Here is a 230,686-nt window from a genome sequence, read left to right on the forward strand (position 1 = left end):
TAACGCTGGCAGCCATCGTGGCCCTCCCGCAGGAGCTGCAGGGCACGCCAACTGCAGCCGTCCTTTTCCTGGGCCTGGCGGCCACCTTCGGCGTACTTTCCCTGGTCCCGGTCCGCACGGCCGCCCCTGCCGGCGATCACACCGACCGGATGAAGTGGCCCCTGGTCCCGGCCGGGATCCTTGCAGTCATGGGAGTGATCTTCATCCTCCAGGCCACGGCGCTGCTCATCCCGGTGGACTTTGCGTTCCCGGCTGTGATGATCCTGGCCGGCATCGTCTTGATGGTTTACGCCTATCTTGCCCACCGCGACGGACGGCAGAAGGCGCATAACGCCGGGCCCCGCGCCGGCTAGCGCACCTGTCCGGGAGGGCGCAGCAGCGTGGTCCACAGGTGCCAGAGCATTCCGGCGAGGGTAGCGAGGAACGCCGCAACCGCCAGCCACAGCTCGGCGCGGCCGATCGCTGCCACCAGCGGCAGCCAGTCGGCGCGGCCAAGGTAGATCCCGGCCACTGCGTACATGCCGAGGGGAAAGATGACGCTCCACAGGCCCGGCTCGTAGGACAGCGGAACCTTGTGGACCACATGCCGCCACCACCCGGCGGCGAGAAGTGCCGGGAAGAGCCACGAGGCGAAGGACCAGAACACCACCGAGGCGCCGGCCACCAGGCCGCGCGTCGCATCCACCATGGGTGCGCCGGCCATCTCCACGATCCGGGCCCCCGCCAGGACGCTGATGGCCATGGCGCCCATGGCCACGAAGTACTGCGGGCGGAGGTCCTGTGGCCGGATGGGGTAGGTCATGAGCCGAAGCGAGACGAAGATCCCCACCGCGGCATAGAGGATGAGCCCCACCGACCAGGCAACGACGGCTGTGAGCGCCAGGGCGGGCCGCCAGTCCTGCCCGGCGAGGGGCTCGATGGAGGCGGCGGCAACGGCCACGGACTGGCTGGCCACGCACCAGATGAACCACGAGCCGTTGGCGTCCTTGACCACGGGCCGCTCGGACCGGCCCAGCACTGCGGTCCACGGCACGACGTAGCCGAGCACCACCCAGGCAAGGACCGCGACCGCCAGGAGGACCGCCGTCGTGCTTTGCCACCCAGCCATGCCGAGCCGCGTCCCGAGCACGTTTGTTCCGGCGATGAAGGTGAAGAAGCCGAACGCCCGCGCGGGATCCATGAAGTCACCGCGCATGTTGGCGGTGAACCTGCTAAGGCGGATCAGGCTGAGCGCAAGGATCAGCACGTAGGAGAGCGCGCACACCACCAGCAGCGCCAGCGACAGCGCATGGAATCCTTCGAGCTCAAGCCCCACGGAGATGATGCCGCTGGCCATGGTGAGGGCAAAGTAGCCAGGCGTGAGGGTCCGTACCGCCTGGCTGGCGCGGTCGCTGAAGGAGTGCCGGGCGTCAGTGGCGGTGTCCATGCCCCAAGCTTAGGACGGCGGATTCACCCTAGAGCGAGCCGCCGCCCGCCTCCGCTGCGGCCTTGATACCGGCAAGCAGTTCGGCCTGGCTCCGCTCCGACATCTTCATCACCAGGGCATCAACCGCAGCCTCCGCCATGTTCCGGGGGACAGTGTCGGACCGCATGCTGAGCCGTGTTCCGCCGTCTTCGGGCGTCACTTCCACTGTGAAGACCGGCCCCAGGGCAGCCTTGGACGTGAAGTGTGCGTTGGGGACGAACCCGGTGTACTCGTGGGTGGTTTTGAGCGGGACGCCCATGACCTTCCACGCCGCCTGGAATGTGGTTCCCACGCCCTCGGGAGTGGTTCTGAGGTCGGAGATCTGCACGTCCGGACCCAGCCAGACCCCCGGATCCTTCACCAGATCGAACACCTGCTGCACCGGGGCTGCGATGTGGATGCTGTCCGACCACGTCAGGGTCTGGCTGAACTTGGCTTCGCCTGGTTCCGGAGCAGTCTTCTTGCCGGTCTCCATCAGGCTCTTGACGTTTGCAACCATGCCCTGGATGTCGTCCTCGGTCCACCTGACAAACAGCGCCTGGACGGGAACCCGGACCAGGGGTGCATCGATCGCCAGGACGGACTCAACGGTCAGCTCTGTGCCGCCGTTGACCGGTTCCACGGAGAACGTGATGACAGGCCCCACGGATGCCTTGGAAACGATGCGTTTATTGGGAACCACTTCCCGGTACTCATGCGTCACGTGCATGGGGATGCCCCACGTCCTGGCGGACCAACGCGCGGACGTGCCGACGCCGTCCGGTTTGACGTCCAGATGAGTCACATCACTGTCTCCCGGGAATGCCTTCATCCAGTTCGTGGGGTCACTCAGGAAGGAGAACACCGTGTCCACAGGGGCGTTGATCGTGGTGCTCTGAAGGATGTTCCTGGTCATTTTCCGTCTCCTATCGGGGCAGGAGCGCAAAGGGAACTCCTGCCGGTTCCAGTGCACTCCCCATGGTGGTGCCGAAACAGAGGAAAAGGTCCCAGTCGGTGGTCAGGAACCAGCCTCCGCCCGTGCCCAGTGCGCGCGCAGCAGCGCAGCAACCCGTTCCGGCTCGGCCCGGTGCGGCGGGTCGAAATGGTGGCGGGCGGGAAACACTTCCAGCCGGAAATCGGGGAAGACGCGGGACAAGCGCTCAGCGTTGTCTCCCTGGTCGTCCGGGTTGCTCATGCCGCCCAGCACAAACAGCACGGGTCCCGTGAAGGCGGCCAGGCGTGCGCGGTCCAGGCGGTAGGTGTTGAAAGCCTGCAGGAAGGCGCTGATGCCTGCCGGCCGCTTGGCCATCCACGGCGGCGGGCCCGGCGGCGGAGGCGGCAGGACGGCGTCGGGCTTCACCTGCAGCCTCATGAAGGCGCCCATGAACTCCTCCTGCGGCAGGCCGTGCAGTTCCCCGTAGCGCCGCCAGAGTTCGGTGTGTGCAGGGCTCCAGTCCCAGTTTCCTGCCCAGGCCGGCTCCAGCAGGGCCAGGCTGCGCAGCCGCCCGGGATGTGAAGCGGTGAGGGCCAAAGCCGCGGCGCCGCCGCCTGAGTAACCCAGCAGGTGGAAGGTATCCCAGCCGCGGGAGTCGGCCTCGCGGAGCACGCCCTCTGCTTCCGTGTCCAGGCTCCAGTCCGGCGGCGGGGCGTCACCGCTGTAGAGCTCCAGGTCCTTGGCGACGGCGTCCACGACCGGCCCCAGCACCTCCAGCAGCCTGCCGTAGGCGGGGCCGGCGGGGAGGACACCGCCGGGCAGCAGGATCACGCGGAACGGTTCCATGGCAAGACCTTTCGCCGGCGCCGGTCAGCCCCGCGCTGCCAGGTGTTCCGTCACGTACTCGGCATCCGGGCCCACCCCGACGAGGGTGGCGGAGATGTGCCGCGTCAGCCACGGAAGCCCGACGGCGTACAGGCCCGGCTGCTGCGTTACGCCTTTGGTGTGGCGGGGGTAGTCCCACTCATCAAGGAGGGGCAGGTCCAGCATGCTGAAGTCCAGCCGGTAGCCGGTGCACCAGATGACGGAGGTGATCCCTTCGGCCGCGAGGTTAAGGCGGGCGCCGGATTCCGCGGGCAGCCAGCTGTCCGGCTCCGGCGCCTCGGCCTCGGGGGCGTCGATCCCCGCTGCCCTGATGTACGCATCGGAGAGCATCTTCAGACGCTGCCCGAACCCGGCCTCCACCAGGGCCAGGCGCTGGGGAAGGTCGTCAGTGAAGACCAGGACGCCGCGGTGGATTCCCTCAAACCGGCCGTGCATCCGGACGCCGCGCCTGCCCAGTTCGCGGAGGTGCACACTGTGGCCGCCGCCATTGCCGGACAGCAGCGGATTGCACAGGAACCGTCCGGCAGGGGAGGGGAGCCCAAACACCTGCAGCGCATTAATCCCGTACTCCGGGCCGTGGATGTTCACCGCCATGATCCAGTGGAAGATGTCCTGGCCGCGGTACCGCCGGGGCGCTTCCGGGCAGGAGGAAACGGACAGGTGCACGGTCCGCCCGGCATCGAGCAGGTCCTCAGCGATCTGCCCGCCGGACTGCCCCGTCCCTACCACCAGCACCGCGCCCTCCGGCAGCTGCGCGGGGTTGCGGTAGTCATGGCTGTGCAGCTGAAGGGCGTCCGGGGAAAGGCCGACGGCGGCGGCCGGGATCCGTGGGCGCTGGAACGCGCCGCTGGCCAGCACCACGTTCCGGGCGGCCCAAGTGCCGCGGTCCGTCTCCACGGTGAACCCAGTATCTCTGGGAACAATCCGTGTGACGTCCGTATCCAATTCCACCGGGGCGTGGATGTCCTGGGCGTAGCGGCGGAAGAAGTCGATGGTGTCGTCCCGGGGAATGAACCCCTCCGGTTCCGGCCCGTCGTAGGGTTTCCCCGGCAACGCGACCGAGAAGTTGGGGGTGTTCAGGTAGAAGGAGTCCCACCGGTCCTGCCAGGCGCCGCCCAAAGCAGGCCGCCGCTCCAGGATCCGGTGCTCCACGCCGCGCTGCGCCAGCCAGTAGCTCGTGGCCAGGCCGGCCTGTCCGGCCCCCACCACCACCGTGTTGGTCTCTTCACGGGAAACCGCAGGGGCGGACACGGCTACTTCGCCGCCCGTGATGTCCTGGCAGCCCGTGGCTTGGGTTCCTTCGGCTCCTTGGCCGGCAGGGAGGCGACGTACCCCAACGCCTTTTCGGCCCAGGCCCGCGCCCGGGCGTCGTCGCCGTCGCCCTCTTCATTCCACATCGCCGGCAGGCCGGTGTACCCGCCCATGGGCCGCTCCGCCGGCCCGAACAGCACGGTCCGCTCGGATGACTCCAGCAGCTCCCTGTCCTCCCGGGAGAGCTTCACGCCAATGGTTGGCCCGAACAGCCCGGCGAACATGTTGCCGTTGACGAACGCGCCCAGGTTGCCGAATATCGGCTTGACCACCACCCCGGGATGATCGGGAACCACACGGCGGAACCGCTCTTTTTCTTCCTCGGTTGCCTTGGGCATCTCCATGGCTTCGCCTCCCGGTGGCAGGGTATTTCCGCAGGATCTGGATGCAGGATATGCCTATCCGCACGCCCGGTCGAGAGCCGTTTTTCCCGCAGGTTTTCCACCCATCCAATGATCAGCATGCTTACGAACCACCTACGGCTGCGACAAGAGGATGCAGCTGCAAGCACAGTCGATGGAGGACAAGTTATGACGGAAATCACCGCGCATCACGGGCTGTTCAAGGACACCAACCTGCACGTCGATGACACCGGCGGTGCCGGCAGGCCGGTGGTGTTGATCCACGGATGGCCGCTGTCCGGCGAATCGTTCCAGGCGCAGGTACCAGCCCTCCAGGCCGCCGGTTACAGGGTCATAACCTACGACCGGCGCGGGTTCGGGCGCAGCGATAAGCCGATGACGGGGTACACCTACGACACCCTGACCGGGGATCTGCACGACCTGCTCGAGCAGCTGGACCTGGACGACGTGACTCTGGTTGGGTTCTCCATGGGCGGTGGGGAAGTGGCCCGCTACTTCAGCCTCTACGGACCCGACCGCTTGCGGAGCGTGGTTTTTGCGTCCGCCGTCCCGCCCTACCTGATGCACACCGGTGACAACCCGGACGGGCCGCTGACAAAGGAACAGGCCACAAAGATGAGCGCCGATCTGACCAAGGACGAGGACGGGTTCTACGACGGGTTCACCCGCGACTTCTTCTCGGTGGACGGAGAACTCAAAGTCAGCGAACAGCAGCGCCAGGACGCCCTGGCGCTCTGCCGGCAGGCCGACAAGAAAGCAGCCCTTGCCTGCATGGCCGCCTTCGGGAACACGGACTTCCGTGCGGACCTGAAGAAAGTCACCGTACCCACGCTGGTCCTGCACGGTGACGGGGATGCCACGGTGCCTTTGGAAGGGTCCGGCGAGCGAACCCATGCAGCCATCGCCGGCAGCAAACTGCATGTGATCCAAGGCGCGCCGCATGGCTGCAACGTCAGCCACCCGGACGAATGGAACCAGGCGCTGCTCACCTTCCTCGCCAAGTAGGGCCGCCCCGGTAAAGGCGCGGGCGCGGGCTCCGGCCGGGGGCCGCGCCCACGCGGCAATTAGTCCCTTCCTGAGCAGGTCAAACTTCCCGGCGGAGTGCTATATATAGCTCAAGGCAACTATTTCTTGGCTGCCTCGCCAGGTCGCATGGATTCCGGGATTGTCCGGGGGGCTGGAGGCAAGGGTGCTGAACACGCCGGCCTCCGCTCCGGCTGCAAAGTTTCCCGCCCGCGCTGGCGGCAGGTTTACGCTCCTGGCCCCCGCCGCGCTCGCCGTCCTCAGCCTGGCGTTGCTTACCGGCTGCAGCGGCGGCACCAGCGAGTCGGTGGCCACGGCCGTGAAGGACAGTTCCTCCGCCGTCGCCACCGCACGGATCGCCCTCCGGCAGGACATGGACGGCAAGCTCACCCGGTCCGCAGCCTCCACCAGTTTGGACGACGAGCTCAAGGAGATCGAGACCAGCAGGAGCACCGTCCTGAAGCTGTCGCCGGCCACACAGGAGGACCGCGATACTCAAAAGCAGGCACTGGACGTGCTGGACCAGTGCGCCGCGGGCTTTGCCACCGCGCGGGCCGCTTTGGCAGCGAACGACGGCGTCACCCCCTCCCTGCCGGACGGTGACAAGGCGCTGGCTGACGCGCAGGACGCCCTGAAGCAGCTCGAAGGCAAGGTGGGGGCCAAATGAAGGCTGACCCGTGAAGCGGCTCCTCGGCGTCGCGCTTGGAATCCTCACCGCTATTGGCGGGTTCGTGGACATTGGGGACCTGGTGACCAACGCCGTCGTCGGCTCCCGCTTCGGCCTGTCGCTGGTGTGGGTGGTGGCGGTCGGCGTGGTGGGGATCTGCCTGTTCGCCAACATGTCCGGCCGGGTGGCCGCAGCATCCGGCCGGGCCACTTTCGAGGTGATCCGCGAACGGCTTGGCGCGCGGGCCGGGCTGGCCAACCTCGCGGCGTCGTTCCTGATCAACCTGATGACCGTGACCGCCGAGATCGGCGGCATTGCCCTGGCCCTGCAGTTGGCCAGCAGCGTATACTACCTGTTGTGGATTCCCGTAGCCGCGGTGGCTGTGTGGCTGGTGATCTGGCGGGTCAGGTTCACCATCATGGAGAACGTCACCGGCCTGCTGGGGCTGACCCTGATCATTTTTGCGGTGGCGCTGTTCCTGCTCAAACCGGATTGGGGTTCGCTGGCCGGCCAGGTGGTGCAGCCCGCCGTACCGCAGCAGGAAACCGTGTGGACGTACAGCTACTACGCCATCGCCCTGTTCGGCGCGGCCATGACCCCCTACGAGGTGTTTTTCTTCTCCTCCGGCGCTGTGGAGGAGGGGTGGACCGTGAAGGACCTGCTGCAGGAGAAGATCAACGTCCTGGTCGGTTTCCCGCTGGGCGGCCTGCTGTCCGTCTCCATCGCGGCATGCGCCACCGTCGTCCTCCTGCCGGCCGGAGTCTCGGTGACGTCGCTGTCCCAGGTGATCCTGCCCGTGGCCGAAGGTGCCGGGAAGATCGGCCTGGCGCTGGTCCTGGTGGGGATCGTGGCGGCAACGTTCGGAGCAGCCCTGGAAACCACCCTCTCCAGCGGCTACACCCTGGCCCAGTTCTTCGGCTGGTCCTGGGGCAAGTTCCGCCGGCCCGCGGAGGCGGCGCGTTTCCATCTGTCCATGATCGTCTGCCTGCTGGCCGGCATCGCGGTGCTGGCCACCGGCGTCGACCCCGTCCTGGTGACCGAATACTCGGTGGTGTTCTCCGCGATCGCGCTGCCCCTGACCTACCTGCCCATCCTCATCGTGGCCAACGACCCCCAATACATGCGCGAGCACGTTAACGGACGGGTGGTCAATGTGCTGGGCATGATCTATCTGGTGGTCATCCTGGTGGCCTCCATCGCCGCCATTCCCCTCATGATCGTCACAGGAGCCGGCTCATGACGTCCTCGCCTGACCCGCTGCCCCCCGCCCCGCAGGTGGCCGGCCGCATCCTGGACGCCCAGCTGCACCTGCTGGACCGGCAGGTCCTGGACCACGACGGCGTCCCGGTCACCACCGTGGACGACCTGGAGGCGGGTGGGCCTGCTTTGGACGCGGAGATTGAGCCGGGGACCGCGGCGCCGGTGATCACTGCACTGCTGACGGGGTCGGTGCTGGGGACCCGCATCTTTGGCGGCAGGCCGCCGTCGTCCCGGCTCATCCGCATCCCGTGGAAGGACGTGGCGGAGGTGGGCGTGGTGGTGCGGCTCGGCGTCAAGGGTGAGCCGCTGGATGCCAGCTGGGTGGAGCGCTGGGTCCGGGACAAAATCATTGCGCGGATACCTGGAGGCCACCATGATCCTCGGTGACCTGCTGGGCACCCCGGTCCACGACGCCGACGGCGAATGGCTGGGCCGCGTGGCCGACGCGCGGTTCGTGCTTGACGGCACCCCGCACCAGCTGATGGCCCAGCCGCGCCTGCTGGGGCTGGTCATCAGCCCGCACAGCGCGGCCTCGTTCCTTGGGTACGAGCGGAACGGCCTCACCCGGCCCTGGCTGCTGGCCCGGATGCTCCGGTGGCGGCACCGCGGCTCATTTCTTGTGCTGTGGGAGGACATCGCGGTGGTGGGCGCGGGCTCGGTCCGGCTCCGTCCCGGGTTCACGCGCTACAGCACTGCGCTGCAGGGCAGCGGGCAGGCGTAATCCGGGGTTGAACAGGCACGCGATTAGGTTTGGGCCGAATCTCCTGTAGTGTGGAACCTGTTGTTGTGTTTATGCAGTTGGTAGTTCAGGCAGTACGCGCGGTCGAAAGTCCGTGTTCTTCTGAAGTAGCGGTTTTTGAACACCCCACGCCGGAGGGCCCGAAAGTCGGGACGTTCCCTCCACCTTCACGAAGGACAAAAATAATGGCTACTGGTACCGTCAAATGGTTTAACGCTGAAAAGGGCTTCGGCTTCATCTCCCCGGACGACTCCTCACAGGACGTTTTCGCGCACTACTCCGCGATCAACTCCAACGGCTTCCGCTCCCTCGAAGAGAACCAGAAGGTTTCCTTCGACACCGAGCAGGGCCCCAAGGGTCCCCAGGCCACCAACATCCAGGCTCTCTAATTTCCTAGAGTTCCGGGACCGTTAGGTTTCCAAGCAGGGCCTGCCGTTTTGAACGGCAGGCCCTGCTTTTTGTTTAACCCGAGCGTGCCAGTTCATTGCTTGTCCCGGTGCAACCGCACGCGTCTCGACAAACGCCACGTGCAGGAGCACTCTTGGAAGTGCGTACGTATGCAGCGTGCCAAACCCACGCGGGCGGCGGCGTATGGAGAAATAATCCAACCTGCGCGGCACCAGATGGGGTGGTGCATGTCCGGCACGAAAGTCGGCCGGCACCGGCTGCCCGCGCTCCCCGGCATTGGCAGCCGGCACCTTCACTCCGAAAAACACCGGCCCGTTCGGCCAGCTACGCACTGCGTTGAATCGGCCGCAGCTGCTCATCGCCTCTGGCAGATGGCAGTTCGAGAAAGCGTTGCTATGAAGCACTATCGGGGAATCAAATCGAGATCCAACATATTGGCATTCATTGTCGCATTCGCTGTTGCACTACTCGCCTCATTGGCTGCCTCCGGCCCAGCGTCGGCCGACGGAGGGGGCCACCGGACCTGGCAGGTGCAGGTGGGCTCTGAATCCCGCGACCAGGAGATCCAGGGGATGGCGTTCCTTCCCTCGGAGATCTTTATCAATCAGCGGGACACGATCACGTGGCACGCAAACTCCGCCGAAATTCACACTGTGACGTTCCTGGCGGCGGGCCAGGCGCTGCAACCATTCAATCCGTTTAGCAACGACGAGTTGCTGAAGCGTGGAGGGGACAGCTACGACGGGCATTCGTACTACAACTCCGGCCTCCTGGCCAACGTGGACGTCCCTGGCTTCCCCGATGCGAGGAGCTACAGCCTGTCGTTCCCGCGGGAGGGCGACTTCACGTACTACTGCCTGGTCCACGGCATGATGATGAAGGGCACAGTCCACGTGCGTGATCGGGGCACGGACTACCCCTACAGCCAGGCTGATTACGACAAGGCATCGAGGGCCCAGGAGCGGTCCATCCTCCGGGACGGGCACCAATTGGACGCATCCCTGGCGCAGCAAGCCAGCAACCATCGTGTGCTGGCCGGCGGTGACGACGGCGTGGCGATGGTCATGCGCTTCGTCCGGCCAACCGTCACGGTGCACGTTGGCGATACCGTGGTGTTCGCCAATACGGGCATGGGTGCTCCCCATACCGTCACGTTTGGCACCGAACCGGCGAACATTTTCGCCCCGTCCGGCGATCGCTCGCATTTCACCGGGGGAAATCTCAACTCGGGAATCATGTGGCCCGGGGATGAGTTCACCGTGACGTTCCAGGCGAAGGGAACGTTCGAGTACATCTGCGCACTCCATGACTACATGGGCATGGTGGGCAAGGTGAGGGTCGTCGACTGACGCCTGATCCACACGCGGTCCGGTTGGGGCGATTGGCCCCGGCCGGACCGTGTGCGTTTTACCCGGGTCAGTGCAGCCCCATGGCCTCGCGCACTTCATCCAGGATGTGGTGCATGGCCTGTTCCGCCACGCCAGTGTCCCCGGCGGCCACGGCAGCGGCCACATCCTCGTGTGCCTGCAGCGCCTCACTGCGCGGCTTGAACGGCATGAGCCCTTGCCTGGTGCGGCTGGTCAGGACCTCCGCAATCATCCCTTCCAGCGCCCGGAACATTTCATTTCCGCAGCTTCGCAGCAGCAGTTGGTGGAACGCGATGTCGGCGGCCAGGAAGGCTTGGAGGTCACCGGCCTCGCCCAGCCTGCGGAGGTCGCCCGCCAGGGACACCAGCTGCGCGCGCTCGGCGGCACTGGCACGGCGTGCTGCGCCAGCAGCGGCGATGGGTTCGACGGCGATACGCAGCTCAGTCAGGCTGCTGTACTGCAGCTCCCTCCGGTCCGAGGCCAACCGCCACCGCACCAGCTTGGGGTCGAAGACATTCCATAACGATGGCTCCTGCACCACGATGCCCACCCGCCGCCGCGAATAGACCAGGTTCATCGATTCCAGGACCTTCATGGTGTCCCGGGCAACGGTGCGGGAAATCCCGTACTCCTGCTGCAGGCCTTCAAGGGTGAGCCGGCTTCCCGGCGCAAGGCGCCCGGAGGCGATAGCAACGCCAACGGCCTCAACAACCCGGCCCTGTGCGGCAGGGGAGGGCCCGCCGTCCTGCATCCCATCCTGGACTGTCGCCGTCGACATTCTTCCCCGCTCTCGTCACGCGCCGCTGCGCCCTCCAAGGATAGCCGCAAATGCGGCAAAGGTATGACTTGTGACACCAATAGGTAGCATCTTTGTAGAAAAAAGGTGATACCTTATCGCTTGGCCTGTTCTGCAAAGGGCCGACAGCGAGCTTCTTCGAAAGCCAAAGACGTCTTCTCCGGAGGTATGACATGCAGTATCCAGCCACGCACCTGGTGGTCATGGGCGTTGCCGGTTCGGGCAAATCCACCCTGGCGGCGGCCCTTTCCCAACAGCTGGCCTGGGCCTGCGCGGAGGCGGACGAATTCCACCCTGCCGCCAACATCGCCAAAATGAGCCAGGGCATTCCCCTCCAGGATGAAGACCGCTGGCCGTGGCTGCAGCAAATCCGCGACTGGATGACCGCCCAGGCCGCCGCCGGCAAGAGCACCGTCCTTACCTGCTCCGCTCTCAAGCGGGGTTACCGCGAACTTCTGTCCGGCGCCCAGGGCCGTGCCATCTTCCTCCACCTCGACGGCGGCGCAGACCTGATCAGCCAGCGCATGCAGGGCCGGGAAGGGCATTTCATGCCGCCCACCCTGCTCCCCAGCCAGCTGGCCACCCTCGAGCCGCTCACCCGGGAAGAGCTCGACGCCGGCAGCCTCCGCCTGGACATCTCGCGCTCACCCGAAGAACTGGTTGCCGCCGTCGTACAGGCGCTCAGCCTCCCCAGCGGCCAGTCGCCCAGCGCGTCCTGACCCCCTCAATCCCCAACCCTGTTTCAAAGGAGAACCATGACCATCGAAGGATGGACCCAGACGATGGGCGCAGGTCCGCTGCTGCTCATTGCCGCGGCGGCAATTCTTGTGCTGCTGTTCCTGATCATCCGGCTGCGGATGCACGCCCTGATCGCCCTGATCTTCATCAGCCTTGCCACGGCCTTCGCCACGGGCATCCCCGCCAACAAGGTGGTTCCGGTCCTGGTGGATGGCTTCGGCACCACGCTGGGCACGGTGGCGCTGCTGGTGGGCCTGGGCGCGATGCTCGGCCGGATCGTGGAAACCAGCGGCGGCGCCAAGGTCCTGGCCGACTACCTGATCGGCGTCTTCGGTGAAAAACGCGCCCCGTTCGCACTGGGCCTGGCCTCACTGATCTTTGGCTTTCCCATCTTCTTCGACGCCGGCCTGGTGGTCATGCTGCCCGTGGTCTTCGCCGTCGCCCACCGCCTGGGCGGGGGAGTGCTCCGCTACGGCCTGCCCGCCGCCGGCGCCTTCTCGGTCATGCACATCTTCCTGCCGCCGCACCCGGGCCCGGTTTCCGCTGCCGCCTTCTTCGATGCGAACATCGGCCTGGTGCTGATCGCCGGCCTCATCACCGCCATTCCCACCTGGTACGTCACCGCCTACCTCTACGGCCTGTGGACCGGCAAGAAGCTGGTCCTTCCCGTTCCCGAAATCCTTGGCCACGCCAGCGCCGATGCCGAGGCACACCCGCCCAGGTTCCGCACCATCATCGGCCTGCTGCTCCTGCCGCTCGTGCTGATCTTCCTCAACACCGGTTTGAACACCCTTGCCGCGTCCGGCGTCCTGGACGAATCCGTGAAGAAGGAACAGTGGTTCCAGATCCTGCGGACCATTGGTGAGACCCCGGTGGCGCTGCTGATCGCCGTGCTCGCGGCACTGTTCGTGCTGGGTACCCGCCGCGGCCGCGACGCCGGAGCCCTGGAGAAGCTGCTCGAGTCCTCCCTTGGACCGGTCTGCTCCGTCATCCTGATCACCGGCGCCGGCGGCATGTTCGGCGGCGTCCTGCGCACCTCCGGCATCGGCAAGGCGCTGGCGGACGTGCTGGGCAACGTGGGCATCCCGCTGATCCTTGCAGGGTTCCTGGTCTCCGCCATCCTGCGCATTGCCCAGGGCTCAGCCACCGTCGCACTGACCACAACAGCGGGCCTCATCGCTCCGGCGGTTGCCTCCGGCGGACTTAACGGCATGCAGACCGCCGCCATGGTCATCGCCGTGGCCGCCGGATCCGTGGTGGTGTCCCACGTCAACGACTCCGGCTTCTGGCTGGTGGGCCGCTTCTTCGGCATGGACGTCAAGACCACCCTGAAGACCTGGACCGTGATGGAAACGCTGATCGGCGTGATGGGCTTCGCTGTCGCCGCCGTCATCTTCCTGGTGGCCGGCGCTGTGGGCTGACCCTTCGCAAGCCTGGCACGGCGGGGCGGCTGGTGGGAACACCGGCCGCCCCGCCGTCGTTATGCCCAATGGTGTGCCATGCCGGTGCGCCGCCAGCCGACCAAAGGACACCCCTTGACGACTCCCCGCACCATCGTGATCACCGGCGCCAGCGACGGCATCGGAGCGGCAGCAGCAAGGACGCTGGCCAAAGCGGGGGAGCAGGTGGTCGTCGTCGGCCGTTCCGCAGAGAAGACCCGCGCCCTGGCCGGGGACATCGGCGCCGACCACTACCTGGCCGACTTCGCCGACCTTTCTCAGGTCCGGGACCTCGCGGAGAAACTGAAGGCCAACTACCCGCGCATCGATGTCCTGGCCAACAACGCCGGCGGGATCATGGGCAAGCGGACGCTCACCGTGGACGGAAACGAATCGACGTTCCAGGTCAACCACCTGGCGCCGTTCCTGCTCACCACCCTGCTGATGGACACCCTCACCGCCAGCAACGCCAAGGTGGTCAACACCTCCAGCGCCGCCAACAACTTCGGCAAGCTGGACCTGTTCGACCTCACCGCCGAGTACGGGTACAGCACCAACCGCGCCTACGGCACCGGCAAGCTCGCCAACATCCTCTTCACATCCGAGCTGCACCGCCGCTTCCACGACCAGGGCATCACGACGGCGGCCTTCCACCCGGGCGTGGTCCGCACCAACTTCGCGGCGGAGTCCGGGAGCCCGTGGCGGCACGCGTACACCACCTTGCTGAACCGCTTCATGCTCAGCCCGGACCAGGGCGCCGACACCATGCTGTGGCTGATCAACGGCACTCCGGGCACGGACTGGATCTCCGGTGCCTACTACGCGAAGCGTGCCCTGGCCAAGGCCAACCGGCAGGCCTACGACGCCGAACTGGCGCGCGGCCTGTGGGAGAAGAGCGAAGAGCTGGTCAAGGCGTTCGCCTAGGCCTACCTTTCGCAGGCGACGCCGTCGTGGTCCGCGTCGAGTCCGTAGATGTCCCTGCCGATGACCTGGATGGGGCCGCGGACGTACGCGGGGCCATTGCCGCTTCCGCCGGCGCAGTCGACGTCGGAGGCAATCGGGACGCACCCTGAATAGTTCGGGTCACAGCCCGGGTTGGTCCCGGGAACGGCAGGTGCCACGGGAGCCGGAGGCGCGGCGGCCTTCGCAGCCGCGTCTGCGGCCGCTTTGTCCGCTGCGGCTTTGTCAGCGGCTGCCTTGTCTGCTGCCGCCTTCGCTTCAGCGGCCTTCCGGGCAGCCGCATCTGCTGCTGCTTTGTCTGCGGCTGCCTTGTCCGCCATGGCCTTGTCCGCCGCTGCTTTGTCAGCGGCTGCCTTGTCTGCCATGGCCTTGTCTGCCGCCGCCTTCGCTGCGGCTGCGGCTGCTGCTGCGGCCAGCTTGTCGGAAGTAGGTGTTGCCGTGGGAGTGGCGGTAGCCGATTCGCTGGCGGGGCCAACGGCGGCGGACAGCGACGCCTGGGTGCCACCGCAGCCTGTCAGCAGGAGCACGACGGCGGCAGCGGCCACTGCGCCCAGCGCTTTAGCCGGGTGTTTCCCCCTGGAGTACCGGCCGGTGAGCGCGTCTTCCTTGTGGTGTGCGCGGGGCACGGAGAAGTTGTGAATGGCAGGCATGGGTCCCCCAATTGCGAGTGCTTGATGCGAATTGCACGGCCAGCGTAGCTTCGTACATCCGGGGGAGACCCGATTAAGCGCAAATCTTGAGTGATTAACGGCAGGAGCGCTGCCCGGTGCGTGCCGGACAGCGCTCCCGCCGTTCTTGCTCTGCAGTGGGTTTAAATCACTGGCCTGCGGGGTGCCCGTTGTGGCTGATGGAAGCGACGGCTCCGGTCTGTTCGTTAAGGAGGACCTTGTCCTTGCGTTCGTGGTGGAAGTTGAACATTGCCTCCACGGATCCGGCGGTCGCATCGGCTGAGGAATCGCCGATCTGGCCGGTGTGCCAGTTGTCTTCGATGAACCGCAGGATGGAGGCCTGGTCGGTTTCGGTGTGGTCCACGAAGTTCTTCTTGGCGTAGGGGGAGATGACCACCAGCGGCTGGCGGGGTCCGGGGCCGCAGCGGTCGGCGTAGCCCCCTGCCACCGGGACGCCGTTTGTTGCAGCGTTCAGGCACCATGCGGCGTCGTCTGATCCGGTGGAGGCGTTCTTCGGCTGGGCGGCGGCGTGGTCGTACCATCCGTCCGAGTCGTCATAGGCCAGCACCACGGCGGTGTTGTCCCAGTTTTTGGACTGCTGGATCTGGTTGACGGTTTTGGTGATGAAGTTCTGCTCGTCGACCGGATCCGAGTACGCCGCGTGGCCGTCCTGGAACATGCCCGGCTTCAGGAAGGAGACGGCCGGCATGTTGTCGCTGTCCACCACCTTGCTGAAGTCGGTCAGGTCGTACTGGTGGTTGGCCTGGCCGTCGTGGCCGATTTCGGCGTCCGAGGCAGGAGCGAGGTGGTGCGGGTTGGCCGTGGACTTGTAGTACTGGAACGGCTGGTGGTGGGGGGAGTAGTCCACCACTGAGGCGCCGGCGGCGTTGGTGTGGCTGGCCAGGCATGACGCCGGGGTGGTTCCGCTCGCGGGGGTGGTGGGGGTGAACCCGCCCTGGAACCAGCCCCAGGAGGTGCCCTGGGCGCTGAGCAGGTCGCCGATGTTCTTGCCGGTCATGCCGGCCAGGTTGTTGGCCTTGGCGTGGCTGTTGTTGGAGCAGTCGTCATAAACCGGGTCCGGGTCATTGATCACGGTTCCGACGCCGTTGGCGTCGGGCTGGCGAACGGTGCTGCTGCCCGCGGCCGGCGTGGCGACGGGCTGCCCCGCGGCGTCGTATTCCCTGACGCCGTGGGTTTGGCCCGAGATCAGGTTCAGTGCGCCCGGGGTGGAGGGGCCGAAGACGGTGCTGTAGTGGTTGTCGCTCATGGCGTAGTTCTGGGCGTAGTTCCAGATGCCGGTGACGGTGTTGCCGTCGTAGTAGTCCATGGTCAGGCCGGGGCGTCCGTACTGGTTGGTGCCGCAGGCGTCCCGGCTGGTGTATTCGACGAACCTGTCCATCAGGCCGCCGTTGTACGCCTTCTGCTCGGCACCGTAGTTATGGTCCTGGTCGCAGGTGACGGCCTGCATCGGGGAGAGCCGTGCAGGCTGGACCGAGTTGGGGTTGTTGGGTGCCAGCAGGCCTGCATGGGCCAGGGTGTTGATGTCCTTCGGCGTGTCTTCGGCTGCTGTGAAGGAGGCCGCCGGGGTAGCTGAGCCCTGCAGCGTCTCGCCCGCAGCGTTTGCTGCCTTGGGGTAGGTGGCGAAGTAATGGTCGAACGACACGTTTTCCTGGAAGAGGACCACCACGTGCTTGATGGGCGTCGCCGTATCGCCATGCGTGCCCGCGGCGGTGGCTGGGACGGCGGTGAAGCCCACCAGGCCGGCTGTCACGGCCGAAGCAGCGAGGACGGCGGCGCCGGTGGCAGCGGTAACACTTTTCCTGGTGAATCTGGGTGCCGGATAAGGCATGGGGTATCCAATCGTTCCTGCTGCGTGGATGCGCTGCCGCCGGCGGCGGAAGCGCGGGGGAGTGCTACTTGGCGGGGGTGACGTCGGCTTCGTAGGTGAGGATCTCGGTGCCGTTGCCTTCGTCGCCGTTGTCGGGGGCCACCGTCATGGTGAGGTGGCCGCCGTCGGCCGTCATCTTGAAAGGGTTGCGGGTAGCCACGTGCCCGGCGGTGGACCACTGCTGGAACGGGACGTCACGGGTCACGGCATGGGATTTGAGGTCGATCATTGCCATGCCGCCGAGTTCATAGGTGGCCGCGGTCCCGCCGGCCTGTGCAGTCTGCGGGAGGTTGGTGACTCCGGCGCAGAGCATCCTGGCGTTGGGAACGTCCTGGCAGTCCTGGTAGTCAATGAAGTAGTTCGGGTTCTCCCAGGTGGACAGCTCCTTGCCCTGCAGGTCCCATTCCGCGAACCGTCGGGAACCCCAGGTGTTCCCTACGAGGTGTCCGGTCTGCTTGTCCAGGACGATGCCGCCGAAGTGGTCCTTGACCTCGAACTGCTTGTGGACGGCGAGGGTGTCCGCATCCACTTTGTAGATGATGGCGCTGCTGTCCGGCCGGTACTGCGCCACCGGCACCCAGACGTTGGTGCCGTCGAAATCGATGCCGCCCGGGTGGTACATGTCGCCCTCGCCCAGGACGATGTCTTTTTGCAGGTTCCCTGCTTTGTCCATGACGAACAGGTGGCCGATGCCCTTGCCCGGTGTGCGGTCGTACCCGTCCTGCGGGGTTGGGTACTTGACGGTGGGTTCAAGGATCTGGACGGCTGAGAGGAAGATGTGGTCCTGGCTGTAGGCGATTCCCTCGGTGTGGTAGGTGGGGAAGTTCAGCTTCAGTTTGGACGTTTGCTGCCAGGCCGTGTTCCGGGTGACGGAGTTGAATGCATTGGCCAGGTCGGTGTTCGTTTCGTGGTGCGTTCCAGGCTCGGGGCTGATGCCCTGCCCGGGGACGTTGGCCTGCGCTGCCGCAGTACCGGCCACCGCGCAGGCGGCAACAATCAGGGACGCGGCCAAGGACAGGGCGCGCCGAGTGGGTTTGGAGCTCATGGTGGGGGCCTCTTAAGGTTGGGGTCTCAACAGGAGCTCTCAAGTTACTAATGGGTAATGAACCGGGAATGGCGGTCCGGTGAACTGGCGCTGTCGCAGGACTGACCGGTTGGCGCGGTGGGCCGCCTGCCTTAACCGAGGTTGGCCGCCAGCGCCTCGCCGATGATGCGGGCACCCTCCGTATATGCGCCCGGATTCGGTCCTGAGTAGTTCAGGCGGATGAAGGCGCCGGCGGGCTCGGCCGGAAACCACTCCGTGCCGGCGGCGATGATCACGCCGGCGTCCCCGCAGTCACGCACCAGCCGCGGGAGGTCAGTGGTGTCCGGCAGCCGCAGCCACAGGTTCAGGCCGCCCTTGGGCAGGTTGTCGATGTGTGCCTGCGGAACGTACTCCCGGATGCTGGTGGCCAGCAGGTCCCGGCGCGACTGGAGCTGGTGGCGGAGGCTGCGCAGGTGGGTCTGCCAGCCGGGTTGCGTCACCACATCCAGCGCCGCTGCCTGCAGGAGCCCGCTGACATACATTGACTCGGCGGCCCGGTGGCCCAGGATGCGCTCCCGCGCCGGTCCGCGCACGATCACGGCGGCAATGCGGATGGCCGTGGAGACGCTCTTGGTCAAGGACCTGATGTAGACCACATGGCCGGAGTCATCCCGCGTCGCCAACGGCACGGGGTCCGAGGTGATGCCGAAATCGTGGGCCCAGTCGTCCTCCACCAGGAACGCGCCGTGCCGGCGGGCAACGTCCAGGATTTCGTTGCCGCGGTCCGGCGTCCACTGCGCCCCCGTGGGGTTGGAGTAGTTGGGCTGGACGTAGAACGCGCGGGCCCCGGTCTCGGTGAACGCCCGGTCCACGTCCGCGGGATCCGGCCCATCCGGACCGGTGGGAACAGGAACCACCCGCACCCCGGTCTGGGCCGCGGCCAGGATGGCACCCCAATACGACGGCGACTCCATGAGCAGCGGCTGTCCCGCGCCCACCAGGGCCCGGAAGATGGAGCTGAGCCCGCTCTGGCTTCCCGGCAGCACGATCACATCATTCGGCGTTGGCGGCGTTATCCCCGCCGGTGTTGCCGACCCCAGCTCCTGGGCGAACCATTGCTGCAGTTCGGGCATGCCGGCGGCAGGTGGCCGGGACAATGCCGCATCACCGCGGGCGGCGCGGGCCAGGGCTGCCCGCACCAGCCGCTCCGGCAACAGCTCCCGGTCGGGGTAGCCGGAGTGGAACCAAATGGCATCGCTGGGGACACTGCGCATAGTGCTCGACGACGGGGGCAGCGGCGAGGACGGCGACCGCAGCGCCGCGGTCTGCCAGCCATAGTCGGACGGGCGCGCCGTCCGCACAGCACGCACGAAGGTTCCGACGCCGGGGCGGCTTTCGATCAGCCCCTGCGCGGTCAGTGCCTGCAGCGCCTTCTGCACCGTCACCGGGCTGGCCTGGTGTTCAGCCACCAGTTGCCGGGAGGACGGCAGCCGCGCGCCCGGGGCGGCCCCCGAGATCCACTGCCGGAGTGCCGCAACGATCCGGGAACTGCTATCGTTGTTCATGAAAGAACATAGTAGCGCTACTGTCCTGAATCGCCCAGTGATACTGCCGCGGAAGGCCACTGGAACTTGGTGGGGCCTTCTGGGTGTGGCGGCCTTCTCGTTCACTGTTCCTTTTACCAAAGTGGCGGTCGCGGGCCTGTCTCCGCTGCTCATCGGTTCCGGCCGTGCCGTTGTGGCCGCGGTCCTTGCCGCCGCAGCGCTTGCAGCCACCCGGCAACGGCTTCCGCAACCCCGCACCTGGCTGCGCCTTGCCCTCGTGGCCGGCGGCGTCGTCGTCGGATTTCCGCTGCTCACGTCCTGTGCCCTCACCGCCGTGCCGGCGGGGCATGGCGCGGTGGTCATTGCCCTCCTGCCGGCAGCCACGGCGACGGTGGCAGTCCTGCGTACCGGCGAGCGTCCGCCTGCTCTCTTCTGGGCCGTGACGGCGCTCGGCTCGCTGGCGGCGGTCGCCTTCGCCTTCCTGCAGTCCGGCGGTGTGGGGCAGCTGCACTGGGCGGACCTCCTGTTGCTCGGTGCCGTGGCCTGCGCCGCCGTGGGGTACGCGGAGGGCGGCCTGCTGGCGCGCCAACTCGGCTCATGGCAGACCATCGCCTGGGCGCTGGTCCTCGCCGCGCCGGCCATGCTGGTCCTGGCCGTGCTCTCCGTCCTGGACCAGCCGCCGTCGGCCACGCCCGTCCAGTGGGCGGCCTTCGGCTACCTTGCCGTGGTCAGCATGTTCCTGGGCTTCTTCGCCTGGTACCGCGGGCTGGCCATCGGCCCCATGGCGCAGGTAAGCCAGATCCAGCTGCTCCAGCCCGTACTCAGTATCGGCTGGGCCGCACTCCTGCTGGGCGAGGCACTCACCTGGACCACCGGCGTCGGCGCCCTTGCCGTCATCCTTTGCGCCGCCGCAGCCATCCGCGTCCGGCTCAACCGGCCAGCCACCCAGCACTGAAAGGTTCTTCCTCCGTGTACATTCCCGCCCACTTTGCTGCCCAACCCGACGCCATCCGGAACCTCCTCGCGAGCCCCGGCGCCGCCAACCTGGTCACCATGACGGACCAGGGCCTGATGGCAACACTGCTGCCCTTCGCCTTCAACCCGGCGGCGGGGGAGCGCGGCGCACTGCAGGCCCACATGGCGCGCAACAACCCGCAGTGGTCCACTGTGCCCTTCGGCGAGGCACTGGCCATCATCCAGGGCCCGGACGACTACATCTCGCCGTCGTGGTACGCGTCCAAGGCCGAGCACGGCCGCGTGGTTCCCACCTGGAACTACAGCACCGCGCACGTCTACGGGGAGCTGGTGGTCCATGACGACGCCGGCTGGCTGGCACGGCACGTCCGGCACCTGACGGCCCTGCACGAGGGCGGACGCCAGGATCCGTGGGCCGTGGACGACGCCCCGGAGACGTTCATCGCCGGGCAGCTGCGCGCCATTGTTGGGGTGGAACTGGTGATCACCCGGATCGAGGCGAAGGAAAAACTGAGCCAGAACCGCTCCGCCGCCGACGCCGCAGGAGTGGCGGCGGGGCTCCGGGCCGACGGGCGGGAAGCCAGCGCGGCCGCCGTGGAACGTGCGTGCCTCTGAACGACGCTGTATCAGCCGGCGCGCTCCAGGAGCACCATCACCTCGTAGTGCGTGGTCTGCGGAAACATGTCCAGGACCCGTGCCCGCCGCGCCGTGAAGGAGGGCAGGGCGGCCAGGTCACGGGCCAGGGACTGGGCGTTGCAGCTGGAGTACACCACGTGCCGCACATCAGAGGACTCCAGCCAGCCGCACAGGTCCTTCCCGATGCCGCGCCGGGGTGGGTTCACGATGACAAGGTCCGGCGACTGCTCCGCCGCGAGGGCAAAAGCGGTGGCATCCCCGGCCTGGAACTCCATGCCCTCCAGGCCTGCCTCGTCACTGCTGAGGCGGGCGGAGGCGATCGCCTCGCTGCTGGTTTCAATGCCTGTGACGGTGCGGGAGGGGGCGGCGCTGTGCAGGGCGAAGCCGCCTACGCCGCAGTACAGGTCCCACACCGAGGCCGGGGCCAGTTCGTTGACCCACTCGCGCCCCTGCCGGTAGAGCGCCGCGGCCATGTCCGTGTTGGTCTGGAAAAAGCTCTGCGGGCGGAGGTGCAGGTTGATGTCATTGACCTGCATGTTCAGGGTGGACTGCTCCGTCAGCAGGATCTCCTGGTCGCCTTCCAGCACCGCCTTGTGTTCCGGGTGAAGGTTGACGGAGACCACCTTGACCTGCGGCAGGGCGGTCTGCAGGTCCGGAAGGTGCTTCCGGATGCGCGGCACTACCTGTTCCGATCGCAGGACCAGGCGGAGCATGACCTCCCCGTCGGGGGACTCGGTGATGATGACGTGCTTGAGCTCGCCGGTCCGGCGTGGAACGTCATAGGGTGTCAGGCGGACCCGGCGGATGAAGGTGGCCAGGACCGGGAAGACGGCCCGCAGGCCGGGGGAGCAGACGCCGCACTTGCGCAGGTCCACGCCGTGGCCGTCGGCGTCGAGGATTCCAATGGTGGGGTTCTGCGCCGTCCCGCCGATCACCATCTTGGCCTTGTTGCGGAATCCGGACTCCTGGCTTGCCACCGGTGGAAGCCATTCCAGTTCCGCGTGCCCCGCGAGGAGGGCCTGGCAATGCAGCTGCTTGCCGGCCAGTTGTTCGCCGTAGGGCCTGCCCATGTGGGTGCAGGAGCGGCAGACGCCGGCATCAAAGTAGGAACAGTGCATGACTGGACAAGTTTACCCGGTCGCTTTCCCTGCCGCCCTCGGAAGGGTACGACGCCGGCACTTGCTTGAGTCCTAGCGGTCGTACCTTCAGGGCCAGGACCTTCAGCCCAGGACGGCAGGGAGCACGGCAGCGGGGGACGGAGCGATAAAGGCGGCACCGGCTTCCTCACCTGCGGCGCCGTAACCCCAGGCTGCGAAGGCAACGGGTATGTCGTGACTGGCGGCCCCCGCTACGTCGTAACTCCGGTCACCCACCATGAGCGGGCGGGACACGTCCACGCCCGCGGCGGCCAATTCGGGCAGCAGTGCGGCTATGACGTCTGCCTTTGTCCATCTCGCTTCCTGGTCCGATGCGCCGCAGATGCTGACGAAGTAGTGGTCCATGCCAAAGCGGCGGGCCATTCGGAGGGCCTGGTCTTCGGCTTTGGACGTTGCCACCGCCATGGGAACGCCCGCGAAATGCAGCCGTTCCAGAAGTTCGGCAATACCCGCGTACGGAACCGATTGGGATGCGCCGTGTTCCGCATGTGCCCGCCGGTAGTGCTTCAGGGCCAGTCGGGCAAGGGCTTCGTCAGGTCCCAAATACTCCCTGAAGGATTCGATCATGGGAGGGCCCACCAACCGGAGCAACTGGGGGCCGGGAGGAACGGGCACCCCCACGGCGGCGAGCGCCCGGGCGGCACTGGCCGTGACGCCTGCGGCCGAGTCCAGGAGTGTCCCGTCCATATCGAACAGCACGCAGCTGAAGGCCGGTGTGCGGCTTAGGGAAAGCCGGCGTCGAAGTATCATCTGTTTGTGCTTTCGTTCTGGAGCCGGGCCGGCTCGTGTCTGCTGGTGGGATTTGATGCGGTGAAGGGTGGACATGGAGCGGGCAAGTCTTGATCGGATCGATCAGAGCATCCTGGCGGAGCTGACGCGCAACGCCCGTGTCAGCCATGCGGAGCTGGCTGCCAAGGTGCTCTTGTCCCGGAACGCGGTGCGCCAACGCATTGACCGGATGGAGCGGCAGGGATATATCCAGGGCTACACGGTGGTGGCCGGTGCGCCCGGACAGGGACTTGTGTCCGCGTTCCTGATGGTCTACCGGAAGGACAGGGTGCGCGGCGCGGATGTCATCGCTTTGCTGCAATCGATCCCCGAGGTTGTTCTTTGCGATGTGGTCAGCGGTGACTTCGACTTGTTGGTGCGGGTGGAGGCGCGGTCCCTTGAGCGTATCCAGGAGATTTGGGAGCAGATAGCAGCCACTCCCGGCGTGGCAGATACCGTCACGGCAATGACACTGTCCAACTATGTCCGGCGGGCAACCGCTGTGCTGCCAACCTAGAACCGGGCCCCGCCCCCAGACGGGGCTCCAGCGCCCGTGACCGCGGCGGCGATCAGGACCATGGTGTGGGCGCCCCAATAGGCGCCGGCCGGCACAGCGACTGGCCCCAGCGTATCTATCTCGATGCGGTCTTTCATGGGTTCTTCCTGCTGGGAGGGAATGTGCCTGGGAAGGGAAGGGCAAGGACCCTTCCCTTCCCCTAGCGCTTTATGCAGACAACTTTCGGCTGGGTCATCTCCTCGTAGGCGAACCGGACGCCTTCGCGGCCCATGCTGCCGTACTTGGATCCACCGAACGGCATGCCGTCGAAGCGGTAGTCCGAGGAGTCGTTGACCATGACCCCGCCGGCGTCGATTCGGCTGGCCGCCTGCATTGCCGTGTCCAGGGAGCGGGTGAAGATGCCGGCATGCAGGCTGAAGTCGACGGCGTTTGCCACCTCGACTGCCTCGTCGAAGGTCGCGAAGGGGTGCAGCATGACCACCGGCCCGAACACCTCCTCCTTCCACAGCCGGCTGTCTGTGGGCACGTTTTCCAGGACCGTGGGCTGGAAGAGATTGCCGTCCCTGATGTTGCCGGCCAGGACGGTGGCGCCCGCGGCGGCTGCCGCATCGATTTTCGCCTTGAGGTACTCCACGGATGCCGTGCTGATCATGGGGCCAACATCGGTGCTTTCCGCTGCCGGGTTGCCTGTTTCCAGGCGCGAGGTTTCCTGAAGGAAGAGCCGGCGGAACCGGGCGTACAAGGGCTCGGCCACCAGGATGCGCTGCACACCCACGCAGTTTTGGCCGGCGGCCCAGAACGCTCCCGAGACGCACGCTTCCACGGCGGCCGGAAGGTCGGCATCGTCCATGACGATCACCGGCGCGTTGCCGCCCAGGTCCATGGCCAGCTTCTTCAGGCCGGCGGTCCGCGCGATGGCTTCACCGGTGGAGAACCCGCCGGTGAAGGACACCATCCGGACCTCCCGGCTTTTGACGATCGCCTCGGCCACCTCCCGGTCCCCGTGGACCACGTTGAGCACGCCGCTGGGCAGGCCCACTTCGGTGAGGACGTCTGCCAGCATTTGGGCTGACAGCGGGGTCGAGGCGGACGGCTTGAGGATGACGGCATTGCCCCCGGCAATGGCGGGGCCGACCTTGTGGGCCACCAAATTCAGCGGGTCGTTGTAGGGCGTGATGGCCGCGATGATGCCCAGGGGTTCGCGGGTGTACCAGCCAATACGGTCCTCCGAGCCCTCATAGGAGTCAAAAGGCACCGTCTCCCCGGCATTGCTGCGCGCCTCGGCCGCGGACAACCGCAGGGTGTTGACCGCCCGGAGGACTTCCTTGCGCGCCTGCCGGATGGTCTTCCCACTCTCGGCCGTGATGGTCCGGGCGAAGTCCTCGCGGCGCGCCTCAATTACCGTGGCTGCGTCATCGAGAAGCATCCCGCGCTTGTGGCGGGACAGCGCCCGCGCCTGTACGGCCCCGTCCCGGGCCGTTGAGATGACCGCATCCACGGCCTCCGGCGAGGTCAGGGCGACTGCGCCAACAATCATGCCGTCGTAGGGGTTCAGCACATCGCGGAAGGCGGGCAGGATCCCGCTCACCAGTGCCAGCGTCGATTCACGCATCGACGGTTTCCCGCATCCGCGCGCCGTGCATGGCAATGATGTCCGACAGCAGGGCGTATGCCGTCTCGATCCGTCCCGCCCCGGGACCTGAAACAGTAACCGGGCCCAGGAGGTCCGTGTTGAAGGACACGGCATTGTTGGCGCCGGAAACTCCCGCCAGCCCATGGTCGAGCGGGAGCGCCGCGGGGGCAACCCCGGCGCTGACTGTGCCGTCCGGGTTACGCTGCGCGAAGCCCACCAGTTTCCATCGCCGGCCCTCGCTCTTGGCCCTGCTGAGGTCCTTTGGGGTTACTGTCGACATCCCCTGGCGCTCTACGTCGGCAAGGCTGAGGTCCGCGCCCAGCAGTTCATTGGCCAGGATCAGGACCTTGAGCTGGACGTCGTAGCCCTCGACGTCAGCGCTTGGATCGGCTTCGGCGTAACCCATTTGTTGGGCCTCTCGGACCGCCTCGTCAAAGCTGAGGCCTTCTTCCATCCTGCCAAGGACATAGTTGCTGGTGCCGTTCAGGATGCCCTCGAAGCCGTTCAGGGCGAGGCCGGGGAACAGTGTCTTTGCAAGCCGGATGACCGGGGTGCCGCTCATCACGGCGCCCTCGAATTCGAAGTGCAGCCCATTCCGCTGTGCCAGGCCGGCCAGTTCGGCACCGTGCAGGGCGACAGGGCCCTTGTTGGTGGTGCAGACGCTCTTGCCTGCTTCGAGGGCCCAGCGGACATGGGAAGATGCCGGCTCACCGTCTGAGGGGTTGGTGAACGTCGCCTCGCAGATGATGTCGGCGGGGCACGTCTTGATGACGTGCTCGTTGTCGGGCACTGCCGAGCCCCCGTAGGCTGCGAAGGTCTCGGTTCCGGGGTCCAGCCGCAGGGCCATGTCCAGGTCGATTCCTTCGACGCGTGCCAGTGAACCGAGCCGGAGGTCCGTGACGGCCACCACCCGCAAGCCGAAGCCCAGCTCGTGGCGAAGTCCATCGCCGCGGGTGGCGATAAGTTCTGCGAGTGTCCTGTTGACGCCGCCGAAACCGATCAGCGCGATGTTGTAGGTGGTCATGGTGCTCCTTGGCTGTAGTGATTGGGTGTTCCAATCGTGGGCCCATGTGGTGTCCGTCCCTGTATGTCCAAACGCACTATCAGCCGGGCATATCGACCATTGGCCTGCCGTATCGACATATGGGGTCTGCGTAGTAAACGTGCAATATTCGCATCTCAATATGACTTTGGTGACTAAAAGGCTTCTCCTGTGTTACTTTCATCACTGTCGACGCGCTCACATCTCCTCTCGGACACTCAGGCGAACTGTGGCCTTCCGTCCCACCCCTTTCCCCCTTGGAGGCATCTTTTGGAAACTTCGACCCCCCTCACCCTCAAGCCGGAACCGGGAGCACCTCCTGCGGCGGAATCGGGACTCCGCCGCTCCATGGGTCCCCGCCATCTGGTCATGATCGCCATGGGCGGCGTGATCGGGTCCGGACTCTTTCTCAGTTCGGGCTACACCATCTCCCAGGCCGGTCCCCTCGGGGCCGTGCTTGCCTACCTGGTGGGCGCCTTTGTCGTGTATCTGGTGATGGCTTGCCTCGGCGAGCTCGCCATCGCCTACCCCGTCTCCGGCGCGTTCCATATCTACGCTGCCCGGTCCATCGGTCCTGCCACCGGTTTCGCAACAGCCTGGCTGTACTGGCTGTGCTGGGCGGTGGCCATCGGGTCCGAATTCACTGCCTCGGGCCTGCTGATGCAGCGATGGTTCCCCGCCGTCGACGTGTGGGTCTGGTGCCTTGTCTTCGCGGGCACGCTGTTCAGCCTGAATGCCGTGTCGTCAAAGTTCTTCGGCGAGTCGGAGTTCTGGTTCGCCATCGTCAAGGTCGGGGCGATCATCGCGCTCATCGTCCTGGGCGGTGCGGCACTCCTGGGCTTTCACCCGCTCAGTGAAACAGGCAGCCATCCCTTCCTCTTTGAAAACTTCAGCACTGACGGCGGACTGTTTCCCAACGGATTCACGGGTGTTCTCGTCACGGCGCTCGCGGTCTTCTATGCGTTTTCCGGCTCCGAACTGATCGGTGTGGCCGCCGGGGAGACCAAGGACCCAGCCACCAGCATCCCCAAGGCGATGCGGAGCACCGTGATCCGCCTGCTGGTGTTTTTCGTCGGTGCAATCGCCGTCATTGCCGCAACCATCCCCTACCAGGAAGTGGGGCTGGATGAGAGCCCGTTCGTCACGGTCTTCTCAGCCACCGGCGTTCCGTTCGCCGCGGACCTGATGAACTTCGTCATCATCACGGCGCTGCTCTCAGCGGGAAACAGCGGATTGTTCTCCTGCGCCAGGATGCTGTACTCCCTCGCCGACGAGGGCCATGCACCGCAGGCACTGAAGAAACTGACGCGTCGCGGCATCCCCATGACCGCACTGTCCGTGAGCATGCTCGGGGGGCTGGCATCCCTCATCAGCAGCGTGGTCGCTCCGGAGACCGTCTACCTGGCACTGGTGTCAGTGGCCGGCTTCGCGGTGGTGGGTGTGTGGATGTCCATCACTGCATCGCACTTCTTCCACCGGCGCGCGTTTGTCAGGAACGGCGGTGACGTCGCTGCGCTTGCGTACCGGGCCCCGCTCTTCCCGCTGGTTCCCATCCTGGCGTTCGCCCTCTGCCTGATCTCCCTCGTCGGCATCGCCCTGGACCCCGCCCAAGTCGCAGCGTTGTACTTCGGCGTACCTTTCGTCGCAGCCTGCTACGGCTACTTCTTCATCCGGTACGGACGCAGGGCCCGTACCGCCACGACGTAGGGCTGGAGCCTTAGCGTGGCCTGGTGCGGCGGCTCATGCCGTCCGTGCCAGGCCACACTTGCGCCCGGCCACGCGGGGGCGTCCGTCCCACCAGGGATCCGCCCGCGTGAAGACGCGTGTGAAGATAGGCTGGTTGCCGGTCGGAAGGAGCAGCAAGGATGGATAACTCCCCGGAGGTGTCATCGCTGGCGCAGGGACTGCGCATTGTGCGGGTGGTGGTGGACCGGGAAAAGACCGGCAAACAACTCCTGGGTGTATCGCAGCTGGCGGCGGAGCTGGACATGGACCAGAGCCGGGTGTCTCGGCTGACGCAGGAGCTCTGCGATCTTGGCCTTTTGGAGCGCCGCGAACGTGGTCCGTTTCGGGTGGGGCGGGGCTTCTTCGGCCTTGCCGGCTCGCTCAACAATGGCTGGATACGCAACGCCGGAGCCGAACTGGAGGCGCTGGTGGCTGCCACCGGCCTTCGTTCGCGGGTCAGCGTCCGCGACGGTTTTCGCGTCATCCTCCTTCTGGCATCCAGCAACGATTCACGCACCGGGAGCTTCGTGCAGCCTGGCATGGTGACGCCCGTCTGGTGCACCGGAGCGGGACGGGCCTTGCTTTGGGACCATAAGCAGCGTGCTTTTGAGGCCTTGCTGTCCGATGTGAATTTTATCGGCGTCGGTGGCCCCGGGGCTGCGCACTCCACGGAGGAAACCTGGGAGCTGATGGCCAGGGACAAAAACCAAGGGTTCGTTGCTGCCGTGGAGGAGTTCGAACACGGCGTTGTGGAAGTGGCTGTTCCCGTACGGGACGCGCAGGGCAGCATCCTGGCCTCGCTGAGTGTCCTGGGCAGCCTGGCCGAGGTCGGGCCTGACGCAGGGGAGTTGGCGGGCCGCATTCGCCAAGCTGCCGCCAGGATAGGATCCGCCCATCCCGATCCTGAAACCTGACGCATGAACGACGGCGGACGCCTACGGCCGGATGCTGGCTGAGGGGCACCCGAGCATGGCCTCAAGCCACTGCCCCTGGGCAACCAGCTTTCCCGCGTGCTGCAGTCGCCGCGGCTCGAGCCGGCTCTTGGGGCCCACCACCTGGAGGGCGGCCACCACTTCACCCCTAAAGTCCCGGACGGGAACGGCCAACGAGTAAAGCCCCGGCTCCGCTTCCTCGTCGACAATGGAGTATCCGCGCACCCGCGCGGCTTCGAGCCGTTCCAGGAAATCGTCGACGTCGGCCGGCGTATTGGGGCCGTGCCGGACGAAATCCACCTTCGCAAAGACCTGCCGGATCTCAGTGGCTGAGGACTCCCAGAGAAGAGCCTGTCCGGCGTCGCTGCAGTAGGCGGGGTAAGGCCGGCCCAGCCACGACCCCACGATCTTGGTGCTCGCGGGGATGCTTTCACCCACGGTCACGGTGCTCTCCCCGTTGAGGACGCCCAGGAAACATCCTTCGTCGGTTTGGCTCGAGAGGCGGTCCAAAGCGGCCATTCCGTCAGTATGCAGCCGGCGCTGGGTCAGCAGGTGGGCATCAGTGAGGATGCTCCAGTCGACGGCAAAGGTGCGTTGGGGCGTTCTGCGCAGGAAGCCTTCCTGCTCCGCGGTCCGCAGGCTGCGTGAGACCTGGCTGCGGTCCCGGCCAAGGTCGGCAGCGATCTCGGCCACCGTTCCGCCGGGGAGGCCGCGGGTGTGGCGCTCCCCGGCAGCCAGGACGGCCGCAACTCCCCGCCCCATGCTCGTAGTCTTCGACATGGTCCGAGTCTAAGTGACGGTCTCCTGCGGTCAGGAGATGGCGAACACGCGGGCGGGAAATCCGCTTCCTCCGCGCGGCTTGGCCCAGCTGGCGACGATTACGGCGCCCGACTCGGGCAGGCCGGTGAGATCCGCCAGCAGTTCGATCTGCCAGCGGTCCTGGGCGAGGACGTAGGTTTCGAGTGCGAAGTCCCCGCCGGAGGTTGCCAGGCCCGGGTCCGTGTCCGTCTGCTCGTGCCCGATGGCAGACACTGACCGCTCCTCGAGGAGGAAGGTGAGGACCTCACGGGACCAGCCGGGGGTGTGGCTGACGCCCTCCGCGTCCCTGTTGGCCATGGCCTCGCTGTCCGGCCAGCGCCGGCTCCATCCGGTCCTGAGCGCTACGAATGAAGCGGCGGGAATCGTGCCGTTCCGTTCTTCCCATTCCCGCACATCCTCCAAAGTGGGGGTCGCGTCCGGATCGCCGTCAACGCGGTGGGTGATGTCCAGGACCACCAGCGGCAGGAGCATCTCCTGCACTTGAATTTGGTCCAGGGTGCGGCCGCCGCGGATGAAGTGTGACGGCGGGTCCACGTGCGTTCCCCACTGGCCAACGATCGAATACCGGTGGGCCGTGAATCCGTCACCTTTTTCGAGATCGAAGATCGCTTCCCTGGTTTCGTCGGGGAACGCGGGGAAGTGCGGCTGGCCCGGGTGGAAGGCGTGGGTGAGATCGGTGAAAGTCCTGCCGGCCAGGGCGGACTGAAGCGCGGGCCAGAGGCTGGTGGCGGTCCGGGTCATCATGCCGCCGCGCCGGAGCGGTCGTTGGTGCTGATGCTGCCGGAGACGCTCATGGGTCCTGACACTTCAATGACGGGCACCTCCCAAGGGTGGATATCCATCAACTTCTGCATGAACTGCCCAACAGCGCTGTCGTTTAGGGCGGCATCGAAGTAGGTGGTGAAAACGAAGGTAGGTGAAACGGTCCGTTCACCAACATTGCCGAGCGTGGGTACGGCGCCGTCGCCGCAGGTGAACCCCTCCAGTCCAAGGGCCGACTCGAAGACGTGCTTGTAGTTTCCAAAGTCGCCCAGGTCGTGGAACTCCTCGACGGCCTGCAGGAGCGCTGCCAGGCCCTGGTCCTGGTGGAGGGCCGTGATCTGACCTGAGGCTATGCGGGTGAAAGTTTCCGTGCTGATGGGCCAGTGCACCCGAAGCTTACGGACTGTATTGAGCTGCACACGCACGTGCGGTCCTCCTATGGTGGCTCGTTGTTGCCTGCCATCGTGGCACATAGTGATGTGCATTACAAGCATGCATAATTGCATATAATGATGATTGACCACCACGTCACATAGTTTGGAGCCTGCATGTCCCGCACCGCACACCTGTCCAGCCTCCTGTCGCAGGACGCAACGGTGGTCTCCGACGGCGCCCTGGCCACCGAACTTGAGCGCCGCGGCTGCGACCTGAATGACCCCCTGTGGTCCGCAAAGGTCCTGTTGGAACAGCCGGGCCTGATCAGGGAGGTGCACCGCGACTATTTCGCGGCGGGGGCCAACATCGCGACCACTGCGAGCTATCAGGCGACGCCGCAGGGATTTGCGGCACGAGGCTTAAGTGAACAGGAAGCCTTGGAGCTGGTTGCCCTCTCCGTCCGCCTGGCGGACGAAGCGCGGGGGCAACATCTGGCGGAGCATCCTGATGCCGGAGCGCTGCTCGTTGCCGGTTCCGTCGGGCCATTCGGCGCCTACCTTGCCGACGGTTCGGAGTACCGGGGGGACTACGTCCTCACCGCAAAGGAGTTCCGGGACTTCCACGCGCCCCGGATCGCCGCGCTGGTGGATGCCGGCGTCGACGTCCTGGCGATGGAAACGTTGCCCTCCTTCGCCGAGGCGGAGGCGCTGGCGGCACTTGGCCGGGAACACGGCGTCGGCAGCTGGTTTTCCTTCTCCCTGCGCGACGGCGGCCACATCAGTGACGGAACTCCGCTCGCCGAGGTGGCACGGTATCTTGACGGGCAGCCGCACGTCGCCGCGGTGGGCGTGAACTGCGTCCCGCTCAACCTGGTTGGTCCCGCGCTCGCAGCCCTGCGCCTGCACACGGACAAGCCCTTGGTGGCCTACCCCAATTCCGGTGAAGCCTACGATCCCGGGACTAAGACATGGAGCCGGGACCATGCATCTGCCGGCGGCCCGGGCCCGGCAAACCTTGCCCGGGGTGCCGCCGAATGGGGGACGCTCGGCGCGCGCATCGTGGGCGGCTGCTGCCGGACCACCCCTCGGGATATTGCGGCGCTGGCCGGCGTGGCCGGCAAGGCCTAGCCCGCGCTACCGGTAAGCCCGTTCCGGGAACACGGCCGTCTCCCCAAGTGTTAAGACCTATGGAGAGACGAACGATGAACAGCAGAACTTACACAGCACTCGTAGTACCGGCGAGCACGTCCGAGCCCATCCGCATCGCGCAGGTTGAAGCGGACCCGCAGGCCCTGGAAGCCTTGGTGGGCGGCCCGCTGGAGTCGGTAATCCGCGGCGACTGGCATGTCTATCTCAACGCGGAAAGCGTCACCATGCTCCTGCCGGTCAACTTCCGGGCGGGGCAGTTGATGCACGAATGCGGGCTGGACCTTGGCGGAATCCGGGGCACCGCAGTCTTCCTGGGCCGCGGTGACCACGGGGCGGAGGCGGATATCCCTGACCACCTGCCCCGGCTCGTGGAGGAGCTTTTCGGGGTGCCGCTGGCCGCGTAAAGCAAACGCGGCCAGCGGTGACCCGCGTGCTGGGTTACGCGACTGCAGCGCACACGTCCGTCACTGTGCCTGAGCCGGTGAACTTGCCGCCCCTCTCCGAACCATCAGCGTTGAGCGTCCAACTCACCGTTCCTCTCGTGAAGTAGAGCCCGGCGGGATGTCCGTTTGCCTCAGGAACGGTAATGAGGTTCGCGCCAGTCGCTGTGACGAACTGGCCACCGTCGGACAAGTTCTGAATCTTGGTGAGGCCGGTGATGACATAGCTGACCGAGCCCCCCGGACCGGTGACGGTGGCCTTCAGGTTGGGTCCGGTAATGAACTGGCGTCCCCCCGGCAGGTCAATTACCCCCAACTTGCCCTGGGCCGACAAAGTTGCCTCGAAGCCGGGGCACGACACGGGAAATGACACATCGATCGGACCGGGTACGGCTGCAGCTGTTGCCGGCTGCGCCGCCGCAATGACGGATCCCAGTACCAGGCCAGAGAGGGCCAGGCCGTGCGTCATGCTCTTGGTGTTCATCGGTTCTTCCTTTCACTACATCCGGTTTGGGCATACCAACAGTCCCGCCCGCGCCTTAAACAATCCTTAATTGCGGATGCGCTCTGGTGGACTTCGGACTGGAGGAGCATGATGGGGTTGATGTGACCCACAAGTGGCGCATCCCGGGCAGGCGCTGGGGTCGCTGGCAGGCATGAAACGCCGGCGCCGGACTTGTCAGGTCCGGCACGGCGGTCCGCTCGGAGGATGGCCGTGTGATGGTGGCATTGCAGATCAGGGTCCTGGGACCTCTGGAGATTGTTGCCGGCGGAATGCCGGTTGCCGTGCGGGCCGGAAAGCTGCGGATTGTGCTGGCCTGCCTCGCCCTGCGGCCCAACACCCTGGTATCCACTGATTTCCTGGCGGACGCTGTGTGGGGTGAGCGTCCGCCGTCGCAACCTGGACCGCAGCTGCAGGTGTACCTGGCCAACCTCCGCAGCATGCTTGAACCGGGCCGCGTGCGGGGCGTCCCGTCGCGGTATCTGCCCAGCAGGCCCGGTGGTTACAGTCTTGTTGTTGGCGACGAGGAACTTGATCTCCTGCAGTTCCGGAGGCACGTGGATACCGGACGGCAGGCGGTCCAGGCCGGAGAACTGGCCGACGGCGCCCGGCACCTCAGGAATGCCATCCAGCTGTTTCGCGGGCCTGCTTTTCCGGACCTTGCCGACCTGGAAATGCTGCGCCCTGAGGTGGACGCGCTTGAGGAATCGAGGTTGAACGCGTACCAGGATCTCCTGGATGCGGAAATCCTGCTCGGCAGGGAACCGGACGTCGTCGACGAACTGAAGCTCCTCACCTCACAGCACCCCTATCGGGAGCGGCTGTGGGCTTTGCTGGTGCTTGCCCTGTACCGGTGCAGCCGGCAGGCCGAGGCGCTTGCCGCCTGCCGCTCCGCCAGAAATCTCTTTGTCCGCGATCTCGGCATCGAACTCTCCGGCCATTTGCGGACGCTTGAAAGTATGGTCCTGCGGCAGGACGCCTCCCTGGATCCAGCTGCCGCGGACTTAAGGCGCCGTGCGCGGGAGCGGCTGAACAATCTTCCCGCCTCTGTAACACCGCTGATCGGCCGCGAGACGGAGCTAGGTGAAGTCTGTTCCCTTTACCGTTCGGACGGCTGCAGGCTGGTCACTGTGACCGGACCGGGCGGGACAGGAAAGACGCGCCTGGCGCTCGCAGCCGCGTCGAAACTGGGCCAAAATATGGCGGACGGCGTGGGCTGGGTCAGTCTGGCCACCCTCACCCATCCGGCCCAGGTCCCGTCGGCAGTGGCCTTATCCCTCGGACTGGGAGACCTTGCGGGCGAAGACCCGCTGAAGACCGCCTCCCGCTTCCTCAGGAGCCGCCGCATGCTGCTGGTGCTGGACAACTTCGAGCATTTGGAGGGGGCCTGGCCTGTGGTGATGGACATGCTCACAGCGGCACCTGACCTGCGCATCCTTGCCACCAGCCGCAGGCGCCTGGGCCTGCGGCCCGAGTATGAGTACGAACTGGCGCCACTTCCCCTGCCTCCGCTGGATCCCGTCCTGCCGCCCAACCTTCTCAGGGAAATTCCGTCCGTGAAGCTGCTTTTGGCGCGCGGACGGGCGGTCCGCTACCGCTTCGACGTCGGTGCCGGCAACGCAGCCGTTTTGACCCGGTTGTGCCACCAACTGGACGGGCTCCCATTGGCCATAGAACTTGCTGCCGCCCAACTCGGACGCCGCAGTGAAGACGCATTGCTGAAGGATCTGGAAATAAGCCGGGCGGCCCTGCCCGGAGCGTTCCGGGACGTTCCGGAAAGGCAAAGGACGCTGACGGCCACGATCGACTGGAGTTACCGGCTGTTGGCGGAGGACCAGCGGCAGCTGTTCGACCAGATGGGCGTTTTTGCTGCCAACCCGTCGGTGCCGGCCATCGTCAGTATCAGTGGGACCGGCACGCCAGGCACGGCCGACGTGACTGACCGCTTGGCAGGGCTTGTTCAGCACAGCCTCCTGCGCCGTTATTCGGATCCCGGCGGTCAGGAACGCGTAGCCATGCTGCACTCGATCCGTGAATTTGCCCGCCGGCGCCTTGACCGTGACCCCAACGCCGCTGCCCTGCGGGCCCGCCATGCCGACTATTACCTGGGCGTGGCAAAGGAGCATGCCCCGGTGTTGTGGGGGAGCGCCCAGTTGCAGGCCCTCCATCACATGCAAGCCGACGCAGCCGACTTCCGGGCCGCGCTCCTCTGGGCGGCCGGACCGGACGGTTCGTCCGATGTAGCACTGGGCCTGGTAGGGCACCTTTGGCATTTCTGGGAGTTGACCGGGGATGTCGCCGAGCAGCACGAGGTGTCAGTGGACCTGGTGAATAGTGCGCCGGATGCAGCACCGGGACTGCTCGCGCCGGCCCTCAGTGGTGCCGCCACCCTGAGTTGGACCCTGGGGAAGAACCGCCTCGCCGCGGAATTCCACGGACGGGCACGGGACATGTTCCGGAGGGCGGGCAACCGCCAGGGCGCGGCCTGGTCCGCCATGTGCCTGGCGGTCCAGGCCGCGCAAAGCAACGAGGCGGAGAAAGCCGAACACCTCGCATGGGAGGCGTTCACTGCTCCTGATGCGACGGACCGAACCAAAGTTGGGGCCTTAGTTATTCTTTCGCGACTTGCGTTCTATCGCGGCGATTACGCACGGTCGCTCGAGTTGTGCCGCCGCGGCGCCGTCCTCGCCCGGCCCATCGGCGACGGCGCGCTGCAATGTGTTGTCCTGACCAACCTGGCCGAGAGCTTGGAACACGACGGCGACTTTGACTCTGCCGAGCGGTTGCTGACCGAGGCGGTAGCCGCAGCCCTGAAACTTGGAGCCATGGGCGTCCTGGCCGGCATCCTGGAGTCCTTGGCCGGGGTCTACCTCTCCAAGAGCCGCGCAGCGTCCGCCATCCGGCTTTTAGCCGTGGCTGACGCCCACCGAGCGGACCGTGGGGTCACCTTGGATGAACCTGAACGCCGACGGGTGGATGAACTGATTGGAAAGGCATACGCCAATACCGGGCAGGTCCGTTTTTCCTCTGAATGGGCGGCTGGCCAAGCCGATACCCTGGCCCATGTGGCCACCGAGGTGCTCCAACAAGGCCACGCACACTTGCCCCAGCCGGACGGTGCCACGGTGTCGGAGGGTTCATCGGGTGTCCCGAGGGCGAATGCGGCGCCCTGGGAGTGACCCGGTCAGCGGCCGGGAAGTCACCGGCCAGTGACCCGGTCAGCGGCCGGGAAGTCACCGGCCCGCCGCTACTCAGCGCGCACCCCATAGGTGCTCAGCACGTTGCCCTTGCTGGTGGTCGACTGGTCCTGCAGGACCAGCCGGGTCAGCGGGTCGCCGTCCTCGAACAGCCGCCGGCCGCTGCCGGCGATCACCGGGTGCGTCATCAGTTGCAGCGAGTCCAGCAGCCCGGCGAACAGCAGCTGCCGCACCACGGAGATGCTGCCGCACACGGCGATCTCACCGCCGTCGCGCTCCTTCAAGCCGGCCACGAATTCCTGAAGCGGCGCGTCCATTAATTGCGAGTTCTGCCATTCGAGCGGCCCTGTCAGCGTGCGTGAGGCAACGAACTTCTCCACGGGGTTGATGAAGGCGGCAAAGTCCTGGTCTGCTGAGGCATTCGGCCAGTAACCGGCCCACTCCTGGTAGCTGACGCGGCCAAGGACCACCGTGTCCACGGTGTTCATCATCCGTGTCAGGCCCTGGCCGAGCTCCTCGTCGAAGCTGTCGAACTGGAACTTGAAAGGTTCGGACACCACGCCGTCCACGGAGTGGAACAGGCCGGCAGTGACTTTGCGCATGGGACCCTCCAAATAATGAGCGGACAGGCATTACGGTATGCGGCCGGCTCCGTCCGGGGGAAGGGTTTCGGACGGCGGTTTCAGCGCCGGAATCCGTACGACGGCGGGCAGTCGCGTTAGCTTCATCACTCGCCGTGTCGTCTTGCGCAGTTTCCTGCCCGCCGGGGCCCATACTTGTCATTGAACGGCTTTCGCCGTCCCCCCGGCCAGGCAGGAGGAAGTGCATGGAAAACCTGAAAAAAGTCGTGACCAACCAGTATTTCCCTGCCGGCGCGGTGTTGACGGCTGTCCTGCTGTTCTGGGTCGTCGCCATGCTGGGCGGCCTGTCGCTGCTCAACAACAACCAGCCGCCGCTGACCACCCTCACCTGGATGCTGTTCGTCTACGCGGCAGCTGTGCTGACCCCCCTCGCGGGGCTGCTCGCCGCCGTCGACCTGGTCCGCCGCTGGCGCCGCAACCGCGCTGCCGCCCCTGCCGCTAAGCCCGCGGGCGCCGTCGACCCTTCTGCCGGCGCCGGGGAAGCTTCCCAGCCCGCCCAGCCCAAGGTCTCCCAGTCTGCGCCCGCAAAGCCGCAGCGGCCCGGCCGCCAGGAAGCAGCCTAGGCGAAAGCAGCCCATGCACGGGGCCCCTGCCTACCTGCCCTTCAAGGCGTTGAGGGCCTCTTCCGCATGGTGCAACGCCTGGCCAAGCCTCTCACCTGGCTCCGGCAGTGAGAACAGGTAGCCCTGCAGCGAATCGCACTCCAGCGCCGTCAGGTAGTCCGCCTGCGCCGCCGTCTCGATCCCTTCCGCCGTCACGGTCAGCCCCAGGCTGTGGGCCATGTTGATCATGGAACTCAGGATGGGCAGCCGCTCGTTGCCGGTCCGCACCATGGACACGAAGGTCTTGTCGATCTTGACCGTGTCCACGGGCAGGTCCTGCAGACGGCCCAGCGAGGAATAGCCGGTGCCAAAATCATCCAGCGCCACCCGGGCGCCTGCACCGCGCAGCGTGCTGAGCTGCTGAATCAGGCTGCAGTCGGCGTCGAAGAAAACGCTCTCGGTAACTTCCAGGACCAGCTGGTAGGGCGCCACGCCACTGGCTTCCGCCAGCCGCAGGACACTCTCGGCGAAGTCCGGTTCCTGCAGCTGCACACCGGAGACATTCACCGCCAGGGACCGCGACGGGTCCCCGCTGAGCCACCGCGCCAGCTGCACCATTCCGGTGGCCATTACTTCGGCCCCGATCTCGCCGATCAGCCCGGTGCGCTCGGCGAGCGGAATAAAGATCGACGGCGGCACCCGCTCGCCGCCCCGGTCCCACCTGGCCAGCGCCTCCAGCTGGACCACCTGGCCCATGCGGTGCGAGACGATCGGCTGGAAGTCCACGGTGATTTCGCCGCGGGGAACGGCCAGCTGCAGCCCGCTCTCCATATGCGTCCGCTGGACCAGGGCCTGCATCATGTCCGGGTGGAAGCGCAGGAAGCGGTTCTTGCCCGCAGCCTTGGCCGCATACATCGCAATGTCCGCGTGCCGCAGCAATTCGGAAGGGCCCACGCTGTCCTGGCCCAGGGAGGCGAGCCCCAGGCTCAGGCTGGGACGGAGGACGGTACCGCGGATGGTGACAGGGACATGCAGGCAGCGCACAATGCACGCGGCGATCTCATCGGCGTCGGCGCAGGCAGTCAGGAGCACCACGAACTCGTCGCCGCCCAGCCGGGCCACGACGTCTGCCGTCGGGACACAGCCACGGAGCCTGCGGGCCACTTCAATGAGCATGTCGTCGCCTGCCTGGTGGCCAAGGATGTCGTTGACTTCCTTGAAATCGTCCAGGTCAAGGAGCAGCACGTCCACCGTCTTCAGCCGCGGTTCCTGCAGCGATTCGGCCAGGGCATCGTTAAACACGGCCCGGTTGGCGAGCCCGGTCAGCGGGTCCTGGAACGCCATGGCCCGCAGCTTCTCCGCCTGGACTGCGAGGTCCATCATGGCCCGGTGCGCCTGCTCCTGTGCTTTACGGCGGGGCGTCACATCGCGGAAGCTCCACACCCGGCCCACGATCTTCTCGCCCACCCGTTGGGGGCGGGAATACCGCTCGAAAGTGCGGCCGTCCCGGAAATCGACAACGTCGTGGCTTTCGGCGGCCGGGTCCTCCTGAAGTTCTCCCAGCCGGGCCGTGAAGGCCACGGGGTCTGCCACCTGCTCCACGATGACCTGCATTATCGGTTCCTCGCTGTCGCCTTCCATGAGCTCGGGCGGGATACGCCACATGGAGAGGAACTGGTCGTTGAATCCGGCCACGCTGCCGTCATTGCCGATAACCAGGATGCCGTCAGCAGTTGATTCAAGGGTGGCCGTCAGCAGTGACATGGCTTCGCGGAGGTTGGCGTCGGCTGCCTTGCGGTGTGCGGTTCCGCGGGCGGAGAGCAGCAGCCGCGCGCCAGCCGTGCCGGCAGGGGCAGTTTCAGGAGCGTCAACCGATCCTTGGCGGGGGAGGAGTGCGGCAGCCACCTCGACGGGAAACTCCGTTCCGTCCCCCCTGAGAGCGGTGATTTCCCGCGGCGGCGGGTGCTCTTCCGGCTGGGTGAGCAGCTGGTGCAACAGGTGGGCCACCTCGTCGCGGCAGCCCTCTCCGATCAGCATGCGGTGGTCCAGGCCGGCGAACGCGTCCTGCTGCACACCGAACAGCCTTGCCGCTGCGGCATTGGCTGCCAGGACGGTGCCGTCGCCGCCCAGGGCCAGGAGCGCGTCCGGGCTCGCATCCATGACTACGCCAAAAGTTTGTAATGCCACATTGTTGCCATGGCCCAGAAAATTGGTCATCACACCACCCCTTCGCAATCATAAATGCCGTAGAGGGTAATTGGGCGCGTACCGGGAACTGCAAATTGGTTTTGCCCCAGCCAGGCGCCGGAGACGTAAAAGGCGCCGTCCTCCATTTGGAGTCCGGCGCCTTTTAACAGTGACTTATGTGGAGGCAGCTACACCCTGCGGCCGCTGCGGTTGGTGACGAGGCCGTAGATCAGCAGCACGATGATGGCGCCGAGGATGGCCAGCAGCCAGGTCCGGAGGTCGAAGAAGTCGGCCAGTCCGCCGCCAAAAATCAGCGATCCGATCCAGCCGCCCAGGATGGCCCCGACGACGCCGAGGACCATGGTGATCACCCAGCCGCCGCCCTGACGGCCCGGCAGGATGGCCTTTGCAATGGCTCCAGCAATCAGGCCCAAAATGAGAAATCCGATAATGCCCATGTTGCCACTCCTTGTCAGTAAGTTGTGCCGGGCCCCCATTTCCGGTTCCCTCATTCAATCAGCAGGCTTACTACACTGCAAGGCTTTGAATATCACAGGATGACTATCAGTTTGGCCCGAATAAGTGGGAAGTTTCTCCGGCGGAAAAGCGGCTGCGGATAGGATTGAGTGTCCAGGCATCCTACGAAGGAGCTCCGGCATGTCCAGCCAGACCCAGCGCCCGCGAGCCATCTTCCTCGACATCGACGGCACCTACGCCGACCACGGGCTTGCACCGCAGGCGCATGTCAACGCCGTCCGGACCGCCCGAAAGCTGGGCCACCTGGTCTTCGTCTGCACGGGTCGTCCCCTGTCCATGGTCCCCGGCCACATCCTTGAAACGGGGTTCGATGGCACCATTACGGGTGCCGGCGCCAGGGTAGAGGTCAACGGCGAGGTCCTCAAGGACGCGCGTTTTGAGCCGGAGTTGGCGGCACGCATTGTGGAAACGCTCGACGCCCACGGTGCCGCCTACATCCTGGAAGCACCTGAGGCGCTGTTTGGCCGGACCGGCGTGGACCGGCGCCTGCGCGAGGTCCTTGGGCCCATCTTTGCCGGACGCCCCCAGCACGACGGCGTCCTCAGCACGGACGTCGATCCGCTCGAGGACATTCTGGGGCCCATGCAGTACAGCGAGGATCTTCGCGCAACGTCCTACGCCAAAATCTCCTGCTTCGATTCACCGGTGCCGCTGACCCGTCTCATGGACACTTTCGGGCCGGATGTGGGCCTGATCCCGAGCTCCCTGTCTGCGCTGGGCGATCGTGCGGGGGAGATCTACATGGCCGGCACCCACAAGGCCGTGGGCATCCAGATTGTGGAGGCCCGGCTCGGCCTGGACCGGGTGGACATCGTGGCCATCGGCGACAGCGCCAACGACATCGAAATGCTCGAGTACGCGGGCGTAGGCATCGCCGTGGAAGGGGGACATCCCGCCGTTCTTGCGGTAGCGGACAGGATTACTGCCGCGCCGGCCGGGGGCGGCGTTGCGCTGGCTTTCGCGGAGTTGGGGCTCCTGGGCTAGGCCTCAGCGTGCGGCGGCTGCCGCCGTCACAGCGCCGCCGGAGGTTCCGAGCCCGCGCACCACCCAGCCCTGTTCCTGCCACGCCGCTGCATCCAGCACATTCCGCGCATCCAGGACCACCCGCCGTCGTACCTGCTGGCCGGCCGCGGCAGGGCACAACTGCCGGTACTCGTCCCACTCGGTGAGGAGCAGCACCAGCTCAGCATCCTGGAGCGCCCGCGCCGCGGAGGCCTCGAAGCGCAGGCGCGGGTAGCGCTGCCACGCAAGGTTCACGGCTTTGGGGTCCGTGACGGTGACGTGGGCGCCGGCGGCGGCCAGCCGGTCCGCCACATCCAGTGCGGGGGAGTCGCGGATATCGTCGGTGTCAGGTTTGAAGGAGGCTCCCAGCACGGTGATGGCACGCCCGGCCAGCGTCCCGCCGCACAGCTCCCCAGCGAGGCCCACAGTGCGTTCACGCTGGCCCAGGTTCACCGAATCGACCAGGCGCATCCAGTCCTCCACCGCGGGCACGCCCAGGGTGGCGGCCTGGGCGCGGAAGCTGCGGATGTCCTTGGGCAGGCAGCCGCCGCCGAAACCAAGCCCCGCGTGAAGGTACCGGCTGCCGATCCGCGGGTCCAGCCCCATCGCCTCACTGAGCTCGGTGACATCAGCGCCCGCGGCATCGCACAGTTCCGCAACCGCATTGATGAAGCTGACCTTGGTGGCCAGGTATGCATTCGCGGCCGACTTGATGAGCTCTGCCGTGGCGAAGTTGCAGACCAGTCGGGGGATTCCGGCCGACAGGAGCGGTCCATACACGGCGTCCAGTGCTGCCACCACCCCCAGGGGTGCACCGGTGGCCGGGTTGAAGGCGGCGGCCCGGCCGCCGTCCACGCCGTAGACCAGCCGGTCCGGGACGAGCGAATCCTTGACGGCGGTGCCCTGCCGCAGGAACTCCGGGTTCCAGCCGAGCAGCACGTCCGGCCGGGGCGCCAGGATGCCACGGAGCATATCCACCGTGCCAACGGGCACGGTGGATTTACCCACGACGACGGCGCCCGCGGCCAGGTGCGGCAGCAGGGCGGCCGCTGCGGAGACCAGGAAGGTGAGGTCGGCGGCGTCGGACGTCTTGTCCTGCGGCGTCCCCACGCACAGGAAGTGCACCTGCGCGCTTCGGGCCTCGGCGGGATCGGTGGAGAAGTGCAGCCGTCCCGTAGCGCGGCCGTGCTGCAGCAGTTCATCCAGTCCGGGTTCATGGAACGGGGCCACGCCCTGCGCCAGTTGCGCTACCTTGGCGGGGTCAACGTCGATGCCCACCACGGTGTGGCCCATGGACGCCAGCGTTGCCGCGTGGACGGCGCCCAGGTAGCCGCAGCCGATCACGGATATTTTCATGATGATGCTCCTGCCTTTGTGGCCTTTTGCGGGGGAACAGGAACGGCCGAGACGTCCCTGTAGTGCTGTATCAGTTCCGTGCAGAGGGCCGGCCAGGTTCTGTCCTGTACCGACGCGTGTGCTGCCGCCGCGAACGCCCGGCGTTTGGCGTCGTCACCCATCAGGTCCTGCACCCGGGCACGCATGGCGGACAGGTCGCCCGGTTCGTAAAGCCACCCGGTGCGCGAATTCTCCACCAGGTCCAATGGCCCGCCCCGCCCCGTAGCCACCACCGGAACACCCGATGCCATGGCCTCCTGGATGGTCTGGCAGAAGGTTTCCAACTCGCCGGGATGGACGAACAGGTCGAATGATGCCACCGCCCGGGCCAGTTCGTCACCGCCCAGGAAGCCGGTGAACACCGCCCGGGGGAGTGCGGCCTCAAGGGCCGCGCGCTGCGGCCCGTCGCCTACTATCACCAGCCGGGCGTGGGGAATTCCGGCGAGTGCGGCAAGGTCCTCCACCTGTTTTTCGACGGCCAGCCTGCCCACGTAGCCGATGATCCGCTCCCCGTTGGGGGCAACCGAGGCCCGCCAGCCGTCGTCGCGCTTTTCCGGCGAAAACCGGGCAGTGTCCACGCCTCGGCGCCACATCCGCACCCGCGGAATGCCCCGGCCGCGCAACTGGTTCAGCGCGAACGTGGAGGGCACCAGGGTGCGCGAGGCCAGCAGATGGATGTTCTCCACCCTGCTCCAGGCCCAGTTCTCCAGAAAGGGAACGCCGTACCGGGCGGCGTAGCTGGGTACTTCGGTCTGGTAGACGGCCACGGTGGGGATACCGAGCTGGTGCGCCGCCTGGGCGGCACGCCAGCCCAGCACGAACGGCGAGGCAAGATGCACCACATCGGGCGCGTACTCGGCAAGGATTCGCTTGACCCGGTACACACCCCCCAGTGCCACCCGCACGTTCGTGTAGCCGGCCAGCGGGACCGAGGGAAGCAGGTGGACCTCCGCCCCCTTGACCTGGCCGGGCGCCAGCCCGTCCTGGGCCGACGGGGCGATGACCAGTATGTCGTCGCCCCGCTCCTGGAGATGGTCCAGGACCCGCAGGATTGAATGGGTGACACCGTTCATCAACGGCAGAAACGATTCGGCAACGATTGCGATCCTCACCCCTCAACCGTGGGCGCCTTCCCTGAAATGGCGGGGGAAAAAGCGTTACCCGGAGGAGAAGGCCGGGTGAACAGCCACCCATGCTGCCAAAAAAATTACTAAGTAAGCTTTGCATTTGATGCTAAGCATGCTTACGGTAGTGGGGCAGTCAGCGCAGCCTCAAGCAGCCGGGGCGGAAGCCGGATGACGGGAGCAATCCCCGGTCCGGACCATCCATTGCTGGCAGACCCAGTGCAACGACCATCCAAGGAGACGTCATGCTCAACAGGGAAAACCTTGAAAACCTGCTCACCAAGGGCGGCAACGTCGTCGGTTCCGACGGCACCAAGATTGGTTCGATCGGTCAGCTGTACGCAGACGACGACACGGGCGAGCCCACATGGGTCACTGTGAAAACGGGCCTCTTCGGTACCTCCGAGTCCTTCGTGCCGGTTGAGGGCGCACATAACCAGGGCGAAGACCTGGTTGTCCCCTTCACCAAGGAGCACGTCAAGGACGCGCCCCGCGTGGACGCCGACGGCCACCTCACCCCTGAGGAAGAGGACCGGCTGTACACCTACTACGAGCGCGGTGCCCGGACCTACACCGAGGCCCGCACCGGCACTGCCGGGGACGTGGACCTGCAGGGCGATGCCGACCTGAACGCAGGCACCCCCACCGCCGGCCTCGGCGCAGGCCACGATACCTCGGACCGGGACACCCACACCCGCGACGCCGTGGGCCACGACACCTCCGGTCCCACCACGGACGACGCCATGACGCGGTCCGAGGAACAGCTCCACGTGGGCAAGGAACGTGAGGCCACCGGCCGGGCACGGCTGCGCAAGTACGTCACCACCGAGAATGTCACCAAGACCATCCCGGTGGAGCGCGAAGAAGTCCGGATCGAGCGTGAGCCCATCACGGACGCCAACCGCGGCGAAGCCCTGGACGGACCTGCCATCAGCGAGGAAGAGCACGAGGTGGTCCTCCACGAGGAGCGCCCGGTGGTGGAGAAGGAAGCTGTCCCGGTGGAGCGGGTCCGGCTGGACAAGGAAGTTGTCCGCGACGACGTCACGGTGAACGAGGAAGTCCGCAAGGAGAACATCGAAACAGAGGGCGGCACCCGCCGCTGACAGGGACGGGGGCTTCGGCCTCCAGTCCTGGGGCAGGCTGGTTGAATCAGCGGCCCTGACTCGGTGAACGGCGCCGGGAGCCCGGTTGGAGGCTCCCGGCGCCGCACTGTTTTAAGATGCTGGTGCAGCCGTGCCGATAGCGGTGACTGCACCAGCCAGTAGGACGAATATCTTCAGAACTTACGGTTCATCTCTCATTCGCGGCTCCTGTTTTCCCGGTTGACGGAATCCGGGTAGACGGCTGGCGCTGTTCACGCCCGGCAGCCAGCGGAAATCGCAAAACACCCTCGGCGGGGCGGGGGGTGTTGGTTTCTACCAATTTTACGGCGGTGCAGGGCAAAAAGCGCCGGTGGCCAGAGCATTTGGTTGGTGATCGGTGCCGCCGGGGAGCCTGTCGTTCGCGGGCGCGGCGCACCCGGCGTGACACCATGGAACACGATGAAACTGCGCGCTGATCAGACCGGAGACCGTGGCCTTCCCATGCCGTTGTGGCTGCAGGGTGGCCTTGAAGCGGCGCAGGCGGCCATCATTTCAGCGCTGGTGGTCGTGGCGCCCATCGTGGCTGTATGGGCCACGGCGGGTTTCCAGAACGGGCAGTTCGAGGTTCTGGCACGCCTGGCGGGGCAGTCGTGGCTCCTGGTCCACGGGGTGCCGCTGGAACTTGCCGGCGGCGGGCCCGCGCCTGCCAGCCATGGCGGGTCCGGCATCCTGAGCCTGATTCCCCTGGGCCTGACCCTGATCCCGTTCCTCCTGGCGTGGCGCGCCGGCCGCCGGCTTGCCCGCGCCTCCTACACGGACCAGCTGTGGCAGGCATTGCTGGGTTCGTGGGCAGTCTATTCAGCGTTCGGCGCGGCCACCGGGTTCGTCTGCCGCAGCAGCGACGTCGTCATCAACCTTTGGTACGCCATGCTGGTTCCCCTTATCCCGTTCGGTCTCGGCATGGTGGTCGGGGCGCGACGGGAAGCAGAATCCTGGAGCCGGCTCATCGGCGTCGACGCTGTGGACTGGATCTCGCGCACCAGCCAGCATTCCCGCTGGGCCGGATCGTACTTCGCGTCCGCGGCGAAGGCAGGGTTCGTGGCCGGGGTGTCAGCCCTCACCCTGGCCGCGGCGCTGCTGGCAGTCGACCTGTTCATCCACTGGAACCTGGTGGTGTCCGTTTATGAAGCCCTCGACGCCGGCCCGGTGGGAGGCGCCGCCCTCACCATCGCGCAGCTTGGCTTCCTGCCCAACCTTGTGGTCTTTGCCCTCGCGTGGACGTCCGGTGCCGGCTTTGCCATGGGGGCTGGCTCCCAGGCAGGGGCGCTGGGGACCGCCGTCGGGCCGCTTCCGTCCATACCCGTCCTGGCGGCCATCCCGTCCGGGTCACTGGACTACGCCTTCGTTGCCCTGATCGTTCCGGTGCTGGCAGGGGTCATGGCGGGCTGGTGGTTCCTCCGGGAGGGGGAGAACCACTTCGACGAGTGGCTCGCCATCAAGGTCCACGCCCGCTGGTTCACGGCATCCGTCTCCACCCTGGTGCTCGGCATGCTGGCCGGGATGGCCGCGGGGCTGCTGACCATGTGCCTGGCCTGGATCGCCCGGGGGTCAGCCGGTCTCGGCCGCCTGACCGCCATCGGACCCGACCCGTTGTGGACGGGCCTGTGGGTGGCGGCAGAAGTGGGCATCGGCGTCGTCATTGGTTACGCGGCCGGCCCCTGGCTGGAACGGGAGAAAACCGCGCCGGCGGAACGCGACGCGGAGCTGGTCCACTAGGACCAAGCCCGCTAGCGGACTTTGGTGGGCAGGAGATCCTGGAACTGTGCCATGCACGCGTGGGTGGCCCGGTCCGTCAGCGCCCGGCCCAGGCAGGCCTGGTACTCGCGCACCTGGTCGAACAGGACCATGGTGGTGACAATCAGCAGCACCATGACGGCTGCAACCACCAGCCCGGAAATGGTGCCCAGGAGAACCAGCTTGGATTCCTTCAGTCGGATGGCCCGGACCAGCAGGACAATCCCCAGGACCAGGCTTACGGCGGTAAGCAAAGTAGTCAGCCACAGGTAGCCGACGTCCAGCTGGTACACAAAGAACGCCCCGAGCACCGAAACGACGAACATCCGGAACAGGGTGTGGGTCCTGGCGAGGGAGGCTTTTGCCGCCTCGCTGAGCGGGGGTTTGACCTGCTGCTGCCCGCTCCGGCCCGGTTCGCTGTTCATGTTTTCCAGCGTACGCGAGCCTGCACCTAAGCTGGACCAATGCGTATCGTCGTCCTTGTTTCCGGAACCGGGTCCAACCTCCAGGCAGTTATCGACGCCGTCCAGGCGGGGGAGCTCGGCGTGGAGATCGCAGCGGTGGGAGCGGACCGCGAAGGAACCTACGGCGTCGAACGCTCCGCTGCTGCCGGCATCCCCACGTTCGTGGTCGACTTCAAGGCCTACCCGGACCGCGCCGACTGGAATTCCGCGCTGACCAAGGCCGTGGCTGCCTACGAGCCGGACGTGGTGGTTTCCTCCGGGTTCATGCGGATCGTCAGCCCGGACTTCATCGACGCGTTCAACGGCCGGTACCTCAACACGCACCCCGCGCTGCTTCCGGCATTCCCCGGCGCCCACGGGGTGCGGGACGCGATGGCCTACGGCGTAAAGGTCACCGGCTGCACGGTGCACTGGGCTGACGCCGGCGTGGACACAGGCCCCATCATCGCGCAGGACGCGGTGGCTATCGAGGACTCCGACACCGAGGAAACCCTGCACGAACGCATCAAGGTGGTGGAGCGCCGGCTCCTGGTCTCCACCCTGGCCGCCCTCGCCGCGGACCCCGCCTTCACCGCCTCCTAAGACCACCTTCGACGCGCACTTTCTTATTCGATGTGCACATGCCATTTCGCGGCTCAAATACTGTGGGCGCAGGGGAACTTGCGTGTCGGAAATGGACCAGCGCGTCGCGAAAGCGGCTACTGCAGGCGGCGCTGGCGGGTTTCGGGCGAGAAGAATGCCATCCACAGCACGGCCAGCAGCACCAGCCCGCCGGCCAGGGCGAAGGACGTTGCCAGGCCGAGCTCCGGCCAGAAGTAGTTCGCGAAGACCAACGGCCCAAAACCCGCGCCAAGGCGCGAGAACGTGGACGCCCAGCCGAACCCTGTTCCCCGCAGTTCGGTGGGATAGAGCTCGGAGACATAGGCATAGAGCACCGGAATGGCCACCTGCACCACGAAACCGAACACCAGCAGCCAGAACACCGCTGCCGTGGGGATGTCCACCACGAACGCCACGATCACCAGGGTCAGGGCTGACAGCGGACCGGTGATGGCGAGGATCCATTTGCGCCCCACCCGCTCCACCAGGAGCGCCGCCACCACGACGCCAAGGAAGCCGACGGCGGCCATGGACGCGGTGGTGATGAACGCCTTGTACTCGGCGAACCCGGCGCCAATGAGGATTCTCGGCATCCACGTCAGGGACAGGTAATACACCAGCAGGATGCTGAAGAACAGGGACCAGGCGGCAACGGTGATCTTCCAGTTGAACTGCCACACCGAGCGCAACTGGGTCCAGGCGCTGCCGGCGGAAAGCCGGGGGACATCCCTGGCGTCGGGAAGGCTGTAGGCGCGGGGTTCCGCTCCAGTGGCTTCCACCAGGCCGTCGATGATTTTGGCGGCTTCCTCCCTCCTGCCTTTCCGGATCAGGAACAGGGGGGACTCAGGCACGCTGCGCCGGATCCAGAAGACCAGCAGGGCGGGCAGCACCATCACCAGCATGGTCAGGCGCCAGTCTCCGTAGAGGGCCACCAGCCCGGCCGATACGAACCCGGCCAGGGCCGCACCCACAGGCCACCAGCCGTCCATGGCAGTAAGCACCTTGCCGCGCTGCTTCCGCGGGGTGAACTCACCCACCAGTGCGTAATCCACCGGAATGCATCCGCCCAGGCCAAATCCGGCCATGAACCGGAAGACGCAGAACCAGATGAAATCGGGGGCGAACGCGCCCAGGACGGTGAACACGGAGAACAGCAGCAAGGTGGCGGTGAAGGCCTTCTTGCGCCCCACGGTGTCCGCGATGGTTCCCCAGATAAAGGCGCCCAGGGCCATGCCGATCAGGTTGGCCGTGCCCACCCACGCCGCCTCCCCGGCGGAGAGCGACCAGTGCTTGGACAGCAGTGGAATCAGGATGCCGTTCAGGGTCACATCCCAGGCATCGAACATGAAGCCGAGACCCCCGATCAGGAAGATCCTGCCCTGGACTTTCCATCGCCAGGGCAGTTCCTGGACCACCTGTTCGCCGCTGGGCACAGTGGTGTAAGTGTTCATCGCCGCCTCCTGCTGAAAACTCTAGCCGGGCCTCCGCGCGTTCACACTCCGGCGGACACACGGGGCAACCGCGCCCTTCGCGATAAACTGGCCCTATCCCCACCAACCGCGGCCCTGTTCCGCGAGATAAGACGGAGACATTTGTGAGCTTCACGCAGCATGAGCGCGTATCCATTGACCGTGTACCCATCCGCCGGGCCCTGATCTCGGTTTACGACAAAACCGGTCTGGAGGAGCTCGCCCAGGGCCTGCACGCAGCCGGCGTAAAGCTCGTCTCCACCGGCTCCACGGCCAAGAAGATCGCCGCCGCGGGCATTCCCGTGCAGGAGGTTGAGGAAGTCACCGGTTCCCCCGAAATGCTGGACGGCCGCGTCAAGACGCTGCACCCGCGCGTCCACGGCGGCATCCTGGCGGACCGCCGCGTCCCGGCCCATATGGAGACCCTCGCCAGCATGGACATCGAAGCCTTCGACCTGGTGGTGGTGAACCTCTACCCGTTCGTGGAAACGGTCAAGTCCGGTGCCGCGCAGGATGACGTCGTGGAGCAGATCGACATTGGAGGTCCCGCCATGGTTCGGTCGGCCGCGAAGAACCATGCCGCCGTCGCCATTGTGGTGGACCCGTCCTTCTACGGCCAGGTGGTGGAGGCAGCCGCCGCCGGCGGCTTCGACCTGAAGACCCGGCGCCGCCTCGCGGCCAAGGCCTTCGCCCACACCGCCGCCTACGACAACGCGGTGGCCACCTGGACCGCCAGCCAGTTCCTGGATGAGGACGGTGACGGTGTCATTGACTGGCCTTCCTACGCCGGCCTGTCCCTGGAACGTTCTGAAGTCCTGCGCTACGGCGAGAACCCGCACCAGCAGGCCGCCCTCTACGTAGACAAGGCTGCGCCGGTGGGCATCGCCCAGGCCGACCAGCTGCACGGCAAGGCCATGAGCTACAACAACTTCGTGGACGCCGACGCCGCCCTGCGCGCCGCCTACGACTTCAGCGAACCGGCCGTCGCCATCATCAAGCACGCCAACCCGTGCGGTGTGGCCGTCGGTTCCGCTGACGCCGCGGACCCCATCGCCGACGCCCACGCCAAGGCCCACGCCTGCGATCCCGTCTCCGCGTTCGGTGGCGTCATCGCCGCGAACCGCACCGTCACCGCCGGCATGGCCAACACCGTCAAGGACATCTTCACCGAGGTGGTCATCGCGCCCGGTTTCGAGCCTGAGGCCGTGGAGATCCTCTCCAAGAAGAAGAACATCCGCCTGCTTGCCCTGCCCGAGGGCTACGGCCGCTACCCAACGGAGTTCCGCCAGGTCTCCGGCGGCATGCTGGTCCAGGTCAGCGACAAGGTGGACGCCGACGGCGACAACCCCGCCAACTGGACCCTCGCCGCCGGTGAAGCCGCCGATGAGAAGACCCTCGCCGACCTCGCCTTCGCCTGGACCGCCTGCCGGGCTGCGAAGTCCAATGCCATCCTCCTCGCCGACAATGGCGCTGCGGTAGGCATCGGCATGGGCCAGGTAAACCGGCTCGACTCCTGCCGCCTGGCCGTGGAGCGGGCCAACACGCTGGGCGTCACGGTGGAGTCCGACGTCGAAGGTGCCGGCGGTGCCTCCAACGCCAGCGGTGCCGGCGCACCCCAGCGGGCCCGCGGCGCTGTGGCTGCCTCCGACGCGTTCTTCCCGTTCGCCGACGGCCTGCAGATCCTGATCGACGCCGGCGTCCGCGCCGTCGTGCAGCCGGGCGGTTCAGTCCGTGATGAGGAAGTGATTGCCGCAGCCAACGCGGCGGGCATCACGATGTACTTCACCGGCGCCCGCCACTTCTTCCACTAGGCCCACCGCCGCCCTAACCTCGCTGGCGCTCGGCCAGGGAACCCGGGCGGCGTGGGCCCACCCACCGGCCACCCATCGATTGCTCCGTAGGTGTCGTTTTCGGGTCCGTAAACGACCATTTCGGAGCAATCGATGGTGAGCCAACGAACGACGGCGCCCGTCCCGCGAAGGGGACGGGCGCCGTCGTCGTTGTGCTGGCTTAGTCCTGGTCGTCTTGACTGTGGTCGTCCTGGCCGGGGCCGGGCTCCGGAAGCTGAATCTCCCGGGGTATGGCCCCCGCCATCCGCTCTTCCGTCCAGTACTCGAGGACTTCCTCGGGTGACTGGGTCAGGTCGACGTGGCTGACTGGATCCTCGTCCGGCTCAGGTGCCTTAGGACTTTGCTGCACGCTTGAAGGTGTCCTGGATGACGGTGCCCCAGTACGGCCCGTACATCACGGGTGAGCCGTTGTAGCCGTAGCTGTTGATGGAGTTCTGCAGGCCGTCGGAGCCGATGCCGATGAACCACGGACCGCCCGAGGAACCGCCGGTCATGTCGCACGGGATGCCCTGGGTACCGAACTGGGGATTGTTGGGATCATCCGACGCGGTGCCGGTGCAGCTCTTGAGGGTCTGGCCGTCGAAGGGCGCCGCGGCGGGGTAGCCGTAGGACGTGTAGGTCAGGCCCCGTGCCTGGTTGAAGGCAGTGCCCGAGCCGCCGACGACGTCGGTGAGCAGATCACCATTGCCGTCCGGATTGACGACGGCGAAGCCGGTGTCATAGGTCATGTCGCCGTTTGAGGCCCACTGGGTGGGGGCGTACAGGGCCTTGGCGGTCCACTTGCCGTAGGGGGCCGCCCCGTTTTCGTAGGCCGGGACGAAGATGAAGTTGGTGGCGTACGCGCCCGGGCCTTCGTTCACGCAGTGACCGGCCGTGGCCACGGTGCTGCGGTTGGTTGACGCGACGGCGTTGCCTGAGCACACATAGTTGGCCCCGCCCAGGGTGAAGAAGACTTTGCCGATGTGGGAGACGGGGTTCTCGCTCTGGGCGATGGTGGGCTTGCCCTTGGTTCCCTTGTTGGTGGCAGGCTTGCCTTTCTCCACGAGGGCGGCGCTGGAGCGGTTGCCGCGTTCCAGGGCCTTGCCGGCCAGGGTGTCCCCGGGAACGGCACTCTGCATCCGTTCGGGAGTCCAGTAATCTGCTGCGCCGCCGGCATCGAGCGTGACGCTGGCCACCGACGGGTTTGCGTTTCCGTTGGCCGGTGCCGGCGCGGCTGAGGCCCCGCCGGCCGAGGTGAGTGCAAGCACGGCGGCCGCTGAGAAAGTCAGGAGGCCGGAAGCCAGAGACCTGGTGCGTGTCATAGTTGTCCTGTCTGAACGGGGTCGGGCCCTGGATCGGGAGTGACTTAGCGAATTTATCCCCACCAGACACGTTTGTACACAGTAGTGAGATATCAAATACCGGCTTAGGACCATTCGGTATACCCGTACGCCCCACAATTGCGACGGCGGCCGGGGCACCCGGGCGCGTGCCGCCGTCGACCGTTCTCTATCGCTGTAATCCTGCCCACCGCCGGGGTAACGCTGGGACTCCGGTACGGTTCAACGCCGGGTCCTCGGGTAAGTTGTACATGGTGAAATAGACCGAATTTTTCACAACCAAGCCGACCCACAGGGAGACGCCCGCGCATGTCCAAGATTATCTACACCCACACCGACGAAGCGCCGATGCTGGCTACCTATTCGTTCCTGCCCATCATCGAGGCGTTCGCTTCGACTGCAGGTGTGGAGGTGGAGACCCGCGACATTTCGCTCGCCGGCCGCATCATTGCCGTGTTCGGTGACTACCTCACCCCGGAGCAGCAGATCGGTGACGCCCTTGCCGAACTTGGTGAGCTGGCGAAGACGCCGGAAGCCAACATCATCAAGCTGCCCAACATCAGCGCCTCCATCCCGCAGCTGAAGGCGGCCATTGCCGAGCTGCAGGGCCAGGGCTACGCGCTGCCGGACTACCCGGACAATCCCTCCTCCGACGAGGAAACCGCCATCCGCTCGCGCTACGATAAGATCAAGGGCTCCGCCGTGAACCCGGTCCTGCGTGAAGGCAACTCGGACCGCCGCGCACCGCTGTCCGTCAAGAACTACGCGCGCCAGAACCCGCACTCCATGGGTGCCTGGACCGCTGACTCCAAGACCAACGTGGCCACCATGGGCCAGGATGACTTCCGTTCCAATGAGAAGTCCGTGGTCATCGAAAACGACGGCACCATTGCCATCCAGCTGGTCCGTGAAGACGGCTCCGTGAAGGTCCTGAAGAAGGCCTTCCCGGTCCTGGCCGGCGAGGTCATCGACGGCACCGTGATGCGCGCCGCCGCCCTGGACGAGTTCCTGGCGGCCCAGGTGGCCCGCGCCAGGGAAGAAGGCGTGCTGTTCTCCGCGCACCTGAAGGCCACCATGATGAAGGTCTCGGACCCCATCATCTTCGGCCACGTGGTGAAGGCCTACTTCTCGGAACTGTTCCAGACCTACGGCAAGCAGCTCTCCGCAGCCGGCATCAGCCCCAACAACGGCCTTGCCGCCATCCTCAGCAGCCTTGAGGACCTGCCCGTGGACGTCCGCGAGGGCGTCCAGAACCTGATCAAGAAGGGCCTGGAAGACGGTCCGGCCCTGGCCATGGTGGATTCGGACAAGGGCATCACCACCCTGAACGTCCCCAGCGACGTCATCGTGGACGCCTCCATGCCGGCCATGATCCGCAGCTCCGGACACATGTGGGGCCCGGACGGCAAGGAAGCTGACACCCTGGCCGTGCTGCCGGACAGCTCCTACGCCGGCATCTACCAGGTGGTCATCGATGACTGCCGTGCCAACGGCGCCTACGACCCCACCACTATGGGCACCGTGCCGAACGTCGGCCTCATGGCGCAGGCAGCGGAGGAATACGGCAGCCACGACAAGACGTTCGAAATCCAGGAAGCCGGCAAGGTGCAGATCGTCGATGGCAACGGCAACGTCCTGATCGAGCACGAGGTCTCCGAGGGCGACATCTGGCGCGCCTGCCAGACCAAGGACGCGCCCATCCGCGACTGGGTCAAGCTGGCGGTCACCCGTGCCCGCGCCTCCCAGACCCCTGCCGTGTTCTGGCTGGACGAGGAGCGCGCCCACGACGCCAACCTCATCGCCAAGGTCAACGAATACCTGAAGGACCACGACACCGAGGGCCTGGACATCCAGATCATGGCCCCGGTCAAGGCCACCGCCTTCACCCTGGAGCGCATCCGCAAGGGTGAGGACACCATTTCCGTCACGGGCAACGTGCTCCGCGACTACCTGACGGACCTGTTCCCCATCCTGGAGCTGGGCACCAGCGCCAAGATGCTTTCGGTGGTTCCGCTGATGAACGGCGGCGGGCTCTTCGAGACCGGCGCCGGCGGCTCGGCCCCCAAGCACGTCCAGCAGCTCCTCAAGGAAAACCACCTCCGCTGGGACAGCCTGGGTGAGTTCCTGGCCTTGGCCGTGAGCTTTGAGCACCTGGCCACCACCACGGGCAACGCCCGCGCCCAGGTCCTGGCCGACACCCTGGACCGCGCCACCGGCACGTTCCTGCTGGAGAACAAGTCCCCGAGCCGCCGCGCCGGTGAGCTGGACAACCGTGGCAGCCACTACTTCCTGGCACGGTACTGGGCAGAGGAACTGGCCAAGCAGACGGACGACGCCGACCTGGCCGCCGCGTTCAGCTCGGTCGCCAACGAGCTTTCCTCCAAGGAGGAAACGATCGTGGGCGAGCTGGCCGAGGTCCAGGGCTCACCCGTGGACATCGGAGGCTACTACCGCCCGGAGGACGCCAAGGCTTCCGCCGTCATGCGTCCTTCCGCCACCCTGAACAAGGTCATCGCCAGCCTGGCCTAACACCGGCTGCCATGGCATAGAAGAGCGGTGCTCCGGTTTTCCCCGGAGCACCGCTTCTTTTGTTTTGTGGCGCATTGAGCGCGGGCTCAGTTCTTGCCCTTGCCCTTGTCGCTGTTGTTGTTCTTACCCGCGTCCCCTGCGTTGCCGGACGCGTTGCCCTGGGGCGGTGCCTGCGCGGGAGCGGCCTGCGACGCAGGTGCCGGTGCAGGTGGCGACTCCTGTGCTGGCTGGCCGGCGGCAACGCGGGCATCCTCGGCAGCCTTCGAGGCCGCCACCTGTGCGGCCGCGGCTTCGTTGAGGTCCGCCCGGACAGCGGAGACGACGGTCATGATGCTGCGGCGGCGTTCCTCCGAGACCTGGCCCTTTGCCTGCGCCGCGGAAAGGTCCGCGTCGAGACCGTCCAGCGCTTTCAGCGCCGAGACGGGATCATTCTGGGATGAAGCCTGGGTCGCTTCCAGGACCCGGGCCTGGAGTTGGGTTGCGGCCTCGCGCTGCAGTCCGTTTCCCGGGGCGGCGCAGGCGTTGAGGAGGGCTGCCGCCAGCAGTGCCGCCGAGCAGGCCAGCAGCAGCCGGCCCGTGGCGGGGCGCCGCAGGGTCACGGGGCCACGCTCTTTTGAAGTTCCTGCAGATGGTCGCCAAGGACGCCGGTCACCGTGGGGTAGGGGACGACGTCGGCAGGCCGGGCGGAGATGCTCATCACCACCGCTGCGGCGGCAGCGGCAAGTACCAGGAGACCGAGCACCACGGCCAGCCAGATCCGCCGGCTCCGCGAGAGGCGGGGCTTGCCGGTGGTCTTCGCCGGGGCTGGGCCGGCTGCCCTGCCGGATACAGCGTCGGCGGCCGGTGATACAGGACTCTCAGCCTCCGTGGCCGCTGCGGCCTCCCGCACTTCATCCACGGACTCTTCCGCGGTGATGGAGGGGGGATGGAAGGGCATGGCGGGCAGTACCCGGGTGGCCTCCAGGGCCAGTTCACCCGGCGTCGAGGCGGGGGAGACCAAGGCCTGGCGCAGCGCCGTTTCAATGTCAGCGGCGGCCGGACGTTCCAGCGGCTCGATGGCGGTCATGGAACGGATGAGGTCCGCCCACTCGGAGGGGACGTCGTCGGGGATTTCCGGGGCACGGTGGAGCCGGGCAACGGCGGATTCCACCGCACTGCCGGGGTATTCGATGGTGCCTTTGATGCACTCCAGCAGCACGAGCCCCAGGGAATAGACGTCCGTGGCAGAAGACAGGGGTTTGCCAAGGGCCTGCTCCGGGCTGAGGTAGGCTGCGGTGCCAACCATGGTGCCTGTTGACGTGAGGCGGGTGGAATCCACAATCCTGGCGATCCCGAAATCCGTGAGCTTGGGGCGCAGCGGCTCACCCGGCCGGATCTGGACCAGGAGTATGTTGCCGGGTTTGATGTCGCGGTGGATGATGCCCAGGCCGTGCACGTACGCCAGGGCGTCGGCGATGCCTGCGCCGATGACGGACAGCTCTTCAAGTGGAACGCGGCTGTGCCGGATCCGGCCGCGCAGGTCCTGGCCCTCCACCAGTTCCATGGTCAGGAAGGGTCGGGGTTCGTCCGGAATCCGGTCGTCGATGCCGGCGTCGAAGAGCGTCACCAGGCCCGGATGGTTGAGTGTGGCGAGGAGCTTGATTTCGGCTTCCTGCCGCTTGAGTTCGTCCGCGTCCGGGGCCTGCGGGGCGAAGAGTTTTAACGCCACATCGCGGCCCAGGTTTTCGTCCCGCGCACAGTACACCGACGACATTCCGCCGCGGCCTACAACGTCACCCAAACGGTAGCGACCGCCGACCACTTCATTCTTGATGGAGCTAGGCGATTCCGCCACCATGACCGTTCCTCCCGGTGCGCTGCGGCACTGTCGTACCTCAAATTATACGGGCGGCAGGCCGGAACCAGCGATTGACCTAGGCTTTCCCGTCCTGGCACGCCGACGGCCCGGCGGCGATTTCGAACATCTTCGCCGCCGGACCATTGGCTACAAGGACATGTGTGCTGATGACATGTTTTGTACTGTTGCCAAGTGTCTGGGGTGCCGTCCTCCTTCCGTCAGCCCGCTGCGTGCTGCCGCTTCAGGTGCACATGTGCGGGCGGTTACGGTTCTGCCGTGAGGCCTCTACGACACCTTGCGCTTGCGGAGCACCAGGAGCCCGGCGGCCAGGAGCAGCAGGGCCAGGGGAACCAGTGATCCGTCCCAGCCGGTGTTGGCAAGTCCGGTGTGGCCAGCGCCCGTGTTGGCAAGGGCAGCGTTGCCGCGGGCCGGGGTACCGCGGGGCGTCGTCACAGTGGTGATGGCTCCGCTGACTGCAGTGGAGCCGGCCGGTGCTGCGGTGACGTCGCCGATGCCTGGAGTGCCGGTGCCGCCGTTGCCCGCGGAATTACCACCCGTGGTGCCGCCATCGTTGCCCGTGGTGTTGTCAGAACCCGGGGTGCCGGGATCGAGGGTACCGGTGTCACCGGTGGTGCCGTCGCCCGGGGTGGTGGTACCCGGGTCGGAGGTGCCCGTGGTGTCACCGCCGAGCCCGATACCGAGGTCAATGCCAAGGTCGACAACAGCATCCAGGCCGCCGCTGCCCGCAGTACCGGTGCCCAGATCAGCACCAAGGTCTACGGCTGCGTCCACGGTGCTGCCGAGTCCGGTGGTGTCACCGTTGGTGATGCCGCCGAGGCCGAGATCTACGGCTGCGTCGACGGCGAGGTCTGCTGTGGTGCTGTCCGTGGTGACGGGATCGGTGATGCCGCCGAGGCCGAGATCTACGGCTGCGTCGACGGCGAGGTCTGCCGTGGTGCCGTCCGTGGTGGCGGGATCGGTGATGCCGCCGAGGCCGAGGCCGAGGTTGACGTCCAATGCGGCCGCCACATCGGTGGTGCCGCTGGTTGCGGGATCCGTGGTGGTCACGGTGCCGAGTCCGAGGTCCACGTTGGCGTCCGCCGCGATGTTTGCCGTGGTGCCGTCGGTGGTGGCGGGATCGGTGATGCCGCCGAGGCCGAGGTTGACGTCCACTGCGGCCGCCAGGTCGGTGGTGCCGGTGGTTGCGGGGTCGGCGGTGCTGACGGTGCCGAGCCCGAGGTCCACGTTGGCGTCCGCCGCGATGTTCGCCGTGGTGCCGTCCGTGGTTGCGGGATCCGTGGTGGTGACGGTGCCGAGCCCGAGGTCCACGTTGACGTCCACTGCGGCCGCCAGGTCGGTGGTGCCGGTGGTTGCGGGATCCGTGGTGGTGACGGTGCCGAGCCCGAGGTCCACGTTGGCGTCCGCCGCGATGTTCGCCGTGGTGCCGTCCGTGGTTGCGGGATCCGTGGTGGTCACGGTGCCGAGCCCGAGGTCCACGTTGGCGTCCGCCGCGATGTTCGCTGTGGTGCTGTCCGTGGTGGCGGGATCGGTGATGCCGCCGAGGCCGAGGTTGACGTCCACTGCGGCCGCCAGGTCGGTGGTGCCGGTGGTTGCGGGATCCGCGGTGCTGACGGTGCCGAGTCCGAGATCCACGTTGGCGTCCGCCGCGATGTTCGCCGTGGTGCCAGTGGTTGCGGGGTCCGTGGTGGTGACGGTGCCGAGTCCGAGATCCACGTTGGCGTCCGCCGCGATGTTTGCCGTGGTGCTGTCCGTGGTGGCGGGGGCGGTGATGCCGCCGAGGCCGAGGTTGACGTCCACTGCGGCCGCCAGGTTGGTGGTGCCGGTGGTGGCGGGATCCGTGGTGGTCGCCGTGCCGAGCCCGAGGTTGACGTCCACTACGGCGGCGACACCCGTTGTTCCGGCCGGCGTTGGGTCACCCAGCAGGCCCAACGACGTCGAGCCAGCGGGTGCCGCCGCCGAGATGAGGGCGGAAGCGGAAAGGTCCGTCCCGCTGGGGGTGTCCGCCGCGTTGGCGGCAGCGCAGCCGAAAGCCAAAAGGCCGCCGGCAAAGAGGGTGCTAAGCAGCCCCCTGCGAAGGGTGCAGTTCATGATGGTTGCTCCTGAATTAGTTGAGGGTGTTCGGGCGCTGGTCAGCTGCCCGTAGAGCCACGTGCTGCCCGGGAAGGGGCAGGGGGCCTCAACTAGTCGGGAGAAGAACCGGGGTCGAATGACACCGGCGCGGGGGCGTGCTCAGGGGTCTCGCCGGCGGGAACAGCGCCGGCGGGTTCAAATCCGAAGTCGAAGGGGTTGAGCCATGCGGCGGCACCGGAAGGGCCACCCGAGGATCCACCACTGCCCGTGCCGGACGCCGGGGCTGCAGGAGCCTGAGCGGGCAGGGGTGAGGGGTCAGCGGGAAGGGGTTGCTCCGAGACCGAATCGACTATCACGGACACCGCGGACTGCGGGGCAGCCGTTTTGGCGAGGACGCCCGGGCCCGCTGCTTCCAGGCCTGCGTTGCCACCGTCCATTGCTGCCAGGGACGACGTGCCCACAGCCAAGTCAGCATCCGGGGCCGTCTCAACGGCCTCCGGCGTCTCCCCCACAGCCACTGGCTGACCCTCCTCGGGAGCAGGGGCCAGCACGGCAGGAACCTCCGCTTCCACGGCTTCCAAGGGTGGGACGGGCAGCGGAGCAGTGCCGGTCAAAAGGTCAGAAACCGGTTGGAGCACCGGCTCGAGCGCCGGAACGGCCTCCGTTGCAGGGGCTACCACAAGCTGTGCCACACCGGCCGCCACGTTGTCGGCAAGCTCAACAACGGGGGCGGAGACCGTGGAAACAGCGCCCGCCGGAACCACGTGGTCCACCACAGGAACGGCGGCAATGAGGTTGTCTGCCAGCCCGGAAACCGGCGCTACTACGGGCTGCAGCCGCGGGACTGCAGCGGCTCCCGGTGAGCCAGCAGGAACCGGTGACGCCGCACCCGCGAGATCAGGGGTTAAGGATGACACCGAACTGGTGACGCTGCCCAGCAGGGATGAGGAGTCCGGTGTGGTGTCGGCGGATGCAGCCGTCGACGAGAGAGTCAACCAGGTGACCGCGGCGGCGCCGGCGAGGATTGCCGGGCGCAGGGCACGCCATGGCGTACTCATACGAGCCATGCGTACCACCCCCCAGTGAGTGACCGGTGCAATCGATGCCGTCTAAATGGTAAGACTGCTTATTGCCTGAAGTCCAGAGTTCTCTACAGAGAATTTACAAAAGGTGGCAACGCGCGCGGAAGGTGCCAACGGCGAAGGCGAGCGTCACGCTCTTGACGATGCAGCGAAAGCTGCGCCACCGTCGTCGTGCGTCCGGAGCCGAAGGTTCCGCTAGTGGCTGTCGTTGGGGTAGGTCACTCCGAGCTGGGCACGCACACCGTCGAAAAGGCGCATGGTGTTCAGGGTGTCCTCAAGCGGCATGACCGGGCTTTCGGTGAGTCCCTGCTGGACGCACCGCATCACCTCGCGCAGCTCGTAGGCGTAGCCCTTGCCCACGACGTCGAAGGTTTCGGTCCGGCGATCCTCCCACCCCTTGGCGATGACGAGTTCGCGGGGGTTGTTGATGGATCCCACGCTTTGCAGGAAGCCCTGGCTTCCCGCCACGGTGGCAGTGCGGGGTCCGTGGGCCAGGAGGGAAGAGGTGAGCTGGACCTGGGAGGCGTGGCCGTAGCCGAGGCTCATGGCGTTCTGTGCATCCACGCCGTCGTCGTTGACGAACCCCGTGGCGCTGACGGTTTGCGGGAAGCCAAGCGTGCCGAGCGCCCACAGGAGCGGGTAGACGGACAAATCCAGCAGTGCGCCGCCGCCGTCTTTCCGCGCCCACAGCCTGGCCGTGGGGGAGTACGGTGCCGGGAAGCCCAGGTCCGCGGTGACCCAGTGGATGTCGCCCAGTTCACCGGACGCCGCGATCTCGAAAGCGCGCTGCATGGACGGAAGGAAGCGGCTCCAGACCGCCTCCATCAGGAAAAGCTTCCGGCTGCGCGCAACCTCGATGAGCTCCGCAGCTTCGCGGGCGTTGATGGTGAAGGCCTTCTCGCAGAGCACATGCTTGCCGGCGTTGAGGGCGGCGAGAACCATTTCATGGTGCTGGGCGTGCGGCGTGGCGACGTAGACAACGTCCACGGCGTCATCGGCGAGCAGCCGCTGGTAGCCGGGCACACCGCCGTCGTCCCCGTAGGCCTTCTCAAAGTCATAGGCCACGGCGAATGCGTCCGCGGCGTCCTGCGTCCGGGAACTGACCGCGTACAGCTCGGCATCCTCCAGCAGCGCGAGATCCTGCGAAACGGCGCGGGCGATGCTGCCCGTGGCGATGATTCCCCAGCGAAGGGGAGCCCCGGTGGCGGACCGGGGATCCTGGTCAGCTTGCGTGGAAAGCCATGGCGTGGCAATGGGAGCACTCATAGCTGCCATCCTGTCACAGCGGCGCCGGAGGGGCGGGAAACTTGCAGCGAGGTGGGAAAGAAGCGAAAAAGGGGCCAAGGGTGTGGGGACGCGGCCCCCACCCTGGGCCCCTTTTGCACGTCAGGCGGAGGCCGCGACAGCCCGGCCGCGGACCGGCTCCTCCGTCAGCTTGCCGTGCTGCAGGCGGAACCGGCGGTCCGTCTTGTTGGCCAGGGCACGGTCGTGGGTGACCACCAGGATGGTGGTGTTGTGGTCGCGGCTGAGCGAGCTGAGGAGCTCGATGATGTGGTCCCCGGTCTGCTCGTCCAGGTTGCCCGTGGGCTCATCGGCCAGGATGAGCTTGGGCTCGTTGGCCAGGGCGCGGGCGATGGCCACGCGCTGCTGCTCGCCGCCGGAGAGCCTGTTGATTCGGCGTTCGTGCTTGGACGGCTCCAGCTGGACCTGCTCCAGCAGTTCCTTGGCGCGCTGCAGCCTTGCCGCCATTCGCATCCCGGCGAATTCCATGGGCAGCATCACGTTGTCCACCGCGGACAGGTTGGGAATCAGGTTGAATTGCTGGAACACGAAGCCGATGTCCCGGCGGCGGTATTCGGTCAGCTTTGCATCGGGCATGCTGGCCAGGCTGACGCCGTTGACGACGACGTCTCCGCTGGTGGGCTTGTCCAGCGCACCCAGGAGGGACAACAGAGTACTCTTGCCGCTCCCGCTCTTGCCCACGATCGAGGCCAGGGTGCCCTGTTCCAGGGTGAAGCTGACGTCGTTGACCGGCTTGATGGTGCGGTCACCGGAGTTGAAGGTCCGGACCAGGTTCTTGACTTCAATCATGGCTATTCTCCTCGCAGGACTTCGATGGGACGGATGCGCGCCGTCAGCAGCGCCGGCACCAGGGCGCCGATGATGGCGACGCCGAACACTGCAGCAATGCCGCCGGCTATGACTCCCGGCGATGCGCTCGCCGTCACGGAGTTCAACAGTTGGGAGGCACCGCCGAAGGGTCCACCCTGGCCTCCCGGGAAGCCGCGGCCCCTCGCTGCAGTGGTTGTGGTGGTGGCGTTGCTGCTGATCAGGGCGGACGCGATGCCGCCGCTGGCGAAGGAGGCGATGGCTGCGCCTGCTGCGCTGCCCAGGGCCGCCAGGACCAGGGCTTCGAGGACGAACTGGAGGCCGATGGTGCGGTTGGGTGCGCCGATGGCCTTCAGCACACCGATTTCGCGGCGGCGCTCCCGGACCAGCATCACCATGATGAGCAGGATGATCAGGCCGGCGGTGCCAAGAGCGGCGATGAAGGCGATGAAGGAGATGTTTTTGACGCTGTCCAAAGAGCTGACCGCGGTCTGCAGGTTCTGGCCCTGGGTGACGTCGGCCTTGTCGGTGCCGAGGGCTGCCTGCAAGGCCGTCTTGGCGGAAGCGACGTTGTCCATGGAGTTGACGGTGACGATCATGCTGGAAAGCTCACCCGGTGTTCCGGCAAGGGCCTGGGCGGTGGGGAGGGTGACGTACACGGCGTTGTTGCCGAAGGCCGTGCCGGCGTCGAACAAGCCTGTCACCGTGTAGGTCTGGTCGTTGATGGTGAAGGTGGATCCGACGGTGAGGTTGTTCTTCTCCGCCAGCGTGGTGCCCAGCAACGCGCCGCTGGATGCTGCCGAGTAGTCACCAAGCCCGGAGCCCCGCGTGATGTTCAATGCTTTGCCCGTGGTGTCCACTTCGGCGCCGATGCCGGTGGCGGTGACCGGCAGGGACCGGACGGGCTGCTGGGTGGTCCCGGTGGATCCCGTGTTACCTGTGGTTCCGTTGGCCTGCTGGTTGCGGTTGCCCAGCGTGCCGGCATCCACCGCGGCGGTGAGGCTGGTGGTCAGGGTAGCTGCGGCCTGGCCGCCGGGGCCGGCCTGCCCGGTTTGACCCCCGGGCCCGGTCTGCCCGGTCTGTCCCGTTTGGGACGCCTGTGCTGCAGCAGCAGCCGCGTTCCGCAGCCGCAGGGTGGAGGTTCCGACGACGGCACTGACGTTGGGGACGCCGGCGGCGGTGGTTGCCTGGTCGGCGGTGAGCGGCTCACCGCCGCCTTCAAAGCCTTGCCCGCCGGCGGGGTTGACGGTCAGGACGGTGCCGACGGAGGCGTTGAGCTCCTGGACTTTGGCGCCGACCGCCTGGTTGGCCACCAGCATGGCCAGGGCCAGGCCAATGGCGACGGCCAGCACCGCGACAACAGCTGCGGTGCGGACCTTGTTTCTGAAGGCATTGCCTACGCTTCGGGCAAGGACGCTCACGTTACTCCTATGACTCAGGTGCCGGCGCCGAAGGCCGGCTTTGCATCAACCCTCGCCGGGCATCCTGTGCAGGAATCCGGCCGGACCTGTGTTTGGCCTGTGAAGTCCTATTGACAGTTTTGTCAAAAAAGGACTAGAAATTAAGTGCGAGTCGAGAAACCGTTTTCTCAGAAGCTGCGTATTCAATCTGATGCAACACACACCAAGGCATGTGGTCTGTTTGGCATGCCGGAAATTAGGCCAATGACGTCCCAAGCGAAGCCTCAAATTTTTCCAAGTGCACCACGGCGCCTTCGCCGTGCGGGGGCGGTTTCCTTCTCCGTAGCCCTTGTTCTCGTCGCGGGTCTTGCAGTAGCCAGTCCCGCCCCCGCCAGCCCGGCGCCAACAAGTGGCGGTGTAATTCGCGCTGACGATGCGGCAACCACAGGATGGGCAGCCGTCGGACGCGGTACCAACGGCGGGGCAGGCGCTCCGGCCGGGAACACGTACCAAGTCAGTACTCTCGCTGACCTCAAGGCCGCACTGGCCAACCACGGCGAGCCGTCGGCACCGAAGGTCATTTATGTCGATGGGACGATCAACGGGAACCAGACCCCCGACGGACGGATCCTCGGTGAGCAGGATTATGCACCCGGGTACGACATCAACAAATACATGTCCTGCTTCGGCCTCGAGGGCAAGTCGTGGAGTGACCAGGCCTTCGACTACTGCAAGCGGCAACGCCAGCTACGGCAGACCGGCAGCAATAACATGAAGCGGCAGATCGAGGTGAGCCTTCCGAGCAACACTAGTCTCATCGGACTCGGTGCAGATTCCGGTTTCGTTGGGGCCAACATCGTAATCCTCAGCGCAACAAACGTGGTGGTGCGCAACCTCAGCGTTGAGGCTCCAGTGGACTTCTTCACCACGTGGTCTCCGGAGGACGGAGATGGTGCATGGAACGCACGCTTCGATGCAATGTCCTCAGTGACGTCGGACCATGTTTGGATTGACCACGTCCGGCTTTCCGACGGCCGCTACCCGGACAGCGAAGCGCCTGTGGGATTCCGCGGCAAGCCAGCAAACCGACACGATGGCCTGCTGGACCTGAAAGATGGGACGGACTACGTGACCATCTCGAACAGCAGTCTTAGCAATCACGACAAGACCATGCTGCTTGGTTCCGGTGATGAACACGTGGATAAGGACGGCGGCAAGCTGCGTGTCAGCTACATCGGCAACTACTTTAAAAACCTCCAGCAGCGCGCGCCCCGGGTCCGGTTTGGCCAGGTGCACGTCGTCAATAACTACTTTGTGGGACGCACCGACGATCCCGATTATCCACTGGTGAGTGAAGCCAACGGCGGCCACAGCTACTTCATCGGCGCGGGCTACGAGTCCCGGATTTTCTCCGAACGCAATGCATTCGAGTACACCGGTCCTGGAGCCGACCCATCCATCATGGTCAGCAGCTACAACGGCAACCGCTTCAGTGACACGGGATCCTGGTACAACGGCCAGGCCGCGGACCTCAACGCCATCGCCGCAGCATCCTTCGCGGAGAATCGGGCCAAGGCGCTGGCAGAGGCGGAGCTGAACGGAACTGAAGCTCCAGACTGGACGGGTTGGGAGTTCACCACCGATGTCGGCTGGAGCCCTTCCGACATGTACGGCTATAAGGCGTTCACCACGCCCCAGGCGGTGAAGAACCACGCCCTGCAGTTCACCGGTCCGGGGGTACTTGTGGTCAAACAGTAGTTCAGGGCTCCAACGACAGCCAACATGCAGGAAAGCCCGGTCCTCATTGAACTGCTCCCCGAAAGTTGGACTGGAAAAATCAGTCCATACTTTCGGGGACCAGTTCACATGAAAGGACCGGGCTTTCCGCTTGCCGGTTTACCCGGCTGTTCTATAGGTGTTACTTGGTGATCGGGCCGAGTACGGGATCGTCCGTGTAGGCCGTCTTGACGTTGGCGGCGGTCACGATGACCGGTGGAAGCAGGAAGGCAGGGACAACCTTCGTGCCGTTGTTGTAGGACTTGTCGTCGTTGACCTCAGGCTTCTTGCCTGCCTGGAGGTCCTTGACCATGGTGATGGCGTGCTCAACGAGCTTGCGCGTGTCCTTATTGATGGTGGAGTACTGCTCGCCCGCCAGGATCGACTTCACGGACTCAACTTCGGAGTCCTGTCCGGTGACGACGGGAATCGGCTTGCCAGCCGCCTTGACGGAAGTGATGACCGCCCGGGCAAGGGTGTCGTTCGGTGAGAGGACACCATCAAGCGAGGCCGTCCCGTACGATCCGGTCAGGAGCGTGTCCATCCGGCGCTGGGCGTTTTCAGCCTTCCAGTCCTGCGTAACAGCTTTCTCGAATGTCGTCTGGCCCGAGAGGACCTTCAGCGTGCCGTCATCCATCTTGGGCTTGAGGACAGACATGGCGCCGTCAAAGAAGACCTTTGCGTTGGCGTCATCCGGCGACCCCGCCAGAAGCTCAATGTTGTAGGGGCCAGTCGGCTTCTTCGCCTTCATGCCGTCCAGCAGGGCCTGGCCCTGCAGCACCCCGACTTTGAAGTTGTCGTAGGCCACGTAGTAGTCCACGTTCTCCGTGTTCAGCAGAAGGCGGTCGTAGGCGATGATGGTGGCGCCGGCATCCTTGGCCTGCTGGAGCTGTGTTCCCAGCTGGGAGCCGTCGAGAGCGCCCACAATGATCACCTTTGCCCCCTTGGCGATCATGGCGCTGATTTGGTTCTGCTGCTCAGCTACACCGTTGTTGGCGAACTGCACCGTGGCCTTGAAACCGGCGCTGCTAAGCCCGTCATTGAACAGCTTTTCCGCCAAGACCCAGTTCTCGCTGGTCTTCTTGGGAAGTGCGACGCCGATCGCGGAGTCCTGGGCGAAGCCGCCGGTTCCCCCGCTTGCGCCGCCGCTTGGGGTGCTTGGTTCGGAACGTCCGCAACCTGTCAGCGCCAGTGCTGCGATCGCAGCTATCGCTGCTGCCTTTCCTGCTTTGCCAAACATTCGCATTTCTGTGTCCACTTTCTTTTGGGGTGTTGGGGGCGGGAAGCTGAACTGCTCAGGCTTCCTTGGAAATGGTTTCTCTGGTGGAGGTGACTTCGTCCGGCTGGAGCGGGGTGCCTGTGCCGCTGGACTGCCGGCTGAAATTCCTCATCATCAACCCGATAATGGATGCCCGGCCCTGGGACTTGTTGTAGACGTCGACGGCCACAGCCACCAACAGCACCAGACCCTTGATCATGGACTGCCAGTCCGCACCGACGCTGAGTAGCTGAAGGCCGTTGTTCAGGACGGCCATGACCAAGCCTCCGACGATGGATCCGATTACGGTACCCACGCCACCGGTGACTGCCGCGCCGCCGATGAAGACAGCGGCGATGGCGTCAAGTTCCCAGCCTGTGCCGTCCGAAGGGCCGGCAGAGGTGGAGCGGGCCACGAAGATCATCCCGGCCAATCCGGCGATGATGGACATGTTCATCATCACCAGGAAGTTGATTTTTTTGGACTTCACGCCGGAGAGCTCGGCTGCGTGCCGGTTGCCACCGACCGCGTACACGTGGCGTCCCACCACTGTCTTCGAGGAGATGAAGCCGTAAACCAGGACCAGGACGGCGAGGATGAGGCCCGGAACGGGGAAAGATGTGCCCGGGCGGCCGGTGGCGAACAGGTAGGTCGCGTAGAGGATGGCACCGCAGATCAGGACGAGCTTAAGGACCATGACCCACGTTTCGGGGACATCTGCCCCGAGCGCCTGGGCTGTTCGCCTACGTCGGATCTCACCAAAAACCACAAACGCTACTGCGGCAAGCCCAAGGAGCAAAGTGAGGTTGTTGAAACCGGTGTCCGGTCCCAACTCTGGAAGGTAGCCAGCGCCGATGTACTGAAACTCCCGGGGGACGGGGATCGAGTTGGACTGGCCTACGAACTGCTGGGCGCCACGGAAGATCAGCATGCCGGCCAGGGTGACAATGAAGGCCGGGATGCCTACATAGGCTGTCCACCAACCTTGCCAGGCGCCGATCGCCGCACCGAGGGCGAGCCCCAGGAGGATGGCCAGATACCAGGGGATGTTCCAATCCCGCATGGTGATGGCCACCACCATGCCTACGAATGCTGCTACGGACCCCACAGACAGATCGATGTGGCCAGCGATGATCACCAGGACCATACCGATGGCCAGGATCAGGATGTAGGAGTTGCCATTGAAAAGGTTGATGACGTTGCCCGGAGTGAGGGTGATGCCGCCGGTGAGCCACTGGAAAAGAATGATGAGGGCCACCAAGGCGAAGATCATCCCGAACTGGCGGGTGTCGCCACCGAAGAGTTTCTTGAGCGCGTTCATTGTTTCGGTCCTTGTAACTGGAAGGATCTGGAGTGTCCCAGACGGTCAGGCGGCTTTTCGGGTGGCGGAGGTCATCAGCTTCATCAGGCTTTCCTGGCTGGCCTCTTCCTTGTTCAGGACGCCGGTAATGGCGCCTTCAAATATGGTGTAAATGCGGTCGGACAGGCCCAGGAGTTCCGGGAGTTCCGAGGAAATGACGATCACTCCCTTGCCCTGGTTGGCCAGCTGCTGGATGATGCCGTAGATCTCATACTTGGCGCCGACGTCGATACCGCGTGTGGGTTCGTCCAGGATCAGTAGGTCGGGGTCGGTGAACATCCATTTGGCCAGTACAACCTTCTGCTGATTCCCGCCGGAGAGCTTGGCCACACCTTCCTGCACCGAAGGCGCTTTGGTCCGAAGGGACTTGCGGTACTGCTCGGCCACCGTGAACTCCTGGTTGGTGTCCACGACACTGTGTTTGCTTATCTTCTCGAGGTTGGCTGAGACCGTGGTGGTCTTGATGTCATCGAGGAGGTTGAGGCCCAGCGACTTGCGGTCCTCAGTGACGTAGCCCAGCCCGGCCTCGATGGCCTGGTGAACGCTCTTGAGCGTGACTTCCTTGCCGTGCATGTAGATCTGGCCTGAGACGAAATGGCCGTAGGACCGGCCAAAAACGGAACGGGCCAGCTCGGTCCGGCCCGCGCCCATGAGGCCGGCAAACCCCACGATCTCGCCGCGCCGGACAAAGAAGCTGGAGTTCTTACAGACCAGCCGGTCCTGGATCTGGGGGTGGGCGACGGTCCAGTCTTTGACCTCGAAAAAGACCTCGCCGATCTTGGGGGTGTGGTCCGGGAACCGGGACTCGAGGGTGCGCCCCACCATGCCCTTGATGATGCGGTCCTCGTCCACGCCGTCGGCCTTCACGTCAAGGGTCTCGATGGACTTGCCATCGCGGATGATCGTAATGGAGTCCGCGATCTGCTCAATCTCGTTGAGCTTGTGCGAGATGATGATGGACGTAATGCCCTTGGCCTTCAGCCCGAGCATCAAATCCAGAAGGTGCTGGGAATCGGACTCGTTCAGCGCCGCGGTGGGCTCGTCCAAAATCAGGATCTTCACGGACTTGTTAAGCGCCTTGGCGATCTCCACGAGCTGCTGCTTGCCCACACCGATTTCCTTGATGGGGGTATCGGGATCGTCGCGGAGACCGACCCTCGCCAGCAGGTCCAGGGACCGCAGGCGGGCTTCAGCCCAGTCGATGACGCCGCGCTTGGTGGGCTCGTTGCCCAGGAAGATGTTCTCCATGATGGACAGCTCGGGAATCAGCGCGAGTTCCTGGTGGATGATCACGATTCCGGCGTGTTCGCTGGCGCGGATGTCCCTGAAATGCTGCACCTGCCCCTGGTAGACGATGTCGCCGTCGTAGCTTCCGTAGGGGTACACGCCGGACAGGACCTTCATGAGGGTGGACTTGCCGGCGCCGTTTTCGCCGCAGATGGCGTGGATTTCGCCGGCCTTAACCCGAAGACTGACTTCCGACAGGGCTTTCACCCCTGGAAATTCCTTGGTGATGGACCGCATCTCCAGGATGACCGGATCCGTTTGCGTTGTCTGGGACGTCATGAGCCCTTACGCCTCCAATGCATGACTTCTTTGTCCGTCCTGCAAAGCGCAGGACCGTCTGATGAAAAAGTAAACTGGATCACAGCTGTTGTCGTCAAGTCTTTAACGCAATTGCCGGATAACGAAATGGTTTAGGACTTGCGGATTCCGGCGTGCTGGAAGACCAGGGCGGCTGCTCCGAGGGCTTCTGCGCGGTCTCCTAAAGAGGACATGGTGAGGGTGGTGGTCTCCCCGATGACCGGCACTGCATGGCGGATCAGACCCCTCCGGATGGGGTCCAGCAGGATGTCCCCGAGGCCTGCCAGTGGCCCGCCCACCACGATCACCTCGGGGTTGATCAGGTTGGCCACGTTGCCCAGCGCACGGCCCACTGCCAGGCCCGCGTCGTCCACTACGCGCAGGGTGGCGGAGTCCCGGTTCAGGGCTTTGCGGACAATGTCCGCGGGCGTTAGGGGCCGGTCCTCGCCGCGGCTGAGGAGCTCAATCATGGTGGTGGTGGAGGCTATGGTTTCAAGACATCCGCGGTTGCCGCAGCGGCACACCAAGCCCTGCTCGTGGATGGTGGCGTGGCCTATTTCACCGGTGATTCCAACGTTGCCGTAGTAGGGCGAACCGTTCAGGATCAGACCGGCGCCGATGCCGGAACCGATCTTCAAGAACAGCAGGTTGCTGACCCCCGAGTGCTGCCCCCAAGTCACCTCGGACCAGGCCCCCAGGTTGGCGTCATTGTCAACAAACACGGGGATTCTCAAGGTTTCCTCAAGATGCTGAAGGATATTGATCCCCACCCATTCGGGAAGGATTGCGCCCTGTGCCACCGTCCCTGTCCGGCGGTCTATGGGGCCGGGAATGCCGACGCCGGCGCCCACTACCGAGGATCGTTCCACCCCGCTTTCCCGCAGCAGTTTCTCCAGCAGTTCCACTGCCGCCTGGATGCCGTCATCCGCCTGGTGGCCCAAGGGGAGCATTACCGATTCTTCGGCGATGACGTGGTAGCTGAGCGAGGCCAGGACCACCCGCAGGTGCCGCCGGCCGAAGTCGATCCCGACGGCCACGGCGCCGTTACTGTTCAACCGCACGTTCAGTGCCCGCCGCCCGGAACTGGTGATGGGTTCGGTGGATGCCAGGCCGGAATCGAGCATGATCTTGACGATGTTCGAGACGGTGGCGGTGGACAGCCCCGTCTGCCGGGCCAGTTCCGCCTGGGTGGACGGGCCGCCCATCAGTGTCTCGATAATCCGCTGCTGGTTCAGCTGCCGCAGCGCGGACTGTGACCCGGGATTTTTGGGTTTGCTCCTCGTTGAGCGCGTGGTTGCGGACATGCTAAGAACATTGCCCTACCGCTGCTCTTGTAGTCAAGAAGTTAACGCAACGACTCGCCGTACGCATGCGCGAGTGGCTCCGGCCGGCCCGCCAGCAGGTGCCGTGCATTCCGTCCCGAAGGGCGCGGCGGTGGGTCCAAACGACCCGGTGCCGCCGGCTCCGGCTGGCTAGGCTGGAAAGCGGAAACGTTCCGGCCATCCGGGTGGGTCGGGCCTAAAGAAGGTGGTAACGATGCTGCTGTCCGTCCTCCAGGCGAATGCCGTGGTCCTGGACATCGAGGCCAATCTACGGACCATTGACCATGCCGCCGGCCGGGCCGCGCAGTCCGGCGCTGACCTGCTGCTCACACCGGAACTGTTTCCCGTGGGCTACGCACCGCTGCGGCTGCGGAGCCAACTCGATCCGGCGGACCTTCCCGCCATCCGTGAACGGCTGGCCGCCATCGCTCGCCGGAACAGGATCGGTCTGGTCTACAGCCTGCCCGCCGTCGCCGGCGCGGAAAGCGGCGCAGCCCCGTGGAGCGGCGCCGGCACGGCGCCCACCGATGGTCCCGGATGGCACATCTCGGCCACCCTGGTGGATGCCGACGGCAAGGAAATCCTCAGTTACGCCAAGGTCCACCTCTTCGGCGGCGAGGAACGCGAGGCTTTTATTGCAGCCGCGGAGCCTCCCGCCGTCGTGGATTTCCACGGCATCCGCGCCTCACTGCTGATCTGCTACGACATCGAGTTCCCCGAGGCCGCCAGGGCGGCCGCTGTCCGGGGCGCCGAGCTGCTCCTGGTGCCCACTGCACTGTCCGCCGGCTTCGCAGCAGTGCCGCAGGTGCTCGTTCGTGCCCGGGCGCTGGAAAGCCAGCTCAACGTGGCCTACGCCAACCACTGTGGGGGCGAGGGTGACTACACGTTTGGCGGCGGAAGCGTGGTGGCGGGACCTGACGGCGCGCTCCTCGCCGAGGCCGGGGACGCTCCGGCGCTGCTGTTTGCCGAAGTGGGAAGGGAAGCTGTCCGCGCAGCACGGGATGAGGTGCCATACCTGCGGGAGCGCCGGCCCGGGCTGTACCGGGAGTGGGAGGCCGGCCTGCCACCGGAAACAGGCCAACCCAGGGACGGCCACGCCTAGCCGCTGCCCCTCAGCGCGCCGTGCCCCTTTAGTCCGCCCTGCCCGCCAGGGCGTTTGCGTACTGCAGCGCAATCCACAGCTCCGCCCGCACCTGGGCCTGGTTCAGGTCCATCTGCAGCAGCTCGCCGAGGACGCCGATCTGCCGCCGCACGCTGTTCCGGTGCAGCCCCAGCAGTTTGGCGGAGGCGTCCCAGCTGCCGTTTTCGCTGAGCCAGCCCCGGAGGACGGCCAGCAACGGGTGGCGGCGGTCCGGCTCAAGCGCCAGGACCGGCTGCAGGAGGCGTTCGGCCAGCAAAGTCCCTGCCTCGGGGCCCAGCAGCCCGGTGACCGACCAGGACACCTCGTCGGCCCGGATGCTGTGTCCACTTCTCTGGACCTGGCTGCGCAGGGAGGTGGCCCGCTGGTAGGCGGCAGGGAGGCCGGCGAGCTCGGTTGGTTCGCCAATCACCAGGCGCCAGCCGAGCTTCTCCACGTCTGCCAGCAAGGCATCGTCCACCCTGAGCCGGGTCACGGCGGCGAACCCGTAGTCAGTGATCTCCACCAGCTTCGTGTCAAGCATCCGGCGCCACTGCAGCAGCTCCCTGACCGGGCCGTCACCCGCCGGCCATTGGGGTGCCTCCACGTTGATGCCCTGCACAACCCGCACAGGCGCGGACCGTGTGGAGGAAAGGCTCTGCGCCAGCAGGTCCTTGAGCCCATTGAGATGCTTGGTGCCGCCCGTGGTGAGGCTTTCCGGGTGCAGCAGGACGGCGGTGGCCAGCTGGCTGGGGGCCAGTGACCCGCTGGTGCGCTGCCGCACCAGCAGTTCGAGCAGCCCGACGGCCGACTGGACCACGTTGTTCTGCGCGGGGGTCAGCGGAACGTCGGAGCCGAGAACCAGTGCGCCCAGGTTGGCGTCCTTGGTGCTGCGCAGCGGATGGCCCACCACCAGCGCCGAGCCCGGCTGGTCAAAGCCGTCCATCTCCACCCGGGGGCCGCGGCCGGACAGCAGCCGTTCCAGCATGGGTTCCAGCAGGGAAAGTTCGACGGCGGTGCTGCCGCCGGCACTGGCGCCGCGGGCCCGGACCCGGCCATCCGCCCCCACCATCACGGCCCACACGGGCACGCGCTGGACCAGGGCTGCCAGCAGTTCATGCTCCGGCCTGGGGGAGAGGACGGCGCGCATGAGCTGCCGGTTGCTCTCTGCCAGCTGCCGGAAGACCCTGGCATTGTCGGTCTCCAGGAGCTGCGAGAACTGCAGTCCGATCGCCGCGAACGGCAGCGACTCCGGTACCTCGAACAAGGTGAGGTTGTGCCGCCGGCACGCGTCCAGCACCACCGCCGGGACGGCATCGAAGTAGGGCCTGATCCCGAATCCGAGGGCCGCCACCTTTGCGTCCACCAGCCGCCTGACATACGCGTCCACGCTGGCGGGTGAGCCGCCATCGCCGAGGAAGGGAAGGCCGGCGGTGAGCAGGAATTCACCCTCCGGAAGGTAGGGCGTGGGGTCCTCCAGCTCACTGGGTTCAACCCAGCGCAGCAGCCGGCCGCCGCTGCCGCCGTCGTGAAGCATGGTGAGCAACGGCGGCAGCTGGTCCAGGAACTGCTGGAGCGTGACGAAGCTCAGCCGGCCGGACTCCGCGGGCTCAACGGTCACGGGAGCGCCCGGCGTGGACCGGCTTCTGCTGGTCGGGGCACCCGGCGGCCGCCCTGGCTGGATTTCCGGGCCTGCAGCCATTGTGCATAAAGTCTCATGGTGGATCACTATAAGTCATTTTGCACCGGGTTGAGAGTTGGCTCACATGCCAACCTTGGTGAGGGGAAACCGACAACTACTCTGAAGGGACGTCAACGGTGACTGTGCCTGTGACCACCGAAAAACCCATTGCGCCAGGCGTCGGACGGCCCGGCCTCCGGGCGCAGCTGCTGCGCCGTAAACCCATCGGCCAGCTGGCCAGTGAGGCCGGAAGCGGCGGGGGAGGCGCCGGGCTGGTGCGCAGCTTCGGCGTCCTCCACCTGACCATGATCAGCGTGGGGGCCACCCTGGGGACGGGCATCCTGGTGATCCTCGGCGAATCGGTTCCGCTGGCCGGGCCTGCCATCTGGATCTCGTTCGTCATCGCCGGCCTGGCCGCCCTGCTCTCCGCAGTGTCCTACGCCGAAATGGCGGGCCTGGTCCCGGTGGCGGGTTCAAGCTACTCCTACTCCTACGCCACTCTGGGCGAGGGCATGGCATGGATCTGCGGCTGGTGCCTTGTCCTGGAATATGCGGTCTCCGTGGCCGCCGTGGCCGTGGGGGCCGGCCAGTACGTCAACGAAACACTGGCTGCGTTTGGGCAGGTGCTGCCCGAGGCAATGGCCCAGCCTCCCGGTGACGGGGGACTGGTGAACATCCCTGCGGTGGCCATCGTGGCCCTGGCCATGATCCTGCTGGTCCGCGGAGCGCGTGAGAGCGCCCGGATCAACACCGCAATCGTCATCGTCAAGGTAGGCATCCTGCTCTTTTTCTGTGCCGTTGCCTTTACCGCCTTCAATGCAGGAAACTTCGAACCGCTCATGCCTATGGGGGCCGCGGGCGTATCCGCCGCCGCCTCCAGGGTGTTCTTCTCCTACATCGGATTCGACGCCGCCTCCACGGCCGGCGAGGAAGCCAGGAATCCCAAACGCGACCTTCCCCGCGCCATCCTGCTCTCCATGGTGATCGTCACCGGCATCTACGTCCTCGTAGCCGTGGCTGCCATCGGCGCCCGCCCCTGGGGCTGGTTCGACGGCACGGAGGCGGCCCTGGTCCAAATTCTGGAGGAAACCACGCACCAGCCGTGGATCGCGCTGGTCTTCTCCGTCGGCGCTGTCCTTGCCATTGCCAGCATCGTGCTCACCGTCCTCTACGGCCAGACCCGCATCCTGATGTCGATGTCCCGGGACGGACTCGTGCCCAAGGTCTTCGGGCGCGTTTCCCGGCGCACCGCCACCCCTGCCGCCGGAACCCTCATTGTGGGCACCGTCGTCGCCCTTACCGCTGGCCTGGTCCCGCTCGGCGCCCTGGCAGATGCCACCAGCATCGGAACCCTGTTCGCGTTCGCGCTGGTCAACGTGGCCGTCATCTACCTGCGCCGCAACCGCCCGGACCTGAAGCGAAGCTTCCGGGTGCCCCTGTACCCCATCACCCCCGTGCTGGGCACGCTCATGTGCGCCTACCTGATGGCCAACCTTGGTACCGATACCTGGGTTGTATTCGGCGCCTGGATGCTCGTGGGCATCGCCATCTACTTCGGCTATGGACGCCGGAACTCCAAGGTAGCGGCCCTCAGCGAGCTCGACTACCGTGAACTGACCGCCAAGGCCCCCGGCCAGGAACCTGTGAAAGCAGAACAATCATGACCATCGCCACCGAACTGCCTGCCTCCGACCCCTCCAGCACCTCCACGCCGCCGGCGGATGCGGCCGGGCGGCGCGCCGGCGGGCAGCCAGCGCCCATCACCATGCTGAACCCCGATTTCCCGTTCAGCTACGACCACTACCTTGCCCACCCGGACGGCCTGGGCTCGGTCCCGCCGGAGCTGTACGGCACGGAAGTTGCCGTGATCGGGGCCGGGCTTTCCGGGCTGGTGACCGCCTATGAACTGATGAAGCTCGGGCTCCGGCCCGTGGTTTACGAGGCGGACCAGATCGGCGGGCGGCTCCGCACGGCCGCCTTCCCGGCAGCACCCGGCGTGGTGGCGGACCTTGGGGGGATGCGGTTCCCGGTTTCCGGCAAGGCCTTCTACCACTACGTGGACCTGCTGGGCCTGGAGAGCCAGGACTTCCCCAACCCCCTCGCCGAGGCCACCTCCAGCACGGTGATCGAGCTGGCCGGTAAAAAGCACTACGCGGAAAAGCCGGGCGACCTGCCGCCGTTCTTCCGGGAGGTGGCCGACGCCTGGAAAGCCGCGGTCAATGACGGCGCCAAGTTCGTGGAAATGCAGGATGCCATCAAGGCACGGGACATGGCCCGGATCAAAGGCCTGTGGAACGAACTGCTCCCGCTCATGGACGAACAGACCTTCTATGGCTTCATCGCCGCCAGCGACTCCTTTAAGAAGGCTGGGTTTGCCCACCGGGAGGCGTTCGGCCAGGTGGGGTTCGGCACCGGCGGCTGGGACACGGACTTCCCCAACTCCATCCTCGAAATCCTCCGCGTGGTCTACACCGACGCGGACGACCAGCACCGGCTCATCCGCGGGGGAGCCCAACGGCTGCCCGAGGCACTGTGGCAGCACGCGCCGTCGGACATGGTGCACTGGCCAGCCGGTACGTCCCTGGCCTCGCTGCACTCCGGTTCACCCCGCGGCGCCGTGGGAAGGATCAGCCGGGACCCGGACGGCAACCTGCGGATCCGTGAACGCTGGGGCCGGGAGGCCAGTTACCCCGCGGTGGTGACCACCTGCCAGTCGTGGCTGCTGTCCACCCGCATCCACACGGAGGAGGCTCTGTTCCCTGCCGAGCTGTGGACAGCGATGGAGCGCTCGCACTACATGCAGTCCTCCAAGACCTTCGTGATGGTGGACCGGCCGTTCTGGAAGGACATCGACCCCACCACCGGCAACGAGGTCCTGTCCATGACCCTCACGGACCGCCTGAACAGGGCCACCTACCTGCTGGACAACGGCCCGGACCAGCCCGCCGTCATCCTGCTCTCCTACACCTGGAATGACGACGCCCTGAAATGGCTGGCCCTGGACGCGGACGAACGCGTGGAGCTGATGCTGCACTCGCTCGAGCAGATCTATCCAGGGGTGGACATCGCCGGGCATATCGTGGGCCAGCCCATCACCGTGTCCTGGGAGGCGGACCCCAACTTCATGGGCGCCTTCAAGGCCAACCTGCCCGGCCACTACCGCTACCAGCAGCGGCTGTTTACGCACTTCAAGCAGGACAAACTGCCGGAATCCCAGCGCGGCATCTTCCTGGCCGGCGACGACGTCTCCTTCACCGCCGGCTGGGCAGAAGGCGCCGTTACCACCGGGCTGAACGCGGTGTGGGGCGTGGTGAACCACCTGGGCGGCGGATCCGCGCCGGGCAACCCGGGCCCGGGGGACCTGCTCGACGAGTTCGGCCCAATCAGCCTGGACTAACTGGGGGAATGCATGTCGCGGTGCTTCGCCGCGAGTTCCACGTAGCGCGCCGCGTTGGCGCGGACGCCGTCGAACTCCTCTTCGGTGAGCTCCCGGCGCACCTTGGCGGGCACGCCCGCCACCAGTGACCGGGGCGGAACCACGGTTCCTTCGAGTACGACGGCGCCGGCAGCAACGAGCGAGCCGGCGCCGATCACCGCACCGTTCAGGACCGTGGCGCCCATGCCGATCAGGCAGTCGTCCTCCACGGTGCAGCCATGCACGACGGCGGCGTGCCCCACGCTCACCCGCTGGCCCACCGTGCAGGGGAAGCCGGGGTCGGCGTGCAGCACCACGTTGTCCTGCAGGTTGCTGCCGGCCCCCACGGTGATGGCCGCGGTGTCGGCCCGGACCGAGACGCCGTAGAAGGCGCTGGAGTCCGGGCCCAGGGTTGCCTGGCCGATGATCGAGGCCGACGGGGCCACGAATGTTGAGTCATGGACGGCCGGGGATTTGCCGGCGAAAGGGTAAAGAGGAGCCATGGGTTCACCCTAAGCCACCCCTGTACCCAACTGCTGCTAGTTAGTTGAAGACCACCGTGCGGTTGCCGTCCAGCAGCACCCGGTGTTCGGCGTGCCACTGGACGGCCTGGACCAGTGTGCGGCCCTCCACGTCGCGGCCCATCTGCACGAACTGCTCGGGGGTGCGGGCGTGGTCCACGCGGATGACTTCCTGCTCGATGATCGGACCCTCGTCCAGGGCGGCGGTGACGTAGTGTGCCGTGGCCCCGATGAGCTTCACGCCGCGGGCATGCGCCTGGTGGTACGGCTTGGCGCCCTTGAAGGACGGCAGGAACGAATGGTGGATGTTGATGGCCTTGCCGGTGAGCTCGGTGCACAGTTCGTCCGAGAGGATCTGCATGTAGCGGGCCAGCACAGTCAGCTCGATGTCGTGCTCGGCGATGAGCGCGCGCAGCTTGTCCTCAGCCTGGACCTTGGTGTCCCTGGTCACGGGGATGTAGTGGAACGGGATGCCGTAGAACTCGGCGAGCCCGGCCAGGTCCTGGTGGTTGGAGACGATGGCGGGGATGTCGATGGGAAGCGTGCCGGAGCGCTGCTGGAAGAGCAGGTCGTTAAGGCAGTGGGCCGAGGTGCTGGCCATCACCAGGGTGCGGACCTTGTCGCCGACGGTGTTGAGGTTCCACTGCATGGAGAACGCTTCCGCCACGGGCTCCAGCGCGGCGCGCAGCTCGGACTTGGGGGCCGCCGTGGTCACCTCCACGCGCATGAAGAAGTTGCCGGTTGAAGGGCTGCCGTACTGCTGCGAGTCCATGATGTTGCACCCTGCCACCAGCAAAGCTCCAGCCACGGCGTGGACGATTCCGGGACGGTCCGGGCAGGACAGGGTTACAACGTACGCTTGGTTCAGCTGCTCTTGATTCACGCGTAATAGCCTACCCGCGCTGCGGGTGCCGGTTTTGGTAGGCTGGGAGGGTCGCAACTGGCGTTGGGTGGCTAACCACCAGGGAGCGGCAATCACGAAGACCACGGATCGTACGCCTGGGCCGAGGGTCATGTTTTGCCGGAATTGGGGCTGCCCCCGCGTCAGCACAGCAGCGCCATGCCGAGCTTTCACGCCCTGTCATCAACGCGGTGCGAAAGCGCGCCAGCCGGTAGCCTGACCTAAGCAGTGCCCGTATCCCTAGCCAGGAGTTCTTCGTGACTACTACAGCCACCTCAACCACAGCCGTCAGCAACCAGCCGCTGGCTGAGCTTGACCCCGAAATCGCCGCAGTCCTTGAGCAGGAGCTTGGCCGCCAGCGCGGCACCCTGGAAATGATTGCTTCCGAGAACTTCGCGCCCCGCGCCGTGATGGAAGCCCAGGGCTCCGTCCTCACCAACAAGTACGCCGAGGGCTACCCGGGCCGCCGCTACTACGGCGGCTGCGAATACGTAGATGTTGCGGAACAGCTGGCAATCGACCGGGTCAAGGCACTGTTCGGCGCCGAGTTTGCCAACGTCCAGCCGCACTCCGGCGCGCAGGCCAACGCGGCCGCCCTCGCCGCCATGATCACCCCCGGCGACAAGATCCTGGGCCTGTCCCTGGCCCACGGCGGCCACCTGACCCACGGCATGAAGCTGAACTTCTCCGGCAAGCTGTACAACGTCGCTGCCTACCAGGTGGAGGAAGACAACTTCCGGATCGACATGGACAAGCTCCGCGAGCAGGCCATCGCCGAAAAGCCCCAGGTGATCATCGCCGGCTGGTCCGCCTACCCGCGCCACCTGGACTTCGCCGCCTTCCGCTCCATCGCCGATGAAGTGGGCGCGCTGCTCTGGACCGACATGGCACACTTCGCCGGCCTGGTGGCAGCAGGACTGCACCCCAGCCCGGTGCCGCACTCCGACGTCGTCACCTCCACCGTGCACAAGACCCTTGCCGGTCCCCGCTCGGGTGTGATCCTTGCCAAGGAACAGTGGGCCAAGAAGCTCAACTCCAGCGTCTTCCCGGGCCAGCAGGGCGGCCCGCTCATGCACGTCATCGCCGCCAAGGCCGTTGCCTTCAAGATCGCCGGCACCCAGGAATTCAAGGAGCGCCAGGAGCGCGTCCTGGAAGGCGCCAAAATCATCGCCGACCGCCTGAACCAGGCCGACGTCGCCGAAGCCGGCGTCTCCGTCCTCACGGGCGGCACCGACGTGCACCTGGTGCTCGTCGACCTGCGCAACTCGCAGCTGGACGGCCAGCAGGCCGAGGACCTCCTGCACTCCGTGGGCATCACCGTCAACCGCAACGCCGTGCCTTTCGACCCCCGCCCGCCGATGGTCACCTCAGGCCTGCGCATCGGCACCCCGGCGCTGGCCACCCGTGGCTTCGGTGCTGCCGAGTTCACCGAGGTCGCCGAGATCATCGCCACCGCCCTCAAGGCAGGCAACAGCACCGACGTCGAGGCTCTGCAGGCACGCGTGGACAAGCTGGCAGCCGACTTCCCGCTCTACCCCCAGCACGAGCAGTGGTAACCCATGACTGAAACCACCACCGCACAGATCCTTGACGGCAAGGCCACCGCCGCCGCCATCAAGGCCGAGCTGACCGAACGCGTGGCCGCACTCAAGGCCAAGGGCGTCACTCCCGGCATCGCCACCGTACTGGTGGGCGCCGACCCTGCCTCGCAGCTGTACGTCTCCATGAAGCACAAGCAGTCCGTGCAGATCGGGATGAACTCCATCCAGCGCGAGCTCCCGGCTGACGCCACCCAGGAGCAGGTGGAAGCCCTCATTGACGAACTCAATGCGGACCCGGCCTGCCACGGCTACATCGTGCAGTTGCCACTGCCAAAGCACCTGGACACGGACGCCATCCTGGAGCGCATCGACCCCGCCAAGGATGCCGACGGCCTGCACCCGACCAACCTTGGCCGGCTGGTCCTGAACGTCAACAACAAGATCACCACGCCGCTGCCGTGCACGCCCCGTGGCGTTATCGAGCTCCTGGAGCGCAACGGGTACAGCCTCGCGGGCAAGCACGTTGTGGTAGTGGGACGCGGCGTCACAATCGGCCGCTCGATCGGACTGCTGCTGACCCGGCGGGACGTCAACGCCACCGTGACCCTGACGCACACCGGCACCAAAAACCTCTCGGAGCTGCTGCGGCAGGCGGACGTCATCGTGGGTGCGGCGGGCGTGAAGCACATCGTCAAGGCCGCGGACGTGAAGCCGGGCGCTGCCTTGCTGGACGTCGGCGTCACCCGCGAGACCGATCCGGAGACGGGCAAGAGCCGCGTTTACGGCGACATCGATCCCGCCGCTGCCGAGGTTGCCGGCTGGATTTCGCCGAACCCCGGCGGTGTGGGCCCCATGACAGTGGCGCTGCTGATGACCAACGTGGTCGAGGCCGCGGAACGGGCAGCAGCCAGCGCACACTAGCCCCGCAGCAAGCGCACGACGGCGGCGCGGCACCTTTCGCACGGAAGGCACCGTGCCGCCGTCGGCCGTTTAATGAGGGGACTGCAAGTGCATGCCCCGTGTTCGCCGGCGGTGGAAGGCGGCGGAAGCACAGTCTGCCGTTTGAGACAATAACTGCATGCGAACTTTGGGCAGCTCCTCGTCATCCTCCAAACCCGCCAGGGCCGGTTTTTCGATGTTCCGGATCAGCGGGCCGGGCCTGATGGTCCTGGTGACGGCGTTCATTGTGGCGGTCATCTTTGCCGCCAACCAGAACGACGTCGTGGGCTGGGTTGTTGCCATCATCGCCGCCTTCTGGCTTGCGCTGGCTGCGTTCGTGGTCTTCAGCATCCAGCGGGCCGCCAAGAAGGCCGGTGCCAAGCTGTCCGAGGCCCAGAGCGCCTTCCACACCGCGACCGGCCGCGCGCCGGCGCAGGCATCCGCCGACCACGGCGGGACCCGGGTGGTTTACGAACGTACCGAAGCGGACGAGGTGCGCGACCTGAAACTGGACCACTCCTTCAAAATCGTCCAGGTGCAGGTCCGTGTGGTGGAGGAGGAACGGGCCAAGGGCACCGCTGCCAACCAGGACACCATCAACCGCGCCCTCGAGACCATCGGGATCACAGCCACCAACGCCCGCGACATGATCAAGTCCTCCGGCGGCAGCGGAGAACCGGTGACCGGAACCATCATCGACTAGAGTGGAGCGGGTGAGCTCGGCATTGAACAAGGACCACCTTCGCATCGCATCCGTCAACGTAAACGGCCTCCGGGCTGCCTACAAAAACGGCATGGCGGCGTGGCTGGAGCCGCGTGAAGTGGACATCCTCTGCCTGCAGGAAGTCCGCGCCCCTGACGCGATTGTCCGGCAACTGCTGGGGGAGGGCTGGCACATCCTGCACGCCGAGGCGGAAGCCAAGGGCCGCGCCGGCGTCGCCATTGCCTCCCGCCACGAGCCCCTGGAAACCAGGAACGGCATCGGGGATGACTACTTCGCCACTGCCGGCCGGTGGGTTGAAGCCGATTTCCGCGTGCCCGACGCCGCCGGAAACCCCGTCCAGCTCACCGTGGCCAGCGCCTACGTGCACTCCGGTGAAGTGGGGACTCCCAAGCAGGACGACAAGTTCCGCTTCCTGGATGTCATGAGCACCCGGCTACCGGAACTGACCAAGCACAGCGACCACGCCCTGGTGGTGGGGGACCTCAACGTTGCCCACACCCCCCGCGACATCAGGAACTCCAAAGGCAACGTCAAGAAAGCGGGCCACCTGCCGGAAGAACGGGCCTACTTCGACCGGTTCTTCGGTGAGGAGATCGGCTGGCACGACGTCCACCGCAACCTCTCCGGCGACGTCGACGGACCGTACACCTGGTGGTCCTGGCGCGGCAAGGCGTTTGACAACGACACCGGTTGGCGCATCGACTACCACCTGGCCACCCCCGAACTCGCTGCGTCCGCCATCTCGGCGGTCGTGGACCGGGCAGCCACGTGGGACACCCGCTTCTCCGATCACGCCCCGCTCGTAGTGGACTACCAGCTCTAAGCCCCGAAGGTTTCCTCCCCATGACAAGCCAGACTTCCCCGGCCACCAAAAAGCGCATCCTCTCCGGTGCCAAGCCCACCGCCGACTCCCTGCACCTGGGCAACTACATCGGCGCCGTCCGCAACTGGGTGGACATGCAGGCCGAGTACGACGCCGTGTTCTTCATCCCGGACCTGCACGCCATCACCGTGGACTTCGATCCCGCGGAACTGGCCAAGCGCACCCGGATCGTGGCGGCCCAGTACATTGCCGCCGGCATCGACCCGGACAAGAGCATCTTCTTTGTCCAGTCCCATGTCCCGGAGCACGCGCAGCTCGCCTGGGCGCTGAACTGCATCACCGGCTTCGGTGAGGCCTCCCGGATGACGCAGTTCAAGGACAAGACCCAGAAGTCCGGCGCAGACGCCGCCACGCTGGGCCTTTTCGCCTACCCCACGCTGATGGCCGCGGATATCCTCCTATACCAAAGCGATCTGGTGCCTGTGGGCGAGGACCAGCGGCAGCACCTGGAACTGACCCGGAACCTCGCGCAGCGTTTCAACACCCGGTTTGGCCACACGTTCACGGTTCCCGAGGCCACGATCGTCAAGGAAAGCGCCAAGATCTACGACCTCCAGAATCCCAGCGCCAAGATGTCCAAGACCGGGGAGTCCCCCAACGGTGCCATCCAGCTGCTGGAGGATCCCAAGATCGCCGCCAAGCGCATCAAATCGGCGGTGACCGATGCCGGCACGGACATCCGCTTCGACGCCGAGGAGAAGCCTGGGGTCTCCAACCTGCTGACCATCTACTCTTCCCTTACCGGCAAGTCGGTGGCGGAGCTCGAAACCGAGTACCAGGGCAAGATGTACGGCCACCTCAAAGTGGATCTCGCCGAGGTAGTGGTGGACTTCATCACCCCGCTCCGCAACCGGACCAACGAACTGATGGCCGATCCCGCCGAACTTGACCGGCTGCTGGCCCTCGGTGCGGAACGGGCCCGGGAGATCGCCTCGGTCACGCTTGGCCAGGTGTACCAGCGCATGGGCTTTCTGCCGTCCCTGAGCCTCGCAGGAGTCCGCTAGCGCCATGTCTTCGAGAAACGTCACCGCCAGGGGAGGTGCCTGCTCCGCAGGCCAGGTGGAGCAGACCCTGGCCGACCGCTTCGAAGACCAGTCGGGCCACAATGCGGCGGCGGATCATGACGCGGTCCGCAGCGAAGAAATCAGCGTGGGCGTCATCCTGGGGTTTCCAACCGAGATAGCCGACGAACTGCAGCGCTGGCGCGCGTCCTTTGGCGACCCGCTGGCCGGCGTGGTTCCGGCCCACATCACGCTGGTCACCACCACCCCCACACGGGACTGGGAAGCAACCCGCCGGCATGTCCGTGACGTGGCCCGGTGCCAGAGCCCCTTCAAGGTCACCATCGCCGGGACCGGAACCTTCCGGCCCGTTTCGCCGGTGGTCTTCATCAACGTGGAGGACGGGTTCGATGACTGCGTGGACCTGCACCGCAAGCTCCAGCAGGGTCCCCTCCACCGCGAACTGCCCTTTGCCTATCATCCCCACGTCACCATCGCCCACGATGTCGCCCCGGAAAGCCTGGATGAGGCCGAAACGGTGCTGAAAAACTACAGGGCCACCTTCCCCGTGGTTAGCATGGGACTCTATGAGCATGATGCCGACGGCATCTGGCAGCTACGGGAAGAGCTGGACTTTGGGACCGAAACTGACATCCACGCCGGCACCAGCTTCACGGACGCTGCCGCGGACACCACAACCGACGCAGGGTAGCCAGCAGCCGCTGCCCACTGAGCACGCCCAACTGAAGCTGGCGGTCATCCAGAAGAGGATGGAATGGGGCAAAGCCAGGAGATCCGGGGGCGGGTTGCTGCCGGCTCTGATGGCTACGATCCAATGGCTGCAGGCCAAGCTCAACACCCTGCGTCCAATGCGGGCGTTCCAGCACTACAACCTCCAGCACGGTCCCCTGCTGAGCGCCGGCATTGGGTTCCGGATGTTCTTCTCCATCACCGGCCTCCTGACCACCGGCTTCTCGGTTGCCGGGCTTGTCCTCAGGAGCCAGCCGGCCCTGCTTGACACCATTATTGCCACGGTTGCGCAAAGTGCCCCGGGGCTCCTCAAGGTAGGTAACGGGGAAGGACTGGTGGACCCGAAAGACCTCCTGAACCCGGACGGCCTCGGCTGGACCGCGGTGATTGCCGCCGTGGTCACCGTCATCACCTCGTTGGGCTGGATCAACGGCATCAGGGACGGCCTCCGCGGCGTCCTGCAGCTGCCTCCGTTGGTGGTCAATCCCATCCTGATGAATCTGCGCGACGCCGGAACCCTCCTGCTGCTGGGCGTGGCCCTGGTGCTCAGCGCGGGTGCCTCGCTGGTGTTTGGCACATTGGCCGGATGGGTGGCGGACTTCCTGCACCTCAGCGAGACCCTGGCTGGCCCCCTGACCACGTCGGTCAAAATCGTGGTGCCGCTGGTCCTGAACTGGGTCACGGCGCTGATCATGTACCGCCTGGCTGCCGGGCTGAAACTCTCCCGCCGGGCGCTGCTCGAAGGCACCGTCCTGGCCGCAGTGGGCACCACCGTCCTGCAGATCTTCAGCACCGAACTGCTGGGCGGTGCAAGCCGCAACCCCATCCTGGCGCCGTTTGCCATCATCATCGGCCTGCTCATCTGGTTCAACCTGGTCAGCCAGGTCTATCTTGTTTCGGCGGGATGGTCGGCCGTTCGCGAGGCTGACCTGGAGTCCGGCGGAGCTCCCCGGAAGACCATCCTCGGCGCCCGGCGGGCAACGCCCCAGACCTGACCTGCAATCCTGGGTGATGCCGGCCTGGAGCCGGCCCTGCCCGGCTGCTATGGCGCCCGCACCAGCCCCTCCCACGCCACCGTCCAGCCGGCCGGAAAGCCGGGGGCGTGCCTGTCCGGGCCGTTGTCCCAACCGGCTGCCATCAGGGCGACGGCGGCAAGCAGGCCGCCGTTCCCGGGCAAGTACAGCGGTAGTGAGTCGGTCTGGCGGTTGTGTCCGTTGGGCAGCACCGTATTCTTTCCCGCCTCCAGCAGGAGCGCGTCCACTGCAGCTTCAGGATGGCCCAGGCGGGCGGCCGTCATGGCCATCACCGGATAGTCCCAGCCCCACGTGCTGTCCCAGTCCCAGTCCGCCAGGACATCGTCAAGGGTGGCCCGCATGATGCCTTCGTCGATCAGGTCCGTCAGGGGAAGGACGCCGAGCGCGCACAGCATGGAGGGGTGGTCCGTCCTGATGGTGAAAGGTTCCACGTCCATGGCTGCGTATACCCCGTTGATCACGCGCGGGGGCACCAGGCCGGTGGCCACCGCAAGCCAGGATTGAACGGGTTCCAGGCCCAGCCGCTCCCGCCAAGCGGCAGCCGTGCGGAGGCCCCACTGCCAGTACGCAAGCTCAAACGTGGGGTTCGTGACGGTGCCGCGCTGCGAACCGTAGCTTTCCTGCGCGGGAATGAGGGGCGGCCCCAGCTCAAAACCGCGTGATGTGGGGTGGGCGAAGCTGGCCATGAAGTCCGCCGACTCGAAGACGATCTCCGCGAACTCTTCCAGGACCTCCCGGCCGGGGCTGGCCCGGTACACCAGTTCCGCCAAATGGATGGGATGCGGTTGCTGCCAAATCAGGAATGTACCGATCGGGCTGGGGCTCTCCCTGCCGTCCGGACCCACCTGCTTTGGCCAGCGGACGCCGTCGAACCCCTGCGCCCGGGCCGTCTGCCGTGAGCTCTCCAGCACGGTGGCGTACCAGCGCAGGGACGGCAGGAGGAGCTCCACCCGGTTCCAGTGCGCAAAGTGGGCAGCGTGCCACCAGTGCATCTCGAGGTGGAAGCGGCCACGCCAGGAATTGCAGACCAGCCCGGTTTCCTGGGGCGGCAGGGATCCGGAGCAGTTAACGGCCGTGAGGTACTGGGACAGCACGATCCGCCGTTCCAATTCCACCGCCCGGGGGTCCGCCGTGGCGGCCAGCTCAACGGCACCTCCGGACGCCCAGAACCCGGGCCAATGCGCCGCTGACCCGGCCGCGACGCTGCTGCCGGGCAACGGCGGTTCCCCCGGGCCATGCACGACGGCGGCGGGCGGCGCGGTGCGTGCGTCCCCCTTGCCTGCCACCCGGGGAAGGCCGCCGCCCCGCGGAATACAGTCGCCGTCGCCCGCTGATACAAACGCGATGGACAGGTCCAGGATGTCCGGTTCTGCATCCTTGCCGGGACGTATCCGCAGGTGGTGCGTGCCGGCCTGTTCCACGCTCAGGCCCTTCCCGGTGACCACCACCTGGTACCGGGAGTTGTCCAGTTCGCGGTCCACGATCCAGCTGGTGGCGCCAGCGTGAAGCCCTGCGGGGCCGGGTTTGCCGAGGACGGTTTTGTGGGCCGCGGCCCTGTCCCATCTTGCCGCGTTGTGCCACGCCTCTGACCCGTACGGGAAGTCGACGCTGATTATCAGCCCGTCCCTGAGCGCAGCTGACTCGACCCGCACGCCCAGTTCGTCGCGGTCCGGATGACAGGAAGTGGTAACAGCGGCCGGGTGACCGGCAATAGTGAAGGTGCTGGTGACAATGCCGGTCCACAGGTCGAGTGTTTGCCGGGTGTCCGAGAGTTCCCCGCTGCTGATGGTCCGGCTGGTTCCGTCCTGCACCAGTGCGAAGCCGATCCGGCCCAGGTCCAGGCGGTGTGGGTTGGCCCGCAGCCATGTCTCAGCCGCGGAGGTCCCGGTTTCGCGGTCGTTCACGATGTCTCCCACCATGTCCACGTACGGGACCGGTCCGCGGGGCGAACCGTAGAGGACGGTGGAGGCCGCCAGGCTGTAGCCTTCGCCGCCAGGCATGGAGTGCCAGCCCCAGGTGGACTGGGTACCGAGCAGGGTTCCCGGCGGCAGGGATTCGCGCGCACCCACCGGGTAATCCGCGGGCAGCGTTTGGAGGCCGGTGATGTCCATGGTGAAGGCGAACTCGCCGTTGCCCACGGAAAGGGGACTGCGCGGATCCAGCCGCCGGTGGCCGATATTGTGGCGCCGCACCAAGGCTTTCCTGTCGATGCGGGCTGGAGCTTGTGCCGGAACTCCGGCGGACTCCGGGGAATCCCTCCCGTGCCTTCCCGCCCCTGCAGTGGTGTGGCTGTGCAAAGTGCAAGGCCTCCGTACGGTTGTTGTGTGGCTGCTGCCCCGGGTTCTCCGGGGCACGCCGTCGCCCCCTCCCCTGGGGACAACTGGCCAGGAGAGGATGAGAAATCGGTTTCCCGCGATCCATCCTTGGTGGTTTGCGGGGCAGTGTCAAGGAGTTGCAAGGCGCAATGCCCACCGAAATTTTTCGACGAAGACTGAATCGCACAGGGAGAGCCGACGCCTATTGACGGTCCACGAATCGTGTTGATACGTTTCACGAAAACGTTTTCTAGCCCCTTTCCGATCAAGGAAGAAGCCTGCCCAATGACGCGCCACGGTATGCCCCGAATTCGTAAATCCATCGCCATCCTGTCAGCAGCAGCCGTGCTGGCCGTGAGTGCCGGCTGCTCAAGCCCCTCCGCGGACAAGGCGGGGGACGGGCCAGTGGAAATCCGCTTTTCCTGGTGGGGAAACGCTGGCCGCGCTGACCTGACCAACAAGGCGATCGCGGAATTCGAGGCAGCCAACCCCAACATCAAGGTCAAACCGGAATACGGCGACATTGGAGGCTACTTCGACAAGCTCGCCACGCAGATGGCGGCCAACGACGCCCCTGACGTCATCACCATGGGCGGCGCCTACCCAGCGGAGTACGCAAACCGCGGGGCGTTGCTGGACTTGTCAAAGGTGGAGGGCTCCCTTGACCTGTCCAAACTGGACCAGGGGGCGCGGGAAAACGGCCAGGTCAAGGGCAAGCAGTACGGCGTCTCCACAGGGGCCAATGCGCTGGCGATCGTCGTGAATCCCGCCGTCTTCTCAGCGGCGGGCGTTCCCCTTCCGGATGACAGCACGTGGAGCTGGGATGACTTTGCCAGGATCGCGGCCGATGTCACGGCCAAGAGCCCCCGTGGGACCTACGGGACGGCAACCGTCCTCACCCACGATTCGCTGGATGCCTTCGCCCGCCAGCGGGGGGAATCGCTCTACACCCAGGACGGGCAATTGGGACTGGGAAAGGAAACGGTTCAGGACTACTTCGACTACTCGCTCAAGCTCAGTGAGTCCGGTGCCGCTCCCAGTGCGTCCGAGACGGTGGAAAAACTCAACGTCAGCACTGAGCAGACCCTCATGGGCATGGGCAAAGCGGGGATGATGCTCACCTGGAGCAACTCGCTGACCGCCCTCAGCAAGGCCTCCGGGGCAGACCTCAAGCTCTTCAAGCTGCCCGGCGAAAAGCCCACCCCGGGAATCTGGCTCCAGTCCTCGCAGTTCTACACCATTTCAGCACGGAGCAAGCACACCGACGCTGCGGCGAAGCTGGTGAACTTCCTGGTCAACAACCAGGCCGCCGCCAAGATCATCCAGAGCGACAGGGGCATCCCCGGCAACGCCGACATGCGTGCCGCAATCCAGGACCTGCTGACGCCGCAGGGCAAGGTGGAAGCGGAGTACATCAACCAGATCGGCAAGATGGACTTCGCCCCCACGTACATCGGCCCTACCGGTTCCACCGCCGTTTCGGAGATTACCGCCCGCATCAACACGGACGTCCTGTTCAAGCGGCTCACGCCGGAGAAGGCTGCCGAACAGTGGATCAGCGAGAGCAAGGCTGCGATCGGCAAATAGGCTTACTGCCACCCGGTCCGGGAGGGTGGGAGCGGCCGGGTCAGGCGGGGGCTGCATCCAGATACTGGTCGGCCCAGGCAGCGATAATCCGCGCTGCACGGGCGGCCTGGCCCTTGCCGGTCAGGAGGTGGTCGCTTCCCTCAAGCGAGACGAAGTTCCGTGGGTGCCGGGCCGTCTGGAAGATGGTGCTTGCATTCTCAATCCCCACCGTGTTGTCGGTGGGGGAGTGCAGCACCATCAGCGGCTTGTGCAACTGCCTGATGCAGTCAGTCAGGTCTGCGTTCTCCAGGTCCTCCACGAAGTGCCGGCGGATCTCAACCCTTTTGCCGCCCAGGTCCACCTCAGCGCTGCCCTCGCTCAGGATCCGGTCCAGTGCGGCATCGAACACGTGGGCCACGTGCTTGGGGGAGAAGGGCGCTCCCACGGTGGCAACGGCGTCCAGGTCCGGAATCTCCCGGGCGGCCGCGAGGACCGCCGCTCCGCCGAACGAATGGCCCACCAGCAGCGAGATCTCCTTGCCTTCGCTGCGCATGAACTCTGCCGCCTTCACGGTGTCGGCCACCTTGTGGCTGAAGGATCCGGCAGACCATTCCCCGGCGGAGCCGCCCAGCCCCAGGTTGTCGAAGCGCAGCATGCCGATGCCACTGTCCGCCAGCGCCTTGCACATCCTGGCTGCGGAGGGGCTGTCCTTGCCGAGCGTGAAGCCGTGCGAGAAGACTCCCCAGCCCTTGATGGGTCCCTCGGGAACATCAATGATGCCGGAGAGCATTTCACCGGTGGAACCAACAAAGGACACTTTTTCGGTGCGGGACAAGGGGGAGCCTTTCTGCGGGCGGAGAGCATCCGGATGTTTTGCTGAAACGGCCGACGGCGCCCTTCACCACGTGTGGTGAGTGACGCCGTCGGCCGTTATGTTCTGGAGTTGTTGCCTAGATCTTGCGGGCCAGGATGGCCTGCTTGACCTCCGCGATGGCCTGCGTGACCTGGATGCCGCGGGGGCAGGCCTCGGTGCAGTTGAAGGTGGTGCGGCAGCGCCACACGCCTTCCTTGTCGTTGAGGATCTCCAGGCGCATGTCGCCGGCATCATCACGGGAGTCGAAGATGAAGCGGTGTGCGTTCACGATTGCGGCGGGGCCGAAGTACTGCCCGTCCGTCCAGAACACGGGGCAGGAGGACGTGCACGCGGCGCACAGGATGCACTTGGTGGTGTCGTCAAAGCGCTCACGGTCCTCTGCGGACTGCAGGCGTTCCCGGGTGGGCTCATGGCCCTTGTTGATCAGGAAGGGCATGACCTCGCGGTACGACTGGAAGAAGGGTTCCATGTCCACGATCAGGTCCTTTTCCACCGGCAGGCCCTTGATGGGCTCCACCGTGATGGGCTTGGACGTGTCCAGGTCCTTCAACAGGGTCTTGCAGGCAAGGCGGTTGCGGCCGTTGATGCGCATGGCATCCGAGCCGCACACGCCGTGGGCGCAGGAGCGGCGGAACGACAGGGTGCCGTCCATCTCCCATTTCACCTTGTGCAGGGCGTCCAGGACACGGTCCGTGCCGTACATGGTCAGGTGGAAGTCATCCCAGGTAGCCTCCCCGGAAACTTCCGGGTTGTACCGGCGGGCCCGCAGGTGGACGTCGAACGTGGGGATTTCCCCGCCCCCGCCAACGCCGGCAGGAAGTTCAACCTTTGAGGCTGGCTCAGCGATTTCAGCGGTCATCTTAGTACTTCCTCACCATCGGCTCGTAGCGGGTAAAGACAACCGGCTTGGTGGCGAGGCGGATCCCGGCGATTGATTCCGCCGATCCGTCAGCCGGCGCATGGTCATCCTTGTACGCCATGGAGTGCTTCATGAATTTCTCGTCGTCACGCTCGGGGAAGTCCTCGCGGAAGTGTCCGCCGCGGGATTCCTCGCGGTGCAGGGCGGCCACGGTCATCACCTTGGCCAGTTCCAGCAGGAAGCCGAGCTCAACGGCCTCGAGCAGGTCCAGGTTGAAGCGCTTGCCCTTGTCCTGGACGTTGATGCGCTTGTACCGCTCCTCGAAGGAGGCGATGTCGCGCAGCACCTGGTTCAGGGTGTCTGCAGTACGGAACACCTGCATGTTGGCGTCCATGGTGTCCTGCAGTTCCTTGCGGATCTGGGCCACCTTCTCCTCGCCGGTGCCGTTGCGGGCAATGTCCAGCAGTTCGGTGGTGTAGCCCAGCGGGTTCTCCGGCAGTTCCACGTACTGTGCGGTCTTTGCGTACTCCGCGGCGGCGATGCCGGCGCGCTTGCCGAACACGTTGATGTCCAGCAGTGAGTTGGTGCCCAGGCGGTTGGAGCCGTGGACGGATACGCAGGCGACTTCACCCGCGGCGTAGAGGCCGGGGATCACGGTGTCATTGTCCTGCAGCACCTCGGTCTGGATGTTCGTGGGGATGCCACCCATGGCGTAGTGCGCGGTGGGGAACACCGGCACCGGCTCGGTGTACGGTTCCACGCCCAGGTACGTGCGGGCGAACTCGGTGATGTCCGGGAGTTTGGCGTCGATGTGCGCCGGCTCAAGGTGGGTCAGGTCCAGGAGGACGTAGTCCTTGTTCGGGCCGCAGCCACGGCCCTCGCGGACCTCGTTGGCCATGGAGCGGGCCACGATGTCACGCGGCGCCAGGTCCTTGATGGTGGGGGCGTAGCGCTCCATGAAGCGTTCGCCCTCGGAGTTGCGGAGGATTGCACCTTCACCGCGGGCGGCCTCGGACAGCAGGATGCCCAGGCCGGCAAGACCGGTGGGGTGGAACTGGAAGAACTCCATGTCCTCCAGGGGGATGCCACGGCGGAAGGCGATGCCCATGCCGTCACCGGTCAGGGTGTGGGCGTTCGAAGTGGTCTTGAAGACCTTGCCGGCGCCACCGGAGGCGAACACCACGGACTTGGCCTGGAACACGTGCAGCTCACCGGAGGCGAGGTCATAGGAGACGACGCCGGCCACGCGCTTCTGCTTGTAGGGAGTGCCGTCTTCGCGGACAGCGTCCTCTTCAACCGTCAGCAGGTCCAGGACGTAGTACTCGTTGTAGAACTCAACGTTGTGCTTGACGCAGTTTTGGTACAGGGTCTGCAGGATCATGTGGCCGGTACGGTCCGCGGCGTAGCATGCGCGGCGGACCGGAGCCTTGCCGTGGTCGCGGGTGTGGCCGCCGAACCGGCGCTGGTCGATGCGGCCCTCGGGCGTGCGGTTGAAGGGCAGGCCCATCTTTTCCAGGTCCAGCACGGCGTCGATGGCTTCCTTGGCCATGACCTCGGCGGCGTCCTGGTCAACCAGGTAGTCGCCGCCCTTGACGGTGTCGAACGTGTGCCATTCCCAGTTGTCTTCCTCGACATTGGCAAGGGCTGCACACATGCCACCCTGTGCCGCACCCGTGTGCGAGCGGGTGGGGTAGAGCTTGGTCAGTACTGCTGTGCGCGCGCGCTGACCGGACTCGATCGCGGCGCGCATGCCAGCGCCACCGGCACCGACGATGACGACGTCGTACTTATGGACCTGCATACCAGACGCTCTTTCTCTCAAAATTCGCTATAAAACAACGGGGCGGCTTTGCCTGCTCCGCAAAACAGGGCCCGCGGATAAGCCCGCGGGCCCGGGGATGTGCCAGTGCTAGGCAGGGCAGAAACCGCCCGGAAGGGCAACGCCGTTCACTACGGGGCACGGGTTGAAGGTGAAGATGACCAGCGTGCCCAGCAGGATGATGACGACGGCGGCCGCGTAGAGGACCGTCTTCAGCCAGCGGCGGGTGGAGGTCTTCTCGGCGTAGTCGTTGATGATGGTCCGCACGCCGTTGCTGCCGTGCAGCATCGCCAGCCAGAGCATGGCCAGGTCCCAGAACTGCCAGAACGGATCTGCCCACTTGCCGGCCACGAAGCCGAAGTCAATGGCGTGGATGCCTTCGCCGACCATGAGGTTCACGAACAGGTGGCCGAAGATGAGGACCACCAGCACCACGCCGGAGAGGCGCATGAACAGCCAGGCGATCATCTCGAAGTTGCCCCGCGAGCCGCTGCTGCGGCGGTACTGGGGAGCGATCCGCCCGCTGCGGGGGCTCTCGATCGTTGCAGTCATGGCTTAGTGACCTCCGAGGGCGAGGGACAGGTGGCGGATGGAGAAGGCGACCATGGTCACGACCCACAGTGCCAGGACTGCCCACAGCATTTGCCGCTGGTACTTGGCGCCCTTCTTCCAGAAGTCGACCGCAATGATCCGCAGGCCGTTGAAGGCGTGGAAAACGATGGCGGCAACAAGGCCGGTCTCACCCAGCGCCATCAGGGGATTCTTGTAGGCGCCGATCACAGCGGTGTAGGCCTCCGGTGACACACGCACCAAGGAGGTGTCCAGGACGTGGACCAACAAGAAGAAAAAGATCACTACACCGGTAATCCGGTGTCCTACCCAGGACCACATGCCTTCACGGCCGCGGTACAAGGTGCCAGCTGGTTTTGTCGGCACTGATAAACCTCCCTGCAACACAGCGGCGCTGGCATGAGATCCATGCGGGGGGAACGCCTGCTGCGAGAGCACTCGTAGCTCAGGCCTAAATCTAGGCTTCGCTAACAGCTTATTCAATTTAGGAGTTTCTTGGTGCCCAGTACTGGAGCGGATTTTCAGGCTAAATGAGACGAACGCCACATCATTGCGGACTTTTGGGCGGGACGGCGCCGTGAAACGCAGGTCTGATGCGCCGCCAAAGGAGCGGTTGCGGCCGTTCCGCTAAAGTAGCCGTGATGAGTACAGACAAAGTGACAAGCCCGGCTTCACCCCTTGACCGCTTCATTGCGGTGATTCCGGCAGGCGGCGTGGGGACCCGCCTCTGGCCCCTGTCACGTGCAGCAGCTCCCAAGTTCCTTCACGATCTCACGGGATCGGGCAGCACCTTGCTGCGCGCCACCTACGACCGCCTGCACCCGCTTGCGGACAGCCGGATGCTGGTAGTCACCGGCAAGGCGCACCGCGAGGCGGTGTGCCGGCAGTTGCCCGAGCTTCAGGATTCGGACCTTGTCCTTGAGTCAGAGCCAAAGGACTCCGGTGCGGCAATCGGTCTTGCGGCGGCGATCCTGCATGAGCGCGATCCTGACACCATCATGGGTTCCTTCGCCGCGGACCAGGTCATCAGCCCGGACGATCTGTTCCAGCAGGCCGTCCGCGAAGCCATCTACACTGCCGCCGCCGGCAAGATCGTGACCATCGGCATCAAGCCCACCCACCCCTCCACCGGTTTCGGCTACATCCGCTCCGGCAAGGCGCTGCACATCGAAGGGGCTCCCAGTGCCCACGACGTTGTGGAGTTCGTCGAAAAGCCGGACGAGGTTGTGGCCCAGCAGTACGTGGACAGCGGCGACTACGTGTGGAACGCCGGCATGTTCGTGGCGCCCGTGTCACTGATGCTCAAGCACCTTGAGGCCAACCAGCCTGAACTGTTCCAGGGCCTGCAGGAAATCGCACGCGCGTGGGACACCCCCCAGCGTGACGAGGTCACGGCCCGCATCTGGCCCACCCTGCCCAAGATTGCCATCGACTACGCAGTGGCCGAGCCCGCCGCCGAAGCCGGGGACGTCGCCGTCGTGCCCGGAACCTTCCGCTGGGACGACGTTGGCGACTTCGCTTCTGTGGGCCGCCTCAACAGCGCCAAGGAAGTGGATGATGTCACTGTCCTCGGCGAAGGTGCCCGCGTGTTCACCGAGAACTCAAGCGGTGTTGTGGTCACCGACACCAAGCGCGTGATCGCCCTGATCGGCATCCAGGACGTTGTCATCGTGGACACGCCGGACGCCTTGCTGGTGACCACCATGGCCAATTCCCAGCGCGTCAAGGCTGCCGTCGACGCACTCAAGGCCAGCGGCGACACGGACGTCCTCTGAGCGCCGAACCTGCCGGCACGGTCCGTGCCGGCAGGGCCGGGATGTAACGAGGCGTTAGCGAATGGGCGCTAAAGCCGCCACCCTCGCTAGAGTGAAGCAGTGCGCAATTACACTACTGAAGCCGAGCCCACCGCCCGGGTGGCTCCGTGGCTCGAGCCGCTCCTGCCGGAACTGATCGAATTCCGCCGGGACCTGCATGCGCACCCGGAACTGTCCTTAAGGAGTTCCGCACCACCGACAAGCTCGCCGAGCGGCTCGAAGCCGCCGGCCTGCGCCCCCGCCGCCTGGAGGGCACCGGGCTGACGGTGGACGTTGGCGAAGGCCCAATTGCCACGGCCCTGCGCGGCGACATCGATGCCTTGCCCATCATCGAGGAAACGGGCCTGCCGTTCGCGTCGAAGAACCACGGCGTGACCCACGCCTGTGGCCATGATGTGCACACCACCACCATGCTGGGCATTGCCCTGGTCCTGCACCGGATGCACCAGGAAGCACCCCTCGGCGCCACCGTCCGGATCATCTTCCAGCCCGCCGAGGAGACCATGCCCGGCGGCGCGCATGCCTGCATCGAACAGGGTGTCCTGGACGGCGTGCCCAGGATCCTCGCCCTGCACTGCGACCCGCGGATCGAAGTGGGCAAGGTGGGCACCAGGATCGGTGCCATCACCTCGGCGTCGGACACCATCCGGATCGAACTGTCCGGGCGTGGCGGCCACACCTCCCGCCCGCACCTCACCGAGGACCTCGTGTTCGCGCTGGCGCAGATTGCCGTCAACGTGCCGGCCGTGCTGTCCCGCAGGGTGGACGTCCGCAGCGGCGTTTCCGTGGTGTGGGGCCAGATCACCGCAGGCTCGGCGCCCAACGCGATCCCCGGCAGCGGCTACATGGCAGGAACCATGCGCTGCCTGGACCGGGACGCCTGGCATGCCGCCGGTGAACTGCTCGACGAGGTAGTGCACCAGGTGGCCGCGCCCTACGGGGTGGACGTCCACCTTGAGCACACCAGGGGAGTGCCGCCGGTGGTGAACTCCGAACACGAGACAGCGATCATTGAGGCCGCTGCCCGCGCTGAGATCGGTGAAAGCGCCGTGGTGCTCACGCCCCAGTCCATGGGCGGTGAGGACTTCGCCTGGTTCCTCGCCGAACTTCCCGGCGCGATGATGCGCCTTGGCACCAAAACGCCCGGCGGCGAAGACTTCGATCTCCACCGCGGCGATTACATCCTGGACGAGCGGTCCCTGGGCCTGGGCATCCGCGTGCTCACCGCAGCAGCCCTGCGCACCATTCGGGACCTGGAGCAGACCCCGGTTTCCTGACAACCGGTGGCTGGTAGCCCGGCCTCCCCGGCGGGAATACCAGGCACCCCTGTTTCAGGACAACAAGGAGAGTACGACGACGGCGGCGAACCGGGGCAGTTACAGCTGCCATAAGTTGTGCACAACTTAGTTGTGCGTTACTGTTTATCCATGACCGAAGCACCCCGCCTGGACCGGCAAGTCTGTTTTGCGCTGTACTCGGCCTCCCGTGCCGCTACCGCCGTCTACCGGCCTGTCCTGGACGAACTGGGACTCACCTACCCGCAGTACCTGGTGATGCTGGTCCTGTGGGAAAGCGAACCCCGGGGCGTAAAGGAACTCGGCGGTGAGCTTGGCCTCGACTCGGGCACCCTGTCGCCGCTCCTGAAGCGCCTGGAAGCACTGGGGCTCGTGGAACGGCGGCGGTCCGGTGAGGACGAACGCCGCGTCGCCATCCACCTGACGCCCGCCGGTCGAAACCTCAGTGGCCCGGCAAGCGCCATTCCCCAGCGGCTCGCCGATGCTGCCGGGCTCTCCCTGGACGAACTCGAACAGCTCCGGACCACCCTGGGCAAGCTGACTGCTGCCCTGCACGAATCCTTGTGAACCCGAAAACCGCACCATCCCACCTACAGGACGGAAAACTTTCGTGAAGACTCTCTACACCGCCGAGGCGCTGGCCTCGGGCGAAGGGCGCGACGGCGCTGCACGCAGCAACGACGGCAGGCTGGCCGTGGACCTCGCCAGTCCCGTCGAACTTGGCGGCAGCGGCCAGGGCACCAACCCCGAACAGCTCTTCGCCGCCGGCTATGCCGCCTGCTTCCACTCCGCGCTGCGCCTGGTAGGCCGCAAGGCGGGCGCGGACCTGACGGACTCGGCAGTCGCGGCAAAAATCCACCTGGGGCAGCTGGACGGCTGTGCCGGCTTCGGCCTGGCCGCCGAGCTGGAGATCGCCCTCCCCGCCCTGGATCTGGCTACCGCGGAGGACCTGGTGGCCAAGGCGCACCAGGTCTGCCCCTATTCAAACGCCACCCGCGGCAACATCAATGTCGACATCAAGATTCTGGAGTACGCAGCATGAGCACAGTCCCCGTAACCACCCGCGAAATCCGGCTGGCCTCGCGTCCCGTGGGGCGCCCTTCCAGCGACAACTTCGAATTGGCCGAGTCGCCGCTGCCCCCGCTCGAAGAGGGCCAGATCCTGGTGAAGAACCTCTTCATGTCGGTTGACCCATACATGCGGGGCAGGATGAACGACGTCAAGTCCTACTCCGCACCCTTCGCCGTGGGTAAGGCGCTCGACGGCGGCGCAGTGGGTGAGGTGGTCGCGTCCCGTTCGTCGGCACACAAGGAGGGCGACGTCGTCGTGCATTCCCTGGGCTGGCGGGAGTACGCCGTGGTTGACGGCGCTGCCACCACCCCGGCCCGCACGGACCTGGCGCCGGCGTCCGCTTTCCTCGGTGCCCTGGGCATGACCGGACTGACGGCGTACTCCGGCCTGTTGAAGGTTGCCGAGTTCAAGCCCGGGGACGCCGTATTCGTTTCCGGCGCCGCCGGTGCCGTGGGCTCCCTGGTGGGCCAGATCGCCAAGGCCATGGGCGCCTCCCGCGTCATTGGTTCGGCTGGCTCGCCCGCCAAGGTGGCCCGGCTGCTGGAGCTCGGCTTCGATGCCGCCTTCGACTACCACGACGGTCCCGTCGTGGAGCAACTGGAGAAAGCGGCCGGCCCGGCCGGCATTGACGTCTACTTCGACAACGTGGGCGGCGAGCACCTGGAGGCCGCCCTGGCGGTCCTCAACGTGGGCGGCCGGGTGGCGATGTGCGGCGCGATCGCACAATACAACTCCACCGAGCCCACACCTGCACCCCACAACCTGATGCAAGCGATCGGCAAGCAGTTGACACTTCGCGGCTTCCTGGTAGGTGGCCAGCGGCAGCACGCGGCGGAGTTCGCGGAAAAGATGGCGGGCTGGTTGGCGGACGGGACCGTGCGCTACGACGAGACGGTCGTGGACGGGCTGGAGAACGCCCCGCAGGCCTTCATGGACCTCCTGGACGGGGCCAACACCGGCAAGATGCTGGTCCGGCTGTAGCCGCAGCAAGCACGCGCAAGCAGTAGGGGCACCGCAATCCGCGGTGCCCCTACTGCTTGGTAACAACTTGTAAACAATCTCCCGGATGGGCTCCGGACGTGCTATGGGGACGTGGCGCAGGCCACTAAAGTGAGTGCCATCAGTGCGCTCCGGCGCAGTGCTGCGTGCCTTCAGTGAAAACAGAATTTCAGCGCCGAAACGGACACTCATTGAATTCAAGCCCGTAGCGCCACTCGCATCATCCCCTGGAGGAAAATTGAAGAAATCACTGCGTGCCAGCTTCAAGCGCGGTTCAATGGCCGGTGTGGCCACCCTCGGTGCGTCCGCGCTTGTGCTCACCGGATGCGGTGCAGCCCCCGAAGCCGGAAGCACCGCATCCGCAGGTGCCAGCGACTACACAGGCTGCATCGTTTCAGACTCCGGCGGATTCGACGACCAGTCCTTTAACCAGTCCTCCTACGAGGGCCTCAAGAAGACCGAGAAGGACCTTGGCATCAAGGTCAACCAGATCGAGTCAAAGACCAACAACGACTTCGAACCCAACCTGCGGGCCATGGTCACTGCGGGCTGCAACCTGACCATCACCGTCGGCTTCCTGCTGGGCGACGCCACCAAGGCCCAGGCCACCGCCAACCCGGACAAGCACTTCGCCATCATCGACTTCGGCTATGACCAGCCCATCAGCAACGTCAAGCCCATCATCTACGACACCGCCCAGGCCGCGTTCCTGGCCGGCTACCTGGCCGCCGGCACTACCAAGACCGGAACCGTGGCCACCTTCGGCGGCATCAAGATCCCCACCGTCACCATTTTCATGGACGGCTATGCGGACGGCGTGAAGTACTACAACCAGCAGAAGGGCAAGAACGTCAAGCTGCTCGGCTGGAACAAGGACGCCCAGGACGGCAGCTTCACCGGCGACTTCGAAAAGCAGGATGTCGGAAAGCAGCTGACCAAGAACTTCCTGGACCAGGGCGCCGATATCGTCATGCCGGTGGCCGGTCCCGTGGGCAAGGGCGCCGGAGCCGCGCTCAACGAAGCCAAGGCTGCCGGCAAGGATGTCAAGCTCATCTGGGTTGACTCCGACGGCTACCTCACTGCCCCGGACTACAAGGGCATCATGCTCTCCTCCGTCATGAAGCAGATGGGCGAGGCCGTGGAGACCGTGGTCTCCGAGGACAAGGACGGCAAGTTCAACAGCACCCCGTACGTGGGCACCCTTGCAAACGATGGCGTGCAGCTGGCCCCCTTCCACGACCTCGATTCCCAGGTCCCCGCGGAAGTGAAGTCCGACCTCGAGAAGATCAAGAAGGACATTGTCGACGGCAAGCTGAAGGTCGAGTCCGCAGCAAGCCCCAAGGCCTGATCCACCACAGAAAGCGCCACCGCCGGTCTGTCACCCACTGGCCGGCGGTGGCGCTTTTTGCTGGCCGAACGTTTACCGCGCGCGGCCGGCCCCTCCCGGTACTGCAGCCACTAGGCTGGTGCTGCAGCCATATATCCCGTCCGGTCGATCACCGGACGCTTCGAGATTGGTCAGAGTTTTGAAACTTGAGCTTCGAGGGATCACCAAACGCTTTGGCACGCTGCTGGCCAACGACCACATCGACGTGGTGGTTGAGCCTGGACAGATCCACTGCCTCCTTGGTGAGAACGGGGCGGGCAAGTCCACCCTGATGAACGTGCTCTACGGGCTGTACGAGCCCTCCGAGGGCGACATCCTCATTGATGACAAGCCCGTCAGCTTCCGGGGGCCGGGCGATGCCATGGCGGCAGGAATCGGCATGGTGCACCAGCACTTCATGCTGGTGCCGGTCTTCACCGTGGCGGAGAACGTAGCCCTGGGCGCCGAACCCACCAAAGCCGCCGGTTTCCTCAACCTGGACCAAACCCGGCAGCGCATCAGGGAGATCTCGGACCAGTACGGCTTCGACGTGGACCCGGACGCCCTCGTGGAGGATCTGCCGGTGGGTGTGCAACAACGGGTGGAGATCATCAAGGCCCTGGTCCGCAACGCCAAGGTCCTGATCCTGGATGAGCCCACGGCCGTGCTGACCCCGCAGGAGACCGATGAGCTGCTGGACATCATGCGCCAGCTCAAGTCCGGCGGCACGTCCATCGTCTTCATCTCGCACAAGCTGCGGGAAGTTAAGGCAGTTTCAGACACCATCACGGTGATCAGGCGGGGAAAAGTTGTTGGCACGGCTGATCCCGCCGCGTCCACCACGGAACTGGCCTCCATGATGGTGGGACGTGCTGTAAGCCTCACACTGGACAAGGGTCCGGCCCAGCCCAAGGAAAAGACCTTCGAGGTCAGGAACCTGACCGTCATCGCGCCCAACGGCCAGCACGTCGTGGATGGCCTCAGCTTCGACATTGCCCGCGGAGAGATCCTTGCGGTTGCCGGCGTGCAGGGCAACGGCCAAACGGAGCTGACTGAAGCGATCCTCGGCCTTCAGGATCGCGTGCACGGTTCCATCCTGCTGGACGGGCAGGAACTCCTTGGCCGCAGTGTGAAGGAGGTGCTGAACGCCGGCGTAGGGTTCGTGCCCGAAGACCGCTCCGTTGACGGCCTGATCGGCACTTTCTCGATCGCTGAGAACCTGATCCTTGACCGTTACGATCAACCCCCCTTCGCGAGGGGCATCGGGATGAGCGCAGCCAAAGTACTGGAGAACGCGAAGAGCCGGATCGAGGAGTTCGATGTCCGAACGCCGTCAGGAGCGTTGGCCGCAGGCACCCTGTCGGGCGGCAACCAGCAGAAAGTGGTGATGGCCCGCGAGCTGTCCCGTCCGCTGCGCCTGTTCATCGCCTCCCAGCCCACCCGCGGCGTAGATGTCGGGTCCATCGAATTCCTGCACAAGCGGATCGTGGCCGAACGCGACCAGGGCACTCCCGTCATGATCATCTCCACGGAGCTTGACGAAGTCATGGAGCTGGCCGACCGCATTGCGGTGCTCTACAAGGGAAAGCTGGTGGGCACTGTCCCCGCCGGCACCAGCCGGGACGTCCTGGGCCTCATGATGGCAGGCATCCCGCCGGAAGAACACGCGCCGGAAGAACACGCGCCGGCAGAACACGCACAGACCCCGCAGGCCGGCACACCGGCCCCCGCCTCCAACGCCGAGGGAGCCGACCATGCCTGAACAGCAATCCCCTAAACACGCCGCTGACCACACCCCTGACAAACAGTCAGCCAGTTCGCCCCACAACGGCCAGGACAACCCAGCCGGGGACCAAGCCGCGGCAGCGGTGGCCGTCGATACCGCCGGCGGGGCGATGCAGCCCTCAGCCGTTCCGGCCACGGCCCAAAGCGGGCAGCTTCCCGGCGGCTCCGACACCATACTGCGCCGGATCTTCACCGGAAGCGGCATGGTGTCCCTGCTGGCGGTGCTGCTGGCGCTGATCATCGGCGGCCTGCTCATCGCGAGCACCGACAAGCAGGTGGCCACCGCCGCCGGCTACTTCTTCGCCCGGCCCGCAGACATGCTGACGGCCGTCTGGAACGCCGCCACGCGCTCCTACATTGCCCTGTTCCAGGGCTCGGTGTTCAACCCCCGCGGCAACGGGCTGGCCGCACAGTTTGCCCCCTTCATGGAAACCCTCACCATCGCCACGCCGCTCATCACGGCCGGCCTGGGCGTGGCACTGGCATTCCGGGCGGGGCTCTTCAACATCGGCGCGCAGGGCCAGATCATCGTGGCAGGCATCCTGGCGGCGTGGGTGGGCTTCGCGCTGCACCTGCCGGCTGGACTTCACCTCCTGCTGGTGCTTGTGGCCGGAATCATCGGCGGCGCCCTCTGGGGCGGCCTCGCGGGCCTGCTCAAGGCACGCACCGGAGCCCACGAGGTCATCCTGACCATCATGTTCAACTACATCGCGCTGTACTTCCTGCGCTACCTGCTGAACACGCCGGCATTCCAGCGGCCGGGGGAGTCGAACCCCATCTCGCCCATCCTGGACCCCAGCGCCATCTACCCGCAGATCCTGGGCAGCCAGTACCGGCTTCATTTGGGCTTTATCCTCGCGATCGGCGCCACGGTCCTGGTGTGGTGGCTGCTCAACCGTTCCACCGTGGGCTTCGAGTTCCGGGCCGTGGGCGCCAACCCCAAGGCAGCGCAGACCGCCGGCATCAATGTCTCCCGTTCCACCATCCTGGTCATGGCCATCGCCGGCGGCCTTGCCGGCATGTCCGGCGTAGCCCAGGTCGCCGGCACCGAGAAGGTACTCACCGACGGCGTCGCCGCCACGTACGGCTTTGACGCCATCACGGTGGCCCTGCTGGGCCGTTCGACGCCGTGGGGCACCTTCGCTGCCGGCCTCCTGTTCGGCGCCTTCCGCGCCGGGGCGGTCCAGATGCAGATCCAGACCGGCACCCCCATCGACATCGTTCTGGTGGTCCAGTCCCTGATTGTCCTTTTCATCGCCGCACCGCCGCTGGTCCGGGCCGTCTTCGGCCTCAACCCGCGGCGCAGGAAGCCCGCGCGCGCAGCCAAGTCCGGGCAGGCAGCCACTACCGGAGGTGCCGCATGAGCACAACAGTTTCATCATCCAGGCCCGGCAACCCGCAGCCCGGTGGCCCCAAGGCGGACGCACCTGCCGCAACCCTTACCGCCAAGCCCGTCAGCTGGAAGACTCCCGTCCTGCTGACCGTGTTCGCCCTGGTCTCCCTGGTGTTCTTCGGCTTCCTGGCACCCAGCCAAACGGCCAGCTTCGGCATCTCCACCGGCGGTGACTTCTTTCAGCTTCCGGCACTGGAAATCAACGCCTTTGCCGGCGGCATGGTGCTGTCGGTGCTGCTCGTAGGACTGGCGGGCTACGCCGTCTTCCTCAAGACAAAGAACCAACCCGCTCCCGGCTGGGTGGCAGTGGCCTTTATCGTCATCTTCGTGGCCGCGTTCCTCATTTGGGTGGTGGGCGGCGCCCGCACACCCACCATTTCGCTGGCCGGCCTCATCGCCGGATCCGTTACGCTCGCGGTCCCGCTCGTGTTCGGTTCGCTGTCCGGTGTCCTGTGCGAACGCGTGGGCGTGGTCAACATCGCCATCGAGGGGCAGCTCCTGGGCGGGGCATTCACCGCAGCCATCGTTGCCAGCATGACCAAGAACGCCTTCATCGGGCTGTTGGCTGCAGCTGTCGCCGGTGCGGTGGTGTCCATGGTCCTGGCACTGTTCAGCATCAAGTACCTGGTCAACCAGATCATCGTGGGCGTCGTCCTGAACGTGCTGGTATCCGGCGTAACGGGCTTCCTGTTCAGCACTGTGATGCAGGCAAACAAAGCCCAGTTCAACTCGCCGCCTGGCCTGGACGTCATTGACATCCCCATCCTCTCCAGCATCCCGATCATCGGGCCCATCCTGTTCCGGCAGTCCCTGGTGGGCTACCTCATGTATGTGGCCGTCGCGGTGGTCTGGGTTGGCCTGTTCAAGACCAGGTGGGGCCTGCGCGTGCGCGCGGTGGGGGAGCACCCGCAGGCGGCGGACACCCTGGGCATCAACGTCAATGCCACCCGGTTCTGGAACGTCACCCTGGGCGGCGCCGTTGCCGGAATCGGCGGCTCCTTCTTCACCCTGGTAGCCATCGACAGCTTCACCAAGGAAATTTCCGGTGGCCGGGGCTTCATCGCCCTGGCAGCCCTCATCTTTGGCCGCTGGAACCCGGTAGGCGCCTTCTTCGCGGCACTCCTGTTCGGGTTCGCGGACAACCTGCAGAGCATCGTGACCATCATCGGAACACCGGTGCCCAGCCAGTTCATGGCCATGCTGCCCTACCTGGTGACCGTCCTCGCCGTCGCCGGGCTGGTGGGCAGGTCCAGGGGGCCCGCCGCCAGCGGCATCCCCTACGTCAAGGGATGACCGCCGTGAACAAAGCACCAACCGTGGACTGGGCGGCCCTCGAGGCAGCTGCCGTCGCCGCCATGAAGAATGCCTACGCCCCGTACTCCAAGTTCGCGGTGGGGGCGGCGGCCCTTACCGGGGACGGCCGGATTGTCAGCGGCTGCAACGTGGAGAACGCCAGTTATGGGCTGACGCTCTGCGCGGAATGCGCCCTGGTGGGGAACCTGCACATGACGGGCGGCGGCCTGCTGCGTGCCTTCTACTGCGTGGATGGGGCAGGAAATGTCCTTATGCCCTGTGGCCGGTGCCGCCAGCTGCTCTACGAGTTCCGGGCCCCGGACATGCAGCTCATGACCACCCAGGGCATCAAAACCATGGACCAGGTGCTGCCCGACGCCTTTGGTCCCGAACACCTGGAGGAGACCCGGTGACTGACAGCAAAGCCGAAGCGTTCGACGCCGTTGACATCATCCGCACCAAGCGCGACAAGGGGACGCTGAGTCCCGAGCAGATCGACTGGACCATCGACGCGTATACCCGCGGAATCATCGCGGATGAGCAGATGGCCGCCCTGAACATGGCCATCCTGCTCAACGGCATGGACCGCGCCGAAATTGCCCGCTGGACGGCGGCCATGATCGCCTCCGGCGAACGGATGGATTTCTCCAGCCTCCGGCGTCCCGATGGGGGCCTGAAGTACACCACGGACAAGCATTCAACCGGCGGTGTGGGGGACAAGATCACCCTGCCGCTGGCCCCGCTGGTGGCGGTGTTCGGCGTCGCCGTCCCGCAGTTGTCCGGCCGCGGGCTGGGGCACACCGGCGGCACCCTGGACAAGCTGGAAGCCATTCCGGGATGGCGGGCCAACCTGGCCAACGACGAGATCCTGGCCCAGCTCCAGGACGTGGGTGCGGTGATCTGCGCCGCCGGCGCAGGCCTGGCCCCCGCGGACAAGAAGCTCTACGCGCTGCGCGACGTCACAGGGACGGTTGAGGCCATACCGCTGATCGCATCGTCCATCATGAGCAAGAAGATCGCCGAGGGTACCGGCTCGCTGGTCCTGGACGTCAAGGTGGGCAGCGGTGCGTTCATGAAGGACGAAGCCAAAGCCCGGGAACTTGCCGAGACCATGGTGGCGCTCGGCAAGGACGCAGGGGTCAACACCGTTGCACTGCTGACCAACATGAACACCCCGCTGGGGCTCACGGCCGGCAACGCCATTGAAGTCAAGGAATCGGTGGAGGTGCTGGCGGGCGGCGGCCCGGACGATGTGGTGGAGTTGACCGTCCGGCTCGCCGAGGAGATGCTCGCCTGTGCAGGGGTGCACGACGCCGACCCCGCCGCCGCCCTTAAGGACGGCCGCGCCATGGACGTCTGGAACCGGATGATCACGGCCCAGGGCGGCGACCCACATGCTGCCCTGCCGGTGGCCAGGGAATCCGACGTCGTGTACGCCCCTGCCGACGGGGTGCTGGTGGAACTGGATGCGCTCGCCGTTGGTGTGGCGGCCTGGCGGCTGGGTGCCGGCCGCGCGCGCAAGGAGGACGCAGTCCAGGCGGGGGCGGGAGTGCGCATGCATGCCAAGCCCGGCGCCACCGTGCGCGCAGGGGAACCGCTGATGACGCTGCTGTCCGACACTCTGGAGCGGTTCTCCCGTGCCCGGGAAGCCCTGGAACACGCCGTGGTCATCGCTCCGGAAGGGTCGCGGCCTGCCCAGCAGCTCATCATCGACCGCATAGCATAGGGACAAATGCAGGCCATCAACGACTTCATCCTCGCCGCAGCCGGTCAGCCGTGGGTGCTGGTCCTGGTGCTGGCCTGCTGCGTCATTGACGGATTCTTCCCGCCCGTTCCCAGCGAATCCGTGGTGGTGGGCCTCGCGGCGGTGGCTGCCACCGCGGATGTTCCCAATCCGCTGCTCCTGGTGCTGGTGGCGGCAGCGGGTGCTTTCCTCGGAGATAACATCGCCTACCTGCTGGGCCGCCGGGTGGGCACCAGGCGCTGGGCATGGATGCGCGGACCGCGCATGCAAAGCGCGTTCCGCTGGGCGGGCCGGGAACTGCGGAAGCGGCCGGCGTCCCTGATCCTGGTGGCCCGCTTCGTCCCGATCGGCCGGGTGGCGGTCAACCTGACCGCCGGGGTCACCCACTACCCACACCTGCGGTTCGTGGGCCTGACCTTGCTGTCCGCCAGCCTGTGGGCCGGCTACTCGGTGGCGATCGGGCTCTTCTTCGGCCAGTGGTTCGAGGACAACCACGTCCTGGGCGCCGCAATCGCCATTGTCTGCGCGGTGGCGCTGGGCATCGTGGTGGACCTGGTGATCAATAAATTCCGGGGTAAACCCAACGTGGTGGAACGGATCCGGGAACCAGGGGCCTGACCAGCGCGTTTAAGGGGTAATTCCGGGCATTGGGGCGTAGCGGACAGGGCCCGGAGCGTGGGACACTTAGGAACGATTTCCGCTTTGGCTGCGGCACTTTAGCTGTGTCATTTTTGTACAGGAGCAACACCGCGTGGAGTTTATTAATGAGGCCGTGCTCCATGCAGCGGGCCAGTGGTGGATTTACCCCGTCCTGCTGGTGTTCTTCTTCGTGGACGGTTTCGCCATGGTGGTCCCCAGCGAGACCCTTATTGTTGCGCTGGCGGCGTTCTCCCGGCACAGCGGCGAGCCCAATCTCTGGATCCTGGGCCTCACGGCGCTGGTAGGTGCCATCTGCGGCGACAACATGGCCTATATGCTCGGCCGCAAGATTGGCCTGGACCGGTGGGGGTGGATGCGCCGGCCCAAGGTCCGGAAGGTCTTCGCCTGGGCACGGTATGAGCTCGAGAAGCGGGGCGCCGTCCTGATCTTTACCGCCCGGTACATCCCCTGGGGCCGTGTGGCCGTCAACTACGTCGCCGGCAGCACCGGTTTCTCGCACCGCAGGTTCTTCGTCTTCGACGCCTTCGCCTGCGTCACGTGGGTGGGGTACTCCCTGGGAATCGGCGTTCTTGCCAGCTCGTTCCCCTGGCTGCACCACAACCCCCTGCTGAGCGCGGGCATCGCCGTCGTGTTCGCCATCGTCCTGGGCGTCGTCATCGACCACCTGCTGCGCTGGTGGCACAAACGGCTGGGCAGGCACGACGCGCCTGATACGGACGAGTGGAGCGATGAATCCTCCACCTCCGGCCATGAGGGACGCCCCGGCACCCAGGCCCTCATGATGCCGTCGGCGGAGGCCGGCCCCGCGGCCAAGTAGCGGCTGGCTGTGAACGGCTGGCTTTGAACTCCGCCCCACCCTAAGGTGGGAACGTGACTGAGCCCATTGTTGACGCCGCCCCTGCCATCGATTTTGACCTGAAGAGCCTGCCCAAGGTTTCCCTTCACGACCACCTGGACGGAGGACTCCGCCCGGCCACCATCATCGAGCTGGCGGAGGCCGTTGGCCACACGCTCCCCTCAACAGACCCCGTGGCACTGGGTCAATGGTTCCGGGAATCAGCGGACTCGGGATCCCTGGTCCGGTACCTGGAAACGTTCGACCACACCGTTGCCGTCATGCAGACCTACGACGGCCTGTTCCGCGTAGCGAAGGAGTTCGTCGAGGACCTCGCCGATGACGGTGTGGTGTACGGCGAAGTCCGCTGGGCCCCCGAGCAGCACCTCCAGCAGGGCCTCAGCCTTGATGAAGCAGTGGAAGCAGTCCAGGACGGACTGGAGGCCGGCGTCGAAGCTGTGTCCGAAAGCGGCCGCGAAATCCAGGTGGGCCAACTGATCACCGCCATGCGGCACGCCGACCGCGGCCAGGAGATCGCCGAACTCGCCGTCCGCCACCGCAACAAGGGCGCAGTGGGCTTTGACATCGCCGGCGCCGAGGACGGCTTCCTGCCCAGCCGCTTCAAGGACGCCTTCACCTACCTTGCCCAGCACAACTTCCCCGCCACCGTGCACGCCGGCGAGGCCGCCGGGCTGGACAGCATCCAGTCCGCGCTGGTGGACGGCCGCGCCCTGCGGCTGGGACACGGCGTCCGCATCGCCGAAGACATCATGGTGGAATTCGACGACGACGAGGAAGCCGGGGATACCGTAGGCCTGGTCACCCTCGGCGACCTCTCCAGCTGGATCCGCGACCGCGGCATCGCCCTGGAAATCTGCCCCTCCTCAAACCTCCAGACCGGAGCGGTAGCAGAGTTCGGCGAAGGAATCGAAAGCCACCCCCTGGACATGCTTTATCAGCTGGGCTTCAACGTCACCATCAACACCGACAACCGCCTGATGAGCGGCGTCACCCTGACCGACGAGTTCAACCTGCTGGTGGAAACCTTCGACTACGACCTCGACGACCTGCTGGAGCTGACCCTCAACGCCGCCGAGGCATCCTTCCTGCCCCTGGAGGAAAAGGAAGCGCTGGTGGAATACATCAACGACGCCTACGCCAACCTTGGCTGACCAGACGCCCGTCAACCAGCTGGTTGCGGAAATAGCTGCCCTGCGTGAGCACTGTCCCTGGATGGGTGCGCTGACCCACGGATCGCTGGTGGAGTACCTCCTGGAGGAGGCGTACGAGGTGGCCGAGGCCATCGAGGACGGCCACCCGGACGCCGAACTCCAGGGGGAGCTTGGCGATGTCCTGCTCCAGGTGGTGCTGCACGCACGGCTGGCCGAGGAGCGGGGCGCGTTCACGTTCGACGACGTGGCGCGCGGCCTGGGTGCCAAGATGATCCGCCGCAACCCGCACGTATTCAAACCTGACTGCTCCCTGCAGGACAGCTTTCCGGCGACGGTCGAGGAGATCGAGCAGAAGTGGGATGCGGTCAAGCGGGCCGAACGGCCGGAGCGGCCCAACGCCTTTGACGGAATCCCGGAGGCGCTGCCGGCGCTGGCCAAGGCGCAGAAATCGCTGGACCGTGCGGCCCGCGCCGGGCTTGGGCTCCCCGCGGGTGTCCCGATACCCGAAAGCGAGGACGAGCTCGGAATCCTGCTGCTCGCCGTCGTGCGTTCCGCCCGGGACAGCGGCATGGACGCCGAGCGCGCCCTGCGTGCCGCGGTCCGCCGCTACCAAGGCGGCCAAGGCAATCAAAACGACCCAGCGCCATCATGACGTCCCGGCCCTGGCCGGTTTGAGTAACCCGGAGCACTCTCGACTAGGCTGGACCCTGACGAGTACGTCGAGTTTTCTGCCTGATTCCCCCCGTTAATCGCCCATAAGGAGCAAATTCATGGCGCTTATCGATGCCATCCACGCCCGCGAGATCCTTGATTCCCGCGGCAACCCCACCGTTGAAGTTGAAGTCCTGCTTTCCGACGGCCAGATCGGCCGCGCCGCGGTTCCCTCCGGTGCTTCCACCGGTGAGCACGAGGCCGTCGAACTGCGCGACGGCGACAAGGGCCGCTACCTCGGCAAGGGCGTGCAGAAGGCCGTCGACGCCGTGATCGACCAGATCGCCCCCGCCCTGACCGGCTTCGACGCCACCGACCAGCGCAGCATCGACCAGGCCATGCTGGACCTGGACGGCACCCCCAACAAGGGCAAGCTCGGCGCCAACGCCATCCTGGGCGTCTCCCTGGCCGTTGCCAACGCAGCCGCAGCCTCCGCTGACCTGCCGCTCTACAAGTACCTGGGCGGCCCCAACGCTCACGTACTGCCCGTGCCGCTGATGAACATCCTCAACGGTGGCTCCCACGCCGACTCCGACGTCGACATCCAGGAATTCATGATCGCCCCCATCGGCGCCGAGACCTTCTCCGAGGGCCTGCGCTGGGGCGTTGAGGTCTACCACAACCTCAAGTCCGTCCTGCAGGCCAAGGGCCTGTCCACCGGCCTCGGCGACGAAGGTGGCTTCGCTCCCAACCTGCCGTCCAACCGTGCAGCGCTGGACCTGATCCAGGAAGCCATCAAGAACGCCGGCTACACCCCGGGCAAGGACATCGCCCTGGCCCTGGACGTCGCATCCTCCGAGTTCTTCAAGGACGGTGCGTACCAGTTCGAGGGCAAGGCCCTGTCCGCCACCGAGATGAGCGCCTACTACGCCGAGCTGGTCAACGACTACCCGCTGGTTTCCATCGAGGACCCGCTGGACGAGAACGACTGGGACGGCTGGAAGACCCTCACCGACAGCATCGGCGACAAGGTCCAGCTGGTGGGCGATGACCTCTTCGTCACCAACCCCTCCATCCTGCAGCGCGGCATCGACACCCGGACCGCCAACTCCCTGCTGGTCAAGGTCAACCAGATCGGTTCCCTGACCGAGACCCTGGATGCCGTCAGCCTGGCCCAGCGCGCCGGCTACACCACCATCACCTCGCACCGCTCCGGCGAGACCGAGGACACCACCATCGCCGACATCGCGGTGGCCACCAACGCCGGCCAGATCAAGACCGGCGCCCCCGCCCGCTCCGAGCGCGTTGCCAAGTACAACCAGCTGCTGCGCATCGAAGAGGAACTGGACGACGCCGCACGCTACGCCGGACGCAGCGCGTTCCCGCGTTTCAAGGGCTAGTAACCGCCTAAACCCATCCGCGGTGGCTATGGTTGAAAGACCATAGCCACCGCTGTTGTTTCCAGCAGCATTTGTTCCAGCAGTGTTTGTCAGCGTTTGTTTGTCCAGCACGGATAGTGGCGGCCCAGGCAGGCTGCGTTTCAGGAGTGTCATGGCTACCCGCCGCCCCAAAGTTCCCAAGGTCGCCCCCGCCCGTCCAGCCAAGGAAACGGCCGACGACGGATCCTCCGGCGGTGCCGAAGTGATCCGGGCGGATTTCCGCCCGGCCAAGGGCGCAGCCACCCCGGCCGCCGCACCTTCAAAGGAGAACCGCGCGCGTGGAACTGCAGGCCACGCCGCCGGAAAGGCGGGGGAGGCTAAAACGCCCAGACCTTCGGCCGGGCGCAAAGGCAGCAGTCAGGTGGACGGCAAGGATGGCCGGAGCGCCGAAGAGGAGCAGCACCCCGTCCCCGCAAAGGCCTTTTCCGGGCGCATGCTCGCGCTGGCAGTGGTGATGATCGCCATCACCATCATGCTGGCGCCCACGGTCAAGATCTTCTTCGACAAGAAGGCCGAAATCGACGCCCTGAATGCCGATATCGCCGCACGCCAGGCTGAAGGCGACGCCCTCCGCCAGCAGGTTTCGCGCTGGCAGGACCCCAACTACGTGAAGCAGCAGGCCCGCGACCGCATTAACATGGTTATGCCGGGCGAAACCGGCTACTGGGTTTTTGGCAGCGATGAGCCGGCCGGAGAAAGCAGTGGCCCTGCCGGCGCAGCAGCACAAGACCCCGCCGATCTGCCGTGGGTGGATTCCCTGTGGGAGTCCATCAGGCGCGCGGCCACAGACTGAACCGCACAGGAAGGACGGCCCGCGACAGTGGAACACAACACGGCAGCCGCCCGGGACGAATCCCGCCAACCAACAGCACACGACCTTGAAGTACTAAGCAGGCAGCTGGGACGCCCCGTCCGCGACGTCGTGGAAATTCCGGCCCGCTGCGTCTGTGGCAACCCCCTTGTGGCCGCCACCGCGCCCCGCCTGAGTAACGGCACGCCGTTTCCCACAACCTTCTACCTGACGCACCCGGTGATCACCTCCGCGGTTTCCAGGCTCGAAGCTGCCGGCGTCATGAACAGCATGAATGACCAGCTCGCCGGCGATCCCGGCCTTGCCGCCGCCTACCGTTCCGCGCATGAGGAGTACCTCGCCGCCCGTGATGCCATTGGGCAGCGCTCGGGAATCGGAGCCGTACCGGAAATCGACGGTGTCTCGGCCGGCGGGATGCCCACCCGCGTCAAATGCCTGCATGTCCTGGTGGGGCACTCCCTGGCAGCCGGCGGCGGCGTCAACCCCCTGGGTGACCAGGCACTGGAAATGATCAGGGAATGGTGGACCGCGGACAAGTGCTATTGCGACGGCGCCTGGGACACCACTGGCGACGCACCCTCGAAGGACCTCAGCCGCCACGGACCCCAGGGCCTGCCGGATATCGTCGGCCGCCCTGCCCCGGTCCGGAAGTCCACCGAAACCACAGGGGCGGCCGAATGACCCGCGTAGCCGCCATCGACTGCGGCACCAACTCCATCCGGCTCCTCATTGCTGACATTGACCGCAGCAACGGCAGCACGGTCCTCACCGACGTCCACCGGGAGATGCGCGTGGTCCGGCTGGGCCAGGGCGTGGATGCCACCGGAGAACTGGCTCCGGAGGCGCTGGAACGCACGCTCGGCGCGACCGCCGACTACGCCCGGCTGATCAAGGAGCACGGCGCAGAGCGCATCCGTTTTGTTGCCACCTCCGCCAGCCGCGACGCACGCAACCGGGACGTCTTCGTGGACGGTGTCAGGGAACTGCTGGGAGTGGAGCCGGAGGTCATTTCCGGGGACGAGGAAGCGGCATTGTCCTTTGCCGGGGCCAGCAGCGTCCTCCCTGTACTCGACGGGCAACAGGTGCTCGTGGTGGACCTGGGCGGGGGAAGCACCGAATTCGTCCTGGGCACCGCCGCCGGCGTCACCGCGGCAAAGTCCGTTGACATCGGCTGCGTCCGGCTGACCGAGCGGCACCTGCGCAACGATCCACCCACTGCCGAACAGATTGCCGCCGCGGAAGCCGACGTGGACGCAGCCATGACCAGTGCCGGCCGTGACGTACCGCTGGAACGCGCCACCGCCGTCGTCGGCGTTGCCGGGTCCGTCACCACCATCACCGCGCATGCGCTCCGCCTGACGGAATATTCGCCGGACGCAATCCACGGCGCAGCGCTGCCCATTGGGGAAGTCCGCGCGGCAGCCACCGACCTGCTCGGCATGACCCGCGCCGGCCGGGCCGCGCTGCCGTACATGCACCCCGGACGCGTGGACGTCATCGGTGCCGGGGGACTGGTGTGGCGCCGGATCCTTGACCGGATGGGGGAGCTGAGCGGCGGGAGGATCACCATGGCCACCGCAAGCGAGCACGACATCCTTGATGGCATCGCGCTGAGCATCGGTTAACCCCATGCACTCCACACCAGCTTCAACCCCGCTGCTGTCCCGGGTTGCGGCCGCTGCAGTAGCCCTCCTGCTTGCCGTGTGCTGCCTCTGCGCCGGTCTCTTTACGGCGCCCGCCGCACATGCCGACGAATGGCGTGACAAGGAATACTGGCTGGCAGACTCGGGTATTACCAAGGCCTGGGAAGTGTCAAAGGGCGCCGGCGTCAAGGTTGCCGTCATCGACAGCGGCATTGACGCCCAGCACCCCGACCTCAAGGGCGCAATTGTCGGCGGGCACGACGCATCGGGCTCAGGCCAGCCGGACGGCCTGAAAAGCGTCGGCTCCAAGCCGGAACACGGCACCCTGGTAGCCACCATGCTGGCAGGGCGCGGACACCAGCCTGCCACTGCCAGCCCCAGCCCCACACCCAGTCCCGGGCCGGCGGTTCCGCCGGACGGCATCATGGGCGTGGCGCCCGAGGCGCAACTCCTGTCCGTCTCCACCTGGCTGGGCTCGGCCAACCCCTCGGGAAAAAGCGACCAGGACCAAATTCCCGAAGCGGTCCGCTGGGCCGTGGACAACGGTGCCAAAGTCATCAACATTTCGCTTGGCAGCACAACGCCGCAGTGGCCGCAAAGCTGGGACGCAGCCTTCCTCTACGCCGAGCAAAAAGACGTGGTCATCGTCGCCGCCGCCGGCAACCGGGTGGGAGGCAACACCCAGGTGGGCGCCCCCGCCACCATCCCCGGCGTGCTCACCGTCGCCGGACTGGACCGCAAGAACGTGGCCAGCGTGGATGCTTCCTCGCAGGGCATCAGCATCGGCGTGGCTGCCCCTGCCGAAAATCTCCTCGGTGGGCTCCCGGGCGGGAGCTACGCGGAATGGGCCGGCACCTCCGGGTCCACGCCCATCGTTGCCGGCGTCGCCGCCCTGATCCGGTCCAAGTGGCCGGACATGAGCGCTGAACAGGTGATCAACAGGATCGTCTCCACGGCCAAGGACGCCGGAGCCCCCGGCAAAGACCCGCTGTACGGCTACGGCATCCTCAACGCCGAGGCGGCGCTCAAAGCCGACGTTCCGGAGGCCTCAGCCAATCCACTGGGCACCATCGCCGAATGGATCCGCGTGCACCGCCGCGGCAACGCCGCCCCGGTCACCCCGCTCCCCACCGCGACCTCCGCGCCCAGCGCGGCACCCACGCTGCCGGAAGCCACCGTTCCCGCCGCCAAAGCGCCATCACAGCGCGACAGTGCCATCGGCGCCGCCGTCGTGATCGGTTTTGCCGTCCTGTTCGTGGCCATCATCGCGGCGGCCGCCGTCCAGCTCCGGCGGGCTGCACGCAACCCTGCCCTTGCCGGGGAGGAACCCGACACAGGGGTGATCGAAAGGGTCCATTCCCGCCCGGATTCCTAGGTTACGGAGCCACCGTCTGGCTAGTGAAGATTTTCACAAACTCCTGTATCCTTAAACAATGGCAACCACCCCACAGCTCCAGGACCGTCCCAGGGTACTCGTCGTCGGCGGCGGGTACGTCGGCCTGTACGTAGCACTGAAACTGCAGAAGAAGATCGCGAATGCCGGTGGCATCGTCACTGTCGTCGATCCCCTGCCCTACATGACTTACCAGCCCTTCCTCCCCGAGGTTGCAGGCGGCAACATTGAAGCGCGCCACGCGGTGGTGTCCCACCGCCAGCACCTCAAGCAGACGGAACTGATCCAGGGCCGCGTCACCTCGATCGACCACGTCAACCGGACGGCAGTGGTGGCTCCTGCCGACGGCGGCGAGAACTTCGAGGTTCCGTACTTCGACGTGGTGCTCGCAGCCGGCGCCATCACCCGCACTTTCCCCATCAAGGGCCTGGCGGACAAGGGCATCGGCCTGAAGACCATCGAGGAAGCCGTTGCCCTGCGCAACAAGCTGCTGGAGCGCATCGAGGTTGCCTCCACCACGACGGACCCCGCTGCCCGAGCCAGGGCCCTCACCTTCGTGGTGGTCGGCGGCGGCTTTGCCGGCATCGAGTGCATCACCGAAATGGAAGACCTCGCCCGCGCAGCAGTGCGCAACAACCCCCGCATCAAGCAGGAGGAAGTCCGCTTCGTCCTGGTCGAGGCCATGGGACGCATCATGCCCGAGGTCACCGCCAAGCAGGCCGACTGGGTAGTTGAGCACCTGCGCAGCCGCGGCATCGAGGTCCTCCTGAACACCTCGCTGGACAGCGCCGAAGGCGCCCTGAAGCTGATCAACCTCCCGGACAAGACCCCCGCCCAGGAATTCGAGGCCGACACCCTGGTGTGGACGGCAGGCGTTCAGGCGAACCCGATGGTCCGCTCCACCGACTTCCCGCTTGAGCCCCGCGGCCGCGTCCGTGTCCTGCCGGACCTGCGCATCTCCGGCGACGAGGGAATCGTTGAGAACGCCTGGGCAGCGGGCGACATCGCTGCTGTTCCCGACCTCACCGGCAAGGGCCTGCCGGACGGCACCTGCGTCCCCAACGCCCAGCACGCCCTGCGCCAGGCCAAGCGCCTGGCCAAGAACCTGTGGGCCTCCCGCTGGGACAAGCCGCTGACGGACTACAAGCACAAGAACCTTGGTGCCGTGGCCGGCTTCGGCGAATGGAAGGGTGTTGCCAACATCAACCTCCTGGGCCGGATCGGCCTCAAGGGCGGGCTCGCCTGGCTGGCCCACCGCGGCTACCACGGCATGGCCATGCCGACATTTGAGCGCAAGTTCCGCGTCATCCTGAACTGGATCATCGGCTTCTTCGCCGGCCGCGACACCACCCAGCTGATGGACCTGGACAACCCCCGCGGTGCCTTCGTCTCGGCAGCCACCCCGGCCCCCAAGCCTGCCGCTGCACCTGCAGCGGTTCCGGCCGGCGGCTCCGGTGCAACGGCCACCGCCGCTCCCAAGGAAACCGTGGCTGCCAACGCCAAGTAGCGCGTCTGTTCCACCACGCTTCACAGCGTCCGACGGCGGCTGTCCCCATTGCGGGGCCGGCCGCCGTCGGCGTTTCCAGCCAACGCGCCCCGGGCGGGTACCATTGACCCGGCGCCCCAGTAGCCCAATTGGCAGAGGCAGCGGACTTAAAATCCGCGTGTTGTGGGTTCGAGTCCCACCTGGGGTACAGATTGTCCCTTCCGCCGCCCACCAGGGCCCGGAGGCCAGGAAGCCGCCTGCAGTGCAGGCGGCTTCCTGCATTTAATTCCGCGGAGGAAATGACTGTTATAAGGCTGTGACCTCTGTCACTTAGTTTCGTGGCGTCTATGCACTAGCTTGAACCTAAATCAGGAATACCTGGTCCAATTCCGGGCGCCGAAGCGCCCCATTGATCCGCACGCGCATCGCATGGCCCTGTTTCGGAAGGCAGACAAATGTACCGAAAGAAAGTCCTCACCTCGTTGGCAGCGGCAGCCACATTCAGCATGCTGCTGTCGGCCTGCGCCAACCAGGCGGGCCCTGGCACCACCGAAAGCTCCGGCTCGTCCAGCAAGGTGAACATCCCCTCCATTTCGAAAGTCGATGTCCCTGCCGGAGCCGTAAAGCCCGCCGGTGACGGCAAGGCAACCTGCCCCGCGACCACCACCCTCGCCTACGCCGGCGCACAGACCGGCCCCAACGCCCAGCTCGGCGTCAATATCTTCAACGGCATCCAGTTGGCCATCGACCAGCACAACAAGGCCAACCCTGGCTGCCAGGTCCAGTTCAAGAAGTTCGACACTGAAGGCGACCCCAACAAGGCCACCGGCCCCGTCACCCAGCTGGTGAGCGAGCCGGACATCCTGGGTGTGATCGGCCTTCCATTCTCAGGTGAATCCAAGGCCACCGGCAACATCTTCGAGCAGAAGGGCCTGGTCCACATCACGCCGTCGGCCACCAACCCCGGCCTTACCGGCAACGGCTGGACCACCTTCTTCCGGGGCCTCGGCAACGACGCCGTCCAGGGCCCGGCTGCCGCCAAATTCCTCACCGGGAAGCTCGGCGCCAAGAAGGTATACCTGGTCCAGGACGACTCCGACTACGGCATCGGCCTGGGAACCTCCACCTCCGCCGGCCTGGGCAGCGCCTTGGCCGGGACGGAAAAGGTGACCACAGGGCAGAAGGACTTCTCGGCGGTCATCTCCAAGATCATGAACGCCAAGGCAGACGCGGTGTTCTACTCCGGCTACTACGCCGAGGGTGCCCCGTTTGACCAGCAGCTGGTTGGAAAGGGCTTCACCGGAACGTTCGTGGCACCTGATGGTGTCAAGGACGACCAGTTCATCAAGCAGGCCGGCGACGCTTCCAACAACGCGTACTTCACCTGCCCCTGCCTCCCGGGTGAGCTGATCCCGGAATTCGCATCGGCCTACAAGGACGTTTCCAAGGGAGCTGAGCCCGGAACGTACTCCATCGAAGGCTACGACGCCGCAACCGTCCTCTTGTCCGGCATCGACGCAGGCAAGCAGAGCCGTGCTGACCTGCTGGCCTGGGTCAAGTCCTATGACAAGGACGGCCTGAGCAAGCACTACAAGTGGGACGCCAAGGGCGAGCTCCAGGCCCCCACGGTATACGGCTACAAGGTGGAAAACGGAAAGATCGTTCCCGTCGGTCCCATCGGGGAGTAGCAACCACGCGTGAACCGGCTGTGGGGGCCAGCATTAGCGGGTCCCCACAGCTTTTTCTTCGCCTGGCAGCAGCCCAGGCCAAGCTACGTCAATAGACACAAGTCCCACGGCCGGGCCCACAAGGCCGCGTGCAACTGGATCAGGATGTTCCCATGCTTCCCTCTCTTGTCCCACTACTCCCGACGGAAAACGACTGGATCACCTTCGACATACCGTCCCTGGCCCAGAATTTCTGGAGTGCCACCTTTGACGGCCTCACATTCGGGGCCATCTACGCGCTCGTAGCGCTGGGGTACACCCTGGTTTACGGCGTCCTGAACCTGATCAACTTCGCTCACTCGGAAGTCTTCATCGTCGGCTGCTACGCAGTCTTTTTCACCCTCAGCAGCCTGGGCTTCGGTCCCTCCGTCCCCAGGCTCGACATCTGGGCCATCATCCTGAACCTGCTGCTGGCGCTGGTCCTGGCCATGGTTGCGTCGGCCGTGACAGCCTTCCTGCTCGAGCGGATCGCGTACAAACCCCTGCGGCAACGGAACGCACCCCGACTGGTCTTCCTGATCACTGCCATCGGCGCTTCCTTCACCATCCAGTACCTCATCTACCTGTGGCGTGGCCCCAGCCCCGAACTGGCCCTGACCATGTTCCGGCCCACGCCCATCTTCGACGTCTTCGGCACCATCATCGATTCGCAGCAGCTGGTGATCATCATCGCCGCAGTAATCATGATGGTCGGCATCGACAGGTTCATCAGCAAGTCGCGCACCGGCCGCGGCATCCGGGCTGTTGCCCAGGATCCTGACACCGCCACATTGATGGGTGTCAACAAAGAGCGCATCATTATTACCACCTTCGTCATCGGAGGCCTCCTCGCAGGAGCTGCCGCCTTGTTCTACGTCATGAAAATTCCGTCCGGTGTCCAGTACAGCGGTGGTTTCGTCCTGGGCATCAAGGCGTTCGCAGCTGCTGTGCTCGGCGGGATCGGCAACGTCCGCGGGGCGCTGCTCGGCGGCCTGCTGCTGGGCCTGATCGGCAACTACGGTCAGATCCTGCTGGGCAACTCGCAGTGGACCGACGTCGTGGCGTTCGTGGTGCTGGTGCTCGTGCTGCTGCTGCGGCCCGAGGGCATCCTGGGCACCTCCCTTGGAAGGAGCAAAGCATGAGCATGACGGACGGCCCCACGCCGCTGCAGACAGCGGCCGCCCAGCAGGCAGCCGAGGAACGCGAAGCTTCCGGGAAAGCCGCGGGAAAGAGCGACCTTCGCCAGCGGGGCAAACGCAAGTCCGGGTACTTCTCCGACCGGTGGCACGCATTGTCCCGGCAGCAGCAGTGGGCGTTCCTGGTCATCGTCGTCGTCCTGGCCTACCTGCTCCCGCTGATGAACCCTCCCATCATCACCACCGAGCCCGGCAACAACTTCGCCCTGGCGTGCTTCGACATGGCACGGTTCGCGCTCATCGCCGTCGGCCTCAACGTGGTGGTGGGCTACGCCGGCCTGCTGGACCTGGGATATGTCGCCTTCTTTGCGGTGGGTTCCTACTGTGCGGCCATGCTGACCAGTCCCGACTCACCCTTCCTGCACATCCCGTACCTGTGGACCATCCCGATCGCCATGGCGGTCACCATGTTCTTCGGCGTGGTGCTGGGCGTGCCCACCCTGCGCCTCAGGGGTGACTACCTTGCCATCGTGACGCTCGGGTTCGGTGAAATCGTCCGTATCCTGGCGACCATCATTCCAGCCATGAAAGGCCAGGTGGGTTTCCAGAACGTGGGCCACCCGCCGGGCACCGAGGCTGACGGAACGCCTATTTTCTCCAACTCGAACGGCGTGCCCTGGTACTGGCTGACCCTGACCATCATCATCATCGTCACCCTCCTGGTGGGCAACCTGGAACGCAGCAGGGTGGGCCGCGCCTGGATCGCCATCCGTGAAGACGAGGATGCCGCCGAAATCATGGGCGTTCCCACGTTCAAATACAAGGTGTGGGCTTTCGCCATCGGCGCTGCGATCGGCGGCCTTTCCGGCGCCCTCTTCGCCGGACAGGTGGGGTTCGTCAACAACCAGAAGTTTGACGTCACCACGTCCATCCTGTTCCTCGCCGCAGTTGTGCTGGGCGGCGCCGGCAACAAGGTAGGCGCCATTTTGGGCGGAGCCCTGGTCAGCTACATCCCGCTGAGGTTCACGGCCATCGCAGAGTACAAGTACCTGATCTTCGGAATCGCCCTGGTGCTGATCATGATCTTCCGTTCCCAGGGGCTCCTCCCGGCGCGGCAGCGGTTGCTCGCCTACGGCCGGACCGCACTGAACAAGGTCACCAGCCGCGAGGGTACGGAGCCGAAAGACACGAACAATCCACCCGCCGGCCCCGAGGGCCGCGTAGCCGGACAGAGAGGAGCGGAGGCATGAGCTCCGAGGAAACGCACTCCGGCTCCAGCAGCGTGGAGGAGCAGCGGGCAGATAACGGTGCCGCCGTTGTTGCGCCCGAGATCGACATTGAAGCCCTGGCCGAGGCCGGCGTGGACCAGGAACTGGCCGAGAAGGTGGCGCCGGACCGCGATATCGCGGTCAAAGTTGGCGACAACATCGTTGAGGTGCAGAACCTGACCATCAAGTTCGGCGGCCTCGTGGCGCTGGACAACATCAGCTTCAACATCAAGCGCGGTGAGATCCTGGGGCTCATTGGGCCCAACGGCGCCGGCAAGACCACCTGCTTCAACGCGATGACCGGCGTCTACAAGCCCACCAGCGGGAAAGTGGTGCTGGAGGGCCAGGTCCTGAACGGCATCAAGCAGCATAAAATCACCCGACTGGGCCTGTCCCGCACGTTCCAGAACATCCGGCTGTTCGGTGAGATGACCGCCCTTGAGAACGTGGTGGTGGGCCTGGACGCCCGGCACCGCACCAGCGTGGGCGGGGCACTGCTGCGCCTGCCCACCCACATCAGGGAGGAGAAGTCGGCCATCGAGCGCGGCATGGCCCTGCTGGACTTTGTGGGCATCGGCAGCCACGCGCATGTCCTTTCCAGGCAACTGCCGTACGGATATCAGCGGAGGCTCGAGATTGCGCGGGCACTGGCCACTGACCCAAAGGTGCTGTGCCTGGATGAGCCCGCGGCCGGCTTCAACCCGGCTGAGAAAGAGGAACTGATGGCGCTCATCCGCACCATCAGGGATGAGGGCTACACCGTGCTGCTGATCGAGCACGACATGAAACTGGTCATGGGTGTGACGGACCGGATCGTCGTGCTGGAATTCGGGAAGAAGATCGCGGACGGATTGCCACGCGAGATCCGCGAAGACCCGCGTGTTATTGCCGCCTACCTAGGAGAGCCTGAAGATGACGTTGCTTGAACTTGAGGGAGTGTCCGTCCACTACGGGCGGATCCAGGCCCTGCGGGACATCTCCTTCACCGTCAACGAAGGCGAAGTGGTGGCACTTATCGGTGCCAACGGTGCGGGCAAGACCACCACCATGCGGACCATTTCCGGCCTGCTGAACTGCTCCGAAGGCAAGATCACCTTTGCCGGCCAGGACATCACCAGGATGAAGGCCCACATCCGGGTGGTCCACGGAATTTCCCAGGCCCCCGAAGGGCGGGGGATCTTCCCGGGCATGACTGTGATGGAAAACCTCGACATGGGGACCTTCGGGCGCAAGGACAGGAGCGGGGTGGGGAAGGACCTGGACCGCGTGTTCGACCTGTTTCCCCGGCTGAAGGAGCGGGAAAAGCAGTACGGGGGCACCATGTCCGGCGGCGAGCAGCAGATGCTGGCCATCGGACGCGCCCTCATGTCCAACCCCAAGCTTCTGCTGCTCGATGAGCCGTCCATGGGCCTTGCGCCACAGTTCATCCGCCAGATTTTCAAGATCATTAAGGAAATCAACGCCCAGGGCACCACGGTCCTGGTGGTGGAACAGAACGCCAACCAGGCCCTGGCAGGAGCACACCGTGCCTTTGTACTGGAGACGGGGGAGATCACCCACAGCGGCACCGGCAAGCAGTTGCTGGAGGACCCCTCCATCAAGGAGGCCTACCTGGGCGTGGGATAGTCTGCCTGACGGGGCCCGGTGGCCGACAGGAGGCAACGGTCACGGTTCGGTTGCAACCGGGCCCCATGGGAACTTTCGCGGCGACCCCCACGTGGGAATTGGTAGCGTAACCACAAGCTCATCACCCACACCCACATGGAGGAATCCCGCAATGGCACTTGGCGGCAACCCGATCTTCAACGGAAAGAGTTTCCGTGGAGCCACCCAGGCACCGCCTGTACCGCAGGCTCCCTACGGCCAGCAGCCTTACGGCGGCCAGGCTCCCTACGGCCAGGCACCCTACGGCCAGCAGCCTTACGGCCAGCAGGGCTGGGGCACGCAGGGCTGGGGCACGCAGCCCCAGAGCATGACCGACGAACAACTGCGGCAGATGTACAGCCAGCCGTCGGCCGGCCCCGCGGACACCGGCCGGATGACGTTCGACGACGTCATCATGAAGACGGCGGCCTGCCTTGGCGCCGTCTTGGTAGGCGCAGCCATCACCCTTACCGTGGGACTGCCGCTGGCTTCCATGCTGATGATTGTCGGTGCCCTGGGCGGGTTCGTGCTGGCGTTGGTCAACACCTTCAAGAAACAGCCGTCGCCGGCCTTGATCCTGGCGTACGCGGCACTGGAGGGCCTCTTCCTCGGCGGGCTCACCCGGATCCTTGACACGCAATACCCGGGTGTCGGGCTGCAGGCCGTGATCGGCACCCTCTCGGTGTTCGCCGTGACCCTGTTGCTCTTCAAGAGCGGCAAGGTCCGCGCCACACCGAAGGCCATGCGCTTCTTCATGATCGCACTTGGCGGCTACGCACTCTTCTCCATCGTCAATCTCGTCATGATGCTGACGGGCGTAACGCAGGAGCCCTTCGGCCTGCGGAGCGGGATGTTGGGCGTTGTCATCGGCCTGCTGGCCATCGGCCTCGCTGCGTTCTCGCTGATCATGGACTTCACCAGCATCGAGGAGGGCGTCCGCAGCGGAGCCCCGCAGCGCTTCTCGTGGACTGCGGCCTTCGGCCTGACTGTCACGCTTGTCTGGCTGTACGTGGAGATCATCCGCCTGCTGGCCATCCTGCGCGGCGACGACTAGGCACTGCGGCAGCTTCCGCCGTCGTAAACCAAACAACCGTGGGCCCCATCAGACTGGTGGGGCCCACGGTCGTTAACTGCTGCCGGCCTCAGGCCGTTCGGCGCGCTAGGCCACGCGCATGGCTCCGGCGGCAGGGGAGACGGTGAAGATATCCGGCGCCCTGTAGCCGGCGTCGGCAAAAGCCTTGGCGACGGCGTCACGCACCTTGGGTACGGAATCCACGGGAGTCAGCGCAATCGCCGCTCCGCCAAACCCGCCGCCGGTCATGCGGGCACCAATGGCCCCGTTGGCACGGGAAGTGTCCACGGCCAGGTCCAGTTCCGGGCATGAGATTTCGAAATCGTCGCGCATGGAGGCATGGCTGGCGTCCAGCAGGGGACCGATGGCACTGGGGCCGGGGCCGGCCAGCAGCTCCACGGTCTGGAGCACCCGGTCATTCTCGGTGACCACGTGCCGAACCCGGCGGAAGGTGACCTCATCCAGCAGCCCGCTGGCCTCCTCGAGGTCCGCCACCTCCAAGTCCCGGAGAGCCTTAACTCCCAGGACTTCCGCGCCCAGCTCGCAGGATGCCCGCCGCGAGGCGTAGCCGCCGTCGGCGTGCGAGTGCGACACCTTGGTGTCGATCACCAGGAGCACCAGGCCGGCTGGTTCCGTCTCAAACGGGACCAGTCGCGCGGTCTGGTCACGGCAGTCCAGGAAGACGGCGTGGCCCGTTGAGCCGCGCAGGGACGCGGACTGGTCCATGATGCCCGTAGGCGCCCCGACGAAGTCGTTTTCCGCCCGCTGGGTTGCCAGCACCATGTCTTCGGCCTCCAGCCCGGCGCCCGTGAGATCGTTCAGTGCGGTGATGACGGCGCATTCGATGGCGTGCGACGACGACAGGCCGGCACCCAGTGGGACATTCGAGTCAAGGAGCAGGTCCAGCCCGGGAACGTCAATGCCCCGCTCCCGGAGCGCCCACATGACGCCCAGGGGGTACTTGGTCCAGCCCTTGGCTGTTCCGGGCTTGAGGGAATCGAGCGAGGTGGTCACCACGCCCTGGTCACCGTACGTGGACAGGAGCCGTACGGTGGCGTCCTGGCGGACGGATACGGCCACCCTGGCGGTGCGGTCGATGGCGAAGGGGAGGACAAAGCCCTCGTTGTAGTCGGTGTGTTCGCCGATGAGGTTTACCCGTCCCGGCGCCTGCCATACGCCGTCGGGAGCGCTGCCGAACTCTTTCTCAAAGCGGTCGCTGAGATCCTGCGGTGCGGCAGTTGCGGCTTGGTTGTGGTCCTGGTTCCGGGTGCTCATGCGGATGCTCCTTCCGGGCTTGCCGCCATGGCGGCAACTGGCGTGGACGACGGCGGGACGGCAGCATTGCGCAGCCGTTCGGCCACGCTTTCGGGGGTGGTGTCGTTGATGAAGGCGCCCATGGCTGCCTCCGACCCGGCCAGGTACTTCAGTTTGTCGGCTGCCCTTCGCGGCGAGGTCAGCTGGAGGTGGAGGTAGCCTGCCGGCCGCAGGAGATCATCCAGCGGGGCCTGGTGCCAGGCGGAAATGTAGGGAGTGGGCGTGGGGTACAGGGCGTCAACCCGCTTGAGCAGGTCCAGGTAGACCTCTGCCAGCTCATCCTTTTCCTCCCCGCCCAGTGCGGCGAGATCGGGAACCTGGCGGTGCGGGACCAGGTGGATTTCCAGGGGCCACCGGGCGGCGAAGGGCACATAGGCGCTGAAGTGCGTGCCTTCCATGACCATCCTGCTGCCGTCCTCCCGCTCAGCGCGCAGCAGCGAACCGGTCAAGGTTTCCCTGCCGTCCTTTGCGTCGTAGTACTTCCGGGCTGCCACGCCCAGGACGCCCGCGCGCGGCGTGACGTAGGGGTAGGCGTAGATCTGCCCGTGCGGGTGGTGCAGTGTTACGCCGATGTCAGCGCCGCGGTTTTCGAACGGAAACACCTGCTTGATGCCCGCCATGGCACTGAGGGCAGCCGTGCGCTGCGACCACGCTTCGATCACGGTCCGGGACCGCGCCTGGCTGAGCCCACTGAAGGCTCCGGTGTGCTCCGGGGTGAATGACACCACCTCGCAGCGGCCGTAGGCAGGGCCTTTGGTTCCCCAAGCAGCATCTTCCGGGACCGTCCCCAGTGCCGGCCCCAGGGAAGGGAACCGGTTTTCGAAGACCACCACGTCATAATCGGCGGCAGGAATCTCGGAGGCGTTTCCGGGGGTGGTGGGACAGATGGGGCACTGCTCTGCCGGGGGCAGGTGGGTCCGGGCCTGGCGGTGTGCGGCAACGGCCACCCACTCGTCCGTCAGCGCATCGAAGCGGACCTCGCCCGGTTCGCCCCGCGGGGGGAGGCCGCGGTGGTCCGTGGTGAGGTGTTCGGCGCGCGAGGTGCTGGTGCCGGCATCGTCGAAGTAGATCAGCTCCCGGCCATCGGAGAGTCTGGTGCTGGTAATCCCTGTCATGCAAAAAGTGTGGCATAAACGATCAAGAATGAATAGTTTACAACAAAATGTAACAGGCGGGGGATGGAGGTGCGGCGCCGCCCGTTGTACGGTAATCCCCATGACTGCCTCTTCCGAACAGGAAACTCCCGCCCCTGCCCGCGCCCGGTCCTGCGCCACCGGCCGGCAATACGAGATCCGCCGGGGCGACGCCGTAGCCGTGGCAACCGAGCTCGCAGCCGGACTCCGCTCGTTCAGCCGGGGTGGGGTCCTGCTGACCGAGACCTACGGCGATGATGAGATTTCCCCCGGCGGTGCAGGCATCACGCTGGCACCGTGGGCCAACAGGGTGGAGGACGGGCAGTGGTTCCTCGACGGGAAGAAGCAGCAGCTGGACATCACGGAAGTGTCCCGCAACAATGCCAGCCACGGCCTGCTTCGAAACACCGGCTACGCTGCGGTGGCGGAATCACCGCACGCCGTGGCGCTGGAGGCCACCGTCTTTCCGCAGCACGGCTACCCTTTCCTGGTGCGGCACCGGGTGGAGTACCAGCTTTCGGAAGACCTTGGGCTGCACGTCCGGCAGACCCTCACCAATGACGGTGCGGCAGCCGCGCCTTTCGTCCTGGGCGCACACCCCTACCTGCGGGTTGGTGACACACCGGTTGAGGAACTGCAGCTGACCGTTGCCGCCGACACCCGGCTGGTGACCGATGAACGCCTGATTCCGCGCAGTTCGGCCCCTGTTGACGGGGACGTTGACTTCCGCAGCGGGCGGCACATCGCAGACCTGGCGGTGGACGTTGCCCTGACCGACCTCCGCTACGAGGACGGAAGGGCCCGGCACACCCTTGCCGCCGCCGACGGCAGCCAGGTCTCGCTCTGGCAGGATGAAGCCTGCCGCTTCGTCCACATCTACGTGAGCACCGTGTACCCCGGCCGGACCCGGGCAGTAGCGGTGGAGCCCATGACGGGGCCGGCGAATGCGTTCAACTCCGGTGACGGCCTCCGGTGGCTGGCGCCCGGGGAGTCGTTCAGCATGGAATGGGGCATCGACTATACGGCGGGCGCGGCCGGGCGGTAGTTTGCATTGGGCCGCTGCTGGGGAAGTATGGGGATATGACGCCACAAGAGGACGACGTTACCCTTGCCCAACCAGTACCGGCCCACCCAACTCCCGCCACGGCCACGGCCACGGCTGCGCCCCTGCGGGTCCTAACCGACCGTGAGCTGGACAAGGACATACCCTATGGCATCCGCATAGCGGCCTCCTGGTCGTGGCGGCTGGGCCTGATCCTCCTGATGGCGGGGATCCTGGTGTGGCTGCTCAGCCACATCACCCTCCTGATCATCCCGGTCATGGTGGCCGCACTCCTTGCGGGGCTCCTCAGCCCGGTCACGGGATGGCTGAAGCGGCGCGGACTCCCGGCCGGCCTGGCCGTCGCCGCAACAATCCTTGGGTTCATCGGCGTCATCGCCGGTGCACTGGCCCTGGTGGGCAGGCAACTGGTGGTCGGTTTTGGCGAGCTCTATTCCCAGGCACTCGAAGGCGTGCGCCAGGTCCAGGACTGGCTGTCGGCGGGCCCGCTGCACCTCACCGCCGATCAGATCGACCAGTACGTTAAGGAAGCCACCGACGCACTGCAGAACAACAGCAGCAGCATCCTCAGCGGTGCCCTGTCCTTTGGCAGCACGGCCGGGCACTTCGCTGCCGGACTGCTGCTCTCGCTGTTCATCCTGATCTTCTTCCTCCTGGAAGGTGACCGGATCTGGGCATTCCTTGTCCGGTTGCTTCCCCGAAAGGCCCGCGCCGCCGCCTTCGGCGCAGGCCGCAAGGGCTGGGCGTCCATGGTCAGCTACGCGCGCATCCAGATGTTCGTCGCGGCTGTCGACGCGCTGGGGATCGGGGTGGGCGCGGCCATCATCGGTGTTCCGCTTGCCCTGCCCCTGGGCGTGCTGGTCTTCCTCGGCTCGTTCATCCCGGTGGTGGGCGCCCTGTTGACCGGCGTCGTGGCCATCCTGCTGGCCCTGGTGGCCAACGGCCCCGTCAACGCCCTGATCATGCTGGCAATCGTCCTGCTGGTCCAGCAGCTTGAGGGCCACATCCTGCAGCCCCTGGTCATGGGCAAGGCAGTGTCGCTCCACCCGGTGGCGGTAATCCTCAGTGTTGCTGCGGGCTCCTACCTCGCCGGCATCCCCGGAGCGCTGTTCTCCGTACCCATCCTGGCCGTAGCAAACTCGGCCGTTCGCTACATCGCCGCAAGAACGTGGGAACATGAACAGGTGCCGGTAATTGCCGGGAGGCCCATCACAGCCGGAGTGGGCGGGGACAACACCATCGAGGACGTTGAACCGCCGTCTTCATCCGAATCCGTGAAGGCCCCCGCGGCCGGCGCGTCATCCGAGCCCCGTGATGCCCGCACCGCCTCCCCGGAGGGCACCCGGGCAGAACCCAGAGGAGAGTAGTCCGTGAAGATCCTTGAAACCCTTCCCGTCACACTGGACGATGTCCTGGAGGCGCAGAAGCTGCTTGACGGGATCATTGCGCGCACCCCGGTGGAATCGTCGCGGGCGCTGGGGGGCATGGTGGGCGGCGACGTCTATTTCAAGTGCGAAAACCTGCAGCGCGCCGGCTCGTTCAAGGTGCGCGGCGCCTACGTGCGGATGGCACGGCTCTCCCCGGAAGAGAAAAAACGGGGAGTGGTGGCAGCCTCTGCCGGCAACCACGCACAGGGCGTTGCCGTGGCTGCCAAAAGCCTTGGCATCAAGGCCCGCATCTACATGCCTCTGGGCGTAGCACTGCCCAAGCTTGCCGCCACCCGCAGTCACGGTGCCGAAGTCATCCTGCACGGGCACAACGTGGACGAGGCACTCGCCGAAGCCCAGCGCTACAGTGACGAAACCGGCATGGTCTTCGTCCACCCGTTCGACAACGTGGACGTGGTGGCAGGCCAGGGAACGGTGGGCCTGGAAATCCTCGAACAGGTCCCCAACGTTGACACAGTCCTCATGGGTGTGGGCGGCGGCGGACTCCTGGCAGGGGTCGCCGTCGCCATCAAGGCCCGTGCCAGGGAACTGGGCCGGGAGATCCGCATCATCGGCGTCCAGGCGGAGAACGCTGCCGCCTACCCGCCCTCGCTGGCCGCCGACGCGCTGGTACCGCTGAAGCGGGTCTCCACCATGGCTGACGGCATTGCCGTGGGACGCCCCGGACAGCTGCCCTTCAGCATCATCCGCGAGCTGGTGGACGATGTTGTAACCGTCAGCGAAGACTCCCTGGCCCGCGCGCTGATCTTCCTGCTGGAACGGGCCAAGATGGTGGTGGAGCCCGCAGGGGCAGTGGGTGTGGCTGCCCTCATGGACGGCAAGATCGAGAACCCCGGGACAACGGTGGCCGTGCTTTCCGGCGGCAACATCGATCCCATGCTCATGCTCAAGGTCATCCAGCGCGGTCTCTCCGCGGCGGGACGATACATGACCGTACGGATGATGCTTGACGACCGCCCCGGTTCCCTGGCGACCATTGCCCGCATCATTGCCGAAAACGATGCCAACGTCACCGGCCTGGACCACACCAGGGTGGGAGGCTCCATCAGCATGGGTGACGTCTCCATCACCGTGAACCTGGAAACCAAGGGCCACCAGCACGGTGAGCAGGTCCTCAGCGCACTCCGCGCCGAGGGCTTCCAGCCGATCGTTGTGCACTAGGAGCGGCCATGGCCGGACCGAATAACGGGCTGACTGGTACGGGAGGCGTCCCCGGGCGTCAGACTGTCGCGTCGCGGGCCAAGGGCGGCCTGGTGGTGCTGGGCGGCTTCGTGGCCCTGTTGTTCGCCATCGAAGTGGTCAACACAATGATGATGGGCGCCCTTACCCGGACTTTCGGGCTGCGGCCCAGGAGCGCCGACGGGCTGCTGGATATCTTCACCTTCCCGCTCCTGCACGCCAACCTCAACCATCTGCTCTCCAACAGCCTGCCCCTGGTCATTTTCGGCTTCCTGGTCTTCCTCTCCGGGCTGCGCGTGTTCCTCACCGCGCTGGCCTTCAGCTGGCTCGGCAGCGGACTGACCGTCTGGCTCCTCGGCAACGGTGTCACCGTAGGCGCCTCAGGCCTGGTCTTCGGACTCTTCGCGTTCCTCCTGGTGCGCGGGTTCTTCAACCGCAGCTGGCGGCAGATCCTGCTCGCCGTGGTCCTTTTCATGGGCTACGGGAGCATCCTGCTTGGAGCCTTGCCGTTCGTGGCCGGCTACGTCAGCTGGCAGGCGCACCTGGGCGGCGCCGCGGGCGGGGTAGTGGCGGCCCTCCTGCTTCGTCCCCGCACCCCTGCGCTCCTGCGGGAGCCCTGACCCGGTCCTGCCGCCCTGAGGCAGCGCATATGCAAAAGCGGCGGCCGTCCCCTGGTGGGGGACGGCCGCCGCTTTTTGCCGGAATGGCTAAGTGCTTGTCCTGGTGCTAGCCGACGTAGGGCTTGGCGGAGAGGATCTCCACCTTGATGTCCTTGCCGTTCGGCGCAGCGTAGCTGAGGCTCTCGCCCTCCTTGTGGCCCAGGATGGCCGCACCAAGGGGAGACTTCTCGCTGAAGACATCCAGGTCCGAGTCGCCCGCGATTTCGCGCGAACCCAGCAGGAACGTCTCCTCGTCGCCGGCAATCCTGGCAACCACAATCATGCCCGGCTCCACGATGCCGTCATCGGCAGGCGCTTCACCCACATGGGCGTCCCGGAGCAGTACCGTCAGTTGGCGGATGCGGGCTTCAATCTTGCCCTGCTCCTCCTTGGCTGCGTGGTAGCCCCCGTTTTCCTTGAGGTCCCCCTCTTGCCGCGCTGCTTCAATCTTCTGGACGATCTCCGCCCGGCCTGCGCCGGAAAGGTGGTCCAGCTCTGCCTTCAGGCGGTCAAAAGCTTCCTGGGTAAGCCAGGCTGCAGATGCGCTGTTGGTGGTAGACACGGACTTCTCCTCTAGTGGTCTTACATGCAAAAGACCCCGCCACGGTGGCCACTTGTGGAACAGTAACCAGCTCAGCGGGGTGAAGGTATCTCTCCATTGTAGTCAATCCGCTGGAGATAACCCAACAAGCAAGCGTTGCGCATCACATCTCCTACGACGTCCCGCCGGGGATCCAACAGCTGTCCACCACGCCGGACACGGAAGCCGACTCCGTGCGCAACGTGACGCGCTGGGCGACTGTCCTGCCGCCGTCGGCTGTTCCATCCGCCGCTGATGGGGGAATGTCCACCACTTTCCAGCCCACCACCGCGAACTTGGAGTCCAGCGCCTTCACCGCGCACTTGACGGGGTTGGCCGGTTCCCTGGTGACCTGGAAGTCCACTTCCGCAAGCGTGGCGTCGGTGGTGCTGTAGCCCACGTCCTTGAATGTCACCCCGGAAAGCGAATTGGATGTGGTCACCCACGCCAGGAACCCGATTCCCGCAACCAATGCAGCGCCGATGGCAACCCGGGCGGCCTTAGGGGAGAGCCGGCGCTTCTTAGCACCATACCGATTGGCTAGGCTAGTGTCTGCGGGCGCGGATTGGGCAGGCTGGTCCGGGGAAGTCACCAGACCAGTTTAGTGCCCTTTCCGCCGGGCTCTTTGCGGTGGCTGCAGCTGCCGCAGGGCAACGTAACCGCGACAGACATTCGTAAGCTGCCTCAAGCCGCGCAAGACAATAAGGAGCCGTCCCTTCCATGACAGCGTCCAGCAACTCCCAGGTGCCGCTCCGGCTGCTCGCGGTCCACGCCCACCCGGATGACGAATCCAGCAAGGGCGCTGCGACCATGGCCATGTATGCAGCTGCCGGCGTTGATGTCCTGGTGGCAACGTGCACGGACGGGTCCCGCGGCGACATCCAGAACCCCGCCATGGAAGGCGTGCCGCATCCCAAGCGGGACATGGCCGGTGCCCGCAGGCTGGAGATGCAGCAGGCCGCCACCGTCCTGGGCATCCGCCAGCAGTGGCTCGGATTCGTTGACTCCGGCCTCCCCGAAGGTGACCCGCTCCCGCCGCTGCCGGCCGGCTCCTTTGCCACCCTGCCCCTGCAGCAGGCCGCGGCGCCCCTGGTCCGCCTGGTGCGGTCCTTCAAGCCGCACGTGATCCTCAGCTATGACGAGAACGGCGGCTACCCCCACCCGGACCACATCATGGCCCACCGGGTGGCCGTGGAGGCCTTCGAAGCGGCGGGGGAGCCGGAACGCTACCCGGAAGCGGGGGAGGCCTGGGAGCCAAGCAAGCTCTACTACGACCGCGCCTTCAGTCCCGAAAGGTTCCGGGCGCTGCACTTTGCGCTGGAGGAGGCGGGCCTGCAGTCGCCGTACGCAGAGCGCCTGGCGGCATGGCTGGAGTCCGACGCCGAGGGGCACACTCCGCCCCCGGCCACGCACCCCACCACCACCCAGGTGGACTGCGGCGACTTCTTCGAAACGCGCGACGACGCGCTGCGCGCCCACCGTACCCAGGTGGACCCCCTGGGGTTCTTCTTCGCTGTTTCGCCAGACATGCAGCGCAGGGTCTGGCCGTGGGAGGACTATTCCCTGATCCACTCCCGGGTGCGGTCCGAACTCCCCGAGAAGGACCTGTTCGCAGGGCTAAGATAGACAGGGCAGGCATTTCTATCTTGCGTAGAAGACTGGCGCGGCGACGGGCCGTTCCTTCCGCTTCCTGCTGCATCCGTTCCACCAGAAGGTATTAACCGTGCATTCTCTGCTCCTCCGCCTCGCCACCACGCCGAGCCCGCTGCCCACTCCGACGCTCCGGGATGGAATTTCCGAGGACCAGGTCACGCCGGGCCTCCTGGGGTTCATCATGACGGCCTTCTTCGTTGTGGCAACCGCCCTGCTCATTGTGGACATGGTGCGGCGCATCCGCAGGGTCCGCTACCGTGCCCAGGTTGAGGAAGAGCGCATGGCGGCGGCTGCCGCGGCGGACGTTGAGGCCGCGGACGCCCAGGACGGGCTCGACGGCGGCACGCACCCGGCAGCGCCGGACGCCAACGGAAACGGCCCGGCCGACGGTCTTTCGCGGCCCCGCGAATAAGGGAGCCGGGGGACTCCCTCGGCTGGGGCAGCTTTAGGCAAGGACCGCCAAGGCGATCGCCACGAAGTGCGCCGCGAAGGCCAATACGGTGAACGCATGGAACAGTTCGTGGAAGCCGAAGTGGTGGTAGCTGATATTGGGCTTCTTCAACGCGTAGAAAACAGCGCCGGCAATGTAGAGGGCGCCGCCCACGCAGATCAGCACGGCCGCGGGAACGCTGGCCTGGAAGAACTGCGGCAGGTAGAAGAGCGCGCCGCAGCCCAGCGCGATGTAGATGGGTACGTAGAGCCAGCGCGGCGCATCAGTCCACAGCAGCCGGAACAGCACGCCCAGGATGGCTCCCGCCCAGATGACCCAGAGAAGAACCACCGCCTGCTGGCGCTCCAGGAGTGTCCAGGCCAATGGCGTGTAGGTACCGGCGATCACCAGCATGATATTGGTATGGTCCAGCCGCTTCAGGACAAGCTTGACCCGCGGAGACCAGTTGCCGCGGTGGTAAACGGCGCTGACGCCGAACAACAAAACGCCCGTGGCCGCGTAGATGGCAGATGTGATCCGGCGGTCCGCCGTGGGGGCGAGGGCAACCAGGATGATCCCTGCGGCAAGGGCCAGGGGGGCCGTGACGGTGTGGATCCAGCCGCGCCATCTCGGCTTGATCATCAGGAGTTCAGCCAGGCGGACCGCGGCGTCATCTACTGCAGTGGGCGCCGGTTCCGCCGCGGCATTTCGGTCCTCCGGCCGGGGCGCCGGGGAGGCCTGCGGAGAGTCGCTGTTCATGGCACCAGAATAACTTACGGAGCGGTAAGTTACTGATCGGTAACATCGTTCAGCGCTCTGCCCTGCGATGCTGCAGGTCCCGGAGTGCTGCTGGCGGTAGCCTAGGATGTGGATGTACGTACGGCAGGAAAGTCAGGTGAGTGGACGCGTGGAGTTGCCCGGGTTCCTCTATGGCTACTACGAGCGCCGGCTGCTCAAGGACCTGCCCCGCGACCGCATTCCGCGCCACATTGGCGTCATGGTGGACGGCAACCGCCGCTGGGCCAAGCAGTTCAACGCCCCCACCGCCCAGGGCCACCAGGCCGGCGCGGACAAAATCCACGAGTTCCTGGGCTGGTGCCAGGAACTGGGTGTCAAAGTCGTCACGCTGTACATGCTGTCTACGGACAACATGAACCGCTCCAGCGAGGAACTTGACCTTCTGATGGGGATCATTGCCAACACCCTTGACCGGCTGGACGAGGACGCCAACATCTCCGTGCATGCCATGGGTGCCCCTGAGCTGCTGCCGGACTACCTGGCCGAGCGCCTTAACAAGCTCACCGCAAGGACCCCCGTCCGGGAAAAGATCCACGTCAACGTGGCGGTGGGATACGGGGGCCGCCGGGAGATCGTCGACGCCGTCCGCGAGCTCCTGCACGACGCCGTCGACAAAGGCAAGGACATTTCCAAACTCGCCGACGACCTCTGCGTCGATGACATCTCGCGCTTCCTTTACACCCGCGGCCAGCCGGACCCGGACCTGGTGATCAGGACCTCGGGGGAGCAGCGCCTCTCCGGCTTCCTGATGTGGCAGAGCGCCTACAGCGAGTTCTACTTCTGCGAGGCCCTGTGGCCCGCCTTCCGCAAGGTCGACTTCCTCCGCGCCCTGCGCGACTACGCCGGCCGGCAGCGGCGCTTCGGCGCCTGAAACCCCAGGTTCATAACGAGTTCATACACCTGCAAGGGAAATCGCCGCGTAATGGTTGCGGAAATTACCCGGAGTGGATTTACGTTATATCCATCAGCTGGCAAAACCGCCGGCTGATCGGGGAGGCCAGTACATGGAGCGAAACATCGCGCCGGTTGTATGGGAGGCCGGACCCGGCCTCGTGGCCGAGCCGCCTCACCAATAACAATTCCGGGCTGGCGCCCGGGGCTGGAGTCGATGTGGCTACTTCTGAACAACTGCCCGAGGTCCTGTTTGGACAGGGCGGAAAAGCTACCTCTCGCGCCGAGCGAGCCACCTCTGAAACCGGCGCAGCAACTGATGCTGCGGCCGGTTTTGTTGTCTCCGGAAGGGAAGCCGACATCCACACCTTCGTCATCGACACCTCCGTCCTGCTCTCCGACCCGCGGGCACTCCTGCGGTTCGCCGAACATGAGGTGGTGGTTCCCGTCGTGGTCATTACCGAACTCGAAGCCAAGCGGCACGATCCAGAACTCGGCTACTTCGCCCGCAACGCCCTGCGTCTCCTGGACGACCTCCGGGTCAAGCACGGCGGCCTCAACCAGCCCCTTCCCATCGGGGATGAGGGCGGCACCCTCATGGTGGAACTCAACCACATCTCCGCAGAGGTGCTGCCGTTAGGCTTCCGCAGCGGAGACAATGACAGCCGCATCCTCGCCGTCGCCAAAAACCTTGCCAACGAGGGACGCAACGTCACGGTAGTTTCCAAGGACCTGCCCATGCGGGTCAAGGCCTCCGCCATGGGGCTCACTGCAGACGAGTACCGCAACGAACTGGTCAAGGACTCCGGCTGGACGGGCGTTGCCGAAATCGAAGCGGACGAACAGCAAATCGCCACACTCTACGGGCACGAACCCGTCTTCATCCCCGCCGCCGCCGAACTGCCCGTCAACACCGGGCTGGTGCTGCTTTCCAACCGGGGCTCCGCACTGGGCCGCGTGGGCGCCGACAAGCAGGTGCGCCTGGTCAAGGGCGACCGTGACGTGTTTGGCCTCCATGGCCGTTCCGCCGAGCAGCGGCTTGCCATCGACATGCTGATGGATCCTGCCGTCGGCATCGTTTCCATCGGAGGCCGCGCCGGCACCGGCAAATCGGCGCTGGCCCTGTGCGCAGGCCTTGAAGCCGTGCTGGAACGCCGCGAACACCGGAAAGTAATCGTCTTCCGGCCCCTCTACGCAGTCGGCGGCCAGGAACTCGGCTACCTGCCGGGCTCTGAATCCGAGAAAATGAACCCGTGGGCGCAAGCCGTCTTTGACACCCTCGGCGCCCTGGTCAGCCAGGAAGTGGTGGAGGAGGTCATGGACCGCGGCATGCTCGAGGTCATGCCGCTCACCCACATCCGCGGCCGTTCCCTCCACGACGCCTTCGTGATTGTCGACGAGGCCCAGTCCCTCGAAAAGAACGTCCTCCTCACGGTCATGAGCCGGATGGGACAGAACTCCAAGATCGTGCTCACCCACGACGTCGCCCAACGTGACAACCTGCGCGTCGGGCGCCACGACGGAATCGCCGCCGTCGTCGAAACCCTGAAGGGACACCCGCTCTTCGGCCACATCACCCTCACCCGCTCGGAACGTTCACCCATCGCAGCACTCGTCACCGAACTGCTCGAGGGCTAAATCACCTAAGCAAAGGGCCGTGGTCCGGTTCGCCCGGCCACGGCCCTTTTCGTGCGTGGCAGGGGCTGGTTCCGCTGGGAAGTTACGTACGCAGGACCAAGGCTTTTCGCCGTCGCTTAGACACCTCCCGCCGCGCCGCTCCGGTCGCTGGGCGACCTGCGCAACGCTTTGGTCGGCGATGCGCTCCTAGCGAAAAACCTTGGCCCTTCTTGTGCCAGCGCACCTCCTGTCCGACTGACTTCATGAGGGCCGGCGCGTCTGGCGGGCACGCTATTGGTGGACTGAGGCACCAGCCGGGTCGCAGTCCTTCTCGTAGGAGCGCATCGCGACGCATCGGCCGGCGGAGGTCGCCCAGCGACCGAAGGTGGCCCTATGCGTTGTGTCTAAGCGACGGAGAAGGGCTGTGGCGCGGCGTCCGGAACCACTATGGGGGCGGACGAACCCAGCCGCGGCCCCTCAGGTGATCTTCAGGAACTTGGCCGCTGCTTCGTGGCCCTCTACCTTTAGCTTCCACTCGGGCCTCTTGAACGTTTGCGGGGCGACGCGGACGTGCTGGAGTGTTTCGACTTTTGGGCCCCAGGCTTTGCGGGTGGTGCCGTTGAGTTCGTAGCCGAGGGCGCGGGATACGCCCAGGGAGGCGCTGTTCCAGTCGGCGGCCTCCGACTCGGCGACTTCGGCGCCCAGCCAGTCAAAGGCCCAGAGCACGACGGCGGCACGCATCTCCGTGCCAAGGCCGCGGCCCTGGACGGACTGCTTGAGCCAGGAACCGGTGGTGACTGTCTTCAGCACCGCGAAGTCCTTGGCACCGACGTCCTGGCAGCCGATGAACTGCCCTTCGTGCCAGATGCCCAGGAGCAGGGTCCAGTTCTCCGGCGTGAACTCCCCGCGGCAGCGCCAGTACCAGCGGGCCATGTTGGCGCCCAGCTCGTCGTCGGGCAGCTCCGTCCACGGCGTGCTGAACGGGTTCCTGGCGGCATCGTGGATTCCGCTGCGGGCGGCGTCGACGGCTGCCGGGATGTCCTGGTCAGTGATGGGACGGAGCTCCAGGCGCGGTGTGGTCAGCCTGAGGTCGAACAGGGGCCAAATGGAGCTCATCGTCGTCATCCGCGAAGCCTAGCCGAAGCACGCCGCGGTGAAGTTGTCATACCTACGCCGGAATGTCCCAGCTGATGTGCCGGCGGACATCGGTGAGGTTCATGGACTGGGCCAGGAACAGGTCATCAAGCATGTACTCGTCCACGGCGATGATCCGGATCCAGTGGCCATATCCTTCTGTTTCCGGTTCCAGCGACCGGCTGGACACGCAGACGCCGGTGCCCACGTCCACGCGGAGGAGGGAACTGCCGGGGAGGCACAGGGGAGCGGCAGGATCGGCGGGGCGGTACGCGGCGTTGGGGGCCACCTCCGCTTCAAGCACGGGCCGTCCTTCGTGGTCGGCATACCGGACATCCCGGATGTCCAGCGCGTTGCTGCCGGGAAACTCGATGGGCACCGGGGCTTTACCCGCGAGCTCCACAGGGTCCAGCGCAGCCGAAAAGCGGCCGTTGCCGAACCCGGGCTCACCGTACGCGGCTTCGGGCCGGCGGCGCACCAGCCCGCCGTCATCGTACACGGGGGTGACCAGATGCGGAGGCAGGAGCCAGGACTTGCGCGTGGCACTCACGTAGAAAGCGTCCCTGGAATCGTTAATTCCCGTGGTGCTGTGCAGGACCAGGCGCTCCGGGCTTTCCAGGCGGAGCGCACCCGGACGGCGCAGCCAGGCGCGGACGAAGGGTGCGCCCGGAGAAGGCGCTGACGCGAAGGCCTGGTCCCAGTACTCAAACCGCAGCGACTGCCACATCCAGGGGGAGGACCGGCACAGGTTCCGGAAGACGGCAGCCAGGTCCGCCGGGGCGGCAGGAGGGTCCGGAGCCGGGCTACGCCGGGAGTCCCAGGTCGACATATCCACATTTTACGCGGGGGTGCTACGGCCGGAATGGGTGGATCCAGTAGCATCCGAGGGGTGATCGGACGACTCGGTGAACTCTGGCAGCACACCCCGCTTGCCTTCTGGCTGGTACTGGCGGCCTGCCTGTACTTTGCGGTGATGGCGGTCCGGCTGACCGTCATCGACGTCCGGCACCACCTCCTGCCCAACCGGATCGTTTTTCCGTCGTATGCGGTGGCCGGGGCGCTCCTCCTTGCGGCGGCAGCGGTTGCCTGGGCCAGTCCGCTTCCGGCCGGCGGCGCTACCGGCGCGATCCTGGCAGCCCCGGCCCTCCGCGTGGTGGCCGGGGCCGGGATCCTGTGGCTGTTCTATTTCATCCTCCGGTTCGTCTATCCGCCGGGCATGGGGTTCGGCGACGTCAAGCTCGCAGGAGTGCTGGGCATGTACCTTGGCTACCTCAGCTGGGGGCACCTGTTCGCAGGGACCTTCCTGGCCTTTTTGCTGGGAGGCCTGTGGTCCCTGGCCCTCCTTGCAGCCCGGCGGGGGACCTTGAAATCGTCCATCCCGTTCGGGCCGTTCATGCTCGCCGGGGCAGCCGCCGCCATGCTGCTGCCCGCCTGAGCTGCACGGCGTCCGGCATGGGTGTTGGATAGGCTGGCGCTATGCCTGCACCCGAATACGTCCTGAAGCTGCGCAAGAAAATCGGCAATGATCCCCTCTGGGTTCCCGGGGTCCGCGGCGTGGTAGTGGATGACGACGGCCGGATCCTGCTGGCCCAGCGGGCGGACAACCGCCAGTGGGCGCTCATCAGCGGCATGCTGGACCCGGGGGAACAGCCGGCCCGAGGCCTGGTCCGTGAGATCTTCGAGGAAACGGCCGTCGTGGCCGAGGCTGAACGCGTGGTGTCCGTGGGCGCCGTGGGTCCCGTCACCTACCCCAATGGCGATGTCTGCGAATTCCTGGACGTGGTGTTCCTGTGCCGCTACGTCTCCGGCGAAGCAAGGGTCAACGACGACGAATCCCTGGCCGTTGGCTGGTTCGGCCTGGACGAACTTCCCGCACTCATGCCCGGGCACCTCACCAGCATCCGCCAGGCGCTGGCACGCTCCGCAGCCGTCCACTTCGAGCCCTGAAAAGCCAAGCGTCCGACGTCGGTCAGCGGCCGTGGGAGACCAGCTCGCCGTCGTCGTCCTTCACATCTGACGCGTTCCCGACGCCCGACGCTTCCCGCACCTCCGCTGCGCCGCCGGCGGCGAGCCGCTCGGCTTCCTCCCCGCCGACAGCCTCGCCACGGGCCACCATACCGGCGGTGTCCGACAGCGGGATCTGCTTCAGCGTGAGGGCCAGCAGCAGTGCCACGGCAATGAACGGCAGCAGGTACCAGAACACCGGCGCCAGCGAATCCGCGTAGGCGTTCACGATGGCATCACGCAACTGTGACGGCAGCTGGCTCAACGCCTGCGGATCCAGCGTCCGGGTGGACTGCCCGGCCTGCTCGGCAGAGGCTCCCGCACCCGTGAAGGCATTGGTCAGGGCCTCGGAGAGGCGCGTGGTGAAGATCGACCCGAACACCGCCACACCCATGGCGGCGCCCACCTCACGGAAGTAGTTGTTGGTGCTGGTGGCGGTGCCGATCTGGTCAGCCGGCACCGAGTTCTGGACCACCAGGACCACCACCTGCATGATCAGGCCGAGCCCGGCCCCGAAGACGAACAGCTGCAGGCAAATGACCCAGATGGGGGTGCTGGCGGCGAGCGTGGTCATCCACAGCATGGCCGCCATCGTGAAGACGGCACCCAGGATGGGAAACATCTTGTACTTGCCGGTCTTGGAAATCCGGATGCCCGAGTAGATGGACGTGCCCATGAGCCCGGCCATCATGGGCAGCATCAGCAGCCCGGACTCGGCAGCGGACGTGCCCGAGGACATCTGCAGGAACGTGGGGACAAACGCGATGGCGGAGAACATACCAAGGCCCAGGGTGAAGCCGATCGCGGTGGCATTGATGAAGATCCGGTTCCGGAACAGGCTCAACGGGATAATCGGGTCCTCAGCGCGGCGCTCCACCATGACGAACGCGGCGGCCGAGACCAGCAGGCCCGCTCCAAAGGCCCAGGTGAGGGGCGAATCCCAGCCTTCATCTTTCTTGCCGCCAAAGTCGGTGAAGAAGATCAGGCAGGTGGTGGCCGCGGACAGCAGCAGCACTCCCAGGATGTCGATCCGCTTCTCGGCCTTCTTGTTCGGCAGGGTCAGGGCAAACCAGGCAATGGCAAACGCGGCAAGGCCAACCGGGATGTTGATGTAGAACGCCCATTCCCAGGTGAGCTGGTCCACGAAGAAACCGCCCAGCAGCGGGCCGGCCACGGCGGAGAGGCCGAAGATGGCGCCCAGCGGGCCCATGTATTTGCCGCGGTCCTTAGCGGGAACGATGTCCGCGATGATCGCCTGGGAGAGGATCATGAGACCGCCGCCGCCCAGGCCCTGGATGGCGCGGAAGATGACGAAGCCCCAGAAATCCGAGGCTAAGGCGCAGCCCACCGACGCCAGGGTGAAGAGCGCTATGGCCACGAGGAAGAGGTTGCGCCGGCCCAGGATGTCACCGAACTTGCCGTAGATGGGCATCACGATGGTGGTGGCCAGCAGGTAGGCGGTGGTGATCCAGGCCTGGTGCTCCACGCCGCCGAGCTTGCCCACGATGGTGGGCATGGCGGTGGAGACGATGGTCTGGTCCAGGCTGGACAGCAGCATTCCGGCGATCAGCGCGGAAAAGATGATCCAGATGCGTTTTTGGGTCAGCAGCAGGGGCCCGGCCGGCGCCTTGGTGGTGGCGGTACTCATGATTGTCCTTCTGGGGCGGTGGAACCAGGGATATCGAACGGTTGTGAAAACAGGACGCTGGCTGCGGAAATGTTTTCCAGCAGCCGGTCCGGGTAGCTGCGCGTATTGCCGTCGGAGAAGTACGCCATGCTGCTCTTGCGGGCGATGGTGCTGAGCAGCACCACGGCCATCTGCACCACGGGGTGGTCCGCGGCCACCCCTTCGCGGCGGGCAACGTCCCTGGCGAACTGGGCTTCCCGCTGCTCCGTCACGCCGATGATCCGGAGGATTAGCTGGGGTTCCTTGCGGACCACCCCGATGAGCTGGCGGGTGTCTTCTTCCGAAGCGGACATGCCCTCGGCCAGGCGGAGCGAGAGCTTCACCAGGTCGCGGAACAGGGTGGGGGAGATCTGGCCTGCCGGTGAGTCCGCTCCGCCGGCAACGAATTCGTCGATGACGTCCGAGGGAATGTCGTCGTCCGCGTGGCCGATGATGGCGTCTTCCTTGGTGGGGAAGTAGTTGAAGAAGGTCCGGCGGGAGATGCCCGCGGCCTCGCACACTTCCTCCACGGTATAGCCGGTGAGTCCGTGCTCGGCGGTCATGCTCCGCGCGGCAGCAGTGATGGCGCGCCGGGTGGCAGCCCGCTTGCGTTCACGCAGCCCGGGGTCGGGAATTGCACTATCACTCATAGGGTAAAGTTTTGCACTTTGTAATATTTAGTGCAACTTTATGCCTTGACCCGGAGATGGACCTTAAATAACGACGGCGGCCGGCGCCTTTCGTACGAAAGGTGCCGGCCGCCGTCGGGCGTTCCATTGTTGCCGGGCGTTAGGCCTTGTGGGCCGGAGCCGTCATGGTGGTGACGTCCAGTGCCTTGTCGAGGTCCGCCTCGGAAACCTTGCCTTCGCCGTCGCCGACGAAGCCCAGCTTCTCGGTGGCCTGGCGGATGGTCAAGCCCTCCTTGACCGCGGTCTTGGCGATCTTGGCCGCGTTCTCGTAGCCGATGTACTTGTTCAGCGGGGTGACGATGGACGGGGAAGCCTCGGCCAGGAAGCGCGCGCGCTCCACGTTAGCGGTGATGCCGTCGATCATCTTGTCCGCCATGACCCGGCTGGTGTTGGCCAGCAGTCGGATCGATTCGAGCAGGTTGGCGGCCATGACCGGGATGCCGACGTTGAGCTCGAACGCACCGTTGGTGCCCGACCAGGCGATGGCGGTGTCATTGCCGATGACCTGGGCGGCCACCATGATGGACGCCTCGCAGATCACGGGGTTGACCTTGCCGGGCATGATGGAGGATCCGGGCTGCAGGTCCGGGAGGGCGATCTCGCCGAGGCCCGTGTTGGGGCCGGAGCCCATCCACCGGAGGTCGTTGTTGATCTTCATGAACGAGATGGCGATATTGCGCAGCTGGCTGGACGCCTCGATCAGGCCGTCGCGGTTGGCCTGGGCTTCGAAGTGGTCACGGGCCTCGGTCAGCGGCAGGCCGGTGTCCGTGGCCAGCAGCTCGATGACCCGCTCCGGGAAGCCTGCCGGGGTGTTGATGCCGGTGCCCACGGCGGTGCCGCCGAGCGGAACCTCTGCCACGCGGGGGAGCGAGGCGTTGATGCGCTCGATGCCGTAGCGTACCTGCGCGGCGTAGCCGCCGAACTCCTGGCCCAGGGTCACCGGGGTGGCGTCCATGAGGTGGGTACGGCCGGACTTGACGACGTCCTTGAACTCAACAGCCTTGCGCTCCAGCGACTCGGCCAGGTAGCCCAGGGCGGGGATGAGGTCGTTGATCAGCGCCGAGGTGGCGGCCACGTGCACGGACGTGGGGAACACGTCGTTGGAGGACTGCGAAGCGTTGACGTGGTCGTTGGGGTGGACCACCTTGTCGCTGCCGGCGGCCTTCAGGGCACGCGTTGCCAGTTCGGCCAGGACCTCGTTGGTGTTCATGTTCGAGGACGTGCCGGAGCCGGTCTGGAAGACATCGATGGGGAAGTCGCCGTCGTACTTGCCGGCGGCCACCTCATCGGCTGCATCTGCAATCGCTTTGGCCAGCTCGCCGTCGAGCACGCCCAGTTCTGCGTTGGCCTGGGCAGCGGCCTTCTTGACCCGGGCCAGCGCCTCGATGTGGGTGCGCTCCAGGGTCTTGCCGGAGATGGGGAAATTCTCCACTGCCCGCTGCGTCTGCGCGCGGTACAGTGCGTTCACGGGGACGCGGACTTCGCCCATCGTGTCATGTTCAATGCGGAACTCTTCAGTGGAAGTCATGGGGCTAGCTTATGGCTCCCGGCGGCCCCATCGAAAACCGTTAAGGGAGCGTTGCCGGCGGCCCGCTGGACCGCCGGCGTAATGGTTCTACAGCTCGCCGATTCCGGAAACAAGGTCGGCGCGGCCCTCTGCCAGCCGGTACGCAAGCCCGATAACCGCGGTGCGGCCGCCCTCGATTGCGTCGGAAATCACACGCGAACTGTCGGCCAGGCGCTGCGACGTCTGCTTGACGTTCTCCACCACCATGTCGTTGACCTCGGTCTGGTTGTTCCGCAGGGACGTCAGGACCGAGGGCGTAATGCGCTCCACGAGGTCGCGGATGAAGCCTGGAGGCATCTCGCCGGTCTCAACGGCGTCCCTGGTTGCCGTGACCGCCCCGCAGTTGTCGTGTCCCAGCACCACGATCAGCGGCACCCCCAGCACGCCGACGCTGTATTCCAGCGAGCCCAGGACGGCGTCGTCAATCACCTGCCCGGCGGTGCGGACCACGAAAACGTCGCCTAGGCCGACGTCAAAGATGATTTCGGCGGCCAGCCGTGAGTCAGAGCAGCCAAAGATCACCGCGAACGGGTGTTGGGTTTCCACCAGTGAGGATCGCCGGGAAGCGTTCTGGTTGGGATGGGAGGACTCGCCGTTGACGAATCGTTCGTTGCCTTCGCGCAGGCGGCGCCAGGCCAGTGCAGGGGTCAGATTAGTAGCCACGCTTACTACATTAAGGTGCGGTGGGCGCTGACGGGGAAACCGTGACGGCCGGGTTGCTGTCAAGGGAGCCCACGACGGCGGCCGCTAGGGTTGCGAATTCGTCCAGTTGCGCTGCGCCCGAGAGGACAACAGTGCTGCCGCGGTAATTCAGGACCATGGATTTTTCGCCCTTGCCGGTGTCCCGCAGTTCCCATTCCTTGCCGCCTGCATTCCGCGAGCCGGTGACGGGGGCGTTCTTGGTCTGCTGGAGCAGCCAGGTGGGGTTGGCCTTGGTGGTCTGCACCAAGGCGATGAAGGACGTCTTGGGGGTTACGTAGCCAACCTCCCAGGTGGGCACGCCGTTGCCCGTTCCTGCTTCCCATCGAGCGTAATTTGCCCGGAAGGCGTTGCCGGCGTCCGGCGCAACGGGTGTGAATCCTGCCACATCCGCCGCGTTCCCGGCCACGGACGCTACATCGATGTCCGGCCGGTAGCCCTCGCTCTTCGGCTGCGGATTCATGAGGACAACGGGCAGGAACGCCGCGATGCTGAGCACCAGGGCAACTATCATGCCGATCACCGAAGCATTGGCACGCTTGGCGGCGGCCGCCGGAATGACGGGCTTCACCGGGGTGCCCTCACTGCTGCCTGCGGCGCCTGGGCGGCCGTCGGGCTGGGCCTGGCCGGAGCTGGGACTGGTGGCTTCCTGCATGTCATTCACCCCTCTATAGTCGCCCATCCCGGAGCCGGACTTCCATTCGGGCCTGCCCTCCGAGCACGTCGGGAGCTGCAACGCACATTTCGGGGTTTCGTCACGGGCCGCCCGCGGCGCGGTGCCACGACTATGATCGGTAACAGAGGAATCACCGTTCTGCTGCACCGGCGGGCGGGTTCAATGATCGCCACTCGAAGAAGAGGTTCACGTGTCACCAGCGTCCATGACCCAGAAGTACTCCACGATTTCACCGTCTCTTGCGGTGGGCCACGACGAGCCGGACCGCAACCTTGCCCTTGAACTTGTCCGCGTCACCGAGGCCGCGGCCATTGCCGGCGGCCACTGGGTTGGCTTTGGCGACAAGAACACCGCCGATGGCGCCGCCGTCGACGCCATGCGTTCCTTCCTCCAGACCGTCCACTTCAACGGCGTCGTGGTGATCGGCGAGGGCGAGAAGGACGAAGCCCCCATGCTGTTCAACGGTGAGCGCGTTGGCGACGGCACCGGACCCGAGGTGGACGTCGCCGTTGATCCCATCGACGGAACGCGGCTGACCGCCCTGGGCATCAACAACGCCCTGGCAGTGCTGGCTGTAGCCGAGCGTGGCTCCATGTTCGATCCCTCCGCTGTGTTCTACATGGAGAAGCTCGTCACTGGCCCCGAGGCCGCTGACATGGTGGACCTCCGGCTGCCGGTCAAGCAGAACCTGCACCTCATCGCCAAGGCCAAGGGTGTCAAGGTCAACCAGCTCAACGTCATGGTGCTGGACCGCGACCGCCACAAGCCGCTCATCGAGGAGATCCGCGAGGCCGGTGCGCGCACCAAGATCATCCTGGACGGCGACGTCGCCGGCGCGATCGCCGCGGCCCGCTCGGGCACGGGCGTCGACGCGCTCATGGGCATCGGCGGCACCCCTGAGGGCATCGTGGCAGCCTGCGCCATCAAGTCCCTGGGCGGCGTCATCCAGGGCCGCCTCTGGCCCACCAGCGACGAAGAGAAGCAGAAGGCCCTCGACGCCGGACACGATCTCGATCGGGTGCTTTCCACCAATGACCTCGTCTCCAGCGACAACTGCTACTTCGCCGCCACCGGCATCACCGACGGCGACCTGCTCAAGGGTGTGCGCTACTCCAAGGACAAGGTCCTCACCCAGTCCATCGTGATGCGCTCCAAGTCCGGCACCATCCGTTTCGTCGATGGCGAGCACCGCGCCGACAAGTGGGAAGGTTACGCCCGCAAGAGCTGACCTGCAGCCAAGGCAGGACGACAGGGCCCCGGGGCGCCAAAGGGCGCACCGGGGCTTTGCCGTTAACGCCTTGGTATAGGGTTTAAGCCATGATTCCTGCTGTTGTGCCCTGTACTGACCGCGCCCTTTGGGACGAGAACGTTGACCGGTTCCAGGGGCACCCGCAACAGCTCTGGGGTTGGGGCGAGACCAAGGCCATGCACGGCTGGTCCGTGGACAGGGTCCTGGTCAAGGCCGGCGATGAAACTGTTGGCGCCGCCCAGCTGCTGGTCCGCAGGCTTCCCGTGCCCTTCCGTGCGCTGGTCTACATTCCGCGCGGTCCCATGTGCTCCGCCGAAAACGCCCAGCTGGTCCTCAACAGGCTGGCCGAGCACGCTGCCCTCCGCCACCGGGGCGTGGCCCTCAGCATCGAACCCGACTGGGACAAGGACTCCGCCTTTGCCGGCGCCGTCGCAGCCGCAGGCTTCCGCGAGTCCACCAACACCGTTCTGATCCCGCGCACGCTCATCCTGGACCTCACCCGTTCGGACGACGAACTGATGGCGGAGATGTCCAAGTCCACGCGGGCGAACATCCGAAAAGCCATGCGCAGCGACGTGGAATTCCGCAAGGTCAAGAACGAGTCCGAGTTGGAACAGGTTCTGGCCATCTACCACGACACCGCGGAGCGGGCGGGCTTCGGCATCCACGAGGACCAGTACTACCGCGACATCTTCAAGAACCTCGGTGATGCCTCGCCGATCATTGCCGCGTTCGACGGCGAGCAGATGCTTGCCTTCACCTGGCTGTCGCGCAGCGGCGCCACTGCCTTCGAGCTCTACGGCGGGGTTTCCGCCGAGGGCCAGAAGCAGCGGGTGAACTACGGCGTGAAGTGGGCTGCCCTGCAGGCCATGCGGGAGGACGGCTGCAGCCGGTACGACTTCAACGGCCTGCTCAACGACGGTATTTCCGACTTCAAAAAGCAGTTCGCCAAGCACGAGAACATGCTGCTGGGCACTTGGGAAAAGCCGCTGTCGCCGTTCTACCCTGCATACTCCACAGCCATGCCATTGGCCCGCAAGGGCCTCCAGCAAGGGCGGCAGCTGCTGAAAACGGCGGCCGTGCGGGTCCGGCCGCTGATCCGGAAGCTGCGGCCGGGCAGCTGACTGCGCCACGACAGGAGGGCGACGGCGACACCCGGGTGGGTGCCGCCGTCGCCCTTTGTTGTTGCTGCCGGGGGACCCTGCTAGAGCCCGGTGGTCACGGCAAAGGCCAGCGCCGGTTCGGTGCCGCCGGCCACCCGGTGGACATTGACGGGGGCCTCGGCCGCGGCGATGAAGGCGCTGCCGCCCCGGGACAGTTCCAGGTCGCCCTTGGGGGAATCGAGGTACACGGCGCCGGCCACCACAATGACCACCGCCGCGCCTGCCTGGGACAACGGAACGGGACCTGCGTCCGGCCCCAGCTCGATGCGCTGCAGCTGGAACTCCCCGAACGGGGGACGGAACAGTTCCTGGTCCATCACCGACTTCTCCGCGCTCAGCATCGGAACAGCCACAGGATGGAAGTCGATGGTGCGGAGGAGCTCCGGGACGTCCACGAACTTGGGCGTCAGGCCGCCGCGCAGGACGTTGTCCGATGAGGCCATGACCTCCACGCCCAGCCCGTGCAGGTATGCGTGCACGTTTCCGGCCGGAAGGTAGACAGCCTCGCCGGGCTTCAGCGAGATCCTGTTCAGCAGCAGCGAGATCAGGACACCGGGGTCGCCGGGATACTTTTCGTTGAGGCTGATGACGGTGCCCAGCTCGGCCTGATAGGGCTCAAGCGGAGCTCCGGACAGCAGGGCGGCCACCACCAGGGCTGTTTCCTCTGCCACGCCCTGTCCACCGGTGATCAGGCGTTCAAAGGCCTGGCGGAGCCCAGCGCTTTCGTCTGCTCCGGCGAGGTCTCCAAGGAGCGCCTGGACCAGCTTCGGGGACTGGCTGCCCTCGGGGAAGGCATCCGCAATGTGCTGCAGGATCTTCCGGGTTTCAGCCGCCGGCCGGAACCCGCACAGCGCCTCGAATGGCGTGAGGGCGAAAATCATCTCCGGCTTGTGGTTGTCATCCTTATAGTTCCGGTTTGGGGCATGGGCGTCCAATCCTGCGTCGTTTTCCCGCGCAAACCCCTCCCGCGCCTGTTCCAGGCTCGGGTGGACTTGAAGGGAGAGCGGCTGCGCAGCCGCAAGGACCTTTGCCAGGAACGGCAGCCGGGGGCCGAACGCGGCCACGGATTCGGCGCCCAGGAAATGCTCAGGATCAGAGGAGATCAGGGCATCGAGCGGGCTCCTGGTCCCGTCCTCCGGCAGGTGCGCCACCGACGGCGAGTCGGGGTGCGCGCCGATCCACAGTTCGGCCTCGGGGCGCCCCGATTCGGGACGGCCCAGCAGCGAGGCGATCGCCGTCGTCGAACCCCAGGCGTAGTCCCGGAGGACGTTCTCAATCTCGTACAAAACCGTTCCGTTCCTTGGTGGGTGGGCGCTGGTGGGTGGCGCTAGAGCGGTGCGCACTGTCCGTTGGTGGCCACCAGCTGGCGGATGGCCTCTTCGTTGCCCTCCAGCTTGAGCTGGGTCAGCATCTCTTCGGTGATCGGCTCGCCGTCGGGCGTTGTGGTCACAGGCGTGAAGTCCGACGGCGAGGGCTGCTGCCTGGCGTTGCCGTGCGTGGGCAGGGTGGCGGGGACGGCCCCGGCCGCCTGGATGTGTCCGGCGCCTGCCTGTGGGACTGCCGTCACGTCGTCGGAAATTCCTGCCGACTGTGCACCCTTGGCGGACGCCGACGCCAGCAGCTGGTCCACCCGCTCGTGGATCTGGTCGAAGTCCGGGTTTGTGGAGAAGGACGCGTCGAAGTCCGGCGGCCCGATGGTAAGCCGCTTGACGTCCTTGCCCCTTGCCTTGATGGCGAGGTCCAGGAAACTGCCCAGCTGGGCGGACGAAATGTTGGACTCCACCACCTTGGTTCCCGCGCCCGCGATGTCCTCGAACTTGGACAGCAGGGTGGCGGGATCAAGTTGCTTCAGCATTGCCTGCTGCACGCATTGCTGGCGCTGGATGCGGGAGTAGTCATCCACGTACTCCCGCGACCGCCCGTACCAGAGGGCCTGGGCGCCGTTGAGTGTCTGGTCTCCGGCGGGAATCCACCCCAGGGGCATGCCGTGGGTCTTGGTGGCCTCGTCAAAATAGCCGCTCATGGGAACCCAGCCGCCGGCTTTGATCCGGATGCCGCCCATGGCGTCGATGAGCGTGGAGAAGCCCTGCATGTCAACCAGGACGTACGCCTGGATCTGCATCCCCAGCGTTCCGGAGACCGCTTCCATGGTTGCCTGGGCGCCGGGGTCTGCTATCCCCGGGTAAAGGTCGGTGTGCTCGTTGGTGACCTCGGTGTTGATGGCATTGATGAGGCATTCGTCGCCGCAGTTGTACCCGTCAGGGTAGAGGGCGCGCATGGGTGAGCCCTCGCTGAACTGGGCGTTCTGGAAATTCCGGGGAACGGAGATGATGGCGGTCTGGCCCGTCTTGGCGTCGACGCTGAGGATGGAAAGGCTGTCCGGGCGCCGGCCGGTGCGGTCGTCGCCCGCGTCGCCGCCCATCATGAGGAAGTTGTAGCGTCCGTCCACTGGTTCGATGGCCGGGCCGGACGAAAAGATGTTGCCAATGGCGTTCCGGCCCACGTTCAGCAGGTAGGCTGCGTAGCCCATGGAGCCGCTGCCCAGAACAAGCGCCACCACCAAGGCGATGCCGACGGCGGGACGCGCCTTCGGGGCCAGCAGGACAGGGCGGATGAGCCGGAGGGTGTTCAGGAACAGGAGAGCCCAGCCGAGGGCCAGCGCCGCCAGCACGACCACCAGCAGCAGCGAGGTGACCGGGTTGGTGACGATGTTGATGACCAGGCTCCGGTTGAGCAGCAGCAGCACCGCTGCGAGCAGCAGTACCGCCCACACACAGAGCGTTACGCGCAGGGCCGTCCGTCCCAGCTTCCGGTCGCCGGCCACGAGTTGGGCGCTGCCCGGTACCAGGAGCGTCAGCAGGACCAGTACGAAAGCGCGCTTGGTACGGACCGCGGGAGGTGCACTGACCGGGTAGCGGACCGGGTCCGTCAGCGACGGACCGGAGCCGGTGTTGAGGACGCTGCTGCTGCTGGCCATGCCCGGCGCCCTAACGGCTGCCCCGAAGGGCGCTGGAGTCTCCGGGGAAGACTTCGCTTACTTTCTGCCGCAGGTTTGCGCCCTTGCGGGAGGCCACGGCGTTGAGGTCCGCGGCGAAGTCAAGGAGATCCGCGCGCAGGGAAGCGGCAAGTTCGTCGGTGCCGGAAGCCAGCATCCGTACGGCCAGGAGCCCTGCGTTCCGGGCGCCCGCGATGGAGACTGTGGCCACCGGTACGCCTGCCGGCATCTGGACGATGGAGAGCAGGGAGTCCATCCCGTCGAGGGTTTTCAGGGGAACGGGAACACCGATCACTGGCAGCGGCGTGACGCTGGCGAGCATGCCCGGCAGGTGGGCCGCGCCGCCGGCGCCGGCGATGATCACCCTCAGGCCGCGCTGGTGTGCGGTCTGGCCGTAGCGGATCATCTCGGTGGGCATCCGGTGGGCGGAGACGACATCGGCTTCAAAGGGGATGCCGAATTCGGCCAGGGCCTCTGCCGCGGCCTCCATGACCGGCCAGTCCGAGTCGGAGCCCATGACCAGGCCCACCAGGGGCGCCGCGGCGGAACCGGCGGTTGGGGTGGCTTCGGCGCTCATGCGTTCTCCTCGAAAATTGCGGAAGGTTCTTCGGTGGTAACCCGCCCGTCGCGGATGATGCCCGCCACGGCTGTGGCCCGGCGGCGGACCAGGTCCACCTCTGCCGTGGAACTGCCCATCAGGTTGACGTGGCCGATCTTGCGTCCGGGCCGCACGGACTTGCCGTAGCAGTGGACCTTGGCGGCCGGCTCGGCGGCCAGCGCCATGGGATAGGCGGAGTACAGGTCCTGGTTCTCCCCGCCCAGGAAGTTCTTCATCACGGTCACCGGTGCCAGCGCATCGGTGGCGCCCAGGGGCAGGTTCAGGACCGCGCGGAGGTGTTGTTCGAACTGGCTGGTAATGGAACCGTCCTGGGTCCAGTGGCCGGTGTTGTGCGGCCGCATGGCCAGTTCGTTGATCAGGAATCCAGCTCCGGTGCCCGGGGTTTCGAAGAGTTCCACGGCCAGGACACCGGTGACGTCCAGCTCGGCGGCGATGCGCAATGCGGCGTCCTCGGCTGCGGCAGCAACTTCCAGCGGGATGTCCAGGGCGGGCGCAATCACCTCGTCGCAGACACCGTCCACCTGGATGGTGTGGACCACAGGCCAGGCCCGGGCTTCGCCGTCGGGGGTGCGTGCCACGAGTGCGGAGAGTTCGCGGGTGAACTCCACTTTCGCCTCGGCCAGCAGGGGGCTCATGGCGGCGAACCAGTCAGCGGCCTCTGCGGCCTCGTCCGCTGAGGCGACGATGCGGACGCCCTTGCCGTCGTAGCCGCCGCGGGGGGTTTTCAGGACGACGGGCCAGCCGGTTTCGTCGCCGAAGCGGACCAGCGCGTCAACGTCCGCCACTGATGCCCAGGCGGGGTTGGGCAGTTCCAGCCGGTCGATGGCGGCACGCATGACCAGTTTGTCCTGGGCGTGGACCAGGGCGTCGGGTCCTGGCTGGACGTTGACACCGGCGTCCTGCAGGGCGCGGAGGTGGTCGGTCGGCACGTGCTCGTGGTCGAACGTCATCACGTCAAGGCCCTTGGAGAAATCCAGGAGGGTCTGCAGGTCCTTGTAATCGCCCACGGGTGTGGTGGGTACAGCCGACACCGCGGAAACGTCCTCGCCCTCGGCGAGGACGCGGAGTTCAAAGCCGAGTGCTGTAGCGGCAGGGGCCATCATTCGCGCGAGCTGGCCGCCGCCAACCACGCCTATCACTGGAAAAGTCACATGTGCCAGCCTACCGAAGACGGGCCGGATCATGCTTTTACGTCCCGGCGGGTGATGGAGATTTTCCGGGTGAGGGACAGTGGCCACCGGCTTCCGCGGGGCGGCTCAAAGCTTTGGGGGCTAAAATGGACCTTTGGCCGAGTGGCCCACAGTTCGTCACGGCCATGGAGGGTCATGTTTAGCGCACTTGCAGATCGTATCCGGGGGCTCGCCTCACTCTTTTGGCGCGAGGTGGCCAAGTTCGGTGCGGTGGGCGGTGTGGCGTTCGTCATCGACAACGGCCTGACCTATTACCTGATGCACGGCCCCATGTCGGACAGTGAGGCGAAAGCCCGTTTTGTGGGCGCCACGGTGGCCACGGTCTTCTCATGGGTGGCAAACCGTTTCTGGACCTTCCGCCACCGTCGGCAAGCGAACATACTCCGTGAGTTTGGGATGTTCGTCCTCATCAACGGCATTGGGATCGGTATCTCCACCGGCTTCACCGCACTGGCCAAGTATGGGATGGGCATCGACAACAAGAACCTGCTGTTCCTGGCGGGCGTGGCGGGCATCCTGGTTGCCACGGTTGTCCGCTTCTTCGCGTACCGCTTCCTGGTGTTCAACCAGGAACTGGACCAGGAGCCGGAGTTCTCCCACGACCACGAAATCATCGAAGCACATCCGCACAGGGAGCCCGCACGGGCCGCGGAGCGTCCGGCTTCCACTTCCGCCGACGGCGGCCCGCAGGCCTAGGGCGTCTGCCTAGCTCCCGTGGATGCGTTCGTCGGCCATCAGCTTGTCCGTGAGCGCAACGTCCGGATGGGTCATCACCACGGATCCGCCCTGCTGCCAGGCTCCCAGCGCGTTGGCCAATGCTGTTTCCAGCCCGCTGGCGGCGGGGACATGCACCCTGGCGCCTTCCGAGTGCGGCAGGGCAAAACCTGTGAGCAGTTCCCGGTGCAGGACAGCCTGGCCCTCGTGTGTCAGGACAGCCAGCGCTGAGGGATCGGGGTCGGTGTGCGGCATGAACACGTCCCCGTGGGAGCGCACCTCGGCGGCGTAGTCAATGCAGCCGGCGGGAAGTTCACCGGTCCAGCGCATGGCGAGGGCCGGCAGCGCAACTGCAATGACGGCGTCGTACTGTTCCACGGCCCCGGCCGGATTGTCCGTGGCCAGGAAGTCCGCCGGGCCGCCGTCGAGCATGGTCTCAAGTCCAAGCTGCCAGCCGGCGAGGGCCCAGACCATTGTTTTCCAATGGACCGGAAGGGCAAGCCGCAGGCGCATGCCCGGCTCCGCGTCCAGTTCGTCCTGGAGCAGGTTGCTGGTCTTGGCCACCCAGTTGTCCAGGACCCGCCCCGACAGTTCCACCCGCTCCGAATCAGGGCCGTACCAGGTCAGTCGTGGTGCCGTGGAGTTGCCTGAGCGGAGGCTGCCCATCAGGTCGATCGCGGGGAAAGTCGTCATGGCTTCATCCTGCCACCCCGCAAAGTCCCGGTCATCCGGCCTTGACTCCCATTGCGCCAGCCGGTCCTGCAGACGTGATGTTAATCACCCAACTTGCTAAGCGTGCTTGCTATTTGGCTGAAGAGCAGGTATTTTCCCCGCCAGATCAGTGTTTTGATGGGTTTTTGGGCCCCGGATGGTGCCCGAATGCCGTCGCCACGCCCGGGCTGCTGAAAATCCCGGGCGTGGCGTACGCAAACTTCCCAGCGGAGACTGTCTATTATCCCGGCGACGGCTTGACTAGCCCTAGTTACACACGTGTAATTAGGTAACTAAAGCAATTGCGTAAATACCGGCACACAACCGAGTGTCCACGTATCCAGGCAGTGGCTGAACATCAGGAGGGTCGCCGTGGGGCAAGCAGAGCGTATCCAGGAAGATGCCGTCGTGGCCGGCCAGGCAACGGCAAAGTACCGTGCGCGGGGGGTGCCGAGCGATTGGTACGTCGATCCCGCCGATCCTGATGCTGCGGAGCGGTACAACAGGAATTCCACCAGCATCCTCGAGGACCAGGCTACGGCGTTCCTCGCGGCGCACGAAGCCCTCCTGGACGGCGGCGCAGAGCCGGAAGACGACCTTGATCCGCCAATGGAGCTGGCTGCGGCCGGGACTGCCCAGCCGGTGTGGATTGGATTGCCGCTTCAGCAGGACTTCGATGACGAGGGTGAGCTGGGCTGGCAGACGGACGCTTTGTGCGCCCAGACGGATCCGGAAGCCTTCTTTCCCGAAAAAGGCGGCTCAACCCGCGATGCCAAGAAGGTCTGTGGTGCCTGCAATGTGAGGTCGCAGTGCCTTGAGTACGCGCTGGCCAATGACGAACGGTTCGGCATCTGGGGAGGCCTTTCCGAGCGTGAGCGCCGGCGGCTAAGGAAGCGAGCAATCTAATTCTTCAGAATGTCCATGTCACTGCCGTTGTGGTTGCCCACAACGGCAGTGCCTATCTGCCCAGAACCCTTTCAGCCCTGGCGGCCCAAACACGCCCGGTGGACCATGCCGTTGGCGTGGACGTGGGATCCGGCGACGATTCATACAGCCTCCTCAGGGAGGCCCTGGGTGACGCCGGCGTTGTCAGCCACCCCCGGGGTAAGGGCGGCATGGGCGCCGCCGTGTCCGCCGCCCTGGCAGGGGTGCCCTTCCGCGGAAACACCGGCGGCGGCAGTACGGAATGGATCTGGCTGCTGCACGACGACGCCGCGCCGGCACCGGAAGCCCTCGCCGAACTCCTGGGCGCCGTGGAGCGCGCCCCTTCGGTAACGGTTGCCGGCTGCAAGCAGTTGGACTGGCATTCGCCGCGGAAATTGATGGATGTGGGCCTTTCCACCAGCAGGTGGGCCGAGCGCCTTACCCTCATCGACGCGGATGAGATGGATCAGGGCCAGTACGACGGCCGAACTGACACGTTCGCCGTGAACTCCGCCGGCATGCTGGTGCGCCGCGATGTCTGGGAACAGTTGGGCGGTTTCGACGCCGCCCTGCCTGGCAGCGGCGACGACGTCGACTTTTGCTGGCGGAACCGCCTGGCAGGGCACCGGGTGGTGGTGGTCCCCGCAGCCCGGATGTTCCATGTAGCGCACCGGCCGCACGCCCTTGGGAACCCGTCCGCAGCCCGTAAGGCGCAGGTCCACCTGCGCCTGAAGCACAGCCCGCTCTGGATGGTGCCCGTCCACGGCGTCGGCGCGCTGCTTGGCAGCCTCTTCAAGCTGGTCCTGAGCATCGTGGTCAAGGATCCCGGTCATGGCATTTCCCAGCTTCTTGCCACCTGCGCTGCCCTGGGCCGGCCCCGGGCCGTGGCCAAGGCCCGCCGGGCAGCCAAACGTACCCGGCGCATCCGCCGCTCCGTCATCCGCAAGCTCCAGACCCCCCGCCGGGAGGTGTGGAGCCACCGCCGGTCCTTGATGGAGGCCCTCGGATCTGACGGGTCAACGTCTGACCACCTCGTGCAGGATCCCCTCGCGCACCAGCCCACCGGAGACGCCGCGGACGACTTTGCTGCCCTGGCAACCAGCAAGCGCGGCTGGGTGGGCAACGGTGCCCTGGCCGCCGTGATCATCGCGTCGGTGGCCTCGCTCCTGGCGCTGGCAGGACTGTTCCGGGCTGCGGCCGTAGCCGGGGGCGCCCTGATTCCTGTCTCCGCGGGTTTGGGGGACATCTGGCACAACGCCTCCAGCTGGTGGGTCAGCCTGGGAGCGGGCCTGCCCGGCCACGGCGATCCCTTTGACTACGTCCTCTGGACCATCGGCCTTACCGGCGGAGGCGACGCCAACGCCGCCATGGCCTGGCTGCTTCTGCTGGGAGCCCCGCTGTCCGGACTCACCGCGTGGTTCGCGGCGGGCGGGGTAACCGAACGCCGGCGGCTCCGCTTCGCGGCGGCAATCTTCTGGGCTGCCGCGCCGGCACTTCAGGCTGCGCTGAACCAGGGCCGGGCCGGCGCCTTGATCGCGCACATCATGCTGCCCCTGGTGGTCCTGGGCCTCCTGCGGGCGACGGGCTCGGCGGTAGGCCATGGCCGTTTCAACCCCACTTCGGCATTTGGAGATGGACCCGGTGAACAGCCCCCGGCCAAGGCGGGCATCAACGGAGTGCCCTCGTGGACGGCCGCCGCAGCCGCGGGCCTGGCGCTGGCGGTCACCACCGCGTCGGCACCCTCCCTGCTGATCCCCGCAACTGTGGTCATCGTGCTGTGCGGCATCCTGCTGCGACGGCGCGGGCGGACCGTGTGGTGGGCACTGCTGCCAAGCGCAGCCCTGTTCATCCCCTTCGCACTGTCCACCCTCGACAGGCCGCGCGCGCTTCTGGCCGACCCCGGACTGCCCCTGGGATTCGACGCCGCTCCGCTGTGGCAGCAGATCCTGGGCCAGCCCCTGTCCTTCGACCCCGCCGGTGGCCTCCACGGGCTGGCGGCCTTCCCGGGCGGGCCGGTGCCGTGGGCACTGCTGCTGGCTCTGCTCATTGCGGGGCCGGTCCTGGTCCTTGCCATTGTGGGACTCTTCGGCGCGGGGCGCCGGGCCCGGACTGCCAGATGGTTCTGGATAGGATCGGTCATCGCCCTGGCCGGCGGTTGGCTGGCCGGACACGTTGCCACCGGCCTGAACGCGGATGTCATGGTGACGCCTTTCCCTGGGCCCGCAGTGTCCGCCGCATCCTTTGCCCTCCTTGCAGCGGCACTTCTCGGGTCGGAGCAACTGTTGTCCGCAGCGGACCGGGCTTCCGGTGCCGGTGCGAAGACCAGGACGGCGGCGCGCGCCGGCCTGGCGCTGGGCCTGGTGGTACTGCTGGCCGGTCCGCTGGCAGGCATGGCTGCCTGGTCCGCGCAAAACCTGCTGCGTCCAGCCGGAACTGCCGCCGCGCCGGCAACGCCTGGGGGTGCCCCCGCTGCAGCCCCGGCCACTTCCGGGACCGGGGGAGCGCTGGGCGCTCCTCGGCTGGTGGAGGCCTCCACCGGACGGTCACTCCCCGCCACCGCCATCGACCGCGGGACCGGACCCGAACAGACGCGGACCCTCCTGCTGAGCACCGGAGACGACGGCACCTTCAGCGCATCGCTGATGCGCGGGTCCGGCACCACGCTTGACAGCCTTTCCGCCATTGCCGCCGCCCGAAACATCATCGGCGCTCCCGGTGCTGAAGAGGTGCGCGACGACGACGACGTCACCGCAGCTGTCCGCCGCGTTGTGGCCACCATGGTGGGAGGGCAGGGCGTGGATCCCCGGTCCGACCTCGAACAGCTCGGCGTCGGCTTTGTCGTGCTCCGCTCCGCGGACACTGCAGCCCAGCTGACCGCAAGCCGCATGGATGCCGTCCCAGGCCTGGTGGCCGTGGGGCAGACCGACGTCGGCTGGCTGTGGCGTATCAGCCCGCTGAACCAGCAAGGCCTCCAGGGCGCCGACGTTGCCCACCGTGTCCGCATCGTCGATGCCCGTGGTGCGGCTACAGCGTTGGTTGCCTCCGGCACTGATGACGTCGACGCCGCTGTTCCGGCCGGGGCGGAAGGTCGGCTGGTGGTACTTGCCGAGCGGCCCGATCCCGGATGGAGCGCCTGGCTCGACGGGCGGAAGCTGACCTCCACTACCTCCGGCTGGTCCCAGGCCTTCACTCTTCCGGCATCGGCCGGCCAGCTGACGGTCCGCTACCAAAATCCTTGGTCGTTCTGGGCTGCGGCCGGGCAAATCACGGTGATAGGGCTGACCGTCATCCTTGCAATCCCCATGCCGGCCCGGCGGCCGCGGACCGGTCTCTCGCGTGACGAGGGCTCCCTGCGTAAGGAACACCAACATGCATGAGCACACCCCACCGGCCGCCAAGGCCCGGGCTGAGGCCGGAACGGATCCATCCGATGCGTCGCTTCCAGGCCAAGAGCCGGCGCCCGCCGGCAAGCCCATTGCGGGCCAAACCGTCGCCGGCCAGGGCAGGAAGGCGTCCGGCCGCGGCTCCACCCGGCTGCCGGGCGGCAAGGGCCGCGCCGCGTCCGTTGCCGGAGTAGCGGCAGGCGTTCTTATTCTTGCCGGCGGCGGAGCTGTAGTGGCCGGCGGCTCGCTGATGGCGGCGCCTGCATCCAGCCGGGGAGTGCCGGCTGCCGAAGCCGCTGTTCCCGCCGGGGCCAGCCTCGGCGTGTGCCCCGGGCCTGCACGGCTGCTGGAGGGCACAGACGCAGGCACCGACGCCCAGTTCCGGCCCGAGTCCGCCACTGCGGCAACCAAGGTCAGTGCCGCAGTGCTCAGCGCAGCAGGCGTGCTTCCGGGGAGCCGGCTGGCACACCTGGACGGAACGTCCGCCGTCGAGATCGCCAAGGACCCGGGGCCCGCGCCCACCGCCGGAGCCCCGCAGGAACTCCTTGCCGGAGTTGTGGCAGACCGGGCCGTGGACCAGGTGAACGTCCTGAGCGCCGACGCCGTGGCAAACCAGAATGCGTCGGCGGCGGGGGCCACGAAATACACGGCCAGGGACGGTGACCTGCAGGGCAGTGCCGCGGCCATCTGCGGGCAACCCTCGAATGACCAGTGGCTGGCAGGTGCCAGCACCACTGTCGGCCGAACCTCCGTGCTCGCGCTGACGAACGCCTCCAGCACACCCGCCACCGTGAGCCTCGAGCTGTTCGGTGCCGGCGGCCAAATCCAGGCACCCGGCAGCCGTGGACTGCTGGTGGCCCCCGGAACCACGCGCAGCGTGGTCCTCGCCGGACTGGCACCCAACGAGTCCCAGCTCGGCGTTCACGTCCGCAGCGCCGGTGGACCGGTTGCAGCCTCTATCCAGCAGAGCGTCCTGCGCGGCCTCACCCCGGGCGGCGTCGATTACATCAGCCCGGGGACAGCCCCGGCTGTCCGCCAGGTGATGACAGGAGTGGACATCCAGGACCCCGCCGGGCTTGCTGCCCTGAAGGCACAGCCTGGCTACCGGGATGCCGGGCCCGCCCTCGAGCTGACCGTGCCGGGCGCGGCCGATGCCGTGGTGGAGATCAAGCTGTACGGACGGGACGGCCAGCACGCGCTTCCGACCGGCGGCGTTGTCACTGCAAAGGCCGGTTCAACCACCGAGGTGTCATTGGCAGGCGTTCCTGCCGGGCAGTACACGGTTGCCGCCTCATCCGACGTCTCTTTCCTTGCCGCCGCGCGTATGAGCCGGGGGCTCCAGGCGGCACAGCCCTCGGATGTGGCATGGGCGTCATCAGCAGTGCGGCTCGGCAGCCAGCACGTGGTGCCCGTCCCCAAGGGCGGCCAACGGCAGCTGGTATTTGGGGCCCTGGACGCCAGGGCCACCATCACTTACGCGCCCATCACGGCCGACGGGAAGGTGCGTGCGGCGGCCTCCGCGGACATAGCCGGGGGAACCACTGCGTCCATCACTGTTCCGGAGCAGGCTGAAGGGGCCGATGTCGTTGGCTACGTAGTGTCCGCATCCGGTGGCGCCGCCTACGGGTCGGTGCTGATGGGGCAGGACGGCCGCAATGATATTTCCTCCCTGGCCTTCCGGGCTGCAGCCGCCGGCCAGGAAACCGTCCCGGTCGCGCTGGGCTATTGAGGCAGGGCCGCCGGAGGCTCCGTTGTTCGCGCGGTCGGTTTGGCCCTGGGCGGTGTCAGTAGCGGCGGCGGTACACGGGGTCCAGCGTCTCCGGTGCCACGCCAAGCATTTCCGCCGTGTGCTCCACCACCACGTCGTGGACCAGGTCCTGGAGTTCCTCCACGCTGGAGCACGCCTGCTCCACCACCCGCCGGTACACCGTGATCATGGGTCCGTCCCCACCCGCAGCAGGAGTGTAGGAGCCCATGGGTGGCGTGGTTGCGTTCGCGGCCAGCTGCTCGAGGTCCGGCGGAATTTCGTCCACGCCAAACCGCACGCCGTCCAGGGTCTTGCCCCAAATGTCGTGCAGCCGCTGGGCTGAGTCCAGCACCATGTCGTCAAAGCGGTCGGCCCGCGTCCGGTATCCGGGGTGGGTGGGCAACATCACCTCGCCGCGGAGGCCGCGCCCGTGACGGTTCCGGCGCCGCCTGGAGAAGCTCCTGCCGGCGGTCTCCACGCCCGATGCCGCGCGGGCACCGGGGTCAGCCAACCGGACCGAAAAACCTGATTCATGGTTCGATGACTGCATACATCGACTGTAAACCCGGGCGGGGATTTACGCGATATGTCCCGCTGGCCCAGGGCGCGCGTCGGCCCTTGCCCCAATGCGCGGCTTTTCGGTGGCGAAGGGGTAGTCTGTGATGTCGTGGGAGCTATCCGTCAATGTTCAAGGTCTGCCTGCCGCCAGTCGGCGGTAGCCACCTTGACGTATGTGTATGCGGACTCCACCGCCGTACTGGGTCCGTTGGCCACGTACGCCGAACCGCACTGCTACGACCTCTGCGAGCAGCACGCCGATTCCTTGACGGTGCCCCGCGGCTGGGAAGTGCTGCGCCTGGCCATGCCTTCCACTCCGCAGCAGCCAGGACCCGATGACCTGCTGGCGCTTGCCAATGCCGTCCGCGACGCCGCCGCCCTCCCTCCGGAGGCCCAGCAGCCCGCCCAGCGTGCCCACCATACTGCCCTCGAGGCTCCGGTCGGCACTGAGGGTACACGTCGGGGGCACCTGCGGGTCCTGCGGGAGCCTTCCTGAGCCCCATCTGGCGGTAGGCTGGAGGCTGCACATCTTTCCGCTACCGGCGCGAGCGCGCCCGCCAGGGAGCATGAACAAATGCCAAAGATCAGTCCCGAGCTGTTGTCCGTCCTGCGTTGCCCCGTGACAGGCTCGCCCCTGGTCCAGGAGGGGGAGGAACTGGTGGCCACGGCCGCCGGAGATACCGGCGTCAGGAACAGGTACGCCATCGAGGATGGGATCCCTCTGCTGTTGCCGCCGGAACTGCTGGCTGCGGCAGCCTCGGCAGGTTCTGACCAGCATGACCCCGCTGCGGCAGGGCACTAATACACCTGCACCGGATTTACCTGCATTCGCTCGCACAACAGCAGAACGGGGACTGGAACAGGACCCGGACCAAGCAAAGGACCACCCATGACTTTTGACTACAAAGTTGCCGACATTTCCCTGGCGGAAGCCGGCCGTCACCAGATCCGCCTTGCAGAGCACGAGATGCCCGGCCTGATGTCCCTCCGTGAGGAGTTCGGGGCGGCCCAGCCGCTTAAGGGCGCCCGGATCGCTGGTTCCCTGCACATGACGGTGCAGACTGCCGTGCTGATCGAGACCCTCACGGCGCTGGGCGCTGAGGTCCGCTGGGCCTCCTGCAACATCTTCTCCACCCAGGACGAAGCCGCCGCGGCCGTGGTGGTGGGCAAGGGCACCGTTGAGGACCCGCAGGGTGTGCCGGTGTTCGCCTGGAAGGGCGAGACCCTTGAGGAATACTGGTGGACCGCCGAACAGATCCTCACCTGGCCGGGCGCCGAGTCCAACCCCGAGCTTGGTCCAAACATGATCCTGGACGACGGCGGCGACGCCACCATGCTGGTGCACAAGGGTGTCGAATTCGAGGCCGTGGGCAACGTTCCCTCCGCCGACCCCGAGGATTCCGAGGAATACGGCATCTTCCTCGACGTGCTGCGACGCTCGCTCGCCGCAGACCCGCAGAAGTGGACCCGGACGGCAGCCACGATCAAGGGCGTCAGCGAGGAAACCACCACCGGCGTCCACCGCCTGTACCAGCTGGCAGACCAGGGCAAGCTGCTCTTCCCCGCCATCAACGTCAATGACTCCGTGACCAAGAGCAAGTTCGACAACAAGTACGGCATCCGCCACTCCCTGCCCGACGGCATCAACCGGGCCACGGACGTCCTCATGGGCGGCAAGGTCGCCGTCGTCTGCGGCTATGGTGACGTGGGCAAGGGCGCCGCGGAAGCGCTGCGTGGCCAGGGCTCGCGCGTCATCGTCACCGAGATCGACCCCATCTGCGCCCTCCAGGCGGCCATGGACGGCTACCAGGTGGCCAAGCTGGAATCAGTCCTGGCCCAGGGTGACATCTTCATCACCACCACCGGCAACAAGGACGTCATCATGGCCGACCACATGGCCGGCATGAAGAACAAGGCGATCGTTGGCAACATCGGCCACTTCGACAACGAGATCGACATTGCCGGCCTGGCCCGCATCCCCGGCGTCAAGAAGGTAGAGATCAAGCCGCAGGTCCACGAGTGGGTCCTTGATGAAGGCAGCGCCACGGAGCGGTCCATCATCGTCCTGTCAGAGGGCCGGCTGCTCAACCTGGGCAACGCCACGGGCCACCCTTCCTTCGTCATGAGCAACTCGTTCGCCAACCAGACCATTGCGCAGATCGAGCTGTGGACCAAGCGGGACCAGCACGAGTACGGGAACAAGGTCTATGTCCTGCCCAAGGTCCTGGATGAGAAGGTGGCACGCCTGCACCTGGACGCCCTGGGCGTTGAGCTCACCGAACTGAGCAAGGACCAGGCGGAATACCTGGATATCGACGTCGCCGGTCCCTACAAGCCGGAGCACTATCGTTACTGAGACGTAAGGGCCCGGGCGCTGCCAAGCGCCCGGGCCGTTATTTTCTGCACGTAGGATCAAAAACATGGAGCCTGATGTAAAGCCCCGCCGCCGGGGGACCGCCAAGAAAATCCTTGCCGTGGCTGCCGTCTGTGTCCTGGCTGCCGTGGGCGGGGTTTTCGCCGCGGTCGCTCCGGGCCTTGCGGGCGGACCCCTTGAATCGGAAGCAGGCTCCGCGCTGCGGACATCGCCGGGCATCGCGTCCCCCGTTGTGCCGCCGGTAAAGCTGGATGCTGCCCCCGCCAACGGTGCCAAGCAGGTGAACCCGGCCGCACCGGTTTCCCTGAAAGTGGCCAACGGAACCATCCAGCGCGTCACCCTTGCCAGCACCGCCGGGAAGACCATCGACGGCAGCATCGACACCGCCGGGACGTCCTGGTCCGCAAGCGCGCCCCTGGAGTTCAACACCGAATACAGCTATACCTACGTGGTCAAGGACTCCGCAGGGCGCGAGACCAGCACCACCCAGTCCTTCAACACCGTGACGAGTTCACACGAGGCCGACGCCGCCATCTACCCGCTGAACGGCATGAAGGTCGGCGTGGGCCAGCCCCTGCAGATCATCTTCAGCGAGCCGGTGACCAACCGTGCCGCCGTGGAAAAGGCCATCAAGATCACCACCACTGCGGGTCAGGCCGGGGCGTTCCACTGGTACAGCGACACCATGGTCCGGTACCGCCCCGAGAACTTCTGGGCAGCGAACTCCACCATCACCATGGACATGCAGCTCTTCGGCGTTGACCTTGGGAACGGCCAGATTGCCAACTTCAACAAGAAGGTGAACGTCTCCATCGGGGACAAGAAGGTTGCCATCGCCGACGCCACAGCCCACACGTTCACCCTGAGCATCAACGACCAGCCCGTGAAGACCCTGCCGGTCAGCATGGGGGACAAGCGCTTCCCTTCCGCCAAGGGGTACGCCGTACTGATGGAGAAGAACCGGTTCGACCACTTCAGGGCGGCAAGCATCGGCCTGAAGCCGGACGATCCCGCCTACTACGGTGAGGCCGACGTCGAGTACACCATCCGCCTCACACTGAGCGGTGCCTACATTCACCAGGCACTCGAGTCCGCCTATCCGTACATCGGAAACGCCAACGTTTCCCACGGCTGCATCGGGTTCCTGCCGGACGGAGCGGCCTGGGTGTTTGACCACATGGGGACCGGTGACGTGGTCCAGATCATCAACACCGAGGGTGACTATGCGGCGAACACGGACGGGTACGGCGACTGGAATATCCCGTGGAGCGAGTACGACAACTGAGTCAGTCCCGGAACGGCAGGCGCTGCAGCCGTTGCCCCGTCTCCGTGTTCCGGCGGCGTGATTGGGACAACCTGGTGAACTCCCTGTTTCGGCGTTCGGCTACGACCGCGGCCAGGTAGTCATCGGGACTGGTCCCCGGCGGTGGGGCCGGGGCCACATGGGCGGAGAGTTCCGCGGCAATCGCCTGCGCCATGCCTGACCTGGAAAGCGGAGCCATCTTCGCTGCCTGGCGGATGAATTGGGCGGCCCTGCGCGCCGTGGCGTCAGGGATGCGCCCAATGTCCGCCGCGGCCGCCCAGGGCTGCAGGTGGGGCGGCACGAAAACCCTGACGGCGGCTTCCGCAGGGACCCTGCTGCGCACAGCGTATGTGCCGGCGAGCAGGTCGCCGAGCCGCCGGGATTTATCGTTGAAGAGCGCCACCGCCAGGGCAAGCCCTCCGAACGTCAGGTAGATCTCGAGGAATCCGGTCAGTCCACGGATCACGGCGTGCCGGAAGCGAATGGCGCCGCCGTCCTCACGCACCACCCGCAGGCCCGTGGTCAGTTTGCCCAGCGACCGGCCCCGGCTCAGGGTTTCCACCGCCACCGGCACCACCACCAGGCAGAATACGACGGCGGCCAGGCCAAGGGCCCGCGCGGCTGCCCCGTCCAGGTCAGCGCCGGCGGCCAACAGGCCGAGCATCGTCAGGACGAGCAGGGCCACGTGGAAGACGACGTCGATGACCAGGCCCAGGGCCCGGGCGGCGAAGCTCGCGGGTCGAAGCTCGAGTACTACTGCCTCGCCGGTGATTATCTGGCTCACACTGCGCCCCTGCCCTTCGCAGCTGATGATGCGGACGATCCAATGGTGCGGACGGTCAAAGTCTAATGCTGGCGCTAGGCTGTAGCCGTGGACATGGATGCCTTTGCCGCCGTCAATGCGGACAAGTGGGCGCGGCTGCAGGAGCTTGCCGGCAAAGGCAGGCTCACCGGCGCCGAGGCTGACGAATTGCTGACGCTCTACCAGTCCACGTCCGGCCACCTGTCGCTGGTCCGTTCCGTGGCCCCGGAAAGCGGGCTGTCCGCGTCCCTCTCAGCCACGCTGGCCCAGGCCAGGACGCGCTTTACCGGCGCACGCTCCAACGCCATGGCTGACCTGGCCAGGTTCTTCGTGGTGGCCCTCCCGGCGGCGCTGTACCGGCTGACCTGGCTTACCGTGGCGTGCGGAACAGCTTTCGTCCTCATCGCCGCTGCCTACGCGGCGTGGATCGGGACGTCGCCCGAGGCGCTCAGGGCCGTGGCCTCCGAGACCGCGGCCGCCCAGTACGTGAATGAGGACTTCATCAACTACTACTCGGAGAACCCTGCAGCGTCCTTTGCCGGCGCTGTATGGACCAACAACGCCTGGATCAGTGCGCAGGCGGTGGCCCTGGGGATCACCGGGGTCTGGGTGCCCATGATCCTGTTCAGCAATGCCCAAGGCGTGGGTGTTGCCGCCGGAATCTTCGCGTCGGCCGGCAAATCCGATGTCTTTTACAGCTATATCCTGCCGCATGGACTGATGGAGCTGACCGCCGTCTTCGTTGCCTCCGCCGCAGGACTACGGATCTTCTGGGCTATGGTCTCGCCCGGGCCGCGGACCCGGGGCCGGGCGGTGGCAGAGGAAGGACGGTCACTGATTACGGTGGCACTGGGGCTTGTTGCGGTGCTTTTCGTTTCGGGCCTGGTGGAAGGCTTCGTCACGCCCAGCCCGCTGCCGGCCTGGGCCAGGATCGGCTTCGGCGCGGCCGTTCTCGCGGCCTACTGGATTTACGTCCTGGTATGGGGCAGGCGGGCGCTCCTCGCAGGGGAACGCGGGGACCTCCGCAGGGAAGATGCCGGATACACGGAAATCGCTGCCTGAATCGTTGTAATCCTGCCGGGGTGGTTCCTCGCCCAGCGGAAGTCCCGGACGGTAGGCTCGTCAGCAGAATCAATGGCGCCGGCGGACTGGAACCGGCGCGGAACCCAACGGAAGTGACGCTGCTGTGAATGACGAAACACCGGCCCGCGCCAAAAGCGCTGCGCCGCAGCCGGAACCTTTCCTGGATCCGTCCGGGGATTCCGACGAGCCCGCGTTCTCCTGGCTGACGCCCACTAATGAGGATAAGGCCGGTGGTGACAAGCCCGGCGGGGGAGAGCCCGGTGGCGACAAGCCCGGCGGGGGAGAGGCCGCTGGGGATAAGCCTGTCCGGCATGAACCCGCGGAAGGGGGCGAAGCCGCCCAGCCCGAAAGCCGCGCCCACCGCAGAGCAGCGGAGGCCGCCGTCGAATCCTCCGCCCCCGGAAACCACGCCGGCTCATCGGCTGCGGTACGTCCCGCCGTCGGCTCCCCGGCTGCTGCCCCTTCCGCGGCTGAGCAAGGTGCCGGCTCCGGCTCGCCGGTCTTCAAGGAACCCCTCCCCACCTCTGCGCTGCACGTCCGTCCCCCCGAGGAGGAAGTGGAGCGCCGCAATGCCGAACGCGAAAGCGCCGCCAATGCCAAGCCCGTGGCGCCGCGTGTCATGCAGGTGCTGCTGGCCATCATTTACCCGGTGATCCTCCTGGTCCTGGCCGTTCGCGCCGTGACCAGCCCGCTTTTCCTCTGGGTGGAGTACAACCGTCCCGGTTTCCCCGGCGACGGGTATGGCTTCAGCACCGACGACAGGATGACCTACGGATCCTATGCCGTGGACTACCTCAGCAACTGGGCCGGCCCAAGGTACCTGGGCGATTTGGTGCAGCGCGGCGGCGAAAAACTCTTCAAGGACGGCGAAGTCAGCCACATGGCGGACGTCAAGGCCGTCATCCTTTCCACCTTCGGCGCCGGCGCGCTGCTGCTCCTTCTGGCACTGATCGCCATCGTGTATCTGCGCAAGCGCAGCACCGGCGGGATCCGGCGCGGCCTCTTCGCCGGCTCCATCATCACGGTGGTCCTGATCCTGGGACTCGGCACCCTGGCGGCCCTGGGCTGGCAGCAGTTCTTCACCGAATTCCACCGGGTCTTCTTCGCCGACGGGTCCTGGACCTTCAGCCTGGACGACACCCTGATCAGGTTGTTCCCCAGCCAGTTCTGGATCGACGCCGGCATCGCCATCGCCGGCATGGTGCTCCTGGCATCCATCGTGACGCTGGTGCTCACCTGGCCCACCCGCCGCCGCCGCGGTGTCCCGGCGAAGCCCAAGCAGGCACAAGCAGACCAGGAAAAGGCAGGCCAGGAAAAGGTGGATCAGCCGTAGATTTTGGCGATCTCCGCCTGGAACTCCTTGACGACGGCGGACCGCTTCAGTTTCAGGGAAGGCGTCAGGTGTCCGGACTCCACGCTGAAATCGGCGTCCAGGAGCCTGAAAGTACGAACCGATTCGGCCTTGGACACCATCTGGTTGGCCAGGTCCACCGCTTCCTGAAGGGCGGCCAGGACGTGGGGGTCGCCGGCGGCTTCACGGAGGGGGAGCGGAGGCAGGCCGCGCTCAGCCCGCCAGTTGGCGACCCCTTCCGGGTCCAGGGTGAGCAGGGCTGAGACGAAGGGCTTTCCGTCGCCCACCACCACGGCATGGCCCACCAGCTGATGGGCGCGGATCTTCTCTTCCAGTGGCCCGGGGGCAACATTCTTGCCGCCGGCCGTGACCAGCAGGTCCTTCTTCCGGCCCGTGACGGTGAGGAAGCCGTCCTTGTCCAGCTCGCCCAGGTCTCCGGTGCGGAAGAAGCCGTCCACGAACGCTTCGGCGTCCGCTGCCGGGTTGGCGTGGTAGCCCTTGAAAACGCCGATTCCCTTGACCAGGATTTCGCCGTCCCCGGCCACGCGGATGGTGGTGCCCGGAATAGGTATCCCTACCGTTCCCACCTTGGTGCGGGACGGGGTGTTGGCGGTGCAGGGAGCCGTGGTCTCGGTCAGCCCGTACCCCTCAAGGACGGGAATGCCCACGCCACGGAAGAAGTGCGCGTCCTCGGAAGCCAGCGGACTGGCGCCGGAAACGGTGTAGCCCAACTCCCCGCCCAGCGCCTGGCGCAGCCGCGGGTAAACCAGCCGGTCATACACGGCATGCCGGACCCGGCTGAGCAGCCCTGGGCCCGGGCCGTCGCCCCGGTTCTGGCGGTCCTGTTCCCGGGAGTACTCGATGGCCGCAGCAGCGGCGGCGCCGAACAGCCTGCCCTTGCCTGCCACGGCGGCTTTGTGCGCTGCCGTTGCCCGGACCTTTTCGAAGATGCGCGGCACCACCAGCAGGAAGGTGGGCCGGAACGTCCCGAGGTCCTCGAGCAGCTGGGCCGCGCCCGGAGTGTGGCCCACGGTTGCCCCGGCGGCCAGGCATACCACCTGGACGGCACGGGCCAGTACGTGGGCCAACGGCAGGAACATCAGGGTGCGGGCCTGGTCCTGCTGCAGGATTTCCGGCAGGAACGCAACGATGTTCCTGGCAACAAGGGCAAAGTTCCCGTGCGTGATCTCGCACCCCTTGGGCTTGCCTGTCGTGCCCGAGGTGTACACCAGCGAGGCGAGGTCGGCCAGCCCGGCCCGGCTGCGCTGCCGCTCCAGTTCGGCATCGCTGACTCCCATGCCCGCAGCGGCGAGGCTGGCAAGATCCGGGGCCTCGGCGTCGTAATCCATCCGCACCACGTTGACCAGGCGGTCGCTAAGTTCGGCAGAACCTGCCACCACACCATTGACCAGTTGAACGGTGGCGCGATCGCCCGCAAAAACGCGGCGGACGCCGGCGTCCTGGATGATCCACTGCACCTGGCTGGCGGAGGACGTTTCGTAAATGGGCACCGTGACGCCGCCTGCGAACCAGATGGCAAAATCCACCAGCGTCCACTCATAGGACGTGCGGGACATCACGGCCACGGTGTCGCCGGGTTCCAGGCCCCCCGCGATCAGTCCCTTGGCCAGGGCGCTGACGTCCTGGAGGAACTTCTGCACGGGAACATCCACCCAGCCGTTGGGGCCCCTCCGCCGGTACAGGGCGCGGGTCGGGTTGGCGGCATGCTGCTCAAGCAACAGGTCAGTCACGTTGCTGTTGGGGTCAAGCTCAACCAGCAGTTCCGTGCTCGCTTCTCTCACAGCAGGTCTCCGTTTCCGCTGCCACGCCGCGGCAGCGGCTCCTTCAGGTCTTTGTTGCCATCCTGCCCTAGATCCAGGATGGCATCCACATCCGGACCTTCCAGTCGACGTAGGGGATTACTTCGGCGGTCCAGATTGGGTAGAAGAACGCCGACAGCAGCACTGCCGCGGCAAGGAACAGGGCCACCAGGTAGAGTCCGGAGCGGCGGCGCCACGGCGGGTCCGAGGACCTTCCCAGCACCAGACCCAGGCAGTACACCAGGGCCAGGATCAGGAACGGTTCAAAGGACACCGCGTAGAAGTAGAACATGGTCCGCTCCGGGTACATGAACCACGGCAGGTAACCTGCGCCCACGCCGGCCAGCACGGCCCCGGCGCGCCAGTCCCGGCGTCCCACCCACCAGAACAGCAGGACCACCAGCGAAATGGCGGCCGCCCACCAGATCAGGGGGTTTCCGACCGACAGGATGGCGGAGGTGCACTTCTCCACGTCACAGCCAGGGGTTCCCTGGGGCGGGGATTCATAGAAGAACGACGTGGGCCGTCCCATCACCAGCCAGCTCCAGGCGCTGGCCTGGTAGGGGTGCTCGGAGCTCAGGCCCTGATGGAACTTGTACGCTTCCAGGTGGTAGTGGACAAGGGAACGGACGGAGTCGGGGAGCCATCCCCATTCTGCCGACGGGTTGCTTTCCGCCCAGTGGCGGAAGTAGGCGTTGTCCGACAGGAACCAGCCTGTCCACGTGGCCGAGTAGACAATCCCTGCCACAGGGACCATGCCAAGGAACGCGGGGATCCCGTCCCGGATCACTCCGCCGCTGATCCAGCCGCGGACACCCGCCACCCGCCTGGCGTTGAGGTCCCACAGAACGGTCAGGAGGCCAAACCCGGCCAGGAAGAACAAGCCGGACCATTTTGTTCCCACTGCCAGGCCCATGGAGACCCCTGCGGCAACCCGCCACCAGCGCACGCCCAGCCAAGGTCCGGACAGCAGCACGCCGGCCGTGGGCTGCCCGCCGTTCGCGGCGGCGGCCCGTGCCAGCCGGATGGCCAGTCGGCGGCGCCCGTCCGCGCGGTCCATCAGCAGGGCCCCGAAGGCGGCAAGGACCCAGAAGGTGAGGAAGACGTCCAGCAGCGACGTCCGCGACATCACCAGGTGGTGGCCGTCGACGGCGAGGAGCAGCCCTGCGGCGCCCGCCAGCGGAAGCGAGCGGAACAGTTTCAGGGCGATCAGGGAGACCAGCAGCACGGTGAGGGTGCCTGTAAGGGCTGCCGCGAAGCGCCAGCCAAAGGGATTCTCCGGCCCGAACAGCCACATGCCGGCGGCAATCATCCATTTACCCACCGGGGGGTGCACCACGTATTCGGGAGTGTTCAACAGGAGGTCCGGATTCCCGGCGTTGAAGGAATCGTTGGCTTTGTCCGGCCAGCTGCGTTCGTAGCCGCTGACCAGGTATGAATACGCGTCTTTGACGTAGTACGTCTCGTCGAACACCAGCTTGTGGGGCACTTCGAGGCGGATGAACCGGAGGAGGCCGCCGGCCACCGCTGTGAGCACAGGGACCAGGATGAACCAAAGCCGCAGCGACGGCGGATAGTCCCACCAGGATGGGCCGGTACCGATAAGCCTCGCCCGGAGGCCCTCGACGGTGAACGCTTCATCCGGCCGGCTGATCCAGGGGCGGGCGGCCGTTCCGCCGGGCTCCGCCGCAGTGGCGCCTTTACCAATGGGAGATGCCGCCGGGCGGGGTTTCCCGGCCCCGGCGGGCCGCGTCGAGGTCTGCGTCACGAGCCCCATGCTACCTTTTGCGGCTGGAAGACCCGGCAGCAGTAGGCTTGGTGGGTGGACCAGAACCCCAGCCCCCTTCCCGAGCCCGGCCCTTCGACAGCGGGACGGATCGTCCTGGCCGCCACCCCCATCGGAAACACCGGTGATGCCTCCGCCCGGCTGGTGGAACTGCTGGGCACGGCGGACATCGTAGCGGCCGAGGACACCCGGCGCCTCCACCGCCTGGTCCAAAGCCTGGGTGTTGCCGTTGCGGGCCGCGTGATCAGCTACCACGAGCACAACGAGGCCACCAGGACGGCCGAGCTCCTTGACCAGGTGCGCGCAGGCAGCACGCTCCTCATGGTGACCGACGCCGGGATGCCTGCGGTATCGGACCCTGGTTTCCGGTTGGTGGAGGGGGCCATCGCGGCGGGACTTCCCGTTACCGCTGTCCCCGGGCCGTCCGCAGTCCTCACGGCACTGGCGTTGTCCGGACTGCCCACTGACCGGTTCTGCTTCGAAGGATTCCTGCCCCGAAAAGCCGGGGAGAGGGCCTCCCGCCTGGCAGACCTTGCCGGGGAGCGGCGCACCATGGTGTTCTTCGAAGCGCCGCACCGGCTTGAAGCGATGCTGCGGGCGCTGCGGGAAAGGTTCGGCCCGGACCGTCCCATCGCCGTGTGCCGGGAACTGACCAAGACGTACGAGGAAGTCATCCGCGGAACCGTTGGCGAACTCCTCCAGTGGGCTGAGGACAATGAGGTCCGTGGCGAGATCGCCGTGGTGCTGGGCGGCGCACCGGAACAGGCAGCCGGAACCCCCGAGGACCACGTGGCGGCAGTGAATGAGCTGGTGGCCCAGGGCATCCGGCTGAAGGAGGCCGTGGCCGCCGTCGCCGAAGACGTCAGGGTCAGCAAGCGGGAGCTGTACTCGGCGGTCCTGGCCGCGCGGTAGCAAGCGCGCCAGCCGCTCCCGCTGCCACGGCAGCTGCACTGTGCAGCTGCACAGCGCGGTGGTGATTCCGCAGTGCGCAGCGGCGTAGACCATGCGGGTGCCCCGCAGTAGTCTGGCTGTTAATCAGCCCCATGATCCCGGTCACTCCGGCCGTGGCGACGGGCTGCCACAACCCTACCGACGAGGGAGTCATCGTGACTGTCACTGCACAGCCGGCCGTTACCGCCGAGCGCGAAACCCGGCTTTTGGCCTCCGTTCCCACCGGGCTGCTCATCAACGGTGAGTGGCGCGACGCCGCCTCCGGCAAGACGTTCGACGTCGAGGATCCCGCCACCGGGAAGGTGCTGCTGAGCATTGCCGACGCCGGTCCCGAAGATGGTGCGGCGGCCCTGGACGCTGCCGCGGCAGCCCAGGAATCCTGGGCGAAGGTACCGCCCCGCGAACGCGGGGAAATCCTCCGCCGGGCCTTCGACCTGGTGACGGAACGGGCAGAAGACTTCGCCCTCCTGATGACCCTGGAAATGGGCAAGCCGCTGGCCGAAGCCCGCGGCGAGGTGACGTACGGCGCGGAGTTCCTGCGCTGGTTCTCCGAAGAAGCAGTACGCGCCTTTGGACGCTACTCCGTTTCACCGGACGGCAAGTCCCGTCTCCTGGTGACCAAGAAGCCGGTGGGTCCCTGCCTGCTGATCACCCCGTGGAACTTCCCGCTGGCCATGGCCACCCGCAAGATCGCCCCGGCTGTCGCGGCGGGCTGCACCATGGTGCTGAAGTCGGCAAACCTCACGCCCCTGACGTCCCAGCTGTTCGCCGCCGTCATGCAGGAGGCAGGCCTGCCGGCCGGTGTCCTCAACGTTATCCCCACCTCCACCGCGGGTGCCACCACGGGACCCCTGGTCAAGGATTCCCGCCTCCGCAAGCTGTCCTTCACCGGCTCCACCGAGGTGGGACGCCGCCTGCTGGCCGATGCCTCCGAAAACGTGCTGCGGACCTCCATGGAGCTGGGCGGCAATGCCCCGTTCCTGGTCTTCGAAGACGCCGACCTGGACGCCGCCGTCACCGGCGCCATGGCCGCAAAGCTTCGGAACATGGGGGAGGCCTGCACCGCTGCCAACCGGTTCATCGTCCATGAGTCGGTTGCCGGCGAATTTGCGGAGAAGTTCGCCGCGAAGATGAAGGAGATGACCACGGCCCGGGGCACCGAGCCCGAGTCCAAGGTGGGCCCCCTGATCGACGCCAAGAGCCGGGACAAGGTCCACGAGCTGGTGTCCGACGCCGTCGCCAGCGGCGCCAAGGCAGTCCTGGGCGGCGGACCGGTGGAAGGTCCGGGCTACTTCTACCAGCCCACCATCCTGTCCGGCGTCTCCGAGGGAACCCGCATCCTGTCCGAGGAAATCTTCGGCCCCGTTGCCCCGATCATCACCTTCAGCAGCGAGGACGAGGCTGTCCGCCTGGCCAACAACACCGAATACGGCCTGGTGGCCTACGTCTTCACCAAGGACATCAACCGCGGAATCCGGATGGGTGAGCGCCTGGAAACCGGCATGCTCGGCCTGAACGCGGGAGTCATCTCCAACGCCGCCGCACCGTTCGGCGGGGTGAAGCAGTCGGGCCTGGGCCGCGAGGGCGGCCTGGAAGGCATCGAGGAGTACCTCTACACCCAGTACATCGGCATCGCCGACCCCTACGCAGGCTAGCCCCGGCGGTCCGCTAACCACATGTGCCGGCCGGGAACTTTGCCGGCCGGCACATGTGTGTTCAGCCCTCGCCGGCCCTGCCGCCGTCGTCGGCCCGCGCCGGCCTGACACGCCCGTGACGGAAGCGTGCGCCGGCGTGTGCCGTTTGGCGGACGGCCCTTCCGGCCGCGCTGAACGGCGCTCTGAGCAGCAGGCCCAGGCGCCGGGTGACCGACGGCGGGAGCCAGGCAGCAGTCCACCGGCGCGGCAAGGTGGCGTTGGCCCGGAGGGACGCTTCCACGGCGGCAATCCCGTCAGCAACGTCCTTGGCAGCTGCAATGTCCTGGACCGCCGCGTTGCCCTGGACACTGTGGGGACGGAGGCCGGCGCCTGTGGAACCTCCACCGTTCGGGCGGCCGTACCTGTAGTGCTCGAAGGCCGAGGTAAGGGACGCCACTGCTTCGTGCGCCTCCTGGTCCATGCCGCCGGGCTCACCCAGCAGTTCAGCGCGGAACCGCGCCGCGTAGGTCCTCGGGGTCTCGCTGTCGCCGGCAGGCAGCCCGTAATCGGTGCCCAGGTCCCTGAACTCGCTCCAGGCCAGCGGGACGGCCTGGTCCGGGCGCTTCGGGCGCAGCCGCCGTGACCGGGTGCCTGCGCGGACCAGGTGCGGCGCGGCCGCCAGGAGTACCAGGCCCACCGCTCCAGCCGTCCCAAGGAGCCAGGGCATCAGCTGGGCTCCATCGCCGGTGCTGCTGCCGCCGGCGCCGGGGAGAGCCGGGGCAGTCGCGCTGGGGGAAGGTGAGGGTAGCGGAGCGGTATCGGGAATGAGGCCGTCGTTGTTCCCCAGGGACTCCGCCACGGATGGTGCTGACGTCTCGGTGGCGTAGTCGGGGACCACCCCCCGGGAAGGCGTCGGCTCGAAGGGCACCCAGCCCAGGCCCTGGAAGTACAGTTCCGGCCAGGCGTGGGCGTCGCGCGCATCCGCCTCGTATTCCGGGAGGGCTCCCTGGCCGGCCACCGTAACTGTGGCCCCGGTCAGCCTGCCGGGGGCATAGCCCACGGCGATCCTGCTTGGAATGCCTTCCAGCCTGGCCATCACAGCCATCGCGGAGGCGTAGTGGATGCAGTAGCCGCTCTTCTGCTGCAGGAAGTCAGCCAGGACGGAGAGGCCGTTGCCGTCGTAGCCGCCCTGCACCGGTGACTGCAGCGAATATGTGAACTCCGACGAGCGCAGGTACTTCTGGATGGCCATGGCCTTCTGGTACGGCGTCCCCGCGGCTCCGGCCACGGTCCGTGCAGTGGTTTTGACGATGTCCGGCACGTTGCCGGGGATCCTGGTGAAAACATCGGAGATGCCCCGCGCCGGACCCGAGGACTGGGCCAGCAGCGCCGCCGAGAGCTTCGGCACTGCGGACGTGACCAGGTATTCCTGCCGCCGTGTGGTGGTATCGGTGCCCTTGATGCTCAGCGTGGCCGGATCCCAGGTCCACTGGCCGCCAAGTCCGCGGACGGTTTCCGGCGCGTAGGGGACCGGCAGGTAGGGGCTGGTGAAGGAACCGGCATCGACGGCGGTGACCAGGCGCACCTGCTCGTCGGTCAGGACCGGATAGCCGGGGTCGATCCGGCCATCCAGCGGCACCCGGGAACCGGTTCGGTCGTCCGGACCCCAGGAGTCGCCGTCGAAGTTGTCCACTGTCACCGAGCGCAGGTAGAGGGGTGCGGGTGAATTCGTCGCGTAGGTGATCCTGCCGCTCCCGTCAGGCGTGCGCAGGCTGTTGCCCAGGGCGATCATCGGATTGAGGCCGGTGGAGGCACCCCACGGATTAAGCCGCGAACCCTGGGGGAAAGTGCCGCGGTCAAAGCCGGGAATCGCCAGGGGCAGCACCAGCGTGGCTGCCAGGGCCACGGCGCCGGTCAGCGCGGCGCGCCGCAGCAGGCCCGGGCTGCGCGCGGAGCCGCCCTGCACCCTGCCGTCCGGGGCAAACCACTGGCTGCAGGCGAGGATCAGCAGGTATCCCGCGGCGGTGGCCACGAAACTCCACACCCCTACGCTCTGCGGTTTGATCATGGCCGGGACCACCAACAGTGCCAGCAGTCCGGTGCCGGAGGCGGCCGGCATGCCAAGGGGCACCGCGAGGGCATCGACCAGTATGACCGCCAGGCCGAGCACGGCGCATACCACCATGACAATTCCTGCGTTGGGCGCCACTGGAGCAGTCTCTGCCAGCACGGTCTCGCTGGCCCGCTGGATCAACCGGTCCAGATCAGGCAGGGTGGCGCCGGTGGGGATCACCCAAAGGAAACTGGAACTGCGGAAAAACGTCATGGTCAGGACGCCGCCCAGCGCCACGAATCCTCCGGCGGTCACCAGCAGGGGCTGGGCGCGGACGGAACGGAGCGCGGCCAGTGTGAAGCCCACTACCAGCACAGTGGTCATGGCCGGCCAGTACCAGTTCCAGCCGCGGAGGACACCGTTCAGGGACAGGGCCGCACCGCCCACCGCCACCGTGATGGCCGCCGCCATGGCCCAGGGGTAGGCGCCCCGTCCGGTGCGGCCCGCCGGCATTCCCGGGCTGTTCTGCGCCTGATGACCGGCACCCGTTGGCCGGGCAGGTGCGATGGTCATTTGGCCACCCCCGCTCCCCGGCGGACTTCCAATGCCGGCGCCGCCGGCAGGGAGGACTCCTGGTCGAACTGGCCCCAGGCGGCAGAAAGGCCGGTCCTTGGTGCCGCAGCCATCGCCCGCCAGCCGCCCTGCCGCAGCACTTCAAGGACATCCTCGAACTCCGCGGGCCGTTCCACCGCCAGGAGAGCGAACGCATTGGTGCCGTACGCGGCAGCCGTGGCCAGGGCTGCCGCCTCCTCCGTGGTGATCCTCCCCAGCACTGCAATCAGGGGCCCGCGCATCCGGTGCGCGGACAACTTGTCCATCAAATGGTCATCGAACGCCGGCCGCCCCTGGTCGCCACCTGCCGCCGGCCGCGCCGCACCAGCACCCCGGCGCTCCGCGTTCCTGCCGGCCAGGTCCAGGAGTATGCCGTCCCGCCGCGGGTGGAGCGTCCCGGAGAGATGGATTGCAGCCAGGCTCTCGGCAATCGACTGCAGGCCGGATGCGCCGCTGTACTCCTCCACCGCCGGTTCCGGGGAGGACGGCGAGTGAAGAAATGCGGGGTCGCCGCCGGTATCGAGCAGCCGAAGGCCGTAATTGCGTTCAGCCAGGTGTGCGCTCACGGACATGGCGGCAACAACTGACCATTCGAAGGTGTCACTGGTGGCCGGCACATGCCCATCGTGGCCTGGCAGGCCCGGCATGGATATGCCCGGGCCGCCTGCAAACGCGCCCGAACGGTGGTCCAGGATTATGGTCGCTTCCGGTGTGGTGACCGATTCCTCCTGCCGGACCATCAGGGCCCCGTGCCTGGCCGTCGCGGCCCAATGGACCCGCCGCATCGGGTCTCCATGGCGGTATTCGCGGGTCATCACATCGTCATCGCTGGGGTTTGCCCGGACGCGGGTGGCGGTGACGCCGTCGTTGCCCCGCGCTCCGGCCAGCCCGGTGGCAGGCAGGACGACGGCGGCGGGCGTCACGGTGAGGACGTCGCCGTCGTCAATTGCCTGCCGGTGCAGCGAGAGACCGAAGGGGTCGGTGAACTCGGCCGTAACCGGCCCAATCCGAAACTGGCCGCGGTACCTGGACGTGAGGTGGTATTCGTAGCGGCTCGTGCCGCCTGTGGCGGAACGGGAGGGGAACCGGAAGGCCGGTGCCTGGCCGAACTGCGCCGGCAGCCGCTCCTCCATGACCACCCGCCCGCTGCCCGGGCCAGTCCTGGCCACGGCAAGGTACACCGCCGCCGGCGCCGAAGTTTCCACCGGAGAGGGGCTGAATTCGCGGTATACCCGGAACCGGGGTTTGACCAGCCTGACGCCGGCAAGGGAGACGAGTGGAAGTACCAGCAGCAGCAGGGCCAAGGTCAGGAGATCCCGGCGCCCCATGACCTGGGCCGCGGCCAGCGTAAAGGCACCGGCCGCAAGCATGCCCCATCCGCGCCTGGTGAACAGGTGCCGCGGAAGCTTGTCCAGGAGGGCCATGGTTCGCGCCTAGCGGTTCCTGCTGCCGGCGGCGGCCGCGGCCCGGTTGGGCTGCCCGGGCGCCGCCTGCGGCACGGGCAGCCGGGAAAGTATGCCGCGCAGGACGCTGTGCGGGGTCTCACCCGCGCCGGCAGCCTTCCGATCGAGAATGATCCGGTGTGCCAGGACGGCCTCGGCCACATCACCAACGTCGTCCGGAAGGACAAAATCACGCCCGTCCAGGGCCGCCGTGGCCTTGGCGGCGCGCAGCAGCTGCAGCATGGACCGGGGACTCGCACCCAGCCGCAGCAGCGGGCTTTCCCTGGTGGCCCTGCCTATTGACACCGTGTATTCCTTCACCGCATCGGAAACGAAGACCTGCTGGACGGTGGCAATCATGGCCGCGACATCGGAGGCGGTGACCACGGGGGAGACGTTGGCCAGTGGCGAGACCGCCTGGTGGGTCTCAAGCATCTCGATCTCGGCATCCTTGTCCGGGTAGCCCATGGAAATCCGGGCCATGAAGCGGTCCCGCTGTGCCTCCGGCAACGGATACGTCCCCTCCATTTCGATGGGGTTCTGGGTGGCCACCACCATGAAGGGCTCATCGAGCTTGTAGGAGGTGCCATCCACCGTGACCTGGTGCTCCTCCATGCATTCCAGGAGGGCGGACTGGGTCTTGGCGGATGCGCGGTTGATTTCGTCGCCGATGACGATGTTTGCGAAGACTGCGCCGGGCCGGAATTCGAAGAGCCTTGAAGCCTGGTTGTAGATGGACACCCCCGTCACGTCGGAGGGCAGCAGGTCCGGGGTGAACTGGATGCGGTTGACGGTGCAGTCAATGGTCCGTGCGAGGGTTTTTGCCAGAAGGGTTTTTCCGACGCCGGGCACGTCCTCCACCAGCAGGTGGCCCTGCGCGAGAAGGACAGTCAGCGCCAGCTTGGCGGCATCGGACTTGCCGTCAATAACGGTATTGACGGTGGTGAGGATCCGCTGCGCCGCCGCATGGAAGGCGCCGGAATCCATGGCCGGCGCCCGGTGCCCGTTCAGGTGGCTGACGGAATCGGCGACGCCGGCCAGGTTGAGGTTTGGTGCGCTTCCATTGTTGGCAGTGCGTCGGTGGGGTTCCATCGGCAACCTTTCAGCCCGGGTTTCACCTGGACGTGACAGCAAGCCTGCCTTCGCCCCTCGGTGGGCGTGCGCGTGTGTTCGTTCCAGACTACTAACACAACTGCCGTGCCTGACAGAGAGTTCCGGCAAATATGGGGCATCCTCCGGCCGATAGGCTGATTGGATGTGCAATTCGACGATTCCCGCCGCCTACCGGGTGCCTGCCGCAAATGGGACACCGGATCCGGAGGACGCGCGCCGGAAGGATTTCCCGCCCGCGCCGGAGCCCCTGCCGGTCCCGGTCATGGACAACCACACCCACCTGGACTTCCCGGAAGGAAAAGCGCCCGTGGGGATCAAGGCTGCGCTCGATGCGGCAGCGGCCGTGGGCGTGCAGGGTGCGGTTCAGGTGGGCTGCGACCTGGCGTCCTCCCGGTTCACAGTGGAGGCAGTAGCCCAGGACGAACGGCTCCTGGGAGCCGTGGCACTGCATCCCAATGACGCTCCGCACTACGCTGCCGCGGGTGAACTGGAGGCGGCCCTTGCCGAGATCGAACGGCTGGCCGCGCACCCCCGCATCCGGGCCATCGGCGAAACCGGGCTGGACTTCTACCGCACGGAAGGTGAGGGGCTGCGCCACCAGGAGTACTCGTTCCGGCGCCACATCGACATCGCCAAACGCCTGGACCTCACCCTGCAGATCCATGATCGGGATGCGCACAACGACGTGGTGCGGGTGCTCCGGGAAGAAGGTGCACCGGAACGGGTGGTGTTCCACTGCTTCTCCGGTGACGAGGACCTGGCCCGGACATGCAACGACCAGGGCTGGTGGATGTCTTTTGCCGGCACGCTGACGTTCAAGAATGCCGCAAACCTCCGCGCCGCGCTCGCCGCAGCGGACCGGCAGCTCGTTATGGTGGAAACGGACGCTCCCTTCCTGACGCCGCACCCCCACAGGGGGCGCCCCAACGCGAGCTACATGGTCCCGTACACGGTCCGGGCCATGGCAGAATTGACAGGCTCCGACCTCGCGTACCTCTGCACCGCCATCAGCGAAAATACCGTGCGGGCATACGGATCCTGGACGTGATCCGGACACAATAAGCGGTCAAGGATCGCATACCTGGTATGCAAAAATGTTGGCTCGTTTATAACGCTACGGTTACAGTTGAAAACTATTAGCCGGGGTCGGGGAAGGCCAACGGGTAATTTCACTCCATTTGCAGCCGGCCCGGCCTGTCCAATATCAGGCCACGCCGCTGCGCGGAGTGTGGCGGCGCATGGGTGCCCGGACTCTCTTTTGTGAGGTTGCTCCGGGCATTTTACTGCGCGTTCCCCGTGCCCGGATGGACCGAGAGTTACGGGCAATCGTGATCAAGTTCTTCACATCGGACGGCAAGTTCAGCTTTATTAAGGTTGGCGCCCAGCTCCTGGTGCTCTGCGGCCTGGTCGCAGGCCTCGTGGCCTTCGTGGGCAATAACAAAACAATCACGCTCAACGTGGACGGCAAAGCGTCGTCCGTGCAGTCCTTTGGTGGAACAGTGGCACAGGTGGTCAAGAGCGCCAACGTGGACCTGAAGCCCAGCGACCGCGTTTCCCCCGGCCTCGACGCCACCGTCCAGAACGGCACCGTCATCAACATCAACCAGGCCAAGGAAGTCAAGGTCAGCCTGGATGGGGCCGAAAAAACGGTGAACACCACCGCGCAGGACGTCGAAGACCTGGTGACTGAACTCGGCGTGGCCAGTGCCTCGTCCGTATCGGCACCGAAGGATGCCGCCCTTTCGCTGGCCGGCTCCTACGTCTCCATCTCCACGCCCAAGACCGTCAGCATCGTGGCCGACGGCAAGGTGAACACCGCCACCACCACCGCCCCCACGGTCGGGAAGGTCCTTGAGGACTCCGGCGTGACCCTCGGCGCCAACGACCGCACCTCACAGCCGGCCAACGCCAACGTGGTGAACAACATGGTGATCAAGGTTTCCAGGGTGGACACCGGCCAGACCGCAGTCACCAGCGAGGACGTGCCCTTCGAGACCGTCACCGCCGAAAGCGCGGACATGCTCAAGGGTGAGAAGGAAGTGACCCAGGCCGGAGCCGCCGGAAAGATTGAGCGCACCTTCAAGCTGGTGCTCGTGGACGGCCGGGAGGCTTCCCGCACGCTGGTTTCGGAGAACGTGGCAGTCCAGCCCGTCACCGAGAAGGTCACTGTGGGCACCAAAGCCAAGCCGGCGGTCCAGGCCGCACCGGCTCCGGCAGCGGCAGCCGCCAACACCGGCGCGGCTGCACCCGCCATGATGAACGAGGCCATGTGGGACAAGATCGCCCAGTGCGAATCCACCGGCAACTGGAGCATCAACAGCGGCAACGGCTACTACGGCGGCCTTCAGTTCGACATCCGCACCTGGATCGGAGCCGGCGGCGGCGCCTATGCCCCGAACGCCAGCCTGGCCACCAAGGCGCAGCAGATCGACATCGCCAACCGCGTCTACGCGCAGCGCGGCCTGTCGCCCTGGGGCTGCGGCTGGGCAGCAAGCAGCTGATCCGTCGGACGTAAACGCGCAGGAAACGCCAGTGGCCGGCCCCGGTACTCCGGGGCCGGCCACTGGCGTTAACCCGGCAGGGCCAGCGAGCCGCGCGGGATAGGATACCTAGGTGACTGAACCGATCCCCGCCGTTCCCGCACCGCTGTTCGGTGCCTCCGACATACGCCGGATGGCAGAGGAAATCGGGGTCAGGCCCACCAAAACCCTGGGCCAGAACTTTGTCATTGACGGCAACACCATCCGCCGGATTGTCGCCGCGGCGGGCGTGGGGCCGGATGAAACGGTGCTTGAGGTAGGTCCGGGGCTGGGGTCCCTGACGCTTGGACTGCTTGACGCGGCAGCGGCCGTCGTCGCCGTCGAAATCGATCCTGTCCTTGCGGCAAAGCTTCCCGAAACCGTACAGGAATGGCGGCCGGCCGCCGCCAACGCGTTCCACCTGGTGCACGCCGATGCCATGAAGGTCACCGAACTGCCAGTGGAACCCACGGCGCTCGTGGCCAACCTGCCGTACAACGTGGCAGTTCCCGTGGTGCTGCATCTCCTGCAGCATTTCCCCAGCCTCCGGCACGGCCTGGTGATGGTGCAGGATGAGGTGGCAGACCGCCTGGCGGCCGGACCGGGATCCAAGACCTACGGTGTGCCGTCCGTCAAAGCCGCCTGGTACAGCCAGATGCGCAAGGCCGGCGTGATCGGCATGAACGTCTTTTGGCCGGCCCCAAAAATCCACTCCGGTCTTGTGGCCTTCACCCGCCGCGAGCCGCCGGCCACCACTGCCACCCGCGAACAGGTGTTTGCCGTGGTGGATGCCGCGTTCGCGCAGCGGCGCAAGACGCTCCGGGCCGCCCTGGCCGGCTGGGCCGGGGGAGCACCGGAAGCGGAGCGCTGCCTTCTGGCGGCCGGCGTCGACCCCACTGCACGCGGCGAGGTCATTGACATCGCCGCGTTCGCCAGGATCGCCGAAGCCAGGGAGAACCGCCCGTGAGCACGGCAGGGCGGTTCGCGGCCAGGACAGTGCGCGTCAAGGCGCCGGGCAAGGTCAACGTGTCCCTGGCGGTAGGCCCGCTGCGGCCGGACGGGTACCACTCGGTGGCCAGCGTCTACCTGGCGGTGTCCCTCTACGAAGAGGTGGCAGCGACCAGTACGGCTGCCCCCGGCATCACCATCAGCCTCAGCCCCGAAAGCACCCTGGACCTCGACGCCGTCGACATCCCCCTTGACAGCAACAACCTGGCCTACAAGGCGGCCGCCATCATGGCGGACGTCTCCGAACACGCCACCGGTGTTCACCTGGAGATCACCAAGCGGGTTCCGGTGGCCGGCGGGATGGGCGGCGGATCCGCCGACGCCGCTGCCACGCTCCTGGCCTGCGATGCCCTTTGGAACAGCGGGCTGTCCCGGGAAGAACTGGCGCACCTGGCGGCGGAACTGGGCGCTGACGTGCCGTTCTCGCTCCTGGGCGGGACCGCCGTCGGCCTGGGCCTGGGGGATGAGCTGTCCCCGGCCCTCGCCAAGGCCCAGACCCACTGGGTGCTGGTGGTGGCCGACTATGGCCTGTCTACCCCCGAGGTGTACGGGACGCTGGACCGGCTTCGTGCGGCCCAGGACATAGACGTTGACGAACCAACAGGCGTGGACCCGCAGATCCTGGCGGCGCTGCGGGGCGGCGATGCCGAATCGCTGGGCCGGGTGTTGGTCAATGACCTGCAAAGGGCGTCCATTGAATTGTCCCCGGCGCTGCGCGATACGCTGGGTATGGGCGAATCACATGGCGCCATCGCAGGAATCGTTTCCGGTTCCGGCCCCACCGTGGCTTTGCTGGCCGAGGATTCTGTTGCGGCCGCTGCCCTCGCTGAGGATCTGCAGCGCTATGGCCTGACAGCCCTCGCCGTCCACGGACCGGTCCCGGGCGCGCGCATCATCTCCGACACCCTCCTTTAATACTTGCAGTCCTAATACTTACAGTCCGGCAGCAGAAAGCAGTTCCCTTTGGCACACCTTCTTGGCGGCGAGAACCTCACAGTTTCCTACGCAACCCGCACCGTCCTGGACGGCATCACCCTGGGCCTGGAGGAGGGGGACCGGATCGGCATGGTGGGCCGCAACGGTGACGGCAAGTCCACTTTGATGCGCCTGCTGGCCCTGCGTTCCACCCCGGACTCCGGCCGGGTCACCAAGCGCGGCGACGTCAACGTGGGATACCTGGACCAAAGCGACGTGCTCGACGGCGACCTGACGGTGGGTGCCGCGATCGTGGGGGACCAGGCGGACTACGAATGGGCCCGTAACCCCCGGATCCGCGAGATCATGGGCGGCCTGGTGTCCGACGTCGACTGGCACGCCAACGTCCACGCCCTCTCCGGCGGCCAGAAGCGGCGGGTGGCCCTGGCCAAGCTGCTCATCGAGGACCACGACGTCATCATGCTGGACGAGCCCACCAATCACCTCGACGTCGAGGGCGTGGCGTGGCTGTCCCGGCACCTGAAGACCCGGTGGCGTGCCAACCAGGGTGCATTCCTGGTGGTCACCCACGACCGCTGGTTCCTCGACGAAGTCTGCAACAAGACCTGGGAGGTCCACGACGGGATCGTTGACCCCTTTGAAGGCGGTTACGCCGCCTATGTCCTGGCCCGCGCGGAACGCGACCGGACGGCATCCGTAGTGGAAGGCAAGCGCCAGCAACTGGTCAAGAAGGAGCTCGCCTGGCTGCGCCGTGGTGCCCCTGCCCGGACCGCCAAGCCGAAGTTCCGGATCGAGGCAGCCAACGCGCTCATCGCCGACGTCCCGGCGCCGCGTGACTCCATGGCACTGAGCAAGATGGCCACCGCACGCCAGGGCAAGGACGTCCTGGACCTGGAAAACGTCTCCCTGAACTTCCAGGGCGACGACGGCCGGAAGCTCTTCGACAACATCACCCTCCGCCTGGCTCCGGGGGAGCGCCTGGGCCTGGTGGGCGTCAACGGCGCCGGCAAGACCACCCTCCTGAAACTCCTGAACGGCGAGATCACGCCTGACGCCGGCAAGCTGAAGCGGGGAAAGACGGTGGTCACCGCGGTCCTCACCCAGGAAGTCAAGGAGCTCGACGACGTCGCGGACCTGCGCGTGATCGAGGTCATCGAGCGCGAAAAGCGTTCCTTCAACGTGGGCGGCAAGGAGTTCACGGCCGGCCAGCTGGTGGAGCAGCTCGGGTTCACCAACCAGAAGCAGTGGACACCGGTGAAGGACCTGTCCGGTGGCGAGCGGCGCCGCCTGCAGCTGCTCCGGCTGCTGGTGGGCGAACCCAACGTGCTGATGCTCGACGAGCCCACCAACGACCTCGACACCGACACCCTCGCCGCGGTGGAAGACGTCCTGGACGGCTGGCCGGGCACCCTGGTGGTGGTGAGCCACGACCGCTACCTGTTGGAGCGCGTCACCGACCACCAGATGGCGCTGCTCGGCGACGGAAAGCTGCGCGGCCTGCCCGGCGGCGTGGACCAGTACCTTGAGCTGCGCGAGGGAGCCCTGGCCGGTTCCACCGTGACCGGCGGCGGTAACCCCGTCACCAGCGCCGGGCAGGCGGCCGCGGCCGGTGCCTCCGGCCCTTCCGAGGCTGAAAAGCGCGACGCCCGCAAAGCCCTCAACAGGATCGAGCGGCAGATCAAGAAGCTCGACCAGCAGGAAAAGAAGCTCCACGACGACATGGTCAAGAGCACGGAGAAGTCCGACTTCGACGCCCTCGCACAACAGAACAGCCAGCTCAAGGACCTGGCCGACGAAAAGGACGCCCTGGAACTGGAGTGGCTGGAGGCCTCAGAACTCCTCGGCGACTGAGGCGCTCAGGGTTCAGACTGCAGTTCCGGGTCCTTTTTGAGGCCGGTCAGGCCGTTCCAGGCGAGATTGACCAGGTGCGCGGCGACAGTGTGCTTGTCGGGTTGGCGGCTGTCCTGCCACCATTGGCCGGTCATGGCCACCATGCCCACCAGCATCTGGGCGTACATGGCCCCGTCCTCACCGCTGAAGCCGCGGCGGGAGAATTCGTCGGAGAGGATGTGTTCCACCCGTGCGGTGATGTGGGACAGCAGCGTGGAGAAGGCGCCCTCGGGCTGGGACGGGGGAGCGTCGCGCATGAGGATCCGGAAACCTTCGGTGCGTTCCTCGATGTAGGTGAGCAGGGCAAGGGCGGCGCGTTCGACGAGGACGCGGGGCTTGGCTTCCTCGGTGAGGGCGGCGTTGACTGCGTCCAGCAGGATGTGGAACTCGCAGTCCACCACTTCGGTGTACAGGCCTTCCTTGGAACCGAAGTGTTCATAGATGACCGGTTTGGACACTCCTGCGCAGGCGGCGATTTCCTCGATGGTGGTCCCGTCCAGCCCGCGGACGGCGAAAAGGCCGCGGCCGACGTCGATCAGCTGGCTTCGGCGCTGCAGGCCAGTCATCCGCGTCCGCGGAAGGTTGTTGCTCACCTTCCCATCATGCCCCACCGCCGGCGGCGGGATTCCGCGGGGCCGGCGGGAGCGCAACGCCCCGTGTCGCGCGGGGCCCTGAACCCGTGGCAAAATAGGGACTTGTGCCCCGGGCCTTGAGTCCTCGGGCACGGTCCGCTCTGGTGTAACGGCAGCACCCCGGCCTTTGGAGCCGTGGAGTATAGGTTCGAATCCTATGGGCGGAACTGCTGCGCGGGGCGCGATCATGAGGATGGCACCCGGTGCCCGGTGGCCTGGTCCGCCGGATGCCGCCAAGCGCCAGCACAACCAAGCAAGGAGAGCCCGTACGTGATCCCCGAGAATGCCGGCCCGGCCGCTGTAATCGTTCTGGCAGCAGGCGCCGGTACCCGGATGAAGTCGCGTACCCCCAAGATCCTGCATGAAATCGGCGGCCTGTCCATGGTGGGCCACGCCCTTCGTGCGGCCCGCAGCATCGCCCCCCAGAGGCTTGCCATTGTGGTGCGCCACGAACGCGACCTCGTGGAAAGCCACGTGGCCGCGCTGGATCCGCAGGCCGTCATCGTTGACCAGGACGACATCCCGGGCACGGGCCGCGCCGTTGAAGCCGCGCTCCAGGCGCTGGATGCCGGGCAGGACCTGGCAGGCACCGTTGTGGTCACCTACGGCGATGTTCCGCTGCTTTCCGGGGAACTGCTGAATGAACTTGTGGCCACCCATGAGGGACAGGGCAACGCCGTCACCGTACTCACGGCAGTCCTGGACGACGCCACCGGCTACGGCCGCATCCTCCGCGGTGACGATGGTTCCGTCACCGGCATCCGCGAACACAAGGATTCCTCGGAGGCCGAACGGCTGATCCGGGAGGTCAACTCCGGGATCTACGCCTTCGACGCCGCAGTACTTCGCGACGCACTGGGAAAGGTCACCACGGACAACGCCCAGGGCGAAAAATACCTCACCGATGTGCTGGGACTGGCCCGCGAGGCAGGCGGCCGCGTTGCCGCCGTGGTCACCGCCGACCGCTGGCAGGTGGAGGGCGCCAACGACCGCGTCCAGCTTGCCGCCCTCGGCGCCGAGCTGAACCGCCGCACGGTGGAATCCTGGATGCGCGCCGGGGTGACAGTGGTGGATCCGTCCACCACCTGGATTGACTCCTCCGTCACCCTGGAGGAGGACGTCCGGCTCCTGCCCAACACCCAGCTGCACGGCGAAACCACGGTGGCCAGGGACGCCGTCGTGGGCCCCGACACCACCCTGACCGATGTCACCGTCGGTGAGGGCGCCACGGTGATCCGCACGCATGGTTCCGGCTCGGTGATCGGCCCGCGCGCCGCCGTCGGCCCCTTCACGTACCTTCGCCCCGGCACCGTGCTGGGCGAAAAGGGCAAGATCGGCGCCTTCTACGAGACCAAGAACGTCACCATTGGCCGTGGCTCCAAGCTGTCCCACCTGGGGTACGCCGGGGACGCCGAAATCGGCGAGGACACCAACATCGGCTGTGGCAACATCACGGCCAATTACGACGGCGAGAAGAAGCACCGCACGGTGATCGGCTCGGGCGTCCGGACAGGCTCCAACACGGTCTTTGTTGCCCCGGTCACCGTGGGGGACGGCGCCTACAGCGGCGCCGGCGCGGTGATCCGCAAAGACGTACCGGCCGGTGCCCTTGCGCTGAGCATCGCTGCACAGCGCAACACCGAAGGCTGGGTTCCGGCGCACCGCCCCGGAACCCGCTCCGCCGAACTGGCCCAGGCGGCCACCAACGACTCCTCAAGTACCCCGGCATCTACAGAAGAGGGCAAGTAACAATGAGCGAAATTACGGCGCACGGCGAGAAGAAGCTGGTGCTTGCCTCCGGGCGGGCCCATCCGGAGCTGGCCCGGGAAATCGCCAAGGAGCTCGGCACCGAACTCCTCCCGCTGGATGCCTACGACTTCGCGAACGGCGAGATCTACGTCCGTGCCGGCGAAAGTGTCCGCGGCACCGACGCCTTTGTGATCCAGGCGCACCCCGCCCCGCTTAACAACCACCTCATGGAACAGCTGATCATGATCGATTCGCTGAAGCGGGCCTCCGCCAAGCGGATCACGGTGGTTTCGCCGTTCTACCCGTATGCCCGCCAGGACAAGAAGGGCCGCGGCCGCGAGCCCATCTCCGCCCGGCTGGTGGCGGATCTCTACAAGACCGCCGGCGCAGACCGCATCATGAGCGTGGACCTGCACACCTCCCAGATCCAGGGCTTCTTCGACGGCCCGGTTGACCACCTCATGGCCATCCCGCTGCTCGCCGACTACATCCGAACCCGTGTGGGCTCGGACAACATCACCGTCGTGTCGCCGGACACCGGCCGCGTCCGAGTCGCCGAGCAGTGGGCCGAGCGTCTCGGCGGCGCGCCCCTTGCCTTTGTCCACAAGAGCCGTGACCTCACCGTCCCCAACCAGGCCGTTTCCAAGACCGTGGTGGGCCAGATCGAGGGGCGCACCTGCGTCCTGATCGACGACATGATCGATACCGGCGGAACGATTTCCGGCGCTGTCACGGTCCTGAAGAACGCAGGCGCCAAGGACGTCATCATCGCGGCCACCCACGCCGTCTTCTCCGACCCCGCGGCCCGCCGCCTCTCGGAGTCCGGCGCCCGTGAAGTGGTGGTCACCAACACCCTCCCGCTGCATTCGTCACAGCGCTTCCCGCAGCTGACGGTGCTTTCGATCGCGCCACTGATTGCCAGGGCCATCCGTGAAGTGTTCGACGACGGTTCGGTCACCAGCCTCTTCGACGGCAAGGCCTAAGCCGGCCGCTGCCGGCGCCGGGCGCGTTTTAGTAAACGCGCCCGGCGCTGGTAGACTCTTACCGATACCTTGGCGAGGGAGAGCAACCGGTACACCGGCTTGCAGGTCTCCGTTATCGACTGGGTCTGACCAGTCCTTCACCCGAAGGACTGCCTTCTTGAAGGGCCGCCATCCGGCCGCCCGGCGTTGAAGGTCACACCAGACCTCCGCCCTTGCTGAACACCGTTTAGTCTTCAAGGAGATTTCCATGTCTGAGCAGAAGCTCGCAGCAGAACTGCGCACCGAATTCGGCAAGGGCTACGCCCGCCGCGCCCGGATGGCCAACCTGATCCCCGCCGTCATCTACGGCCACGGCGCAGAGCCCATCCACGTCACCCTTCCGGCAAAGGCCACCACCCTGGCCGTCCGCACCGCCAACGCCCTGCTGTCCCTGGACATCAACGGCGAGGGCCACCTGGCCCTGGTCAAGGACGTCCAGCGCGATCCCGTAAAGCAGATCATCGAGCACATCGACCTCCTGACCGTCCGCCAGGGCGAGAAGGTCACGGTTGACGTTCCGGTCCACGTTGAGGGCGAGACCGCTCCCGGCACCGTCCACAACCTGGAACTGACGGTTGTGTCCCTCGAGGCCGAGGCAACCCACCTGCCCGAGTCCGTCGTCGTCAGCATCGAAGGCCGCGCCGCCGGCGAGCACATCCACGCCTCCGACCTGGTCCTGTCCAAGGGCACCGTCCTCCTGACCGACGCCGAGGCACTCGTGGTGAACGTCTCCGAGGCCGTCGAAATCGCCGAGGAAGCAGAAACCGAAGCTGTTGCCGAGGGCGCAGCAGAGGAAGCTCCCGCAGCCGAAGAAGCCGCAGGCGAGTAACCACTCCGCAGTTTCCCGCAGTGGCCGGGCCCCTTGGGGTCCGGCCACTGTCATGTCCGGAGGCAGGCGTCCACGTGTGCCCCCGGTTCCCTCCTGCCCAAGCCGCCCCCATAGGATTGAGTCCATGACAGATACCTGGCTGATCGTCGGCCTCGGCAACCCCGGTGCACAGTACCAAGGCAACAGGCACAACGTGGGCCAGATGGTACTCGATGAACTCGCAGGCCGCATCGGTGCCGGGTTCAGAACCCACAAGGCCCGCGCCCAGGTCCTCGAAGGCCGGCTGGGTATCGGTGGACCCAGGGTGGTCCTGGCGAAGCCGATGAGCTACATGAACGTCTCCGGCGGACCGGTCTCCGCCCTCGCCAACTTTTACGGCATCCCGGCAGACCACGTGGTTGCCGTCCATGACGAGATCGATATTCCGTTCAACACTGTCAAACTTTAAGCTGGGCGGCGGAGAAGGTGGCCACAACGGGCTGCGGGACATCTCCAAGGCGCTCGGCACCAAGGACTACCTGAGGGTCCGTGTGGGGGTGGGACGGCCGCCCGGCAGGATGGACACCGCCGATTACGTACTGCGCGATTTCGGCACCGCGGAGCATAAGGAACTGCCATTCCTGCTGGATGACGCCGCCGATGCCGTAGAGGCCCTGCTCCGTGAAGGGCTCACCGCCGCACAGCAGACGTTCCACCCCGCCAAAGCCGGCTCACGCCAGCCGGAATCGTAAAAGTTCCTTCCGGCCCTGTTTCCCTGTCTGTGGCACAGGGTAGTCTTCTTCCTATGCGGGGGAGCAAAGGGGCTACATCCCGCTATTGCAGGATGTAGGGGAAAAGTTCATGTCAATCGAGCCACTCAGCTGGGGACGTGGGTCAATGCCGCAAGGTGACGGGCTGCCCACGCCAACCTCCGGGGCGCCGGAGGGCCAGCAATGGTCCATGCCTGCTAGAAGTGCCAACCTCGATGCCGTCCGCACCGCGCTGACCAGCGAAAACTCCCTGGGTGTTGTGATCACCGGCGCCAAGGGAGTGGGTAAGTCCTCCCTGGCCCGCGCAGCAGTGGCAGACCTGGGCCCGGATATCTGGTCACTGCAGCTACGGAACGTGCCGTCCGGATCCACCACTCCGTACGGCTGCCTGTCGTTCCTGCTGGCCCGGCTGCCGCAGGCCTACATGGGGTCCCCCACCGCCATCCTGCGGGGCATCACCTCGCTTATCCGCAGCGACGCCGCCGGAAGGCCATGCGTCATTACGCTGGATACCTCCGCCAGCATCGATGACATGAGCGCCGGGGTGCTGCTGAACGTCCTGCTGACCGGTACGGCAAAAATTGTTGCCGTTGCCCCCAACTCCAGTGATTTGCCCGCGGACTTCCACTGGCTGCTGACGGACCGGAAGCTGACCGAAGTGCGGCTCAGCAACCTCAACGAGCTGCAGACCCGGCAGGTCCTGCTGTCGCTGCTGGGTCACCGCGTCGCTTCCTCCCTGGTCAGCACCTACCACCAGATGGTGGGCGGGAACCCCTTGCTGCTCAAGGCCCTGGTCACCGAACAGCAGCTTTCCGGGAACCTGGTCCTGTCTGATTCCGTCTGGACGCTGCGGGACAAAGTAGTGCTCGACGGCGCTGCCAGCCTCGATGACATTGTCCGCTCCCGCTGGTCGCGGGAAACACCCGAAACCCGGGAGGTCATCGAGATGCTCTCCTGTGCCCGGCGGGTGGAGCTGTCCGGCCTTACCGCCATCTATGGCGCGGACGTGGTTGCGGACATGGAAGACGGCGGTCTGCTGGAGATCGACGACTCCGAGCACCGCTGGGTGTCACTGCGGGAGAAATACATCGGGGACGTCGTCAGGACCTGGCTGAGCATTTCCCGGCGGCGGGAGCTTCGCAGTGTGTTGCTGGGCGGCCGTGAGCCGGACCCGGCAACCATGACGGTGGAAGAACTGATGTCCTTCGCCGCCTGGACCCACGAGTGCGAGGCCGAATTGAGCCCCGCGCTGGCGTTGGCGGCTGCACAGGCCGCGGTACAGCTCTTCGACCCCCGGTTTGCCTTGACCTATGCAGAAATGCTGCGGCGGACCGACGCCCAATGGGCGCCGGCGCAGCGGCAAAAGGCTGCGGCCTACCTTCAGCTGGACATGCCGGTCCAGGCTCTTTCCGCCCTGGAGGATATTTCCCAGCCCGAACTCGAGGCCCTGGACCCTGAGGAGTACGCCCAGGTAATCGCCGCCAAAGCGCGGGTCATGGGCTTCATTCCGGAGCAGGCGGGCAAGGTCCCGGAACTGCTCGCCTCCGCGCGGGAACAGCTGGATAAAACGGCGCAGCACTGTACCTGGCCTGCACCCGCAGCGGTTGCAGCGAACCGGATCTCCTTGAGCGAATTCGAGTACCGGGCCCATGACGGCGATTACGCAGCCCTGATCCCCGCGCTCGAACGGGCGGCCGATCCTGCCGGCAACCCGGACACCGCGTTCCGGCTCCAGTCTGCGATCACCCTGATGAGCGCCCTCGCGTTGACCGGGCGCGAGATGGACGCGCTGGGGCTCATGCGTCAACTCGGCGGCCAGCTCACCGACGCCTCACACATCGTGGGCCTCCGTGAGCGCTATGTCAGGGAGGCCTACTTCGTCCTGCTGATGGCCGGCCAGTGGCGGCGCTGCATCGACCTCCTCAGCCCCTTCAGTGTGGGGCAGCCCCACCGGCTGCCGTACCGCAGCGCCGCCACCGAACTCGCTGCCGGGGTGGCCTTCGCCTTTTCCGGCCGCGGCGAGGCCGCCTTGGAGCCGCTAATCTCCGCAACCGCCCAGCTGGAACTGCAACCGGTCCAGGCAGCCCTGCGAACCGCGTACGCCGCTACGGCTCTGGCGTACGCCCAGACCGGCAATGCCGCCTTTGCCCGCAAGTACCTCACCAAACTGCAAAGAACGCCCGGAAGCGCAGGATTTGCCACGGAGAGCATCATCGAGTTTTGCGCCCTCGTCGCCGGGCGCTGGCTGGGCGACTCTGAGGCGGTGGCAGGCCTGAAGCAGGGAGCCCGCCGGAACGTGGAGGCGGGCAGGCACACCGTCGCGGGCATGTACCTGCTCGCAGCAACCGTGAACGGCAGCGACACCGACTTCCGACTATTGGAGGAGATCGCCGGCCGCCGGCAGGGCCCCTTGGCAGAAGTCTCACGGCTGATCGCCGTCGGAAGCAGGACAAAGGATGCCAAAGTCCTCCTTTCCGGCGGCGAACTGGCGGCGACACTCGAACTCGATGCCGTTGAAGCCCGGTGCATGGCACTGGCAGTGGATTTCGCCCGCCAGGATGGGGACGCCCTTTCAGCAAGGACGGCGCAGGCCCGGCTGGACATCCTTGCCGCCACCGTGTTGAACCTGCCTATCGTGCCCAGTAGCGGGAGTCCGCTGCTGACCAGCCGGGAACGGCAGATTGCCCGGATGGCCGGCCGCGGCGCCTCAAACCGTGACATCGCCATGGAAATGGGCGTGTCAGTCCGCACTGTGGAGGGCCACCTGTACCAGGTCTTCACCAAGCTGGGCGTGACTTCAAGGGGTGATCTGACTGGACTCGTCTAATGGCCACAAGCCGGCGGCTGCGCACCGGCTCCTTACCGGCCGCCGCGAGCCGGTGGACCGGATCTGCAACCTGGTCCGGAACGGCACACACCGGGCCGTTTTCATCATGGCCGGCCCGGGTATTGGAAAGTCGGCCGTAACTGACGCCGTGGTGGAGCGCCTTTCCGCGGGTATGAGCGTCCTGCGCATACACGCCAGCTCGGCCCTGGCAGGGGTGCCATTTGGGGTCCTGACCCCTTATACGGGGGAGCTCACCGCTGAGGAGTCCGTCTCACCCGTGGCAGTGCTCCGTTCAATGTGGTCATACTTCGAGAAACTGAAAGCCGGCAACGGTGCAGCTGTCCTGCTTGCAGTGGACGATGCCCACCACCTGGATGATGCATCGGCAGGCATACTGGCCGAGGTGATTTCGGCCGGATGGGCAACGGTGGTCGCTGCCGCCCGTCCCCGGCCCGGCCTGCCGCAGCCGCTGGACCAGCTGTGGTACGACGGACTTGCCGAGCGCGTGGACCTCCGGCCCCTCAACCGTGAACAGATCGAAGAGGTCCTGGCCCACGTCCTTGACGGCACGGTCCCCGGGGCAACAGTGGATGCCATCTGGAATGCATCAGGAGGCAATCCCCGGATCCTTGATGCCCTGCTCCATGACTCCGCTGAAACCGGCGTCCTTGCCAAGCGCAATGGAATCTGGATGCTGCTGGGCCCCCTGCCCGCAGATGGGGCACGGCTCGCAGGGGTGGTTGCCAAAGACCACCTCCGGCGGGGGCCCGAGGAACAGGAAGCCCTGAAGCTCATCGCCCTTGCCGGTCCGGTTGGCCGTAAAGTCATCGAAGACATCAGCGGAGCGGCTGTGGTCCGCTCCCTGCTGGACCAGCAGATCATCGTGGAAACCCCCGGCATTCCAGCCGAGCTTTCCATCTGGAACGGACTCTTCGCCGGCGCCATCCGGAACACGGTCTCCGTCTCCCGCAGCCTCCAGCTGCTGGAGAGGGTCAAAGCCCACCAGGATCCCGCCCTGCTGCAGGGGGAGGGCCGGTTGCGGTCCGTGGAGTGGGCCCTGGAGTGCGGCGTCCGGGTTGGCGACGAGGACATGCTGTCGGCTGCCAAAGAGGCCCTGATGCGGTTCCGCAACCACAGCGCCCGTTCCATTGCGGCCCGCATCCACCATCCCCAGCTGGTTCCGATGGCCCAGGCCATCCAGGCGCGGGCGCTGTACAACGAGGGCGCCTATTCAGAGGCAGCGGCCCTCCTGGACGGCTGCTGGCTCCCGCTGGCAGAAGACCCCGAGGGGCCCGCGGTCCTGCTGCTCCGGGTCTCGGCGCACCAGGCGATCGGCCACCCGCTGGGGGTCGTGGCGGAGGACGTCGAAAAGCACGGCGCATTTTCCGGCGGCGAAAGGGGCTGGCAGGAAGAGCTCATGCACCTGCTCCAGCTGGGTGCCGAGGTAAATGTCCAGGCGTTGACCAACGAAGTGGACACAATGCGGAACCGCCACACGGGCGCGGGCGGAGAACCGCTCCGGGCCTTGGCCGAGGGTCTCCTTGCCCATGCCCTGGCTTCCGCCGGGCGCCCCGTCCAGGGCCTGGAAGCCGCTCTCCTGGCAGCCTCGGAACTTCCCCCGCTGGAAGGCAGCCTGTTTTTCTTCCCTGAGTTCGTGCTGGGGCGGCTGGTCTCCGACTACTTGGCCATGGGTGAATGGGAGTCGGCAGAGCGGGAGATCAACCACTACGCCACCGGAAATGCACCCGGCACGGCCACCTTCAACGGGAGCCTTCAGCTGCTCCAGGGCTACTCGCTGCTGCGGCAGGGGAGAATGGAGCGCGCCTACCAGGTCCTGTTGCCCGCCGTCGAGGCGTTGAGGCTCAACGACCCATTGCAGCTGTACCGGTTTGGCACCGCGCTTGGCTTCTACGCTGCAGCCAGGCTGGGGGACGCGGAGCAGGCAAGACGCCTGGAACAGGATCACAAGGATGCCGACGCCGGATGGCCCGCGCATGAGCTCCTCGCCGAGGCCTACGCAGCAGCAGCCGCTGAGTACCTGGCCCGCGACGGCAAGGGCCTGGCTGCGCTGCAGACCCTGATGACCACCACGGAGGCTTCCGCCCGGACCGGGAACCTTCTGGAAGTCTTTGCCATGTGCTGGGACCTTGGGGACCCCTCGGTGGTCCCCATGGTGCAGGCAGCCGCCCGCGGGGTGGAAGGCCGCTGGGCGGAAGCGCTGCTGACGCTGGCCACCGCCTGGGAAAACGCCGACGGCGACACCCTCATGGCAACGGCTGCCTCGCTGGAGGAGGCAGGCTTTGTCAATCTGGCCCGTGAAGCCTATGCCCGTGCCAGCACCGTGCTGGATCAGGCCGGGGAACGCCGCCGGTCCCGGCAGGCCGTTGCCCAGCGCGAGAAGTGCGACCACGAACTGGGTGAACGGTTCCGTGAAGGCCGCTTCATTGCCGCGGCGCCTGCGGTACGCCTCACCCGGCGGGAACAGGACATCGTCGAGCTGGCCGTACAGGGACTGACCGACCGTGAGATCGCGCAGCGGCTGATGGTCTCCGTGCGGACGGTGGAAGGCCACCTGTACCGCACCTACGTCAAGCTCGGGGTCCGCAGCCGCGATGAACTGGAGTCGGCCCTGCCCAAGTAGGTTCCGGCCGCAACCATGCCGCCGCCCTGCCGCTGTCCGTCCCTCGCCGGCGCCCCCTGCCCACGCGGCACCTGCGGCACCTGATGCCTGTCCGCCGTCGGCCGCCCCCTGCCCACGCGGCACCTGCGGCTCCTGGTGCCCGTCCGCCGTCGTCTGCCTGGGAGCGGTGCTGCACCGCGGGCTTCCCGCCGTGCGCCCCGAACGATGCGGCGGGTAGAGACGCGCCTCGCCCCGGTAGTACTCCCCGGGGGATTCGAGTACTCCCTACTCGTGTACGGGAGGGCGCCAGGGGATTTACTTAAGGAGGCAAAGCAAAGCGGCCAGCTGGACGCCGCAGAGCAGCCGAACAGGACATTGAGGCCTTCTCAACTTCCGGTCCCCAGGGACCGGGCATAGACGGGGCCGGCGACGTCAGAGTCTTCTGAGACCGAGACTCTCCCCCCAGCCGTCGCCGGCCCTCTGCTCCCTCGGCTGAAGCCCGGGGCAGCGGTGGCGGCTGCCCCTCCGGGGCGGCCGCCACAGCCGTGTGTGGGACAATTGGGTGTCAGCCATTGGCAGCCCAAGGAGTTCGTTTTGGCCGTAGTATCAACGCCAGCCACACTGGAACGCGCCGTACCTGTCATGGATAACGCCGAGGTGCTGCGCATCCGCAATGACTTCCCGGTCCTCAACCAGCTGGTCAACGGGCAACCGCTGGTCTACCTGGACTCCGGGGCCACGTCGCAAAACCCCGTGAGCGTCATCGAAGCCGAGCAGGAATTCTACGAGCAGCGCAACGCTGCAGTGCACCGGGGCGCCCACCATCTTGCCGTGGAGGCTACCGAAGTCTTCGAAGATGCCCGCCAGACCATAGCCGACTTCATCGGCGCGGATTACGCGGAAACCATCTGGACGTCCAACGCCACAGAGGGGTTGAACCTCATCTCCTATGCGCTGTCCAATGCCGGGTTGTGGGCTGCCCAGGGACGGGGCGACCAGGGCCTCAGGGGACTGGCGCTGAAGCCCGGCGACGAAATCGTGGTGACCGAAATGGAGCACCACGCCAACCTGATCCCATGGCAGGAACTGGCCTTCCGTACCGGGGCCACGCTCCGCTACATCCCCATTGCGGACGACGGCAGCCTCCGCATGGAGCAGGCCAAAGAAATCATCGGCCCCCGCACCAAGGTCCTGGCCTTCACCCACGCTTCCAACGTCCTGGGAATCATCAATCCTGTGCAGGAACTGACGGCCCTGGGGCACGCCGCGGGCGCCCTGGTCGTCCTCGACGCCTGCCAGTCCGCGCCGCACCTGCCCCTGGATGTCAAGGAACTTGACGTGGACTTCGCGGTCTTCTCCGGCCACAAGATGCTCGCCCCCACAGGAATCGGCGTGCTGTACGGGAGGCAGGAACTCCTGGACATCCTGCCGCCGTTCCTGACGGGCGGATCGATGATCACCACCGTCACCATGGAGCGGGCCGAGTACCTTCCGGCGCCGCAGCGGTTCGAAGCCGGAACCCAGCGCATCTCCCAGGCAGTAGCCCTTGCCGCGGCCGCGAACTACCTTACCGAAACCGGGCTGGACCGCATCCACCGGTGGGAGGCCGACCTTGGCCAGCGCATGGTGGCGGGGCTGGAATCCATTCCCGGCGTGCGCGTCCTGGGCCCGGCCGCCGCCAAGGAGCGGATCGGCCTTGCCGCCTTCGACGTCGAAGGCGTCCACGCCCATGACGTGGGGCAGTTCCTGGACTCCCGGGGAATCGCCGTCCGCGTGGGCCACCACTGCGCCCAGCCGCTGCACCGAAGGCTTGGCCTGACCGCCACCACCCGGGCCAGCGCCTACCTCTACAACACCACTGACGACGTGGACCGCTTCCTCGAAGCCGTCGCGGGCGTCCGGGCCTACTTCCGCGCCTAGCGGAGAAGACGAAAGGTACACCATGAGCCTTGACCAGCTGTACCAGCAGATCATCCTGGATCATTCCAAGGCCCGCCACGGCAGCGGGCTCGCCGCCACGGAAGCGCCTGAAGGCACGTCCACGGGGCAGTCGCACCAGCTCAACCCGGTGTGCGGAGACGAAGTGACCCTCCGGCTTGCCGTCCAGGAGGGAAAGGTGGCCCAGATTGCCTGGGACGGGGCCGGGTGCTCCATCTCCATGGCCTCCGCGTCGGTCCTCACCGATCTCGCCGAAGGCATGACGGTGGCCGAACTGCATGAAGTCATCGACAGCTTCCGGGAGGTGCTCCGCTCCCGGGGCAAGGTCCATGCCGATCCTGAGCTGCTGGGTGACGCCGCAGCGTTCGAGGGAGTGGCCCGCTACGCAGCCCGGGTCAAGTGCGCCATGATTTCCTGGGTGGCGGCCGAGGACGCGCTCAACCAGGCCGCCTGAGCCGGACAGCAGACAGCGGACAGCAAACGGCCCGGGCCTTCCTCCAGCAGGAGGAAGGCCCGGGCCGTTTGGTGTGAGAAACGCGTGGCTGGGACCGGGTGCCAGCTCAGCCAAGGAGGCCGAGGACGCCGATCACTGCGGTGGCGAGCCCGAGCACCATGGAGATGCTCACCAGCACCACATGGACGGTCAGGAACCTGGTTGCCTTGCCGGCCGCATCGCGGGCCCGCGGATCCTTCATCACCCGGCGCAGGAACTGCGGCCAGACCACCAGCGACCAAACGCCGGCGATGATCAGGACCAGCGCGGCGAAGACGGGAAGCTGCATGGGGCTAGTGGCTTTCGAGCCAGGCCTGCGCCTGTGCGGCCTGCAGGTTCAGTGCCTTGGCCACCATGGGCTCGGCGGCATCCGCGATCTTTCCGCCAAGGAACGGAACGGAGGACTTAACGGCGCCCTCGAGCTCCACCCGGGTTCCACCGCCATCGGCCACCAGGCGCTGGACGGCGGTGACGTCCACCGGGGCGCCGGCGATCTTCAGCGAAATGTTGCTCTGACGGGAGCCGTCGGCTGCGGGGGCTTCCCAGTTCTCCACCTGGGTCACCTTGAGGTGCTCACCCACGAACTTCCGGGCGATTTCGGGGAGCCTGGTGGTGGGGAGGGTACGCACGGAGGTGGCGTTGAAGGCCCCGGCGATGTCGCCGTCCACGGTGAAGGACTCCAGGCTGCCGCCCACCAGCTGGCTGACGTGGCGCTGGAAATCCTCGTTCACCAGCACAGCGGCAACGCTGTCAACGGAGTGCGGAAGGGTGGTGGTTGCGCTCAGCGCCATGGGTCCTCCTGGGACGTGTGGGGAAAGGATTTACGCCTCCAACATCCTACGCGGTGGCGGCCGCGGGCTCGGCATCGGCCAGTTTCCGGGCCTCCGCGGTGATGTTGCGCGCCATGGCCGGGAAGATCAGGCTGTGGAACGGCAGGACGGCGAGCCAGTACAGCCGGCCGCTGAGTCCTTTGGGGAAGAAAATGGCGCGCTGCCGGTAGCGGCTGCCCGTGCCGTCCGGCTCCACGGAGAGCTCCAGCCAGGCACGGCCGGGTGCACGCATTTCGGCGCGCAGCCGGAGGAGGCTGCCCCGGTCGATCCGCTCCACGCGCCACCAGTCCACCACCTCGCCGGTGGCCAGGGTGTGCGGGTGCCGGCGGCCGCGCAGCAGGCCGGCGCCGCCGGTCAGTTTGTCCAGCCAGCCCCGGACCTGCCAGGCCAGCGGCAGCGAGTACCAGCCGTTGCGGCCGCCGATGCCCTCGATGATGGTCCACACGTGGGCCGGGTCCACATCGCCGTGGAACGTCCGCTCGTCGATGTACACCTTGTGCCCCGCCCAGTCGGGGTCGCTGGGAAGGGGGTCTGAGTCAGCGCCGGCGTTGGCCCAGGTGGTCTCCACCTGGCCGTCCCGCTCCTTGCCCAGCGCCAAGGCAACCGCCGTGCGGTAGGTGGTCAGTCCGCCGTCGGGCTGGGGGATGTACCGGTCGATGTCGTGCTCGTTGGATACAGCGTCATGCTGCAGCGACTGGACCAGGGGCACGGCCATGGAGAGGGGAATGGGTGTTGTCAGCGCCACCCACATGCCTGCCAGTTTGGGTGCCGGCACCGGCAGCGCCAGCACCACCCGGTAGGGCAGTCCTGCCTCCGCGGCATACTCCTTCATCATTCCCGCGTACGTCAGCACCTGCCGGCAGCCGATGTCGAAGGTCCGGTTGATAGGGCCTTCCAGTGATGCCGCGGACACCAGGTAGTAGAGGACATCACGCACGGCAATGGCTTCGATCCTGTTGCGCACCCAGCTGGGCGCGGGCATCAGGGGAAGCGTTTCGGAGAGGTGGCGGATCATTTCGAAGGAGGCGGAACCGGAACCGATGACCACGCCTGCCTGGAACACGATGGCGTCCACCGGGCTGTCCAGGAACACCTTGCCCACCGCTTCCCGGGACCGCATGTGCGTGGATAGCTCCACGTTCTGGGGGTGCAGGCCGCCCAGGTAGACGATCCGGTGTACGCCCGCGGCGGCTGCAGCCTCCGCCGCGGTTGAGGCCATGGCCTTTTCCTTCGCCTCGAACCCCGCCCCCGCGGCCATGGAATGCACCAGATAGTAGAAGACGTCGACGCCGGCCAGGGCTTCACGGAGGGCGTCGCCGTCGTCAAGGCTGCTTTGCACCACGTCCACTTTGTCCCGCCATGGGACACCGGCGATCTTGTCGGGGGAGCGGACCAGCACCTTCACCGTGTGGCCCGCCTCCAGCAGTTTGGGCACCAGCCGGCCGCCAATATAGCCGGTGGCACCGGTAACGAGGACGGTCTTTGGTGTTTGCTGGGCATTCATTGCGGTCATGCTGGCTCCTGTTCGTCCTGGCACCTGTATCACTGGGCAGTTCGGAGTGGCGGCCGTTCCGGACGGCTGCTCCGATGAATTGGCCCGGCCCTGCCAGCCTAGGCCTGTGGGCGCCGTGCTGCCATGTCGCTCCTGCGCGGTAGGCTGGGAGTACCCGGGATTCGCAGCGAATTTCGGGTTTTCGCGTTGCCTGCTTGTTTTCGCTGAACACCACAGGAGCTTCTGTCATGAGTCTTCCCGGCCAGTCCGCCGCCGGCACATCCAGCACCACCCCGTCGCTGGACGGACTGCGCCGCGCCCTGGAGCCGGACCGGACGTTCGCCCGAGTCCGCGCCGAATCCGCCCGGGGATTCGACGTCCGCGGTCAGGATTACCAGATCAGCGCTCCTGCCGGCCTGCGCCCCGTGCTGCTGGCGGAGATGGCGGACGGGCTGGCCGCCGCCGTGGCAGAACAGGACCGCGCCGTGGGGCCGGGCGTGGTGCTGGCCGTCACCGCCACCGGCCGGGAGGCGGAGGACCTTACGGCAGCCCTGCGCGCCTACCTGCCAGCGGATTCGGTGGCTGAGTTTCCCAGCTGGGAGACCCTCCCGCATGAACGGCTGTCGCCGCGTTCGGACACAGTAGGCCGCCGGCTTTCAGTGCTGCGCCGCCTGGCACACCCGGAAAGCTCGACGGCGGGCCGGCTTCGCGTGGTCGTCGCACCCGTTCGCGCCGTGGTCCAGCCCGTGGTGGCAGGCCTTGGTGATCTGGTTCCCGTCACGTTGAAGGTGGGCCAGGAGGTTCCCTTCTCCGACGTGGTGAAGCGCCTCGCGGACGCCGCGTATGCCCGGGTGGACATGGTGACCCACCGTGGCGAGTTTGCTGTCCGCGGCGGCATTATCGACGTCTTCCCGCCCACCGAGGACCACCCGATCCGCGTGGAGTTCTTCGGGGACGAGGTGGACCAGATGCGCTGGTTCGCCGTGGCAGACCAGCGCTCGCTGTCCGCCCCGGGCATCCACCACCCCACCGAGCTGCACGCCCCGCCGTGCCGGGAAATCCTCATCACCCCCTCTGTGATGTCCCGCGCGGCCACCCTGAAATCCCAGCTTCCGGCCGCGGCGGACATGCTGGAGAAAATCGCCGGCGGCATCGCGGTGGAGGGCATGGAATCGCTGGCGCCGGTACTGGTGGACGCGATGGTTCCGTTCGTGGACCAGCTGCCCGCGGATTCCATCGCCGTGGTGATTGAGCCGGAGAAGGTGCGCACCCGCGCCCACGATCTTGCCGCCACCAACGAGGAGTTCCTCGAGGCGGCCTGGTCCACGGCCTCCGACGGCGGGGCGGCGCCTTTGGACCTTACCTCCCAGGCGTCCGAAGCGCTTCATTCGGCGAGCTTCCGCTCGCTGGCCGAAACCCGCGGCTCCGCCCTGGCGCACGGCGTGTCCTGGTGGTCCATCACGTCACTGGCGCAGGACGCGGAACTGCTGCCCGAGATCGACGTCCTGAACCTGCACGCCAGGGAACCACGCGGCTACCAGGGTGACGTTGCCGAGATGATGGACTTCATTGGGTCACATGTCCGCGACCAGTGGCGGATCGTGGTGGCCACCGAAGGCCCGGGCCCCGCACAGCGCCTGGCGGAACTCTTCCACGAGAACGACATCCCGTGCGCCCGCGTCGACAGCCTGGACCACGAACCCCAGGCGGGCATTATCGAGGTGACCACCGCCGCCGTCGGCCGCGGTTTTGTCCTGGATGGCCTCAAACTTGGCCTGCTCACCGAGGCCGACCTGCTGGGCCGCACCTCCGCGGGGTCCACCAAGGACATGCGGCGCATGCCCTCCAAGCGGCGCAACGCCGTCGACCCCCTGCAGCTGGTGGCGGGGGACCATGTGGTCCACGAACAGCACGGCATCGGCCGGTTCGTGGAACTCATCCAGCGCAAGGTGGCCGGCGGCGGCGACGGCGTCCGGGAATACCTGGTGCTCGAATACGCGCCCGCCAAGCGCGGCGGCCCCGGAGACCGGTTGTTCGTCCCCACCGACCAGCTGGACCAGGTGACCCGCTACGTGGGCGGCGACACCCCTGTCCTGAGCAAAATGGGCGGCGCGGACTGGGCCAGCACCAAGTCCAAGGCACGCAAGGCCGTCAAGGAGATCGCCGGCGAGCTGATCCGGCTGTACTCGGCCCGCATGGCCTCCCGCGGACATGCTTTCGGCCCCGATACGCCCTGGCAACGCGAGCTTGAGGAAGCTTTCCCGTACGTGGAGACGCCGGACCAGCTGACCACCATCAACGAGGTCAAGGCGGACATGGAGCGGGAAATCCCCATGGACCGGCTGGTGTCCGGCGACGTTGGCTACGGCAAGACCGAGATCGCGGTCCGTGCTGCATTCAAGGCGGTGCAGGACGGCAAGCAGGTGGCTGTGCTGGTGCCCACCACGCTGCTGGCCCAGCAGCACTACGAGACGTTCACCGAGCGTTTCTCCGGCTTCCCCCTGAGGGTCAAGCCGCTGTCCCGCTTCCAGTCCGCCAAGGAGTCCAAGGAGACCGCCGAAGGCGTCAAGAGCGGCGCCGTGGACGTGGTGATCGGTACCCACCGGCTGCTGTCCAAGGACTTCGAGTTCAAGGACCTCGGCCTGGTGATCGTGGATGAGGAACAGCGGTTTGGTGTGGAGCACAAGGAAGCGCTGAAGAAGATGCGCACCAATGTGGACGTCCTGGCCATGAGTGCAACCCCGATTCCCCGCACCCTGGAGATGTCCCTCACCGGCATCCGGGAAACCTCCACCTTGGCCACCCCGCCGGAGGAGCGGCACCCCGTGCTGACGTACGTTGGCCCCTACACGGACAAGCAGACCTCCGCGGCCATCCGCCGCGAGCTGATGCGCGAAGGCCAGGTGTTCTTTGTCCACAACCGGGTGTCCACCATCGAGCGGACCGCGGCGAAGATCCGGGAACTGGTGCCGGAGGCCCGCGTTGAGGTGGCACATGGCAAGATGTCCGAGAGCCGCCTGGAGCAGATCATCGTGGACTTCTGGGAGAAGCGGTTCGACGTCCTGGTCTGCACCACCATCATCGAGACCGGCCTGGACATCTCCAACGCCAACACGCTGATCGTGGACGGGGCGGACAAATATGGCCTGTCCCAGCTGCACCAGCTCCGGGGGCGGGTGGGCCGTGGCCGTGAGCGCGCCTACGCGTACTTCCTCTACCCGTCGGAGAAGCCGCTGGGCGAGGTGGCGCTGGAGAGGCTGAAGGCGGTGGCTGCACACAACGAACTGGGTGCCGGCATGCAGCTGGCCATGAAGGACCTCGAAATCCGCGGTGCCGGCAACCTGTTGGGCGGTGAACAGTCGGGCCACATCCAGGGGGTGGGCTTTGACCTGTACATCCGCCTGGTGGGCGAGGCCGTGGCGGACTTCCGCGGCGAGGCGGAAGAGAAGGCAGCGGAGATGAAGATCGAGCTGCCGGTCAACGCGCACCTGCCGCACGACTACGTTCCCGGGGAACGGCTGCGTCTGGAGGCCTACCGCAAGCTCGCCGCCGCCCTCACCAACGAGTCCATCGAGGAGGTCCAGGCTGAACTGGTGGACCGTTACGGCGAACTGCCGCTGCCTGCCCTGAACCTGGTGGAGGTGGCACGGTTCCGTGTCGCCGCGCGCGAGGCCGGCCTGTCTGACGTGGCGCTGCAGGGCAACTTCATCAAGTTCTCCCCGGCATCGCTCCCGGAGTCCAAGACCATGCGGTTGAACCGGATGTACCCCGGTTCGCAGTCCAAACCCGCCCTGGACGCCATCCTCATCCCCAAGCCGAAGACCGCACGGATCGGCGGCCGCGACCTCCAGGATGCGGAAATCCTGGAATGGGCCAACGGCGTCATCCGCAACATCTTTTCCGATGCCCCGCTGGCGGTGAATTAGGACTTGATGGGAGGACACCACGCCGCGTCAGGAGCCGCGGCGTGGGTTGCTGTTGCGTCCACCGGCCCGTACACGCTGGGCTGGTACCCGCTGGATCCCACGGGCATCCTCATCGGCGGCATGGCCACGGCGGGCACCGCGCTGGTATGCGACTGGGACCACCGCTCCAGCACGGTGGCCCACTCGCTGCCACCGCTGTCCAACGTGATCGCCCGCGGCATTGAGAACGCCAGCGGCGGACACCGGCAGGGCACGCACTCCATCCTTGGCGCGGCGGCCTTCGTGTTCCTGGCCGGGCTGGCGTCGCAGGTCCATATGGACACCGGCTGGGGCCGCCTGTCCGTCGGCGCAGGGTTGCTGTGCATGTTCCTGATCAACATCGCGGCGAAGGCACTGAAGCTCTTCCCCAAATCCGGCTTTATCTCCAACTGGATTTTCGCGCTCATAATGGCGGGCCTGGTCACGGTGTACGCGCCGGATCAGTGGACCTGGCTGCCCACGTCGATGCTGATCGGGGTGGTGGTGCACATTGTCGGCGACCTGATCACCACCGGGGGAGTGCCGCTGCTGTGGCCGCTGGTGGTCCGGCCGCCGAAAGTGCTGCGCCGGCTGCCCCTGCTGCGGAACGTCTGGCGGGCCAATGGCGCCCTGTCCGTACCCCTGCTGGGCCGCGCCGGCTCCAAGCGGGAGTGGCTGGTGCTGATCCCGGTGAGCGCGTACGCCATGGTGGGCATGTCTATGGCCGGCTTGGCCATCGCCCAGCACCATTGGGGCCGCGTGGCAGCAGCCGCGGGGGCGTGGATCAGGCTCTGGTTCTAGCCGGCAGCGACTTCTTCAGCACAACAGCAACGGACCGGCGGACATTGTCCGCCGGTCCGTTGCTGTTGTGCTGGTACTTATGTGGCTTTTTAGTGCTCGCCGGCGGAGTCGGAGCGGCCCAGGATGGTCTGCGGGATCCAGAACGCCAGCGCGAAGAGGATCAGGCAGACGGCCATGGGCCAGGGGTTGCCCAGGCTGAGGAAGGACAGCGAGTAGATGGCGCCCAGGAACAGGGCGAAGCAGATCACGAACAGAACAACGCTGGTGGCGAGGTTGTTTTCGTTCTGCGGGGTCCGGACGGATTCCTGGTTGGATGCCGTGTCCCGGCTCGCGTTGATCTGGCTGGACATGTGTTCCTCCTTGGCCCCGCGGGGCTTGATCTGTGGCGGCTTCCGGTCAAGGTCAGTAAGCGGCTGAACCCTGTTCACCCTTGACAATGGCAATCCCGGAGCTGGCACCAATTCGTGTTGCACCTGCTGCAATCATAGCCTGCGCATCGGCCAGGGACCGTACGCCGCCGGAGGCCTTGACGCCCACGTCCGGGCCCACGGTCCTGCGCATGAGGGCCACGTCCTCGACGGTGGCGCCGCCGCCGTTGAATCCCGTGGAGGTCTTCACGAAGTCGGCTCCGGCCTCCACGGCAGCCTGGCATGCCAGCACCTTCTGCTCATCCGTCAGGAGGGCTGTTTCGATGATGACTTTGAGGATGGCGCCGCCCGCGTGCACGGTCTCGGCCACGGCAGCGATGTCCTCCGCCAGGGCGCCCTTGTCACCGGCCCTTGCGGCGGCGACGTTGATCACCATGTCCACCTCTTGCGCGCCGTCCAGAACTGCGCCGCGGGCTTCGAACGACTTCACGTCCGTGGGGGTTGCCCCCAGGGGGAAACCCACCACGGAACAGGTGAGGACGCCTGAGCCCCGGAGCGCGGTGGTGACGGTCTTTACCCAGATGGGGTTGACGCAGACCGACTTGAACCCGTACTCGGCCGCCTCGGCACAAACCTTGAGCACGTCACCCTCCGAGGCCTCGGGCTTGAGCAGGGTGTGGTCAATGTAGGCGGCGATGTTCGCGGGGCCTGCAGGATCGGCGGCGCCCATGTGAACGGTGGCTTCGTTGCTCATGATGGTCCTCTCGAAGGCCTTGTGGGCCCGGCGTTGACTCGGTTTCGGGAACCATCTTGTCACAGCGGACCGCACCGCAGCGGCCCCCACGCAGGCAGGCGCCGCAGCGGGGGCGTGCCGTTTAGGCCGCCGCCCCAAGGGCCGGCGCTGCGGATGCCGCTGTCAGCAGCTGGGTGGCGCAGGCGCCTGCCGCCGAAGCGGCCGCCACCAGCAGCCCCAGCCGTACGCCGTCGAACGCTGCTGCGTCCCCAATCGCCCAGATTCCCGGGACGGAGGTGCGGTAGTCCCGCGTGATCACGATGCCACCCCCGGCTGCCGTCTGCAGGCCCGCGCTGTCGGCCAGGCCGTCGCGCGAGACCCGCTCCTCGGCCAGGACAACCAGGTCACCGGTCATGCTGCTGCCGTCCTCGAAGACCACAGCGGACGCCGCCTGCCGGGCAGCGGATCCGCCCGACACGACGGCGGGGATGACGGCGGCCGGCCGGGCGGTGGTGCGGATGGGACGGACACCCTTGGCCCGCAGGACTGCCTCGGCTTGTCCAGCTGCGGCGCCGGTTCCCACCAGAATCCCCACAGGGCGCCGCCCCAGCTCCCGGGCCACCTTCTGCACGCCCTTCGCGATCCGTGGTGCGTCGTCGATGGTTGCATAGCTCAGGCACTGGGCTGAACCGTCCACGGGGGCGGCCACGGGGGCCGATCCGGTGGCGATGACCAGCTGGTCGTAGGTAAATTCCATGCCGTCCGCTGTGGCCACGGTGCGGTTGACGGCGTCGATGTGGCTGGCAGGCTGGCCGAAGCGTACCGAGACCTGGGGCAGCATGGCCAGCTCCAACAGTTCCGCAGGGGTGTCATCCCGGTTGCTCAGCACGGTGATGGTGCCGGTGAACCGGGCACGGTCCAGCTGCGCCACCAGGGCCTGTGCTGCGGGGCCGGCACCGGCAATGACAATGCGGGTTGCGGCGGAGGTGGACGGTGAGGGTGCCGGAGCGGACATGTGCTGGCCCTTTCGCTGGCGGCCGGTAGCGGCCGGAACTTCGTGATGGAACCCAGCGTAGGCTCGCGTCTTTTCCGGCGTGTTTCCCCGCAGTTGCTGTTCAGCGGGCCCTTGTTCGCCAGTATTTACCGGCCGGTAACAGAACCCGTGACGCACCTCTCATCCGTGAGCGGGCCGACACATTTGGCCCGGTTCCGGACGTCAGACGCGGATCCGGTACCCGCGTTTGACCACCGTCTCAACAAGCTTGCCGTCCGGCAAGGAGGACCGCAGACGGCTCACGGTCATGTCCAGCGCGTGGACGGAGCCGCGCAGTTCCAGCAGGTCGGACAGCGACTCACGGGACAGGACAGCGCCGCCGGCGCCGAGCAGGGCGCGCAGGAGCAGCAGGGGAGCGGGCGCCAGCTCCACCTGCTGGCCGTCAATGCGCAGGCTGCGGCCCCGAAGCTCGATGTTCCCCGAGCGGGTGTCCAGCCGGCGGACATGGTTCAGCGCCAGGTGCTCGCACACCAGCCGGATGAGGGCACCCATTCGGAACCGTTCCGGGATCAGCGGCGTTATTCCGGCGTCCAGGAGGGGCTGAGCCGTCACGGGACCTACAACGGCGGTGGTGACGTTCAGTTTCAGGCTTTCCACCAGCTGCTTGTACAGGCCCATCTCATGGGCGGTGCTCCACATTGCGTCCACAGCGGGGGCGCTGGTGAAGGTCAGGACGTCCAGGTTCCCGGTGCAGGCGGCGTCGATCAACCGCGGAAGCTTGTCCTCGCCGTCGGGCTTGACCCAGCGGTAGGGCGTCACGGTCAGCACCGTGGCGCCGGACATCCGCAGCCGCTCGATCTGCCGGACGTCGGTGTAGCCGTGCAGCTGCATGGCCACGGTCTTGCCCCGGACGCCTTCGGTGAGCAGCATGTCCACCAGGGTGGAGGTGGTTTCGTCGCTGCTGATGCCGACGTCGGCAAGGCCGGCCGCGCGGACGGCACCGCGGGCCTTGGGTCCCCGGACGAACATGCGGCAGTTCCCCAGCGTGTCCAGGAGTTCATCCCCAATGCCGAAGGAGTCCGCGGCTTCGCACCAGCGGCGCATGCCGTAGGCCGTGGTGGCGATGCACAGGTCCGGCCTGGCGGCGATGATGGTGCGGGTGTCCTCGATGAGGCGCATATCCTCCTGGACGGGAGCGATTTTCAAGGCGGGCGCGTGCAGCACTTCGGCGCCGCGGCGTTCCAGTGCCTCGATCAGGTCGCGAGAGCGCCGGTCCGAGGTGACGCCGATGCGGAATCCCTCCAGCGGCGACTCCGCGGCGTCGGTGGCTTCGTCAGCCTGCGTTGGTTCAGCCGGTGCAAGTGCAGTCATGGGGGTCAATCCTTTCATGATCCCAGCAGCGAGGCCGCCAGCCTGTCCAGGTCGGCGGCGGCACCGGCGTGATCCCGGTTGGCTTCAGCCACCCGCACCACCTCTCCAATGACCAGCACTGCAGGGTTGCTGCAGCCGGCAGCGGCGGAGGTGATGGTGCCGAGGTCTGCGATGGTGGTGCGCTGGCCGGGCCGGTAGCCCCGCTCCACCACGGCCATGGGCATGTCGGGGCGCATTCCCGCGCGGCGCAGGCCGGCCGCCAGCTGATGCAAGGTGCCGATGCCCATGAGCACCACGATGGTGCCGCCCAGGCCGGCCAGGTGGTGGTGCTCCTTCTCCGTCAGCGGCGCATGCCCGGAGACCACGGTGAACATGTGGCTGACTTCGCGGTGGGTCACCGGGATGCCGGCGGCGGCCGGGACCGAGATGGCGCTGGTGACACCGGAAATGACGCGCACTTTGACGCCGGCTGCCACGCAGGCGGCAACTTCCTCGCCGCCGCGGCCAAAGACGTAGGGGTCGCCGCCCTTGAGGCGGACCACGTTGTTACCGGCCAGCGCGCTTTCGACCATCAGCTTTTCGATGTCCGACTGGCTGACCTTGTGGTGCCCCGGCTTCTTTCCGACGTCCACGAGTTCCGCTGATGTCAGCAGCGGCAGTTCCTGGTACGGTGCCAGGCGGTCATAGAACACGACGTCGGCATCGCGCAGCGCCTTGACGGCCGCCACGGTGAGCAGGTCGCCGGTGCCGGGTCCGCCGCCCACCAGGGTGACGTGTCCGGCGGGGCCGGCGGCCGGCTCCGCAGCGACGGGGATGCCGGTCTTCCGGCAGCGGTCCAGGAAAACGTCCCAGCCGGGCTGTCCGTCCTCGACGGCGGCAACCAGGAACAGCCGCTCCGGCAACGCGGCGCCGTGCCCGGCGGCGTCACCTCCGGCGTCCTGCGGGCTGGTGCGGCGATGGACGACGGCGCCCGCGGCTTCGTACCGCCGCACCGCCTGCCGCGCGGCAGTGGAGGTGCCGGTGACCAGGACGTTCCGGCCGGTGAGGTCGATACTGAGCTGCATGGTTATGCCTCGTTTCCGGTGGTTTCCGTCGTGGCCGTGCGGACCGGGATGGATGCGCCGATCAGGACTTTGCCTTTTTCCTCGGCGGTGGCGGGGCGCATCTGGCCGCGCTCGTCGGGGACGAAGGTGATGGAATCGTCCTTCTGGTCGGGTGCGTTGACGAAGGAGCGGAACCGGCGCAGGCGCTCGGGATCCTTGAGGGTGTCGGCCCATTCATCCACGTAGGTGTCAACGTGCTTTGCCATGGCTGCCTCAAGTTCTGCGGCGATGCCCAGCGTGTCCTTGACCACCACGTCCTCAACGTGCTTGATGCCGCCGTCGAGCTCCTCCTGCCACCGGGCCGTGCGCTGCAGCCGGTCGGCCGTGCGGATGTAGTACATGAAGTAGCGGTCGATGTATTTGATCAGCGTTTCGTCGTCGAGGTCCTTGGCCAGGAGCTGGGCGTGGGCCGGGGTGGCGCCGCCGTTGCCGCCGACGTACAGGTTCCAGCCGTCTGCGGTGGCGATCACGCCCACGTCCTTGCCGCGGGCCTCGGCGCACTCGCGGGCACAGCCGGAGACGCCCATCTTGAGCTTGTGCGGGCTGCGCAGGCCGCGGTAGCGCAGTTCCAGCTGGATGGCCATTGCCACCGAGTCCTGGACGCCGAAGCGGCACCAGGTGGAGCCGACGCAGGACTTCACCGTACGCAGGCTCTTGCCGTAGGCCTGGCCGGATTCGAAGCCGGCGTCCACCAGCTCCTTCCAGATTTCCGGAAGCTGCTCCAGCCGGGCGCCGAACATATCGATCCGCTGGCCGCCGGTGATCTTGGTGTACAGGTTGTACTTTTCAGCGACGGCGGCGATCACACCGAGCTTCTTGGGGGTGATCTCGCCGCCGGCGATCCGTGGGACCACCGAGTAGGTGCCGTCCTTCTGCATGTTGGCCAGGGCCCGGTCGTTGGTGTCCTGCAGGGTGCCGCGGCCGGCGTCCAGGACGTAGGCACTGTTTTGGCTTGCCAGGATGTTGGCGATGGTGGGCTTGCAGATGTCGCAGCCGGCGCCCGTGCCGTACTTGGCCATGATTTCTTCGAAGGAGGTCAGGCCCAGGACGCGGATGGCATCAAACAGCTCCTGGCGGGACAGCTCGACGTGCTCGCATAGGGCCTTGGAGACCTCCACGCCGGACTTGGTCAGCTCGGTTTCCAGCAGCTTCTTCAGCATGGGCACGCAGGAACCGCACTGGGTGCCGGCACGGGTGCAGCCCTTCAGCTCACCGAGCTCCTGGACGGGGGCGTTGCCTTCACAGGCGCCGCAGCCGTTGATGGCGTCCCTGATGCTGCCGGCGGTGACGTTGTTGCAGGAGCAGAGCGTGGCGTCATCGGGAAGTTCGGTCTCGGGCGCCTCGCCGCCGCCGGCCGCGCTCAGGAAGGCACCCGGTTCGGCCGGGAGTTCACGGCCCAGGAGGGGACGCAGGCTCATGTACGGGGACGCGTCGCCGACGAAGATGCCGCCGAGCAGCGTCTTCGCGTCGTCCGTGGTCACGATTTTTTGGTACACGCCCCGGGCGGGGTCCGCGTAGACGATCTCGAGGGCGTGCTCGGTGCGGGCGAAGGCATCACCGAAGCTGGCGACGTCAACGCCGGAAAGCTTGAGCTTGGTGGCGGTATCGAACCCGGGGAACGTGGCGTCGCCGCCGTGCAGCCGGTCGGCAACGATCTCCGCCATGGTGTTGGCAGGTGCCACCAGGCCCAGGCACATTCCGCCGAAGTTGGCCACTTCACCGATGGCCCAGATGCCCGGGACCTCAGTGGCGCAGTAGTCGTTGATGACCACGCCGCCGCGCTGGCCCAGGCTGAAGAGCTGGTCCTCGCCTTCGGCGGCGCGGAAGAGCTCGTCGCGTGGCTTGACGCCGACCGCCACGATCACCAGGTCGGCCGGGATGATGCGCCCGTCCGCCATCAGCACTCCGGTGACCTGGCCGTCGTCGTCCGTCAAAATTTCGGACGGGAACACGCCGCCGTGCACTTCGAAGCCCTTCGCCTCGATGAGGCGTCCCAGGGCCTGTCCGGCGCCCTCGTCCAACTGGGTGTTCATCAGCCAGGGAGCCCCGTTAATGACAACGGGGGTGGCACCCAGCTGCTCGGTGCCGGCGGCCGATTCGAGCCCCAGGAGGCCACCGCCGATGGTAACGGCGTTGATCTTGCGGCCAAGCTTGCCGGTGAGTTCCGTGATGGCCTTATTGATGGCCCACACGTCCTCAAGGGTGCGGTAGACGTGGGCGTGTTCGGCACCGGGGATGGGAAGGCGCACGGCGTCCGAGCCGGTGGCCACCACCAGATGGTCATATTCGTAACTGTGGCCTGCGGCGGTTTCCACCGTCTTTGCGCCGGCGTCGATTTTCACCACGCGTTCGCCGGTCTTGAGGACCAATGAACCGTGGTCCCACATCGAGGCTGTGCCCAGGGTAAGGTCCACTCCGGAATCGGTGAGGGCCTTGGAGAGCGCCACCCGGTCGTAGGGGAGGTGGGCTTCTTCGGTGAGGACCGTGACGTGCCAGCCGTCGAGGCCGCGGGCATGCATCGCGTCCGCAAAGCGGTGGGCCGCGGGGCCGCCGCCGGCGACGACGATGCGGCGCGGAGTCTCTGTGCGTGAAGTCTGTTCGGTCACTGTGGGCCTTTCGCATGGGCCGCAGACGGTGCTCTGCAGCTTGTGCCTCCAGCCTAGGGAGGGGCAGTTTCGCCTCAGTTTCCCAATTGTTTCGCCAACTTAACTTCTGCATCACGAACGCATTTCCGGCCGGGTTAGGTCTCTTTTACGCGCCGGACACATTCGCCGCACCCCCCTGAAACACCCGAACCCTAGCGTGGGACATGGCCGCAAAAGCTGCCATTGCAAGGGACAACAGGCACAGGGAAAGGAGCCGGACATGACGGCAACACTTGAACTTGGGGCGCTCGCCGCCGAATCAGACATCGCCGGATTCGAGACCGGCTGGCACCGTGTCTGCGCAGTGGATGACCTTGAACCGGCCTGGGGCGAGGCCGCCCTGGTGGCAGGGCGCCAGGTGGCGCTTTTCCGCACGGGCCCCAGCGAAGTCTTCGCCGTGGCGCACGAGGATCCGGCCACCGGAGCCCACGTCATGGCCCGCGGCATCCTCGGTTCAAAGGGAGCGCGCCCCACCATCGCCTCGCCGCTGCACAAGGAGGTCTACGACCTCGAGACCGGTGAATGCTTCACCACCCCGGGCCTGCGGCTGGCAGCCTTCAGCACCCGCGTCACGGACGGCTTCGTCGAGGTGGAGCTGTAAGCGCCTGACGCGAAGGGAACAAAACAAAAGGGGCGGCGGGCTTTCTGAAAGCTGGCCGCCCCTTTTCGTGCTGGGGGGCCGGTTACAGTCCCAGTGCCTCGCTGACGTCGTGGAGGACCTCGTCCAGTGAGGCACGCGCAGCCTGGCGTGCTGCCGGCAGTTCCGCGGCGGAGCCCACCTGGTGAATGACCTCAAGGTAGCACTTGAGTTTGGGCTCGGTGCCGCTGGGCCGGATGATCACGCGGGTCAGGTTCCGGGTGATATAGAGCAAGCCCTCGGTGGGCGGCAGGTGCGCGCTGCCTTTCGCCAGGTCGGTGAAGACCTCCACCGCTGACTGCCCAAACGACTCCGGCGGCGAAACCCGGAGGCGGTTCATCATGGCGTCCAGCAGTCCCAGGTCTGCAACCCTGATGCTCAGCTGGTCGCTGGCATGCAGGCCATGCTGCAGGTACAGCTCGTCCAGGGTGTCGAAGACCGTCTTGCCTGCGGCTTTGGCAGTGGCTGCGAGTTCGGCGATCAGGACCGCGGCGGAAATGCCGTCCTTGTCCTTCACCAGTTCCGGCGCCACGCAGTACCCCAGCGCCTCCTCGTAGCCGTAGACCAGCCCAGGGACCCGGGAAATCCATTTGAACCCGGTCAGCGTTTCCTCATGGGCGAAGCCGGCAGCGGCGGCGATGCGGGCCAACAGCCGTGAGGAAACAATCGAATTGGCGAACACGCCCCGGCCGTCAACCTCGGCATTGGTGCTGGCGTCCGCGAGCCGGGCCACCATGTGGGCGCCCAGCAGGGAGCCCACTTCATCGCCGCGGAGCATGCGCCATGCGCCGGTGTCTGGGTCCTTCGCCGCCACGGCAGCCCTGTCGGCGTCGGGGTCGTTGGCGATGACGAGGTCGGCGTCCAGCCGCGCCGCTGCTTCCAGGGCAAGGTCCAGGGCCCCGGGTTCCTCCGGGTTGGGGAAACTGACGGTGGGGAAATCGGGGTCCGGTTCGGCCTGCTCGGCAACCACGGTGACATCCGTGAAACCTGCCGCCTTCAGCACGTCCAGCGCCGTCCCGCCGCCAACGCCGTGCAACGGGGTGAGGACAATCCGCAGGTCGCGTGCCGGAAAGCGTGCCGGCATGGCGAGTGCCGCCGTCGACCGCTGGTAGCCGGCTGCGAGCGAGCCGTCCAGGACGGTCCAGCCGCCCTCTGCCAGTGCTATTGATTCGAGCGTTTCCACGGCGCTGATCCGGGCAGCGATTTCGGCGTCGTAGGGTGCCACGATCTGGGCGCCGTCGCCGTCCGCCGCCACGGCATGCCGGCCCAGGTACACCTTGTACCCGTTGTCCTGCGGCGGGTTGTGGCTGGCGGTGACCATGACACCGCCGTCGCAGTCCAGGGCGCGGACGGCGTATGCCAGCAGGGGAGTGGGGAGCGCTGCCGGCAGCAGGAAGGTCTCGATGCCGGCGGCGGTGAAGATGGCGGCGGTTTCGGCCGCGAAGATATCCGAGTTGTGCCGGGCGTCATACCCGACGACGGCGCGTGGCCGTGTGCCGTCGTCCGCCTTGGCCACGGCCGCCACCAGGAACGCTGCGAGTCCCGCTGCGGCGCGGCGGACCACCACCCGGTTCATCCGGTTTGGCCCGGGGCCCAGCGCGGCGCGCAGCCCGGCGGTGCCGAACTGCAACGTGCCGCGGAAGCTGTCTTCCAGTTCCTGCCGGGCCGCGGGATCGCCTTCCCCAACAAGGCGGACAAGCTCAAGGAGCGACGCCTTTGTTGCGGGATCCGGGTCCTGGGCAGCCCATTCGCGGGCCTCGGTGAGCAGGCGAAGTTCGGCATCGGAAGACGTCATGGGCATAACGCTATCGTCATTGCCCGTCCGCATGACGCACCCCGGGCGCCTGACCCGCTAGAGCCGGGCGATGATGTCAGCCAGCAGCCTGGAAATGCGCGGGCCCGCTGCCTGCCCGGATTCGATGACTTCCTGGTGGCTCAGCGGCTGGGGGCTGATGCCCGCAGCAAGGTTGGTGACCAGCGAGATGCCGAACATTTCCATGCCTGCATGCCGCCCGGCGATGGCCTCCAGCGCCGTCGACATGCCGATGAGGTCCGCACCGATCCGCTTGGCGTACTGCACCTCTGCCGGAGTCTCATAGTGGGGGCCGGGGAACTGTGCGTACACGCCTTCGTCGAGGGTGGGGTCCACTTCGCGGGCCAGCCCGCGGATGCGCGGCGAGTACAGATCCGTGAGGTCCACGAAGGTGGCACCTTCCAGCGGTGAGGCGGCGGTGAGGTTGATGTGGTCCCGGATCAGTACCGGTGTGCCGGGGGCCCAGTCCTCATTGAGCCCGCCGCAGCCGTTGGTCAGGACCAGCGTGCCGCACCCGGCGGCCGCAGCGGTCCGGATGCCATGGACCACGGCGCGGACGCCTTTGCCCTCGTAGTAGTGCGTGCGGGCGCCCAGGACCAATGCACGCTTTCCCGCCTTTGTCAGGACGGACCGGATAGTGCCAACGTGGCCCTCCACGGCGGGGGCGTGGAAGCCGGGAACTTCCTCGGCGGACAGGGTGGCGGTGGTCTCGCCGATCAGGTCTGCGGCCTCGCCCCACCCGGAGCCGAGGACCAGGGCGGTGTCATGGCGGTCCACTCCCGTTTCTTCGGCAATGTAGTCCGCGGCGGCGCGGGCGGCGGCGAACGGGTCCGTGTTCAGGAAGTCTGTTGTACTCACCAGTACAAGTTATCCTGCCGCCCGTGTTGCCCCGGTCACGCCGGCCCCGGGAGAGCCCTGTTTTCTTGGTGGTCAGGCGGTAAATGCGCGAGAATGGATGACTGTGACTACGCATCCAGATTTCAGCTCCCCCCGGATCGCAATCCTGGGAGGTGGTCCCGGCGGATACGAAGCCGCCATGGTGGCCGCCTCGCTGGGGGCAACGGTCACCATCATCGAACGTGCCGGGCTGGGCGGATCCGCGGTGCTGACCGACGTTGTCCCCTCCAAGACCCTCATTGCCACGGCGGACCTGATGACCCGCGTGGCAGAGGCCGGCGAGCTGGGTGTGAAGTTCGACGTCGACGGCGGTGACTTCGTACCGGTGATGCGCGCCGACCTCAAGCACATCAACGACCGCCTCCTCAATCTGGCCCGCAACCAGTCCCAGGACATCCGCGACGGCCTGGAGAAGCTGGGCGTGCGGATCATTGCCGGGTCGGGCCGGCTGCTGGACAGCCACACCATTGAGGTCCTGACCGTGGACGGCACCGAAACCATTGAAGCCGACACCGTCCTGCTGGCCGTAGGCGCGCACCCCCGCGAGCTGGAAACGGCCCGCCCCGACGGCCAGCGGATCCTGAACTGGACCCAGATCTACAACCTGGACGAGCTGCCCCAGGAACTCATTGTGGTGGGATCCGGCGTCACCGGCGCCGAATTCGCGTCCGCCTACAACGGCCTGGGTTCCAAGGTCACCCTGGTGTCCAGCCGCGACCGCGTGCTGCCGGGCTCCGACGTTGACGCCGCAGTGGTCCTGGAGGAAGTCTTTGAACGCCGCGGCGTCCGGGTGCTGTCCCGCTCCCGCGCCCAGACGGTGGAACGCACGGACGACGGCGTGGTGGTCACGCTGGCCGACGGCTCCAAGGTGACCGGCAGCCACTGCCTCCTGTGCCTTGGCTCCATCCCCAACACCGCCGGCATCGGCCTCGAGGAGGCCGGGGTGGCCGTCAGCGAAAGCGGCCACATTAAGGTCGACGGCGTCTCCCGCACCACCGCCCCGAACATTTATGCCGCCGGCGACTGCACCGGCGTCCTGCCGCTGGCCTCCGTGGCCGCCATGCAGGGCCGCATCGCAGTGGCGCACTTCATGGGCGACGGCGTCACCCCGCTCAAGCTCCACCAGGTGGCATCGAACATCTTCACCTCGCCGGAAATCGCGAACGTTGGCGTATCCGAAGCCGAGATCGAGTCCGGCAAGTACCAGGCCGACGTCGTCAAGCTTTCCCTGCGCAGCAATGCCCGTGCCAAGATGCGCAACGCCAAGGACGGGTTCGTGAAGATCTTCGCGCGGAAGGGCTCCGGTACCGTGATCGGCGGCGTGGTGGTTGGACCCAACGCGTCGGAGCTGATCTTCCCGATCTCCATCGCGGTCAAGCAGAAGCTGCATGTGGATGACGTCGCCAGCACCTTCACGGTGTACCCGTCGCTGACCGGTTCCATCTCCGAGGCTGCCCGCCGCCTGCACGTCCACATGTAAGGGCCGAAGGGCCCGCACGAGGAACGGCAGGGAATTTCCATGAAGTTCCCGGCCGTTCCTGTAGGGGTCGAAAGCGTCTTAGAACGGGTACGGGGCGATGTCCGGGCGCATGGTGAGCCACTGGATCTCGGTGAACGACTCCATGTTGGCGTGGTGGCCGCCGATCCGCGAGCCGTTGCCTGAGTTCTTCATACCGCCGAAGGGGGAGTTCGCCTCATCGGAAACGGTCTGTTCGTTGATGTGCACTTTCCCCGAGTCCAGCCGGTCGGCAATGGTCATGGCCAGGCCGACGTCGCCCAGAATGCCGATGGACAGCCCGTACTCGTTGTCGTTGGCCAGCGCCACGGCTTGGTCCACGGTGGAGAACTTCATGACAGGGGCCACGGGGCCGAAGATTTCGTCCTTCCAAGCGGGGCTGTCAGTGTCCAGGTCCACCAGCACGGCGGGCTGGTAGAACCGGCCATCGTGGGTGCCGCCCGCGGCCAGCCGGGCGCCCGCCTGCACCGCGTCCTGGACGATCCCGTCCACCCGCTGCAGCTGGCGCTCGTCGATTACCGGACCCAGCGCCACGGTGCCGCTCTTCGGGTCACCCACCGGGAGGTGGTTGGCCTTCTCGGACAACGCGGCGACGTACTCGTCGTAGATATCCTCGTGGACGATGTGCCGGCCCGCGGCCATGCAGATCTGGCCCTGATGCATGAACGAACCGAACGCGGCCGCCGAGGCTGCCTTGGCGATGTCGGCGCCGGGCAGCACGATCAGCGCGTTGTTGCCGCCCAGTTCGAGGTGGGCGCGCTTGAGCAGGCGGCCGGCTGTCTCGCCGATCTTCCGGCCGGCCGCCGTCGAGCCCGTGAAGGCGATCACCCGGACCTCGGGAGCTTCGACGACTGCGGCGCCGATCTCCGCGCCGCCGGGCAGCAGCGAAAGCAGTCCCTGCGGAAGTCCGGCCTCCTCGAAGATGCGCATCACCGTCACGCCGCCGCAGACCGCTGTCCGCGGGTCCGGCTTGAGCAGCACGGCATTACCGAGCGCCAGGGCCGGGGCTACGGCGCGGATGGAGAGGATCAGCGGGAAGTTGAACGGCGCAATGACGGACACGACGCCCACCGGCCGACGCCGAGCGAAGGACCAGCGGTTTTCGTTGGAGGTGAGGACGTCCCCGGCCGGGAGCGAAGGCAGCGCCGATGCGTCGTAGCATTCGTTGGCGGCGATATGCGTTTCGAGCCCGGCCTTGGGCGGAATCCCGCCGGATTCGCGGACAATCCAGTCCTGGATTTCGGCTGCGTGCTCCTCCCAGAGCTGCCCGGCCCGGCGCAGTACCGCGGCCCGGTCCTCCGGGTTGCGGGCGGCCCATTCCTTCTGCGCCTTGGCAGCGGTGGCCGCGGCCTCACGGACGTCCTCCACCGAGGCGACGCCGTAGCTGCCCAGCTGCCCGCCGGTGGCCGGTTCGACGGCGGGGCTTGTCCCTCCGCCTCCGGTTCGCCAGCCGTTGAGGTAGATCTTGCCCTCCCAAAGGGCGGAGTCGAGCAGGGACATGGATGGGGTCCTTTCATCGTTCCGAACGGCAGGCGTCCGGCGCGGAAGATGGGCGCGCTGGTCAGTCCCGTCCATCACATGCTCTGCGGACGCCGTCGTCAAGAGCCGGGGGATATTCGGCCCGGAGGGTCCATCCTCATACCGGCAGCAACCGAGGGCCGGCAGCAGCCAGCCCCCGGGCGGGTCCGCCTCTGAACTTCCGCCGGGTGCGCTGGTTTCAGGCCACCAGACCGGCTAGGCCGCGGCCGCCTCAAAATGCCGTTCGATGAGCCCCTTGATGTCCTCATGGCAGCCGCCGCATCCGGTCCCCGCGCGCGTGGCTTTGGAAACGTCTGCCACGGTGGAGCAGCCACCGGCCACGGCGTCGGAGATGGCCGCCCCGCTGACGCCGGCACACCGGCAGACGGTGCCCGCGGGATCCGGGGAGCCGGTCCCGGGCAGTTGGTCCGGCCCGTCCAGGCGCAGGAGCAGGGACCGGTCCGCGGGCAGTTCGGCGCCCCGTTCAAAGAGGCCCACCAGTTCGGCGGCGGTGCGCGGCATGCCCACCGCCACCAGGCCTTCCAGCACCCCGCCGCGCGTGGTCATCTTGACGTACCGGCCATGCTCGGGGTCGGCCCATTGGGCAATCTGCAGGCGCGGCCTGCCGTGGACCGCACCGGCAGTGAGGGCTTCCTCGTCCCAGGGATCAGCGGAGTTGTCCCCGGCCACTGCCATGTTCAGGCCGCGGGCCTTCAGGACCACCACACCGGGCTGTTCCGGTGGCAGCTCAGGCAGCAGCCCGGCATCCCCGGCCAGCCCAGAGGCCAGCAGCGTGAGGTATTCGGCCAGCCATTCGGCCTGCCGCCAGCCCGGGCCCACCAGCCCGGACGGACCCTTGGCGTTGCGGCACATGCCGCAGCCGGGATCCGGGCAGCGGACTTCGGCGCAGTCACCGATGGCAAAGATGTGCGGTTCGTGGTGCGCCCGCAGCCGGTGGTCCACCAGGATCCCGGTTCCGGTGGAGAGCCCGCAGCCGTCCGCCAGCTCCGTCCGGGGACGGACCCCGCACGAGATGACCAGGAGGTCGCCGTCAATCGCCTGCCCGTCGTCCAGCAGCAAAGCGGAGAAGCCGCCGTCGGGCGCGTTGTGCTCAACCCCGGTGGAGCGGGCGTTGCCCGCCACCCGGACCCCGCAGCGGCGGAGGCCTGCAGCCAGGACGGCTCCGCCGCCGCGGTCGATGCTCCGGCCCAGGGGGTGCGGCCCGTTGTGGACCACGGTCACCGTTGCCCCTTCCTCCGCGGCCGCCAGCGCCGTCTCCAGGCCCAGGACGCCGCCGCCCAGGATTACCACCCGTTTGCCCCCGTCCACCGCCTGCCGGAGCACGTCCGCGTCGCGAAGGTCCCGCAGCGCCGTGACGCCGGCGGGAAGCACGGGGGAGGACGGGTCTGGATTGATGCCGGTCAGGTTCGGGATGACGGGCCGGGATCCGGTGGCAAACACCAGCCGGTCGTAGTGCACCGGTGCGCCCTCGGCGAGCAGGACCTGCTGCCGTGCCCGGTCCACGCGCTTCACCCGCACGCCCAGCCGGACCTCCACGCCCTCCGCTGCCAGTTCGCCGGCATCGGCAAGGGCCAGTGCGTCAGCGGTGGTCCGGCCAACGCCGAGGTCGGCCACAAGGACGCGGTTGTAGGCGGCCTCGGTCTCCTCACCCAGCACCGTCAGCCGGACTTGGCCCGCGCGCACGGCGGGCAGGAGCTCGTCCACCAGCCTGGCGGCCACGGGGCCGAATCCCACGATGACAATCTGCTCGCTCATGAGGCCTCCGTCGTTTGCAGCATGCGGGCGGAATCGGGTGCGGCCACGGGCCGGACCCAAACGGTGTTGAACTTGAATTCGGGCATCCCGGACACGGGATCCGTGGCGGCTTCGGTGAGGCGGTTGGCGCTCTCCGAGCCGGGGAAGTGGAAGGGCAGGAAGACCGTTTCCGGGCGGATAGCCGTGCTCAGCTCCGCCCGGCAGACCACCTCGCCGCGCCCGTTGGCCACGGAGACCAGCGACCCGGCGGCGATGCCCATGGCGTGTGCCGCAGAGGGGTGGATCTGCACCTTGGCATCGGGCTGGGCGGCCACGAGCTCAGCAACCCGGCGGGTCTGGGCACCGGACTGGTAGTGCTCCAGGAGCCGGCCGGTGATGAGGGTCATGGCCTTGGCGCCTGGCTCCGCGGCGGGTCCGCCCGGGTTTTCGGGAGTACGACGGCGGCCCGGCACCACCGGAACCATCAGCGCCTTGCCGTCCGGGTGCGCAAAGCCGTCCGCGAACAGGCGCGGCGTTCCGCGGCTGCCGGCCGGGTAGGGCCAGTAGGCGGCCTCGCCGCGGTCCAGCATGGCGTAGTCGATGCCGGAGTAGTCGGCCAGGCCGCCTGCGGAGGCACGCCGCAGTTCCTCAAAGACGGTTTCCGGGTCCTCGCTGTAGGTAGACGGGGCATCGAGCCGCTCGGCCAGGCGGGCCATGATCCACAGTTCGCTGCGGGCTCCGGCCGGTGGGGAGATGGCGCGGCGGCGGCGCAGGACGCGTCCCTCCAGGTTGGTCAGGGTGCCGTCCTCCTCCGCCCACTGGAGCACGGGAAGGACCAGGTCCGCCTCCGCAGCGGTTTCGGACATGAAGAAGTCGCAGACCACCAGGAAGTCCAGGCTCCGCAGCCCGTCGATCACGGCGTTGGCATCAGGTGCTGCCACCGCAATGTTGGAGGCATGCACGAAAAGGCACCGGACGCCGTCGGGCTTTCCCAGTGACTTCAGCAGCTGCACGGCGGGCAGGCCCGGGCCGGGGATCGTTTCTTCGGGGACGCCCCAGACGGCGGCGACGTGGGCGCGGGCCGCGGGGTCGGTGATCTTGCGGTAACCGGGGAGCTGGTCCGCCTTCTGGCCGTGTTCGCGGCCGCCCTGGCCGTTGCCCTGGCCGGTGAGGGTTCCGTACCCGCTCCGGGCGGAGCCCGGCAGGCCGAGCAGGAGGCTGAGGTTGATGGCCGCGGTGGCGGTGTCGGTGCCGTCCACATGCTGCTCCACGCCGCGTCCGGTGAGGATGTAGCTTCCGCCTTCCCGGGCCCCGGCGGCGAGCCTGCGGGCGGTTTCCCGGATCAACTCCGCGGGGACGCCGGTCAGTGACTGGACGCGTTCGGGCCAGAAGGCGTTGACGCTGCGGACTACCGCGCTGAAGCCCGTGGTGCGCTCCTGGAGGTAGCCGGTGTCCGCCAGGTTCTCGTGGATGACCACGTGGGAGATGCCCAGCAGCAGGGTGAGGTCGGTGCCCGGCAGCGGCTGGAGGTGGAGGCCGCCGCCATCGGCCGTGAAGGCTGCGGTGGCGGAACGGCGCGGATCCACCACAACCAATCCGCCGGCGTCGCGGGCTCCCTTCAGGTGCTGGACGAAGGGTGGCATGGTCTCGGCAACGTTGGAGCCGAGCATCAGGATGGTGCTGGCGCTGTCCAGGGCCTCCAGCGGGAAGGGCAGGCCGCGGTCAATGCCGAACGCGCGCATCCCGGCGGCCGCCGCGGAGGACATGCAGAACCGGCCGTTGTAGTCGATCCGGGAGGTGGCCAGGGCCAGCCTGGCAAACTTGCCCAGCTGGTAGGCCTTCTCATTGGTCAGGCCACCGCCGCCGAAAACACCGACGGCGTCCGCACCGTGGCGTGCGCGGGCGTCCCTCACGGCTTGGGCGGCGAGGTCCAGGGCCTGGTCCCAGCTGATGGGACGGTGCACGCCGTCGGGACCTTTCAGCAGCGGTTCGGTGATCCGGCCGGCATGGTTCAGGAGTGTGGGGGAGGTCCAGCCTTTGCGGCACAGGCCGCCGCGGTTGGTGGGGAAGTCCCGGCCCGCAACCTCCAGTGCAGGCGCGGAGGGAAGTGCAGGCGCGGGACCTGGCCCCGGCTGTGCAGCCGGGGCCAGGTCCGCAGGGGACGTGAGCGTCATGGCGCACTGCAGGGCGCAGTAGGGGCAGTGCGTATCGGCGCTTTTGGTCATGTTAGACGTGTCCCATCGCGTTCCGGCCGGCGTTGCGGATGTAGCAGGTCCAGCAGACCAGCAGCATCAGGACATACGCGCCTACGAATCCGTAGAACGCCGGGGTGTAGGAGCCGCTGGCGGTGCTGGAGGCATTCAGGACCTGGGGGATCACGAATCCGCCGTAGGCGCCGATCGCGGAGATCAGGCCGAGGGCCGAGGACGCCAGGCGCTGGGTGGCCACGGAACTTGCGCCGTTGCGTGCGGCCCGGCTGGAGGTGGCGAAGATGACCGGAATCATCCGGTAGGTGGCGCCGTTTCCGAAGCCGCTGGCGGTGAACAGCATCAGGAAGAGGACCAGGAAGAGCCAGAAGTTCTTCAGCGGCAGGGTCCAGACCATCGTCAGGGTGATGACGGCCATGGAAGCGAAAGCGGCCACAGTCATCCGGGCCCCGCCCATCCGGTCCGCCATGCGTCCGCCGTAGGGGCGGGCCAGCGAGCCCACCAGGGGGCCGAGGAACGCAAGGGACAGGGCCACGGTTCCCACTCCGATGGAGGAAAACGCGGGGAAGTAGTCCTTGATCAGCTTGGGAAAGACGCCGGCGAAGCCGATGAAGGAGCCGAAGGTGCCGATGTACAGCAGCGCCATGATCCACAGGTGGGGTTCCTTGAGCGCTGCGACCGAGCCGGCCACGTCGCCCTTGGCGCTGGTCAGGTTGTTCATGTATTTGAACGCACCGAACGCGGCCAGCAGGATCAGGGGGACCCACATCCACCCGGCCATGGGAAGGTTGACGGTCCCGGCGGCCAGCAGGGTGATGACAATGGGAACGGCAAGCTGCGCGACGGCGGCGCCCAGGTTGCCGCCCGCGGCGTTCAGCCCCAGCGCCCAGCCCTTTTCCCTCGCCGGATAGAAGAAGGTGATGTTCGCCATCGAGCTGGCGAAGTTACCGCCGCCGAAGCCGGCGAGGGCAGCCACCATGAGCATGACGCCGAACGGTGTGTCCGGGTTGGAGACGCAGAGGGCCAGGCCGGTGGAGGGGATGAGGAGCAGCAGGGCGGACACGATGGTCCAGTTCCGGCCGCCGAAGCGGGGGACCATGAAGGTGTAGGGAATGCGGAGGGTGGCACCCACCAGGCTGGGCATCGAGATGAGCCAGAAGATTTCCGAAGTGGAGAAGGTGAAGCCGGCGGCGGGCAGCTGGACCACCACGATGGACCACAGCTGCCACACCACGAAGCCGAGGAACTCGGCGAAGATGGACCAGTTCAGGTTGCGGCGGGCGATGGCGCGGCCGGCGGTTTCCCACTGTTCCTTGTTCTCGGCATCCCAGTTGGCGATCCAGCGGCCGGGACGGAATTCAAGGGCAGGGGCGTCTGTAGTGCGGGTAGTGCCGGGCTGTGCGCCCGCCTCGACGGTGCGGTCAACAGTCACGGGTTACCTCCTTCAGGGGATGTTGTTCCTCCAAGGTAGGGACGGCGCGTTTCGCGGACAGTCGATGTTTGTTAACGCGCTGTGACTTTTGCCTATCCGGGCCGACCGGAAGGCGTGAGGCGGTCCGGAAGCCCGCACTGTGAGACGCACAACACTTGCCCGCATAGTGGACGTTTTGTCCATTGACTGGACGGCGGCAAGTAAGATTGAACTCTAACTATTCGAGCCGGGAGGCAGCCCTGCCTGCGCCCGGCCGGTCCATGAAAGCGTTTACTTATGTCATCCACCGATACCACCAAGGTGCCTGGTTCGCACCAGCCGGTGAACTCCCGAGGCCGCGTCATCGTGGCCAGCCTGATCGGCACCACAGTGGAGTTCTACGACTTCTACGTCTACGCCACGGCCGCCGTGCTCGTGTTCCCGAAGCTTTTCTTCCCGAACGCGAATGAAACCACCCAGCTGCTGAGCTCCTTCGCCGTCTTCGGCGTGGCCTTCATTGCCCGCCCCCTCGGCTCGATCGTCTTCGGGCACTTCGGGGATAAGTTCGGCCGCAAGGGAACCCTTGTTGCGTCACTGCTGACCATGGGCATCGCCACCTTCCTCATCGGCTGCCTCCCCACTGCGCTGGTTCCGGGCTGGGAATTCTGGGCACCGGCCATGCTGGTGGTCATGCGCTTCGCCCAGGGCCTGGCCCTTGGCGGCGAGTGGAGCGGCGCGGCCCTGCTGGCCACCGAGAACGCGCCGGCCAACAAGCGCGCCATCTACGGCACCTTCCCGCAGCTCGGAGCCCCGATCGGCTTCATCATCGCCAACGTCATCTTCCTGGTGGCAAGCTACACGCTGACGCCGGAGGCCTTCGCAGCATGGGGCTGGCGCGTGCCGTTCCTGCTCAGCGCCATCATGGTGATCATTGGCCTCTACGTCCGGCTCAAGCTGATCGAAACCCCTGCTTTCACCAAGGTGGTGGAATCCAACGAGGTAGCCAAGCTTCCGCTGGGCCGCGTCTTCAAGTCGAGCTGGCGCCAGCTGATCCTGGGCACGTTCATCATGCTGGCCACCTACGTGCTGTTCTACCTGATGACCACGTTCACCCTGACCTACGGCACCAAGCCCACCCTGGAGGGTGCCAAGGCTGCCGCCGAGAAGGCCGGCAAGCCCATGACGGAAGCCGCAGCTGCCGCGTTCGTCCCCGGCCTCGGCTACAGCCGCAACGATTTCCTCTGGATGCTGATCGCAGGCGTCGTCTTCTTTGGCATCTTCACCCTGGTCTCCGGACCGCTTGCTGAAAAGTACGGCCGCCGCAAGATGCTCCTGGCCGTCACCGCCGGCATCTTCGTGTTCGGCCTGCTGTTCGTTCCGCTGTTCAGCGCCGGCTTCGTGGGCACCATGGGCCTGCTGATCCTTGGCTTCTCCCTCATGGGCCTCACCTTCGGGCCCATGGGAGCGCTGCTGCCGGAACTGTTCCCCACGAACGTCCGGTACACCGGCTCGGCCATCAGCTACAACTTCTCCAGCATCCTGGGTGCCGCGGTGGCGCCGTTTATCGCCGTCGCCCTGTGGGAAGCTGCCAAGGGCAGCCCCGGACTGGTGGGCATTTACCTGACCGCCATGGCGGTACTGACGCTGATCGCGCTGTTCCTGACCCGCGAAACCCGCGATCTGGACTACGAGAACAACGTGGCCTGACACCCACCCGTGCATTCCAGCCCACTTGCCGGCCGGCCTGCCCGGCGCCGTCCCTGCAATGTCAGGGATGGTGCCGGGCATTTGCTTTGGGGGTGGAGGCAACCGGGCAGGAACGCACGACGGCGGGCTGCCGCGGCTTGGGCGCGTGGGTTTTCGCAGGCGTGGGGTTCAGCGGGCGTACCGGGCCACGAAGTTCTTCAGCACGGCCATGGGCTCGGTGACGGTAAACCGGCGTGCCGCCGACATCAGCTCCTCCGCGGATTCCGGCGGAAAGTAGCCTGCATGCCGGTAGATATCGATGCGGGTCACCAGCCCGTCGGCGTCCAGCTCTGGATGGAACTGGGTGGCGTAAAGATTGGTCTTGATGCGGAACATGTGGACGGGGCAGGTGGCGGCCCGCGCCAGCAACACGGCATGCGGGGGCAGGGAACTGACGGCCTCTTTGTGGCCGGTCAGGGCGGTGAACGTGCGGGGCATGCCCTGCAGCACCGGGTCCTGCAGCCCGGCGTCTGTCAGTTCGATCTCTACGGCGCCCAGGGGTTCGCCAAAGGTCCGGTCGATGACCGCGCCCTGGTGCGTGCCCAGCGTCCCCACCCCGTAGCAGGCGCCCAGGAACGGAAAGTCGCGGGCCACCACCTGGTCCAGGAGGCCGGACAGCTCCTGCTCCACCCGGTGCTGGACCGGGCTCTTCTGCTCCGGCGGATCGCTTGACGTGAACGGGCTGCCGCCCACGATGACCCCGGAGAACTCCGAAAGATCCAGCGTGGGCAGGGGAGCGGCCTCGAGCCGAACCCGGTGCAGCTCCCGTTCCTCCAGCCCGCCGTACCGCAGGTACGCGGCGTATTCGTCTTCCGCGGCGGCATCTTCCGCGCGGGAGGCCAGGAGCAGGAAAGGCAGCATGAGCTAAGTCTGCATCCTGGCAGCCCCGCCTGCCAGCGTCAGCTCAGCCTGTGGGCTGCGTCAAGGACCGGCGTGACTGCGGGCGGGCAGCGGGGTCGGCGTGGCGGTGCACCAGCTTCCAGTAGCCTTCCTCCCGGCGGAAGATGCTGGTCACGCGGAGCGCAAACTCCTCGGTGGCGGCGGCCCCGTCCAGCCGTGCCCGGAAATGCTCGGTTTCCAGCAGGTAGGCGGTGTCGCGGGCGGTATAGGACGTGACGGTATCGAAGCCCAGCATCTCACCGTCGCGGAACTGCCGGGCGGCCTGGTCCAGCCGGGCCTCCACCTGGGCCCACCCGCGGGCTATTCCGCCAAACGGGTTGGCCAGGGTGACGTCATCCAGCCGGGAGTACAGCTCCTTGATGGGGGCCGGGTTGCCCCGGGTGATCTCGGGAACCGCCTGGTGATAGCGGTCCACTTCTTCCTGGAAACTTGGTGCAAGCATGGCTGCCGGGGCCGCTTTCTAGTCTTCGATGGTGGCAATGATGGCGCCCGCGGACACCGTCTCGCCCGCCGTTGCCGTCAGGCCCGTGATGGTGCCGGACCGGTGTGCGGTGAGGGGCTGCTCCATCTTCATTGCCTCAAGGACCACCACCAGATCGCCTTCGGACACCACGTCCCCGTGCGTCACGGCCACCTTCACGATGGTGCCCTGCATGGGGGAGGTGAGGGCGTTGCCCGTGGCGGCCGCGGGACCGGCGGAGCGGGACCGCTTCTTGGACTTGCCCGGCTTGCCGCCGGCGGCTGCTGCCGTACCCGGGGTGCCCAGGGAAGCAGGGAGGACCACCTCGAGCCGCTTGCCACCCACCTCCACCACCACGCGCTGGCGCTCCTCTGCAGAACTGTCGGCGTCCGCGGTGCCGCTCGGGGTCCAGGCGGGGATGTCGTTCACGAAGGATGTCTCGATCCAGCGCGTGTGGACCTTGAACGGCCCCTCGGCGGGGGCGAAGTCCGGGTTGGAGACGACGGCGAGGTCGAACGGGATAACGGTGGGGATGCCCTCGACCACCATCTCCTCCAGGGCCCGGCGGGAGCGCTGCAGGGCCTGGGTGCGGGTGGCGCCGGTGACCACCAGCTTGGAGAGCATGGAGTCGAAGTTGCCGCTGATGACGTCGCCCTGCTCCACGCCGGAGTCGATCCGGACGCCGGGGCCGGTGGGGTTCTTCAGGCCCGTGATGGTGCCCGGGGCGGGCATGAAGTTCCGGCCAGGGTCCTCACCGGTGATGCGGAATTCGATCGAGTGGCCGCGGACCTCGGGGTCGCCGTAGCCCAGTTCCTCGCCGCGGGCCAGCCGGAACTGTTCGCGGACCAGGTCGATTCCGGTGACTTCCTCGGAGACGCAGTGCTCCACCTGGAGGCGGGTGTTGACCTCCAGGAAGGAAATGGTGCCGTCCTGGCCGACCAGGAACTCGCAGGTGCCGGCGCCGAGGTAGCCGGCCTCCTTGAGGATGGCCTTGGAGGATTCGTAGAGCCGCCGGTTCTGCTCGTCGGTGAGGAATGGTGCCGGGGCCTCTTCGACCAGTTTCTGGTTGCGCCGCTGCAGTGAGCAGTCGCGGGTGGAGACCACCACCACGTTGCCGTGCGCGTCGGCGAGGCACTGGGTCTCGACGTGCCGCGGTGCGTCCAGGAAGCGTTCGATGAAGCACTCGCCGCGGCCGAAGGCGGCCGTGGCTTCGCGGACGGCGGATTCGAACAGTTCGGGGATCTCTTCGCGGGTGCGTGCCACCTTGATGCCGCGTCCGCCGCCGCCGAAGGCCGCCTTGATGGCCACGGGCAGGCCGAATTTGTCCACGAATTCGAGGATTTCCTTGGCGGAGCTGACCGGGTCCGCGGTGCCGGGCACCTGTGGTGCGCCGACCTTCTCGGCGATGTGCCGTGCCTGGACCTTGTCGCCAAGCGCGGAGATCGCCTCGGGGGAGGGGCCGATCCAGGTGATGCCTGCAGCGATGACCTTGGCGGCGAACTCGGCGTTTTCGGCCAGGAAGCCGTAGCCGGGGTGGACGGCGTCGGCTCCGGAGCGCAGGGCCACCTCGATCAGCTTGTCCATCACCAGGTAGGACTCTGCGGCGGTGGTGCCGCCCAGGGCGTATGCCTCGTCGGCGAGCTTCACGTGCAGCGCATCGCGGTCCGGGTCAGCGTAGACCGCAACGGAGGCGAGGCCTTCGTCCCGGGCCGCCCGGATGATCCGCACGGCGATTTCGCCGCGGTTGGCGATCAGCACCTTTGTGAGGCTCGGCTGCGTGGTACCTGCGGACTGCTCCAAATTTGCTGACAAGGCGTCTCCTTCTTTCCTTCAGGGAGCCTAGCGCGGTTTTGGAGGTTCCGCCGATATTACTTGCGGAATCCGCGTGTAAACCGGCCTTCCTTTGTAGGGAAGCTACAAGCAGTGCGAAAACGGGGCGCTTTACCGCGGCGGCCAGAGGTCCGTGATACGAACATTGGCGGCAGCGAGCAGGCCGCGCAGCGTGGAGACGGAGAGGCCGACGACGGCGTGCGGGTCGCCGTCGACCTTCCGAATGAACGCCCCGCCCAGGCCGTCAATGGTGAAGGAACCCGCGCAGTGCAGCGGTTCACCGGTGGCGATGTAGGCGTCGATCTCGGCCGGTTCCATCTCCAGGAAGGAAACCTCGGCGGAGGCGACCGATCCGAGCGTGGCTCCCGAGCCGCGGCCGCCGGCGCCGTCGTCGTCCGTGTCCCTGCAGTCCACCAGCCAGTGCCCCGTATGCAGCACCCCCGCGCTGCCGCTCATCCGGAGCATCCGTTCGCGCGCAACCTCTGCAGTGTAGGGCTTGCCGTGCGCCTCGCCGTCGAACTCGAAGACCGAGTCGCAGCCCAGCACCAGCGCGCCGTCCGCCTCAGGCAGCGCCGCCACGGCCTCGGCCTTGGCCCGGGCCAGCAGCAGTGCGGTGTCGTGCGGGTCCGTGACTCCATAACGGGCCTGGACGGCTTGCTCGTCGACGTCGGAGACCAGCACGGTGTGCCGGATGCCGGCCTCGGCCAGGAGCTTGGTGCGGGCGGGGGACTGCGAGGCGAGAATCAGATGGAGCACGGCTTCAGCCTAGTGGACCAGTTCACCGGACACCGGCGCCGCCTGGCCGCGGTTGAGCTTGGCGCCCTCCACGTCCACGTCCGGCAGGATCCGGTCCAGCCAGCGCGGCAGCCACCAGGATTTGGCACCCAGCAGGTACATCACGGCCGGGACGATCGTCATGCGGACCACGAACGCGTCGAACAGCACGCCGAAGGCCATCGCGAAGCCCAGTGGCCGGACCATGGTGAGGTGGCTGAAGATGAAGCCGGAGAACACGCTGACCATGATGATCGCGGCGGCGGTGACCACGGCGGCCGCGTGGCGGAAACCTACCCTGACAGCTTCCTTGGCCGTGGATCCGTGCATGTACGCTTCCCGCATGCCGGAGGCGATGAACACCTGGTAATCCATGGCCAGGCCGAACAGCACGCCGATCAGGATGATCGGCAGGAAGCTGAGTACGGCGCCCGGGTTGGCCACGTCGAAGACGTTCCCCAGCCAGCCCCACTGGTACACCGCCACCACGGCGCCGAAAGCGGCCGACAGGGACAGCAGGAAGCCGCCCGTGGCCAGCAGCGGGACCACGATGGAGCGGAACACCAGCAGGAGGAGGACCAGGGAAAGTCCGACGACGATGGCCAGGTAAGGCGGCAGGGCGTCACCGAGCTTGGTGGAGACATCCACGTTGCCGGCAGTCTGGCCGGTCAGGCCCATGGCTACGTCGTAGTCAGTCTTGATTTCGCCGTTCAGGCCCCGGAGTTCGGAGACCACCCTGACCGTGCTGGCGCTGGCCGGCCCTTCCTTGGGGATGACCTGGAATACGGCGGTCCGGCGGTCTTCGCTGAGCGCCACCGGTACGGCAGCCACCACGTTGTCCACGGCCCGGAGCTTGTCCGCGATGTCGAACTGCAGCTTCTGCGCCTGGGTGGCATCCAGGTTCGCGGGGAACTCGCCCACGGCCACGATCGGTCCGGTGACGCCTTCGCCGAAGCTGCGCGCCGTCAGGTCGTAGGCCTGGTAGGCCTCCGACTCAACCGGCTCGGAGCCGCCGTCGGGCAGGGCCAGCTGCAGCTGCGTGGCGGGCAGGGCCAGGGTGCCGAGCAGGAGGACGCCGGCAATCAGTGCCACCCACGGGTGCTTGGTGACGAGGCCGCCCCACCCGCGGGTACTGCGTTCGCGGTCGGTGGCAAGGTCCGCTGCCTCATGGTCCGGTTCGGCGTTGTGTGCCTCGGACTTGGCCCAGGCCCGCTTGGAGATGATGCGGCGGCCGATCAGGGACAGCATGGCGGGGGTGAGGGTGATGGCAACAAGTACGGCCACTGCCACGGTTCCCGCTGCCGCAAGGCCCATGACGGTGAGGAACGGCAGTCCGGGAACCACCAGGGCGGCAAGGGCAATGATCACGGTGAGGCCGGCGAAGACCACGGCGTTGCCGGATGTGCCGTTGGCCCGGGCCACGGACTCCTCAGGGTCCATGCCGGCCAGGAGCTGGGTCCGGTGCCGGTTGACGATGAAGAGGGAGTAGTCAATGCCGACGGCGAGGCCAAGCATCAGGGCCAGCATCGGGGAGATGGAGCTCATGTCGAACAGGCCGGAGAGTGCAAAGGTGATGCCCACGCCCACGCCGACGCCGATGACGGCCATCAGCAGCGGCAGCCCTGCGGCGATTAGCGTGCCCAGCATTAGGATGAGGACCAGAGCTGCAACGGCGATGCCGACGATCTCGGCCGTGCCGAACAGGGCCGAGATATCCTCGGTGATTTCCTTGCTCGCCAGTGCCGTGACGCCTGCTGAGGACGTTCCGTGGGCAATCTCCTGCACCTGCTTGCGCACCGCGGGGGCCAGCCCGTTGATGGAGGTGTTGAACTGCACCTGCGCCACGGCAGCCTTGTTGTCCTCGGAAACGAAGCGGATGGCCGATGCCGCCTGGGCCTGGCGCTTGCCGAGTTCCAGCTTGGCCTTGTTCGCCGCCAGTTCCTGGGCGCCGGCGTCGAGCTTTGCCTGGCCCTGGGCCAGCGCTGCCTTCTGCTGGCCCAGCTGGGCCTCGATCAGTGCTGCGGGTGCCCCGGCAGCGGTGAGCTGCTCCTCGGCTGCCGCCAGCTGTGCCTTCCCGGCCTCCAGCTGCGCCCGGGAGGCGTCAAGCTGTGCCTGGCCGGCCGCCAGCTGCTGTTCGCCGTCGGTGATGGCCTTGCCCGTCTGGTCCACCTGGGCCTGGGTGGCGAACGGATCCACCGTGCCGCGGACCTCGGGGAGGGCCTGGAGTTTCTTCAGCGCATCCGTGACGGCCGCACGGCTCTCAGCCGTGAATCCGCCGTCGGGGGCCTCGAAGACGATCGTGGCGCTTCCGCCCGAGGCCGCCGGCAAAT

Annotated in this window: 198 protein-coding genes, 2 tRNA genes, 2 pseudogenes and 1 riboswitch (2 of these 203 running past the window's edge); of the genes and pseudogenes, 109 read left to right on the top strand and 93 right to left on the bottom strand. The window is 66.5% G+C overall.

Going from position 1 to position 230,686, the window contains the following annotated elements:
* Positions 1–353, top strand: partial view of a hypothetical protein gene (locus ACTAQI_RS00765; RefSeq protein WP_457948853.1) — the 3' portion only. The gene continues 352 nt to the left of window position 1, outside the view; only the last 353 of its 705 coding nucleotides appear in the window; its start codon lies beyond the left edge, outside the window; its stop codon occupies positions 351–353.
* On the opposite strand, the gene ACTAQI_RS00770 is transcribed toward ACTAQI_RS00765, so the two are convergent.
* From ACTAQI_RS00770 to ACTAQI_RS00790, 5 genes are all read right to left on the bottom strand, one after another.
* Positions 350–1,426 (bottom strand): tellurite resistance/C4-dicarboxylate transporter family protein, encoded by a 1,077-nt coding sequence (locus ACTAQI_RS00770; protein WP_457948854.1) that lies wholly within the window; start codon positions 1,424–1,426, stop codon positions 350–352. The two genes, ACTAQI_RS00765 and ACTAQI_RS00770, sit on opposite strands and share 4 nt — an antisense overlap.
* 28 nt (positions 1,427–1,454) lie before the next feature.
* Positions 1,455–2,360: an SRPBCC family protein gene (locus ACTAQI_RS00775; protein WP_457948855.1), complete on the bottom strand. Its 906-nt coding sequence runs from the start codon at positions 2,358–2,360 to the stop codon at positions 1,455–1,457.
* Positions 2,361–2,462: 102 nt separating this feature from the next.
* Entirely contained in the window at positions 2,463–3,224 is a 762-nt protein-coding gene (locus tag ACTAQI_RS00780) for an alpha/beta fold hydrolase (protein ID WP_457948857.1), read from the bottom strand.
* A 24-nt stretch (positions 3,225–3,248) separates the two neighbouring features.
* Positions 3,249–4,514 carry a flavin-containing monooxygenase gene (locus ACTAQI_RS00785; protein WP_457948858.1) on the bottom strand — a complete coding sequence of 422 codons (1,266 nt, stop codon included), beginning with the start codon at positions 4,512–4,514 and terminating at the stop codon, positions 3,249–3,251.
* 2 nt (positions 4,515–4,516) lie between these two features.
* Entirely contained in the window at positions 4,517–4,918 is a 402-nt protein-coding gene (locus tag ACTAQI_RS00790; protein WP_457948860.1) for a TfoX/Sxy family protein, read from the bottom strand.
* A 186-nt stretch (positions 4,919–5,104) separates the two neighbouring features.
* Here ACTAQI_RS00790 and ACTAQI_RS00795 point away from each other — a divergent pair, with 186 nt between their 5' ends.
* From ACTAQI_RS00795 to ACTAQI_RS00825, 7 genes are all read left to right on the top strand, one after another.
* Positions 5,105–5,941 carry an alpha/beta fold hydrolase gene (locus ACTAQI_RS00795; RefSeq protein WP_457948862.1) on the top strand — a complete coding sequence of 279 codons (837 nt, stop codon included), beginning with the start codon at positions 5,105–5,107 and terminating at the stop codon, positions 5,939–5,941.
* Positions 5,942–6,125: 184 nt separating this feature from the next.
* Positions 6,126–6,626 (top strand): hypothetical protein, encoded by a 501-nt coding sequence (locus tag ACTAQI_RS00800; protein WP_457948863.1) that lies wholly within the window; start codon positions 6,126–6,128, stop codon positions 6,624–6,626.
* Positions 6,627–6,636: 10 nt separating this feature from the next.
* Positions 6,637–7,866, top strand: coding sequence for an Nramp family divalent metal transporter (locus ACTAQI_RS00805; RefSeq protein ID WP_457948865.1), 1,230 nt, complete (start codon positions 6,637–6,639; stop codon positions 7,864–7,866).
* A complete protein-coding gene (locus ACTAQI_RS00810; protein WP_457948867.1) occupies positions 7,863–8,273 on the top strand; it encodes a hypothetical protein in 411 nt (136 codons plus the stop codon). Before ACTAQI_RS00805 ends, ACTAQI_RS00810 begins: the two co-directional genes overlap by 4 nt.
* Positions 8,260–8,607, top strand: coding sequence for a PRC-barrel domain-containing protein (locus tag ACTAQI_RS00815; RefSeq protein WP_457948868.1), 348 nt, complete (start codon positions 8,260–8,262; stop codon positions 8,605–8,607). The genes ACTAQI_RS00810 and ACTAQI_RS00815 overlap by 14 nt, the downstream gene beginning before the upstream one ends.
* A gap of 203 nt (positions 8,608–8,810) precedes the next feature.
* Entirely contained in the window at positions 8,811–9,014 is a 204-nt protein-coding gene (locus ACTAQI_RS00820) for a cold-shock protein (RefSeq protein ID WP_009372930.1), read from the top strand.
* Between the two features lie 453 nt (positions 9,015–9,467).
* The gene (locus ACTAQI_RS00825) at positions 9,468–10,382 is read left to right on the top strand and encodes a plastocyanin/azurin family copper-binding protein (protein ID WP_457948870.1); all 915 of its coding nucleotides are present in this window, start codon (positions 9,468–9,470) and stop codon (positions 10,380–10,382) included.
* A gap of 67 nt (positions 10,383–10,449) precedes the next feature.
* Here the strand turns inward: ACTAQI_RS00825 and ACTAQI_RS00830 are convergent, their stop codons facing one another.
* A complete protein-coding gene (locus ACTAQI_RS00830; protein ID WP_457948872.1) occupies positions 10,450–11,178 on the bottom strand; it encodes a FadR/GntR family transcriptional regulator in 729 nt (242 codons plus the stop codon).
* A 191-nt stretch (positions 11,179–11,369) separates the two neighbouring features.
* Here ACTAQI_RS00830 and ACTAQI_RS00835 point away from each other — a divergent pair, with 191 nt between their 5' ends.
* The 3 genes from ACTAQI_RS00835 (at position 11,370) to ACTAQI_RS00845 (ending at position 14,297) form a co-directional block, all read left to right on the top strand.
* Positions 11,370–11,915: a gluconokinase gene (locus tag ACTAQI_RS00835; protein ID WP_457948874.1), complete on the top strand. Its 546-nt coding sequence runs from the start codon at positions 11,370–11,372 to the stop codon at positions 11,913–11,915.
* Between the two features lie 36 nt (positions 11,916–11,951).
* Positions 11,952–13,355, top strand: coding sequence for a GntP family permease (locus ACTAQI_RS00840; protein WP_457948875.1), 1,404 nt, complete (start codon positions 11,952–11,954; stop codon positions 13,353–13,355).
* A 78-nt stretch (positions 13,356–13,433) separates the two neighbouring features.
* Positions 13,434–14,297, top strand: a complete 864-nt coding sequence (locus ACTAQI_RS00845; RefSeq protein ID WP_457948876.1) for an SDR family NAD(P)-dependent oxidoreductase — start codon at positions 13,434–13,436, stop codon at positions 14,295–14,297.
* Between the two features lie 2 nt (positions 14,298–14,299).
* On the opposite strand, the gene ACTAQI_RS00850 is transcribed toward ACTAQI_RS00845, so the two are convergent.
* The 4 genes from ACTAQI_RS00850 to ACTAQI_RS00865 all read right to left on the bottom strand — a co-directional run bounded on the left by ACTAQI_RS00850 (position 14,300) and on the right by ACTAQI_RS00865 (position 19,478).
* Positions 14,300–14,983: a hypothetical protein gene (locus ACTAQI_RS00850; protein WP_457948877.1), complete on the bottom strand. Its 684-nt coding sequence runs from the start codon at positions 14,981–14,983 to the stop codon at positions 14,300–14,302.
* Positions 14,984–15,149: 166 nt separating this feature from the next.
* Positions 15,150–16,850, bottom strand: coding sequence for a phospholipase C (locus tag ACTAQI_RS00855; RefSeq protein WP_457948878.1), 1,701 nt, complete (start codon positions 16,848–16,850; stop codon positions 15,150–15,152).
* Between the two features lie 64 nt (positions 16,851–16,914).
* Positions 16,915–17,934 carry a DUF6454 family protein gene (locus tag ACTAQI_RS00860; RefSeq protein WP_457948880.1) on the bottom strand — a complete coding sequence of 340 codons (1,020 nt, stop codon included), beginning with the start codon at positions 17,932–17,934 and terminating at the stop codon, positions 16,915–16,917.
* A gap of 131 nt (positions 17,935–18,065) precedes the next feature.
* Complete coding sequence (locus ACTAQI_RS00865) at positions 18,066–19,478, bottom strand: aminotransferase-like domain-containing protein (protein ID WP_457948882.1); 1,413 nt, start codon at positions 19,476–19,478, stop codon at positions 18,066–18,068.
* On the opposite strand from ACTAQI_RS00865, the gene ACTAQI_RS00870 reads away from it, so the two are divergent.
* Positions 19,477–20,412, top strand: a complete 936-nt coding sequence (locus ACTAQI_RS00870) for a DMT family transporter (protein ID WP_457948884.1) — start codon at positions 19,477–19,479, stop codon at positions 20,410–20,412. The genes ACTAQI_RS00865 and ACTAQI_RS00870 overlap by 2 nt on opposite strands.
* Before the next feature lie 14 nt (positions 20,413–20,426).
* Complete coding sequence (locus ACTAQI_RS00875) at positions 20,427–21,047, top strand: FMN-binding negative transcriptional regulator (protein WP_457948886.1); 621 nt, start codon at positions 20,427–20,429, stop codon at positions 21,045–21,047.
* Positions 21,048–21,058: 11 nt separating this feature from the next.
* Here the strand turns inward: ACTAQI_RS00875 and rlmC are convergent, their stop codons facing one another.
* Both rlmC and ACTAQI_RS00885 read right to left on the bottom strand, forming a co-directional pair.
* On the bottom strand, positions 21,059–22,186 hold the full coding sequence (gene rlmC / locus ACTAQI_RS00880) for a 23S rRNA (uracil(747)-C(5))-methyltransferase RlmC (protein ID WP_457948887.1): 1,128 nt from the start codon (positions 22,184–22,186) through the stop codon (positions 21,059–21,061).
* A 102-nt stretch (positions 22,187–22,288) separates the two neighbouring features.
* Entirely contained in the window at positions 22,289–22,975 is a 687-nt protein-coding gene (locus ACTAQI_RS00885; protein ID WP_457948889.1) for an HAD hydrolase-like protein, read from the bottom strand.
* Between the two features lie 73 nt (positions 22,976–23,048).
* On the opposite strand from ACTAQI_RS00885, the gene ACTAQI_RS00890 reads away from it, so the two are divergent.
* Complete coding sequence (locus ACTAQI_RS00890) at positions 23,049–23,510, top strand: Lrp/AsnC family transcriptional regulator (RefSeq protein ID WP_457948890.1); 462 nt, start codon at positions 23,049–23,051, stop codon at positions 23,508–23,510.
* On the opposite strand, the gene ACTAQI_RS00895 is transcribed toward ACTAQI_RS00890, so the two are convergent.
* The 3 genes from ACTAQI_RS00895 to ACTAQI_RS00905 form a co-directional block, all read right to left on the bottom strand.
* On the bottom strand, positions 23,507–23,647 hold the full coding sequence (locus tag ACTAQI_RS00895; protein ID WP_457948891.1) for a hypothetical protein: 141 nt from the start codon (positions 23,645–23,647) through the stop codon (positions 23,507–23,509). The genes ACTAQI_RS00890 and ACTAQI_RS00895 overlap by 4 nt on opposite strands.
* Positions 23,648–23,709: 62 nt before the next feature.
* Positions 23,710–25,122 (bottom strand): aldehyde dehydrogenase family protein, encoded by a 1,413-nt coding sequence (locus ACTAQI_RS00900; RefSeq protein ID WP_457948893.1) that lies wholly within the window; start codon positions 25,120–25,122, stop codon positions 23,710–23,712.
* On the bottom strand, positions 25,115–26,167 hold the full coding sequence (locus ACTAQI_RS00905) for a homoserine dehydrogenase (RefSeq protein ID WP_457948894.1): 1,053 nt from the start codon (positions 26,165–26,167) through the stop codon (positions 25,115–25,117). Before ACTAQI_RS00905 ends, ACTAQI_RS00900 begins: the two co-directional genes overlap by 8 nt.
* A gap of 288 nt (positions 26,168–26,455) precedes the next feature.
* Between ACTAQI_RS00905 and ACTAQI_RS00910 the strand changes: the two genes are divergently transcribed.
* Both ACTAQI_RS00910 and ACTAQI_RS00915 read left to right on the top strand, forming a co-directional pair.
* Positions 26,456–27,892: an amino acid permease gene (locus ACTAQI_RS00910; RefSeq protein WP_457948896.1), complete on the top strand. Its 1,437-nt coding sequence runs from the start codon at positions 26,456–26,458 to the stop codon at positions 27,890–27,892.
* A gap of 158 nt (positions 27,893–28,050) precedes the next feature.
* A complete protein-coding gene (locus ACTAQI_RS00915) occupies positions 28,051–28,824 on the top strand; it encodes an IclR family transcriptional regulator (protein ID WP_457948897.1) in 774 nt (257 codons plus the stop codon).
* 21 nt (positions 28,825–28,845) lie between these two features.
* Here ACTAQI_RS00915 and ACTAQI_RS00920 read toward each other — a convergent pair whose 3' ends face one another.
* Genes ACTAQI_RS00920 through ACTAQI_RS00930 form a run of 3 tightly spaced genes read right to left on the bottom strand, consistent with a single transcriptional unit; the run spans position 28,846 to position 30,848 of the window.
* Positions 28,846–29,622 carry an IclR family transcriptional regulator gene (locus ACTAQI_RS00920; protein WP_457948899.1) on the bottom strand — a complete coding sequence of 259 codons (777 nt, stop codon included), beginning with the start codon at positions 29,620–29,622 and terminating at the stop codon, positions 28,846–28,848.
* Between the two features lie 30 nt (positions 29,623–29,652).
* Complete coding sequence (locus ACTAQI_RS00925) at positions 29,653–30,402, bottom strand: cyclase family protein (RefSeq protein WP_457950957.1); 750 nt, start codon at positions 30,400–30,402, stop codon at positions 29,653–29,655.
* A complete protein-coding gene (locus ACTAQI_RS00930; protein ID WP_457948900.1) occupies positions 30,402–30,848 on the bottom strand; it encodes a hypothetical protein in 447 nt (148 codons plus the stop codon). Before ACTAQI_RS00930 ends, ACTAQI_RS00925 begins: the two co-directional genes overlap by 1 nt.
* A 123-nt stretch (positions 30,849–30,971) precedes the next feature.
* Between ACTAQI_RS00930 and mmuM the strand changes: the two genes are divergently transcribed.
* Positions 30,972–31,925, top strand: coding sequence for a homocysteine S-methyltransferase (gene mmuM, locus ACTAQI_RS00935; protein WP_457948902.1), 954 nt, complete (start codon positions 30,972–30,974; stop codon positions 31,923–31,925).
* 74 nt (positions 31,926–31,999) lie between these two features.
* Positions 32,000–32,350 carry a DUF3846 domain-containing protein gene (locus ACTAQI_RS00940; RefSeq protein ID WP_457948903.1) on the top strand — a complete coding sequence of 117 codons (351 nt, stop codon included), beginning with the start codon at positions 32,000–32,002 and terminating at the stop codon, positions 32,348–32,350.
* Between the two features lie 34 nt (positions 32,351–32,384).
* On the opposite strand, the gene ACTAQI_RS00945 is transcribed toward ACTAQI_RS00940, so the two are convergent.
* The gene (locus ACTAQI_RS00945; RefSeq protein WP_457948905.1) at positions 32,385–32,870 is read right to left on the bottom strand and encodes a hypothetical protein; all 486 of its coding nucleotides are present in this window, start codon (positions 32,868–32,870) and stop codon (positions 32,385–32,387) included.
* Between the two features lie 236 nt (positions 32,871–33,106).
* Between ACTAQI_RS00945 and ACTAQI_RS00950 the strand changes: the two genes are divergently transcribed.
* Complete coding sequence (locus ACTAQI_RS00950) at positions 33,107–36,067, top strand: BTAD domain-containing putative transcriptional regulator (RefSeq protein ID WP_457950958.1); 2,961 nt, start codon at positions 33,107–33,109, stop codon at positions 36,065–36,067.
* A gap of 68 nt (positions 36,068–36,135) precedes the next feature.
* Here ACTAQI_RS00950 and ACTAQI_RS00955 read toward each other — a convergent pair whose 3' ends face one another.
* Positions 36,136–36,687 (bottom strand): dihydrofolate reductase family protein, encoded by a 552-nt coding sequence (locus ACTAQI_RS00955; RefSeq protein ID WP_457948906.1) that lies wholly within the window; start codon positions 36,685–36,687, stop codon positions 36,136–36,138.
* Between the two features lie 224 nt (positions 36,688–36,911).
* Between ACTAQI_RS00955 and ACTAQI_RS00960 the strand changes: the two genes are divergently transcribed.
* Positions 36,912–37,289, top strand: a complete 378-nt coding sequence (locus tag ACTAQI_RS00960; protein WP_457948908.1) for a hypothetical protein — start codon at positions 36,912–36,914, stop codon at positions 37,287–37,289.
* 30 nt (positions 37,290–37,319) lie between these two features.
* On the opposite strand, the gene ACTAQI_RS00965 is transcribed toward ACTAQI_RS00960, so the two are convergent.
* Positions 37,320–39,485 (bottom strand): putative bifunctional diguanylate cyclase/phosphodiesterase, encoded by a 2,166-nt coding sequence (locus ACTAQI_RS00965; protein ID WP_457948910.1) that lies wholly within the window; start codon positions 39,483–39,485, stop codon positions 37,320–37,322.
* Between the two features lie 158 nt (positions 39,486–39,643).
* Positions 39,644–39,913 (bottom strand): GlsB/YeaQ/YmgE family stress response membrane protein, encoded by a 270-nt coding sequence (locus ACTAQI_RS00970; protein WP_457948912.1) that lies wholly within the window; start codon positions 39,911–39,913, stop codon positions 39,644–39,646.
* 199 nt (positions 39,914–40,112) lie between these two features.
* Between ACTAQI_RS00970 and ACTAQI_RS00975 the strand changes: the two genes are divergently transcribed.
* A complete protein-coding gene (locus tag ACTAQI_RS00975) occupies positions 40,113–40,976 on the top strand; it encodes an HAD hydrolase family protein (RefSeq protein WP_457948914.1) in 864 nt (287 codons plus the stop codon).
* 3 nt (positions 40,977–40,979) lie between these two features.
* On the opposite strand, the gene ACTAQI_RS00980 is transcribed toward ACTAQI_RS00975, so the two are convergent.
* Positions 40,980–42,350: a UDP-glucose dehydrogenase family protein gene (locus ACTAQI_RS00980; RefSeq protein WP_457948916.1), complete on the bottom strand. Its 1,371-nt coding sequence runs from the start codon at positions 42,348–42,350 to the stop codon at positions 40,980–40,982.
* Positions 42,347–43,501 carry a glycosyltransferase family 4 protein gene (locus tag ACTAQI_RS00985; protein ID WP_457948918.1) on the bottom strand — a complete coding sequence of 385 codons (1,155 nt, stop codon included), beginning with the start codon at positions 43,499–43,501 and terminating at the stop codon, positions 42,347–42,349. Before ACTAQI_RS00985 ends, ACTAQI_RS00980 begins: the two co-directional genes overlap by 4 nt.
* Positions 43,502–43,758: 257 nt before the next feature.
* Here ACTAQI_RS00985 and ACTAQI_RS00990 point away from each other — a divergent pair, with 257 nt between their 5' ends.
* Entirely contained in the window at positions 43,759–44,616 is an 858-nt protein-coding gene (locus ACTAQI_RS00990; RefSeq protein WP_457948920.1) for a DUF2382 domain-containing protein, read from the top strand.
* A gap of 438 nt (positions 44,617–45,054) precedes the next feature.
* Positions 45,055–46,371, top strand: coding sequence for a cell division protein PerM (locus ACTAQI_RS00995; RefSeq protein WP_457948922.1), 1,317 nt, complete (start codon positions 45,055–45,057; stop codon positions 46,369–46,371).
* Between the two features lie 11 nt (positions 46,372–46,382).
* Here the strand turns inward: ACTAQI_RS00995 and ACTAQI_RS01000 are convergent, their stop codons facing one another.
* Positions 46,383–46,814 (bottom strand): hypothetical protein, encoded by a 432-nt coding sequence (locus ACTAQI_RS01000; RefSeq protein WP_457948923.1) that lies wholly within the window; start codon positions 46,812–46,814, stop codon positions 46,383–46,385.
* A 39-nt stretch (positions 46,815–46,853) separates the two neighbouring features.
* Here ACTAQI_RS01000 and purN point away from each other — a divergent pair, with 39 nt between their 5' ends.
* Positions 46,854–47,435, top strand: a complete 582-nt coding sequence (gene purN / locus ACTAQI_RS01005) for a phosphoribosylglycinamide formyltransferase (protein WP_457948924.1) — start codon at positions 46,854–46,856, stop codon at positions 47,433–47,435.
* Between the two features lie 116 nt (positions 47,436–47,551).
* On the opposite strand, the gene ACTAQI_RS01010 is transcribed toward purN, so the two are convergent.
* Positions 47,552–48,904 carry an MFS transporter gene (locus ACTAQI_RS01010; protein ID WP_457948926.1) on the bottom strand — a complete coding sequence of 451 codons (1,353 nt, stop codon included), beginning with the start codon at positions 48,902–48,904 and terminating at the stop codon, positions 47,552–47,554.
* A 143-nt stretch (positions 48,905–49,047) separates the two neighbouring features.
* Here ACTAQI_RS01010 and purH point away from each other — a divergent pair, with 143 nt between their 5' ends.
* The gene (gene purH / locus ACTAQI_RS01015) at positions 49,048–50,733 is read left to right on the top strand and encodes a bifunctional phosphoribosylaminoimidazolecarboxamide formyltransferase/IMP cyclohydrolase (RefSeq protein ID WP_457948927.1); all 1,686 of its coding nucleotides are present in this window, start codon (positions 49,048–49,050) and stop codon (positions 50,731–50,733) included.
* A gap of 199 nt (positions 50,734–50,932) precedes the next feature.
* Here the strand turns inward: purH and ACTAQI_RS01020 are convergent, their stop codons facing one another.
* Positions 50,933–51,121, bottom strand: coding sequence for a hypothetical protein (locus tag ACTAQI_RS01020; protein WP_457948929.1), 189 nt, complete (start codon positions 51,119–51,121; stop codon positions 50,933–50,935).
* On the bottom strand, positions 51,105–52,073 hold the full coding sequence (locus ACTAQI_RS01025) for a trypsin-like serine peptidase (protein ID WP_457948931.1): 969 nt from the start codon (positions 52,071–52,073) through the stop codon (positions 51,105–51,107). The genes ACTAQI_RS01020 and ACTAQI_RS01025 overlap by 17 nt, the downstream gene beginning before the upstream one ends.
* Before the next feature lie 327 nt (positions 52,074–52,400).
* On the opposite strand from ACTAQI_RS01025, the gene ACTAQI_RS01030 reads away from it, so the two are divergent.
* A complete protein-coding gene (locus tag ACTAQI_RS01030; RefSeq protein ID WP_457948933.1) occupies positions 52,401–54,620 on the top strand; it encodes an NADP-dependent isocitrate dehydrogenase in 2,220 nt (739 codons plus the stop codon).
* An 86-nt stretch (positions 54,621–54,706) separates the two neighbouring features.
* Here the strand turns inward: ACTAQI_RS01030 and ACTAQI_RS01035 are convergent, their stop codons facing one another.
* From ACTAQI_RS01035 to ACTAQI_RS01065, 7 genes are all read right to left on the bottom strand, one after another.
* Positions 54,707–55,219, bottom strand: coding sequence for a hypothetical protein (locus ACTAQI_RS01035; RefSeq protein ID WP_457948935.1), 513 nt, complete (start codon positions 55,217–55,219; stop codon positions 54,707–54,709).
* Positions 55,216–56,457: a serine/threonine-protein kinase gene (locus ACTAQI_RS01040; protein WP_457948937.1), complete on the bottom strand. Its 1,242-nt coding sequence runs from the start codon at positions 56,455–56,457 to the stop codon at positions 55,216–55,218. The genes ACTAQI_RS01035 and ACTAQI_RS01040 overlap by 4 nt, the downstream gene beginning before the upstream one ends.
* A 285-nt stretch (positions 56,458–56,742) precedes the next feature.
* Entirely contained in the window at positions 56,743–58,566 is a 1,824-nt protein-coding gene (locus tag ACTAQI_RS01045; protein WP_457948939.1) for a beta strand repeat-containing protein, read from the bottom strand.
* A 92-nt stretch (positions 58,567–58,658) separates the two neighbouring features.
* Positions 58,659–59,606: a hypothetical protein gene (locus ACTAQI_RS01050; RefSeq protein WP_457948940.1), complete on the bottom strand. Its 948-nt coding sequence runs from the start codon at positions 59,604–59,606 to the stop codon at positions 58,659–58,661.
* A gap of 219 nt (positions 59,607–59,825) precedes the next feature.
* Positions 59,826–60,896, bottom strand: a complete 1,071-nt coding sequence (locus tag ACTAQI_RS01055; RefSeq protein ID WP_457948941.1) for a Gfo/Idh/MocA family protein — start codon at positions 60,894–60,896, stop codon at positions 59,826–59,828.
* 120 nt (positions 60,897–61,016) lie between these two features.
* Entirely contained in the window at positions 61,017–61,721 is a 705-nt protein-coding gene (locus ACTAQI_RS01060; protein ID WP_457948943.1) for an ABC transporter ATP-binding protein, read from the bottom strand.
* A gap of 2 nt (positions 61,722–61,723) precedes the next feature.
* Positions 61,724–63,160 (bottom strand): ABC transporter permease, encoded by a 1,437-nt coding sequence (locus tag ACTAQI_RS01065; RefSeq protein WP_457948945.1) that lies wholly within the window; start codon positions 63,158–63,160, stop codon positions 61,724–61,726.
* A 243-nt stretch (positions 63,161–63,403) separates the two neighbouring features.
* Here ACTAQI_RS01065 and ACTAQI_RS01070 point away from each other — a divergent pair, with 243 nt between their 5' ends.
* A complete protein-coding gene (locus ACTAQI_RS01070; protein ID WP_457948947.1) occupies positions 63,404–64,897 on the top strand; it encodes a pectate lyase family protein in 1,494 nt (497 codons plus the stop codon).
* A gap of 160 nt (positions 64,898–65,057) precedes the next feature.
* Here the strand turns inward: ACTAQI_RS01070 and ACTAQI_RS01075 are convergent, their stop codons facing one another.
* From ACTAQI_RS01075 to ACTAQI_RS01090, 4 genes are all read right to left on the bottom strand, one after another.
* Positions 65,058–66,161 carry a substrate-binding domain-containing protein gene (locus ACTAQI_RS01075; RefSeq protein WP_457948949.1) on the bottom strand — a complete coding sequence of 368 codons (1,104 nt, stop codon included), beginning with the start codon at positions 66,159–66,161 and terminating at the stop codon, positions 65,058–65,060.
* 49 nt (positions 66,162–66,210) lie between these two features.
* Positions 66,211–67,494, bottom strand: coding sequence for a multiple monosaccharide ABC transporter permease (gene mmsB / locus ACTAQI_RS01080; protein WP_457948950.1), 1,284 nt, complete (start codon positions 67,492–67,494; stop codon positions 66,211–66,213).
* 45 nt (positions 67,495–67,539) lie between these two features.
* Positions 67,540–69,099 carry a multiple monosaccharide ABC transporter ATP-binding protein gene (mmsA, locus tag ACTAQI_RS01085; RefSeq protein WP_457948952.1) on the bottom strand — a complete coding sequence of 520 codons (1,560 nt, stop codon included), beginning with the start codon at positions 69,097–69,099 and terminating at the stop codon, positions 67,540–67,542.
* Between the two features lie 131 nt (positions 69,100–69,230).
* Positions 69,231–70,421 (bottom strand): ROK family transcriptional regulator, encoded by a 1,191-nt coding sequence (locus ACTAQI_RS01090; RefSeq protein ID WP_457948953.1) that lies wholly within the window; start codon positions 70,419–70,421, stop codon positions 69,231–69,233.
* A gap of 232 nt (positions 70,422–70,653) precedes the next feature.
* Here ACTAQI_RS01090 and ACTAQI_RS01095 point away from each other — a divergent pair, with 232 nt between their 5' ends.
* Positions 70,654–71,541, top strand: a complete 888-nt coding sequence (locus tag ACTAQI_RS01095; protein ID WP_457948954.1) for a carbon-nitrogen hydrolase family protein — start codon at positions 70,654–70,656, stop codon at positions 71,539–71,541.
* Between the two features lie 28 nt (positions 71,542–71,569).
* On the opposite strand, the gene ACTAQI_RS01100 is transcribed toward ACTAQI_RS01095, so the two are convergent.
* The gene (locus ACTAQI_RS01100) at positions 71,570–73,177 is read right to left on the bottom strand and encodes a PucR family transcriptional regulator ligand-binding domain-containing protein (protein ID WP_457948956.1); all 1,608 of its coding nucleotides are present in this window, start codon (positions 73,175–73,177) and stop codon (positions 71,570–71,572) included.
* Between the two features lie 197 nt (positions 73,178–73,374).
* Here ACTAQI_RS01100 and ACTAQI_RS01105 point away from each other — a divergent pair, with 197 nt between their 5' ends.
* Together ACTAQI_RS01105 and ACTAQI_RS01110 are read left to right on the top strand one after the other, a co-directional pair.
* Positions 73,375–74,901 (top strand): amino acid permease, encoded by a 1,527-nt coding sequence (locus ACTAQI_RS01105; protein WP_457948957.1) that lies wholly within the window; start codon positions 73,375–73,377, stop codon positions 74,899–74,901.
* On the top strand, positions 74,898–76,634 hold the full coding sequence (locus tag ACTAQI_RS01110) for an FAD-dependent oxidoreductase (RefSeq protein ID WP_457948958.1): 1,737 nt from the start codon (positions 74,898–74,900) through the stop codon (positions 76,632–76,634). Before ACTAQI_RS01105 ends, ACTAQI_RS01110 begins: the two co-directional genes overlap by 4 nt.
* On the opposite strand, the gene ACTAQI_RS01115 is transcribed toward ACTAQI_RS01110, so the two are convergent.
* On the bottom strand, positions 76,631–77,155 hold the full coding sequence (locus ACTAQI_RS01115) for a gamma carbonic anhydrase family protein (RefSeq protein WP_457948959.1): 525 nt from the start codon (positions 77,153–77,155) through the stop codon (positions 76,631–76,633). The genes ACTAQI_RS01110 and ACTAQI_RS01115 overlap by 4 nt on opposite strands.
* A gap of 40 nt (positions 77,156–77,195) precedes the next feature.
* Entirely contained in the window at positions 77,196–78,056 is an 861-nt protein-coding gene (purU, locus tag ACTAQI_RS01120; RefSeq protein ID WP_457948960.1) for a formyltetrahydrofolate deformylase, read from the bottom strand.
* Positions 78,057–78,099: 43 nt separating this feature from the next.
* Positions 78,100–78,185, top strand: a riboswitch (ZMP/ZTP riboswitch).
* A gap of 146 nt (positions 78,186–78,331) precedes the next feature.
* On the opposite strand from purU, the gene glyA reads away from it, so the two are divergent.
* The 7 genes from glyA to ACTAQI_RS01155 all read left to right on the top strand — a co-directional run bounded on the left by glyA (position 78,332) and on the right by ACTAQI_RS01155 (position 84,907).
* Complete coding sequence (gene glyA / locus ACTAQI_RS01125; protein ID WP_457948962.1) at positions 78,332–79,630, top strand: serine hydroxymethyltransferase; 1,299 nt, start codon at positions 78,332–78,334, stop codon at positions 79,628–79,630.
* Between the two features lie 3 nt (positions 79,631–79,633).
* Positions 79,634–80,536, top strand: a complete 903-nt coding sequence (locus ACTAQI_RS01130) for a bifunctional methylenetetrahydrofolate dehydrogenase/methenyltetrahydrofolate cyclohydrolase (protein ID WP_457948964.1) — start codon at positions 79,634–79,636, stop codon at positions 80,534–80,536.
* 157 nt (positions 80,537–80,693) lie between these two features.
* Complete coding sequence (locus ACTAQI_RS01135; protein WP_457948965.1) at positions 80,694–81,257, top strand: hypothetical protein; 564 nt, start codon at positions 80,694–80,696, stop codon at positions 81,255–81,257.
* 10 nt (positions 81,258–81,267) lie between these two features.
* On the top strand, positions 81,268–82,101 hold the full coding sequence (locus tag ACTAQI_RS01140) for an exodeoxyribonuclease III (RefSeq protein WP_457948967.1): 834 nt from the start codon (positions 81,268–81,270) through the stop codon (positions 82,099–82,101).
* A 20-nt stretch (positions 82,102–82,121) separates the two neighbouring features.
* On the top strand, positions 82,122–83,165 hold the full coding sequence (trpS, locus tag ACTAQI_RS01145) for a tryptophan--tRNA ligase (protein WP_457948969.1): 1,044 nt from the start codon (positions 82,122–82,124) through the stop codon (positions 83,163–83,165).
* Positions 83,166–83,169: 4 nt separating this feature from the next.
* Entirely contained in the window at positions 83,170–83,874 is a 705-nt protein-coding gene (locus ACTAQI_RS01150; protein WP_457948971.1) for a 2'-5' RNA ligase family protein, read from the top strand.
* Between the two features lie 109 nt (positions 83,875–83,983).
* On the top strand, positions 83,984–84,907 hold the full coding sequence (locus ACTAQI_RS01155) for a YihY/virulence factor BrkB family protein (RefSeq protein WP_457948972.1): 924 nt from the start codon (positions 83,984–83,986) through the stop codon (positions 84,905–84,907).
* Positions 84,908–84,954: 47 nt separating this feature from the next.
* On the opposite strand, the gene ACTAQI_RS01160 is transcribed toward ACTAQI_RS01155, so the two are convergent.
* Positions 84,955–87,057, bottom strand: a complete 2,103-nt coding sequence (locus tag ACTAQI_RS01160) for a hypothetical protein (protein ID WP_457950959.1) — start codon at positions 87,055–87,057, stop codon at positions 84,955–84,957.
* Between the two features lie 489 nt (positions 87,058–87,546).
* Between ACTAQI_RS01160 and ACTAQI_RS01165 the strand changes: the two genes are divergently transcribed.
* Positions 87,547–88,848 carry an ABC transporter substrate-binding protein gene (locus ACTAQI_RS01165; RefSeq protein ID WP_457948974.1) on the top strand — a complete coding sequence of 434 codons (1,302 nt, stop codon included), beginning with the start codon at positions 87,547–87,549 and terminating at the stop codon, positions 88,846–88,848.
* A 40-nt stretch (positions 88,849–88,888) separates the two neighbouring features.
* On the opposite strand, the gene ACTAQI_RS01170 is transcribed toward ACTAQI_RS01165, so the two are convergent.
* The 5 genes from ACTAQI_RS01170 to sdhC all read right to left on the bottom strand — a co-directional run bounded on the left by ACTAQI_RS01170 (position 88,889) and on the right by sdhC (position 93,315).
* Positions 88,889–89,662 carry an alpha/beta hydrolase family protein gene (locus ACTAQI_RS01170; protein WP_457948976.1) on the bottom strand — a complete coding sequence of 258 codons (774 nt, stop codon included), beginning with the start codon at positions 89,660–89,662 and terminating at the stop codon, positions 88,889–88,891.
* Between the two features lie 115 nt (positions 89,663–89,777).
* Positions 89,778–90,560, bottom strand: a complete 783-nt coding sequence (locus ACTAQI_RS01175) for a succinate dehydrogenase iron-sulfur subunit (RefSeq protein ID WP_457948977.1) — start codon at positions 90,558–90,560, stop codon at positions 89,778–89,780.
* Position 90,561: 1 nt separating this feature from the next.
* Entirely contained in the window at positions 90,562–92,361 is a 1,800-nt protein-coding gene (sdhA, locus tag ACTAQI_RS01180; protein ID WP_457948978.1) for a succinate dehydrogenase flavoprotein subunit, read from the bottom strand.
* Positions 92,362–92,469: 108 nt separating this feature from the next.
* Positions 92,470–92,931 (bottom strand): succinate dehydrogenase hydrophobic membrane anchor subunit, encoded by a 462-nt coding sequence (locus ACTAQI_RS01185; RefSeq protein WP_457948980.1) that lies wholly within the window; start codon positions 92,929–92,931, stop codon positions 92,470–92,472.
* Between the two features lie 3 nt (positions 92,932–92,934).
* On the bottom strand, positions 92,935–93,315 hold the full coding sequence (gene sdhC / locus ACTAQI_RS01190) for a succinate dehydrogenase, cytochrome b556 subunit (RefSeq protein WP_081620212.1): 381 nt from the start codon (positions 93,313–93,315) through the stop codon (positions 92,935–92,937).
* 275 nt (positions 93,316–93,590) lie between these two features.
* Between sdhC and ACTAQI_RS01195 the strand changes: the two genes are divergently transcribed.
* The 28 genes and pseudogenes from ACTAQI_RS01195 (at position 93,591) to ACTAQI_RS01330 (ending at position 122,607) form a co-directional block, all read left to right on the top strand.
* Positions 93,591–94,724, top strand: a complete 1,134-nt coding sequence (locus ACTAQI_RS01195; protein WP_457948981.1) for a mannose-1-phosphate guanylyltransferase — start codon at positions 93,591–93,593, stop codon at positions 94,722–94,724.
* 99 nt (positions 94,725–94,823) lie between these two features.
* A pseudogene (locus tag ACTAQI_RS01200) lies at positions 94,824–96,040 on the top strand (amidohydrolase).
* A gap of 150 nt (positions 96,041–96,190) precedes the next feature.
* On the top strand, positions 96,191–96,625 hold the full coding sequence (locus ACTAQI_RS01205) for a MarR family winged helix-turn-helix transcriptional regulator (protein WP_457948983.1): 435 nt from the start codon (positions 96,191–96,193) through the stop codon (positions 96,623–96,625).
* A gap of 43 nt (positions 96,626–96,668) precedes the next feature.
* Positions 96,669–97,100, top strand: coding sequence for an organic hydroperoxide resistance protein (locus ACTAQI_RS01210; protein WP_457948985.1), 432 nt, complete (start codon positions 96,669–96,671; stop codon positions 97,098–97,100).
* Complete coding sequence (locus ACTAQI_RS01215; protein WP_457948986.1) at positions 97,097–98,110, top strand: NADP-dependent oxidoreductase; 1,014 nt, start codon at positions 97,097–97,099, stop codon at positions 98,108–98,110. The genes ACTAQI_RS01210 and ACTAQI_RS01215 overlap by 4 nt, the downstream gene beginning before the upstream one ends.
* Before the next feature lie 256 nt (positions 98,111–98,366).
* Entirely contained in the window at positions 98,367–99,476 is a 1,110-nt protein-coding gene (locus ACTAQI_RS01220) for a BMP family lipoprotein (protein WP_457948988.1), read from the top strand.
* A 178-nt stretch (positions 99,477–99,654) separates the two neighbouring features.
* Complete coding sequence (locus tag ACTAQI_RS01225; protein WP_457948990.1) at positions 99,655–101,256, top strand: ABC transporter ATP-binding protein; 1,602 nt, start codon at positions 99,655–99,657, stop codon at positions 101,254–101,256.
* Positions 101,249–102,643: an ABC transporter permease gene (locus tag ACTAQI_RS01230; protein WP_457948991.1), complete on the top strand. Its 1,395-nt coding sequence runs from the start codon at positions 101,249–101,251 to the stop codon at positions 102,641–102,643. Before ACTAQI_RS01225 ends, ACTAQI_RS01230 begins: the two co-directional genes overlap by 8 nt.
* The gene (locus tag ACTAQI_RS01235; RefSeq protein ID WP_457948993.1) at positions 102,640–103,965 is read left to right on the top strand and encodes an ABC transporter permease; all 1,326 of its coding nucleotides are present in this window, start codon (positions 102,640–102,642) and stop codon (positions 103,963–103,965) included. The genes ACTAQI_RS01230 and ACTAQI_RS01235 overlap by 4 nt, the downstream gene beginning before the upstream one ends.
* 5 nt (positions 103,966–103,970) lie before the next feature.
* Complete coding sequence (locus tag ACTAQI_RS01240) at positions 103,971–104,378, top strand: cytidine deaminase (RefSeq protein WP_457948994.1); 408 nt, start codon at positions 103,971–103,973, stop codon at positions 104,376–104,378.
* Positions 104,375–105,691: a thymidine phosphorylase gene (locus ACTAQI_RS01245; RefSeq protein WP_457948996.1), complete on the top strand. Its 1,317-nt coding sequence runs from the start codon at positions 104,375–104,377 to the stop codon at positions 105,689–105,691. The genes ACTAQI_RS01240 and ACTAQI_RS01245 overlap by 4 nt, the downstream gene beginning before the upstream one ends.
* A 6-nt stretch (positions 105,692–105,697) precedes the next feature.
* Positions 105,698–106,327 carry a DedA family protein gene (locus ACTAQI_RS01250; RefSeq protein ID WP_457948998.1) on the top strand — a complete coding sequence of 210 codons (630 nt, stop codon included), beginning with the start codon at positions 105,698–105,700 and terminating at the stop codon, positions 106,325–106,327.
* A 133-nt stretch (positions 106,328–106,460) separates the two neighbouring features.
* Positions 106,461–107,186 carry a DedA family protein gene (locus ACTAQI_RS01255; RefSeq protein ID WP_457949000.1) on the top strand — a complete coding sequence of 242 codons (726 nt, stop codon included), beginning with the start codon at positions 106,461–106,463 and terminating at the stop codon, positions 107,184–107,186.
* A gap of 53 nt (positions 107,187–107,239) precedes the next feature.
* Entirely contained in the window at positions 107,240–108,376 is a 1,137-nt protein-coding gene (locus ACTAQI_RS01260; RefSeq protein WP_457949002.1) for an adenosine deaminase, read from the top strand.
* Positions 108,377–108,437: 61 nt separating this feature from the next.
* Complete coding sequence (locus tag ACTAQI_RS01265) at positions 108,438–109,028, top strand: MazG nucleotide pyrophosphohydrolase domain-containing protein (protein WP_457950960.1); 591 nt, start codon at positions 108,438–108,440, stop codon at positions 109,026–109,028.
* A 118-nt stretch (positions 109,029–109,146) separates the two neighbouring features.
* A complete protein-coding gene (gene eno / locus ACTAQI_RS01270) occupies positions 109,147–110,427 on the top strand; it encodes a phosphopyruvate hydratase (RefSeq protein ID WP_457949003.1) in 1,281 nt (426 codons plus the stop codon).
* 151 nt (positions 110,428–110,578) lie between these two features.
* Positions 110,579–111,259: an FtsB family cell division protein gene (locus ACTAQI_RS01275; protein WP_457949004.1), complete on the top strand. Its 681-nt coding sequence runs from the start codon at positions 110,579–110,581 to the stop codon at positions 111,257–111,259.
* Positions 111,260–111,286: 27 nt separating this feature from the next.
* Positions 111,287–111,958: a DUF501 domain-containing protein gene (locus ACTAQI_RS01280; protein ID WP_457949006.1), complete on the top strand. Its 672-nt coding sequence runs from the start codon at positions 111,287–111,289 to the stop codon at positions 111,956–111,958.
* Positions 111,955–112,902, top strand: a complete 948-nt coding sequence (locus ACTAQI_RS01285) for a Ppx/GppA phosphatase family protein (protein ID WP_457949007.1) — start codon at positions 111,955–111,957, stop codon at positions 112,900–112,902. The genes ACTAQI_RS01280 and ACTAQI_RS01285 overlap by 4 nt, the downstream gene beginning before the upstream one ends.
* Positions 112,903–112,906: 4 nt before the next feature.
* Entirely contained in the window at positions 112,907–114,295 is a 1,389-nt protein-coding gene (locus ACTAQI_RS01290; RefSeq protein WP_457949009.1) for a S8 family serine peptidase, read from the top strand.
* Between the two features lie 58 nt (positions 114,296–114,353).
* Complete coding sequence (locus ACTAQI_RS01295; protein WP_457949010.1) at positions 114,354–115,820, top strand: NAD(P)/FAD-dependent oxidoreductase; 1,467 nt, start codon at positions 114,354–114,356, stop codon at positions 115,818–115,820.
* 113 nt (positions 115,821–115,933) lie between these two features.
* Positions 115,934–116,007: transfer RNA gene (locus ACTAQI_RS01300), tRNA-Leu, on the top strand.
* A 247-nt stretch (positions 116,008–116,254) separates the two neighbouring features.
* Positions 116,255–117,487, top strand: coding sequence for a branched-chain amino acid ABC transporter substrate-binding protein (locus ACTAQI_RS01305; RefSeq protein WP_457949011.1), 1,233 nt, complete (start codon positions 116,255–116,257; stop codon positions 117,485–117,487).
* A gap of 152 nt (positions 117,488–117,639) precedes the next feature.
* Positions 117,640–118,647, top strand: a complete 1,008-nt coding sequence (locus tag ACTAQI_RS01310; protein ID WP_457949012.1) for a branched-chain amino acid ABC transporter permease — start codon at positions 117,640–117,642, stop codon at positions 118,645–118,647.
* Complete coding sequence (locus ACTAQI_RS01315) at positions 118,644–119,891, top strand: branched-chain amino acid ABC transporter permease (RefSeq protein WP_457949014.1); 1,248 nt, start codon at positions 118,644–118,646, stop codon at positions 119,889–119,891. Before ACTAQI_RS01310 ends, ACTAQI_RS01315 begins: the two co-directional genes overlap by 4 nt.
* Positions 119,888–120,835 (top strand): ABC transporter ATP-binding protein, encoded by a 948-nt coding sequence (locus ACTAQI_RS01320; protein WP_457949015.1) that lies wholly within the window; start codon positions 119,888–119,890, stop codon positions 120,833–120,835. The genes ACTAQI_RS01315 and ACTAQI_RS01320 overlap by 4 nt, the downstream gene beginning before the upstream one ends.
* Entirely contained in the window at positions 120,822–121,535 is a 714-nt protein-coding gene (locus ACTAQI_RS01325) for an ABC transporter ATP-binding protein (RefSeq protein ID WP_457949017.1), read from the top strand. The genes ACTAQI_RS01320 and ACTAQI_RS01325 overlap by 14 nt, the downstream gene beginning before the upstream one ends.
* A 151-nt stretch (positions 121,536–121,686) precedes the next feature.
* On the top strand, positions 121,687–122,607 hold the full coding sequence (locus tag ACTAQI_RS01330; RefSeq protein ID WP_457949019.1) for a Bax inhibitor-1/YccA family membrane protein: 921 nt from the start codon (positions 121,687–121,689) through the stop codon (positions 122,605–122,607).
* Positions 122,608–122,712: 105 nt separating this feature from the next.
* Here the strand turns inward: ACTAQI_RS01330 and galK are convergent, their stop codons facing one another.
* The gene (gene galK / locus ACTAQI_RS01335; RefSeq protein WP_457949020.1) at positions 122,713–123,900 is read right to left on the bottom strand and encodes a galactokinase; all 1,188 of its coding nucleotides are present in this window, start codon (positions 123,898–123,900) and stop codon (positions 122,713–122,715) included.
* On the bottom strand, positions 123,897–125,054 hold the full coding sequence (gene galT, locus ACTAQI_RS01340; RefSeq protein ID WP_457949022.1) for a galactose-1-phosphate uridylyltransferase: 1,158 nt from the start codon (positions 125,052–125,054) through the stop codon (positions 123,897–123,899). Before galT ends, galK begins: the two co-directional genes overlap by 4 nt.
* A 100-nt stretch (positions 125,055–125,154) precedes the next feature.
* Here galT and ACTAQI_RS01345 point away from each other — a divergent pair, with 100 nt between their 5' ends.
* From ACTAQI_RS01345 to ACTAQI_RS01360, 4 genes are read left to right on the top strand one after another with little or no spacing between them, the layout of a single operon-like run.
* On the top strand, positions 125,155–126,117 hold the full coding sequence (locus tag ACTAQI_RS01345; protein ID WP_457949023.1) for an aldose 1-epimerase family protein: 963 nt from the start codon (positions 125,155–125,157) through the stop codon (positions 126,115–126,117).
* 35 nt (positions 126,118–126,152) lie between these two features.
* The gene (locus ACTAQI_RS01350) at positions 126,153–127,499 is read left to right on the top strand and encodes an AI-2E family transporter (RefSeq protein ID WP_457949024.1); all 1,347 of its coding nucleotides are present in this window, start codon (positions 126,153–126,155) and stop codon (positions 127,497–127,499) included.
* A gap of 3 nt (positions 127,500–127,502) precedes the next feature.
* Positions 127,503–128,741 carry a threonine ammonia-lyase gene (gene ilvA / locus ACTAQI_RS01355; protein ID WP_457949026.1) on the top strand — a complete coding sequence of 413 codons (1,239 nt, stop codon included), beginning with the start codon at positions 127,503–127,505 and terminating at the stop codon, positions 128,739–128,741.
* Between the two features lie 8 nt (positions 128,742–128,749).
* On the top strand, positions 128,750–129,379 hold the full coding sequence (locus ACTAQI_RS01360) for a rhomboid family intramembrane serine protease (protein WP_457949028.1): 630 nt from the start codon (positions 128,750–128,752) through the stop codon (positions 129,377–129,379).
* A gap of 106 nt (positions 129,380–129,485) precedes the next feature.
* Here ACTAQI_RS01360 and greA read toward each other — a convergent pair whose 3' ends face one another.
* On the bottom strand, positions 129,486–129,980 hold the full coding sequence (greA, locus tag ACTAQI_RS01365) for a transcription elongation factor GreA (protein ID WP_457949030.1): 495 nt from the start codon (positions 129,978–129,980) through the stop codon (positions 129,486–129,488).
* A 151-nt stretch (positions 129,981–130,131) separates the two neighbouring features.
* A complete protein-coding gene (locus tag ACTAQI_RS01370; protein ID WP_457949031.1) occupies positions 130,132–130,590 on the bottom strand; it encodes a DUF4307 domain-containing protein in 459 nt (152 codons plus the stop codon).
* A gap of 128 nt (positions 130,591–130,718) precedes the next feature.
* Between ACTAQI_RS01370 and mca the strand changes: the two genes are divergently transcribed.
* Together mca and ACTAQI_RS01380 are read left to right on the top strand one after the other, a co-directional pair.
* Positions 130,719–131,624, top strand: a complete 906-nt coding sequence (gene mca / locus ACTAQI_RS01375) for a mycothiol conjugate amidase Mca (RefSeq protein WP_457949032.1) — start codon at positions 130,719–130,721, stop codon at positions 131,622–131,624.
* 97 nt (positions 131,625–131,721) lie between these two features.
* Positions 131,722–132,063: a hypothetical protein gene (locus ACTAQI_RS01380; protein ID WP_457949034.1), complete on the top strand. Its 342-nt coding sequence runs from the start codon at positions 131,722–131,724 to the stop codon at positions 132,061–132,063.
* Between the two features lie 33 nt (positions 132,064–132,096).
* Here ACTAQI_RS01380 and trhA read toward each other — a convergent pair whose 3' ends face one another.
* Complete coding sequence (trhA, locus tag ACTAQI_RS01385; protein ID WP_457949036.1) at positions 132,097–132,840, bottom strand: PAQR family membrane homeostasis protein TrhA; 744 nt, start codon at positions 132,838–132,840, stop codon at positions 132,097–132,099.
* Positions 132,841–132,988: 148 nt separating this feature from the next.
* Between trhA and ACTAQI_RS01390 the strand changes: the two genes are divergently transcribed.
* Both ACTAQI_RS01390 and ACTAQI_RS01395 read left to right on the top strand, forming a co-directional pair.
* Positions 132,989–133,750, top strand: coding sequence for an isoprenyl transferase (locus tag ACTAQI_RS01390; RefSeq protein WP_457950961.1), 762 nt, complete (start codon positions 132,989–132,991; stop codon positions 133,748–133,750).
* 239 nt (positions 133,751–133,989) lie between these two features.
* Entirely contained in the window at positions 133,990–135,408 is a 1,419-nt protein-coding gene (locus ACTAQI_RS01395; RefSeq protein WP_457949037.1) for a PhoH family protein, read from the top strand.
* A gap of 456 nt (positions 135,409–135,864) precedes the next feature.
* Here the strand turns inward: ACTAQI_RS01395 and ACTAQI_RS01400 are convergent, their stop codons facing one another.
* Positions 135,865–136,512, bottom strand: a complete 648-nt coding sequence (locus tag ACTAQI_RS01400; protein ID WP_457949039.1) for a GNAT family N-acetyltransferase — start codon at positions 136,510–136,512, stop codon at positions 135,865–135,867.
* Positions 136,513–136,555: 43 nt separating this feature from the next.
* The gene (locus tag ACTAQI_RS01405; RefSeq protein WP_457949040.1) at positions 136,556–137,350 is read right to left on the bottom strand and encodes a hypothetical protein; all 795 of its coding nucleotides are present in this window, start codon (positions 137,348–137,350) and stop codon (positions 136,556–136,558) included.
* A gap of 60 nt (positions 137,351–137,410) precedes the next feature.
* On the opposite strand from ACTAQI_RS01405, the gene ACTAQI_RS01410 reads away from it, so the two are divergent.
* Both ACTAQI_RS01410 and ACTAQI_RS01415 read left to right on the top strand, forming a co-directional pair.
* Positions 137,411–137,956, top strand: a complete 546-nt coding sequence (locus ACTAQI_RS01410; RefSeq protein WP_457949042.1) for a prepilin peptidase — start codon at positions 137,411–137,413, stop codon at positions 137,954–137,956.
* A 41-nt stretch (positions 137,957–137,997) separates the two neighbouring features.
* Positions 137,998–138,468, top strand: a complete 471-nt coding sequence (locus ACTAQI_RS01415; RefSeq protein WP_457949044.1) for an NUDIX hydrolase — start codon at positions 137,998–138,000, stop codon at positions 138,466–138,468.
* 22 nt (positions 138,469–138,490) lie between these two features.
* Here ACTAQI_RS01415 and ACTAQI_RS01420 read toward each other — a convergent pair whose 3' ends face one another.
* The 5 genes from ACTAQI_RS01420 to ACTAQI_RS01440 form a co-directional block, all read right to left on the bottom strand.
* Positions 138,491–140,173 carry an MDR family MFS transporter gene (locus tag ACTAQI_RS01420; RefSeq protein WP_457949045.1) on the bottom strand — a complete coding sequence of 561 codons (1,683 nt, stop codon included), beginning with the start codon at positions 140,171–140,173 and terminating at the stop codon, positions 138,491–138,493.
* Positions 140,170–140,841: a TetR/AcrR family transcriptional regulator gene (locus tag ACTAQI_RS01425; RefSeq protein WP_457949047.1), complete on the bottom strand. Its 672-nt coding sequence runs from the start codon at positions 140,839–140,841 to the stop codon at positions 140,170–140,172. The genes ACTAQI_RS01420 and ACTAQI_RS01425 overlap by 4 nt, the downstream gene beginning before the upstream one ends.
* 139 nt (positions 140,842–140,980) lie before the next feature.
* The gene (locus tag ACTAQI_RS01430) at positions 140,981–142,408 is read right to left on the bottom strand and encodes a class II fumarate hydratase (RefSeq protein ID WP_457949049.1); all 1,428 of its coding nucleotides are present in this window, start codon (positions 142,406–142,408) and stop codon (positions 140,981–140,983) included.
* Between the two features lie 87 nt (positions 142,409–142,495).
* Positions 142,496–143,110, bottom strand: a complete 615-nt coding sequence (locus ACTAQI_RS01435) for a carbonic anhydrase (RefSeq protein WP_457949051.1) — start codon at positions 143,108–143,110, stop codon at positions 142,496–142,498.
* Between the two features lie 10 nt (positions 143,111–143,120).
* Entirely contained in the window at positions 143,121–143,801 is a 681-nt protein-coding gene (locus tag ACTAQI_RS01440) for a DUF4245 domain-containing protein (RefSeq protein WP_457950962.1), read from the bottom strand.
* Between the two features lie 226 nt (positions 143,802–144,027).
* On the opposite strand from ACTAQI_RS01440, the gene glpX reads away from it, so the two are divergent.
* Together glpX and ACTAQI_RS01450 are read left to right on the top strand one after the other, a co-directional pair.
* Positions 144,028–145,050, top strand: a complete 1,023-nt coding sequence (glpX, locus tag ACTAQI_RS01445) for a class II fructose-bisphosphatase (RefSeq protein ID WP_457950963.1) — start codon at positions 144,028–144,030, stop codon at positions 145,048–145,050.
* Between the two features lie 89 nt (positions 145,051–145,139).
* Positions 145,140–146,195 carry a lipid II:glycine glycyltransferase FemX gene (locus ACTAQI_RS01450; RefSeq protein WP_457949053.1) on the top strand — a complete coding sequence of 352 codons (1,056 nt, stop codon included), beginning with the start codon at positions 145,140–145,142 and terminating at the stop codon, positions 146,193–146,195.
* A gap of 80 nt (positions 146,196–146,275) precedes the next feature.
* Here ACTAQI_RS01450 and manA read toward each other — a convergent pair whose 3' ends face one another.
* The 4 genes from manA to ACTAQI_RS01470 are packed head-to-tail and all read right to left on the bottom strand — an operon-like array spanning position 146,276 to position 150,999.
* Positions 146,276–147,520, bottom strand: a complete 1,245-nt coding sequence (manA, locus tag ACTAQI_RS01455) for a mannose-6-phosphate isomerase, class I (protein ID WP_457949055.1) — start codon at positions 147,518–147,520, stop codon at positions 146,276–146,278.
* A gap of 41 nt (positions 147,521–147,561) precedes the next feature.
* On the bottom strand, positions 147,562–149,211 hold the full coding sequence (locus ACTAQI_RS01460) for an LCP family protein (RefSeq protein WP_457949057.1): 1,650 nt from the start codon (positions 149,209–149,211) through the stop codon (positions 147,562–147,564).
* A 10-nt stretch (positions 149,212–149,221) separates the two neighbouring features.
* On the bottom strand, positions 149,222–149,806 hold the full coding sequence (gene purE, locus ACTAQI_RS01465; RefSeq protein ID WP_457949059.1) for a 5-(carboxyamino)imidazole ribonucleotide mutase: 585 nt from the start codon (positions 149,804–149,806) through the stop codon (positions 149,222–149,224).
* Positions 149,803–150,999, bottom strand: coding sequence for a 5-(carboxyamino)imidazole ribonucleotide synthase (locus tag ACTAQI_RS01470; protein ID WP_457949061.1), 1,197 nt, complete (start codon positions 150,997–150,999; stop codon positions 149,803–149,805). Before ACTAQI_RS01470 ends, purE begins: the two co-directional genes overlap by 4 nt.
* Before the next feature lie 174 nt (positions 151,000–151,173).
* Here ACTAQI_RS01470 and ACTAQI_RS01475 point away from each other — a divergent pair, with 174 nt between their 5' ends.
* Positions 151,174–151,734, top strand: a complete 561-nt coding sequence (locus ACTAQI_RS01475; protein ID WP_457949063.1) for a GtrA family protein — start codon at positions 151,174–151,176, stop codon at positions 151,732–151,734.
* A 9-nt stretch (positions 151,735–151,743) separates the two neighbouring features.
* Here the strand turns inward: ACTAQI_RS01475 and ACTAQI_RS01480 are convergent, their stop codons facing one another.
* On the bottom strand, positions 151,744–152,445 hold the full coding sequence (locus ACTAQI_RS01480) for a TIGR03089 family protein (protein WP_457949065.1): 702 nt from the start codon (positions 152,443–152,445) through the stop codon (positions 151,744–151,746).
* Positions 152,446–152,835: 390 nt separating this feature from the next.
* Here ACTAQI_RS01480 and ACTAQI_RS01485 point away from each other — a divergent pair, with 390 nt between their 5' ends.
* From ACTAQI_RS01485 to ACTAQI_RS01495, 3 genes are read left to right on the top strand one after another with little or no spacing between them, the layout of a single operon-like run.
* On the top strand, positions 152,836–153,369 hold the full coding sequence (locus ACTAQI_RS01485; protein ID WP_457949067.1) for a WhiB family transcriptional regulator: 534 nt from the start codon (positions 152,836–152,838) through the stop codon (positions 153,367–153,369).
* 29 nt (positions 153,370–153,398) lie between these two features.
* Positions 153,399–156,764, top strand: coding sequence for a glycosyltransferase (locus tag ACTAQI_RS01490; RefSeq protein ID WP_457949068.1), 3,366 nt, complete (start codon positions 153,399–153,401; stop codon positions 156,762–156,764).
* The gene (locus tag ACTAQI_RS01495) at positions 156,757–158,499 is read left to right on the top strand and encodes a DUF5719 family protein (protein WP_457949070.1); all 1,743 of its coding nucleotides are present in this window, start codon (positions 156,757–156,759) and stop codon (positions 158,497–158,499) included. The genes ACTAQI_RS01490 and ACTAQI_RS01495 overlap by 8 nt, the downstream gene beginning before the upstream one ends.
* Positions 158,500–158,554: 55 nt before the next feature.
* Here ACTAQI_RS01495 and ACTAQI_RS01500 read toward each other — a convergent pair whose 3' ends face one another.
* Positions 158,555–159,067, bottom strand: a complete 513-nt coding sequence (locus tag ACTAQI_RS01500; RefSeq protein ID WP_457949072.1) for a metallopeptidase family protein — start codon at positions 159,065–159,067, stop codon at positions 158,555–158,557.
* A gap of 117 nt (positions 159,068–159,184) precedes the next feature.
* Here ACTAQI_RS01500 and ACTAQI_RS01505 point away from each other — a divergent pair, with 117 nt between their 5' ends.
* The 4 genes from ACTAQI_RS01505 (at position 159,185) to ACTAQI_RS01520 (ending at position 162,734) form a co-directional block, all read left to right on the top strand.
* On the top strand, positions 159,185–159,571 hold the full coding sequence (locus ACTAQI_RS01505) for a DUF3499 domain-containing protein (RefSeq protein WP_457949074.1): 387 nt from the start codon (positions 159,185–159,187) through the stop codon (positions 159,569–159,571).
* A 78-nt stretch (positions 159,572–159,649) separates the two neighbouring features.
* The gene (locus ACTAQI_RS01510) at positions 159,650–159,877 is read left to right on the top strand and encodes a Trm112 family protein (protein ID WP_159632512.1); all 228 of its coding nucleotides are present in this window, start codon (positions 159,650–159,652) and stop codon (positions 159,875–159,877) included.
* An 87-nt stretch (positions 159,878–159,964) separates the two neighbouring features.
* Positions 159,965–161,431, top strand: a complete 1,467-nt coding sequence (gene ahcY / locus ACTAQI_RS01515) for an adenosylhomocysteinase (protein WP_457949075.1) — start codon at positions 159,965–159,967, stop codon at positions 161,429–161,431.
* A gap of 64 nt (positions 161,432–161,495) precedes the next feature.
* Positions 161,496–162,734, top strand: a complete 1,239-nt coding sequence (locus ACTAQI_RS01520; protein ID WP_457949077.1) for a L,D-transpeptidase — start codon at positions 161,496–161,498, stop codon at positions 162,732–162,734.
* Position 162,735: 1 nt separating this feature from the next.
* On the opposite strand, the gene ACTAQI_RS01525 is transcribed toward ACTAQI_RS01520, so the two are convergent.
* A complete protein-coding gene (locus tag ACTAQI_RS01525; RefSeq protein ID WP_457949078.1) occupies positions 162,736–163,536 on the bottom strand; it encodes an RDD family protein in 801 nt (266 codons plus the stop codon).
* A gap of 87 nt (positions 163,537–163,623) precedes the next feature.
* Here ACTAQI_RS01525 and ACTAQI_RS01530 point away from each other — a divergent pair, with 87 nt between their 5' ends.
* Positions 163,624–164,616 carry a stage II sporulation protein M gene (locus ACTAQI_RS01530; protein ID WP_457949080.1) on the top strand — a complete coding sequence of 331 codons (993 nt, stop codon included), beginning with the start codon at positions 163,624–163,626 and terminating at the stop codon, positions 164,614–164,616.
* 124 nt (positions 164,617–164,740) lie between these two features.
* Positions 164,741–165,970 carry a TIGR01906 family membrane protein gene (locus ACTAQI_RS01535; protein ID WP_457949081.1) on the top strand — a complete coding sequence of 410 codons (1,230 nt, stop codon included), beginning with the start codon at positions 164,741–164,743 and terminating at the stop codon, positions 165,968–165,970.
* Here the strand turns inward: ACTAQI_RS01535 and ACTAQI_RS01540 are convergent.
* Positions 165,961–167,790: an AMP-dependent synthetase/ligase gene (locus ACTAQI_RS01540; RefSeq protein ID WP_457949083.1), complete on the bottom strand. Its 1,830-nt coding sequence runs from the start codon at positions 167,788–167,790 to the stop codon at positions 165,961–165,963. The two genes, ACTAQI_RS01535 and ACTAQI_RS01540, sit on opposite strands and share 10 nt — an antisense overlap.
* 67 nt (positions 167,791–167,857) lie before the next feature.
* The gene (locus ACTAQI_RS01545; protein ID WP_457949085.1) at positions 167,858–169,585 is read right to left on the bottom strand and encodes a dolichyl-phosphate-mannose--protein mannosyltransferase; all 1,728 of its coding nucleotides are present in this window, start codon (positions 169,583–169,585) and stop codon (positions 167,858–167,860) included.
* Positions 169,586–169,630: 45 nt separating this feature from the next.
* Between ACTAQI_RS01545 and rsmI the strand changes: the two genes are divergently transcribed.
* Both rsmI and ACTAQI_RS01555 read left to right on the top strand, forming a co-directional pair.
* Positions 169,631–170,506 (top strand): 16S rRNA (cytidine(1402)-2'-O)-methyltransferase, encoded by an 876-nt coding sequence (rsmI, locus tag ACTAQI_RS01550; RefSeq protein ID WP_457949087.1) that lies wholly within the window; start codon positions 169,631–169,633, stop codon positions 170,504–170,506.
* Between the two features lie 194 nt (positions 170,507–170,700).
* On the top strand, positions 170,701–172,200 hold the full coding sequence (locus ACTAQI_RS01555) for an NAD-dependent succinate-semialdehyde dehydrogenase (protein WP_457949089.1): 1,500 nt from the start codon (positions 170,701–170,703) through the stop codon (positions 172,198–172,200).
* Positions 172,201–172,261: 61 nt separating this feature from the next.
* On the opposite strand, the gene ACTAQI_RS01560 is transcribed toward ACTAQI_RS01555, so the two are convergent.
* From ACTAQI_RS01560 to ACTAQI_RS01570, 3 genes are read right to left on the bottom strand one after another with little or no spacing between them, the layout of a single operon-like run.
* Positions 172,262–174,805, bottom strand: a complete 2,544-nt coding sequence (locus tag ACTAQI_RS01560) for a transglutaminase family protein (RefSeq protein ID WP_457949090.1) — start codon at positions 174,803–174,805, stop codon at positions 172,262–172,264.
* A complete protein-coding gene (locus ACTAQI_RS01565; protein WP_457949092.1) occupies positions 174,802–176,268 on the bottom strand; it encodes a DUF58 domain-containing protein in 1,467 nt (488 codons plus the stop codon). The genes ACTAQI_RS01560 and ACTAQI_RS01565 overlap by 4 nt, the downstream gene beginning before the upstream one ends.
* 9 nt (positions 176,269–176,277) lie before the next feature.
* The gene (locus tag ACTAQI_RS01570) at positions 176,278–177,378 is read right to left on the bottom strand and encodes an AAA family ATPase (RefSeq protein WP_457949094.1); all 1,101 of its coding nucleotides are present in this window, start codon (positions 177,376–177,378) and stop codon (positions 176,278–176,280) included.
* A gap of 163 nt (positions 177,379–177,541) precedes the next feature.
* On the opposite strand from ACTAQI_RS01570, the gene ACTAQI_RS01575 reads away from it, so the two are divergent.
* From ACTAQI_RS01575 to ACTAQI_RS01595, 5 genes are all read left to right on the top strand, one after another.
* Positions 177,542–178,447 carry a TatD family hydrolase gene (locus ACTAQI_RS01575; protein WP_457949096.1) on the top strand — a complete coding sequence of 302 codons (906 nt, stop codon included), beginning with the start codon at positions 177,542–177,544 and terminating at the stop codon, positions 178,445–178,447.
* A gap of 256 nt (positions 178,448–178,703) precedes the next feature.
* Positions 178,704–179,900, top strand: coding sequence for a ubiquitin-like domain-containing protein (locus ACTAQI_RS01580; RefSeq protein ID WP_457949098.1), 1,197 nt, complete (start codon positions 178,704–178,706; stop codon positions 179,898–179,900).
* Between the two features lie 112 nt (positions 179,901–180,012).
* Positions 180,013–180,885 carry a 16S rRNA (adenine(1518)-N(6)/adenine(1519)-N(6))-dimethyltransferase RsmA gene (gene rsmA, locus ACTAQI_RS01585; protein WP_457949099.1) on the top strand — a complete coding sequence of 291 codons (873 nt, stop codon included), beginning with the start codon at positions 180,013–180,015 and terminating at the stop codon, positions 180,883–180,885.
* The gene (locus tag ACTAQI_RS01590) at positions 180,882–181,841 is read left to right on the top strand and encodes a 4-(cytidine 5'-diphospho)-2-C-methyl-D-erythritol kinase (RefSeq protein ID WP_457949101.1); all 960 of its coding nucleotides are present in this window, start codon (positions 180,882–180,884) and stop codon (positions 181,839–181,841) included. The genes rsmA and ACTAQI_RS01590 overlap by 4 nt, the downstream gene beginning before the upstream one ends.
* Before the next feature lie 48 nt (positions 181,842–181,889).
* Complete coding sequence (locus ACTAQI_RS01595; protein ID WP_457949103.1) at positions 181,890–183,713, top strand: ABC-F family ATP-binding cassette domain-containing protein; 1,824 nt, start codon at positions 181,890–181,892, stop codon at positions 183,711–183,713.
* Between the two features lie 5 nt (positions 183,714–183,718).
* Here ACTAQI_RS01595 and ACTAQI_RS01600 read toward each other — a convergent pair whose 3' ends face one another.
* Entirely contained in the window at positions 183,719–184,345 is a 627-nt protein-coding gene (locus tag ACTAQI_RS01600; RefSeq protein ID WP_457949105.1) for a TetR/AcrR family transcriptional regulator, read from the bottom strand.
* Positions 184,346–184,479: 134 nt separating this feature from the next.
* Here ACTAQI_RS01600 and ACTAQI_RS01605 point away from each other — a divergent pair.
* From ACTAQI_RS01605 to sufU, 9 genes and pseudogenes are all read left to right on the top strand, one after another.
* Positions 184,480–184,551 (top strand) — tRNA-Gln (locus ACTAQI_RS01605).
* A gap of 103 nt (positions 184,552–184,654) precedes the next feature.
* Positions 184,655–186,133 carry a bifunctional UDP-N-acetylglucosamine diphosphorylase/glucosamine-1-phosphate N-acetyltransferase GlmU gene (gene glmU / locus ACTAQI_RS01610; protein ID WP_457949107.1) on the top strand — a complete coding sequence of 493 codons (1,479 nt, stop codon included), beginning with the start codon at positions 184,655–184,657 and terminating at the stop codon, positions 186,131–186,133.
* Between the two features lie 2 nt (positions 186,134–186,135).
* Positions 186,136–187,116 (top strand): ribose-phosphate diphosphokinase, encoded by a 981-nt coding sequence (locus tag ACTAQI_RS01615; protein ID WP_457949109.1) that lies wholly within the window; start codon positions 186,136–186,138, stop codon positions 187,114–187,116.
* 247 nt (positions 187,117–187,363) lie between these two features.
* On the top strand, positions 187,364–187,984 hold the full coding sequence (locus ACTAQI_RS01620; RefSeq protein ID WP_457949110.1) for a 50S ribosomal protein L25/general stress protein Ctc: 621 nt from the start codon (positions 187,364–187,366) through the stop codon (positions 187,982–187,984).
* A gap of 124 nt (positions 187,985–188,108) precedes the next feature.
* Positions 188,109–188,715: pseudogene (gene pth / locus ACTAQI_RS01625) on the top strand (aminoacyl-tRNA hydrolase).
* Between the two features lie 109 nt (positions 188,716–188,824).
* Positions 188,825–191,560: a LuxR C-terminal-related transcriptional regulator gene (locus ACTAQI_RS01630; RefSeq protein WP_457949112.1), complete on the top strand. Its 2,736-nt coding sequence runs from the start codon at positions 188,825–188,827 to the stop codon at positions 191,558–191,560.
* A 106-nt stretch (positions 191,561–191,666) separates the two neighbouring features.
* Entirely contained in the window at positions 191,667–194,201 is a 2,535-nt protein-coding gene (locus ACTAQI_RS01635; RefSeq protein WP_457949114.1) for a LuxR C-terminal-related transcriptional regulator, read from the top strand.
* A gap of 573 nt (positions 194,202–194,774) precedes the next feature.
* On the top strand, positions 194,775–196,100 hold the full coding sequence (locus ACTAQI_RS01640) for a SufS family cysteine desulfurase (protein WP_457949116.1): 1,326 nt from the start codon (positions 194,775–194,777) through the stop codon (positions 196,098–196,100).
* Positions 196,101–196,122: 22 nt separating this feature from the next.
* Complete coding sequence (gene sufU / locus ACTAQI_RS01645; protein WP_159632488.1) at positions 196,123–196,572, top strand: Fe-S cluster assembly sulfur transfer protein SufU; 450 nt, start codon at positions 196,123–196,125, stop codon at positions 196,570–196,572.
* 106 nt (positions 196,573–196,678) lie between these two features.
* On the opposite strand, the gene ACTAQI_RS01650 is transcribed toward sufU, so the two are convergent.
* From ACTAQI_RS01650 to ACTAQI_RS01660, 3 genes are read right to left on the bottom strand one after another with little or no spacing between them, the layout of a single operon-like run.
* On the bottom strand, positions 196,679–196,900 hold the full coding sequence (locus tag ACTAQI_RS01650) for an SCO4848 family membrane protein (protein ID WP_159632487.1): 222 nt from the start codon (positions 196,898–196,900) through the stop codon (positions 196,679–196,681).
* A gap of 4 nt (positions 196,901–196,904) precedes the next feature.
* Positions 196,905–197,402, bottom strand: coding sequence for a DUF2505 domain-containing protein (locus tag ACTAQI_RS01655; RefSeq protein WP_457949118.1), 498 nt, complete (start codon positions 197,400–197,402; stop codon positions 196,905–196,907).
* Positions 197,403–197,448: 46 nt separating this feature from the next.
* Positions 197,449–198,954: an SDR family oxidoreductase gene (locus ACTAQI_RS01660; protein WP_457949120.1), complete on the bottom strand. Its 1,506-nt coding sequence runs from the start codon at positions 198,952–198,954 to the stop codon at positions 197,449–197,451.
* A 227-nt stretch (positions 198,955–199,181) separates the two neighbouring features.
* Here ACTAQI_RS01660 and mfd point away from each other — a divergent pair, with 227 nt between their 5' ends.
* On the top strand, positions 199,182–202,859 hold the full coding sequence (gene mfd, locus ACTAQI_RS01665; RefSeq protein WP_457949121.1) for a transcription-repair coupling factor: 3,678 nt from the start codon (positions 199,182–199,184) through the stop codon (positions 202,857–202,859).
* 6 nt (positions 202,860–202,865) lie between these two features.
* A complete protein-coding gene (locus ACTAQI_RS01670; protein ID WP_457949122.1) occupies positions 202,866–203,678 on the top strand; it encodes a metal-dependent hydrolase in 813 nt (270 codons plus the stop codon).
* Positions 203,679–203,767: 89 nt separating this feature from the next.
* On the opposite strand, the gene ACTAQI_RS01675 is transcribed toward ACTAQI_RS01670, so the two are convergent.
* The 6 genes from ACTAQI_RS01675 to nirB form a co-directional block, all read right to left on the bottom strand.
* Complete coding sequence (locus ACTAQI_RS01675; protein ID WP_457949124.1) at positions 203,768–204,028, bottom strand: hypothetical protein; 261 nt, start codon at positions 204,026–204,028, stop codon at positions 203,768–203,770.
* Positions 204,029–204,080: 52 nt separating this feature from the next.
* Positions 204,081–204,800 carry a deoxyribose-phosphate aldolase gene (gene deoC, locus ACTAQI_RS01680; protein WP_457949125.1) on the bottom strand — a complete coding sequence of 240 codons (720 nt, stop codon included), beginning with the start codon at positions 204,798–204,800 and terminating at the stop codon, positions 204,081–204,083.
* A 121-nt stretch (positions 204,801–204,921) separates the two neighbouring features.
* Positions 204,922–205,794 (bottom strand): FAD-dependent oxidoreductase, encoded by an 873-nt coding sequence (locus ACTAQI_RS01685; protein WP_457949126.1) that lies wholly within the window; start codon positions 205,792–205,794, stop codon positions 204,922–204,924.
* A 201-nt stretch (positions 205,795–205,995) separates the two neighbouring features.
* On the bottom strand, positions 205,996–207,144 hold the full coding sequence (locus ACTAQI_RS01690) for a uroporphyrinogen-III synthase (RefSeq protein WP_457949127.1): 1,149 nt from the start codon (positions 207,142–207,144) through the stop codon (positions 205,996–205,998).
* A gap of 14 nt (positions 207,145–207,158) precedes the next feature.
* Complete coding sequence (cobA, locus tag ACTAQI_RS01695) at positions 207,159–208,208, bottom strand: uroporphyrinogen-III C-methyltransferase (RefSeq protein ID WP_457949128.1); 1,050 nt, start codon at positions 208,206–208,208, stop codon at positions 207,159–207,161.
* Positions 208,209–208,210: 2 nt separating this feature from the next.
* Positions 208,211–210,853, bottom strand: a complete 2,643-nt coding sequence (gene nirB / locus ACTAQI_RS01700) for a nitrite reductase large subunit NirB (protein ID WP_457949129.1) — start codon at positions 210,851–210,853, stop codon at positions 208,211–208,213.
* A 259-nt stretch (positions 210,854–211,112) separates the two neighbouring features.
* On the opposite strand from nirB, the gene nirD reads away from it, so the two are divergent.
* A complete protein-coding gene (gene nirD / locus ACTAQI_RS01705) occupies positions 211,113–211,493 on the top strand; it encodes a nitrite reductase small subunit NirD (RefSeq protein WP_457949131.1) in 381 nt (126 codons plus the stop codon).
* 82 nt (positions 211,494–211,575) lie between these two features.
* Here the strand turns inward: nirD and ACTAQI_RS01710 are convergent, their stop codons facing one another.
* Both ACTAQI_RS01710 and ACTAQI_RS01715 read right to left on the bottom strand, forming a co-directional pair.
* Positions 211,576–213,324: a phospho-sugar mutase gene (locus tag ACTAQI_RS01710; RefSeq protein WP_457949132.1), complete on the bottom strand. Its 1,749-nt coding sequence runs from the start codon at positions 213,322–213,324 to the stop codon at positions 211,576–211,578.
* Between the two features lie 57 nt (positions 213,325–213,381).
* Positions 213,382–214,200, bottom strand: coding sequence for a purine-nucleoside phosphorylase (locus ACTAQI_RS01715; RefSeq protein ID WP_457949134.1), 819 nt, complete (start codon positions 214,198–214,200; stop codon positions 213,382–213,384).
* A 103-nt stretch (positions 214,201–214,303) separates the two neighbouring features.
* On the opposite strand from ACTAQI_RS01715, the gene ACTAQI_RS01720 reads away from it, so the two are divergent.
* Positions 214,304–215,719, top strand: coding sequence for an NAD(P)H-quinone dehydrogenase (locus ACTAQI_RS01720; RefSeq protein WP_457949135.1), 1,416 nt, complete (start codon positions 214,304–214,306; stop codon positions 215,717–215,719).
* Positions 215,720–215,797: 78 nt separating this feature from the next.
* Here the strand turns inward: ACTAQI_RS01720 and ACTAQI_RS01725 are convergent, their stop codons facing one another.
* The 4 genes from ACTAQI_RS01725 to ACTAQI_RS01740 form a co-directional block, all read right to left on the bottom strand.
* Positions 215,798–217,255, bottom strand: a complete 1,458-nt coding sequence (locus tag ACTAQI_RS01725; protein WP_457949137.1) for a benzaldehyde dehydrogenase — start codon at positions 217,253–217,255, stop codon at positions 215,798–215,800.
* 234 nt (positions 217,256–217,489) lie between these two features.
* Positions 217,490–219,049 carry an FAD-dependent oxidoreductase gene (locus ACTAQI_RS01730; protein WP_457949139.1) on the bottom strand — a complete coding sequence of 520 codons (1,560 nt, stop codon included), beginning with the start codon at positions 219,047–219,049 and terminating at the stop codon, positions 217,490–217,492.
* Positions 219,046–221,253 carry a molybdopterin oxidoreductase family protein gene (locus tag ACTAQI_RS01735; protein WP_457949140.1) on the bottom strand — a complete coding sequence of 736 codons (2,208 nt, stop codon included), beginning with the start codon at positions 221,251–221,253 and terminating at the stop codon, positions 219,046–219,048. Before ACTAQI_RS01735 ends, ACTAQI_RS01730 begins: the two co-directional genes overlap by 4 nt.
* Before the next feature lies 1 nt (position 221,254).
* Entirely contained in the window at positions 221,255–222,667 is a 1,413-nt protein-coding gene (locus ACTAQI_RS01740) for an MFS transporter (RefSeq protein ID WP_457949142.1), read from the bottom strand.
* A 276-nt stretch (positions 222,668–222,943) separates the two neighbouring features.
* Here ACTAQI_RS01740 and ACTAQI_RS01745 point away from each other — a divergent pair, with 276 nt between their 5' ends.
* The gene (locus tag ACTAQI_RS01745) at positions 222,944–224,353 is read left to right on the top strand and encodes an MFS transporter (RefSeq protein WP_457949144.1); all 1,410 of its coding nucleotides are present in this window, start codon (positions 222,944–222,946) and stop codon (positions 224,351–224,353) included.
* A gap of 168 nt (positions 224,354–224,521) precedes the next feature.
* Here the strand turns inward: ACTAQI_RS01745 and ACTAQI_RS01750 are convergent, their stop codons facing one another.
* The 5 genes from ACTAQI_RS01750 to ACTAQI_RS01770 form a co-directional block, all read right to left on the bottom strand.
* Positions 224,522–225,253 (bottom strand): glutamine amidotransferase, encoded by a 732-nt coding sequence (locus tag ACTAQI_RS01750; RefSeq protein WP_457949146.1) that lies wholly within the window; start codon positions 225,251–225,253, stop codon positions 224,522–224,524.
* 43 nt (positions 225,254–225,296) lie between these two features.
* Positions 225,297–225,734, bottom strand: a complete 438-nt coding sequence (locus ACTAQI_RS01755; protein ID WP_457949148.1) for a YybH family protein — start codon at positions 225,732–225,734, stop codon at positions 225,297–225,299.
* Between the two features lie 18 nt (positions 225,735–225,752).
* Positions 225,753–227,564 carry an acetyl/propionyl/methylcrotonyl-CoA carboxylase subunit alpha gene (locus ACTAQI_RS01760; RefSeq protein ID WP_457949149.1) on the bottom strand — a complete coding sequence of 604 codons (1,812 nt, stop codon included), beginning with the start codon at positions 227,562–227,564 and terminating at the stop codon, positions 225,753–225,755.
* Between the two features lie 129 nt (positions 227,565–227,693).
* Positions 227,694–228,338 (bottom strand): Maf family protein, encoded by a 645-nt coding sequence (locus ACTAQI_RS01765; RefSeq protein WP_457949150.1) that lies wholly within the window; start codon positions 228,336–228,338, stop codon positions 227,694–227,696.
* Between the two features lie 9 nt (positions 228,339–228,347).
* On the bottom strand, positions 228,348–230,686 hold the 3' portion of the coding sequence (locus ACTAQI_RS01770; RefSeq protein ID WP_457949152.1) for an MMPL family transporter. It continues 184 nt past the right edge of the window; the window shows 2,339 of its 2,523 coding nt (coding positions 185–2,523); its start codon lies beyond the right edge, outside the window — the gene reads right to left on this strand; the stop codon is at positions 228,348–228,350.

This window comes from Pseudarthrobacter sp. alpha12b, from assembly GCF_054130495.1.

Excerpts from the sequence above, each read along its gene's own strand:
- ACTAQI_RS00770 (WP_457948854.1), bottom strand. The coding sequence starts at position 1,426 with ATGGACACCGCCACTGACGCCCGGCACTCCTTCAGCGACCGCGCCAGC.
- ACTAQI_RS00775 (WP_457948855.1), bottom strand. The coding sequence starts at position 2,360 with ATGACCAGGAACATCCTTCAGAGCACCACGATCAACGCCCCTGTGGAC.
- ACTAQI_RS00780 (WP_457948857.1), bottom strand. The coding sequence starts at position 3,224 with ATGGAACCGTTCCGCGTGATCCTGCTGCCCGGCGGTGTCCTCCCCGCC.
- ACTAQI_RS00790 (WP_457948860.1), bottom strand. The coding sequence starts at position 4,918 with ATGGAGATGCCCAAGGCAACCGAGGAAGAAAAAGAGCGGTTCCGCCGT.
- ACTAQI_RS00795 (WP_457948862.1), top strand. The coding sequence starts at position 5,105 with ATGACGGAAATCACCGCGCATCACGGGCTGTTCAAGGACACCAACCTG.
- ACTAQI_RS00810 (WP_457948867.1), top strand. The coding sequence starts at position 7,863 with ATGACGTCCTCGCCTGACCCGCTGCCCCCCGCCCCGCAGGTGGCCGGC.
- ACTAQI_RS00815 (WP_457948868.1), top strand. The coding sequence starts at position 8,260 with ATGATCCTCGGTGACCTGCTGGGCACCCCGGTCCACGACGCCGACGGC.
- ACTAQI_RS00820 (WP_009372930.1), top strand. The coding sequence starts at position 8,811 with ATGGCTACTGGTACCGTCAAATGGTTTAACGCTGAAAAGGGCTTCGGC.
- ACTAQI_RS00830 (WP_457948872.1), bottom strand. The coding sequence starts at position 11,178 with ATGTCGACGGCGACAGTCCAGGATGGGATGCAGGACGGCGGGCCCTCC.
- ACTAQI_RS00835 (WP_457948874.1), top strand. The coding sequence starts at position 11,370 with ATGCAGTATCCAGCCACGCACCTGGTGGTCATGGGCGTTGCCGGTTCG.
- ACTAQI_RS00840 (WP_457948875.1), top strand. The coding sequence starts at position 11,952 with ATGACCATCGAAGGATGGACCCAGACGATGGGCGCAGGTCCGCTGCTG.
- ACTAQI_RS00845 (WP_457948876.1), top strand. The coding sequence starts at position 13,434 with ATGCCGGTGCGCCGCCAGCCGACCAAAGGACACCCCTTGACGACTCCC.
- ACTAQI_RS00850 (WP_457948877.1), bottom strand. The coding sequence starts at position 14,983 with ATGCCTGCCATTCACAACTTCTCCGTGCCCCGCGCACACCACAAGGAA.
- ACTAQI_RS00855 (WP_457948878.1), bottom strand. The coding sequence starts at position 16,850 with ATGCCTTATCCGGCACCCAGATTCACCAGGAAAAGTGTTACCGCTGCC.
- ACTAQI_RS00860 (WP_457948880.1), bottom strand. The coding sequence starts at position 17,934 with ATGAGCTCCAAACCCACTCGGCGCGCCCTGTCCTTGGCCGCGTCCCTG.
- ACTAQI_RS00870 (WP_457948884.1), top strand. The coding sequence starts at position 19,477 with ATGAAAGAACATAGTAGCGCTACTGTCCTGAATCGCCCAGTGATACTG.
- ACTAQI_RS00865 (WP_457948882.1), bottom strand. The coding sequence starts at position 19,478 with ATGAACAACGATAGCAGTTCCCGGATCGTTGCGGCACTCCGGCAGTGG.
- rlmC (WP_457948887.1), bottom strand. The coding sequence starts at position 22,186 with ATGCACTGTTCCTACTTTGATGCCGGCGTCTGCCGCTCCTGCACCCAC.
- ACTAQI_RS00885 (WP_457948889.1), bottom strand. The coding sequence starts at position 22,975 with ATGATACTTCGACGCCGGCTTTCCCTAAGCCGCACACCGGCCTTCAGC.
- ACTAQI_RS00890 (WP_457948890.1), top strand. The coding sequence starts at position 23,049 with ATGGAGCGGGCAAGTCTTGATCGGATCGATCAGAGCATCCTGGCGGAG.
- ACTAQI_RS00895 (WP_457948891.1), bottom strand. The coding sequence starts at position 23,647 with ATGAAAGACCGCATCGAGATAGATACGCTGGGGCCAGTCGCTGTGCCG.
- ACTAQI_RS00900 (WP_457948893.1), bottom strand. The coding sequence starts at position 25,122 with ATGCGTGAATCGACGCTGGCACTGGTGAGCGGGATCCTGCCCGCCTTC.
- ACTAQI_RS00905 (WP_457948894.1), bottom strand. The coding sequence starts at position 26,167 with ATGACCACCTACAACATCGCGCTGATCGGTTTCGGCGGCGTCAACAGG.
- ACTAQI_RS00915 (WP_457948897.1), top strand. The coding sequence starts at position 28,051 with ATGGATAACTCCCCGGAGGTGTCATCGCTGGCGCAGGGACTGCGCATT.
- ACTAQI_RS00920 (WP_457948899.1), bottom strand. The coding sequence starts at position 29,622 with ATGTCGAAGACTACGAGCATGGGGCGGGGAGTTGCGGCCGTCCTGGCT.
- ACTAQI_RS00925 (WP_457950957.1), bottom strand. The coding sequence starts at position 30,402 with ATGACCCGGACCGCCACCAGCCTCTGGCCCGCGCTTCAGTCCGCCCTG.
- mmuM (WP_457948902.1), top strand. The coding sequence starts at position 30,972 with ATGTCCCGCACCGCACACCTGTCCAGCCTCCTGTCGCAGGACGCAACG.
- ACTAQI_RS00940 (WP_457948903.1), top strand. The coding sequence starts at position 32,000 with ATGAACAGCAGAACTTACACAGCACTCGTAGTACCGGCGAGCACGTCC.
- ACTAQI_RS00945 (WP_457948905.1), bottom strand. The coding sequence starts at position 32,870 with ATGAACACCAAGAGCATGACGCACGGCCTGGCCCTCTCTGGCCTGGTA.
- ACTAQI_RS00950 (WP_457950958.1), top strand. The coding sequence starts at position 33,107 with ATGGTGGCATTGCAGATCAGGGTCCTGGGACCTCTGGAGATTGTTGCC.
- ACTAQI_RS00955 (WP_457948906.1), bottom strand. The coding sequence starts at position 36,687 with ATGCGCAAAGTCACTGCCGGCCTGTTCCACTCCGTGGACGGCGTGGTG.
- ACTAQI_RS00960 (WP_457948908.1), top strand. The coding sequence starts at position 36,912 with ATGGAAAACCTGAAAAAAGTCGTGACCAACCAGTATTTCCCTGCCGGC.
- ACTAQI_RS00965 (WP_457948910.1), bottom strand. The coding sequence starts at position 39,485 with ATGACCAATTTTCTGGGCCATGGCAACAATGTGGCATTACAAACTTTT.
- ACTAQI_RS00970 (WP_457948912.1), bottom strand. The coding sequence starts at position 39,913 with ATGGGCATTATCGGATTTCTCATTTTGGGCCTGATTGCTGGAGCCATT.
- ACTAQI_RS00975 (WP_457948914.1), top strand. The coding sequence starts at position 40,113 with ATGTCCAGCCAGACCCAGCGCCCGCGAGCCATCTTCCTCGACATCGAC.
- ACTAQI_RS00980 (WP_457948916.1), bottom strand. The coding sequence starts at position 42,350 with ATGAAAATATCCGTGATCGGCTGCGGCTACCTGGGCGCCGTCCACGCG.
- ACTAQI_RS00990 (WP_457948920.1), top strand. The coding sequence starts at position 43,759 with ATGCTCAACAGGGAAAACCTTGAAAACCTGCTCACCAAGGGCGGCAAC.
- ACTAQI_RS00995 (WP_457948922.1), top strand. The coding sequence starts at position 45,055 with ATGAAACTGCGCGCTGATCAGACCGGAGACCGTGGCCTTCCCATGCCG.
- ACTAQI_RS01000 (WP_457948923.1), bottom strand. The coding sequence starts at position 46,814 with ATGAACAGCGAACCGGGCCGGAGCGGGCAGCAGCAGGTCAAACCCCCG.
- purN (WP_457948924.1), top strand. The coding sequence starts at position 46,854 with ATGCGTATCGTCGTCCTTGTTTCCGGAACCGGGTCCAACCTCCAGGCA.
- ACTAQI_RS01010 (WP_457948926.1), bottom strand. The coding sequence starts at position 48,904 with ATGAACACTTACACCACTGTGCCCAGCGGCGAACAGGTGGTCCAGGAA.
- ACTAQI_RS01025 (WP_457948931.1), bottom strand. The coding sequence starts at position 52,073 with ATGACACGCACCAGGTCTCTGGCTTCCGGCCTCCTGACTTTCTCAGCG.
- ACTAQI_RS01030 (WP_457948933.1), top strand. The coding sequence starts at position 52,401 with ATGTCCAAGATTATCTACACCCACACCGACGAAGCGCCGATGCTGGCT.
- ACTAQI_RS01040 (WP_457948937.1), bottom strand. The coding sequence starts at position 56,457 with ATGGTGGCGGAATCGCCTAGCTCCATCAAGAATGAAGTGGTCGGCGGT.
- ACTAQI_RS01045 (WP_457948939.1), bottom strand. The coding sequence starts at position 58,566 with ATGAACTGCACCCTTCGCAGGGGGCTGCTTAGCACCCTCTTTGCCGGC.
- ACTAQI_RS01050 (WP_457948940.1), bottom strand. The coding sequence starts at position 59,606 with ATGAGTACGCCATGGCGTGCCCTGCGCCCGGCAATCCTCGCCGGCGCC.
- ACTAQI_RS01055 (WP_457948941.1), bottom strand. The coding sequence starts at position 60,896 with ATGAGTGCTCCCATTGCCACGCCATGGCTTTCCACGCAAGCTGACCAG.
- ACTAQI_RS01060 (WP_457948943.1), bottom strand. The coding sequence starts at position 61,721 with ATGATTGAAGTCAAGAACCTGGTCCGGACCTTCAACTCCGGTGACCGC.
- ACTAQI_RS01070 (WP_457948947.1), top strand. The coding sequence starts at position 63,404 with ATGACGTCCCAAGCGAAGCCTCAAATTTTTCCAAGTGCACCACGGCGC.
- ACTAQI_RS01075 (WP_457948949.1), bottom strand. The coding sequence starts at position 66,161 with ATGCGAATGTTTGGCAAAGCAGGAAAGGCAGCAGCGATAGCTGCGATC.
- mmsB (WP_457948950.1), bottom strand. The coding sequence starts at position 67,494 with ATGAACGCGCTCAAGAAACTCTTCGGTGGCGACACCCGCCAGTTCGGG.
- mmsA (WP_457948952.1), bottom strand. The coding sequence starts at position 69,099 with ATGACGTCCCAGACAACGCAAACGGATCCGGTCATCCTGGAGATGCGG.
- ACTAQI_RS01090 (WP_457948953.1), bottom strand. The coding sequence starts at position 70,421 with ATGTCCGCAACCACGCGCTCAACGAGGAGCAAACCCAAAAATCCCGGG.
- ACTAQI_RS01095 (WP_457948954.1), top strand. The coding sequence starts at position 70,654 with ATGCTGCTGTCCGTCCTCCAGGCGAATGCCGTGGTCCTGGACATCGAG.
- ACTAQI_RS01110 (WP_457948958.1), top strand. The coding sequence starts at position 74,898 with ATGACCATCGCCACCGAACTGCCTGCCTCCGACCCCTCCAGCACCTCC.
- ACTAQI_RS01115 (WP_457948959.1), bottom strand. The coding sequence starts at position 77,155 with ATGGCTCCTCTTTACCCTTTCGCCGGCAAATCCCCGGCCGTCCATGAC.
- ACTAQI_RS01130 (WP_457948964.1), top strand. The coding sequence starts at position 79,634 with ATGACTGAAACCACCACCGCACAGATCCTTGACGGCAAGGCCACCGCC.
- ACTAQI_RS01135 (WP_457948965.1), top strand. The coding sequence starts at position 80,694 with ATGCGAACTTTGGGCAGCTCCTCGTCATCCTCCAAACCCGCCAGGGCC.
- trpS (WP_457948969.1), top strand. The coding sequence starts at position 82,122 with ATGACAAGCCAGACTTCCCCGGCCACCAAAAAGCGCATCCTCTCCGGT.
- ACTAQI_RS01150 (WP_457948971.1), top strand. The coding sequence starts at position 83,170 with ATGTCTTCGAGAAACGTCACCGCCAGGGGAGGTGCCTGCTCCGCAGGC.
- ACTAQI_RS01155 (WP_457948972.1), top strand. The coding sequence starts at position 83,984 with ATGGCTACGATCCAATGGCTGCAGGCCAAGCTCAACACCCTGCGTCCA.
- ACTAQI_RS01160 (WP_457950959.1), bottom strand. The coding sequence starts at position 87,057 with ATGGACATCACCGGCCTCCAAACGCTGCCCGCGGATTACCCGGTGGGT.
- ACTAQI_RS01165 (WP_457948974.1), top strand. The coding sequence starts at position 87,547 with ATGACGCGCCACGGTATGCCCCGAATTCGTAAATCCATCGCCATCCTG.
- ACTAQI_RS01175 (WP_457948977.1), bottom strand. The coding sequence starts at position 90,560 with ATGACCGCTGAAATCGCTGAGCCAGCCTCAAAGGTTGAACTTCCTGCC.
- sdhA (WP_457948978.1), bottom strand. The coding sequence starts at position 92,361 with ATGCAGGTCCATAAGTACGACGTCGTCATCGTCGGTGCCGGTGGCGCT.
- ACTAQI_RS01185 (WP_457948980.1), bottom strand. The coding sequence starts at position 92,931 with ATGACTGCAACGATCGAGAGCCCCCGCAGCGGGCGGATCGCTCCCCAG.
- ACTAQI_RS01195 (WP_457948981.1), top strand. The coding sequence starts at position 93,591 with ATGAGTACAGACAAAGTGACAAGCCCGGCTTCACCCCTTGACCGCTTC.
- ACTAQI_RS01205 (WP_457948983.1), top strand. The coding sequence starts at position 96,191 with ATGACCGAAGCACCCCGCCTGGACCGGCAAGTCTGTTTTGCGCTGTAC.
- ACTAQI_RS01215 (WP_457948986.1), top strand. The coding sequence starts at position 97,097 with ATGAGCACAGTCCCCGTAACCACCCGCGAAATCCGGCTGGCCTCGCGT.
- ACTAQI_RS01230 (WP_457948991.1), top strand. The coding sequence starts at position 101,249 with ATGCCTGAACAGCAATCCCCTAAACACGCCGCTGACCACACCCCTGAC.
- ACTAQI_RS01235 (WP_457948993.1), top strand. The coding sequence starts at position 102,640 with ATGAGCACAACAGTTTCATCATCCAGGCCCGGCAACCCGCAGCCCGGT.
- ACTAQI_RS01250 (WP_457948998.1), top strand. The coding sequence starts at position 105,698 with ATGCAGGCCATCAACGACTTCATCCTCGCCGCAGCCGGTCAGCCGTGG.
- ACTAQI_RS01265 (WP_457950960.1), top strand. The coding sequence starts at position 108,438 with ATGGGTGCGCTGACCCACGGATCGCTGGTGGAGTACCTCCTGGAGGAG.
- eno (WP_457949003.1), top strand. The coding sequence starts at position 109,147 with ATGGCGCTTATCGATGCCATCCACGCCCGCGAGATCCTTGATTCCCGC.
- ACTAQI_RS01275 (WP_457949004.1), top strand. The coding sequence starts at position 110,579 with ATGGCTACCCGCCGCCCCAAAGTTCCCAAGGTCGCCCCCGCCCGTCCA.
- ACTAQI_RS01285 (WP_457949007.1), top strand. The coding sequence starts at position 111,955 with ATGACCCGCGTAGCCGCCATCGACTGCGGCACCAACTCCATCCGGCTC.
- ACTAQI_RS01290 (WP_457949009.1), top strand. The coding sequence starts at position 112,907 with ATGCACTCCACACCAGCTTCAACCCCGCTGCTGTCCCGGGTTGCGGCC.
- ACTAQI_RS01295 (WP_457949010.1), top strand. The coding sequence starts at position 114,354 with ATGGCAACCACCCCACAGCTCCAGGACCGTCCCAGGGTACTCGTCGTC.
- ACTAQI_RS01305 (WP_457949011.1), top strand. The coding sequence starts at position 116,255 with ATGTACCGAAAGAAAGTCCTCACCTCGTTGGCAGCGGCAGCCACATTC.
- ACTAQI_RS01310 (WP_457949012.1), top strand. The coding sequence starts at position 117,640 with ATGCTTCCCTCTCTTGTCCCACTACTCCCGACGGAAAACGACTGGATC.
- ACTAQI_RS01315 (WP_457949014.1), top strand. The coding sequence starts at position 118,644 with ATGAGCATGACGGACGGCCCCACGCCGCTGCAGACAGCGGCCGCCCAG.
- ACTAQI_RS01320 (WP_457949015.1), top strand. The coding sequence starts at position 119,888 with ATGAGCTCCGAGGAAACGCACTCCGGCTCCAGCAGCGTGGAGGAGCAG.
- ACTAQI_RS01325 (WP_457949017.1), top strand. The coding sequence starts at position 120,822 with ATGACGTTGCTTGAACTTGAGGGAGTGTCCGTCCACTACGGGCGGATC.
- ACTAQI_RS01330 (WP_457949019.1), top strand. The coding sequence starts at position 121,687 with ATGGCACTTGGCGGCAACCCGATCTTCAACGGAAAGAGTTTCCGTGGA.
- galK (WP_457949020.1), bottom strand. The coding sequence starts at position 123,900 with ATGAGCACCCGGAACCAGGACCACAACCAAGCCGCAACTGCCGCACCG.
- galT (WP_457949022.1), bottom strand. The coding sequence starts at position 125,054 with ATGACAGGGATTACCAGCACCAGACTCTCCGATGGCCGGGAGCTGATC.
- ACTAQI_RS01345 (WP_457949023.1), top strand. The coding sequence starts at position 125,155 with ATGACTGCCTCTTCCGAACAGGAAACTCCCGCCCCTGCCCGCGCCCGG.
- ACTAQI_RS01350 (WP_457949024.1), top strand. The coding sequence starts at position 126,153 with ATGACGCCACAAGAGGACGACGTTACCCTTGCCCAACCAGTACCGGCC.
- ACTAQI_RS01360 (WP_457949028.1), top strand. The coding sequence starts at position 128,750 with ATGGCCGGACCGAATAACGGGCTGACTGGTACGGGAGGCGTCCCCGGG.
- mca (WP_457949032.1), top strand. The coding sequence starts at position 130,719 with ATGACAGCGTCCAGCAACTCCCAGGTGCCGCTCCGGCTGCTCGCGGTC.
- trhA (WP_457949036.1), bottom strand. The coding sequence starts at position 132,840 with ATGAACAGCGACTCTCCGCAGGCCTCCCCGGCGCCCCGGCCGGAGGAC.
- ACTAQI_RS01400 (WP_457949039.1), bottom strand. The coding sequence starts at position 136,512 with ATGACGACGATGAGCTCCATTTGGCCCCTGTTCGACCTCAGGCTGACC.
- ACTAQI_RS01405 (WP_457949040.1), bottom strand. The coding sequence starts at position 137,350 with ATGTCGACCTGGGACTCCCGGCGTAGCCCGGCTCCGGACCCTCCTGCC.
- ACTAQI_RS01415 (WP_457949044.1), top strand. The coding sequence starts at position 137,998 with ATGCCTGCACCCGAATACGTCCTGAAGCTGCGCAAGAAAATCGGCAAT.
- ACTAQI_RS01420 (WP_457949045.1), bottom strand. The coding sequence starts at position 140,173 with ATGAGTACCGCCACCACCAAGGCGCCGGCCGGGCCCCTGCTGCTGACC.
- ACTAQI_RS01425 (WP_457949047.1), bottom strand. The coding sequence starts at position 140,841 with ATGAGTGATAGTGCAATTCCCGACCCCGGGCTGCGTGAACGCAAGCGG.
- ACTAQI_RS01430 (WP_457949049.1), bottom strand. The coding sequence starts at position 142,408 with ATGACTTCCACTGAAGAGTTCCGCATTGAACATGACACGATGGGCGAA.
- ACTAQI_RS01440 (WP_457950962.1), bottom strand. The coding sequence starts at position 143,801 with ATGCAGGAAGCCACCAGTCCCAGCTCCGGCCAGGCCCAGCCCGACGGC.
- glpX (WP_457950963.1), top strand. The coding sequence starts at position 144,028 with ATGACCCAGAAGTACTCCACGATTTCACCGTCTCTTGCGGTGGGCCAC.
- ACTAQI_RS01450 (WP_457949053.1), top strand. The coding sequence starts at position 145,140 with ATGATTCCTGCTGTTGTGCCCTGTACTGACCGCGCCCTTTGGGACGAG.
- ACTAQI_RS01460 (WP_457949057.1), bottom strand. The coding sequence starts at position 149,211 with ATGGCCAGCAGCAGCAGCGTCCTCAACACCGGCTCCGGTCCGTCGCTG.
- purE (WP_457949059.1), bottom strand. The coding sequence starts at position 149,806 with ATGAGCGCCGAAGCCACCCCAACCGCCGGTTCCGCCGCGGCGCCCCTG.
- ACTAQI_RS01475 (WP_457949063.1), top strand. The coding sequence starts at position 151,174 with ATGTTTAGCGCACTTGCAGATCGTATCCGGGGGCTCGCCTCACTCTTT.
- ACTAQI_RS01480 (WP_457949065.1), bottom strand. The coding sequence starts at position 152,445 with ATGACGACTTTCCCCGCGATCGACCTGATGGGCAGCCTCCGCTCAGGC.
- ACTAQI_RS01495 (WP_457949070.1), top strand. The coding sequence starts at position 156,757 with ATGCATGAGCACACCCCACCGGCCGCCAAGGCCCGGGCTGAGGCCGGA.
- ACTAQI_RS01500 (WP_457949072.1), bottom strand. The coding sequence starts at position 159,067 with ATGCAGTCATCGAACCATGAATCAGGTTTTTCGGTCCGGTTGGCTGAC.
- ACTAQI_RS01510 (WP_159632512.1), top strand. The coding sequence starts at position 159,650 with ATGCCAAAGATCAGTCCCGAGCTGTTGTCCGTCCTGCGTTGCCCCGTG.
- ahcY (WP_457949075.1), top strand. The coding sequence starts at position 159,965 with ATGACTTTTGACTACAAAGTTGCCGACATTTCCCTGGCGGAAGCCGGC.
- ACTAQI_RS01520 (WP_457949077.1), top strand. The coding sequence starts at position 161,496 with ATGGAGCCTGATGTAAAGCCCCGCCGCCGGGGGACCGCCAAGAAAATC.
- ACTAQI_RS01545 (WP_457949085.1), bottom strand. The coding sequence starts at position 169,585 with ATGGGGCTCGTGACGCAGACCTCGACGCGGCCCGCCGGGGCCGGGAAA.
- ACTAQI_RS01560 (WP_457949090.1), bottom strand. The coding sequence starts at position 174,805 with ATGACCATCGCACCTGCCCGGCCAACGGGTGCCGGTCATCAGGCGCAG.
- ACTAQI_RS01565 (WP_457949092.1), bottom strand. The coding sequence starts at position 176,268 with ATGGCCCTCCTGGACAAGCTTCCGCGGCACCTGTTCACCAGGCGCGGA.
- ACTAQI_RS01570 (WP_457949094.1), bottom strand. The coding sequence starts at position 177,378 with ATGGAACCCCACCGACGCACTGCCAACAATGGAAGCGCACCAAACCTC.
- ACTAQI_RS01575 (WP_457949096.1), top strand. The coding sequence starts at position 177,542 with ATGTGCAATTCGACGATTCCCGCCGCCTACCGGGTGCCTGCCGCAAAT.
- ACTAQI_RS01580 (WP_457949098.1), top strand. The coding sequence starts at position 178,704 with ATGGACCGAGAGTTACGGGCAATCGTGATCAAGTTCTTCACATCGGAC.
- ACTAQI_RS01615 (WP_457949109.1), top strand. The coding sequence starts at position 186,136 with ATGAGCGAAATTACGGCGCACGGCGAGAAGAAGCTGGTGCTTGCCTCC.
- ACTAQI_RS01620 (WP_457949110.1), top strand. The coding sequence starts at position 187,364 with ATGTCTGAGCAGAAGCTCGCAGCAGAACTGCGCACCGAATTCGGCAAG.
- ACTAQI_RS01630 (WP_457949112.1), top strand. The coding sequence starts at position 188,825 with ATGTCAATCGAGCCACTCAGCTGGGGACGTGGGTCAATGCCGCAAGGT.
- ACTAQI_RS01635 (WP_457949114.1), top strand. The coding sequence starts at position 191,667 with ATGGCCGGCCCGGGTATTGGAAAGTCGGCCGTAACTGACGCCGTGGTG.
- sufU (WP_159632488.1), top strand. The coding sequence starts at position 196,123 with ATGAGCCTTGACCAGCTGTACCAGCAGATCATCCTGGATCATTCCAAG.
- ACTAQI_RS01650 (WP_159632487.1), bottom strand. The coding sequence starts at position 196,900 with ATGCAGCTTCCCGTCTTCGCCGCGCTGGTCCTGATCATCGCCGGCGTT.
- ACTAQI_RS01655 (WP_457949118.1), bottom strand. The coding sequence starts at position 197,402 with ATGGCGCTGAGCGCAACCACCACCCTTCCGCACTCCGTTGACAGCGTT.
- ACTAQI_RS01660 (WP_457949120.1), bottom strand. The coding sequence starts at position 198,954 with ATGACCGCAATGAATGCCCAGCAAACACCAAAGACCGTCCTCGTTACC.
- mfd (WP_457949121.1), top strand. The coding sequence starts at position 199,182 with ATGAGTCTTCCCGGCCAGTCCGCCGCCGGCACATCCAGCACCACCCCG.
- ACTAQI_RS01670 (WP_457949122.1), top strand. The coding sequence starts at position 202,866 with ATGGGAGGACACCACGCCGCGTCAGGAGCCGCGGCGTGGGTTGCTGTT.
- ACTAQI_RS01675 (WP_457949124.1), bottom strand. The coding sequence starts at position 204,028 with ATGTCCAGCCAGATCAACGCGAGCCGGGACACGGCATCCAACCAGGAA.
- deoC (WP_457949125.1), bottom strand. The coding sequence starts at position 204,800 with ATGAGCAACGAAGCCACCGTTCACATGGGCGCCGCCGATCCTGCAGGC.
- ACTAQI_RS01685 (WP_457949126.1), bottom strand. The coding sequence starts at position 205,794 with ATGTCCGCTCCGGCACCCTCACCGTCCACCTCCGCCGCAACCCGCATT.
- ACTAQI_RS01690 (WP_457949127.1), bottom strand. The coding sequence starts at position 207,144 with ATGACTGCACTTGCACCGGCTGAACCAACGCAGGCTGACGAAGCCACC.
- cobA (WP_457949128.1), bottom strand. The coding sequence starts at position 208,208 with ATGCAGCTCAGTATCGACCTCACCGGCCGGAACGTCCTGGTCACCGGC.
- nirD (WP_457949131.1), top strand. The coding sequence starts at position 211,113 with ATGACGGCAACACTTGAACTTGGGGCGCTCGCCGCCGAATCAGACATC.
- ACTAQI_RS01710 (WP_457949132.1), bottom strand. The coding sequence starts at position 213,324 with ATGACGTCTTCCGATGCCGAACTTCGCCTGCTCACCGAGGCCCGCGAA.
- ACTAQI_RS01725 (WP_457949137.1), bottom strand. The coding sequence starts at position 217,255 with ATGTCCCTGCTCGACTCCGCCCTTTGGGAGGGCAAGATCTACCTCAAC.
- ACTAQI_RS01730 (WP_457949139.1), bottom strand. The coding sequence starts at position 219,049 with ATGAGCGAGCAGATTGTCATCGTGGGATTCGGCCCCGTGGCCGCCAGG.
- ACTAQI_RS01735 (WP_457949140.1), bottom strand. The coding sequence starts at position 221,253 with ATGACCAAAAGCGCCGATACGCACTGCCCCTACTGCGCCCTGCAGTGC.
- ACTAQI_RS01745 (WP_457949144.1), top strand. The coding sequence starts at position 222,944 with ATGTCATCCACCGATACCACCAAGGTGCCTGGTTCGCACCAGCCGGTG.
- ACTAQI_RS01750 (WP_457949146.1), bottom strand. The coding sequence starts at position 225,253 with ATGCTGCCTTTCCTGCTCCTGGCCTCCCGCGCGGAAGATGCCGCCGCG.
- ACTAQI_RS01755 (WP_457949148.1), bottom strand. The coding sequence starts at position 225,734 with ATGCTTGCACCAAGTTTCCAGGAAGAAGTGGACCGCTATCACCAGGCG.